This window comes from Bradyrhizobium pachyrhizi, assembly GCF_029714545.1.
GTDB lineage: Bacteria > Pseudomonadota > Alphaproteobacteria > Rhizobiales > Xanthobacteraceae > Bradyrhizobium > Bradyrhizobium pachyrhizi.
Genome location: NZ_CP121667.1, coordinates 5,837,364 through 6,061,930 on the forward strand (window position 1 = coordinate 5,837,364; position 224,567 = coordinate 6,061,930).

At 62.7% G+C, this 224,567-nt stretch carries 230 protein-coding genes, 5 pseudogenes and 1 riboswitch (2 of these 236 cut by a window edge); of the genes and pseudogenes, 119 read left to right on the forward strand and 116 right to left on the reverse strand.

The window, feature by feature from the left end; all coding sequences use genetic code 11:
* From QA639_RS27710 to QA639_RS27740, 7 genes are all read right to left on the reverse strand, one after another.
* A protein-coding gene (locus QA639_RS27710) for a serine/threonine protein kinase (RefSeq protein WP_157343263.1) crosses the window boundary here: on the reverse strand, positions 1-3 show its beginning. 1,476 nt of this gene lie to the left of the window's left edge; only the first 3 of its 1,479 coding nucleotides appear in the window; the start codon lies at positions 1-3; its stop codon lies beyond the left edge, outside the window.
* 5 nt (positions 4-8) lie between these two features.
* On the reverse strand, positions 9-749 hold the full coding sequence (locus QA639_RS27715; protein ID WP_157343262.1) for a metallophosphoesterase family protein: 741 nt from the start codon (positions 747-749) through the stop codon (positions 9-11).
* Between the two features lie 108 nt (positions 750-857).
* A complete protein-coding gene (locus QA639_RS27720) occupies positions 858-1,451 on the reverse strand; it encodes a TetR/AcrR family transcriptional regulator (protein WP_028336783.1) in 594 nt (197 codons plus the stop codon).
* Positions 1,448-1,582, reverse strand: a complete 135-nt coding sequence (locus QA639_RS27725; RefSeq protein WP_016843141.1) for a hypothetical protein — start codon at positions 1,580-1,582, stop codon at positions 1,448-1,450. The genes QA639_RS27720 and QA639_RS27725 overlap by 4 nt, the downstream gene beginning before the upstream one ends.
* 609 nt (positions 1,583-2,191) lie before the next feature.
* On the reverse strand, positions 2,192-2,800 hold the full coding sequence (locus QA639_RS27730; protein ID WP_050387690.1) for a hypothetical protein: 609 nt from the start codon (positions 2,798-2,800) through the stop codon (positions 2,192-2,194).
* Positions 2,793-3,482, reverse strand: a complete 690-nt coding sequence (locus QA639_RS27735; RefSeq protein WP_157343261.1) for a DUF2135 domain-containing protein — start codon at positions 3,480-3,482, stop codon at positions 2,793-2,795. Before QA639_RS27735 ends, QA639_RS27730 begins: the two co-directional genes overlap by 8 nt.
* Positions 3,479-4,261 carry a MotA/TolQ/ExbB proton channel family protein gene (locus QA639_RS27740; protein WP_057018416.1) on the reverse strand — a complete coding sequence of 261 codons (783 nt, stop codon included), beginning with the start codon at positions 4,259-4,261 and terminating at the stop codon, positions 3,479-3,481. The genes QA639_RS27735 and QA639_RS27740 overlap by 4 nt, the downstream gene beginning before the upstream one ends.
* A 244-nt stretch (positions 4,262-4,505) precedes the next feature.
* Between QA639_RS27740 and QA639_RS27745 the strand changes: the two genes are divergently transcribed.
* The 3 genes from QA639_RS27745 to QA639_RS27755 all read left to right on the forward strand — a co-directional run bounded on the left by QA639_RS27745 (position 4,506) and on the right by QA639_RS27755 (position 7,887).
* The gene (locus QA639_RS27745) at positions 4,506-5,876 is read left to right on the forward strand and encodes a histidine kinase (protein ID WP_157343259.1); all 1,371 of its coding nucleotides are present in this window, start codon (positions 4,506-4,508) and stop codon (positions 5,874-5,876) included.
* Position 5,877: 1 nt separating this feature from the next.
* Positions 5,878-6,546: a response regulator gene (locus QA639_RS27750; protein ID WP_028336778.1), complete on the forward strand. Its 669-nt coding sequence runs from the start codon at positions 5,878-5,880 to the stop codon at positions 6,544-6,546.
* Positions 6,547-6,714: 168 nt separating this feature from the next.
* Entirely contained in the window at positions 6,715-7,887 is a 1,173-nt protein-coding gene (locus tag QA639_RS27755) for a M20 aminoacylase family protein (RefSeq protein WP_157343257.1), read from the forward strand.
* 114 nt (positions 7,888-8,001) lie between these two features.
* On the opposite strand, the pseudogene QA639_RS41950 reads toward QA639_RS27755, so the two are convergent.
* Together QA639_RS41950 and QA639_RS27770 are read right to left on the reverse strand one after the other, a co-directional pair.
* Positions 8,002-8,765, reverse strand: a pseudogene (locus tag QA639_RS41950) (IS5 family transposase).
* 220 nt (positions 8,766-8,985) lie between these two features.
* Positions 8,986-9,549, reverse strand: coding sequence for a cytochrome b (locus QA639_RS27770; protein ID WP_283087739.1), 564 nt, complete (start codon positions 9,547-9,549; stop codon positions 8,986-8,988).
* Positions 9,550-9,733: 184 nt separating this feature from the next.
* On the opposite strand from QA639_RS27770, the gene murI reads away from it, so the two are divergent.
* From murI to QA639_RS27810, 8 genes are all read left to right on the forward strand, one after another.
* Positions 9,734-10,531, forward strand: a complete 798-nt coding sequence (murI, locus tag QA639_RS27775; RefSeq protein ID WP_028336775.1) for a glutamate racemase — start codon at positions 9,734-9,736, stop codon at positions 10,529-10,531.
* Between the two features lie 158 nt (positions 10,532-10,689).
* A complete protein-coding gene (locus QA639_RS27780; protein ID WP_057018410.1) occupies positions 10,690-11,466 on the forward strand; it encodes an HpcH/HpaI aldolase family protein in 777 nt (258 codons plus the stop codon).
* A 281-nt stretch (positions 11,467-11,747) separates the two neighbouring features.
* Entirely contained in the window at positions 11,748-12,137 is a 390-nt protein-coding gene (locus QA639_RS27785) for a cupin domain-containing protein (protein ID WP_028336773.1), read from the forward strand.
* A gap of 119 nt (positions 12,138-12,256) precedes the next feature.
* Positions 12,257-13,042: an acyltransferase gene (locus QA639_RS27790; protein WP_283087740.1), complete on the forward strand. Its 786-nt coding sequence runs from the start codon at positions 12,257-12,259 to the stop codon at positions 13,040-13,042.
* Between the two features lie 270 nt (positions 13,043-13,312).
* Positions 13,313-13,930, forward strand: a complete 618-nt coding sequence (rpsD, locus tag QA639_RS27795; RefSeq protein ID WP_028336771.1) for a 30S ribosomal protein S4 — start codon at positions 13,313-13,315, stop codon at positions 13,928-13,930.
* A 119-nt stretch (positions 13,931-14,049) separates the two neighbouring features.
* Positions 14,050-14,277 carry a hypothetical protein gene (locus QA639_RS27800; protein WP_283090632.1) on the forward strand — a complete coding sequence of 76 codons (228 nt, stop codon included), beginning with the start codon at positions 14,050-14,052 and terminating at the stop codon, positions 14,275-14,277.
* Positions 14,274-14,552: a type II toxin-antitoxin system RelE/ParE family toxin gene (locus QA639_RS27805; RefSeq protein ID WP_283087741.1), complete on the forward strand. Its 279-nt coding sequence runs from the start codon at positions 14,274-14,276 to the stop codon at positions 14,550-14,552. Before QA639_RS27800 ends, QA639_RS27805 begins: the two co-directional genes overlap by 4 nt.
* 39 nt (positions 14,553-14,591) lie before the next feature.
* Entirely contained in the window at positions 14,592-15,659 is a 1,068-nt protein-coding gene (locus QA639_RS27810) for a threonine aldolase family protein (RefSeq protein WP_283087742.1), read from the forward strand.
* A gap of 121 nt (positions 15,660-15,780) precedes the next feature.
* Here the strand turns inward: QA639_RS27810 and QA639_RS27815 are convergent, their stop codons facing one another.
* The 4 genes from QA639_RS27815 to grxD all read right to left on the reverse strand — a co-directional run bounded on the left by QA639_RS27815 (position 15,781) and on the right by grxD (position 19,360).
* Positions 15,781-17,043 carry a serine hydrolase domain-containing protein gene (locus QA639_RS27815; RefSeq protein WP_283090633.1) on the reverse strand — a complete coding sequence of 421 codons (1,263 nt, stop codon included), beginning with the start codon at positions 17,041-17,043 and terminating at the stop codon, positions 15,781-15,783.
* Between the two features lie 103 nt (positions 17,044-17,146).
* The gene (locus tag QA639_RS27820) at positions 17,147-18,430 is read right to left on the reverse strand and encodes a serine hydrolase domain-containing protein (protein WP_283087743.1); all 1,284 of its coding nucleotides are present in this window, start codon (positions 18,428-18,430) and stop codon (positions 17,147-17,149) included.
* A gap of 49 nt (positions 18,431-18,479) precedes the next feature.
* Entirely contained in the window at positions 18,480-19,031 is a 552-nt protein-coding gene (locus tag QA639_RS27825) for an O-acetyl-ADP-ribose deacetylase (protein ID WP_028336766.1), read from the reverse strand.
* A complete protein-coding gene (gene grxD / locus QA639_RS27830) occupies positions 19,028-19,360 on the reverse strand; it encodes a Grx4 family monothiol glutaredoxin (RefSeq protein WP_028336765.1) in 333 nt (110 codons plus the stop codon). The genes QA639_RS27825 and grxD overlap by 4 nt, the downstream gene beginning before the upstream one ends.
* A 293-nt stretch (positions 19,361-19,653) precedes the next feature.
* Here grxD and egtB point away from each other — a divergent pair, with 293 nt between their 5' ends.
* The 3 genes from egtB to QA639_RS27845 are packed head-to-tail and all read left to right on the forward strand — an operon-like array spanning position 19,654 to position 22,353.
* Positions 19,654-20,907 carry an ergothioneine biosynthesis protein EgtB gene (gene egtB, locus QA639_RS27835; RefSeq protein WP_283087744.1) on the forward strand — a complete coding sequence of 418 codons (1,254 nt, stop codon included), beginning with the start codon at positions 19,654-19,656 and terminating at the stop codon, positions 20,905-20,907.
* A 53-nt stretch (positions 20,908-20,960) separates the two neighbouring features.
* Positions 20,961-21,929, forward strand: a complete 969-nt coding sequence (gene egtD / locus QA639_RS27840; protein WP_283087745.1) for an L-histidine N(alpha)-methyltransferase — start codon at positions 20,961-20,963, stop codon at positions 21,927-21,929.
* Positions 21,930-21,957: 28 nt separating this feature from the next.
* On the forward strand, positions 21,958-22,353 hold the full coding sequence (locus QA639_RS27845) for a DUF4345 domain-containing protein (protein ID WP_157343249.1): 396 nt from the start codon (positions 21,958-21,960) through the stop codon (positions 22,351-22,353).
* A gap of 9 nt (positions 22,354-22,362) precedes the next feature.
* Here QA639_RS27845 and QA639_RS27850 read toward each other — a convergent pair whose 3' ends face one another.
* Positions 22,363-23,544 carry a low temperature requirement protein A gene (locus tag QA639_RS27850; protein WP_038377820.1) on the reverse strand — a complete coding sequence of 394 codons (1,182 nt, stop codon included), beginning with the start codon at positions 23,542-23,544 and terminating at the stop codon, positions 22,363-22,365.
* A gap of 33 nt (positions 23,545-23,577) precedes the next feature.
* Positions 23,578-23,814 (reverse strand): BolA family protein, encoded by a 237-nt coding sequence (locus QA639_RS27855; RefSeq protein WP_016843470.1) that lies wholly within the window; start codon positions 23,812-23,814, stop codon positions 23,578-23,580.
* A gap of 226 nt (positions 23,815-24,040) precedes the next feature.
* On the opposite strand from QA639_RS27855, the gene QA639_RS27860 reads away from it, so the two are divergent.
* Positions 24,041-24,400, forward strand: a complete 360-nt coding sequence (locus QA639_RS27860; RefSeq protein WP_028336760.1) for a DUF427 domain-containing protein — start codon at positions 24,041-24,043, stop codon at positions 24,398-24,400.
* Between the two features lie 129 nt (positions 24,401-24,529).
* Here QA639_RS27860 and QA639_RS27865 read toward each other — a convergent pair whose 3' ends face one another.
* A complete protein-coding gene (locus QA639_RS27865) occupies positions 24,530-24,703 on the reverse strand; it encodes a DUF1328 domain-containing protein (protein ID WP_028336759.1) in 174 nt (57 codons plus the stop codon).
* A gap of 187 nt (positions 24,704-24,890) precedes the next feature.
* Between QA639_RS27865 and QA639_RS27870 the strand changes: the two genes are divergently transcribed.
* On the forward strand, positions 24,891-26,075 hold the full coding sequence (locus QA639_RS27870) for an acyltransferase family protein (protein WP_157343246.1): 1,185 nt from the start codon (positions 24,891-24,893) through the stop codon (positions 26,073-26,075).
* 94 nt (positions 26,076-26,169) lie between these two features.
* Here QA639_RS27870 and QA639_RS27875 read toward each other — a convergent pair whose 3' ends face one another.
* Together QA639_RS27875 and QA639_RS27880 are read right to left on the reverse strand one after the other, a co-directional pair.
* The gene (locus tag QA639_RS27875) at positions 26,170-29,250 is read right to left on the reverse strand and encodes an efflux RND transporter permease subunit (RefSeq protein ID WP_157343244.1); all 3,081 of its coding nucleotides are present in this window, start codon (positions 29,248-29,250) and stop codon (positions 26,170-26,172) included.
* Positions 29,251-29,281: 31 nt separating this feature from the next.
* Positions 29,282-30,397 (reverse strand): efflux RND transporter periplasmic adaptor subunit, encoded by a 1,116-nt coding sequence (locus tag QA639_RS27880; RefSeq protein WP_157343242.1) that lies wholly within the window; start codon positions 30,395-30,397, stop codon positions 29,282-29,284.
* A gap of 164 nt (positions 30,398-30,561) precedes the next feature.
* Between QA639_RS27880 and soxR the strand changes: the two genes are divergently transcribed.
* Both soxR and QA639_RS27890 read left to right on the forward strand, forming a co-directional pair.
* Positions 30,562-31,038: a redox-sensitive transcriptional activator SoxR gene (gene soxR / locus QA639_RS27885; protein WP_157343241.1), complete on the forward strand. Its 477-nt coding sequence runs from the start codon at positions 30,562-30,564 to the stop codon at positions 31,036-31,038.
* A 109-nt stretch (positions 31,039-31,147) separates the two neighbouring features.
* Complete coding sequence (locus QA639_RS27890) at positions 31,148-31,408, forward strand: GlsB/YeaQ/YmgE family stress response membrane protein (protein ID WP_016843463.1); 261 nt, start codon at positions 31,148-31,150, stop codon at positions 31,406-31,408.
* Between the two features lie 90 nt (positions 31,409-31,498).
* Here the strand turns inward: QA639_RS27890 and purL are convergent, their stop codons facing one another.
* On the reverse strand, positions 31,499-33,730 hold the full coding sequence (gene purL / locus QA639_RS27895; protein WP_157343239.1) for a phosphoribosylformylglycinamidine synthase subunit PurL: 2,232 nt from the start codon (positions 33,728-33,730) through the stop codon (positions 31,499-31,501).
* Between the two features lie 173 nt (positions 33,731-33,903).
* Here purL and QA639_RS27900 point away from each other — a divergent pair, with 173 nt between their 5' ends.
* The 3 genes from QA639_RS27900 to QA639_RS27910 all read left to right on the forward strand — a co-directional run bounded on the left by QA639_RS27900 (position 33,904) and on the right by QA639_RS27910 (position 38,096).
* A complete protein-coding gene (locus QA639_RS27900) occupies positions 33,904-34,383 on the forward strand; it encodes a PaaI family thioesterase (protein ID WP_050387673.1) in 480 nt (159 codons plus the stop codon).
* Positions 34,384-34,631: 248 nt separating this feature from the next.
* A complete protein-coding gene (locus tag QA639_RS27905) occupies positions 34,632-36,866 on the forward strand; it encodes an alkaline phosphatase family protein (protein ID WP_157343238.1) in 2,235 nt (744 codons plus the stop codon).
* A 261-nt stretch (positions 36,867-37,127) separates the two neighbouring features.
* Positions 37,128-38,096, forward strand: a complete 969-nt coding sequence (locus tag QA639_RS27910) for a DMT family transporter (protein ID WP_028337753.1) — start codon at positions 37,128-37,130, stop codon at positions 38,094-38,096.
* A 216-nt stretch (positions 38,097-38,312) separates the two neighbouring features.
* Here QA639_RS27910 and QA639_RS27915 read toward each other — a convergent pair whose 3' ends face one another.
* From QA639_RS27915 to purC, 4 genes are read right to left on the reverse strand one after another with little or no spacing between them, the layout of a single operon-like run.
* Positions 38,313-39,275, reverse strand: coding sequence for a tripartite tricarboxylate transporter substrate-binding protein (locus QA639_RS27915; protein ID WP_028337754.1), 963 nt, complete (start codon positions 39,273-39,275; stop codon positions 38,313-38,315).
* Between the two features lie 5 nt (positions 39,276-39,280).
* Positions 39,281-39,982, reverse strand: a complete 702-nt coding sequence (gene purQ, locus QA639_RS27920) for a phosphoribosylformylglycinamidine synthase subunit PurQ (RefSeq protein WP_157343236.1) — start codon at positions 39,980-39,982, stop codon at positions 39,281-39,283.
* A 12-nt stretch (positions 39,983-39,994) separates the two neighbouring features.
* Complete coding sequence (gene purS, locus QA639_RS27925) at positions 39,995-40,234, reverse strand: phosphoribosylformylglycinamidine synthase subunit PurS (protein ID WP_026192985.1); 240 nt, start codon at positions 40,232-40,234, stop codon at positions 39,995-39,997.
* 15 nt (positions 40,235-40,249) lie between these two features.
* A complete protein-coding gene (gene purC / locus QA639_RS27930; RefSeq protein WP_016843454.1) occupies positions 40,250-41,017 on the reverse strand; it encodes a phosphoribosylaminoimidazolesuccinocarboxamide synthase in 768 nt (255 codons plus the stop codon).
* A 349-nt stretch (positions 41,018-41,366) separates the two neighbouring features.
* Here purC and QA639_RS27935 point away from each other — a divergent pair, with 349 nt between their 5' ends.
* A complete protein-coding gene (locus QA639_RS27935; RefSeq protein WP_050387668.1) occupies positions 41,367-41,690 on the forward strand; it encodes a DUF1476 domain-containing protein in 324 nt (107 codons plus the stop codon).
* Positions 41,691-41,719: 29 nt separating this feature from the next.
* On the opposite strand, the gene QA639_RS27940 is transcribed toward QA639_RS27935, so the two are convergent.
* Positions 41,720-42,664 (reverse strand): LysR family transcriptional regulator, encoded by a 945-nt coding sequence (locus tag QA639_RS27940; RefSeq protein ID WP_283087746.1) that lies wholly within the window; start codon positions 42,662-42,664, stop codon positions 41,720-41,722.
* Positions 42,665-42,776: 112 nt separating this feature from the next.
* Here QA639_RS27940 and QA639_RS27945 point away from each other — a divergent pair, with 112 nt between their 5' ends.
* Entirely contained in the window at positions 42,777-43,589 is an 813-nt protein-coding gene (locus QA639_RS27945; protein ID WP_157343234.1) for an isocitrate lyase/PEP mutase family protein, read from the forward strand.
* 196 nt (positions 43,590-43,785) lie between these two features.
* Complete coding sequence (gene purB, locus QA639_RS27950) at positions 43,786-45,216, forward strand: adenylosuccinate lyase (RefSeq protein ID WP_283087747.1); 1,431 nt, start codon at positions 43,786-43,788, stop codon at positions 45,214-45,216.
* Positions 45,217-45,283: 67 nt separating this feature from the next.
* On the opposite strand, the gene cynS is transcribed toward purB, so the two are convergent.
* Together cynS and QA639_RS27960 are read right to left on the reverse strand one after the other, a co-directional pair.
* Positions 45,284-45,772 (reverse strand): cyanase, encoded by a 489-nt coding sequence (gene cynS, locus QA639_RS27955; protein WP_051376380.1) that lies wholly within the window; start codon positions 45,770-45,772, stop codon positions 45,284-45,286.
* Positions 45,773-45,891: 119 nt separating this feature from the next.
* Complete coding sequence (locus tag QA639_RS27960) at positions 45,892-46,620, reverse strand: SDR family oxidoreductase (RefSeq protein ID WP_283087748.1); 729 nt, start codon at positions 46,618-46,620, stop codon at positions 45,892-45,894.
* 244 nt (positions 46,621-46,864) lie between these two features.
* Between QA639_RS27960 and QA639_RS27965 the strand changes: the two genes are divergently transcribed.
* Both QA639_RS27965 and QA639_RS27970 read left to right on the forward strand, forming a co-directional pair.
* The gene (locus QA639_RS27965) at positions 46,865-48,103 is read left to right on the forward strand and encodes an ABC transporter substrate-binding protein (RefSeq protein ID WP_028337761.1); all 1,239 of its coding nucleotides are present in this window, start codon (positions 46,865-46,867) and stop codon (positions 48,101-48,103) included.
* A 210-nt stretch (positions 48,104-48,313) separates the two neighbouring features.
* Positions 48,314-49,828 (forward strand): sensor histidine kinase, encoded by a 1,515-nt coding sequence (locus QA639_RS27970; RefSeq protein ID WP_157343231.1) that lies wholly within the window; start codon positions 48,314-48,316, stop codon positions 49,826-49,828.
* Positions 49,829-49,894: 66 nt separating this feature from the next.
* Here the strand turns inward: QA639_RS27970 and QA639_RS27975 are convergent, their stop codons facing one another.
* On the reverse strand, positions 49,895-50,368 hold the full coding sequence (locus QA639_RS27975; RefSeq protein WP_244978499.1) for a YybH family protein: 474 nt from the start codon (positions 50,366-50,368) through the stop codon (positions 49,895-49,897).
* A gap of 161 nt (positions 50,369-50,529) precedes the next feature.
* Between QA639_RS27975 and QA639_RS27980 the strand changes: the two genes are divergently transcribed.
* The 3 genes from QA639_RS27980 (at position 50,530) to QA639_RS27990 (ending at position 52,669) form a co-directional block, all read left to right on the forward strand.
* On the forward strand, positions 50,530-51,222 hold the full coding sequence (locus QA639_RS27980; RefSeq protein WP_157343230.1) for a glutathione S-transferase family protein: 693 nt from the start codon (positions 50,530-50,532) through the stop codon (positions 51,220-51,222).
* Between the two features lie 234 nt (positions 51,223-51,456).
* Entirely contained in the window at positions 51,457-51,639 is a 183-nt protein-coding gene (locus QA639_RS27985) for a hypothetical protein (RefSeq protein WP_157343229.1), read from the forward strand.
* Between the two features lie 184 nt (positions 51,640-51,823).
* Positions 51,824-52,669, forward strand: coding sequence for a class I SAM-dependent methyltransferase (locus tag QA639_RS27990; protein ID WP_157343228.1), 846 nt, complete (start codon positions 51,824-51,826; stop codon positions 52,667-52,669).
* A gap of 239 nt (positions 52,670-52,908) precedes the next feature.
* On the opposite strand, the gene QA639_RS27995 is transcribed toward QA639_RS27990, so the two are convergent.
* Positions 52,909-54,108: a TrmJ/YjtD family RNA methyltransferase gene (locus QA639_RS27995; protein ID WP_157343227.1), complete on the reverse strand. Its 1,200-nt coding sequence runs from the start codon at positions 54,106-54,108 to the stop codon at positions 52,909-52,911.
* 342 nt (positions 54,109-54,450) lie between these two features.
* On the opposite strand from QA639_RS27995, the gene QA639_RS28000 reads away from it, so the two are divergent.
* The 3 genes from QA639_RS28000 (at position 54,451) to QA639_RS28010 (ending at position 58,056) form a co-directional block, all read left to right on the forward strand.
* Positions 54,451-56,178 (forward strand): alpha/beta hydrolase family protein, encoded by a 1,728-nt coding sequence (locus QA639_RS28000; protein WP_157343226.1) that lies wholly within the window; start codon positions 54,451-54,453, stop codon positions 56,176-56,178.
* 126 nt (positions 56,179-56,304) lie between these two features.
* Complete coding sequence (locus QA639_RS28005; protein ID WP_016848511.1) at positions 56,305-57,519, forward strand: NADP-dependent isocitrate dehydrogenase; 1,215 nt, start codon at positions 56,305-56,307, stop codon at positions 57,517-57,519.
* Positions 57,520-57,555: 36 nt separating this feature from the next.
* Positions 57,556-58,056 carry a DUF3455 domain-containing protein gene (locus tag QA639_RS28010; protein WP_050387710.1) on the forward strand — a complete coding sequence of 167 codons (501 nt, stop codon included), beginning with the start codon at positions 57,556-57,558 and terminating at the stop codon, positions 58,054-58,056.
* A gap of 241 nt (positions 58,057-58,297) precedes the next feature.
* On the opposite strand, the gene QA639_RS28015 is transcribed toward QA639_RS28010, so the two are convergent.
* Entirely contained in the window at positions 58,298-59,548 is a 1,251-nt protein-coding gene (locus QA639_RS28015) for a cyclic nucleotide-gated ion channel (RefSeq protein WP_283090634.1), read from the reverse strand.
* An 11-nt stretch (positions 59,549-59,559) separates the two neighbouring features.
* Entirely contained in the window at positions 59,560-62,247 is a 2,688-nt protein-coding gene (gene alaS, locus QA639_RS28020) for an alanine--tRNA ligase (protein ID WP_283087749.1), read from the reverse strand.
* A gap of 202 nt (positions 62,248-62,449) precedes the next feature.
* Positions 62,450-62,538: riboswitch (glycine riboswitch) on the forward strand.
* A gap of 140 nt (positions 62,539-62,678) precedes the next feature.
* Here alaS and gcvT point away from each other — a divergent pair.
* The 4 genes from gcvT (at position 62,679) to QA639_RS28040 (ending at position 67,711) form a co-directional block, all read left to right on the forward strand.
* Positions 62,679-63,824 (forward strand): glycine cleavage system aminomethyltransferase GcvT, encoded by a 1,146-nt coding sequence (gene gcvT, locus QA639_RS28025; RefSeq protein WP_157343222.1) that lies wholly within the window; start codon positions 62,679-62,681, stop codon positions 63,822-63,824.
* Positions 63,825-63,844: 20 nt separating this feature from the next.
* Positions 63,845-64,210 carry a glycine cleavage system protein GcvH gene (gene gcvH / locus QA639_RS28030; RefSeq protein WP_028337770.1) on the forward strand — a complete coding sequence of 122 codons (366 nt, stop codon included), beginning with the start codon at positions 63,845-63,847 and terminating at the stop codon, positions 64,208-64,210.
* 23 nt (positions 64,211-64,233) lie between these two features.
* On the forward strand, positions 64,234-67,107 hold the full coding sequence (gene gcvP / locus QA639_RS28035) for an aminomethyl-transferring glycine dehydrogenase (protein ID WP_157343221.1): 2,874 nt from the start codon (positions 64,234-64,236) through the stop codon (positions 67,105-67,107).
* Between the two features lie 172 nt (positions 67,108-67,279).
* Positions 67,280-67,711, forward strand: a complete 432-nt coding sequence (locus QA639_RS28040; RefSeq protein ID WP_157343220.1) for an acyl-CoA thioesterase — start codon at positions 67,280-67,282, stop codon at positions 67,709-67,711.
* 34 nt (positions 67,712-67,745) lie between these two features.
* Here QA639_RS28040 and QA639_RS28045 read toward each other — a convergent pair whose 3' ends face one another.
* The 3 genes from QA639_RS28045 to recA form a co-directional block, all read right to left on the reverse strand.
* Positions 67,746-68,744 (reverse strand): hypothetical protein, encoded by a 999-nt coding sequence (locus tag QA639_RS28045; RefSeq protein ID WP_050387653.1) that lies wholly within the window; start codon positions 68,742-68,744, stop codon positions 67,746-67,748.
* An 84-nt stretch (positions 68,745-68,828) separates the two neighbouring features.
* Positions 68,829-69,815, reverse strand: a complete 987-nt coding sequence (locus tag QA639_RS28050) for a hypothetical protein (protein WP_283087750.1) — start codon at positions 69,813-69,815, stop codon at positions 68,829-68,831.
* 145 nt (positions 69,816-69,960) lie between these two features.
* On the reverse strand, positions 69,961-71,049 hold the full coding sequence (gene recA / locus QA639_RS28055; protein WP_028337774.1) for a recombinase RecA: 1,089 nt from the start codon (positions 71,047-71,049) through the stop codon (positions 69,961-69,963).
* Positions 71,050-71,692: 643 nt separating this feature from the next.
* Between recA and QA639_RS28060 the strand changes: the two genes are divergently transcribed.
* On the forward strand, positions 71,693-71,878 hold the full coding sequence (locus QA639_RS28060) for a hypothetical protein (protein ID WP_157343218.1): 186 nt from the start codon (positions 71,693-71,695) through the stop codon (positions 71,876-71,878).
* A gap of 7 nt (positions 71,879-71,885) precedes the next feature.
* Here the strand turns inward: QA639_RS28060 and QA639_RS28065 are convergent, their stop codons facing one another.
* Entirely contained in the window at positions 71,886-72,065 is a 180-nt protein-coding gene (locus QA639_RS28065) for a hypothetical protein (protein ID WP_157343217.1), read from the reverse strand.
* A 647-nt stretch (positions 72,066-72,712) separates the two neighbouring features.
* Positions 72,713-72,898, reverse strand: coding sequence for a hypothetical protein (locus QA639_RS28070; RefSeq protein ID WP_157343216.1), 186 nt, complete (start codon positions 72,896-72,898; stop codon positions 72,713-72,715).
* Between the two features lie 1,331 nt (positions 72,899-74,229).
* Here QA639_RS28070 and QA639_RS28075 point away from each other — a divergent pair.
* Positions 74,230-74,433 (forward strand): hypothetical protein, encoded by a 204-nt coding sequence (locus tag QA639_RS28075; RefSeq protein WP_028337111.1) that lies wholly within the window; start codon positions 74,230-74,232, stop codon positions 74,431-74,433.
* A 67-nt stretch (positions 74,434-74,500) separates the two neighbouring features.
* Here the strand turns inward: QA639_RS28075 and QA639_RS28080 are convergent, their stop codons facing one another.
* From QA639_RS28080 to QA639_RS28090, 3 genes are all read right to left on the reverse strand, one after another.
* Entirely contained in the window at positions 74,501-74,731 is a 231-nt protein-coding gene (locus QA639_RS28080; protein ID WP_016848527.1) for a hypothetical protein, read from the reverse strand.
* Between the two features lie 97 nt (positions 74,732-74,828).
* A complete protein-coding gene (locus QA639_RS28085; RefSeq protein ID WP_028337112.1) occupies positions 74,829-75,134 on the reverse strand; it encodes a hypothetical protein in 306 nt (101 codons plus the stop codon).
* A gap of 176 nt (positions 75,135-75,310) precedes the next feature.
* Complete coding sequence (locus tag QA639_RS28090) at positions 75,311-75,442, reverse strand: hypothetical protein (RefSeq protein WP_050387707.1); 132 nt, start codon at positions 75,440-75,442, stop codon at positions 75,311-75,313.
* A 218-nt stretch (positions 75,443-75,660) separates the two neighbouring features.
* On the opposite strand from QA639_RS28090, the gene QA639_RS28095 reads away from it, so the two are divergent.
* Together QA639_RS28095 and QA639_RS28100 are read left to right on the forward strand one after the other, a co-directional pair.
* A complete protein-coding gene (locus QA639_RS28095) occupies positions 75,661-77,136 on the forward strand; it encodes an amidase (RefSeq protein ID WP_198400142.1) in 1,476 nt (491 codons plus the stop codon).
* Positions 77,137-77,176: 40 nt separating this feature from the next.
* A complete protein-coding gene (locus QA639_RS28100; protein WP_028337114.1) occupies positions 77,177-77,638 on the forward strand; it encodes a PaaI family thioesterase in 462 nt (153 codons plus the stop codon).
* Positions 77,639-77,790: 152 nt separating this feature from the next.
* Here the strand turns inward: QA639_RS28100 and QA639_RS28105 are convergent, their stop codons facing one another.
* The gene (locus QA639_RS28105; RefSeq protein ID WP_028337115.1) at positions 77,791-78,084 is read right to left on the reverse strand and encodes an HdeA/HdeB family chaperone; all 294 of its coding nucleotides are present in this window, start codon (positions 78,082-78,084) and stop codon (positions 77,791-77,793) included.
* A gap of 214 nt (positions 78,085-78,298) precedes the next feature.
* Positions 78,299-79,252: an amidohydrolase family protein gene (locus QA639_RS28110; protein WP_157343206.1), complete on the reverse strand. Its 954-nt coding sequence runs from the start codon at positions 79,250-79,252 to the stop codon at positions 78,299-78,301.
* A gap of 290 nt (positions 79,253-79,542) precedes the next feature.
* Here QA639_RS28110 and QA639_RS28115 point away from each other — a divergent pair, with 290 nt between their 5' ends.
* Positions 79,543-79,932, forward strand: a complete 390-nt coding sequence (locus QA639_RS28115; protein WP_157343205.1) for a hypothetical protein — start codon at positions 79,543-79,545, stop codon at positions 79,930-79,932.
* A gap of 59 nt (positions 79,933-79,991) precedes the next feature.
* A complete protein-coding gene (locus tag QA639_RS41955) occupies positions 79,992-80,153 on the forward strand; it encodes an MGMT family protein (RefSeq protein ID WP_428841189.1) in 162 nt (53 codons plus the stop codon).
* 514 nt (positions 80,154-80,667) lie between these two features.
* On the opposite strand, the gene QA639_RS28120 is transcribed toward QA639_RS41955, so the two are convergent.
* From QA639_RS28120 to QA639_RS28130, 3 genes are all read right to left on the reverse strand, one after another.
* A complete protein-coding gene (locus QA639_RS28120; RefSeq protein ID WP_157343201.1) occupies positions 80,668-82,692 on the reverse strand; it encodes a pyrroloquinoline quinone-dependent dehydrogenase in 2,025 nt (674 codons plus the stop codon).
* A 71-nt stretch (positions 82,693-82,763) separates the two neighbouring features.
* Complete coding sequence (locus QA639_RS28125; protein ID WP_198400141.1) at positions 82,764-84,206, reverse strand: caspase family protein; 1,443 nt, start codon at positions 84,204-84,206, stop codon at positions 82,764-82,766.
* A 128-nt stretch (positions 84,207-84,334) separates the two neighbouring features.
* On the reverse strand, positions 84,335-84,562 hold the full coding sequence (locus QA639_RS28130) for a hypothetical protein (protein ID WP_028337120.1): 228 nt from the start codon (positions 84,560-84,562) through the stop codon (positions 84,335-84,337).
* 159 nt (positions 84,563-84,721) lie between these two features.
* On the opposite strand from QA639_RS28130, the gene QA639_RS28135 reads away from it, so the two are divergent.
* Together QA639_RS28135 and QA639_RS28140 are read left to right on the forward strand one after the other, a co-directional pair.
* Entirely contained in the window at positions 84,722-85,174 is a 453-nt protein-coding gene (locus QA639_RS28135) for a hypothetical protein (protein WP_157343198.1), read from the forward strand.
* A 163-nt stretch (positions 85,175-85,337) separates the two neighbouring features.
* Positions 85,338-86,522 carry a GNAT family N-acetyltransferase gene (locus tag QA639_RS28140; protein WP_283087751.1) on the forward strand — a complete coding sequence of 395 codons (1,185 nt, stop codon included), beginning with the start codon at positions 85,338-85,340 and terminating at the stop codon, positions 86,520-86,522.
* 277 nt (positions 86,523-86,799) lie between these two features.
* Here QA639_RS28140 and QA639_RS28145 read toward each other — a convergent pair whose 3' ends face one another.
* The 3 genes from QA639_RS28145 to QA639_RS28155 form a co-directional block, all read right to left on the reverse strand.
* Positions 86,800-87,438 (reverse strand): NIPSNAP family protein, encoded by a 639-nt coding sequence (locus tag QA639_RS28145; RefSeq protein ID WP_050387644.1) that lies wholly within the window; start codon positions 87,436-87,438, stop codon positions 86,800-86,802.
* An 85-nt stretch (positions 87,439-87,523) separates the two neighbouring features.
* Positions 87,524-88,189, reverse strand: coding sequence for a DsbA family oxidoreductase (locus QA639_RS28150; RefSeq protein ID WP_283087752.1), 666 nt, complete (start codon positions 88,187-88,189; stop codon positions 87,524-87,526).
* Between the two features lie 62 nt (positions 88,190-88,251).
* A complete protein-coding gene (locus QA639_RS28155) occupies positions 88,252-89,076 on the reverse strand; it encodes a helix-turn-helix domain-containing protein (RefSeq protein ID WP_038385984.1) in 825 nt (274 codons plus the stop codon).
* 94 nt (positions 89,077-89,170) lie between these two features.
* Between QA639_RS28155 and QA639_RS28160 the strand changes: the two genes are divergently transcribed.
* Positions 89,171-89,395, forward strand: coding sequence for a hypothetical protein (locus QA639_RS28160; protein WP_157343194.1), 225 nt, complete (start codon positions 89,171-89,173; stop codon positions 89,393-89,395).
* Positions 89,396-89,427: 32 nt separating this feature from the next.
* Positions 89,428-89,826: a hypothetical protein gene (locus QA639_RS28165; protein WP_157343192.1), complete on the forward strand. Its 399-nt coding sequence runs from the start codon at positions 89,428-89,430 to the stop codon at positions 89,824-89,826.
* A 55-nt stretch (positions 89,827-89,881) separates the two neighbouring features.
* Here QA639_RS28165 and QA639_RS28170 read toward each other — a convergent pair whose 3' ends face one another.
* Entirely contained in the window at positions 89,882-90,040 is a 159-nt protein-coding gene (locus QA639_RS28170; RefSeq protein WP_167350463.1) for a hypothetical protein, read from the reverse strand.
* Complete coding sequence (locus tag QA639_RS28175) at positions 90,037-90,498, reverse strand: group III truncated hemoglobin (RefSeq protein ID WP_028337128.1); 462 nt, start codon at positions 90,496-90,498, stop codon at positions 90,037-90,039. Before QA639_RS28175 ends, QA639_RS28170 begins: the two co-directional genes overlap by 4 nt.
* 83 nt (positions 90,499-90,581) lie before the next feature.
* Here QA639_RS28175 and QA639_RS28180 point away from each other — a divergent pair, with 83 nt between their 5' ends.
* On the forward strand, positions 90,582-91,016 hold the full coding sequence (locus tag QA639_RS28180) for an RrF2 family transcriptional regulator (RefSeq protein WP_028337129.1): 435 nt from the start codon (positions 90,582-90,584) through the stop codon (positions 91,014-91,016).
* Positions 91,013-91,303, forward strand: coding sequence for a DUF6522 family protein (locus QA639_RS28185; RefSeq protein WP_028337130.1), 291 nt, complete (start codon positions 91,013-91,015; stop codon positions 91,301-91,303). Before QA639_RS28180 ends, QA639_RS28185 begins: the two co-directional genes overlap by 4 nt.
* Positions 91,304-91,326: 23 nt before the next feature.
* Here the strand turns inward: QA639_RS28185 and QA639_RS28190 are convergent, their stop codons facing one another.
* Positions 91,327-91,998 (reverse strand): SET domain-containing protein, encoded by a 672-nt coding sequence (locus QA639_RS28190; RefSeq protein ID WP_028337131.1) that lies wholly within the window; start codon positions 91,996-91,998, stop codon positions 91,327-91,329.
* Between the two features lie 165 nt (positions 91,999-92,163).
* Between QA639_RS28190 and QA639_RS28195 the strand changes: the two genes are divergently transcribed.
* A complete protein-coding gene (locus QA639_RS28195; protein ID WP_283087753.1) occupies positions 92,164-92,766 on the forward strand; it encodes a hypothetical protein in 603 nt (200 codons plus the stop codon).
* Between the two features lie 196 nt (positions 92,767-92,962).
* On the opposite strand, the gene QA639_RS28200 is transcribed toward QA639_RS28195, so the two are convergent.
* Together QA639_RS28200 and QA639_RS28205 are read right to left on the reverse strand one after the other, a co-directional pair.
* Positions 92,963-93,598, reverse strand: coding sequence for a DUF6321 domain-containing protein (locus QA639_RS28200; protein ID WP_283087754.1), 636 nt, complete (start codon positions 93,596-93,598; stop codon positions 92,963-92,965).
* Positions 93,599-93,635: 37 nt separating this feature from the next.
* Positions 93,636-94,361, reverse strand: coding sequence for a TetR/AcrR family transcriptional regulator (locus QA639_RS28205; RefSeq protein WP_283087755.1), 726 nt, complete (start codon positions 94,359-94,361; stop codon positions 93,636-93,638).
* 113 nt (positions 94,362-94,474) lie between these two features.
* Between QA639_RS28205 and QA639_RS28210 the strand changes: the two genes are divergently transcribed.
* From QA639_RS28210 to QA639_RS28230, 5 genes are all read left to right on the forward strand, one after another.
* A complete protein-coding gene (locus QA639_RS28210; RefSeq protein ID WP_283087756.1) occupies positions 94,475-95,878 on the forward strand; it encodes a carotenoid oxygenase family protein in 1,404 nt (467 codons plus the stop codon).
* A 323-nt stretch (positions 95,879-96,201) separates the two neighbouring features.
* Positions 96,202-96,789: a hypothetical protein gene (locus QA639_RS28215; RefSeq protein WP_428841067.1), complete on the forward strand. Its 588-nt coding sequence runs from the start codon at positions 96,202-96,204 to the stop codon at positions 96,787-96,789.
* A 49-nt stretch (positions 96,790-96,838) separates the two neighbouring features.
* Complete coding sequence (locus QA639_RS28220) at positions 96,839-97,393, forward strand: inner membrane-spanning protein YciB (protein ID WP_028337137.1); 555 nt, start codon at positions 96,839-96,841, stop codon at positions 97,391-97,393.
* Positions 97,394-97,512: 119 nt separating this feature from the next.
* Positions 97,513-97,809: a hypothetical protein gene (locus QA639_RS28225; protein WP_028337138.1), complete on the forward strand. Its 297-nt coding sequence runs from the start codon at positions 97,513-97,515 to the stop codon at positions 97,807-97,809.
* A 20-nt stretch (positions 97,810-97,829) separates the two neighbouring features.
* Positions 97,830-98,774: an SH3 domain-containing protein gene (locus QA639_RS28230; RefSeq protein ID WP_283087757.1), complete on the forward strand. Its 945-nt coding sequence runs from the start codon at positions 97,830-97,832 to the stop codon at positions 98,772-98,774.
* On the opposite strand, the gene QA639_RS28235 is transcribed toward QA639_RS28230, so the two are convergent.
* The gene (locus tag QA639_RS28235; protein WP_283087758.1) at positions 98,771-99,442 is read right to left on the reverse strand and encodes a DUF429 domain-containing protein; all 672 of its coding nucleotides are present in this window, start codon (positions 99,440-99,442) and stop codon (positions 98,771-98,773) included. The two genes, QA639_RS28230 and QA639_RS28235, sit on opposite strands and share 4 nt — an antisense overlap.
* Positions 99,443-99,451: 9 nt before the next feature.
* The gene (locus tag QA639_RS28240) at positions 99,452-101,107 is read right to left on the reverse strand and encodes a fumarate hydratase (protein WP_283087759.1); all 1,656 of its coding nucleotides are present in this window, start codon (positions 101,105-101,107) and stop codon (positions 99,452-99,454) included.
* A gap of 231 nt (positions 101,108-101,338) precedes the next feature.
* Between QA639_RS28240 and QA639_RS28245 the strand changes: the two genes are divergently transcribed.
* Both QA639_RS28245 and QA639_RS28250 read left to right on the forward strand, forming a co-directional pair.
* Positions 101,339-101,656: a Kazal-type serine protease inhibitor family protein gene (locus QA639_RS28245; RefSeq protein ID WP_028337142.1), complete on the forward strand. Its 318-nt coding sequence runs from the start codon at positions 101,339-101,341 to the stop codon at positions 101,654-101,656.
* A gap of 103 nt (positions 101,657-101,759) precedes the next feature.
* The gene (locus QA639_RS28250; RefSeq protein ID WP_283070336.1) at positions 101,760-102,221 is read left to right on the forward strand and encodes a hypothetical protein; all 462 of its coding nucleotides are present in this window, start codon (positions 101,760-101,762) and stop codon (positions 102,219-102,221) included.
* Here the strand turns inward: QA639_RS28250 and QA639_RS28255 are convergent, their stop codons facing one another.
* On the reverse strand, positions 102,222-102,662 hold the full coding sequence (locus tag QA639_RS28255; RefSeq protein WP_283087760.1) for an SRPBCC family protein: 441 nt from the start codon (positions 102,660-102,662) through the stop codon (positions 102,222-102,224). It abuts the gene before it with no gap.
* On the reverse strand, positions 102,662-102,988 hold the full coding sequence (locus QA639_RS28260) for an ArsR/SmtB family transcription factor (RefSeq protein WP_028339820.1): 327 nt from the start codon (positions 102,986-102,988) through the stop codon (positions 102,662-102,664). Before QA639_RS28260 ends, QA639_RS28255 begins: the two co-directional genes overlap by 1 nt.
* Before the next feature lie 146 nt (positions 102,989-103,134).
* Between QA639_RS28260 and QA639_RS28265 the strand changes: the two genes are divergently transcribed.
* Positions 103,135-103,809, forward strand: a complete 675-nt coding sequence (locus tag QA639_RS28265; RefSeq protein WP_283087761.1) for a methyltransferase family protein — start codon at positions 103,135-103,137, stop codon at positions 103,807-103,809.
* A 9-nt stretch (positions 103,810-103,818) separates the two neighbouring features.
* Positions 103,819-104,178, forward strand: coding sequence for a GFA family protein (locus QA639_RS28270; protein ID WP_157343168.1), 360 nt, complete (start codon positions 103,819-103,821; stop codon positions 104,176-104,178).
* A 108-nt stretch (positions 104,179-104,286) separates the two neighbouring features.
* On the opposite strand, the gene QA639_RS28275 is transcribed toward QA639_RS28270, so the two are convergent.
* A complete protein-coding gene (locus tag QA639_RS28275; RefSeq protein ID WP_283087762.1) occupies positions 104,287-104,994 on the reverse strand; it encodes a glutathione S-transferase in 708 nt (235 codons plus the stop codon).
* Between the two features lie 152 nt (positions 104,995-105,146).
* Between QA639_RS28275 and QA639_RS28280 the strand changes: the two genes are divergently transcribed.
* Positions 105,147-105,554, forward strand: coding sequence for a DUF3606 domain-containing protein (locus tag QA639_RS28280; RefSeq protein WP_157343164.1), 408 nt, complete (start codon positions 105,147-105,149; stop codon positions 105,552-105,554).
* 115 nt (positions 105,555-105,669) lie between these two features.
* On the opposite strand, the gene QA639_RS28285 is transcribed toward QA639_RS28280, so the two are convergent.
* The 9 genes from QA639_RS28285 to flgB form a co-directional block, all read right to left on the reverse strand.
* The gene (locus QA639_RS28285; protein WP_076825625.1) at positions 105,670-106,347 is read right to left on the reverse strand and encodes a lectin; all 678 of its coding nucleotides are present in this window, start codon (positions 106,345-106,347) and stop codon (positions 105,670-105,672) included.
* Positions 106,348-106,497: 150 nt separating this feature from the next.
* Positions 106,498-107,460, reverse strand: a complete 963-nt coding sequence (locus tag QA639_RS28290; protein ID WP_157343162.1) for a Tim44 domain-containing protein — start codon at positions 107,458-107,460, stop codon at positions 106,498-106,500.
* A 242-nt stretch (positions 107,461-107,702) separates the two neighbouring features.
* Complete coding sequence (cckA, locus tag QA639_RS28295) at positions 107,703-110,273, reverse strand: cell cycle histidine kinase CckA (protein ID WP_283090636.1); 2,571 nt, start codon at positions 110,271-110,273, stop codon at positions 107,703-107,705.
* 142 nt (positions 110,274-110,415) lie between these two features.
* Positions 110,416-111,489, reverse strand: coding sequence for a flagellar biosynthesis protein FlhB (gene flhB / locus QA639_RS28300; protein WP_028337152.1), 1,074 nt, complete (start codon positions 111,487-111,489; stop codon positions 110,416-110,418).
* Positions 111,490-111,500: 11 nt separating this feature from the next.
* A complete protein-coding gene (gene fliR / locus QA639_RS28305; protein ID WP_016844767.1) occupies positions 111,501-112,271 on the reverse strand; it encodes a flagellar biosynthetic protein FliR in 771 nt (256 codons plus the stop codon).
* A gap of 18 nt (positions 112,272-112,289) precedes the next feature.
* A complete protein-coding gene (gene fliQ / locus QA639_RS28310) occupies positions 112,290-112,553 on the reverse strand; it encodes a flagellar biosynthesis protein FliQ (protein WP_016844766.1) in 264 nt (87 codons plus the stop codon).
* A 124-nt stretch (positions 112,554-112,677) separates the two neighbouring features.
* Positions 112,678-112,989, reverse strand: a complete 312-nt coding sequence (gene fliE / locus QA639_RS28315) for a flagellar hook-basal body complex protein FliE (protein ID WP_016844765.1) — start codon at positions 112,987-112,989, stop codon at positions 112,678-112,680.
* A 26-nt stretch (positions 112,990-113,015) separates the two neighbouring features.
* Positions 113,016-113,441 carry a flagellar basal body rod protein FlgC gene (flgC, locus tag QA639_RS28320; RefSeq protein WP_018272466.1) on the reverse strand — a complete coding sequence of 142 codons (426 nt, stop codon included), beginning with the start codon at positions 113,439-113,441 and terminating at the stop codon, positions 113,016-113,018.
* Positions 113,442-113,480: 39 nt separating this feature from the next.
* Complete coding sequence (gene flgB / locus QA639_RS28325) at positions 113,481-113,891, reverse strand: flagellar basal body rod protein FlgB (protein WP_028337153.1); 411 nt, start codon at positions 113,889-113,891, stop codon at positions 113,481-113,483.
* 359 nt (positions 113,892-114,250) lie between these two features.
* Between flgB and QA639_RS28330 the strand changes: the two genes are divergently transcribed.
* The 4 genes from QA639_RS28330 to QA639_RS28345 all read left to right on the forward strand — a co-directional run bounded on the left by QA639_RS28330 (position 114,251) and on the right by QA639_RS28345 (position 118,122).
* Complete coding sequence (locus QA639_RS28330; RefSeq protein ID WP_028337154.1) at positions 114,251-115,192, forward strand: flagellar biosynthetic protein FliO; 942 nt, start codon at positions 114,251-114,253, stop codon at positions 115,190-115,192.
* Complete coding sequence (gene fliP / locus QA639_RS28335) at positions 115,189-115,941, forward strand: flagellar type III secretion system pore protein FliP (RefSeq protein ID WP_028337155.1); 753 nt, start codon at positions 115,189-115,191, stop codon at positions 115,939-115,941. The genes QA639_RS28330 and fliP overlap by 4 nt, the downstream gene beginning before the upstream one ends.
* An 87-nt stretch (positions 115,942-116,028) precedes the next feature.
* Complete coding sequence (locus QA639_RS28340) at positions 116,029-116,916, forward strand: hypothetical protein (protein ID WP_028337156.1); 888 nt, start codon at positions 116,029-116,031, stop codon at positions 116,914-116,916.
* A 54-nt stretch (positions 116,917-116,970) separates the two neighbouring features.
* The gene (locus QA639_RS28345) at positions 116,971-118,122 is read left to right on the forward strand and encodes an aminotransferase class V-fold PLP-dependent enzyme (protein WP_283087763.1); all 1,152 of its coding nucleotides are present in this window, start codon (positions 116,971-116,973) and stop codon (positions 118,120-118,122) included.
* Here QA639_RS28345 and QA639_RS28350 read toward each other — a convergent pair.
* The 5 genes from QA639_RS28350 to QA639_RS28370 form a co-directional block, all read right to left on the reverse strand.
* Positions 118,119-119,360 (reverse strand): YbfB/YjiJ family MFS transporter, encoded by a 1,242-nt coding sequence (locus QA639_RS28350; protein ID WP_244978496.1) that lies wholly within the window; start codon positions 119,358-119,360, stop codon positions 118,119-118,121. The two genes, QA639_RS28345 and QA639_RS28350, sit on opposite strands and share 4 nt — an antisense overlap.
* A gap of 122 nt (positions 119,361-119,482) precedes the next feature.
* Positions 119,483-119,734 carry a tautomerase family protein gene (locus tag QA639_RS28355; RefSeq protein WP_028337158.1) on the reverse strand — a complete coding sequence of 84 codons (252 nt, stop codon included), beginning with the start codon at positions 119,732-119,734 and terminating at the stop codon, positions 119,483-119,485.
* Between the two features lie 22 nt (positions 119,735-119,756).
* Positions 119,757-120,467, reverse strand: coding sequence for an SDR family NAD(P)-dependent oxidoreductase (locus tag QA639_RS28360; RefSeq protein WP_028337159.1), 711 nt, complete (start codon positions 120,465-120,467; stop codon positions 119,757-119,759).
* A gap of 87 nt (positions 120,468-120,554) precedes the next feature.
* A complete protein-coding gene (locus QA639_RS28365) occupies positions 120,555-121,520 on the reverse strand; it encodes a LysR family transcriptional regulator (protein WP_028337160.1) in 966 nt (321 codons plus the stop codon).
* Between the two features lie 25 nt (positions 121,521-121,545).
* Positions 121,546-121,782 (reverse strand): hypothetical protein, encoded by a 237-nt coding sequence (locus QA639_RS28370; RefSeq protein ID WP_028337161.1) that lies wholly within the window; start codon positions 121,780-121,782, stop codon positions 121,546-121,548.
* A 274-nt stretch (positions 121,783-122,056) separates the two neighbouring features.
* Here QA639_RS28370 and QA639_RS28375 point away from each other — a divergent pair, with 274 nt between their 5' ends.
* Positions 122,057-122,893 carry a glyoxalase superfamily protein gene (locus QA639_RS28375; protein ID WP_028337162.1) on the forward strand — a complete coding sequence of 279 codons (837 nt, stop codon included), beginning with the start codon at positions 122,057-122,059 and terminating at the stop codon, positions 122,891-122,893.
* 11 nt (positions 122,894-122,904) lie between these two features.
* On the opposite strand, the gene QA639_RS28380 is transcribed toward QA639_RS28375, so the two are convergent.
* A complete protein-coding gene (locus QA639_RS28380) occupies positions 122,905-126,747 on the reverse strand; it encodes a tetratricopeptide repeat protein (RefSeq protein WP_283087764.1) in 3,843 nt (1,280 codons plus the stop codon).
* A 281-nt stretch (positions 126,748-127,028) separates the two neighbouring features.
* The gene (locus tag QA639_RS28385; protein WP_050387619.1) at positions 127,029-127,871 is read right to left on the reverse strand and encodes a c-type cytochrome; all 843 of its coding nucleotides are present in this window, start codon (positions 127,869-127,871) and stop codon (positions 127,029-127,031) included.
* Positions 127,872-128,393: 522 nt separating this feature from the next.
* On the opposite strand from QA639_RS28385, the gene QA639_RS28390 reads away from it, so the two are divergent.
* Complete coding sequence (locus QA639_RS28390; protein WP_157343158.1) at positions 128,394-128,840, forward strand: SgcJ/EcaC family oxidoreductase; 447 nt, start codon at positions 128,394-128,396, stop codon at positions 128,838-128,840.
* 12 nt (positions 128,841-128,852) lie between these two features.
* Here the strand turns inward: QA639_RS28390 and QA639_RS28395 are convergent, their stop codons facing one another.
* Together QA639_RS28395 and QA639_RS28400 are read right to left on the reverse strand one after the other, a co-directional pair.
* The gene (locus QA639_RS28395; RefSeq protein ID WP_157343156.1) at positions 128,853-129,002 is read right to left on the reverse strand and encodes a hypothetical protein; all 150 of its coding nucleotides are present in this window, start codon (positions 129,000-129,002) and stop codon (positions 128,853-128,855) included.
* A 40-nt stretch (positions 129,003-129,042) separates the two neighbouring features.
* The gene (locus QA639_RS28400; RefSeq protein ID WP_157343154.1) at positions 129,043-130,260 is read right to left on the reverse strand and encodes a glycosyltransferase family 87 protein; all 1,218 of its coding nucleotides are present in this window, start codon (positions 130,258-130,260) and stop codon (positions 129,043-129,045) included.
* 549 nt (positions 130,261-130,809) lie between these two features.
* Here QA639_RS28400 and QA639_RS28405 point away from each other — a divergent pair.
* Positions 130,810-131,820 carry a glycosyltransferase family 87 protein gene (locus tag QA639_RS28405; protein ID WP_283087765.1) on the forward strand — a complete coding sequence of 337 codons (1,011 nt, stop codon included), beginning with the start codon at positions 130,810-130,812 and terminating at the stop codon, positions 131,818-131,820.
* A gap of 40 nt (positions 131,821-131,860) precedes the next feature.
* Here QA639_RS28405 and QA639_RS28410 read toward each other — a convergent pair whose 3' ends face one another.
* From QA639_RS28410 to fliL, 4 genes are read right to left on the reverse strand one after another with little or no spacing between them, the layout of a single operon-like run.
* Positions 131,861-132,685, reverse strand: coding sequence for a MotE family protein (locus QA639_RS28410; RefSeq protein WP_028337168.1), 825 nt, complete (start codon positions 132,683-132,685; stop codon positions 131,861-131,863).
* On the reverse strand, positions 132,682-133,146 hold the full coding sequence (locus QA639_RS28415) for a DUF6468 domain-containing protein (RefSeq protein ID WP_028337169.1): 465 nt from the start codon (positions 133,144-133,146) through the stop codon (positions 132,682-132,684). Before QA639_RS28415 ends, QA639_RS28410 begins: the two co-directional genes overlap by 4 nt.
* Positions 133,143-134,345, reverse strand: a complete 1,203-nt coding sequence (gene fliM / locus QA639_RS28420; RefSeq protein WP_028337170.1) for a flagellar motor switch protein FliM — start codon at positions 134,343-134,345, stop codon at positions 133,143-133,145. Before fliM ends, QA639_RS28415 begins: the two co-directional genes overlap by 4 nt.
* 18 nt (positions 134,346-134,363) lie before the next feature.
* Entirely contained in the window at positions 134,364-134,852 is a 489-nt protein-coding gene (fliL, locus tag QA639_RS28425; RefSeq protein ID WP_050387613.1) for a flagellar basal body-associated protein FliL, read from the reverse strand.
* Positions 134,853-135,234: 382 nt separating this feature from the next.
* Here fliL and flgF point away from each other — a divergent pair, with 382 nt between their 5' ends.
* From flgF to QA639_RS28460, 7 genes are all read left to right on the forward strand, one after another.
* The gene (flgF, locus tag QA639_RS28430) at positions 135,235-135,999 is read left to right on the forward strand and encodes a flagellar basal-body rod protein FlgF (RefSeq protein WP_028337172.1); all 765 of its coding nucleotides are present in this window, start codon (positions 135,235-135,237) and stop codon (positions 135,997-135,999) included.
* 16 nt (positions 136,000-136,015) lie between these two features.
* Positions 136,016-136,804 carry a flagellar basal-body rod protein FlgG gene (gene flgG / locus QA639_RS28435; RefSeq protein ID WP_028337173.1) on the forward strand — a complete coding sequence of 263 codons (789 nt, stop codon included), beginning with the start codon at positions 136,016-136,018 and terminating at the stop codon, positions 136,802-136,804.
* A gap of 2 nt (positions 136,805-136,806) precedes the next feature.
* Positions 136,807-137,862 carry a flagellar basal body P-ring formation chaperone FlgA gene (gene flgA, locus QA639_RS28440; RefSeq protein WP_050387612.1) on the forward strand — a complete coding sequence of 352 codons (1,056 nt, stop codon included), beginning with the start codon at positions 136,807-136,809 and terminating at the stop codon, positions 137,860-137,862.
* Between the two features lie 5 nt (positions 137,863-137,867).
* Entirely contained in the window at positions 137,868-138,620 is a 753-nt protein-coding gene (gene flgH / locus QA639_RS28445; protein ID WP_028337175.1) for a flagellar basal body L-ring protein FlgH, read from the forward strand.
* A 429-nt stretch (positions 138,621-139,049) separates the two neighbouring features.
* Positions 139,050-139,382, forward strand: a complete 333-nt coding sequence (locus QA639_RS28450; protein WP_410712080.1) for a hypothetical protein — start codon at positions 139,050-139,052, stop codon at positions 139,380-139,382.
* A 96-nt stretch (positions 139,383-139,478) separates the two neighbouring features.
* The gene (locus QA639_RS28455) at positions 139,479-139,772 is read left to right on the forward strand and encodes a hypothetical protein (protein ID WP_028337177.1); all 294 of its coding nucleotides are present in this window, start codon (positions 139,479-139,481) and stop codon (positions 139,770-139,772) included.
* Between the two features lie 149 nt (positions 139,773-139,921).
* Positions 139,922-140,242, forward strand: a complete 321-nt coding sequence (locus tag QA639_RS28460; RefSeq protein ID WP_050387610.1) for a hypothetical protein — start codon at positions 139,922-139,924, stop codon at positions 140,240-140,242.
* Positions 140,243-140,579: 337 nt separating this feature from the next.
* On the opposite strand, the gene QA639_RS28465 is transcribed toward QA639_RS28460, so the two are convergent.
* Positions 140,580-141,176 (reverse strand): phosphatase PAP2 family protein, encoded by a 597-nt coding sequence (locus tag QA639_RS28465; protein ID WP_283090637.1) that lies wholly within the window; start codon positions 141,174-141,176, stop codon positions 140,580-140,582.
* On the opposite strand from QA639_RS28465, the gene QA639_RS28470 reads away from it, so the two are divergent.
* Positions 141,153-141,485, forward strand: coding sequence for a hypothetical protein (locus QA639_RS28470; RefSeq protein WP_283090719.1), 333 nt, complete (start codon positions 141,153-141,155; stop codon positions 141,483-141,485). The genes QA639_RS28465 and QA639_RS28470 overlap by 24 nt on opposite strands.
* A gap of 328 nt (positions 141,486-141,813) precedes the next feature.
* Here QA639_RS28470 and QA639_RS28475 read toward each other — a convergent pair whose 3' ends face one another.
* The 5 genes from QA639_RS28475 to QA639_RS28495 are packed head-to-tail and all read right to left on the reverse strand — an operon-like array spanning position 141,814 to position 143,871.
* Positions 141,814-142,317 (reverse strand): GNAT family N-acetyltransferase, encoded by a 504-nt coding sequence (locus QA639_RS28475; protein ID WP_028337179.1) that lies wholly within the window; start codon positions 142,315-142,317, stop codon positions 141,814-141,816.
* Between the two features lie 34 nt (positions 142,318-142,351).
* Positions 142,352-142,795 carry a DUF1801 domain-containing protein gene (locus tag QA639_RS28480; RefSeq protein ID WP_157343148.1) on the reverse strand — a complete coding sequence of 148 codons (444 nt, stop codon included), beginning with the start codon at positions 142,793-142,795 and terminating at the stop codon, positions 142,352-142,354.
* Between the two features lie 46 nt (positions 142,796-142,841).
* Entirely contained in the window at positions 142,842-143,075 is a 234-nt protein-coding gene (locus QA639_RS28485) for a hypothetical protein (RefSeq protein ID WP_028337181.1), read from the reverse strand.
* A gap of 44 nt (positions 143,076-143,119) precedes the next feature.
* Positions 143,120-143,551: an SRPBCC family protein gene (locus tag QA639_RS28490; protein ID WP_028337182.1), complete on the reverse strand. Its 432-nt coding sequence runs from the start codon at positions 143,549-143,551 to the stop codon at positions 143,120-143,122.
* Entirely contained in the window at positions 143,548-143,871 is a 324-nt protein-coding gene (locus QA639_RS28495; RefSeq protein WP_016846748.1) for an ArsR/SmtB family transcription factor, read from the reverse strand. The genes QA639_RS28490 and QA639_RS28495 overlap by 4 nt, the downstream gene beginning before the upstream one ends.
* 722 nt (positions 143,872-144,593) lie before the next feature.
* On the opposite strand from QA639_RS28495, the gene QA639_RS28500 reads away from it, so the two are divergent.
* Entirely contained in the window at positions 144,594-145,358 is a 765-nt protein-coding gene (locus QA639_RS28500) for a carbonic anhydrase (RefSeq protein WP_157343146.1), read from the forward strand.
* Positions 145,359-145,523: 165 nt separating this feature from the next.
* On the opposite strand, the gene QA639_RS28505 is transcribed toward QA639_RS28500, so the two are convergent.
* Together QA639_RS28505 and QA639_RS28510 are read right to left on the reverse strand one after the other, a co-directional pair.
* Entirely contained in the window at positions 145,524-146,309 is a 786-nt protein-coding gene (locus QA639_RS28505; protein WP_157343144.1) for a 2-keto-4-pentenoate hydratase, read from the reverse strand.
* A gap of 108 nt (positions 146,310-146,417) precedes the next feature.
* Entirely contained in the window at positions 146,418-147,446 is a 1,029-nt protein-coding gene (locus QA639_RS28510) for an SDR family oxidoreductase (RefSeq protein WP_157343142.1), read from the reverse strand.
* A 97-nt stretch (positions 147,447-147,543) separates the two neighbouring features.
* Here QA639_RS28510 and QA639_RS28515 point away from each other — a divergent pair, with 97 nt between their 5' ends.
* On the forward strand, positions 147,544-147,972 hold the full coding sequence (locus QA639_RS28515; RefSeq protein WP_028337690.1) for a winged helix-turn-helix transcriptional regulator: 429 nt from the start codon (positions 147,544-147,546) through the stop codon (positions 147,970-147,972).
* A gap of 107 nt (positions 147,973-148,079) precedes the next feature.
* Here the strand turns inward: QA639_RS28515 and QA639_RS28520 are convergent, their stop codons facing one another.
* Positions 148,080-148,886: a phytanoyl-CoA dioxygenase family protein gene (locus QA639_RS28520; RefSeq protein WP_157343141.1), complete on the reverse strand. Its 807-nt coding sequence runs from the start codon at positions 148,884-148,886 to the stop codon at positions 148,080-148,082.
* Positions 148,887-149,628: 742 nt separating this feature from the next.
* Between QA639_RS28520 and QA639_RS28525 the strand changes: the two genes are divergently transcribed.
* Positions 149,629-149,907: a DUF3892 domain-containing protein gene (locus QA639_RS28525; RefSeq protein ID WP_283087766.1), complete on the forward strand. Its 279-nt coding sequence runs from the start codon at positions 149,629-149,631 to the stop codon at positions 149,905-149,907.
* Between the two features lie 523 nt (positions 149,908-150,430).
* Here the strand turns inward: QA639_RS28525 and QA639_RS41960 are convergent.
* On the reverse strand, positions 150,431-150,517 hold the full coding sequence (locus QA639_RS41960; RefSeq protein ID WP_428841190.1) for a histidine kinase dimerization/phospho-acceptor domain-containing protein: 87 nt from the start codon (positions 150,515-150,517) through the stop codon (positions 150,431-150,433).
* Positions 150,518-151,289: 772 nt separating this feature from the next.
* Here QA639_RS41960 and QA639_RS28530 point away from each other — a divergent pair.
* Positions 151,290-151,823 carry a hypothetical protein gene (locus QA639_RS28530; RefSeq protein WP_283087767.1) on the forward strand — a complete coding sequence of 178 codons (534 nt, stop codon included), beginning with the start codon at positions 151,290-151,292 and terminating at the stop codon, positions 151,821-151,823.
* A gap of 142 nt (positions 151,824-151,965) precedes the next feature.
* Here QA639_RS28530 and QA639_RS28535 read toward each other — a convergent pair.
* A pseudogene (locus tag QA639_RS28535) lies at positions 151,966-152,310 on the reverse strand (transposase); the annotation flags it as partial.
* Positions 152,311-152,634: 324 nt separating this feature from the next.
* On the opposite strand from QA639_RS28535, the gene QA639_RS28540 reads away from it, so the two are divergent.
* The 6 genes and pseudogenes from QA639_RS28540 (at position 152,635) to QA639_RS28565 (ending at position 156,077) form a co-directional block, all read left to right on the forward strand.
* Positions 152,635-152,919, forward strand: a complete 285-nt coding sequence (locus QA639_RS28540; protein WP_283087769.1) for a DUF3892 domain-containing protein — start codon at positions 152,635-152,637, stop codon at positions 152,917-152,919.
* Positions 152,920-153,167: 248 nt separating this feature from the next.
* Positions 153,168-153,566, forward strand: a pseudogene (locus QA639_RS28545) (transposase); the annotation flags it as partial.
* Between the two features lie 324 nt (positions 153,567-153,890).
* The gene (gene tnpA / locus QA639_RS28550) at positions 153,891-154,292 is read left to right on the forward strand and encodes an IS66-like element accessory protein TnpA (RefSeq protein WP_283087770.1); all 402 of its coding nucleotides are present in this window, start codon (positions 153,891-153,893) and stop codon (positions 154,290-154,292) included.
* A complete protein-coding gene (tnpB, locus tag QA639_RS41800) occupies positions 154,289-154,552 on the forward strand; it encodes an IS66 family insertion sequence element accessory protein TnpB (protein WP_346283704.1) in 264 nt (87 codons plus the stop codon). The genes tnpA and tnpB (QA639_RS41800) overlap by 4 nt, the downstream gene beginning before the upstream one ends.
* A gap of 207 nt (positions 154,553-154,759) precedes the next feature.
* On the forward strand, positions 154,760-154,951 hold the full coding sequence (locus QA639_RS28560) for a hypothetical protein (protein ID WP_283087771.1): 192 nt from the start codon (positions 154,760-154,762) through the stop codon (positions 154,949-154,951).
* A complete protein-coding gene (locus QA639_RS28565; protein WP_283087772.1) occupies positions 154,929-156,077 on the forward strand; it encodes a recombinase family protein in 1,149 nt (382 codons plus the stop codon). Before QA639_RS28560 ends, QA639_RS28565 begins: the two co-directional genes overlap by 23 nt.
* Before the next feature lie 49 nt (positions 156,078-156,126).
* Here the strand turns inward: QA639_RS28565 and istB are convergent, their stop codons facing one another.
* Together istB and istA are read right to left on the reverse strand one after the other, a co-directional pair.
* Positions 156,127-156,903 (reverse strand): IS21-like element helper ATPase IstB, encoded by a 777-nt coding sequence (gene istB / locus QA639_RS28570; RefSeq protein ID WP_283090638.1) that lies wholly within the window; start codon positions 156,901-156,903, stop codon positions 156,127-156,129.
* A gap of 17 nt (positions 156,904-156,920) precedes the next feature.
* Positions 156,921-158,449, reverse strand: a pseudogene (gene istA, locus QA639_RS28575) (IS21 family transposase).
* A 19-nt stretch (positions 158,450-158,468) separates the two neighbouring features.
* Here istA and QA639_RS28580 point away from each other — a divergent pair.
* The 5 genes and pseudogenes from QA639_RS28580 to QA639_RS28600 all read left to right on the forward strand — a co-directional run bounded on the left by QA639_RS28580 (position 158,469) and on the right by QA639_RS28600 (position 164,576).
* Positions 158,469-159,623, forward strand: a complete 1,155-nt coding sequence (locus QA639_RS28580) for a hypothetical protein (protein ID WP_283087773.1) — start codon at positions 158,469-158,471, stop codon at positions 159,621-159,623.
* A gap of 43 nt (positions 159,624-159,666) precedes the next feature.
* A complete protein-coding gene (tnpB, locus tag QA639_RS28585) occupies positions 159,667-159,849 on the forward strand; it encodes an IS66 family insertion sequence element accessory protein TnpB (protein ID WP_283090639.1) in 183 nt (60 codons plus the stop codon).
* Positions 159,850-159,893: 44 nt separating this feature from the next.
* Positions 159,894-161,515 (forward strand): annotated as a pseudogene (gene tnpC, locus QA639_RS28590) (IS66 family transposase); the annotation flags it as partial.
* A 54-nt stretch (positions 161,516-161,569) separates the two neighbouring features.
* Positions 161,570-162,604, forward strand: coding sequence for an IS110 family RNA-guided transposase (locus tag QA639_RS28595; RefSeq protein ID WP_283090640.1), 1,035 nt, complete (start codon positions 161,570-161,572; stop codon positions 162,602-162,604).
* A gap of 1,522 nt (positions 162,605-164,126) precedes the next feature.
* On the forward strand, positions 164,127-164,576 hold the full coding sequence (locus QA639_RS28600) for an RICIN domain-containing protein (RefSeq protein WP_283087774.1): 450 nt from the start codon (positions 164,127-164,129) through the stop codon (positions 164,574-164,576).
* 313 nt (positions 164,577-164,889) lie between these two features.
* On the opposite strand, the gene QA639_RS28605 is transcribed toward QA639_RS28600, so the two are convergent.
* The 9 genes from QA639_RS28605 to QA639_RS28645 form a co-directional block, all read right to left on the reverse strand.
* Positions 164,890-165,660 (reverse strand): hypothetical protein, encoded by a 771-nt coding sequence (locus QA639_RS28605; protein ID WP_283087775.1) that lies wholly within the window; start codon positions 165,658-165,660, stop codon positions 164,890-164,892.
* Positions 165,623-166,483: a nodulate formation efficiency C protein gene (locus QA639_RS28610; RefSeq protein WP_283087776.1), complete on the reverse strand. Its 861-nt coding sequence runs from the start codon at positions 166,481-166,483 to the stop codon at positions 165,623-165,625. The genes QA639_RS28605 and QA639_RS28610 overlap by 38 nt, the downstream gene beginning before the upstream one ends.
* 860 nt (positions 166,484-167,343) lie before the next feature.
* Positions 167,344-167,709 carry a transposase gene (locus tag QA639_RS28615; RefSeq protein ID WP_283087777.1) on the reverse strand — a complete coding sequence of 122 codons (366 nt, stop codon included), beginning with the start codon at positions 167,707-167,709 and terminating at the stop codon, positions 167,344-167,346.
* A gap of 127 nt (positions 167,710-167,836) precedes the next feature.
* Positions 167,837-167,968 carry a hypothetical protein gene (locus QA639_RS28620; RefSeq protein ID WP_283087778.1) on the reverse strand — a complete coding sequence of 44 codons (132 nt, stop codon included), beginning with the start codon at positions 167,966-167,968 and terminating at the stop codon, positions 167,837-167,839.
* Positions 167,969-167,978: 10 nt separating this feature from the next.
* Complete coding sequence (locus QA639_RS28625) at positions 167,979-168,179, reverse strand: cold shock domain-containing protein (RefSeq protein WP_283087779.1); 201 nt, start codon at positions 168,177-168,179, stop codon at positions 167,979-167,981.
* Between the two features lie 180 nt (positions 168,180-168,359).
* Positions 168,360-168,554 carry a hypothetical protein gene (locus tag QA639_RS28630; protein ID WP_283087780.1) on the reverse strand — a complete coding sequence of 65 codons (195 nt, stop codon included), beginning with the start codon at positions 168,552-168,554 and terminating at the stop codon, positions 168,360-168,362.
* Between the two features lie 600 nt (positions 168,555-169,154).
* Positions 169,155-169,538, reverse strand: a complete 384-nt coding sequence (locus QA639_RS28635) for a hypothetical protein (RefSeq protein ID WP_283087781.1) — start codon at positions 169,536-169,538, stop codon at positions 169,155-169,157.
* Positions 169,539-169,760: 222 nt separating this feature from the next.
* Entirely contained in the window at positions 169,761-169,973 is a 213-nt protein-coding gene (locus tag QA639_RS28640) for a hypothetical protein (protein ID WP_283087782.1), read from the reverse strand.
* Positions 169,974-170,864: 891 nt separating this feature from the next.
* Complete coding sequence (locus tag QA639_RS28645; protein WP_283087783.1) at positions 170,865-171,182, reverse strand: hypothetical protein; 318 nt, start codon at positions 171,180-171,182, stop codon at positions 170,865-170,867.
* A 736-nt stretch (positions 171,183-171,918) separates the two neighbouring features.
* Here QA639_RS28645 and QA639_RS28650 point away from each other — a divergent pair.
* Positions 171,919-173,805: a DNA methyltransferase gene (locus QA639_RS28650; RefSeq protein ID WP_283087784.1), complete on the forward strand. Its 1,887-nt coding sequence runs from the start codon at positions 171,919-171,921 to the stop codon at positions 173,803-173,805.
* Between the two features lie 316 nt (positions 173,806-174,121).
* On the opposite strand, the gene QA639_RS28655 is transcribed toward QA639_RS28650, so the two are convergent.
* Genes QA639_RS28655 through QA639_RS28670 form a run of 4 tightly spaced genes read right to left on the reverse strand, consistent with a single transcriptional unit; the run spans position 174,122 to position 180,739 of the window.
* A complete protein-coding gene (locus QA639_RS28655) occupies positions 174,122-176,572 on the reverse strand; it encodes a transposase (RefSeq protein WP_283087785.1) in 2,451 nt (816 codons plus the stop codon).
* Positions 176,573-176,589: 17 nt separating this feature from the next.
* A complete protein-coding gene (locus tag QA639_RS28660; protein WP_283087786.1) occupies positions 176,590-177,642 on the reverse strand; it encodes an ATP-binding protein in 1,053 nt (350 codons plus the stop codon).
* A 2-nt stretch (positions 177,643-177,644) separates the two neighbouring features.
* Positions 177,645-180,002: an integrase catalytic domain-containing protein gene (locus QA639_RS28665; protein ID WP_283087787.1), complete on the reverse strand. Its 2,358-nt coding sequence runs from the start codon at positions 180,000-180,002 to the stop codon at positions 177,645-177,647.
* Between the two features lie 23 nt (positions 180,003-180,025).
* A complete protein-coding gene (locus QA639_RS28670; RefSeq protein ID WP_283087788.1) occupies positions 180,026-180,739 on the reverse strand; it encodes a TnsA endonuclease N-terminal domain-containing protein in 714 nt (237 codons plus the stop codon).
* Positions 180,740-180,770: 31 nt separating this feature from the next.
* On the opposite strand from QA639_RS28670, the gene QA639_RS28675 reads away from it, so the two are divergent.
* The 11 genes from QA639_RS28675 (at position 180,771) to QA639_RS28725 (ending at position 195,434) form a co-directional block, all read left to right on the forward strand.
* The gene (locus QA639_RS28675) at positions 180,771-181,232 is read left to right on the forward strand and encodes a hypothetical protein (RefSeq protein WP_283087789.1); all 462 of its coding nucleotides are present in this window, start codon (positions 180,771-180,773) and stop codon (positions 181,230-181,232) included.
* A gap of 1,537 nt (positions 181,233-182,769) precedes the next feature.
* Positions 182,770-185,199, forward strand: a complete 2,430-nt coding sequence (locus tag QA639_RS28680) for an SIR2 family protein (RefSeq protein WP_283087790.1) — start codon at positions 182,770-182,772, stop codon at positions 185,197-185,199.
* Positions 185,200-185,871: 672 nt separating this feature from the next.
* Positions 185,872-187,551 carry a DUF262 domain-containing protein gene (locus tag QA639_RS28685; protein ID WP_283087791.1) on the forward strand — a complete coding sequence of 560 codons (1,680 nt, stop codon included), beginning with the start codon at positions 185,872-185,874 and terminating at the stop codon, positions 187,549-187,551.
* Between the two features lie 183 nt (positions 187,552-187,734).
* On the forward strand, positions 187,735-187,923 hold the full coding sequence (locus QA639_RS28690) for a hypothetical protein (RefSeq protein WP_283087792.1): 189 nt from the start codon (positions 187,735-187,737) through the stop codon (positions 187,921-187,923).
* A gap of 216 nt (positions 187,924-188,139) precedes the next feature.
* Entirely contained in the window at positions 188,140-188,430 is a 291-nt protein-coding gene (locus QA639_RS28695) for a hypothetical protein (protein WP_283087793.1), read from the forward strand.
* 45 nt (positions 188,431-188,475) lie between these two features.
* A complete protein-coding gene (locus tag QA639_RS28700; protein WP_283087794.1) occupies positions 188,476-189,333 on the forward strand; it encodes a JmjC domain-containing protein in 858 nt (285 codons plus the stop codon).
* Positions 189,334-190,227 carry a JmjC domain-containing protein gene (locus tag QA639_RS28705; protein WP_283087795.1) on the forward strand — a complete coding sequence of 298 codons (894 nt, stop codon included), beginning with the start codon at positions 189,334-189,336 and terminating at the stop codon, positions 190,225-190,227.
* A gap of 56 nt (positions 190,228-190,283) precedes the next feature.
* Positions 190,284-191,387, forward strand: coding sequence for a YcaO-like family protein (locus tag QA639_RS28710; RefSeq protein ID WP_283087796.1), 1,104 nt, complete (start codon positions 190,284-190,286; stop codon positions 191,385-191,387).
* A gap of 15 nt (positions 191,388-191,402) precedes the next feature.
* Positions 191,403-192,686 carry a TfuA-like protein gene (locus QA639_RS28715; protein ID WP_283087797.1) on the forward strand — a complete coding sequence of 428 codons (1,284 nt, stop codon included), beginning with the start codon at positions 191,403-191,405 and terminating at the stop codon, positions 192,684-192,686.
* Complete coding sequence (locus QA639_RS28720; RefSeq protein ID WP_283087798.1) at positions 192,652-194,592, forward strand: alpha/beta hydrolase family protein; 1,941 nt, start codon at positions 192,652-192,654, stop codon at positions 194,590-194,592. Before QA639_RS28715 ends, QA639_RS28720 begins: the two co-directional genes overlap by 35 nt.
* On the forward strand, positions 194,589-195,434 hold the full coding sequence (locus QA639_RS28725) for an AAC(3) family N-acetyltransferase (protein ID WP_283087799.1): 846 nt from the start codon (positions 194,589-194,591) through the stop codon (positions 195,432-195,434). The genes QA639_RS28720 and QA639_RS28725 overlap by 4 nt, the downstream gene beginning before the upstream one ends.
* A gap of 74 nt (positions 195,435-195,508) precedes the next feature.
* Here QA639_RS28725 and QA639_RS28730 read toward each other — a convergent pair whose 3' ends face one another.
* The gene (locus QA639_RS28730) at positions 195,509-195,649 is read right to left on the reverse strand and encodes a hypothetical protein (RefSeq protein ID WP_283087800.1); all 141 of its coding nucleotides are present in this window, start codon (positions 195,647-195,649) and stop codon (positions 195,509-195,511) included.
* Positions 195,650-196,056: 407 nt separating this feature from the next.
* Here QA639_RS28730 and QA639_RS28735 point away from each other — a divergent pair, with 407 nt between their 5' ends.
* Positions 196,057-196,410 carry a type IIL restriction-modification enzyme MmeI gene (locus tag QA639_RS28735; RefSeq protein WP_283087801.1) on the forward strand — a complete coding sequence of 118 codons (354 nt, stop codon included), beginning with the start codon at positions 196,057-196,059 and terminating at the stop codon, positions 196,408-196,410.
* An 88-nt stretch (positions 196,411-196,498) separates the two neighbouring features.
* Here QA639_RS28735 and QA639_RS28740 read toward each other — a convergent pair whose 3' ends face one another.
* Both QA639_RS28740 and QA639_RS28745 read right to left on the reverse strand, forming a co-directional pair.
* Entirely contained in the window at positions 196,499-197,122 is a 624-nt protein-coding gene (locus QA639_RS28740) for a 2OG-Fe(II) oxygenase (RefSeq protein WP_283087802.1), read from the reverse strand.
* A 9-nt stretch (positions 197,123-197,131) separates the two neighbouring features.
* On the reverse strand, positions 197,132-197,542 hold the full coding sequence (locus tag QA639_RS28745) for a hypothetical protein (protein ID WP_283087803.1): 411 nt from the start codon (positions 197,540-197,542) through the stop codon (positions 197,132-197,134).
* Between the two features lie 751 nt (positions 197,543-198,293).
* Here QA639_RS28745 and QA639_RS28750 point away from each other — a divergent pair.
* Entirely contained in the window at positions 198,294-198,851 is a 558-nt protein-coding gene (locus QA639_RS28750; RefSeq protein WP_283090641.1) for a recombinase family protein, read from the forward strand.
* Here QA639_RS28750 and QA639_RS28755 read toward each other — a convergent pair.
* Both QA639_RS28755 and QA639_RS28760 read right to left on the reverse strand, forming a co-directional pair.
* The gene (locus QA639_RS28755; RefSeq protein ID WP_283087804.1) at positions 198,765-199,673 is read right to left on the reverse strand and encodes an integrase; all 909 of its coding nucleotides are present in this window, start codon (positions 199,671-199,673) and stop codon (positions 198,765-198,767) included. The two genes, QA639_RS28750 and QA639_RS28755, sit on opposite strands and share 87 nt — an antisense overlap.
* A gap of 713 nt (positions 199,674-200,386) precedes the next feature.
* Positions 200,387-200,671, reverse strand: coding sequence for a DUF2285 domain-containing protein (locus QA639_RS28760; RefSeq protein WP_283087805.1), 285 nt, complete (start codon positions 200,669-200,671; stop codon positions 200,387-200,389).
* Positions 200,672-200,982: 311 nt separating this feature from the next.
* Between QA639_RS28760 and QA639_RS28765 the strand changes: the two genes are divergently transcribed.
* The 3 genes from QA639_RS28765 (at position 200,983) to QA639_RS28775 (ending at position 204,472) form a co-directional block, all read left to right on the forward strand.
* Positions 200,983-201,783 carry an ATP-binding cassette domain-containing protein gene (locus QA639_RS28765; protein ID WP_283087806.1) on the forward strand — a complete coding sequence of 267 codons (801 nt, stop codon included), beginning with the start codon at positions 200,983-200,985 and terminating at the stop codon, positions 201,781-201,783.
* Positions 201,780-203,339 carry an ABC transporter permease/substrate-binding protein gene (locus tag QA639_RS28770; protein ID WP_283087807.1) on the forward strand — a complete coding sequence of 520 codons (1,560 nt, stop codon included), beginning with the start codon at positions 201,780-201,782 and terminating at the stop codon, positions 203,337-203,339. The genes QA639_RS28765 and QA639_RS28770 overlap by 4 nt, the downstream gene beginning before the upstream one ends.
* A gap of 527 nt (positions 203,340-203,866) precedes the next feature.
* The gene (locus QA639_RS28775) at positions 203,867-204,472 is read left to right on the forward strand and encodes a Uma2 family endonuclease (protein WP_283087808.1); all 606 of its coding nucleotides are present in this window, start codon (positions 203,867-203,869) and stop codon (positions 204,470-204,472) included.
* A gap of 196 nt (positions 204,473-204,668) precedes the next feature.
* Here the strand turns inward: QA639_RS28775 and QA639_RS28780 are convergent, their stop codons facing one another.
* From QA639_RS28780 to QA639_RS41965, 3 genes are all read right to left on the reverse strand, one after another.
* Positions 204,669-205,043, reverse strand: coding sequence for a helix-turn-helix domain-containing protein (locus QA639_RS28780; RefSeq protein WP_100555122.1), 375 nt, complete (start codon positions 205,041-205,043; stop codon positions 204,669-204,671).
* Positions 205,043-205,354, reverse strand: a complete 312-nt coding sequence (locus QA639_RS28785) for a type II toxin-antitoxin system HigB family toxin (protein ID WP_074124010.1) — start codon at positions 205,352-205,354, stop codon at positions 205,043-205,045. Before QA639_RS28785 ends, QA639_RS28780 begins: the two co-directional genes overlap by 1 nt.
* A 291-nt stretch (positions 205,355-205,645) precedes the next feature.
* Positions 205,646-205,894: a helix-turn-helix transcriptional regulator gene (locus QA639_RS41965; protein ID WP_428841068.1), complete on the reverse strand. Its 249-nt coding sequence runs from the start codon at positions 205,892-205,894 to the stop codon at positions 205,646-205,648.
* Positions 205,895-206,286: 392 nt separating this feature from the next.
* Here QA639_RS41965 and QA639_RS28790 point away from each other — a divergent pair, with 392 nt between their 5' ends.
* The 5 genes from QA639_RS28790 (at position 206,287) to QA639_RS28810 (ending at position 212,457) form a co-directional block, all read left to right on the forward strand.
* Entirely contained in the window at positions 206,287-206,613 is a 327-nt protein-coding gene (locus QA639_RS28790; protein ID WP_283087809.1) for a DUF6634 family protein, read from the forward strand.
* Positions 206,614-207,686: 1,073 nt separating this feature from the next.
* Positions 207,687-209,078 (forward strand): AAA family ATPase, encoded by a 1,392-nt coding sequence (locus QA639_RS28795; RefSeq protein ID WP_283087810.1) that lies wholly within the window; start codon positions 207,687-207,689, stop codon positions 209,076-209,078.
* A 39-nt stretch (positions 209,079-209,117) separates the two neighbouring features.
* Positions 209,118-209,450, forward strand: coding sequence for a DUF6634 family protein (locus QA639_RS28800; protein WP_283087811.1), 333 nt, complete (start codon positions 209,118-209,120; stop codon positions 209,448-209,450).
* A 1,495-nt stretch (positions 209,451-210,945) separates the two neighbouring features.
* Positions 210,946-211,767, forward strand: a complete 822-nt coding sequence (locus QA639_RS28805) for a hypothetical protein (RefSeq protein ID WP_283087812.1) — start codon at positions 210,946-210,948, stop codon at positions 211,765-211,767.
* Positions 211,768-212,283: 516 nt separating this feature from the next.
* A complete protein-coding gene (locus QA639_RS28810) occupies positions 212,284-212,457 on the forward strand; it encodes a hypothetical protein (protein ID WP_283087813.1) in 174 nt (57 codons plus the stop codon).
* A 107-nt stretch (positions 212,458-212,564) separates the two neighbouring features.
* On the opposite strand, the gene QA639_RS28815 is transcribed toward QA639_RS28810, so the two are convergent.
* Positions 212,565-212,780, reverse strand: coding sequence for a hypothetical protein (locus QA639_RS28815; RefSeq protein ID WP_283087814.1), 216 nt, complete (start codon positions 212,778-212,780; stop codon positions 212,565-212,567).
* A gap of 452 nt (positions 212,781-213,232) precedes the next feature.
* On the opposite strand from QA639_RS28815, the gene QA639_RS28820 reads away from it, so the two are divergent.
* The 5 genes from QA639_RS28820 (at position 213,233) to QA639_RS28840 (ending at position 217,019) form a co-directional block, all read left to right on the forward strand.
* Positions 213,233-214,630: a hypothetical protein gene (locus QA639_RS28820; protein ID WP_283087815.1), complete on the forward strand. Its 1,398-nt coding sequence runs from the start codon at positions 213,233-213,235 to the stop codon at positions 214,628-214,630.
* Positions 214,620-214,844, forward strand: a complete 225-nt coding sequence (locus QA639_RS28825) for a hypothetical protein (RefSeq protein ID WP_283087816.1) — start codon at positions 214,620-214,622, stop codon at positions 214,842-214,844. The genes QA639_RS28820 and QA639_RS28825 overlap by 11 nt, the downstream gene beginning before the upstream one ends.
* A 128-nt stretch (positions 214,845-214,972) precedes the next feature.
* Positions 214,973-215,098: a hypothetical protein gene (locus QA639_RS28830; RefSeq protein ID WP_283087817.1), complete on the forward strand. Its 126-nt coding sequence runs from the start codon at positions 214,973-214,975 to the stop codon at positions 215,096-215,098.
* Positions 215,099-215,189: 91 nt separating this feature from the next.
* Positions 215,190-215,858, forward strand: a complete 669-nt coding sequence (locus QA639_RS28835) for a hypothetical protein (protein ID WP_283087818.1) — start codon at positions 215,190-215,192, stop codon at positions 215,856-215,858.
* A 171-nt stretch (positions 215,859-216,029) separates the two neighbouring features.
* Positions 216,030-217,019, forward strand: coding sequence for a hypothetical protein (locus tag QA639_RS28840; protein WP_283087819.1), 990 nt, complete (start codon positions 216,030-216,032; stop codon positions 217,017-217,019).
* Between the two features lie 170 nt (positions 217,020-217,189).
* On the opposite strand, the gene QA639_RS28845 is transcribed toward QA639_RS28840, so the two are convergent.
* Together QA639_RS28845 and QA639_RS28850 are read right to left on the reverse strand one after the other, a co-directional pair.
* Positions 217,190-217,867 carry a hypothetical protein gene (locus tag QA639_RS28845; protein ID WP_283087820.1) on the reverse strand — a complete coding sequence of 226 codons (678 nt, stop codon included), beginning with the start codon at positions 217,865-217,867 and terminating at the stop codon, positions 217,190-217,192.
* Entirely contained in the window at positions 217,864-218,997 is a 1,134-nt protein-coding gene (locus QA639_RS28850; protein WP_283087821.1) for a T6SS phospholipase effector Tle1-like catalytic domain-containing protein, read from the reverse strand. The genes QA639_RS28845 and QA639_RS28850 overlap by 4 nt, the downstream gene beginning before the upstream one ends.
* 177 nt (positions 218,998-219,174) lie before the next feature.
* Between QA639_RS28850 and mblB the strand changes: the two genes are divergently transcribed.
* Together mblB and cap2-3 are read left to right on the forward strand one after the other, a co-directional pair.
* Positions 219,175-220,404, forward strand: a complete 1,230-nt coding sequence (gene mblB / locus QA639_RS28855; RefSeq protein ID WP_283087822.1) for an anti-phage 6A-MBL system MBL-fold protein — start codon at positions 219,175-219,177, stop codon at positions 220,402-220,404.
* Positions 220,397-222,808, forward strand: a complete 2,412-nt coding sequence (cap2-3, locus tag QA639_RS28860; RefSeq protein ID WP_283087823.1) for an anti-phage 6A-MBL system cap2_3 protein — start codon at positions 220,397-220,399, stop codon at positions 222,806-222,808. The genes mblB and cap2-3 overlap by 8 nt, the downstream gene beginning before the upstream one ends.
* Here cap2-3 and QA639_RS28865 read toward each other — a convergent pair.
* Positions 222,777-223,655 carry a hypothetical protein gene (locus QA639_RS28865; protein WP_283087824.1) on the reverse strand — a complete coding sequence of 293 codons (879 nt, stop codon included), beginning with the start codon at positions 223,653-223,655 and terminating at the stop codon, positions 222,777-222,779. The genes cap2-3 and QA639_RS28865 overlap by 32 nt on opposite strands.
* 476 nt (positions 223,656-224,131) lie before the next feature.
* Between QA639_RS28865 and QA639_RS28870 the strand changes: the two genes are divergently transcribed.
* Positions 224,132-224,567, forward strand: the 5' end (the start) of a protein-coding gene (locus QA639_RS28870) for a hypothetical protein (protein WP_283087825.1). The gene runs 1,511 nt beyond the window's last position; only the first 436 of its 1,947 coding nucleotides appear in the window; the start codon lies at positions 224,132-224,134; the stop codon falls past the right edge of the window.

Below are 224,567 nucleotides of genomic sequence, written 5' to 3' on the forward strand. Positions count from 1 at the left end.
CATCGGCGTCACCGGCCGAGCGGCAGGCGGTCGGCGAGCCAGTGCGGCAGGCCGTTCGCCTTGATCCGCGCCGCCGCGGTTGCGACGTCGTAGGGCACGCGATGAAAGGTGATCTCGCGGCTTACGGTGTCGAACATCGCAAACGACGCCGCGGGATCGCCGTCGCGCGGCTGGCCGACCGAGCCGAGCACGGCAAGCCAGCGCCGCCCCGGCAGCAACTGAACGGCGATGCCCGAAGTCGGAACGAAGCTCGTCATCTTGGCGGTCGAGGACATCGAATAGAGGCCGGGACGATGGATGTGGCCGCAGAACGTGATCTGCAGCTCGGTTGCCATCATGCTGCGCGCGGCGTCGGCGGTGTCGCGGACATAGCGCCACTTCGTGGGCTCCGAAGCTTCGGAGTGCACGTAGAGCCGATTGTCCTCCTCCCGCGACATCGGAAGCTCGGCGAGGAACTGCTTCTGCTCGCCGCTGAGCCGGCCGCGGGTCCAGTCGATCGCGGCCTGCGCCTCGGCATTCATGCTGTCGCTCGGCACGCCGATCGCATTGTCATGATTGCCGCGCACCGCGACCGCGCCCTTCGCGACGAGGTCCATCACCGTATCGACGGCCCATTCGGGATCGGCGCCGTAGCCGACGATATCGCCGAGGCAGATCAGCCGCTCGGCGCCGCGCGCACGCGCAGCGTCGAGGCAGGCGGCGAAGGCCTGCCGGTTGGCGTGAATATCGGCGAACAGTGCAAGCCGCATCGTGGTTCGCGTTGCTGATCCCTGTCCGATATCAAGCACACGCGGCCCCGGGCTCGCAATCGGGCCAAAGGCATCAGGTGGTCAGAGGGATGTCGGCAGAAAGCTCGGCTAGGGCTTGCAGACCCGCAGGCCCTTCAACAGCAGGGCCAGCAGCGCATCGATCCGCCCCGGGCATTCCGGCTTGGCCCATTCCTCGGCATGCGCCGGGTGATGGTAGCGGACGGTGGCGTCGAACACGGCACGCGCGGTCGCCTTCACATTGTCGATCTCGAACACGCCCTGCGCGACACCGTCGGACAGGATTTTCGCGATCAGGTCGACCTGCTTGTCCTTGTAGGCTTCCACCACCTCGCGCGCGTCCTGCGCCAGCGCCAGGTAGGTCGCGAACATCTCGGGATCGTCACAGACCTTCTTCTGCTTGATCGTGAAGGCGGTGCGCAGCCATTGCTCCAGCCGCTCCGGCGCCGGGCCGTCGCCGGCTGCGATCTTGCACAGCGGCTCATTGGCGCGGTCGAGCCAGCGCTTTGCGACGGCATCGCGCAACGAGGCCTTGCTGGGGAAGTGACGGTAAACGCTGCCGTGGCTGACATCCAGCGCACGGGCAACGTCGACAACTGTGGCCTTGGTCAACCCGAAGCGCCTCAAGACATCCTCAGTTGCCTCAAGGATCCGCTCGGGTGTCAAAACCACCGCCTCGTTCATGCGTTTACCGTCTGGTTATCGCTGTCCTGCCCGCGGGTGAACTTGGCGGCCTGGGCGGCCAAGTGGCGGGCGACACGAAGATTGAGCCACTGTTGAATCTGGGCGGTCAATTGAAAGATTTCTATGGTCATGGAGGTAGTCCTTCGAGGTAGTCAAATTAAGTCCGGCTCCCCGGCCAAACGCCGGAATAGCTACTGGGCGCCCTCCTCCCTTGGGTTAGTGAGTATATACACCATCCCGCTGACAGATTTCAATATCTGTCAGACAATATTTTGTGAAATGACAGCTGCCCCCCTCGGAAAGCCCCGGCCTACAACGTTCCGTGAGCAGCCGGGGCGATTTGCCAAGCCGCGCCTATGTCTCGCTCGGGGCTACCTGGGAGAGACTTGCTTGGACCGGCCAATGACCTTGAAGGAGATCGCGAAGATCACCGCGGGCGCGGTGGTCTCGCTCGTCATTGTCGGGTGGCTCATGGTTCTTGCGATCGCATTCCTGACGGTGCTGTGAGCCCGCCTCACCGCGCCGGCCCCTCGCCGGGCCTTGGCGCCGGAATCGAAAGGGGCCGCTTCACGCAGCGGCCCCTTTGCCGGGAAAATGTCTTGGGGATAAAATCTAGCCCCGGTTACCCCCAAGACTACACGCTTCGGGGAATTGAGGAATTCCGGATGATTACTGTCCATTTCGCTGACTGATTATTGCCGATCCCTATTTTTGTGCCATCCTCCCGGGTAGGCATCCGGCTATCGCTGCTCGTCCTTGGGCGGCATCCGGGGCGGTGGCAGTGGCGTGAACACCGACCCTTGCGCGCCGGCCGGCGGGGCCACGAACGTCCCCGTAGTGGAATCGCCGCCCGTCGTCTCCACGATCGTCTTCGGCGTGATGTACTCCCTGACGAAGTCCATGATGGTGCCGTCGCCACCGCCGAAATCCGCTGCCCGTCCGCCCTGCGGATGCCCGGCCTTGATCTCGTTCTCGGCGGTGTGGGTCTGCTCGGCCATTGCGTCGCTATAAGGAATGCGGAAAGCGCGCGGGATCGCGCTCGGCCTGTTGTCCTCGTCAAGCTCCTCGACCCAGAGATAGATCGAGCCCGGGTCGCCCTCCAGCGAATGCGGCTCCACGATCCGCGTCGACAGCAGCTTGAAGTTCGCCGGCAATCTTTCCGCGGACGCCCAGCCGAGCAGACCGCGCATGCCGCCGAAGCTGACGAAGTAGAAGGCGCTGGTCACGACGATGACGACAGCCTTCAGCGACCAGTGCAGCCGCGCATAGACCAGCACGATCAACAGCAGCGCACCGACCACGGCGTATGCGACCGCAAGCGTGAGGATCACCGACTGCAAGCTAATCATTGCGGAGCACCCTGACGCCGGATTTCGGGACGCCGGTGTTCGGATCGAGGTCGCCGCCGTTGCGCCAGCTGCTGCGGAAGGTCTCGAGCAGCGATTTCGGCCGCCGGTCGACGTTGATCACCTTGCCCTCGGCATCGAGACGAAACCTGACCGCGGTCTTCTCGTCGCCGGTGTGATCGACGGTCAGCTTGTCGTCGAAGATCACCTGCGCCGTCGGATTGAGCTTCTGCACCTTCACATTGGCCTGCACCGGCTGGCCGGTCGTCGCCTGGAAATGCGAGACGTTGACGGTGTATTCGCCGGCGACGACGCCGCGCAGCGTGACAATCTCCTCGCGGATCGGGGAAGCGATCTTCTTGCCGTTGACGATGATGAAGTCGTTGGCGCCGCCGCGGTCGTCGCGGTCGAGGGTCAGGAAGCCGGCCTCGCGATGCCGGTACCAGGCGATGTTGCCGGCCGGATCCTGCACGAACAGGTCGAGATCGTCAGGATGGTTGTCCGGCCAGTCCATCGTGATGATGAACTCAGCCTTGGATTCGATCTTGCCTTCCTTGGAGTCCGGTGACACCGCGAGCAGCGCCAGGAAGAACAGGAAGGCGATGACCTGCAGCGCCTTGAACAGCATGACACCAAGGGGATCGAATGGCTCCTCGCGCGGATAGAGCCCGAACTCATCCATCATGACGGCGTACCAAGGCGACGTTCCAGGGCCGGCGTGACGTGCGTCTCGGTGAGCACGACGGCGTCGGAAAACACCCGCTGGGTCGCGGAATCCAGCATGTAGTACTGGATCCGGACCAGGATCGATCCGATCAGCCCGGCCAGCGTCGTGTACATCGCGACCGCCATGCCGTCGCTCATCAGGCCCATCGACGATTTCATCGCGACCTTGTCGGCGGCATCCAGCGAAGCGATCGGCGCCAGCATGATGATGAAGCCGATGATGGTGCCGAGCAGGCCGAGCTTCATCAGCGTGTCGGAGACGAAGGCGCCGAAGCCGTTGGACCCGCGCAGCCGGTCCGCCAGCGTGCGCAGCAGCAGGGTCTGGTCGATGCGGCCCTTGGCCTGCGCCTCGGCCTTCTGCACCAGGCTTTTGATGTGATCGGTGACGAGCCCGCCGGGCAGGCCGCGCGCATCTGATGCAAGCGCCCCTGATGCAAGGATCTTGGCGCCATCGGGCGCGGCGAGGATGGTGCGGCAGGAGCGCGCCACCTCGCCTTCCCGCGCGATCGCCCGCGTCCGCCAGAAGCAATGAATGCAGGTGACGATGTAGAGGACGGCGATGACGCTGGAAATGTAGGTGCGGTCGGAACTGATCATGAGGCGGATCAGCCCGTAGCGCCACAGCAGGAAGGCGGCGAACACCGAAAGGCCGGTGAAGATCATCCAGAGCAGCAGGGCGCTGCGCTCCGCCGCGTCCGTGCCGGCCGATGCGGCCGCGACGTCGACCTTGGCATCCATGCTGCGTGAGCTCCCTGTGTTCCACGAGGCTCCGTGCGGGCCTCACTTTCCGTTAGAGCAGAGCCGGCCTGCGCCGTCCAAAGACATCTGCCCAGATTTCGTCGGGCAAATTTCCCGACCTGCACAGCCTCGCATGCTTGCGATTGGCGGGGAACAGCGGTGCTGTTAGCATCGCACCTCTCGTTTGAGCATGACCAGCCGCTTCTCTCCGTTCCGGATCATGCTCTGGCCGTGGAGTGATCGCATGCGCCTCGTGCTTCAACTGGTCGCCCGCCTGCTCGTGATCGTCGCGTTATGCCTCGGCGCAGCCACCGTCTGGGCCACGATCGACGCCTATCGCAGCGTCGATCGTGCCACGCAGGCGTCCGCCGAGCGGGTTTCGCAATCGCTCGAAGCGCTGTACTGGCGCGAATTGCTGCTGCGCAGCAACCGGATGCGCGAGCAATTGCTGCCGGCACCGGACTGGCGCACCATCGAAACCATGGGCCTGATTGCGCCGGGGATCTGCGTGCAGTTCGAACCGGCCGGCGCCTTCGAGAAGCCGCTCTGCGGCCAGAGCAAGGGGATCGGCAAGGCGCCGCCGCGCTGGTTCGCGGCCGCTGTGCAGATGGTGCTCGGCGATCACGCCACCGTGGAGCGGCCGATCAGCGCCCGCGCCGCGACCGCGGGAACCGTCCGCGCCATCGCCGATCCGGACGCAGCGATCGCGCTCGCCTGGCAGCACATTCTCGACAACATCCATGTCGCGCTGTTGATGGCGCTCGCCATCGCGCTGCTCGCTTCGCTTGCGATCGCGCACACGCTGGCACCCGCCCACTCGATCGTGTCGGCGCTGCGGCGGATGGCCGACGGCGAGTACCGCACGCCACTGCCGCGCGTCCGCTCGATGGAGCTCGCGATGATCGGGCGCGCCGTCAGCGATCTCGGCGACCGCCTCGCGCTTGCCGAGGAGGAACGCACGGTGCTGACCAGGCGGCTGCTCGAGATTCGCAACGACGAACGCCGCACGCTGGCGCGCGAGCTGCACGATGAGTTCGGCCAGAATCTCACCGCGATCCTCGCCTTCGCCAACACGATCGAGGCAAGTGCCGGGGACAAGTACGCCGCCGGCACCGAAATTGCGCAGGACGCGCGGATGATCTCGCAGGCGACGCGCCGCATCATGGCGTGCCTGCGCGATACGTTGAACCGGCTGCGCCATCCGCCGGCTGAAGAGCTCGGGCTGGAGGCAAGCCTGGTCGATCTCGTCGACAGCTGGCGGTCGCGCACGGCGCAGCCGATGATCCAGCTCGATCTGCAGGGCGACCTTGCCGACATCAGCGGCACGGTCGCCGCCACCGCCTATCGCGTCGCGCAGGAGTGCCTGACCAATGCGCTGCGCCACAGCTCGGCGCGCGAGATCGTGCTGCGGATCGAGCGGCGGACCGGCAGCGAGAACGCCCTGCTGGTGCGCGTCGAGGACGATGGCGGCGGCGATGCGGCCAAGGTGGCGCAATCTGCGGGCTTCGGCCTCACCGGCGTCAGCGAGCGCGTCACAGCCCTCGGCGGCTCGCTGTCGATCGCGCGCGCCAGCCGCGGCCTGTCGGTCGCCGCCACGATCCCGCTCGCCGCCTGAGATGACAACCGTGACGACGACAACGGCGAAGATTCGGGGCATCTCGATCCTGCTGGTGGACGATCATCCGGTCGTCCGCCAGGGCTACCGGCGCGTGCTCGAGCATCAGGACGATTTCAGCGTGGTCGCCGAAGCCGACAACGCCGCCAGTGCTTATCGCGCATTCAAGTCGCACCAGCCCGATGTGGTGGTGATGGACATTTCGATGCCGGGTGCCAGCGGGCTGGAGGCGATCCGCAACATCCGCGCGCGCGACGCCGACGCGCGCATCCTCGTCTTCAGCATGCACAGCGAGGCGGCCCAGGTGAAAGCGGCATTCGGCGCCGGCGCCAGTGGCTTCGTCACCAAGGGCAGCGAGCCGGCCGAGCTGATCGCGGCGATCCGCTCGGTGGCGCGCGGCGAGCATGCGATGAGCGACGACGTCGCCCGCGTGCTTGCGATGGAAAGCCTGGTGCCGACCCGATCGGCGCTCGACCAGCTCGGCGAGCGCGAGATCGAAATCCTCCGGCAGCTGGCGGCCGGCAGCACCAAGGAGCAGATCGCCGCCAACCTCCACCTCAGCACCAAGACCGTGCAGAACTATCACTACCTGATCAAGGCCAAGACCGGCATGCGGACCGACGCCCAGCTGGTCCGCCTCGCCGTCGAATGCGGACTGGCGAATTTGTAGAGCTCGTAGCCCGGATGGAGCGAAGCGAAATCCGGGATCTTCCCGCGCGCTCGATCCCCGGATTGCGCTTCGCTCCATCCGGGCTACCGACGTCATTGCCCCGGGACAATTCGGCGGGTTACGCTACGCTGCGCCACCCACCAAGCTCACAAGAAACGGACGCTCCCCATGCCCATCGTCAATCGCGTTGCCGCCCTCTCGGATGAAATGGCCGCCTGGCGTCATGACTTCCATGAGAATCCCGAACTGCTCTACGAGGTCCACCGCACCGCCGGCATCGTCGCCGACAAGCTGCGCGAGTTTGGCTGCGACGAGGTGGTGACGGGGATTGGGCGCACCGGCGTGGTCGGCGTGATCCGCGGCCGCAAGTCCACTTCGGGAAAGACCATCGGCCTGCGTGCCGACATGGACGCGCTGCCGATCGCGGAGGCCTCGGGCGTCGCCTACGCCTCGAAGATTCCCGGCAAGATGCACGCCTGCGGCCATGACGGCCACACCGCGATGCTGCTCGGCGCCGCCAAATATCTCACCGAGACGCGCAATTTCGACGGCACCGCGGTCGTGATCTTCCAGCCCGCCGAAGAAGGCGGCGCCGGCGGCAAGGCGATGGTCGACGACGGGCTGATGACCCGCTGGGGCATCCAGGAGGTCTACGGCCTGCACAACATGCCCGGCCTGCCCGAGGGTTACTTCGCGACCACGCCAGGCCCGATGCTGGCCTCGTCGGACACGTTGAAGATTGTCGTCCACGGCAAGGGCGGCCACGCCGGCGCCGCCCCGCACGAGGCGGTCGACAGCGTGCTGATCGGTGCCCAGATCATCAATGCGCTGCAGTCGATCGTGTCGCGCAATGTCGACCCGCTGAAATCGGCGGTCATCTCGATCACGATGTTCGAGGCCGGCACCGCGTTCAACGTGATCCCGGAGACCGTGACGCTGGGCGGCACCGTGCGCACGCTCGATCCCGGTGTGCGCGACCTGGTCGAGCGCCGGATCGGCGAGGTCGCCTCCAGCATCGCCAAGGCCTATGGCGGCTCGGCCGAGACGGATTATGGACGCATGTATCCGGTGACGTTGAACCACGCGCGCGAGGCCGGCGTCGCCGCCGAGGTCGCTCGCGACGTGGTCGGCGCCGAACGCGTCAACGACAATCTGGTGCCGGTGATGGGTGCCGAGGATTTCGCCTTCATGCTGGAGGCGCGCCCCGGCGCGTTCGTCTTCCTCGGCATGGGCGACGGGCCGATGTGCCATCACCCCGCCTACAAGTTCAACGACAACATCCTCGGGCACGGCGCCTCCTACTGGGTGCGCCTGGTCGAGAAGCAGATGCCGGCGGGCTAAAGCGCGATGAGATTGGGTCGAATCGTCATCGCGCTTTAGCTCTTTGTTTGATCATGATCTTTTCGGAAAACCGCTTCGCACTTTTCCGGATCATGCTCTAGGTGGTGTTGACACTTATCGCATCCATAGGACGATTGCAGCGAGCGTGACGATGGCTCGGTAATTTCGGGCGGTCTTTTCGAAGCGGGTTGCGACGCGACGGAACTGCTTGAGCTTGCTGAAGCAGCATTCCACGAGGTGGCGCTGGACATAGAGATGCTTGTCGAGCGGATGTTTGAGGGCTCGCGAGGGGTTGTTGGGGATGACGGCGATCGCGCCTTTGGCTGCGATGGCCTGGCGCAAATGATCGGCGTCATAGGCTGCATCGGCCATGACGACCTCGGCGGGCAATCCCTCGATCAACGTGGCGGCTTGCGGGGCATCGCCCTTCTGGCCTGCGGTGAGGGTGAACCGCACGGGACATCCCAAACCTCGAACGGCCATATGTATCTTGGTGCTCAAGCCGCCGCGCGAGCGCCCGATCGCTTGATCTTCAGACCCCCTTTTTTTGCCCCGGCGGCGTGCTGATGCGCCCGGACGATGGTGGAATCGACGATCAAATATTCGAAGTCCGGATCATCGGACATCGCCTCGAAGATCCGCAACCAGACACCCTTGGTGCTCCATCGACTGAAGCGCCGGAACACGCTGTTCCAATCCCCAAACGCCTCCGGAAGATCACGCCAGGGAGAGCCCGTGCGAACGATCCAGAGCACCCCTTCCACGAACATCCGGTTGTCGCGTCCGGTCGAACCTTTCTGGTCGGGCCGGCCAATGATGAGCGGCGCCATGCGCTCCCAAGCCGCGTCGCTCAACACCAAACGATCCATCACACCCAAGGCCGCCTCCCAAAAGAAGCCTTGAATCTGATTTGGCCTCAAAAGGGAATCCCTAGAGTCCACACCGCCTAGACCCGCACGGACGTGGTCTTCACCTCTCCCTCCGGGAGAGGTCGGCGCGTAGCGCCGGGTGAGAGGTTACGGTCATCGATGCAACAGCCCCTCACCCGATTTGCTGCGCAAATCGACCTCTCCCCATCGGGGAAAGGTAGACCTTGCGTCAAGCCGCGCGATCGGCGGGATTCGCCCCGATCATCCGCGCGGCAACGCGATCGCGCCTGACGAAATAGTGGAAGGCGACCGCGGCTAGGTGCAGCACGATCAACGCCAGCAGCACATAGGCGAAGAAGATGTGGCGATCCTCATAGGCATCCGCCGCCGCCTTGTCGGGCGAGGTGATCTGGGGAACGTGAAACAGGCCGAAGAAGCTCGAATAATCCTGGGCGCGGGCGCCGGAATGCGCCCAGCCCAGCATCGCCACCAGGATGGTGGCGGCGTAGAGCGCGCCGTGGCTGACCCGGGCGGCGATCCGTTGCCAGGAGGGCATCTCGGCCGGCAGCGCCGGCGTCGGGTTAAGGCCGCGCCAGAGCAGCCGCAGCACGGTGAGCAGCAGCACCAGGTAGCCGATGTCGGCGTGGATCGAGCGGTAGAAGAACTTGTCCGCCCGCGCCGGGACGTGGTTCATCCACCAGCCATAGGCCAGCATGCCGATGATGGCGATGCCGAGCACCCAGTGGAACGCGCGGGCGAGCGAGCCCCAGTTCGCGGCGGTATTGCGGATCATGTCGCGTGGCCCCCTTGCGGCCGCATTTTTGGATTTCACACGTCGCAGCAATAGTTTGCCGTGATACTTGCAGCTATTGGTCAAGGCCATATGAAATTCCCGGCCTCACCGCCTTTTGTCGGCCGCAGCGGCCGGATAGCCAAAAACAACTGAATGGTAACCCTGCTTCGGATAGAGTTTTCGCGTGTCCACTCCCCCGACCATCCTTGTGTTCGATTCCGGCCTCGGCGGCCTCACCGTGCTGCGCGAGATCGTCCGCGCCCGGCCCGACGCGCATTACGTCTATGTCGCCGACGACGCCTTCTTCCCCTATGGCCATCACGGCGAGGACGAGATCATCGCCCGCGTGGTGCCGCTGGTCGGTGAGCTGATCGCGGCCCACGCGCCCGACCTCGTCGTGATCGCCTGCAACACGGCATCCACGCTGGTCATGTCGCATTTGCGCGACGCCTATCCTTTGCCCTTCGTCGGCACCGTGCCGGCGATCAAGCCAGCCTGCGTCTCCTCGAAAACAAGGCGCGTCTCGGTGCTCGGCACAAGGGGCACCGTGAAGCGTGAATATACCCGCAAGCTGATCTCGGACTTTGCGCAGGGCTGCGAGGTGACGCTGGTCGGCTCCGGCGAGCTCGCCTCGCTGGCGGAGGCCGCCCTCAGCGGCGCGAGCGTGCGCGACGAGGATATCGCGGCCGAGCTCGCGCCCTGCTTCGTCGGCGATGGCGCCCACGACCCTGCCCGCACCGACACCGTCGTGCTCGCCTGCACGCATTATCCGCTGCTGCTGGAACGCCTCAGGAGGCTCGCACCCTGGCCGGTCGACTGGATCGATCCGGCGCCGGCGATCGCCCGCCGCGTCGCCGACCTGCTCGGCCCGGCAGGCTCGGAGAGTGACCAAGCCGGCGCAGAGATGATCTTCACCTCGAAGCGCCCGCACGCGCTGACGGAAGCGCTGACGCCATTCTTCGGCGGCCGCGTTCCGGCCTGATGCTTTTCGCCGTCACAACGCCGCTGGAGCGCGATGAGATCGGGTTGAATCATCATCGCGCACGAGCCCCCTGTTTGAGCATGATCTTTTCGGAAAACCGCTTCACACTTTTCCGGATCATGCTTTAGCCTCTGCTCTCCTTCGAGGGAGGACCGAATTTGACCGCAGCCCCGCTGACACCGCTCAACCGCCTGCGCGAGGCGTGGCGCGACAAGCGCCCGACCTTCGGCGCGATCGCGACCATTCCGAGCATCCAGACCGTGCAGATCATGGCGCAGTCGCTGGACTGGATCATCGTCGATCTCGAGCACGGCCCGATCGATCTCGGCACCGCCCATGCGATGATCGTGGCCACCTCCGGCACGCCCTGCGTGCCGATGGTGCGGATCGCCGCCAACGAGCCGCATCTCGCCAAGGCACCGATGGACATCGGCGCGCTCGGCATCAATTTTCCGATGATCTGCAACGCAAGCGATGCGGTGAAGGCGGTGCGCAGCGTGCGCTATCCGCCGCAAGGCGACCGGCTCTGGGGACCGTTCCATGCGCCGTTCCGCTGGGGCGTCTCGATGAACGACTACATGGCGACCGCTGACGACGACATGATCTGCATGATCACGATCGAGCATGTCGATGCAGTGAATCGCATCGACGAGATCATGGCAACACCGGGCATCGACCTCGCGGTGATTGGCCCCGGCGATCTCGCCACCTCGATCAACAAGCGCGGTCTGCCCGACGATCCCGAAGTGGTCGCGCTGATGCAGCGCGCCGAACAAGGCATCATGAAGAGCGGCGTGCCGATCGGCGGCGTCGCGCGCACCGCCGAACAGGCCAATGCGATGATCGACCGCGGCTACCTCGCGCTCGCGCTGGGCTTCGACTGGTCGCTGTTCCAGCGCGGCATCGCGGCCGCGTTCGCGGGGATCAAGCGGTAGGCGTCAAACGCGGCCGCCGCTAGTTCACAGCCGCCGGCGAGCAGGTTCCAGTCACGTCGTGAAGGAACCGCGGCGCAACTTCCGGCATCGCGCCTGCGACGGAGTGAACGATGCGTGTCGCCGATACCGCTCGTTCGCCTGAGTAGCTCATGAATAAGCGGCACAAACCCACGCTGTTGGATGAACGGACTAATCCCAACGTCGCAAGTGCACATCACACATCGCACGCTTTCCGCCGCGATTCCGCGCTGCTAGAGTTTTGCGGGTTGGGAGGAAAATCCATGTTCAGGAAATTACTGCTTGGTCTCACCGTGATTGCCCTTGCCGGTGCCGGCGCTGCCTTGGCGCAGCAGAGCGGCATCAAGCGGACGCCGCTGCAGAAGGTCGATTTTCCGCCGGGCTACAACACGGTCACCGCGATCGCCGAGGTTCCGGCCGGGGGTGCGTCGGGGCGTCACACCCATCCCGGCGCTGAAACCGGCTATGTGCTCGAAGGCGAGCTCGAGCTTCTGATCGACGGCAAACCGCCGTTGAAGCTGAAGGCGGGCGATTCCTACCAGATCCCGGAAGGCGCGGTGCACGACGCCAAGACGTCCGGCGACAAGCCGCTCAAGGTGCTCGGCGTCTACGTGGTCAAGGCCGGCGAGCCGTTGGCAAAACCAGCGCCGTGAGCAGAACCCCTTGGTTTCCGACCACTTGGTTCATCTGAGCTTCAGGTGCGGCGAGCAACCATTTGAGCTCGCCGGGCCTTTGATTTTTTGCCTGTTTGCTAAGGAACTGAATCGAACGGATGCGCGGTAAATTTCGTCAGATTTCATTGCCGCGCCGTCTCGTCGCCGATCTGATGCATGCATCGGCCGGCGTGCCGCTGGTCTCCCTGAAGCGCACCCTGAACTTGCGTGCAATCGTCGAGGCCCGTGCACGCGCGGCGCAGGCACCGGGCTGGGCCGCCATCTTCGTCAAGGCATTCGCGCTGGTCGCCAGGACCGAGCCGACGCTGCGCACGCTGCACGTCAAATGGCCGTGGCCTTGTCTCTACGAGCTGCCGCGCAGCGTCGGCATGGTGGCGATTGCGCGCGTTGAGAAGGGCGAAGACTGCGTGCTGTTCGAGCGCGTCTGTGCCGCCGACGAGATGCCGCTCGCCGAGGTCGACGCGCTGATCCGCCGCGCCAAGACCGCGCCCCTGCACGAAATCCCCTCGTTCCGCAAAATGCTCTGCGTGACCCGCCTGCCGCTTCCGTTGCGTCGCCTGGCGTGGGCGATCGGGATGAATTTTGGCCGGCAGCGCGCCAATTTCTGCGGCAGCTTTGGCGTGACCTCGGTCGCGGCCTACGGCCCGGGCGAGTTGCACGCACTGAGCCCGGGGCCATTCCTGTTGAGCTATGGGGTGATCAGGCCGGACCACACTGTCGACGTGGTGCTGCGCTGGGACCATCTGGTCTGCGACGCCGCCCTGATCGCGCAGACCTTGATCCGCCTCGAGCAGGTGCTGGGCGGCGAAATCGCCGCCGAACTGGGCGCGGGCCGGCCGCAAGCCGATGCCCGGCTGGTCCGGGCGGCCGGAAGCCGTCTCTGAGGGGCAGAATCGGCCAATTTTGACGCCGATTCGGCCCAAAATGCCCTGCGTTTTGTTTGACAGAACCGGACTTTCTCCTTAAGACCACCTTGCTCGCGGGTCGGTTTTCGGCCCGCGATGCGTTTCGCGACCCGTGGTCCTCCCCGAGCTTTCGAGGCGGACCTGTCGGTACAGGTCTTTTGGCCGGTACACAGGAGGGCGCGTCTCCTCAAACCTGAAACTGACAAACGCCGGCCGCCAGGGTGCGACGGCTATGCAAAAGAGGACGCGATGACAAAGCGCAGTGAGGCGAAGTACAAGATTGATCGCCGCATGGGCCAGAATATCTGGGGCCGCCCGAAGAGCCCTGTGAACCGCCGCGAATACGGCCCCGGCCAGCACGGCCAGCGCCGCAAGGGCAAGCTCTCCGACTTCGGCGTGCAGCTGCGCGCCAAGCAGAAGCTCAAGGGCTACTACGCCAACATTTCCGAGCGCCAGTTCCATGGCATCTATGTCGAAGCCAGCCGCCTGAAGGGCGACACCGGCGAGAACCTGATCGGCCTCCTGGAGCGCCGTCTCGACACCGTGGTCTACCGCGCCAAGTTCGTCTCCACGATGTTCGCCGCCCGCCAGTTCATCAACCACGGCCACATCAAGGTGAACGGCCGTAAGGTCAACATCGGCAGCTACAAGCTGAAGGTCGGCGACCTCATTGAGGTCAAGGAAGCCTCCAAGCAGCTGACCCCGGTGCTGGAAGCGAGCCAGCTCCCCGAGCGTGACGTGCCCGACTTCATCGAGGTCGATCACTCCAAGATGACCGCGACGTTCGCGCGCACCCCCGGCCTCTCGGATGTGCCGTTCCCGGTGCAGATGGAGCCGCATCTGATCGTCGAATTCTATTCGCGCTGATCACAGCACGCATGCGAGATCCGAAAGGCCCCGGTTTTGCCGGGGCCTTTTTGTTTGCCCACAAGATGACTATCATACGCGGGACTTGGCAGATGGTTGCCCGTTGAGGTTTCTTGCCGATGACCCGGTTACTCGAACAGGCCTTCGAGACAGTTTCAAACTTGCCTGACACAGAGCAGGACGAGCTCGCGCGCATCATGCTGCAGCTTGCCGGCGTCGACCAACCACCGCTCCAGCTCACGCCGGAAGAAGACGCCGATCTGGCTGAAGCCGACGCCGAGATTGCACGCGGCGAGCTGGCAACGGTCGAGGAAGTCCGTGCGATGTGGGCAAAGCACGGGCTGTGAACCTCCGTTACACGCGACGGGCTCTTGTCCAGATCGATCGAGCGCTCGCCTACATCGAAGCAAGATCGCCTCAAGGGGCGGTCCATGTTCGCGACCGTATCCTGACCCTTGTCACGCTGCTGCAGGAGCAGCCGCGTGCGGGGCGCCCGACAAGTCGCCCAGGCGTCCGCCGGCTTTCGGCCACGCCATACCCCTACTTGATCGACTATCGCGTGACGCCCACCGAGATCATTATTATGCGGTTTCGTCACGCTGCCCGGAGGCCTATACGCTAGCGGCGACTCCGCACGCCAGCGGAGCGATGAGGAAAGCCCATGCACTACACCCCTGCCCGTCCCGATCCCAAGGCACCCGCCGTCCGTATCAACCTGCTCTCGGACACGCAGACCAGGCCGACGCCGGCGATGCGCGAGGCGATGGCGAAGGCGGAGGTCGGCGACGAACAGGTCGGGGACGATCCGACCACCAATGAGCTCTGCGCCCGCGTCGCCGATCTGCTCGGCAAGGAAGCCGCCGTGTTCATGCCGTCGGGCACGATGTGCAACGTCGCGGCGACGCTGGCCTATTGCCGCCCCGGCGACGAGATCCTGGCGCATGCGACCGCGCATATCATCGCGCGCGAGGGCGGCGCCCATGCCGCACTCGGCGGTTTCCAGATCACGCAGCTGCCGGGAGATGACGGCCAGTTCACGCCGGACACCTTCCAGGCCGCGCTGCATCCGCGCACCCGCTACCAGCCGCCGCAAGTGCTCGTCAGCGTCGAGCAGACCGCCAATATCGGCGGCGGCACGATCTGGAAAAAGGCCGCGCTCGACGAGGTCGTGCGCATCGCCAAGGCCCACGGCCTTGTCACCCACATGGACGGCGCGCGGCTGCTCAATGCGACCGTCGCCTCCGGCATCTCGCCGCGCGACATGACGGCGGGCTGGGATTCCGCCTGGATCGATTTCTCCAAGGGCCTCGGGGCGCCGATCGGCGGCGTGATCGTCGGCACCCGGGCGTTCATCGACGATGTCTGGCGCTGGAAGCAGCGGCTCGGCGGCTCGATGCGGCAGTCCGGCGTCTGCGCCGCCGCCTGCATCCATGCGCTCGATCACCATGTCGACCGCCTCGCCGACGACCATGCCAATGCGCGGGCGCTGGCGCGCGGCCTGTCGCAGATCAACGGCATCGCGGTGCAGGCGCCGGAGACCAACCTCGTCTTCTTCAAGCCCGACGGCGCCGGCGTCTCAGGCGACAAGATGGTCGCCGAGTTGCGCAAGCGCGGCGTGACGCTGGCGATGATGGACGGCCGGATCAGGGCCTGCACGCATCTCGATGTGTCAGCGGCGATGATCGAGGAAGCAGTCGGACACGTCAGGGACATCGTGCGCGCGGCGTAGCAACCTCGGCAATCGTAGCCCGGATGCAGCGTAGCGAAATCCGGGACAGCACGATCCGACAGCAGGACCGCCCCGGATTGCGCTTCGCTCCATCCGGGCTACGAAACGACAAGATAAGCGTCTACCGTCCCATCGCCTGGTAGATCAGCGTCTTCAGCTCCTGCTGGATCCGGCCGCGCTGCGACGGCGTCTGCACCATGAAGATCCCGAACAGGTCATCCGCGGGATCGATGAAGAAGAAGGTGCCGCCGACGCCGTCCCAGCGATACTCGCCCAGCGGCCAGTCTGTGTTCGCCGGCACCGAAGTGCGGACCGCGAAGCCGAGGCCGAAGCCGGAGTTCGGACCGGGATAGTAGTTCTGGTCGCGCACGACGCCGGTCTCCGGACCGATATGGTCCCTCGCCATCAGCGCGATGGTCTCCGGCTTCAGATAGCGCCTGCCCTCATAGCTGCCGCCGTTCAGCAGCATCTGCGAGAAGCGCGCATAGTCGCCGATGGTGCCGACCATGCCGCCGCCGCCGGATTCCCATCGCAGCGGCTTGCGCGGATTGCGGACATCGGCGACCGGACTGATGGTGCGATCCTTCGGCATCGGCTCGGCGATCAGCGGCCATTTCGCCCGGTCGGCGACATAAAACGCAGTCTCGTTCATCCCGAGCGGGCCGAGCAGCCGCTCCTTCTCGACCTGAAACAGCGATTTCCCCGTGATCACCTCGATGATGCGGCCGAGCACGTCGGTGGAATGGCCGTAGTCCCATTGCGTGCCGGGTTGTTCGGCGAGCGGCAGCGACGTGAGCCGCGCCACGAATTCGGCATTGTCGGGATCGTTGTTGAACAGGCCGGCATCGGCGTAGGTCTTGTTCACGATACCACCGCCGTAATAGCCGTAAGGCAGGCCGGCAGTGTGGCGCATCAGGTCTTCGATGGTGATGGGGCGCCTCGGCGGCTCCAGCGTCATCGCCATCTTGCCCTCATCGCCGCGCTTTTCCACCCCGACCTTCATTTCGGCAAAGGCCGGGATATATTTCGACACGGGATCGCCGAGCGCGAGCTTGCCTTCCTCGACCAGCATCATCGCGATGACCGTGGTGATCGGCTTCGACATCGAATAGAGGCGGAAGATGGTATCGGCGCTCATCGAGAATTCGGTGGCGACGTCGCGAACCCCGAACTTCTCGTAGTAGACCGGCTTGCCATGTTGCTGCAGCAGCAGGATCGCGCCCGGGATCTTTCCAGTCGCGACCTCGTTCCTGACATAGTCGGAAACCTTGGCGAGGCCTTCCGCCGAGAAGCTGTGCGCGGCCGGCCGCGCGGAGCCGGCCTTCGCAACCGTTGCGACCAACGCGAACGCGAATGCCGCGACGAACGCGCGGCCCCCACGCATGCGAGCGCATGAGCCGATCCGCCTGAATCGGATCATGCCGTCATTCCCTTCTTTTCAACGCGTTTCTTCACGCAAACCGGTATCCACTTCGCTCGAAAGCGCTCTAGTTTTCCATGGCTTCATAAACGAGCTGCTTCAGCGTCCGCTGGATGCGCTGACGCTCGGTCGGCGTCTGCTCCAGCAGGACGAAGAAGAAATCCTGCTTGCGGTCGATGACATAATAGCAGCCGCTGGCGCCGTCCCATTTCAGCTCGCCGAGATCGCCGGGCGGCGGCGGCTTCGCAGTGCCGGGATCGGTACGCACCGCGATCCCAAGCCCGAAACCGAAGCCATCGCCGGGGAAGTAGAAAAAGTCGCGCTCGACGCCGGAGCCAGGCCCGACGCGGTCGGTCGTCAGCTCCTTGAACGTCTCAGGCTTCAGGATGGTCTTGCCGTCGAGGGTGCCGCCGTTAAGCAACATCTGCGCGAAGCGCGAATAATCCGCCATGGTCGAGACCATGCCGCCGCTGGCGGATTCCCATTTCTTGACCTTGGTCGGATCGTTGACCCGGCCGACCCGGAAGTCGCTGTCGTTCGGCATCGGCTCGGCCATCAGCTTCTGCTTCTCGGGATCGGTGATGAAGAAGCCGGTGTCCTTCATGCCGAGCGGGTCGAGCAGCCTTTCGTGCTCGATCGTCGAGAGCTTCTCGCCGGTGGCCACCTCCATCACGCGCGCCAGAATGTCGGTCGAATGGCCATATTGCCAGAGCGCGCCAGGCTGGTTGTGCAGCGGCAGCTTGGCGATCCGCTCGGCGAATTCAGCGAGATCGAAATCTCCGCCGTAGATATTGGCTTCCTTGTAGGCCTTGCGGACCAGGCTGTCGCCATAGAAGCCGTAAGTGATACCCGACGTATGCGTCATCAGATCGAGGATCGTGATCGGCCGCTTTGGCGGCACCAGCTCGAGCGTCTTGGTGCCGTCCTCGGCCTTCTTCTCGACCCCGACCTTCACGTTGGCAAAGGACGGGATGTACTTCGAGACGGGATCGTCGAGCTTGTATTTCCCCTCCTGCAGCAGCTGCATCGACACGACGGCGGTGATCGACTTGGACATCGAAGCCAGCCGGAAGATGGTCTTGTCCGTGATCGGCACCTTGCTGGCCACGTCCTGCACGCCGAAGGCCTCGTGATAGACCGGCTTGCCGTGCTGCTGGATCAGGACGATGGCGCCGGGAATCTTTCCGGTCGCGACCTCGTTCTTGAAGAATTCGCTGATCTTGGCGAGCTTGGCGGGATTGAAATGGGCTCCCGCCGGAATCTCATAGGTACCCTCGGTGTGCGAGAACGCCGGCGCCGCCAGCACCACCGCGGCGGCTGCGACCGCGCACGTCAGACGAAATGAATGCATTTGGATTATCCCTCCCCGGAAATCACGGGGAAGTGTAGCGGCGGTATCATCAGGCACAAGGGCTGCCAAAGGTGTCCAGGACCTTCTGATGAAGCTCGCCGCTTTGGGCGGAAAAGCAGCAAAAGATCACCTGCGTGAGGCCGGGTGCGGCGGCCAGGGCATCGACGACGGCCTTGACCGCGATGCCGGCGGCGCGGTCCGGCGGGAAGTGATAGACGCCGGTCGAGATGGCGGGAAATGCAATGGAGCCAAGCTGGTTGGCGTGGCACAGCTCGATGCCGCGGCGATAGCAGGATGCGAGCAGCGCATCCTCGCTTTGGGTGCCGCCGTGCCAGATCGGGCCGACGGCGTGGATCACGTGCTTTGCCGGGAGCCGATAGCCTTTGGTGATCTTGGCGTCGCCGGTCTTGCTGCCGTGCAGGGTGCGGCACTCGGCGAGCAGCTCGGGGCCAGCGGCACGATGGATCGCGCCGTCGACGCCGCCACCGCCCAGCAGCGATGAATTGGCCGCGTTGACGATGGCGTCAACGCGCAGGGTCGTGATGTCGGTAACGATGACTTCGAGCCGCGCCTTGCCGATCTGGCGCGCCGTCAAGGTCAGGCAGCCACGTCGACCGGGATGCCCTTGTCGGCAAACAGCTGCTGCAATTCGCCGGCCTGGAACATCTCGCGGATGATGTCGCAACCGCCGACGAACTCGCCCTTCACATAGAGCTGCGGAATCGTCGGCCAATTCGAATAGACCTTGATGCCGTCGCGCAGCTCGGCGGATTCGAGAACGTTGAGGCCTTTGTAGCCGACGCCGATGTGGTCGAGGATCTGCACGACCTGACCGGAAAACCCACACTGCGGGAATTGCGGCGTGCCCTTCATGAACAGGACGACGTCGTTCGACTTCACTTCGTTGTCGATGAATTGCTCGATGCTCATTTTCGCTTCCTTCGGGGGCGACGCTCTCAGGCCTTGACCGGCCGGCCCGCCCTTCTAACCCGTGACTGACTATATATGTAGCTCAAACCATTGTGCATCCAAAGCAAAATGGCGGAAATCTGGCATGCGCCGGGCGCTGCGGGCGCCCAAAATGGGCCGGGATTATCTGACGGCCCCAATATCATCGCGGGGGGAGGCTTTTTTCCCGTAACGGAGCCCCTATCTAGGACGAACTGTCCGTCAGGAACCAGTTTGCCGAAGCAACGTTCTCTCCCCTGAATTCGGAGACCCCTGTGACGAAACCAGCCTCTGCCGCGGCCGCCGTTCCCGCCGCCTCCCCGTCACTGTCCTCCGAATCCGGCCCGCTCGCCCAGCGGCTGGTGGAGGCCTATCGCGCCGTCCGTGACGAGACCGAGCGCCGGGCCGCACCGCTGTCGCCCGAAGACCAGCTGATCCAGTCGATGCCGGATGCGAGCCCCGCCAAGTGGCACCGCGCCCATACCACTTGGTTCTTCGAGCAGTTTCTGCTCGGCGAGCACGTCAAGGGCTACACGCCGTTCCATCCGGACTACGCTTATCTGTTCAATTCGTATTACGTCAGCGCCGGTCCGCGGCACGCCCGCCACCAGCGCGGCCATTTGACCCGCCCGACCGCCGACGAAGTCACCGCCTACCGCCGCCATGTCGACGCCGAGGTCGTGAAATTCTTCCAGACCGCCACGCTGGAAAAGCTCGAGGCGCTGGTGCCGCTGGTCGAGGTCGGCCTCAATCACGAGCAGCAGCATCAGGAGCTGATGTACACCGACATCCTGCATGCCTTCGCGCAGAACCCGATCCCGCCGGCCTACGATCCGGCGTGGCGCTTCCCGGCGTCGCAGCACGGGCCTGAGGAATGGGTGACGCTCAACGAAGGCATCCACACCGTCGGCCATGGCGACGACAGCTTCCATTTCGACAATGAAAAGCCCGCGCATCGGGCTTTGGTCGGCCCGGTCAAGCTCGCGAAGAACCTCGTCACCAATGCTGAGTGGCTCGCCTTCATGAAGGACGGCGGCTATTCCACCGCCACGCTGTGGCTGATGGATGGCTTTGGTACCGTGAGCAACGAGGGCTGGCAGGCACCCGGCCATTGGCGCGAGATCGACGGCGGATGGAGGATCATGACGTTGGGCGGCCTGCAGCCGATCGATCCGTCCGCGCCGGTTTGCCATGTCAGCTATTACGAGGCCGACGCCTTCGCCCGATGGGCCGGCAAGCACCTGCCGACCGAGATGGAATGGGAGGTCGCCGCGCGCGCCGGCCTGCTCAACGACGCCTACGGCATCGTCTGGCAATGGACCCGCAGCTCCTATTCGCCCTACCCGGGCTACCGCGCGATCGAAGGCGCGCTCGGTGAGTACAACGGCAAGTTCATGGTCAACCAGCTCGTGCTGCGCGGCTCGTCGCTGGCGACGCCTTCAGGTCACAGCCGCGTCACCTATCGCAACTTCTTCTTTCCACACCATCGCTGGCAATTCACGGGGTTACGCCTCGCAGACTATGCCTGATTGAGTCCTGTCGACATCAATAACGCGTCGGTAAGCGCGTTCGGGAGAGTATCATGAATGTGCATGCCGCCGCTTTGGCCAAAGCGTATCCGTTCGACGAAGCGACATCGGTGTTTGCCGGCGACGTGATTGGCGATCTCGCCCGTCACCCGAAGCGGCTGTCGCCGAAATATTTCTACGACGCCACCGGCTCCGAGCTGTTCGAGCAGATCACGGTGCTGCCGGAATATTATCCGACGCGCACCGAGCTTGGCATCCTGCGCGACCGCGGCGACGAGATCGCCGCAATCATCCCTGACGGCGCGGCACTGGTCGAGTTCGGCGCCGGCGCGACCACCAAGGTGCGCCTGCTGCTCGAGCATTGCGAATTCGCAGCCTATGTGCCGGTCGATATCTCAGGCGATTTCCTGAAAGCCCAGGCCGACGGGCTGCGGAAGGATTTCCCCGGCCTCGGCATCTACCCGGTCGCGGCCGATTTCACCACGCCGTTCACGTTGCCCGACGCCGTCGCCGCGATGCCGAAGGTCGGCTTCTTCCCCGGCTCGACGCTCGGCAATTTCGAGCCGAGCGAGGCCTTGGCCTTCCTGCGCAGCGCGCGGAAAATCCTCGGCCAAGGCGCGCAGATGATCATCGGCGTCGACCTCGAGAAGGACGAGCGCGTGCTGTACGACGCCTATAACGACGCAGCCGGCGTCACGGCGCGGTTCAACCTCAATGTGCTGGTTCGGATCAACCGCGAGCTCGGCGGCAATTTCGATCTGTCGGGATTCACGCACCGCTCGATCTACAACCGCGATCGCCATCGCATCGAGATGCACCTGATCAGCCGCAAGGCGCAGACCGTGCGCATCCTCGGCAATACCTTCGCGTTCCGGCCCGGCGAGAGCATCCACACCGAGAACAGCTACAAATACTCGCTCGAGCGTTTCACCGCGCTCGCCCGCAGCGCGGGCTGGACGGTGCGCGAGAGCTGGACCGACGCCAACACGATGTTCTCGGTGCACGCGCTGGTCGCGGACTAGCGCCCAAACCAAGAGACGGGGCACGATCATGGGCAGGCGTCCGCTGCAGGTCGCGACGGCGTTGCTCGCCCTGGTCCCGATCCTGACCGGCATCATCACCATGCTGGGCGTCAGCGATCCGCTCTACGCCTCCGCGGGCGTTCCAGCGCTGCCGGTGCTCGACAGCAATCTGCGCTTCTTCGGTGGGGTCTGGCTCGGTCTCGGCCTCGCGCTGCTCTGGCTGGTGCCGCGGATCGAAAGCGAGAGCGTGCTGTTTCGGGCGGTCTGGGGCGGCATCTTCCTCGGCGGCGTCGGCAGGCTGCTGTCGATGCTGATGGTCGGCTTGCCGCCGCTGCCCTTCGTGGGCTTCACCGCGCTCGAAGTGATCGGCGCACCGCTGTTTGTCTATTGGCAGCACCTGGTGGCAACGGCCGGCCGCAAGTAGCGGCGGCCGCTATTCCTCTTCCCCCGTCGAGCGCAGCGAGATCGACTCCCACGCCGCGACCACGATCATGATCGCGGTGGTGACGATCGAGAGCACCAGCGGCGACATCTCGCGGGCGAAATAGGCCGTGATCGCCAGCGCGATGATGCCGACGCCGTGCGAGAGCTGGAGGAAGTTGCGGATCACATATTTGAACAGGATGGTCCCGACCAGGAACAGCATGGGCCCGCCGACCGAGCTGACGATCGTGTTCAGATCGGAATGACCGGACGGGTGCTTCAGCACCAGTTCGTCGGCCACCGCGGTGAGGATGATGCCGCCGACGATCGGCATGTGCAGATAGGTATACGCGATCCGCGCCACGCGGCCGGATTCCTCTGACTTGGAGATCATGTCCGAGCCGGCCTCGGCGCCCTTGTGGAAATAGATCCACCACATCGCGATGCTGCCGACCAGCGCCGAGATGAACGCGGCGACGTTCTCCGGTGTCCAGGTCAGCTCGGCAAAGGTCGCGCCATCGACCACGATGGCCTCGCCGAGCGCAATGATGATGAAGCCGGCGCAGCGCTCGGCCATGTGGCCGCCCTCGACCGACCACGCCTCGATCGAGGAAAAGCCGAGTCCAGGGGTCCAGAACCGCGCGGCCGGCGCGATATATTCGATGGTCAGCGCCGCAATCCAGAGCCACATCCGCGTCTCGTGCTCGGCGAATCCGCCGAGAATCCACAGCACGGCCGAGCAGGACAGCCAGGTCAGGATGCGGATGGCGTTGTGGCGCACCGCCGTCCGGCGCCGCGGCGTCGCCAGCAGCCAGAACGCGGTACGGCCGACCTGCATTGCCGCATAGGTCCCGGCAAACCACAGCCCGCGGCCCTCGAAGGCGGTCGGTATCGAGGTCGACAGCAACAGCCCGCCCAGCATCAGCACAAACAGCAGCAGGCGGACCGGCGTCAGCTCGGGATTGAGCCAGTTAGTGACCCAGGTGGTGTAGACCCACACCCACCAGACCGCGAGGAACAGCAGCGTGACCTGCACCGCCCCAAGTGGGGTGAAGTGGTGCAGCAGCGTATGCGACAGCTGCGTGACGGCGAAGACGAAGACGAGGTCGAAGAACAGCTCGGCATTGGTGACGCGGCTGTGCTGGTTCGGCACGATGACGCGAAACATCGCACCGCGTGGATTGTCCACCATCGCTCGAGGCCCCCGCCCGCAGCTTTGCCGGGCCTAGCCTTCCGGCACGCCGGTCTGCAGGGCCAGCGCGTGCAGCACGCCGCCCATCTGGCCCTTCAGCGACTGGTAAACGATCTGGTGCTGCTGGACGCGGGACTTGCCGCGGAATGACTCGGAAATAACAGTGGCCGCGTAGTGGTCGCCGTCGCCGGCCAGATCGCGGATCGTCACCTCGGCATCGGGAATCGCTGCCTTGATCATCGATTCGATATCACGGGCGTCCATCGGCATCCCAGTCCACCTCCGTCAGGTCGTTCGAATCAGGGCCAGATCGGCCAAGTAAAGCCCAAGGATAAAGCCAAAGGATAAAACCCAAAGATATACCCAAGGAGAAAACCTAGCGCTTGGGGTCTTCTAGGTCATCCCGGGCTCACTATATTCCCATTCCCAGCGATTTAAACCTGCATCAATCGGTCACAAGCCATCACGCCGAAATGACCAGAAGAGGCGCAGAATCATGAAGCTCCCCGGCCCCGATCATCCCATTACGATCACGCCCAATGCCAGGCGCGTCCGCGTCACCGCCGACGGCGTCGTGATCGCCGAGACCACCCATGCGCTGACCTTGAAGGAAGCGAGCTATCCGGCCGTGCAATACGTCCCCCGGCAGGACGCCAACATGGAGCTGTTGACCCGCACCGAGCGGACCACGCATTGCCCGTACAAGGGGGACGCGAGCTACTTCAGCATCAAGGCCAACGGCAAGACGCTGGACAACGCGATCTGGACCTATGAGGAGCCCTTCCCGGCCATGACCGAGATCGCCGGCCACCTCGCCTTCTATCCGGACAAGGTGAAGATCGAGGAAGTCGCCTAGGGGCATCGTCGCCTGCCGCAAGCGCCGGGCCTCGCCCGGCCTTCCGTCGCGCGCTGGCCCAGCCTGCAGAACGGCAATGCCCGGGCGAGGCCCGGGCTTGACGTCGGGAGCGTTCGCGCCCGATCCCAGCTATACCCTGAAGACCGTGAGCCCGAGGATCAGGAGCACCAGGAAGATCACGACGAATACATAGAACAGAAAGCGGGCGATGTCGGCGGAGGCGGCGGAAATGCCGGTGAAGCCAAGCAAACCCGCGATGATCGATACGACAAGGAAGATCAGCGCCCATTTCAGAATTGTCATTGCCTGCTCCTCATAACCGCGCGTGTCCGCCAGGTCGGACGAGAACGCCGGCACCCGACCGCAGTTCCAAAACCGAAACAGCCTCGCCGAGATGACCGACCTCGATACTTCCCCATCCGGCCGATTGGGCCTTGCTGAATCGGGTTCCCGACTGCAACATCAGGGTGCAGACCCGGCTGGTGGCACCATGAAATCGATTGCTCACGCGGCTCCGGCCGTCGACATCCAGGCAGCACCGAAGCTCCACAAGCGCAATGTTGCCCTCGATCGCGCGCGCACCTTCCTGACCCTGGTCGTGCTGCTGCATCACGCGGTGATCCCCTACACCTATTTCGGGCACACCGACCCGACATCGTGGATCGGCTTCGACTGCGTCGTGCTCGCCACCGACAGCTTCTTCATGGCGATGTTCTTCTTCCTGTCGGGGCTGTTCGTCTGGCCGGGGCTCGGCCACAAGCCGTGGCTGATCTTCCTGCGCGACCGGCTCCTGCGGCTCGGCCTGCCATTCGTGATCTGCGCGGTCACGGTCATTCCGATCGCCTATTACGCGATCGCGCTGCGCGCGACGCCGGGACTGAGCTTCTCCGAATTCTGGTGGAAAACCATGACGGTCGGGCCGTGGCCAAGCGGCCCGATCTGGTTCGTCTATGTCCTGATGGCCTTCGACCTCACGGCGAGCTTGCTGTACCGGGTGTCGCCGCGTCTGCTCGATCCGATCAACCGTCTGTCGATCAAGGGATTTCAACGTCCCTCGAAGTTCTGGCTGTTCCTCGTCGTCGTCAGTGCCGCCGCCTACCTGCCGATGCTGGTCCATTACGGCCAGAACTACTGGTTCGAGTTCGGACCGTTTTCGGTGCAGGCGAGTCGCGTGCTGCTGTACGCGTCCTATTTCTTCATCGGCGCGGGAATCGGGGCGGCGAACCTCGAGGGCGGCGTGCTCAGCGCGCACGGACGGCTGACCGAGCGGCGCTGGTTCTGGACCGGCATCACGCTGATCCCCTACTGTTTGATGTGGGTGATGATCTACATCAAGCGCATGATCATCGGTAACCCCGATCCGCTGCCCGGCTGGTATCTCGCGATCTACGGCAGCTTCTATGTGCTGTTCAGCGCCTCGATCCTGTTCGCGATCCTGGCCTACTTCCTGCAATCGAAATCGTCGGGCCCGACGCTGCTCGACCGCATGCAGGGCGACGCCTACGGCATGTTCCTGGTGCACTATCCGATCGTGCTGTGGCTGCAATACTGGCTGTTCGATATGGATCTGCCGGCGATCGCCAAGGCCGCGATCGCGTTCTTCGCCACCGTGGCGTTGAGCTGGGCCGCGACAGCCGTGCTGCGCAAGATTCCCGGCTCGAGATACGTGCTTTAGTTCGACGAGGCCGTAGGATGGGTAGAGCGCAGCGAAACCCATCACCTTCGTGCCGTGCATCGAGATGGTGGGTTTCGCTGCGCTCTACTCCACCCTACGCTGCGATCTCGCCCCTCGCCGCCACGCTTTCCAGCCGCGGAGCGGCTGCGGCGCGATGGTCGCGGGCGATCAGGATGTAGAAGGTCGGCAGCACGAACAGCGTGAACAGCGTGCCGATCAGCATGCCCATCACCACGACGATGCCGATCGCGAAGCGGCTCGCCGCGCCGGCGCCGTCGGCATAGAGCAGCGGCGCGAGGCCCGCGACCATCGCGGCTGTCGTCATCAGCACCGGCCGCATCCGCACCGCGGCCGCCTTCTGGATCGCGGCGACCCGGTCGAGCCCTTCATGATGCTGGATCTCGTTGGCAAAGCTCACCATCAGGATGCCGTGCTTGGAGATCAACCCGATCAGGGTGACGAGGCCGATCTGGGTGTAGATGTTCAGCGTGGTGAAGCCGAAATACAGCGGCAGCAGCGCGCCGCAGACCGCGAGCGGCACCGTGACCATGATCACCAGCGGATCGCGGAAACTTTCGAACTGCGCCGCCAGCACCAGGAAGATCACGATCAGCGCCATGCCGAAGGTGACGATGAGGCGGTTGCCCTCCTGGACATATTGCCGGCTGTCCGACAGCCAGTCGACGGTCATCCCCGGCGACAGCTTTTGCGCCTGCATGAACGACACCGCCTGCCCCATGGTGACGCCGGGCTTCAGCACCGCCGAGATCGTCGCCGCGTTCATCTGATTGAACTGCGGCAGCCGGTTCGGCTCCGGCTTGACGTTGACCTTGATCACCGTCGACAGCGGAAACATCTGCCCCGAGCTCGAGCGGACGTTGAAGTTTCCCAGCCCTTCCGGCGTGACCCGGTCGGCCTGGCGCACCTGCGGGATCACCTCGTAGGAGCGTTCAAAGAAATTGAAGCGGTTGACATAGTTCTCGCCGACCAGCACCGCGAGGGTGTCGGCGATGGTCTGCATGCTGACCCCGGCCTCGGCCGCCTTGGCGTGATCGATGGTGATCCGCGCGGTCGGGCTGTCGAAGGCGAGGTCGCTGTCGACGAAGGCGAACAGCCCGCTCTTCCATGCGGCCCCCTTCAGCGTCTCGACCTCCTGATAGATGGTGGCGAAATCGCCGGCCGAACGCACCACCATCTGGAACGGCAGGCCGCCGGTCGCCGCCGGCAGCGCCGCCGGCTGGAACGGCGTCACGCTGGCGCCGAGCACGCCGTAGGACATGCCGTAGAGCTGGTTCTGGATGTCGTCGGCCGAGCGCTTGCGCTTGTCCCAATCGGTCAGGGTGATGCCGCCGAAGGCATGGTTCTGCCCGTCGGTACCGTTGATGAACCAACTCGCGTGGTATTCGGGAAACGAGCGAAACAGCTGCTCGATCTGGTCGGAGGAGCGCGTGGTGTAGTCGACGCTGGCATATTGCGGCGCGCGGAGCACGGTGAACACATAGCCCTGGTCCTCGGAGGGCGCGAGCTCGCGCTGGCTGCCGAGGAACAGCACCACGATCGCCGCCAGCACGCCGAATGCCACCAGCAGCACCGCAGCGCGCATCTTGAGCGTCGCGGCCAGCAGCCGGCCATAGCCGCGCGACAGCCTTGAGAACTGATGCTCGACAAAGCGGGCAAACCGGCCGTGCGAGGTGGCTTCGCCGAGCAGCTGCGCGCTCATCATCGGCGACAAGGTCAAAGCGATGACGCCCGAGACCACCACCGAGCCCGCCAGCGTGAAGGCGAATTCGCGGAACAGGCTGCCGGTCAGGCCACCCATCAGGCCGATCGGCGCATAGACCGCGGCGAGCGTGATCGTCATCGCGATCACGGGACCGATGATCTCGCGCGCGCCGATCAGGGCCGCGTCGCCGGGGCTCCGTCCTTCCTCGATGTGGCGATGGATGTTCTCCACCACCACGATGGCGTCGTCGACCACGAGCCCGATCGCCAGCACCATCGCGAGCAGGGTCAGCAGATTGATCGAGAAGCCGAGCGCCAGCATCATCGCGGCGGTGCCGACCAGCGACAGCGGCACGGTGACCACAGGGATCAGCACGGAGCGGAACGAGCCCAGGAACAGCAGGATCACCACCACCACGATCGCGATGGCCTCGGCCAGCGAATGCTGCACCTCCGATATCGAGGCCTTGACGAAGTGCACGATGTTGAAGACGTCGGCGACCCTCAAACCGGGCGGCGCCACACGGTTGAGGTCCTCGATCACCTTGGCAGTGGCGGCGACGATCTCCAGGGGATTGCCGTCGGGGGTCGGCTGCACCGCGATGTAGACGGTGGGCCTGCCGCTGTCGCGCGCGTTGGAATCGTAATTCTCGCCGCCGATCTCGAGGGTGGCGACGTCGCCGAGCCGCACCAGGCCCCCGCCACCGGCGCCGGTCTTGATCACCATCTTGCGGAAATCGTCGAGATTACGCAGATCGGTCGCCGCGGTGATGTTGGTGACGGTCATCTCGCCGCGCAGCCGCCCCGGCGCCGCCTGCACGTTGTTGGACCGCAGCGCGGCGGAGATATCGGCCGCGGTCAGCCCGCGTGCCGCGAGCTTGAACGGATCGATCCACACCCGCATCGCCAGCGACGATCCGCCCGAGGTGTCGGCCGACGCCACGCCGGGCACCGAGGTGAGCAGCGGCTGCGCCACGCGGGTCGCGAAGTCGGTGATCTGCGCCGGCGTCAGCGTGTCGCTGGTGAAGGCGATGTACTGCACCGCCGACGCGCCGTCGGTGATCTTGGTGATGACAGGGTCGAACACGCCGGCCGGCATCCGGTACTTGACCTGCTGCACCTTGGCGAGCACCTCGGTCATGGCGCGGTCGGCATTGGCGTTGAGCACCAGCTTGGCCTTGATCTGGCTGAGGCCGAGCGTCGAGTTCGACGTCATGTACTCGATGCCGTTGGCGGTCGCGATCGACTGCGCGATGACGGACGTGACGAAGCCCTGCATCACGTCCTGGGTCGCACCGGGGAACGAGACGTCGACCTGGATCGTCGCGCTCTCCATGTTGGGATATTGCCGCACCGGCAGCGAGACCATCGCTGCGGTGCCGATCAACAGGATCAGCAGGCTGACGACCGTCGCCAGGATCGGCCGGCGGATGAAGATGTCGGTGAAATGCATGATGCTTGCCTTTGGGCGCGCCGCTCGCGGGTCAGCGTCCCTTCTCCGGCGTCTCCGCCATGGTCGTCTGGACGGCCGCGCCGGGCATGACGCGGAGCTGGCCCGCGGTGACAATGTGATCGCCGGGCGCAAGCCCCTGCTCCACCACGACACGCTCGCCGATCCGTTGCCCGGTCTTCACCGCGACGCCGACCGCCTTGTTGTCGCGCACGACCAGCACGCTCTCGCCGGATGCGCTGGTCTGGATCGCGGTAACCGGCACCACGATGGCGTCCGCCTGCGGCGACAGCACGACGTTCACCATCACGAAGAGGCCCGGCCGCAGCAGCCGGTCGGGATTGGGAAACAGGGCTTGCACGAGGACATTGCGGGTGTCCTCGGCGACCTGCGGCTCGATGGCGTTGATCTTGGCCTCGAACACCCGATCGGGGAAAGCATCGGTACGGATCGTCACCGCGCCTCCCACCTTCAGATTTGACAGGCGCTGCTGCGGAACGGTGAAATTGGCATAGAGCTGGTCGAGCGCGGTCAGCGTCGCGAGCGCGTCGCCGGCATTGACGTATTGGCCGAGGTTGACCTTGCGCAGACCGATCTGGCCCGCGAACGGCGCGCGGATCGTCATCTGCGCGATCTGCGCATCGAGCTGGTCGAGCGAGGCGTCGGCCTGCTTCAGATCCTCCTGCCGCTGCTGCAGCGTCTCCTGGGTCACGAAGCCGGACGGCGCGAGGCCCTGCGAGCGCTTCTCCTGCAATTGCGCGAAGCGTCCCTTGGAGACCGCAACCGCACGCGCGGCGCGCAGCGGCGCGTCATAGAGCTGCACCAGCGGCGCGCCCTCGGCGACATCGGTGCCGGCATCGAAATTGATCGCGGTGACGCGGCCGGCAACCTCCGGCGCCAGAATCACCTGCCGCACCGCCTGCAGCGAGCCGATCGCCTCGATCGACCGCGGCAAGGTTTCGGTCCGCACCACCATCGCCGCGACCGGCGTCGGCGGGGCTTCGGCGGTAGGCTTGGCCGAGGCGCTGGATCCGCCTGCGCGCCAGGCAAACAAGCCGGCCACGGCACAGCCGAGCAACAGAACGGTGATGCCGAACGGCCTGGCACGAAGCCCGAGCCAGCGGCGCGAGGAAAATGATGCGGACGGCATATCGCTTCCAAGAACGAACCCCGGCGTGTCGGCCGGAAGCTTGCCCCTGCAAGCCCGCAACTGATATAGAACCTCAAGTATGGTTGAGGTCAAGGCTGGCAGCTTGCAAGTCTTCTAGTGCAGGACTTCCAATGCAGGACTTCTGATCCGGGATTGCTTGGTCAATGACGCTTGCGCAGGAGCTTTCAGTCGGCGAGGTGGCGCGGCGCAGCGGACTTGCCGTCTCCACCCTTCACTTCTACGAGAGCAAGGGACTGATCGCGAGCCACCGCACCGGCGGCAACCAGCGCCGCTACATGCGCGGCGTGCTGCGGCGGATCGCGGTGATCAGGATCGCGCAGCGCGCGGGGATCCCGCTGGAAGAGATCAGGCAGACCTTCGCCGCGATACCGCTCGATCGCGCGCCGACCGTGCGCGAATGGGAGCGCGCGATGCGCGCCTGGACCGAGACGCTGGAGCAGCGCATCAACGATCTCACCGACCTCCGCGACAAGCTGTTCAACTGCATCGGTTGCGGCTGCCTGTCGGTGACCGATTGCCCGCTGCGCAATTGCGACGACAAGCTCGGCGCCCAGGGGCCCGGCCCGCGCATCCTGATCACCGCAGCCGAACGCCGGGCACGGCGCAAGCGGCGGGGCTGACGGCATTTTCGCGGCCGACAAGTTGCGCACAACCTGCCTTTGGTCACATCCCGCCAAGTGATTCTCAGGTATGATGGCCGGACTGCCTGACCTCAAGGAGAGTCCTGAGATGAACGACCCTCAAGTTGGATGGATCGCCGCCATCATCGTCGGCGGACTGGCGGGCTGGCTCGCCGAGATGTTCATGAAGTCCGGAACCGGCATCTTCATGAATATCATCCTCGGCATCGTCGGCGCCGCGCTGGCGAACTGGCTGTTGGGTCTGCTCGGCGTATCGCTCGGCGGAGGCTGGCTCAGCTATCTCGTCGCCGGCTTCATCGGCGCCTGCATCATCATCTTTGCCTGGCGCGCGGTCCGCGGCGCGACCTGAAGCGATCATGCTTGGACAAAAAGCAATAGCGCGATGACGGGATCATCGCGCTATTGAGATCGTTGCTTTGCAGCGCCTGGTCCAGCCGGATCAGGCGGCGGTGCTGTGCATGTAGTTCGGCAGCCAGTACTCGAAGGCGCGCGACAGGCTTTCGACCGCAACCGGCTGCTCGCCAGCCACCGCAATCGCGTCGCCGCCGGTGGTGCCGATGCGCGCGCAGGGCACACCGGCGCCCTTCATCTTGGCCAGCACGAGGCCTGCGTCGGCGGCCGGCACGGTGACGATGTAGCGGGCCTGATCCTCGCCGTACCAGTAGGCGTGCGGCACGATCGAGGACGGTGCGGCCAGGAGCTGCGCGCCGATGCCACTTGCGATCGCCATTTCGGCGAGCGCGATCAAAAGACCGCCGTCGGAGACGTCGTGCACCGCGGTCGCGGTGCCGGCATGGATCATGCCGCGCACCACGTCGCCATTGCGCTTCTCGGCGGCGAGATCGACCAGCGGCGGTGCGCCCTCCTCGCGGCCGCAGACGTCGCGCAGATAGACCGACTGGCCGAGCCAGCCCTGCGTGTCGCCAACCAAGAGGATCGCCTCGCCGGCCGCCTTGAACGCCAGGGTCGCGGACCTGGTGAAGTCGTCGAGCAGACCGACACCGCCGATCGAGGGCGTCGGCAGGATGCCGCGGCCGTTGGTCTCGTTGTAGAGCGAGACGTTGCCGGACACGACCGGGAAATCCAGCGTGCGGCAGGCCTCCGAAATGCCCTTCAGGCAGCCGACGAACTGGCCCATGATTTCAGGCCGTTCAGGATTGCCGAAGTTGAGATTGTCGGTGATCGCGAGCGGCCGGCCGCCGACCGCAGTGATGTTGCGCCAGGCTTCCGCGACCGCCTGCTTGCCGCCCTCGAACGGATCGGCCTCGCAATAGCGCGGCGTGACGTCGACGGTGAGCGCAAGGCCCTTCGGTCCGTCCTCGACGCGAACCACCGCGGCATCGCCGCCGGGGCGCTGCATGGTATTGCCGAGGATGACGTGGTCGTACTGCTCCCACACCCAGCGCTTCGAGCACAGCTCGGGCGTGCCGATCAGCTTTTCCAGCGCCTCCGCGATGCCGAGCGGCGGCTTGACGTCCTGGCCGCGGATCACCGGCAGCGCATTCGAGGCGACGTGCGGACGGTCGTAGACCGGTGCCTCGTCGCCGAGCTCCTTGATCGGCAGATCGGCCATCACGTCGCCGGCATGCTTGACGACGAAGCGCTTGGTCGGCGTGGTGTAGCCGACGATGGCGAAATCGAGCCCCCATTTGCGGAAGATCGCCTCGGCCTCTTGCTCCTTCTCGGGCTTCAGCACCATGAGCATGCGCTCCTGACTCTCCGAGAGCATCATCTCGTAGGCGCTCATGCCGGTCTCGCGGGTCGGCACCGCGCTGAGGTCGAGCTCGACGCCGAGATCGCCCTTGGCGCCCATCTCGACCGCAGAGCAGGTCAGGCCCGCCGCGCCCATGTCCTGGATCGCGATCACGCAACCCTTTTCCATGATCTCGAGGCAGGCCTCCAGCAGCAGCTTCTCGGCGAAGGGATCGCCGACCTGCACGGTCGGGCGCTTCTCCTCGGAGGCGTCGTCGAATTCAGCCGAGGCCATCGAGGCGCCGTGGATGCCGTCGCGGCCGGTCTTGGAGCCGAGATAGACGATCGGCATGTTCACGCCGGAGGCCGCCGCGTAGAAGATCTTGTCGGCGTCGGCGAGGCCGACCGCCATGGCATTGACCAGGATGTTGCCGTCGTAGCGGGTGTGGAAACGAACCTGGCCGCCGACCGTCGGCACGCCGAAGGAATTGCCGTAGCCGCCGACGCCCGCGACCACGCCGGACACCAGATGCCGGGTCTTGGGGTGCTCGGGCGCACCGAAGCTCAGCGCGTTCAGGCAGGCGATCGGGCGCGCGCCCATGGTGAAGACATCGCGCAGGATGCCGCCGACGCCGGTGGTCGCGCCCTGGTAGGGCTCGATGTAGCTCGGGTGGTTGTGACTCTCCATCTTGAAGACCACGGCCTGCCCGTCGCCGATGTCGATCACGCCGGCATTCTCGCCGGGACCCTGGATCACCCAGGGGGCCTTGGTCGGCAGCCCGCGCAGATGGATGCGCGACGACTTGTACGAGCAATGCTCGTTCCACATCGCCGAGAAGATGCCGAGTTCGGTGAAGGTCGGAACCCGCCCGATCAGCTTCAGGATGCGCTCGTACTCGTCCGGCTTCAGCCCGTGGGCGGCGACGAGTTCGGGGGTGATTTGGGGCTCGTTCTTGGGGTCGTTCTTGGGCGCGTTCATGGGACCCTTAATAGGTAGATAGAACGGGGGCGAAAAGGCCTTTTAGGGCCCATTTCCGGCCTGTCCAGAGCTTTGCGGCAGCTGGCCGCGCCCCGGGATTTGGTCCCGGGATTTGCACAACGGGGATGGATCGGATTTAAGGACCCGAACCCGATAATTGAAGGCCATATTTCGTGAACGAGCTCGCCAAAACCGCATTCAACCGCCGCCCCGACCTGCACGTCGAAACCGAGGGCGAATTCGCCGGCTGGCGAACCTGGACCCGGGACAATTTCGAGACCCATACCGGCCCGTTCTACCACCGCATGGACGAGAACGGCCGCATCAGCTGCGCGTTCCGGGTCGGCAAGAAGCACCTCAACGGCTCCGGCAACGTCCATGGCGGCTGCTTCATGACCTTCGCGGATTACTGCCTGTTCGCGCTCGCCGGCTCGGTGCTACAGGGCCCCGGCGTCACGGTGTCGTTCGCCTCGGAATTCCTCGACGCCGCCCGCGAGGGCGACCTGATCGAGTGCACCGGCGAGGTCACCCGCGCCGGCATGTCGCTGATCTTCGTGCGGGGCATGCTGACATCGGCGGAGCGGCCGCTGTTCACCTTCTCCGGCACCATCAAGCGGGTGAAGCGCAGGACGCCGGCGCAGGCAACGGCGTGAAGCGTGTGGCGGCTGTGGACGCACGCCGTCATCCAGCCGTTACATCGGCACGGATTGAATCGACAGCACGGCACTAGCGCGTTGTGTCCACGCATGTTCTTCGCGTGAAGCGAGACAAGCTTCCCTTGTGACGGCCGACGCGCTGTCGTTGCGTCGTCGCGCGCGCGTCACATGCCCGTCAGCCGAGCCCCCGAAGATTGCTCGACGTTTCCGTTTGTGCATTCGCGCAGCGATGTTGGGGCATTCTCATGAAATTGAAGACTTTCGTTTCCGTCACATCGGCGATGTCGCTTGTCGCGTCGCTGGCATGGACTGCAACTCCGGCACGCGCCGGTCAGGACGGCGACAATGGCGATCGCGGCTTCGGCGATTCTCGCGGTCACGATGCCGATCAGGATCAGGACCATGACGGTGGTCATCATGGCCGCAAGCCGCGCGTGGTGATGATCTCGCTCGACGGTGCCAAGCCCGATTTCATCCAGAAGTTCATCGAGGAAGGCGTGCTGCCGCGCGACGGCGGCCTCGCCCGGCTCAGCCGGCGCGGTGCAGTGGCGTTGCAGAACGTGACGGCGTCACCGTCGCTCACCGCAGTGTCGCATATCGCGATCGCGACCGGTTCGACGGCGGTCCACAACGACATTCCCTCGAACACGTTCGAGCCGATCGTCGGGCCGATCTCCGGCAGCATCAGCGGCTTTGCGGCGCCGATCGGCGGCTACAGCGAGAATCCGCTCGGGCCATCGCCGCACCCGACGGCGGTGCCGTTGTGGGTGCAGCTGCGCCAGCAGGGCAAGAAGGTCGTCACGGCGACCTGGCCCGGCGGCGACGGCGCCGACATCTCCATCAACAAGACCGTGGTGCAGCCGGCCCAGCCGACCCGCATCACCGACTTCACGGTCCCGTTCGGCGCGTTCGGCGGCATCGGGGCCCAGGGCTTCTCGCTGTCGCGAGGCGACTTCACGGTCGACCCGAGCATCGTGACGGCGCTGCAGGCTGCCGGCCATTTCTCGTTCAGCCCGGTGCTGGTGACCTCCGCACCGATCGAGACGTTCTCCTGCTCGGCCGCGGCAACCGCGACCTGCACCAACGCCTCGACGCTCGACGTCAAGTATTCGATCCGCGTGGCCGCGATCGACACCACCAACGATCGCAAGGTGAACTACGACACGCTGGTGTTCTTCGATGCCAACCGCGGCATCACCGCAGGCCCGTTCCACGCGCCGTCGACCGGACCGGCCTATGTCAAGTTCGGCGGCGAGAACGCACCGTTCTTCTTTGAAGGCAGCGGGGCGAAGGTTGGTGCCGCGTACTTCGTCTCTGCGCTGTCTCCCGATCTCTCGGTGGTGCGCTTCGCCCGCTACGGCGCCAACTACATCCCGCGCAACACGCCTGTTCTCGCCGACGTCGACGACATCAACAACAACATCGGGTTCTGGCGTCCGCAGGCCGACTTCCGCATTCCGGAGCGGCTGAGCCCGGGCTTCACCAATTTCCCCGACGTCGAGATCGAGACCATGTTCGAGGACATGGTGAAGACCTTCGTGCGCTACCAGGCCAATATCGGCGAGCGCGCGATCAAGACCCATCCGGACGCCGACCTCGTCATGGTCTATATCGAGCAGCCCGACGGCTCCGAACACCAGTTCCTGCTGACCGATCCCCGCCAGGGCACCAACCCGACCGACCCGAATTCGATCGGCGCCAACCAGGATGCCGCCAAGGTCAAGCGCTACGCGTCCTACATCCGTTTCGCCTACCAGACGGCCGACAAGGCGGTGAAGCAGATCGCCGATGCGGCGGGCCGCGACAGCAACGTGATCGTGGTGTCGGACCACGGCTTCGCGCCGTTCCACACCTCGGTCAATCTCACCAACATCCTGCGCAACGCCGGTATCGACACCAGCAAGGTCGGGATCCGCACCTCCGGTCCCGCCGCCGACATCTACGTCAACCTGCAGAACCGCGAGCTCGGCGGCACCGTTGATCTGGCGACCTACCGCACACTGGTGGCGCAGATCACCGACGCGGTGAAGAACGCGGTCGACCCCAATGCCCGCTTCAACTACTCACTCAAGGACCAGCGCATCTTCACCGTCGTCGAGACCCGGCCGCTGCAATGCGACGCCGGAACCGGACAGTGCATCAGCAAGACCATCGGCCAGGACTATGGCGACGTGTTCGCGCTGATGGCGCCCGGCTACAATTTCGACGGCATCCAGAACCCCGGCGTCGCGCGCCAGGGCGACGCGCCGTTCAACGCGGCAACCACCATGCTGTCGATGCCGAACTTCTATGGCGCCCACGGTCACGACCCGGAGCTTTCCGTGATGAGCGCGACGTTCATCGCCGCGGGGCCGCAGATCCGCAAGGACACCGTGGTGCGGCACATGCGCAATATCGACGTGGCGCCGACCATCATGCGGATCCTCGGCTCGGCACCGCAGCAGGTCGACGGCGAGGTGCTGGGCCAGGTGCTGCGCTAGGATTCCGGGCAAATTCCGCGCGACGGACGCACACCGGCGTCCGTCGCTTTCTCCATGCTTGCACATATCCGGCGCGGGATTGCGCGCCTGATCCGTCGCCCCTAGCCTTTCGCCCCACCACCAAGCTACATTCGCTCCATCGCGCGCCAATGCGCGAAGGGAGCCAATCAAGGTGCCGCAGAGCACAGCCAGAGAATCATCCGGAAAAGTTCGAAGCGGTTTCCTCTCGCGACAAACGCGGAACGCGTTGACGCGGAGATCATGCTCAAGCAAAGAGCCAGGACGGGCGTGACGGCTCCCGCGAAAGTGCCCACTCCGTCGGTCCCGGGCGCGCGCGGCTGGCGCGACTACGCGCTGCTGCTGGCGCTGGCCTGCTGCTGGAGCTCGACCTACCCGCTGACCAAGATCGGGCTCGGCTCGATCCCGCCGGTCACCTTCATTTCCGCGCGCTCGCTGGTGGCCGCCGCCTTCCTGCTCATCGTGCTGCGCATTCGCGGCATCCGCATCCCGACCGACCTCAAGGCCTGGAAGCTGTTCGCCTTCCAGCAGACCATCAACTCCACGATCCCGTTTTTGGTGATCACCTGGGCGCAGCTTTACGTGCCGGCATCCAACACCGTGGTGCTGGCCTCGACGACGCCGATCTTCGCCTTCCTCATCACCTGGGCGATCACGCGACACGAGCCGGCCTCGCTGCTCAAGCTGGTCGGCGCGATCCTCGGCCTCGCCGGCACGGTCGCGATCATCGGCCTCGACGCGCTTTCGGGCTTCGGCAAGGAGATCGTCGCCGAGATCGCGATCCTGCTCGCCACCGTCTCGTTCGCCTGCGCCACGATCTTCGGGCTTCGGCTGTCGGATTACGATCCGATGGTGGTCGCCGCGGGCTCGCTGTTGTTCGGCGGCACCGTGCTGCTGCCGGTCGCGCTGATCGTCGACCATCCCTGGACGCTGCACCCGACGCCGCAGGCGCTGGTCGCCACGGTCACGATGGGCATATTCTCCAGCGCGTTCGGCCTGATGCTGTTCTACATGTGCCTGACCCGGCTCGGCACGCTCACAACCAATGCGCAGGGCTATTTGCGTATTCCGATCGGCGTTGCGCTGTCGGTGATCCTGCTCGGGGAATCCGTGCCGTCGAATCTCGCGCTCGGCCTCTTGCTTGTGATGGCCGGCGTCGCCGCGATGACGGTGCCGGCCGAGGCCGTGAAGCGTTGGCTCAGGCGGCTGTGAGCATCATAGCAGTCTCAAAGCCACGTCATTCCGGGGCGATGCACTAAAGCATGATCCGGAAAAGTGCGAAGCGGTTTTCCGAAAAGATCATGCTCAAACAAAGAGCTAAGGCGCGATGACGATTCAACCTAATCTCATCGCGCTTTAGCATCGAACCCGGAATCTCGAGATTCCGGGTTCGCGTCTAACGGCGCGCCCCGGAATGACCAACAAGAATTACTTCTTGTCGTCCGCCAGCAGGGCGCGGTATTTCGCGACGTCGCGGGTCACGAGCTGCTGCAGCACTTCGGGCGCGAGCTCATTGGCGTCGGGGGCGACGGTCGACAGGTCGGCGAAACGCTTCTTCACCGCCTCGCTCGCAACCGCGGTGCGCACGGCGGCGTTGAGCTTGGCGATGATCTCGGGCGGAGTGCCCTTGGGGGCGAACAGGCCATTCCAGCCTTGCGCCTCGAATTCGGGCAGTCCGGCCTCGGCCGAGGTCGGCAGTTCGGGAAGCGACGCAAGCCGTACCGTCGAGCCGACCACCACCGCCTTCACCAATTTGTCGTCGATCGCCTGCGACACCGAGGCTGCGGCATCGCAGACCCCGTCGATCTGGCTGCCGATCGCGTCCGTCAGCGCCAGCGCCGCGCCGCGATAGCCGACCAGCTGCACGTCGATGCCGGCGGCATGCACGAAACTCTTGCAGATCAGGTAATTCGAGGAGCCGACGCCGGCATGGCCGAGATTGACCTTGCCCGGGTTCTTCCTGGCGTAGTCGATGAATTCCTTGAGGTCCTTGGCCGGAAAATCCTTGCGCAGCGCGACGATGCCGAAGGTCTTGGCGACCACGGCGATCGGGGTAAAGGAGTCAGGCGTGAACGACAACTTCGGATAGATCGTGTAGGTCGCGGCATTGGTGCCGGCATTGCCGATCGCGATGGTGTAGCCGTCCGGCTCGGCGCGCGCGGCGCGGGCGAGTGCGGTCGAGCCGCCGGCGCCGCCGACATTCTCGATGATGATGCTCTGGCCGAGCGCAGCGCTCATCTGGTCGGCCACCGCGCGGGCGATGACGTCGGAGGTGCCGCCTGCCGTGAACGGCACGATCATCGTGATCGGACGCTTCGGGAAGTCCTGGGCGTAGGCCGACGTCGCAAGCAGAAGCGCCGCAGCCGCGGCAACGCACCACCGCCGCAGCATGATCGTTACGCCGCCTTTTCGAACTGCTGGACCAGGCCTGCGAACAGGCCGCGGCCGTCGGTGCAGCCCATGATCTCTTCGACGTGGTTTTCCGGATGCGGCATCATGCCGAGCACGTTGCCGCGCTCATTGACGATGCCGGCGATCGAATGCGCGGCGCCGTTCAGATTGGAGGCCTCGTCGACCACGCCCTCCGGCGAGCAGTAGCGGTACAGCACCCGCCCGTCGCCTTCGAGCCGCTTCAGCGTCTCTTCGTCCGCCTCGTAATTGCCTTCGCCGTGGGCCACCGGCACACGGATCACCTGGCCGGCATTGTAGCCGCGGGTGAACGGGGTGTCGGAGCGCTCGACGCGCATATGCACGTCGCGGCAGATGAACTTCAGCCCCGCATTGCGCATCAGCACGCCCGGCAACAGCCCGGACTCGCAGAGGATCTGGAAGCCGTTGCAGACGCCGAGCACGAGCCCGCCCTTGGCGGCGAAGTTGCGCACCGCGTCCATGACCGGCGCGCGCGCCGCGATCGCGCCGCAGCGCAGGTAATCGCCGTAGGAGAAGCCGCCGGGCACCACCACGAGGTCGGTGCCTTTGGGCAGCGCAGTTTCGGCATGCCAGACCATCGCGGTCTCATTGCCGGATGCGAGCTTGAGCGCGCGCGCCATATCGCGCTCGCGGTTGATGCCGGGGAAGACGAGGACGGCTGATTTCATGTGCGATGCGGCCTAGAGCAGTTCGACCCGATAGTTCTCGATCACGGTATTCGCCAACAGCTTGTCGGCGGCGGCCTTCAGCGCCGCCTCCGCCTTGGCCTTGTCGGTCGCGGCGAGCTCGATGTCGAACACCTTGCCCTGGCGAACGCTGGCGACGCCATCGACGCCGAGCGATTTCAGCGCACCCTCGATCGCCTTGCCCTGCGGATCGAGGATGCCCGACTTCAATGTCACAGTCACACGTGCCTTCACGTTCGTCCCTTCAGCTTAACTCTTCACCAGCACCGGGCCGCTGCCGGCCGGCCGCTCGTTTTCAATCAGAATGCCGAGCCGCTTCGCGACCTCGGTATAGGCCTCGAGCAGGCCACCCAGATCCCTGCGGAAACGGTCCTTGTCGAGCTTCTCGTTCGACTTGATGTCCCACAGCCGGCAGGAGTCCGGCGAGATCTCGTCGGCGACGATGATCCGCATCATCTCGTTCTCGAACAGCCGTCCGCACTCCATCTTGAAGTCGACGAGGCGGATGCCGATGCCGAGGAAGAGGCCGGTCAGGAAGTCGTTGACGCGGATGGCCAGCGCCATGATGTCGTCGATCTCCTGGGGCGTCGCCCAGCCGAAGGCGGTGATGTGCTCTTCCGACACCATGGGGTCGTTGAGCTGGTCGTTCTTGTAATAGAACTCGATGATCGAGCGCGGCAACTGGGTGCCCTCCTCGATCCCGAGCCGCTGCGACAGCGAGCCGGCGGCGACGTTCCGCACCACCACCTCGAGCGGCACGATCTCGACCTCGCGAATCAGCTGCTCGCGCATGTTGAGGCGGCGGATGAAGTGGGTCGGCACCCCGATGTCGTTGAGGTGCTGAAACAGGTACTCCGAAATCCGGTTGTTGAGGACGCCCTTGCCCTCGATCACCTGGTGTTTCTTGGCGTTGAACGCGGTCGCGTCGTCCTTGAAGTGCTGGATCAGAGTTCCCGGCTCGGGGCCTTCGTAAAGCACCTTGGCCTTGCCTTCATAAATACGGCGTCGACGGCTCATTGGGATGTACCGTGTTTTGTTGAAATCCATGGATTTGGGTGCTCCGGATGACTTGGGGTTACGACCCACGACGGAGCTGCCGCGGAGGCCTGGAACCTGGGCAATCCAACTGGAAACAGAACAAGAACCATGCCTGTTGGCAACCTATCCGATTGGCCCATCCAGCACAATCGATAGTGCCCCCTTGAGGGCACTTATACCGCCCTATCATAAAGGGCCGATTCCGCCAGTTTTGCCTGCGGCTTAACGGCTCGTTGTCTTGCCGATTCCTCCCACCTATCTAGGCAGGCATCGGGGCTGCCGCAACGCGCGGCGGCCCTCATTCAGCAAGGGAATTGGAACTTCAGCCATGAGCGAATTCAACAAGCGCGAGGAAGGTTTCGAGAAGAAGTTCGCCCTCGACGAGGAGCAGAAGTTCAAGGCTGAAGCCCGCCGGAACAAGCTGCTCGGCCTGTGGGCTGCCGAGAAGCTCGGCATCACGGGCGATGCCGCCAGCGCCTATGCCAAGGAGGTGGTCGCCGCCGACTTCGAGGAAGCCGGGGACAATGACGTGCTGCACAAGGTTCTGAAGGACCTCACCGCCAAGGGTCAGCCCGCCACCGAGCGCGATATCCGCGCCAAGATGGACGAGCTGCTGGCGGTGGCCGCAGCGCAGGTCAAGGCGGGAAGCTGAGTTCCCGAGACACCCTACCAAGTCGACTTTTACGCGCGCCGGACACCGTTCCGGCGCGACGCGTTTGTGCCCCTCGCCTTGGTGAAGTCGGCACGGAGGATGTCGAGCAGGCGGCGTGAGGCGGCGCTGAGGAAACCGTCATGCCGCGTCACGGCGACGACCTCGTGACTTGCGGCGAGATCGCCGACGCGGATCGTCGCGATCCTGGAGCTACCCAATTCCTCCGCCGCATTGCTTTGTGACAGCAGCGCGATCCCGAGCCCGGCCTCGACCAGGCGCTTCTGCGCCGTCAGGCTGTCGACCGGCGTCCAGGCGACCTCGCCGAGCCCGTGCGTCAGGAACAGGGCGAAGACGTGCGATGCGGTGATTTCGCGGCGTCCCGGCACCTCTGGGAAGGCGATCCACCGCTCATCCCTGAGATCGGCAAGCTTGCCGACCCGGCGTCCCGCCAGCGGATGGTCCGGCGCGCAGACCACCCCGAGCGGCTCTGCAAACAGCACCTCGCAATCGAGGTCACGCGAGCGGTCGCGGTCGTAACGCAACCCGATCGTCGCCTCGCCGCGCCGGATCAGGTCGCTGACCTCGGCGCTGGTCGCGGTGCGCAGCGTCAGCGCAACGTCCGGGTGCCGGCGGGCAAAGCGCTTCAACACGTTCGAGAGCCGCTCGCCGGCGAGGGTGCCGGTCACCGCCAGCGCCACCGGGCCGGAATTGTCGCGCAGCAGCGCGCGCACCGCGTTCTCGGCATCCTGCGCCGCCGCCACCGCCCGTTCGGCATAGGGCACCATCACCCGCCCGGCATCACTCAGTCGCGTCTTGCCCGCGATCCGCTCGAACAGGGGCACGCCGAGCTCCTGCTCAAGCAGCGCGATGCGCCGCGAAATCGCCGGCTGCGAGCGATGCAGCGCCTTGGCGGCATGCGAGATCCCGCCGCGCCGATGCACCACCAGGAACGTGTTGAGCACGTCGCTGTCCATCGCTCTCCTCATGCAAAAAGCTGATGATATTGAGAGAAATAACAAATTTGTCTGATGGGCGAAACCGCCCTATCGCTGCTTTCAGTCGCTTTTGACAACAGCAGGAGTTCACATGCGCACCCAGGCGGACAAGGCAGCACGGTTTCGCGAGCTGCATCAGCGGCCCGGCGCCTTCATCATTCCAAATCCGTGGGACGCCGGGACGGCGAAGCTGCTCGCATCGATGGGTTTCGAGGCGCTGGCGACCACCAGCCTCGGGCTCGCCAACACGCTCGGCCGTTCGACCGTCAGCCTCGACGAGATCATCGAGAGTTGCCGGGTGATCGCCGAGGCCACCGACCTGCCCGTCAATGCCGATCTGGAAAAATGCGGCGCCGACATGCCGAAGCTCGCGGCCGAGGCGATCCGCTTCGCCGCCGAGGCCGGCGCGGTCGGCGGCTCGATCGAGGACTCGACCGGCGACCCGCAGCGCCCGATCTATGACTTCTCGCTGGCGGTCGAGCGGGTCCAGGCGGCGGTTGAAGCCGCACGGGCGCTGCCCTTCCCGTTCACGCTGACGGCGCGGGCGGAAAACTTCCTGCACGGCCGCAAGGACCTCGACGACACCATCAAGCGGCTGCAGGCGTTCGAGGCCGCCGGCGCCGACGTGCTGTATTCGCCGGGCCTCTACGATCTCGCCACCATCAAGACCGTGGTGTCATCGATCAACAAGCCCTTCAACCTCGTGATGGGCTATGCCGATCCGACCCTGACCGTCGACCAGCTCGCCGCCGCCGGCGTCAAGCGCATCAGCGTCGGCGGCGCGATGCAGCGCCACGCGCTGGCTGCGTTCCTGCGCTGTGCCCGCGAGATGAAGGACAACGGCGCGTTCAGCTTCGTCCGCGACATGGCGCCGGTGAAGGAGGTCCGCGCGGCATTCAACTGATCGCCCCTTCACCGCGAGGTGCACCGCCGGCCAGCGCGGCGCACGCCTCCGCCGCCCCGGATTGCCCGAGGCGGCGCCTTCTAGAATCTGGTATGCTGGCGCCAGCACCGCAAGCCCGGCCGGGGCGTTACCAGACCTGACGATTCATGACAGGTCGCGGCTTGCAGCCAGCCTCCGGCAATGCCAAGAGAGCGGGATGTCCCAAGATCACATTTCCAACGTCCTCGCCGAACGTTACGCCTCGCCCGCCATGCGCGCCATCTGGAGTGGCGAAGGCAAGGTCCGCCTCGAACGCGACTACTGGATCGCCGTGCTGAAGGCCCAACGCGATCTCGGCATCGCGGTGCCGGATGGCGTGATCGAAAGCTACGAGCGCGTCAAGGACCAGATCAACCTGGCCTCCATCATGAAGCGGGAGCGCGTCACCCGCCACGACGTCAAGGCGCGCATCGAGGAGTTCTGCGAGCTCGCCGGTCACGAGCACCTGCACAAGGGCATGACCAGCCGCGACCTCACCGAGAACGTCGAGCAATTGCAGGTCTACCGCGCGCTGCAGCTCATCGAGACCAAGAGCATCGCCGCGCTCATCCGCTTTGCCACGCGCGCGAAGCAATTGCGCGATGTCCCGTTCACCGCGCGCACCCACAACGTCGCCGCGCAGGTCACCACGCTCGGCAAGCGCATCGCCATGTCCGGCGAGGAGACGCTGCTGGCGCATCAGAGCCTGGTCAATGTGCTGCAAACCTATCCCGCGCGCGGCCTGAAGGGCGCGGTGGGCACCCGTCTCGACCAGATCACGCTGTTCAATGGCGATGCCGGCAAGGCGCGCGCGCTCGAGCAGCGCGTCCTCGTCCACCTCGGCCTGCCGAAGGCGCTCGACGCCGTCGGCCAGGTCTATCCGCGCAGCCTCGACTTCCGTGCGGTCAGCGTGCTCACCGAGCTCGCCAGCGGACCCGGCAATTTCGCCAAGACCATCCGCCTGATGGCAGGCCACGAACTCGCCAGCGAAGGTTTTGCCAAGGGCCAGGTCGGCTCCTCCGCGATGCCGCACAAGATGAACAGCCGCTCCTGCGAGCGCATCAACGGCCTGCATGTGATCCTGAAGGGCTATCTCGCGATGGCCGCAGGCCTTGCCGGCGATCAGTGGAACGAAGGCGACGTCTCCTGCTCGGTCGTCCGCCGCGTCATGCTGCCCGATGCCTTCCTCGCCATGGATGGCCTGCTCGAAACCCTGCTCACGGTGCTTGACCAGATGGAGGTGTTCGAAGCCGTGGTCGAGACCGAGCTCAACCGCTATCTGCCCTTCCTGCTGACCACCACGGTGATGATGGAAGCGGTCAAGAAGGGCGCGGGCCGTGAAGGCGCCCACGAGGCGATCAAAGAGCATGCCGTCGCAGCCATCGGCGACCTGCGCACCGGCAAGATCGTGCAGAACGATCTGCTGCAGCGCCTCGCCGCCGACAAGCGTCTTGGCCTGAGCGCAGCCGAGTTGCAGCACGTGCTCGACCAGGGCCGCGCCAACTCCGGCGACGCCGGCGCCCAGGTCGATTTCTTCGCCGAGCAGGTCGAGGCCCTGGCCAAGGCCAAGCCTGAGGCGGCGCGCTACAACCCGGGCACGATCCTGTAGCGAATGGTGAGGTGCGAATAGCGAATGGGCAAGAATCCATTCGCTACTCGCCATTCGCCCCCTCGCCTCACTCTTCCTTGAAGCCGTATTCAGGCACGTTGCCGCTGGCGCCGTAATATTTGTACGGCAGGAACTTGCCGCTCATGGTGATCTTGACGCGGTCGCCCTTCGGATTGGCGACGCGCTCCAGCGCCATGTCGAAGTCGATCGCCGACATGATGCCGTCGCCGAATTCTTCTTCGATCAGCGCCTTCCAGGCTGGGCCGTTGACCATCACCATCTCGTAGAAGCGGTAGATCAGCGGATCGGTCGGCGGCATCGGCGTGCCGGTGCCGCGCATCGGTACCTCGTTGAGCATCGCGACCTCGGCCTTCGACAGCCCGAACAGCTCGCCGGCATTCGCCGCCTGCGGCTTCGTCAGTTTCATCTGGCCGAGGATCGCGCCCGTGATCAGCACGTCGGAATAGCCGCCGACCTTCTCGCAGATGTGTTTCCAGCTCCAGCCCTTCTCGCGCTTGATGTCGAGCAGCTTCTCGGTGAGGTCTTCGCGTTTCATGAGGTGTCCTCCTTGGGCTTCAGCGCGCAGCGCTCTGCGCGAAATCAGGTTTGCAAACGGCCTGTTCGTGCACGAAGTGTGCCAGAAATCGCACTTCCGAACGACGTCGGAGCCAAGCCCTACAGGTCGAAATTCGTCGGCAGCATCACGACGTCGCGGATCGTCATGCCGCGCGGCCGAGTCAGCATGAACATCACGACCTCGGCGACTTCGCTGGCCTCCAGCAGGCTTCCGGCCGCCTTGGCCTCCGCAAGCTTCTCGGGCGGCCAGTCCGCCAGCAGCGCGCTGATCACGGGCCCGGGCGAGATCGAGCCGACGCGGATGCCGTGCTTGAACACCTGGCGCCGCACCGTCTGGACGAAGCAGTTGACCGCCCATTTCGACGATGCATAGACCGGCTCCCACGGTGTCGGAAAATGCGCGGCGAGCGAGCTTGTGACGATGATGTCGCCGGTGCCGCGCGCGATCATGTGCGGCAGCACGTCGTGCACGTTCTTCATCACGACGTTGACGTTGAGGTTCAGCATCCGGTCGATCGCAATCGTATCCGCATCGACGAGGTCGCCGCCGACATAGATGCCGGCATTGGCGTGCAGGATGTCGAGCTGGCCGGTCTTCTCGAGCACCTTGGACAGCAAGCTTGCACACTCCCCGGGATCGAGCAGGTCGATCACCAGCGGGATCACCGCATCGCGGTGCTTGCGGGCGAGCGCTTGCAGCGCGGCGGCATCGCGGTCGACCATCACCACGCGCGCGCCCGCGGCCAGCATCGCCGCGCTGCTCGCCAGTCCGATGCCCGACGCCGCCCCGGTCACGGCCGCCACCTTGCCTTCCAGTGCTTTCGCCATCGGTCCACCCTGCTCTGATCATCACGACATCCGCCGCAGTATAGCAATCCCGGGCGGCATGTCGGTAACCGAGGATGGGGAACGCGGCTTCCGCGGCTGACACCGCACGAAAATTTCGGATGGTAGCGACTGCACACAAGTCCCAAAGCACTGCTGTGGAATGCTGCGCGCCGACATGCCCGTCAGAGGCTGCCAAACGGCCAATAATGCCAAAACGGCCAACAAGAAGAAGCGGAGGACTGCAATGACAAGGAACCGTTCGCCCCGGCTATCGCGCCGTCATCTCATCAAGGGCGCCGCCGCTACGTCAGCCACGCTGCTGCTCGGCAGGCCCGCGATCGCCAGAGGCAAGACGGAGGGCAAGACCGAAATCGTCATCGGCAACATCGACGCCTATTCGGGACCGGCCGCGGTCTATTCGTCGATCGGCCGCACCCCCGGCGGCTATTTCAAGATGATCAACGAGCAAGGCGGCATCAATGGCCGCATGATCAAGTACATCACCTATGACGATGCCTACAGTCCGGCCAAGACCGTCGAGCAGGCGCGCAAGCTGGTCGAAGGCGACGAGATCGATGTGCTGTTTGCGCCGCTCGGCGCGCCGACCAACGCGGCAATCATGAAGTACATGAACCAGAAGAAGGTCCCGCACCTCTTCATCGCCTCGGGCGCGACCAAGTTCGGCGACTACAAGAATTTCCCCTACACCATGGGGTTCCAGCCCTGCTACCAGATCGAGGGCCGCGCCTTCGCGCAGCATGTGCTGTCGACACAGAACGACCCCAAAATCGGCATCGTCTACCAGAACGACGATTTCGGCCGCGACGTGCTGAAGGGTTTCAAGGACGGACTTGGCGCCAGGACGTCCGCAATCGTTGCGGAGCTGTCCTATGAGACCGCCGACCCGACCATCGACAGCCAGGTGGTCCGCTGCAAATCCGCCGGCGCCAACGTGTTCATGAGCATGACCACGCCGAAATTCGCCGCCCAAGGCATCAAGAAGATCGCCGAGCTCGGCTGGCAGCCGGCGCACTACATCGGCAACAACGCCTCCTCCGCCGGCTCGACGCTGAAGGCCGCGGGCTTCGACGTCTCCAAGGGAATTATTTCGAGCGCCTACCTGAAGGATCCCGTCGACGCCGCCTGGGACAGCGATCCCGCCATCCAGAAATGGCGCGCCTTCCTCGACAAATACGATCCGGCGGCGGCCAAGAACGACATCTACGCTGTCACCGGCTATCTCACCAGCCAGATCCTGGTCCAGGTGCTCAAGCAGTGCGGCGACGACGTCTCTTCCGAAAGCATCATCAAGCAGGCCGCCAACCTGAAGGATTTCGAATCCGACATGCTGCTGCCCGGCATCAGGATCAACACCTCGCCATCAGACTATTATCCGCTCGAGCAGTTGCAACTGGTGCGCTTCAGCGGCGAACGCTACGAGCCGATGGGACCGGTGATCGACGGGGGGATCTCGAAGGCCTGATCGTCGAGGGCGCGCACCGCAAATGTCGACCTCCGATGGCAAGCGGAAGTTGCCCGGCTCGGGCGCCATCGGCGGCTCATGACCCGAACCGGATCTTGCCCGAAATAGCCATTGTTAGCTCATTTGGCTCAACTGGCTCAGTTGACTAAAGGACCGGCAGGGGAATGCGGCTCTTGTCTCCGGTCGCAAAGTCCTGTTTGATTCAATGCAATGAGCACCACTCGCGAGACGAGTCCCAGCGGCAAATGCAAAACTGACTTCCTGCCGAGCGGGAGCGAATTGAGTGCGCTCATTCGCGCGCTCGATTGGTCCACGACCAGTTTGGGACCCATTGACGGATGGCCTGCACATCTCAAGAGCGCGGTCAGCCTTATGCTGCCTGCCAACGCACAAATCGTGCTGTTCTGGGGCGCGGACTTCGTGGCCCTGTACAACGACGCCTACGCACCAACCATCGGTGAGAAGCATCCGAGGGCACTTGGGCGGCCCGCGCGAGAGAACTGGGCGGAACTCTGGGACGATCTTGAACCTCTGCTAAGGCGTGTCCTCGACACTGGTGAGACCGTCTTCGCCAAGGATCGTCCGTTCTACATCGAGCGGCACGGCTATCCGGAGAACGTCTATTTCGACATCTCCTACTCCCCGGTTCGGAACGAGGCGGGCGACATTGGCGGCGTCCTCTGCATCGTGAACGAGACAACTGATCGGGTTGTGGCGCAGCGAAAACTGGCCAGAACGGAGAAACGGCTCACCCAAGCCCTAAGCGCCGCCGGAATGATAGGCACGTTCGACTGGCATGTGCCGACGGACACGTTCTATTCGGATGCGCATTTGGCGCAAATGTTCTCAGTCGATCCCGCCAAGGGCCAAGAAGGCGCACCTTTTTTGGACTATGTCGCGGGCATCCATCCGGAGGACGTGGAGCGGACTATTGCGGCCGTAAATCTCGCGGTCACCACCGGAGAAAAGTACATCCAGGAGTATCGGCTGCTGCAGCAGGACGAGACCATCCGATGGGTCGAGGCGCGTGGCGAGTGCCTGAGAGACGAAAACGGCGAGCTTACCAACTTCGTCGGGGTGGTGGTGGACATCACCACTCAGAAGGAAGCGCAGGAGCATCAACGGTTGCTTGCGCGAGAGGCGAACCACCGGGTGAAAAACCTGTTCGCGATCTTCCACGGCATCATTAGCCTTAGCGCTCGATCAGCTCGAACGCCGCAGGAAATGGCTCAGTCGCTTCGCGGGCGGCTGGATGCCCTTATGCGGGCCAAGGACCTCATACGTCCGGGGATTATGGGCACGGAAGCGCATAGCGAACGGACGACGGTGGACGAGGTCGTGCGAACTGTCTTGCAACCCTATGATGATGGCTCTCGCGACCGCATCGTGGTCAGCGGACCCGATGTGCCTGTAGGCGTGATGGCCGTAACAAGCTTCGCCCTTGCGCTGCACGAAATTACGACGAACGCAGCCAAATACGGGGCACTCTCGGAGCCGAGCGGGGCAATCCGTATCAAATGGGAAACGCAAGACGGCGACTTGAATTTTGAGTGGGATGAGACAGGCGGTCCCGTGATCGTCGCCCCGCCGCAAGCCGCCGGCTTCGGCAGCGTACTCACGGAGCGTAGTATTGCTGGTCAGCTCGGGGGCAAGATCGAATACGACTGGCGGCAGAACGGCCTTAAGCTCAGGATGAAGGTTCCTCTGGATCGCCTTGCGGTTTGAGGAGAGAGAAGGACAACAAACCGCGCGCCGAAGCGCGCGGCGGTATCGTCCATCCGGATGCCCCTGCTACTTCGGAGGCGGCGGCTTGGGCATCGCCGACAGCAGGCGAATTTTGAGCTTGCCTCCCTCGGTCACGTAAGTTGCTGTCCAGATGCCCCCTGTCTCGATAGGCGCTCCGCTCTGGTTCTTGCCCGAGAGACGATACCCGCCGATGGCGAGCGCCATGTCCGAGCCCAGCGGCCATGCCTGGTCCACCGTTATTTCCTCATGGTCGAACCCGGCCTTGAAGGCGCCTTGATAAAACTCCGCAATGTCGGAGCGCGGCCCCGCGGGATTGACGTGGACGCCACCGGTCGCGAACAGCGCGGCAATTCCCGCACCATCCTGCTTGTTGAAACTCGCCGCATATTCGGAAGCAATCGCTTCGGCCTTCTGCTTTGGATCACCGTCGGCGGCCATTGCAGACAGCGAAAAGGCCGTCACGAACAGGCATGAGAAACACGTGCGCAGCATCGCAATTCCTCCCTGAAAAATATCCATAAAAAAATCGCCCGACCAGGGACAAGGACGACAATAAGACGTCAACTACGGATTGTAGGCAATCGTTTCAGGCGTTGCGACGCAACACGCGGGCCTGCCTGGCATATCCAACCGAAAGATTCTGAGGTAGCCTGTAGCGACCTTGAACGCGACGGGCCGCCATGCTCACGCTCTATTCCTATCCGCCGTTGTTCGGCGTCGCCGATAACAATGGCTATGGTCTGAAGGTATTCGCTTTCCTGAAGCTGGCCGGCGTGCCGTTCCGGCACGAGCACATCTTCGATGCATCGAAGGCGCCGCGCCAGCAACTACCCTATATTGTCGACGGCGACGACACTGTCGGCGACAGCGAGACCATCCTCGCCTATGTCACCGGAAAATATGGCGTGACGCTGGATGCCGCGCTGACGCCGGCGCAGCGCACGACCAACCTCCTCGTCACGCGGACGCTCGACGATCTCTACTGGGTGATGTCCTATTCGCGCTGGCAGGATGCGCGCTACTGGCCCCAATTCCGCGATGCGCTCAAGCGCGAGCATCCGGGCCTCACCGACGACGGCTTGATGAAGGCCAAGGAGTTCAACGCCCAGCGCTATTACTACCAGGGCATCGGCCGCTTCGAGCCCGACGCCGCGATGGCCCGCGGGCTCGCCGATCTCGCCGCACTGGCGAGCTTGATCCCGAGCCAAGGCTATGTGCACGGCGACAGACCGACGACCATCGACGCCGGCATCTATGGCTTCGTGGCCAACATCTACTTCTACGACATCAATACGCCGTTGAAGCAATTCGTGGCCTCGCACGATGCCTTGGTACGACATTGCCGCGCCATCCACGCGGCAGTGAGCAAGTGAGCCTGGGCGAACTCAACCTCTAACTCGCAATAGCGACGTTCGCGACGGTGAGCGCACAGGCCGTCGCTCCGTTCACGGGGCAGGTGGATAAATCTGCGCTGGCGTGTCGCAGCCGGCCTCTCACAAATAGATCGATTTCAGGGATAGTATCCCGTCCCTGCGCTAACTGCGGAGCCGGTCATGGCTTCAAAACTGTCTTCGGGCGTTTTCGCGTTAGTCCTCGTTGGAGCAGCCGTGCTCTTGATCGCAGGTCCGCCACCTGCATGGGGCCTGCTGTTGCTCGGCGCCTTCGCACTGGCGGCGCTCTATATTTTTGCGAGAATGAGGTCGCGCTACGATCCGCTCGATCCACGCTTCGGTAGCTGCATCCCTCCGATTTCCAAGCCGAAGGGCGGCGGCAATGAATCCACCACCTGAGCGCCCTCCGGCGTCGATCAGATGCGGATCGTGCGAAGACATAATGATGGCCGCCGACATGGGAAGCGCGTCGGCTGCGGTTCGCTAATGCCCGGCACGAACATTTCAGCCTCGCGTTCGATCCGGAATTTTGTGCAGTTTATTTCAGACGAAACTCCGTTTTCAGCACCAGGAGATTGATCAAATGCAGACGCCCACGCAAAACCCCCGAGGAGCAGAGTTCTGGAACAGCACCATGGGGCACTCATGGGTTTCGCAGCAAGCCGTGATCAGCGATGTCTTCACCTCGGTCACCAGCGTCAGCCTGGGTGCTGCGGCGGCAAAGCCGGGCGAGCGTGTCATCGATATCGGATGCGGCACCGGTGACACAGTGTTGGCGTTCGCCAAGGTTGTTGGTCCGTCGGGTGCTGTGGTGGGTGTCGATATCTCGGTCCCGATGCTGGATCTGGCCAAGCATCGTGTCGCCGAGGCGGGACTTGCCAACGTGACCTGTGCGCTGGCCGACGCAACGATCTACGGCTTCGAACCGCGCTGGGCGGATCTGGTGTATTCGCGCTTTGGCCTGATGTTCTTCGATGACCCGGTCAAGGCCTTCACCAACATCCGCGGCGGCATGAAAGCGGGCGGGCGGCTGGTGTTCGTCTGTTTTCGCACCATGCAGGAGTCGCCTTGGTTTCGCGTGCCGATCGAGGCGGCCCGGCCGCATGTGCCACCACAGCCGCCGCTCGATCCATCGGCGCCCGGGATGTTTTCGTTCGCGCGCGAGGAGCGTGTTCGCGGCATCCTGACCGAGGCCGGGTTTCACGAGATTGCGCTCAAGGCCACCGACGTGCCGATCCACGGCGGCGACATCGCGCAAAGCATGGCCTTCATCACGCAGGCCGGCCCGCTGCCTGCGCTGCTCGAGAATGCCACGGACGATCAACGGCATCGCGCCATGGAAGCGGTACGCAACGCGCTCGCCGCAAGCCTCGGAGCGGATGGGCGCGATCTGCATGTGGGCCTGTGGCTCGTATCGGCACTAGCCTAGCTGCCTTTTGGATTGTGAAGGCAGATAGCACGCCATCCGCGCCGCACCAACACAGTGTCGTCCTGGCGAAAGCCAGGACCCATTACCCCAAATCTTTATTGTTGCGCGACGCTGCGGCCACGGTCCCTTTCACAATCCAATGCGGTGGTTATGGGTCCTGGCTTTCGCCAGGACGACGTGTGGAAAGAGTCACTTACCCGAATCCCGTTCTTGCTCCGCGGACAGAGCAATTGCGTAAGCTACCGCTCCTGCCGCAGCCCTGCCTCCAGCCGCGCGAGCTCGGCGTCGAGGTCGCGCTCGACATCGGCCACCTGCATGTCGACCACCCGATAGTCGCGCGCCTCGAGCCAGGCTCTGCGGTTGGCGCGATCGGCTCCGATCGCCTCGCTCTCGTTCGGGTTGACCAGCTCGATCGCGAGCCGGTGCACGAAGGAGACGAAGTCGGGGATGTGGCGGCCGACCGGGGTCTGACGCTTGAACTGGCCGGCGAAGCGGCGGTCCCGCGTCAGCGCCTGCCACAGGATCCGTTCGGCGTCGGTCGGGTTGCGGCGGAGCAGCCGGGCGAGCCCGCGCACGGTGCTGCTGCTGTCGGCGGTCGCGCCGCCCTGCCCCTGCTCGGCGAGCAGCGCCCGCAAGCGCGTCGCCTGGGCGCCGTCGAGCACGCCGCCCTTGGCCGGGCCCTTGCGGCCCTCGGCGATCGCCATCACCACGCCGTGCAGCGTGTGCATGTCCTGCTTGGTCGGATCCATCCTCGTGAAGATGTTGCGCAGGTTCACCAGCATGGTGTCGCGCTTCTCCGCCGGCCGCAGGAACTCGACCTTGTCGAGCTCGGCAACGAGGTTGTCGAAGAACGCCTGCATCTGGTGCTGGGAGGCCGGCTCGGACCGCTCGGGCATCGCGAACGGCAGCGTGCCCGCGGTCGAGAGCTTGAACCACTCGTACCCCATCAACAGCACCGCCTGCGCCAGATTGAGCGAGGCGAAGCCTGGATTCACCGGGAAGGTGATGATGCGGTTGGCGAGCGCGACCTCCTCATTGGTCAGGCCGGAGCGCTCGCGCCCGAACAGGATGCCGGCGCCGCCGCCGGACGCGACATGGCTGACGATCTCATCCGCTGCGCCTTCCGGCCCGACCACCGGCTTGGCCTGGTCGTGGGCCCGGGCGGTGGTCGCAAACACCAGCGTGAGATCGGCGATCGCCTGCTCGACGGTGTCGAACAGCTCGACGGAACCGATGATGTGGTCGGCACCGGCGGCCGCCCGCTGGGCCGCAATATTCGGCCAGCCGTCGCGCGGGTTGACGATGCGCATCCTCGACAGCGCGAAGTTGCCCATCGCGCGCGCGGCCATGCCAATGTTCTCGCCAAGCTGCGGCTCGACCAGGATGACGACGGGACCGGCAAGGTCGTGCCCTGCCTTGGTCTTGTCGGTACCGGACATCTCACTTCACTTTCTGATTCAACGTCTGAAGATTTTGAATCAGCTTCCGAGGACGCTGATTCAAAATCTCATGCAGGGACCCAAGACCGCACCGACCAGCTTTGCACCGGTTTTGCGCGGGACCATTTTCTCCAAGGAGATAACAGGGTTAGCGGCGTTTGCGAATCCTCAATCGGAGTCCCAATCGCACGAAGCGAAGGCTGCCGCTTGCGCGCACTTGGCCTTCGGATAGGCTATCAACCACAACCAAAGCGAAGCTGTAAAGGCACGCTTGAGACGCCGGTTTCAACAGCGAAACGCTTGCGTCGAAGCACATGAGTCGAAGCACTTGGGGGGACGAGGATGCGGGGCAGATGGACGCTGGCGATTGTGGGCCTGATCCTGATCGTGGCGGGGGGCCTGCTCGCCCACTTCACGCAGACCGCCGGCGGCATCCGGATCGAGGATGTGCGCTTCAAGGGCGCCAAGGGCAATACCATGAGCGCCCTGCTCTACATCCCGCCGAATGCCACGCCGCAGATCCCGGCACCCGGCATCCTCGCTGTCCACGGCTATATCAATTCGCGCGAGACCCAGGACGGCTTCGCCATCGAGTTCGCCCGCCGCGGCTATGTGGTGCTCGCGCTCGACCAGACCGGCCACGGCTACAGCGACCCGCCCTCCTTCGCCAACGGTTTTGGCGGACCTGACGGCCTTGCCTATCTCCGCAGCCTGCCGTTCGTCGACAAGGAGAATATCGGGCTCGAGGGCCACTCGATGGGCGGCTGGACCGTGCTGGCGGCTGCCGCAGCTCAGCCCAACGACTACAAGTCGATGGTGCTGGAAGGCTCGTCCACCGGCAAGCCGTTCGCCGCCGAGGGCACCGCGAGCTGGCCGCGCAACACCGCGCTGGTGTTCGCGCAGTACGAGGAATTCCCCGACCTGATGTGGAGCGTCCCGCTCGCGCGCGACGTCACCAAGAGCCCAAAGCTTTGGGCGCTGTTCGGCACCCAAGGCGCGGTCGAGCCGGGCAAGGTCTATGGCGATCCGGCCAACGGCACCGCGCGGGTGCTGTACACCCCGGCGATGACCCATCCGGCCGAGCACATCTCGCATGAGGCGATCGGCTACAGCCTCGACTGGTTCGCCAAGACATTGAAGGGCGGCACGGCGCGGCCAGTCGATGACCAGATCTGGTTCCGCAAGGAGATCGGCACGCTCATCGCCCTCGTCGGTTTCATTGCCCTGGTCATCGGGACGTTCGACGGCTTGCTGGAGGCACCGATGTTCTCCCGCCTGCGGCTGCCGGCGGTTGCCGACGGCACCATGCCGCCGCATCGGGCCGCGAGCGGCCGGCGCTGGACCGCGGCGTTCATCCTGTCCGCCTTCATCCCGGCGCTGACCTATTACCCGGCCTTTGCACTGGGCGGCACCTTCGTCACCCCGAGCGCGTTCCTGCCGCAGGGCATCACCAACCAGATCCTGGTCTGGGCCATCATCAACGGGCTGATCACGCTCGCCCTGATGCGGTTCGCCCCGCAGCGGGCCAGCCGGACCGGCCTCGTCGGTCAATCCGTCGTGATCGCGCTGGCTTCGGTCGCGGTCGGCTACGCCGCGCTGTGGCTCGCCGACCTCGCCTTCAAGATCGACTTCCGCTTCTGGATCGTCGCACTCAAGTTGATGAGCGCGAAGCAATTCCTCATCTTCCTGATCTATCTGATTCCGTTCACGGCGTTTTTCGTCGTGGCGCTGCACGTGCTGCACCGGAATTTCTCGACCATGGATGCGCCGCGCGGGGCGCTGTACCTGACCAACATCCTGGCACTGACGTTCGGTTTCATCGTGTTGCTGGTGCTGCAATACGGCACGCTGTGGCTGACGGGGAAGCTGTTCAACCCGGTCCCGGACCCCGGTTTCGTGCCGCTCTCGACCATCGTCGCGATCCAGTTCGTGCCCCTGCTCGCGATCGTCGCCGTGATCGCGACCTTCACCTGGCGGCGGACCGGATCGAGCCTGCCGGGGGCCCTGATCGCGGGCCTGTTCGTGACCTGGTACATCGTGGCCGGGACGGCGACGCAGGCGGCGTTTTAGCTGAAAAGATGGGCTTAAAGTGCATACCCCCTCCGCTTCCGCCCGCCCCCGGGCGGTGCTATAGCGCAGGCGTATTTTCCACCCCCGCCGTCAAAAGCGCGCCGTTCCCAAGAGGGCCTCCCCGTCATGGCAAAAATCAAGGTATCCAACCCCGTCGTCGAGCTCGATGGCGACGAGATGACCCGGATCATCTGGCAGTACATCAAGGACAAGCTGATCAACCCGTTCCTGGATGTCGAACTGCTCTATTTCGATCTGGGCATGGAATACCGCGATGAGACCAACGACCAGGTGACCATCGACGCCGCCGAAGCCATCAAGAAGGTCGGCGTCGGCGTCAAATGCGCCACCATCACCCCCGACGAGGCCCGGGTGAAGGAGTTCGGCCTGAAGCAGATGTGGAAGTCGCCGAACGGCACCATCCGCAACATCCTCGGCGGCTGCATCTTCCGCGAGCCGATCATCTGCAAGAACGTGCCGCGCCTGGTTCCCGGCTGGACCAAGCCGATCATCATCGGCCGCCATGCCTATGGCGACCAGTACCGCGCCACCGACATCAAGTTCCCCGGCAAGGGCACGCTGTCGCTGAAGTTCGTCGGCGAGGACGGCACCGTGATCGAGAAGGAAGTGTTCAAGGCGCCCGGCGCCGGCGTCGCGATGGAGATGTACAATCTCGACGACTCCATCACCGATTTCGCCCGCGCCTCGTTCAACTACGGCCTGATGCGCAACTACCCGGTCTATCTGTCGACCAAGAACACGATTCTGAAGGTCTATGACGGGCGCTTCAAGGACATCTTCCAGGACGTCTTCGACCGCGAGTTCAAGAAGGAATTCGACGCCAAGGGCCTGACCTACGAGCACCGCCTGATCGACGACATGGTGGCCTCGGCGCTGAAATGGTCCGGCGGCTATGTCTGGGCCTGCAAGAACTATGACGGCGACGTGCAGTCCGACACCGTGGCCCAGGGCTACGGCTCGCTCGGCCTGATGACCTCGGTGCTGCTCACCCCGGACGGCAAGACCGTGGAAGCCGAGGCCGCCCACGGCACCGTGACCCGCCACTACCGCGAGCACCAGAAGGGCAAGGAGACCTCGACCAACTCGATCGCGTCGATCTTCGCCTGGACCCGTGGCCTCGCCCATCGCGCCAAGCTCGACAACAACGAGGCGCTGGCGAAGTTCGCCACCACGCTGGAGAAGGTCTGCGTCGCGACCGTCGAGGAGGGCTACATGACCAAGGACCTCGCGCTCCTGGTCGGCGCCGACCAGCGCTGGCTCTCGACCACCGGGTTCCTCGACAAGGTGTCCGACAACCTCGTGAAGGCGATCGCGGCCTGAGGCCGTCGTCTTTGGAAGACAGGTGCGAGCATGACCATGGCCCTTGTCAGAGCCGTCGTGCTCGCATCGTTCTCGCTCACCGGGTCGGCGGCATTCGCTGCCGATCCCCTGCCCGACGCCGTCGCGGCGCCCGGCGAGTCCCCGGTTCTGTCGGTCCATGCCGAGGGCGTGCAGGTCTATGAGTGCAAGCCGGTCAGCGACGGCAAGCTCGCCTGGTCGTTCCGCGAACCGGTCGCCACCCTGATCGCCGACGGCCGCACGGTCGGCCGGCATTATGCGGGTCCGAACTGGGAGCATGTCGACGGCAGCGCCGTGACCGCCCGCACCGCCGGCAGCATACCGGGCACCACCGCCGCCGATATTCCCTGGCTGAAGCTCGAGGTGATCGCCCACCGCGGCAACGGCCTGCTCTCGGGCGTCGCAACCGTGCAGCGGATCAACACCTCGGGCGGTGAGCTCAGCGGCGCCTGCGACAAATCAGGCGCGCTGAAAGGCGCGGCCTACTCGGCGGATTACGTGTTCCTGCGACGGGACTGAGGCTAAAGCGGGATGAAGTTAGGTTGCGCTGGAACGGCGTCGAAAGTTCACCTCTCCCTTGGGAGAGGTCGATTTGCGCAGCAAATCGGGTGAGGGGTCACGGTCTATCGAGAGAGCAAGAGCCCTCACCCGGATTGCGCTGGACGATGCTTCGCATCGCCAGGCGCAATCCGACCTCTCCCCAACGGGGAGAGGTGAACCGAGACCGCGCCAAGCCGATTCAACCAAAACTCATCGCGCGCTAGTCGCGGATGCCGCCATCGGTCTCGCGCGGCGCCTGGGCGATCTCCGCGGCGGCCAGGTCGCCGCCGGCCGCGAGCGGATCGGCAAGCCGCGCCTCCGCGGTCTCCCGGACATGGGCGGCGAGCGCCGGCATGCGCTCGATCAGGGCATGGAAGTCCTGCGCATCGAGCACCAGCAGCTTGGTCTTGCGCGTCGCCGTCACCGTCCCCGAACGGCTGGTCCGCCGCAGCAGCGCGATCTCGCCGAAGAACGCGCCGTCGGAAAGCCGCACAAGCTGGCTCGGCAGGTCGATCTCGACCTCGCCCGCGGTGATGAAATACATCGATGACGCCGCATCGCCGCGCCGCACCAGCACCTCGCCGGCCTCGATGGTCTGCGACCGCAGCAGGCGCATGATGTCGGAAATATCGGCGGCGCCAAGATGCGAGAACAGCGGCACCCGCGCCAGCATGCCCCAGGTCACGACGAAGTCGCGGCGCCGGACCTCGTCGGCGAACGCAGTCGAGATGATCGCGACCGGCAGCGCGATCATCGCGAAGCCGACCACGATCGCGACCACCGTGACGGTCCGGCCGAGCGGCGTAATCGGGACGACGTCGCCGTAACCGACGGTGCCGAGCGTCACGATCGCCCACCACATCGCCTGCGGCATGGTGCCGAACTTGTCCGGCTGCACCCTGTGCTCGATGGCATAGAGCAGCGAGGCGAACAGCAGCACCGCGCCGGTCAGGATCACGACGCAGCCAAACAGCGTGCGCCGCTCGGCGTGCAGCGCCGCCAGCAGCGAGCGCATCGCGGTCGAATAGCGCACCAGCTTGAGGAACGGCAGCATGCCGAACAGCACCAGCGCGGTCTTGTCGCCGATCGCAAGCGCGACGGCCGACGGCAGGAAGGCGAGCAGGTCGATCACGCCGAGCGCCGAGAAGGCGTATTCCAGCCGCGCCCGCGCCGGCGTCATGTCGCGCAAGGAGTGGCCGACCACGCTCCAGAGCCGCGCGGCATATTCCAGCGCGAAGGCGATGACCGCCGCGATCTCGATGGTCGTCAGCAGCCAGCCGAACTGCGCGTCGATCTCGGGGACGGAGGCCAGAATCGCCGCCAGCACATCGACGGCGATGATGGCGACGATGACCCGGGCAAACCGCAAGCCGCCCGAATGCGGCAGATCATCGCGTTCGAGCAGCTCGTAGAGACGGTCGCGCAGCCCGGGATCGCTGATCGTGGGCCTACCCGGAGCCGTCGCCACGATCAGACTCTCCGTCAGGCGCCGGCCGATGCCTGTTGAGTCATGGCCTGTTCGATCGCCGACAGCGCGGCGTCTGCCTTGGCGCCGTCGGGTCCGCCGGCCTGCGCCATGTCGGGCCGGCCGCCGCCGCCCTTGCCGCCGAGCACCTCGGAGCCCTTGCGCACGAGTTCGACCGCGTTGAACCGCGCGGTCAGATCGGCGGTGACGCCGACCACGATGCCGGCCTTGCCGTCCTCGGTGACGCCGACGATCGCGACCACGCCCGAGCCGATCTGCTTCTTGCCGTCGTCGACGAGACTCTTGAGATCCTTGGTCTCGACGCCCTCGACCGCGCGTGCCAGCAGCTTGACATTGCCGACCTCGCGAACGGCGGAGGCCGCGCCGTTCGACGCACCGCCGCCGCCCATCGCGAGCTTCTTGCGGGCGTCAGACAGATCGCGCTCGAGCCTCTTGCGCTCTTCCATCAGCGCGGCGATGCGCGCCGGCACGTCGTCGATCGTGGTGCGCAGCTCCAGCGCCGCGGTCTTGGCCAGCGCGATGGTGTCGTTGGCGTGCTTGCGCGCGTGATGCCCGGTCAGCGCCTCGATGCGGCGGACGCCGGACGCCACCGCGCCCTCGCTGGTCACCGAGATCATGCCGATGTCACCGGTGCGGCGGACATGGGTGCCGCCGCAGAGCTCGACCGACCAGCCAAGCGCGTTCTGGCCGTGATCGCGGGCGCCCTTGCCCATCGACACGACGCGAACCTCGTCGCCATACTTCTCGCCAAATAGCGCGCGGGCACCGGCCTCGCGGGCATCGTCGACGCCCATGACCCGGGTCGTGACCTCGTCATTCTCCAGCACGACATCGTTGGCGATGTCCTCGATCCGGGCGAGCTCTTCCGGCGTGATCTGCTTCGGATGCACGAAGTCGAAGCGCAGCCGGTCCGGCGTGACCAGCGAGCCGCGCTGCGCGATGTGATCGCCAAGCACCTGGCGCAGCGCCTCGTGCAACAGATGCGTCGCCGAATGGTTGGCGCGGATCGACGAGCGCCTGGTGTGGTCGACCTCGAGCTGCAGCGCGGTGCCGACGCCGAGCGTGCCCTGCTCCACCGTGCCGAGATGCACGAACAGATCGCCGGCCTTCTTCTGCGTGTCGGCGACGCGGAACTTGACGCCCTCGCCGGTCAGCACGCCGGTGTCGCCGACCTGGCCGCCGGACTCGCCGTAGAACGGGGTCTGGTTCAGCACGATCGCGCCGCTCTCGCCGGCCTTCAGGCTCTCGACCTCGGCGCCGTCCTTGATCAGCGCCGTCACCGCGCCTTCCGCGCTCTCGGTCTCGTAGCCGAGGAATTCGGTCGCGCCGAGCTTCTCGCGCAGCGGGAACCAGGTCGCCTCGCTCGCCGCCTCGCCCGAGCCTGCCCAGGAGGCACGCGCCTTCACGCGCTGCCGCTCCATCGCGCCGGTGAACGACGCCTGGTCGACGCTGATGCCGCGCGACTTCAGCGCGTCCTGCGTCAGATCGAGCGGGAAGCCGTAGGTGTCGTACAGCGTGAACGCGGTGTCGCCGTCGAACATGTCGCCCTTCTTGAGGCCGGCGCTCTTCTCGTCGAGGATCGACAGGCCGCGCGCCAGCGTCTTGCGGAAGCGCGTCTCTTCCAGCCGCAGCGTCTCCTCGATCAGCTTCTCGGCGCGGACCAGGTCCGGATAGGCCTGGCCCATCTCGCGGACCAGCGCCCAGACCAGGCGATGCATCAGCGGCTCGCTCGCGCCCAAGAGCTGCGCATGGCGCATCGCGCGGCGCATGATCCGGCGCAGCACGTAGCCGCGGCCCTCGTTCGACGGCAGCACGCCGTCGGTGATCAGGAATGCCGACGAGCGCAGGTGGTCGGCGATCACGCGGTACGACCCGACGTTCTGCTCGTTCGGACCGTGGCCGAGGGTCGACGCGGCGGCATCGATCAAATTGCGGAACAGATCGGTCTCGAACACGCTCTCGACGCCCTGCAGGATGCAGGCCATGCGCTCGAGCCCCATGCCGGTGTCGATCGAGGGACGCGGCAGCGCCACGCGCTCCTCCTTCGTCACCTGCTCGTACTGCATGAACACCAGGTTCCAGAATTCGAGGAAGCGATCGCCATCCTCCTCCGGGCTGCCCGGAGGTCCGCCCCAGATGTGCTCGCCGCGGTCGATGAAGATTTCGGAGCACGGACCGCACGGACCGGTGTCGCCCATCGCCCAGAAATTGTCCGACGTCGGGATGCGGATGATGCGGTCGTCCGAGAAGCCCGCGATCTTCTTCCAGTGGCCGGCCGCCTCGTCGTCGGTGTGGTAGACGGTGACCAGCAGCTTGTCCTTCTTCAGCCCGAAATCCTTGGTGATCAGATTCCAGGCGAGCTCGATCGCGCGCTCCTTGAAGTAATCGCCGAACGAGAAGTTGCCGAGCATCTCGAAGAAGGTGAGATGGCGCGCGGTGTAGCCGACATTGTCGAGGTCGTTATGCTTGCCGCCGGCGCGCACGCACTTCTGCGACGTCGTGGCGCGCTGGTAGCCGCGCTTCTCGACGCCGGTGAAGACGTTCTTGAACTGCACCATGCCGGCATTGGTGAACATCAAGGTCGGGTCGTTGCGCGGAACCAGCGGCGACGAGGCCACGATCTCGTGCCCGTTCTCCTTGAAGAAGTTCAGAAATGTCGACCTGATGTCGTTGACGCTGCTCATGTTCATCCAATCGGAAAAAGGGGCCGGCCAGCCGCAAAAAGGCGTCATTTTCCGGCCGAACGCTTTTAGACATTGCCAGCTGCGGTGTCCAGAAACTGTGCAGGCGGATCATGGGCTTGCCGCGGCAGCACAAAGCCCATTGGATAGTTGCTGCAGCTGCGTTGACAGTCTTGGTGGCGCCGTGTTTTCTACCTACCTATACCTAGTCACGTCGGGAGAGACCGGCCTTACCGCCGGCGCCGAAGGAGCAACCGCCCCGGAAACTCTCAGGCAAAAGGACCGCGTGACGTCTGACATCTGGAAAGAGATGCTGGGGTTCGCCCCGATGCGTCCGCCGACGGGATAATACTCTCAGGCACAGCGACAGATGGGGCTTTCTGCAGGTTTCTCAAGGGGAAATGGGTCCCCGCGGGAACCGCGAGGGCCCTGTGATGCTTGCGCACGAAACCTCCCGGCTGAAACAGACCCCGCTGCACGCGCTGCACCTGGCGCGCGGCGCCAAGATGGTGCCGTTTGCCGGCTATGACATGCCGGTGCAATACGCGGCCGGCGTGCTGAAGGAGCATCTGCACACCCGCAAGGAAGCCGGCCTGTTCGATGTGTCGCACATGGGCCAGCTCGTGCTGAAGGCCAAATCCGGTAAGGTCGCCGACGCCGCGCTCGCGCTGGAAAAACTGGTGCCTCAGGACATCGTCGGTGTCGCACCGGGACGGCAGCGCTACGCGCAATTCACCAACAATGATGGTGGCCTGCTCGACGACCTGATGGTGGCGAATTTCGGCGATCACCTGTTCCTGGTGGTCAACGCCGCCTGCAAGGCCGAGGACGAGGCGCATCTGCGTGCGAATCTCTCCGACGCCTGCGAGATCGTCTCGCTGGCCGACCGCGCGCTGATCGCACTGCAGGGGCCGAAAGCCGAATCGGCGCTGGCGAAACTTTGTGCAGATGTCGGTTCGATGAAATTCATGGACGCCGGTCCGCGCCGCGTCGGCGACGTCGACTGCTTCGTCTCGCGCTCCGGCTATACCGGCGAGGACGGCTTTGAGATTTCCGTGCCCGCGGACAAGGCGGAAGCCCTGGTCACCGCGCTGCTCGACAATCCCGACGTGCTGCCGATCGGGCTCGGCGCGCGCGACAGCCTGCGGCTCGAAGCCGGGCTGTGCCTCTATGGCCACGACATCGACACCACGACGACGCCGGTCGAAGGCGCGCTGGAATGGTCGGTGCAGAAGGTTCGCCGCAGCGGCGGCGCCCGCGCCGGCGGCTTCCCCGGCGCCGACAAGATTCTCGTGCAATTCGCAGATGGCGCCGCGCGCCGGCGGGTCGGCCTGAAGCCCGACGGCCGCGCCCCCGTGCGCGAAGGCGCCGCACTGTTCGCCGATGCCGGCTCGACCGAGCAGATCGGCAAGGTGACTTCGGGCGGCTTCGGCCCGAGCCTCAATGCGCCGGTCGCGATGGGCTATCTGCCTGCCGCCCTTTCCGCCGTCGGCACCACCGTTTTCGCCGAAGTGCGCGGCCAGCGGCTGCCGCTCAAGGTCGCCGCCACGCCCTTCGTCCCCAATACCTACAAACGCTGAACGCCAAAGGATCGATCCCCATGACGACGCTGTACACGTCCGACCACGAATGGCTCCGCATCGAGGGCGACGTCGCCACGATCGGGATCACCGACTATGCGCAGTCGCAGCTCGGCGACGTCGTGTTCGTCGAACTGCCCAAGGTCGGCCGCAGCCTGAAGAAGGCCGAGGCCGCCGCTGTGGTGGAATCCGTCAAGGCCGCTTCCGACGTCTACGCGCCGATCACCGGCGAGGTGGTCGAGGTCAACGACGCGCTCGCCGCCGAGCCCGCGCTGGTCAATTCGGACGCCGGCGGCAAGGCCTGGTTCTTCAAGCTGAAGATTGCCGACAAGGGCGAGCTCGGCGGCCTGATGGACGAGGCCGCCTACGCCGCGCACACCGCCTAAAGGATCACCCCGAGGATCACGTCATGAACGCGCCCTTCAAGCCGATCAACGAAGCCGCCACCGATTTCGTCCGCCGCCACATCGGACCGTCGCCGCGCGACGTCAACGCGATGCTGGAGACGGTCGGCGCCGCGAGCCTGCAGGCGCTGATGAACGAGACGCTGCCGGCGTCGATCCGGCAGAAGGCGCCGCTCGATCTCGGCCGGGCGCTGAGCGAGACCGAGGCGCTCGCGCATATGAGCGAGCTCGCCGCGCAGAACCAGGTGTTCACCTCGCTGATCGGCCAGGGCTATTCGGGGACCATCCTGCCCGCGGTGATCCAGCGCAACATTCTGGAGAACCCGGCCTGGTACACCGCCTATACGCCGTACCAGCCGGAGATCAGCCAGGGCCGGCTCGAGGCGCTGTTCAACTTCCAGACCATGATCTGCGATCTTACCGGGCTCGACGTCGCCAACGCCTCGCTGCTCGACGAGGCGACCGCGGCGGCGGAAGCGATGGCGCTCGCCGAGCGCCACTCGCAGGTCAAGGCGAAGGTGTTCTTCGTCGACAAGGAGGTGCATCCGCAGACGCTGGCGGTGATGCGCACGCGCGCCGCGCCGCTGGGCTGGGCGCTGGTGGTCGGCGATCCCCTGACCGAGCTCGACAACGCCGATGTACTCGGCGCGCTGCTGCAATATCCGGGCACATCGGGCGCGGTACGCGACCTTAAGCCTGCTATCGCCTCGCTGCGCGCCAAGGGCGCGCTGGCGATCGTTGCCGCCGACCTGCTGTCGCTGACGCTGCTCGCGTCGCCGGGCGAGCTCGGCGCCGACATCGCGATCGGTTCGGCGCAGCGGTTCGGCGTGCCGATGGGGTACGGCGGACCGCACGCCGCCTACATGGCGGTGCGCGACACGCTGAAGCGCTCGCTGCCCGGCCGCATCGTCGGCCTCTCGGTGGATTCGCGTGGGGCACCGGCCTATCGCCTCGCCCTGCAGACCCGCGAGCAGCACATCCGCCGCGAGAAGGCGACCTCGAACATCTGCACCGCGCAGGTGCTGCTCGCCGTGATCGCCTCGATGTATGCGGTCTATCACGGTCCGGAGGGCCTGACCCATATCGCACGCAGCGTGCATCGCCGCTCCACCGTGCTTGCCGCCGGCCTGCGCAAGCTCGGCTTTGCGCCGACCAGCGAAGCGTTCTTCGATACCGTGACGGTCGAGGCAGGCAGCAAGCAGATCGAGCTCGTCACCCGCGCGCTGGCGGAGCGGATCAATCTGCGCGTCGGCGCGACCACGCTCGGCATCGCGCTCGACGAGACCACGACGCCGGAGACGGTCGAGGCGGTGTGGCGCGTGTTCGGCGGCAAGCTCAGCTATGCCGAGATCGAGGCCGGCGCGCACGAGGCGCTGCCGAAGGAGCTGCGGCGCACCAGCGCCTTCCTCACCCATCCGGTGTTCAACACGCACCGTTCCGAGACCGAGCTGCTGCGCTACATGCGCAAGCTCAGTGATCGTGACCTCGCGCTCGACCGCGCGATGATCCCGCTCGGCTCCTGCACGATGAAGCTCAACGCCACCACCGAAATGATCCCGCTGACCTGGCCGGCGTTCGGCAACCTGCATCCGTTCGCGCCCGCGGATCAGGCCAAGGGCTATCACGCGCTGTTCAAGCGGCTGGAGCAATGGCTGTGCGACATCACCGGCTATGATGCGGTCTCGCTGCAGCCGAACTCCGGCGCGCAGGGCGAATATGCCGGACTGCTGGCGATCCGGGGTTATCACCTGGCGCGCGGCGAGCCGCACCGCAAGGTGTGCCTGATCCCCTCCTCCGCGCACGGCACCAATCCGGCCTCGGCGGCGATGGTCGGCATGGAGGTCGTGGTGGTGGCGTGCGATGCGCGCGGCGACGTCGACGTCAATGATCTCCGCGCCAAGGCCGAGAAGCACTCCGCCAACCTGGCCGCCGTCATGATCACCTATCCGTCGACCCACGGCGTGTTCGAGGAACATATCCGCGAGATCTGCGACATCGTGCATGCCCATGGCGGCCAGGTCTATCTCGACGGCGCCAACATGAACGCGCAGGTCGGGCTGTCGCGGCCCGGCGACTACGGCGCCGATGTCAGCCATCTCAACCTGCACAAGACCTTCTGCATTCCGCATGGCGGCGGCGGCCCGGGCATGGGCCCGATCGGCGTGAAGGCGCATCTTGCGCCCTATCTGCCGGGCCATCCCGCGACCGACGGCACCACGGCGCACGCGGTCGGCCCGGTGTCGGCCGCGCCGTTCGGCTCGGCGTCGATCCTCACCATCTCCTACATCTACATCCTGATGATGGGCGGCGAAGGTCTGACGCGCGCGACCGAGATCGCGATCCTCAATGCCAACTACATCGCCGCACGGCTGCAGCCGCACTTCCCGGTGCTGTACCGCAACGAGCGCGGCCGCGTCGCGCATGAGTGCATCGTCGATCCGCGGCCGCTGAAGACGAGCAGCGGCGTCACCGTCGACGACATCGCCAAACGCCTGATCGACTACGGCTTCCACGCGCCGACCATGAGCTTCCCGGTGGCGGGCACGCTGATGATCGAGCCGACGGAATCGGAATCGAAGTTCGAGATCGACCGCTTCTGCGACGCCATGATCGCGATCCGCGACGAAATCGCTGAGATCGAGAAGGGCCGCTGGAAGGTCGAGGCCTCGCCGCTGCGCCACGCGCCGCATACCGTCCACGACATCGCCGACGATGCCTGGAACAGGGCCTATACCCGCGCCGAGGGCTGCTTCCCGGCCGGCGTGTCGCGTTCCGACAAATACTGGAGCCCGGTCGGCCGCGTCGACAACGTCTATGGCGACCGCAATCTGGTGTGCTCATGCCCGCCGGTCGAGGATTACGCGCAGGCGGCGGAGTAAGGAGCTACTGCAGCTATGTGGCGTTGCGTCTCTGACGCCTGATTCACTCGGTGTCATTCCGGGGCTCGCGAAGCGAGAACCCGGAATCTCGATCCACGACCTCTGGATTCCGGGTTCGCGACTTCGTCGCGCCCCGGAATGACGGACTGGCCCGCCCGCGGCAGGAGGAAACATGCGCGAGGAATTCTGGTTCCATTTCCCGTTTCGCGTCCGCTATTCGGAGGTCGACGCGCAGGGCGTGGTGTTCAACGCGCACTACCTCACCTATTTCGACACCGCCATCACCGAATATTTCCGCGCGCTGGGCTACGATTATCTCGGCGAGGTGGCGCGGACCGGGATCGACTTCCACACCGTGAAATCGGTCGTCGAGTACAAGGCGCCGATCCGGTTCGACGAGAACATCGAGGTCTGCGTCCGGGTCGCGCGGATCGGTCGCTCCTCGATCAATCTTGCGCTCGCGATCTTCGCCAAGGGCTCCGATGACCTGCGCGCCACCGGCGAGATCATCTGGGTCGCGACCGACCAGAAGACGCACCAGTCGGTCGCCGTGACCGAGGATTTGCGGGCACTGATCGCGAGCCGCGAAAAGGCGCTGGCGTAACGCGGCCCTGCCGGCGGCGCGGTGTCGATCAAACCTATGGAGCGACCAAGGTGCGGCTCTCGGCATCCCAGCGCCACAGCCGGTCGTTGGTAAGCTTCGTACCACCCCACCAGCGATCGATCGGGTTGTGCTGGCTGAAGTCGCCGGCGCCTGCCACGATTGCCTGTCCGAGGGCGGTCAGCGCAAGCCGGCTTCGCTTGTAGCGTTGGTGCCGGTCAGGATCTTCGTGCATGGCAAGATCAAATGGCCCCTCAACGAGGCCTGATATGACAGGCACAGGACAATGGGCCAGACCATCCAGCAAGGCTCCAGCCTCCCAATAGTCAAACGTCTTCTGGTCGTTGAGCTTCTGGTGCCCCGGAAACAATTCGTACGGATGGACATGGCCTGCGGATATCAACTCGAGCAATCGCATTTCCGTCGCGCCAAGCCCGGAGCCGCGCGAGGGGAGTTCTTCCAGGAGCGCGACGACTGAACTCCGCAATCGCGGAAGTGCGCCGAGATCCTGCCTCAACAGATTGAACCAGGCTTCCGGCGTCGATGCGCGCCAGGCTGTCCACGCAACGCCGGCGGCTTCGAGGTGGTCGCCACGGATGGGGACGAGCTGCAGCTGCCAGGCGGCCAACTCGGCCGGCTGCTGCTCGCCGATGATGTGATTTGTCTGGAATACAGCAAGCCTGGATGTGACGTTCGCATGCGGGCGCAAGTAATCCAGCAGCCAAATCAACTGCAGTTGTGAATTCGGATCGGGACCGACCCACAGATCGACGGCGTCGAAGCGCTCGCAAAATTCGATCAATCCAAGACCCTGACGATGCGCGGCCTCAATCGATCTGCCGGTGAGATTATCCAGCCAGTGGGGCCCGGTACCGTGCGCAGCTGCGCGGGGCGCGAACAAGGCGTCGAAATCGCCCGAGGCCGGCAATCTTCCGCAAACAAACCGATGCTCGATGCTAATTACGCAATCGGCAAGCCGTGCGGCCTTCAGGCCGCCCGCCCCGCTATCGGTGAATGTGAAGATGAGCCGGCTCATAACGGGTTCATTTTCGGGTCAGGCCAATTCATTGGTTCAGTTGAACGACAGCTTGCGCGCTCCACCTCGATCCAATGAACAGACCTATGGAGCGACCAAGGTGCGGCTCTCGGCATCCCAGCGCCACAGCCGCTCATTGGTCAATTCGGTGCCGCCCCACCAGCGATGGATCGTGTTGTACTGGCTGAAGTCGAGCTCGCGATCCGACACTTCCTGGCCGAAATCGGTGAGCGACAACCGACTGTACAGGAGTCGTTCTCGTCGGGCCTTCAAATCGTCGGCCCCCTCGATCTCGGCGGGGAATCCGGTCAGGACCGGTGATGGACAATCGGCGAGCCGGTCCAGGATCAGCTCCGCTTCCTGAAAATCGAACACGCCGCGCTCCCTGTTCAGCTCGCTCGAAAGGACCTGTGGGCTTGTCTTGCCGTCGGCGACGAGATCCAGCATCCGCAGTTCGGACGCGCCGAGGCCGGTGTCTCGCCCGGGCAGCTCCTCGAGCAACGCAATCAGCGCCGCGCGGAGCTGCGGGATGGCCGACAGATCCTGCATGAGAAGGTCGAAACAGGGCTCGGGCGTCGGGGCGCGATAGGCATTCCAGGCGCGACTGGCCAATTCCAGCCGATCATCCGTCACCGCAAGTGCAGGCAATCGCCATTTCGCCGAGCTCTCACTTCGGTACCTGCCGATCTCGACATCGGTCTGGACCAGCTTGAGCTTCGCTACGATGTGGCGGTGCGGGCGGAGCACGTCGAGCAACCAGGCCAGCACCAGCTGGTCATTCGGCTGAGGATCGGCCCATAGCTCGACCCTGTCGCAACGCTCACACAACTCGACAAGCCCGACGTCCCGACCAATCGAGCCGGTCCATCTTGAACTGGCGAAGTCGAGCCAGTGCGGGTCGAAATCGACATGCTTTGCAGAACGCGGTTCCAGCAGGGTCGTGAGGTCAGCCGACGAGGGCATTTTCCCCCAAACGAAGCGCGGCCTCAACCCGACGACGACGTCCGCCCTTCCCGCCTGCCTCAGGCGATAGCTCGCGAGATCGCTTGTCGCCAGGATCAGACCCGTCACGACGCTCTCCGGCTACGCGCGGTGGCATCAGCACCGCAAGCTGAGGATCAACTGCTTCACGAAACACACACAAAACCAAACGGGCGCCGAAGACGTCGGCAACTCAACATCCTCAGCGCCCGCTTGCAGCGAAAATAATTGAGCCTTACTCTTCCGTCGGCTCCTCGCCCTCGGCGTCGCGCTCGGGCGTGCCGGCGAGGATCTGCTCGGAGATCAGGCCGGAGTTCTGCCGGATCGCGGCTTCGATCTTGGCGGTGATGTCGGGATTCGACTTCAGGAATGCCTTGGAATTCTCGCGGCCCTGGCCGAGCCGCTGGCTGTCATAGGAGAACCAGGCGCCGGACTTCTCGACGATGCCGGCCTTGACGCCGAGGTCGAGGATCTCGCCCATCTTGGACACGCCCTCGCCATACATGATGTCGAACTCGACCTGCTTGAAGGGCGGCGCCAGCTTGTTCTTCACCACCTTGACGCGGGTGGTGTTGCCGACCACCTCGTCGCGCTCCTTGATCGCGCCGATGCGGCGGATGTCGAGGCGGACCGAAGCGTAGAATTTCAGCGCGTTGCCGCCGGTGGTGGTCTCCGGCGAACCGTACATCACGCCGATCTTCATGCGGATCTGGTTGATGAAGATCACCATCGTGTTCGACTTGTTGATCGAGGCGGTGAGCTTGCGCAGCGCCTGGCTCATCAGGCGGGCCTGCAGACCCGGCAGCGCATCGCCCATCTCGCCCTCGAGCTCGGCCTTCGGCACCAGCGCCGCGACCGAATCGATCACCAGCACGTCGACCGCGCCGGAGCGCACCAGCGTGTCGGCGATCTCGAGCGCCTGCTCGCCGGTGTCCGGCTGCGAGATCAAGAGCTCGTCGATGTTGACGCCGAGCTTGCGCGCATAGACCGGATCGAGCGCATGTTCAGCGTCGATGAAGGCGCAGATGCCGCCCTTCTTCTGGCCTTCCGCCACCGTATGCAGCGCCAGCGTGGTCTTGCCCGACGATTCCGGCCCGTAGATCTCGACGATGCGCCCCTTCGGCAGGCCGCCGACGCCGAGCGCGATATCGAGCCCGAGCGACCCCGACGAGACCGTCTCGACATCCATCGAACGGTCGTTCTTGCCGAGCTTCATCACCGAGCCCTTGCCGAACTGGCGCTCGATCTGGGAGAGCGCGGCTGAGAGGGCCTTGGACTTGTCCATGGAGGATCCTTCGACGATACGCAGTGCGGTGGCGGACATTTGGGATGTGCTCCTTATGGCGGGGATTCGCTAGCGGGAAAAACGGGCGATGAGATCAGGCGGAATGCGTTGTTGATTGGAACCTCGTACCACATTTGTTCTAGGTTCGCAATATGTTCTTTCGGGCAGACCGGGGGCTGCCCGCATTTAAGCCGCCGTGTCCGAACTTGAATTCCAGAGTGTCCTAGTTCGGATTAAGCGAACGGAAACCATGGCTTAGCCGATGTTCTCGGTAGGACTACCGAGCGTGGGCCGGCGGCGTTCTCCGTTTGACCCAAGGCTTTGAGGCACATCAAAGCTTATGCCGTCGCTTCTCGGTGCGAGAACGAAACGCGTATCAAGGGGTTATTGAGGAGTTCAACAAGGTTGATCGTGGAGGCGATCAGTGGTGCGCGGATCTTTCATTCATCGGCCGAATGACTTCATCGATAAAAGAGCCATCGATGAGTCCCGCCGGGTCATCGATGAATCAACCCAAGTCCTCGAAACCCATCCGCCGCCGGATACATTCTTGGGCCGGAAAACCCGCGAACCCATTCCTCCGCCTGACGATGAACAGTAGGTCCGCTCTCCGCTGGGCCGCATTTTGTAACTGGCATATTCTGGTTTCTGAGCGCACTCTGATTCCAGCCAGGAACCGGCGATGACGCTGGATGAAAGGATAGCTCAGGCACAGCGCCACGTTGATGGTGGCCGGCGCATCGTCGAGCGCCAGCGGGAGATCGTGGCCCGCAGCGGATTGCCAGACTCAATCGACCTTCTCGATCTCTTTGAGCGCACCCAACTGATATTCGAGACGGACTTGGCCGATCTGCTCAAGAAGAAGTAAGGCCGCCTCAGTTGGCGGCCTTGTCCTGTTCAATCTTCATTTCGACGGGCTCGTCGTCTCCATCATAGATTTGGGAGACGTTCATTGCGAATATCTTGAACCAACGCACCCGTTGCGCAGCGGGCCAGCCCTTCTCAGGGTCAGGAATCTTTTTCAAGAGAGCAAGCAACAGAGGATCAAGTTGCAAGTCATCCTCTCCGCCGCTTCCTCCGCCGCCACCGCCAGCCCACCACCGTTTGAATCGTTGCTCACGTCGGCGGGCGTGGCTTCGGTTGGGACGAAGCCGGGTAGAACGCGTCGATCTCGTCCAGCCTCATAAGATCCAGCCTGCTCAGCCGAGCGCTCAATCACACGGCGCGCCGTGTCGGTCAACGTGCTGGCAACGCCAAGGGGAGCAAGCTGACATTCGATGACGCTGTGGAGATCTGGATTCGTCATTGGAACAGCGAATTTCAACATCGAATCGCGGCAACGTATGACGTGAATCCCGGCCGCGTGAATGAGGTGCTGAAGGGCTCTCGACATCGCGGCAGCCGAGAAGCGGCGCTATCTCACAAGTCAGCCTGAACAACGAAGCCCGGCGCGAGCCGGGCTTTCTTCTTTGCCCAAAAGAAACGGCCCCAGCGAGGGGGTACACGCTGAGGCCAAGGCGGTTGGATCATCCATGAGTAGACAGGCTGAGAGCTTGCGCTCCGGCCTTAGTGTCCGCATTAAAGTAGGCATGTCAGCGATAGCGCCCTAATTGCGGTTCCAGGCTTAACTTAAGCGAAGATTTTTGAAACAATTCCCTCGATGCCGCTTTTATTGCTCATGCAACAGGCGACCGAGGTTCATCTAGTCCGCGTGACGACCGATGACGGTGAGGTCCAAATCTGGCTCGCTGCGACTTCGCGCGAAGAAGCTGTTGACCGAGTGCTCGACGCTATCCCGGAGGGATGGGCCGTTAGCCTCATTCAGCGACAGCTCGCCGCCGATCACATCCCAATTCTCAACATGGCGGCCGGAGAAGTGCGCCGGCATCAGGTGTCCTAATTCCCCTCTGCCAGTGTCCTAACTAGGACAGCCCGCCCGCGCCTTGTTCCTAAAAGAAACGGCCCCAGCACCCTTGGAGGGCAATGCTGGGGCCGTTCTATATTTCCATTCTCACGCCGAACCGCCGCTCTTCGGTAATAGACGGCCCCTCTGGGCTCTGAAAATCGATCTTAATGAAACAGCCCTGCCCAGGGTTTGGATCATCAAATCAACGCCGGAGTTAGTCAACCAACTTGGGTGAATCAAAAGTAAATCAGTTGCCACTCTTTCCCGGATGCTTAACGGGTCTTAGTTCCCGCTGCTGGGCGCTTCCTGATTATCGTTAGCCGCGCACTCACGGCCGCCTCGGTGCGGCCTAGCTTCTGCGCAATCTCGCGCTGGGTTAGCTCGGTTTCGCGCATCATCCGTAGCAGGAGCTGTTCTTCCTCTTCGGCCCAAGCTGGCAAAACAATTCTCCGAATTGTTTCATTTTGGAAATGCCAGCAGGAATTGCAAATTTCGATAGCCGCGTCTGTCCGGTGTTTTCCGGGTTGTCCTAATTCCCCGTGACGAGTGTCCTAACTAGGACAGCACCAGCAGACCGGCGCCGGCCTGTTTCCATCCACAGTGGCCCGCTTTAATTTTTGGAGTGGCCTGGTTTGCCATTAACCCCGACGCAACCAAGGGTTAGCCGGTGTTCTCGGTAGGACTAGCGAGAAGGCTCTCAGATGTTCTGGCCCCATAACTTCCTGCGGGTCGCGATCTGTTCTCGCGGAATGTTTACTGGAACAATTGACCCGGCAGTGCCCTTATTTGGGGGCCCCCAGCCAGACAGGTAGCCCCCCGACTGCTGGAGGAAAACCCGCCTCCGGGACGGGTTGGCGGCCCCCTGTCGGGGCCGTTTAAAATTCCGTAGTTCTCCGGCCAAGAACAAAGTTCCGGGCCGGGCGATGCACCTCGCGCCCGAAGTTCCCCTGATAATCAACAAGTTAACCTGACAGGCGCGACGGCGTCCGATAGCGGCTGGCACAATCTGCATACTACCTTCGTACCCCTCCTGAGCCCTGGAAAAACTCCGTAGCCTTCGATGGAAGACTCGGGTTCCGCCAGTGTTCGTAACATTGGCCTGCTCAACCAGCGCGGATGCGCGGCGCTGCGCAGGCAACACGGCTGGCGACCGTTCCGTGGCGACGCTGCCGGCGGACGAATCCTTTCCGGAATCCACAACGACAGTTCGAACGGACGCGGCCTTTCATACGATCTTTTTACGGGCGCCGATCATTACTACAACTAATGGTTTAAATGTCGACGACCGCCCTTCATTCGCGGAACCGTTACCGATGATCCACAGGGGCATCGAGTTCAGCGTCACTCAGCTGATGGCCGGCGTCTGGAAATGGCGCTTCCAGATCGGCGATCGCGTCTTCACGGGCAAGACCGAAGCAAAGCTCGATCTGCTGGCGATCCGCCGCGTGCAGCTGCGGATCGATCGCGAGCTGAACAATCTGGGGCGGGAACGGACCCGCGGCAGCAATGGGGACTGAGGCACAGTCTATCGTGCACGCTCCGGTGCCCTGACGGGCTGGCCTGCGCGCTTCGCTCGAAAACGCTTCAATCCGCGCTGGCCAGCCGCCGCATCGTGAACTCGATGTCGCCGCCGGGAAGCTCGCGCCAACTCTCGACGGCGCTCATATAGGCCGCCTTCGGGTAGCGTTTGAGAAAGTCACGCGCCCTCACGCGGGCCTGATCGCGTGGCAGGCTGAAGGTCTCGCGCAGATAGCCGTCGTCCGGCTTTCGCCGCTCGGCCATCCGGCTGGCGAGATCGCGCGGACGAGACACCATGCCGCAACTCCGGACCAACTGACGACACCCCAATATAGGGGCGGCGGCGGAAGAATCCGAGTCTGCGGGAGATGGACGGCGTCGCCCCGAATGGGCGTTACTGGCTGCGCGGCGCGGCGCTTCCGGGCTGCGCCGAGCTTCCGGTCTTGGTCTTCGGCTTGGCGGGATGGGCGGCCGCCTTCGGCGGATCGCTGCGCACGACGCCCCAGGGATCGGACGATCCCTTGGAATCGGGAATCTTGCTGAGCGAGTCCTTGTAGGCCTTGTCCCTGACCGCGTCCTGTTCCTTCTCCTCCTGGGTCTTGCTCTTGACCTCAGGCATCAGGTTGACGTTCGGCATCATCTGCGCATAGGCCGGTGCCGACAGCAGCACCGCAACCGCGACTGCGCACAAAACTCTCATGAGAATACTCCCTGCATTTTCGTCGGCGGTATATCACCCCAAGAAAGCCGCCGCCAAGCGCGCCTGCCCCGGCCCTGGATCATGATGCGTTTCCACGGAATCGCATCATGATCTCATCTCTTTGTTTGAGCATGATCTTTTCGGAAAACCGGTTTCCACTTTTTTAGGACCATGCTCTAGAGATGGTCTGACTTGCAGGATTTCGGCGACTGCATCCAGTCGTCCCAGATCGGACCGCAGCGCGTGCAACCGCTGAGCGCAAGCCCGATCGCAACCACGCCGCCCAGCAACACCAACCTGCGGAACATGTACGCCCCCACCTCGTGAGGAGGCGACTGGGCGCCGAAACTGGGGCATTTTCAAGCCGGGCACGGCGCTTGCAGCGCAGCGCAAGTGCGCGTCGGAGCGCAGCGCAAGTGCGCGTCGGAGCGCAAGCGCGCGTCTGACGGGCTGCCGGCGCGCACTGGTTTGACCGGGCGGCCGCGCAAATTACAGTGCGCAACAAAGCAGAAAAGGAATCGATCAAATGACTTTGGCGATGAGCTGGGACGAGTGGACGCAGCACGACGGGACGGCGCTCGCGGAGCGCGTCCGGAACGGCGAGCTGACGCCCCGTGAGCTGGCGTCGCAGGCAGCCAGCGCCGTCGCCAAGGTCGATCCCGCGCTCTCCGGCGTCGTCGAGCTGTTCGACGACGTGATCGCCGATCCGACGCGCGACGGCGCCGACCTCGACGGCCCGTTCGCCGGCCTGCCCTTCCTGATGAAGGACCTCGGCCCGACCCTGAAGGGACGGCTGCAGGAGATGGGCTCGCTGATGATGCGCGGCAATCGCGCCGCGGCGGACACTTTCCTGACCGCGAAGATGCGCAAGGCCGGCCTCAATTTGATCGGCCGCACCACGACGCCGGAGTTCGGGGTCTGCAGCTCGGCGGAAAATCCCGCGGTCTATGTCACGCGCAATCCCTGGAACACCGACTACACCACCTGCGGCTCGTCGGCCGGCAGCGCGGCGATGGTTGCCGCCGGTGCCGTGCCGATCGCGCATGCGACCGACGGCGGCGGCTCGATCCGCATTCCCGCCGGGGTCAACGGCAATATCGGCCTGAAAGTCTCGCGCGGCGTGTTCTCGCTCGCGCCGCATCTGTCCGATCTCACCGGGCTGGTCTCGATCCAGGGCTGCCAATCGCGCACGGTGCGCGACACCGCTGTTTTCGTCGATGCCTGCCGTGGCCCCGCGCCCGGCGAGTTCATGCCGTTCTGGACCTCGCCCGAGCCCTATGCCGCGATGATCGCGCGCGATCCCGGCCGGCTCAGAATCGCGCTGTCGCACACATGGGGCGACTATCGCGCGACGCCGCACATCGCAGCCGAGCTCGAGCGGGTCGGACGTTTCCTCGAAGGCCTCGGCCATCAGGTCGACTACGCACTGCCGGCGGTCGACTATCGGGAAGCCTTCGCGGCACAGACCACCTGCTACATCAGCAATTTCGCCGTCGTGATCGGCAACATGCTCGCCGCGCGCGGCCTCGATCGGCCGCCGGCGGAGCTGATCGAGCCGATCAACATCCGCATCTGGGAGCATGGCCGCGACTTCAGCTTCGCCGATCGCGCCCGCATGCAGGCCGTCTTCAACACCACGGCGCGCGGCTTCGGCGCCTTCTTCGAGGATTGGGACATCATCCTGACGCCGATCACGGCACTGCCGACACCGAAGGTCGGCACCACCGAATATCTCACCATCAGCGACAATCCGTCGGTGCTGGACTGGTTCGGCAATCTCTGGCGCAACTTCGCCTTCACGCCGCTCGCCAATCTGTGCGGCATCCCCGCGATCTCGCTGCCGCTCGCGACCAACGAGCACGGCCTGCCGCTCGGCATTCAGGCGATCGGAAAGCAAGCGAGTGACGGGCTGTTGCTGCAGCTCGCCGCCCAGATCGAACGGGCGATCGACGGCAAATGGAACGACGGCAAGAGGCCGGGCGTGCATGTCGCGCCGAATTGAGACATAGACCGAAAACAATCAACTGAGGAAGCAGGACGTCATGCAGCAGGCCAGTGAATTCGGGATCGAGGACGCGCGACGGGTGCTCGGCGACGTCTTTGCGCCGTGGGTGCAGGACCTCAATCTGTCGGTCGAGCAGTTCGATATCGCAGCCCCCGCAGGCGGCGATGCCGACTGGCAGCCCGGCGCGATCCTGCGCATGCCGTTCTCCGAGCGGCTGTGCCGCAATGGCGGCATCGTGTGCGGCCAGGCGCTGATGGCGTTCGCCGACACCGCGATGGTGCTGGCCAATCTCGCCGCCAACAAGGGCTATCGGCCGATGACGACGGTCGACCAGACCACGCATTTCATGCGCGCGGTGACGGCGTCCGACGTGCTGGCCGACGCCCGCGTGGTCCGGCTCGGCCGTACCATGAGCTTCGGCCGCGTCACGCTATCCTCCGCCACCGACAACAAGCCGGTGGCGATGGTGTCGAGCGCCTTCGCGATGCTGCCGGGATAGGCCTCTCTCATCATAGACGGTGTATCTCCTCATCCTGAGGAGCTTGCGCAGCAAGCGTCTCGAAGGACGAGGCCACCAGGCCGGCCTCATGGTTCGAGACGCGCGTTCCGCGCTCCTTACCATGAGGGTTCAGGCTAATCACGCTGCAAGATTTACTTGCCGAGCACGGCCTCCGCCGCGTTGACGATGCTGATCGTCGGATTCTTTCCGCAATAGGTGCCGAACTTCTTGGCGTTCTCGGTGAACACGTCGGTGTCGATGATCGCCTCGTCGGAATCGCCCTTGTACCAGCCGTCCATCCAGACCAGCACCATCTTGATGGTGTCGTCGCCGCCGTCGACGAACTGCTTGCAGGTCATGGTCGAGAGATCGAGGACGGTGGCGCTGGCCGGTGCCGACGACAGCGCGAGCGCGGCGGCAAGCATGAGCGAGGCAGTGATCTTCATCGCAATCTCCATGGGCAATGATCTGGAATAAACCGGTCGCCGGGAAAGCCAGCGTGTCCGCTCGCGACCCGTAAGCGATGCGTTACATCGAACGCAAGCACGGGATCGCGCGGATCAGCCCGCACGTCGTTTCGGTGCACGCATTGAGAATTCGTGTTTCTGATCTGTGACGGCGCCGCGTTAAAGCGGACTCATGCATCGCCGCAAGCCCGGTTCACGTCCAGCGAAGCCGCGCCAGGATCGCGCGGCCCATGATCCAGTCCTTGTCGCTGTCGGTGAGGAACGGAAGCTCCTCTGTGAATTCCGTCACGCGCTGCCGGTAAGTGGCCCGGGCGAACGAATTGGTTAGATCGGTTCCCCAGTGGCAGCGCTCCGGGCCGTAGGCGTCGAATAGGCGGTGGATATGCGGGGTCACGTCACGGAATGGATAGGGCTCAGTCGAAATCAGCGGTACCGACGACAACTTCACCGACACATTCGCATATTTTGCGAGCGCGACCGACTGGGCAATAGCTTCCGGCACCGCGTTGTTTCTTATGGAATCCGATGAATCAGAACGAGGGCGCAGGCCCGCGCCGACGCCCATGTGGTCGATGATGAGCGTAAGTTGCGGGTGTCGCTCGGCGATACGGGCGAACAGCGATGTCTGGCCCGATGTGAGAAACATCACAGGCAGGCGGGCCTTCTCCGCCGCCGGCCAGAACCAGTCCGCGGTTCCGTCTGTCAGCCATGCCGCTTCGCCGGGGCCGAAGTTCAACCTCACGCCCAGTACACCGGCCTGGTCGCGCCAGGTCGCAAGCCGTGCCGCGCGGTCGGGCTTGTCGAGGGCTACACGCGCCATGATTGCGAAGCGGCCGGGGTACCGTTTGACCGCCTCCTGGGCATAGTCGATGCGCTCGCCTTCGAGCGACACCGGCGGAACGATGACGACGCGATCGACGCCGGCCTCGTCCATCAGTGGAATTATTCGCTCGATGGTGAAGGGCTCCGGAAGCTGCGGTTTGGCACCGGGGAGCCAGGGTCTTTCCGGAGTGCTCGCCGGCCACAGGTGGACCTGCGAATCAACGATCACTCGTTTTTGCTGCGCGACCGATGTCGCGGCACGCTGCATTGACAGCGCGACGCCGGTTGCGACGGTGCCGGTCAGAAAACTACGGCGTGAAGGCATGTGATGTCCTTCCTGTTCTATAGTTTTAGTCACGACATGATAGTGATCGACACGGCGCCCCGCGCTGGATCACAGCAAATTGGCTCGCAATATTGAGGATCACATCAGGAAATTGCGACTATGGAAATCGGGTTCAAAGGTTAATTTGCGGCGCAACAATCTTGAACCGCACATGTCGCAGTCGGGTCAAATGCCGACTGCGGCGGTCCGCTCGACCTTGGTCGGCTTCCATTGCAGTCCTGACGTGGCCAGCGTTGCCGTTGGGCTCTCATCTACCTCACGCCTTCGGCATGCTCACGTCGATCAACAACTTCGCCGCCGTGACCGCCAGTAAGGCCGGCAAGATCGAATCGCTCGACGAAGAATGGCAGGACGGACACAAGCGCCAGATCGAGATCTATCGGTGGTGTTGCGTCTCCGACACCGGGTATTGGGTGTATGCGAACGCTAGCAAGGATAAGACCGCTTTTGACTGGAAATTAGAATTCGACCTTACCCTCGTTCCGTACACCGGTGACGATTCATGGGAGGAAGGAAAGCTCAAGAAAATAAAAGAGTGCCTGGACAGTGACGCGTTACCGGACGCCGCCGGTGGAACGGTTGGCAAGGAATTACGTTCCATACAAACACAAGGAACACTCCTGGCGGTCAACCGGAAGAAGGCTACGCTTGGCATATGAAAAAGACGTTCTCCGACAAAGTGCGCGATATCGTCCGGAAAATACCGAAAAGCAAGACGATGACGTACAAAGAGGTCGCTTCAAAAGCTGGAAATCCGAACGCCGCACGGGCTGTCGGAGCCGTTATGCGATCAAATTACGATCCGTCGATACCGTGCCACCGCGTCGTTGCGAGCGACGGGAAGATGCGCGGGTACAACCGCGGTGCGCGCGTCCGCTGATCGCTCTGCGGATGAACGCGCGTGTGTTCTCTTTGGGTCTGGGGATAAGGTCCGCTTTGGCCCAAAGAAGCGACTCGTTTAGATCAGCTTCAGTTCTTTCAGACTGGCGTGACCTTGCTTGCCGACGATGATGTGGTCCCCGATCGCAATCGGAAGCGGCGAAGTTGGTCCACAAGTCGACATCCCCGCGGTCTGCGCCGCGGGTCCGCATTTCCTCTCGGAAGCGATATCCCGGATTTACGCGTCCACGCCCCAGGTTCAATGCATCCGCGAACAACCTGCGCTTCCTCTCCGGTTGCGGGAGGAGATGCAGCGAATGCCGCCAAGCCGATTCAACCCGACTTCATCGTGCTTTAGCGGAGCGAGGCGACGCTTGCATAATTTCTGAATAGTAGAAATATACCCCTGACTTGCCCGACGTGTCAAGTTGCTTTTCGAACGCCGGCAGCCGCCGGCTACTTTGCATGGGGTTGTTTTCGATATTTTGGCGGCGCGCACCTGCTGCAGGGAGCACCTAAGCGGATCGCAAGCGGCGGCTCCGCCGCCAGCGCCACAACAGCGCGACGAGGGCGACGAGCACGAGACCGCCGGCCACAGCCTTGGCGACGAACCGTCCGCCCGGGCGATCGATCAGCCGGGCCATCAACGACACGCTCTCGCCCTGGCGCGGCAGGCGAAACGCCACCACGCTGTCGCCGATCGACGTGCCGGCTTCGGAATGGCCGCCGGCGCCGATCACGACGTACTGCTCGCCCTTCCAGAGATAGGTCATCGGATTGGCGACACCCGGCACCGGAAGCCGGCCGAGCCACAACTGCTTTCCCGATCTCGCATCGAACGCGCGCAAGTAGGCATCCATCGCGCCGGTGAACACCAGGCCGCCCGCGGTAATCGCGACGCCGTTGACCAGCGGCGTGCCGGTATTGAGCGCGATGCCGAGCGGCGCGAGATCCTCGCTGGTGCCGACCGACGCATGCCAGAGGATCTTGCCGGCCTTGAGATCGACCGCGACCGTCTCGCCCCATGGCGGCTTGTTGCAGGGCGTCCCAACCGACGTCATCGCCAGCGCCCGCGACATCGCAAACGGCGCACCCTGCTGCTGGCCGAATTCATGGCCGGGCGGCGGGTTGAAGCCCTTGGCCTGGTCGCGCGGAATCAAGGTGACGATGTGAGCCGCGTGGCTGACATTGGCGTAGAGGATCTGGTTGACCGGATCGAACGCCGCGCTGCCCCAGTTCACGCCACCTCCGGTCATCGGATAGATCACCGTGCCTTGCGTCGACGGCGGCGTGTATAGACCCTCATTGCGGGATTGCGCGAACAGCTCCTCGCAAGCCGAGCTTCCGATGCCCGGCAGCAGGCCGGCGATATCATCGGCCGTCATGCGCTGTGTCAGCAGCGGCGGCACATGGGTCGGGAATGGCTGCGTCGGCGACAGCTGCTCGCCCTCGGCGCCGTTCTGCGGCACCGCGCGCTCCTCGACCGGCCACACCGGCTTGCCGGTGTCGCGATCGAGCACGAACACAAAACCCTGCTTGGTCGACTGGATCACGACGTCGCGCATGCCGTTGCCGGTATCGATCCGCGCCAGCGTCGGCTGCGCCGGCAGATCGTAATCCCAGACGTCGTGATGCACGGTCTGGAATGCCCATGCGAGTTCGCCGGTCTCGATCCGCAGCGCGACCACGGAATTGGCGTGCTCGTCATTGCCGGCGCGCTTGCCGCCCCAGAAGTCCGGACTGGGCGATGTCGTCGGCAGGAACACCAGCCCACGCTCCTCGTCCACCGACATCGGCGCCCAGACATTGCTGTGGCCGGCCTCGATCCCGTCATGCACGAGCGGATCGAAGTTCCAGCGCGGCTGGCCGGTTCGCGCATCAAAGGCGCGCACCGCGCCGAGCGGCGCGTCGAGCCGCCGGTTGTCGCCGATCGCGGACCCGACCACGACCACGCCGCGACCGGTCACCGGCGCCGACGTGATCTGAAACTCGCCCGGCCATTCCAGCTTCATGCCGACGTCGATCCTGATCTCGCCACCGTCGCCGAAATCGGCGCAGGGCTTGCCGGTTCTGGCATCGAGCGCGATCAGGCGCCTGTCGTTGGTGCCGGTGAAGATGCGTGACTTGCAGGCGGCGCCTTCCGCCGCACGATCATCCGTCCAGTGCGCGACGCCGCGGCAGACAAAACGATTGGCCGGCCGCTGCGCCATGCTGATCTTCGGATCGAAACGCCATTTCTGCGCACCGCTGCCGGGATCGAGCGCGATCACTTCGTTGAACGGCGTGCAGAGGATCAGGCTGTCCTCGACGAACAGCGGCGTCACCTCGAACTTGGTGCGCTTCATCACCTCGGGCGGGCGCGTATCGAGATCGCCGGTGCGGAATTCCCAGCCGCGCAGCAGCGTGCCGACATTGTCTGATGTGATCTGCGCCAGGTGCGAGAAGCGCTGTCCGCCGCGGTCGCCGCCCCAATACTCCCAGGCGCGCGCCGGCTGACCATACAGCAGCAGCGCGGCAAGCAGGCAAAACAGCGACCGCATCGCGTCCTCCCCCAGGATGCGATCACCAGGCGCCGCATCTCATGCGGGAAAGCATTTACGCGATCGGCGCGTCAGTATCCACCCCGGCGATAGCCGCCGCCGTAGTTGCCGCGATAACCACCGCCGCCACCGATGCCGATGCCGATCCCGATTCCGATCGGCGGTCCGGCAGGTTCATAGACCACGGTTGGAGGCGGACGGCGCACCACCACGACGTCGTCCTCGACCACCACGCGCGGCGGGCGCTTGCCTGCGCGCCGCGGCGGATCGGGATCGGCGCGCTTCTTCGCCGGCGCGTTGACCCTCTGCTGCGGCGGCGGCTGCGGCGTGGCGTTGCACGGGCAGGTCGGCGCCGCCAGCGCGACGTTGGTCGCGGGCACGCTGAGCGCGACGGCGAGCGCCGGATCGGGACGGTAGCGCAGCCGTTCGATCATCTTGCGCGCGGTCGCTGTCAGGTCGGTGTCAGGATATTGCGCGAGGAAGCCGCGATAGGCCGCCGCCGTGTTGGCGAGAACAGCGCTATTCCACGCTAGCATGCGGCGATGCCGGTCGAGCCAGTCGCGCGCCTGCAGGCCGCGCGGCGTGCCGGCGAAGATCGCGGCGAAGGCCTCATAGGATTCCTCGGAGCCATCGATCACCATCAGTTCGTTCGCGGCCTCGATCGGCTTGCCCTGCAACTCGCGCTTCCATTCGTCGACGGTGCGCTTGGCCGCGGCCGGCGGCAACGTTGCTGCGGGCGACGCCGCAGCACCCGCCATGAAGCGGAAATCGTCGGTCAGTGATGAAGAGTCCCACGGCGTCTGGCGGCCGTCGGTTGCCTTGTTCACCGCGAGGCGAACGCGCTTGAAGGTGTCCTCGATCGGGATGCCCGGCTCCTTGGCCGAGGCCAGCAACGCGGTCGTGTAGGGGCTGTTGGCGCCGCTGCCGTCCTCGGCTTCGGCGCCCGGCGAGGTCGAGAACGAGACGAACGTGCCGGGTGCGCCGACCCTGGCATCGACGATGGCGAGGCCATGCCCCGCGGTCTTGCTGAGTTCCGGGAATGGATTGTTGCGGCAGGCATCGAGCAGCACGATGCGCATCCGGCTCGGCACCGAGGTCAAGGTATTCAGGATGTCGTTGAGCCGAACCGCCTGGATCGGGATATCGGCCTCGCGCTTCGGATCGACATCCACCGGCACCAGATAGTTCTCGCCGTCGATCTGCAGACCGTGCCCGGCATAGAACACCAGCGCCACGGTGTCGGCGCCCTTCGCCGCCACCTGGCTGGCGAAATCGCTGAGCCGTGCGCGCATCTCGTCCTGCGATAGGTCCGATGCGGCCGTCACCGCAAATCCGGCATCGGTCAGCATCTGCGACACCGCCCTGGCGTCGTTGGCCGGATTCGGCAGCGCGGGCACCGACTTGTAGGCCGACTGCCCGATCACCAGCGCCAGCCGGTTTTCCGCCGACGCCGGCACGGCGCCGAGCAGGATCGCTGCCGGAACGATCAGGCTGAGGAGCGAACGGCGAAGCATGACGGCCTCCGACAATGACATCGAAGATGGGTCGGAGGCCGTCAGGCCAAGGTTCATGCCGTGCGGCAATGTGCTGCCGACCGACGCCGGTCGAATGCCGAATGGCTGCCGAGACCTGGTGAGCCCGGCTATTTCGGTTTCTTGGCCGGATCCGCGGCCGGCTTGGTGACGCCCCAGGGATCGTATTTCTCCTTGGGCTCGGGGATCCGATCGAGCGCGGCCTTGTAGGCCTTCTCGTCGACCTTGGGCTTCTGCTCCGCCTTGGTATCGCCTCCACCGCCCCCTCGCCGGCCCTGGGCCAGGGTGGGTGTCGCGAGCAGCGCCAGAATGACGGCAGCAACCGTGAAGCGTTTCATGTCAGTCTGTCTCCCCCGCCGCCGCAGCAACATCCGGTAATACCTCTACCCCAACGATAACTTGTCGCTCGACATTTGTTGATCGACAAAGCGCCGTCTGATGCGAATTCAGCGCCACCAGGGGGCGCAATCCTGGCGGCGGCACATTAAATGCGCTGAATGGGACAGGGACAAGTACATCTGGCGGCGCTGCTGGCCGGCGCCGCCTTCATATTGAGTGGCTGCGGGCTGGCGGACAGCCACGCGGTGTGGCCGGAGGCCTTGAAGGTCAAGGCTACAGAGCCGGCGCCGCTCGAGACGCCTCCGGACGTCAAACGGCTGGTCGCGGGCAAGCTGGATTCGGTGTTCACGGCCGGTTCACAGCCGACCCATGTGCGGGTCTCCGCCCCGCTGCACGACCCGCGCGGCACCGGCTGGACGGCCTGCGTGCGCGCCGAGCTGACATCGGTGATCGGCAAGCCGCTGGGGACGCAGACCTATCGCGTGTTCATCAATGAAGGCTCGATCTTCGATCGCCGGCAGGTCGGAGCCGACGACAATTGCGTGACGGAGATTTACGAACCGGTCGAGAGCACCGTTGCGGCGGAAGCGCAACGGAGCGTCAAACCCTAGCGCTTGAGCCGGTAGGCCGCCGCGCACCGGTATGCTGAACGGCCCGTTAACGCGACCGCTCAAATTGCGCGATGGCCTCAACGGCATTTTCCATTTCTTTCCGCTAGCGTTGCCCTGACGGACGCAAGGCCCAATCAGCCTCGCGGAGTGGGGAAACAGGGACGTGGCCGATATTGCTGACCAGGCAATGATCCACCGTGCATCGCGCAAGGATGCCACGGACGATCGCACCTTGCCGCCGCTGTCGGCCGCGCCGCTCAATGCATGGCGTGCGCTCGCCGCGCGCGCGATCGAGGCCAACGGCTACTACCAGCCCGACTGGGAACTGGCGGTCGATGCCTCCGCGCGCGGCCGCACCGGCGCGGCGCTGCTCAGCGCCGCCGGCGATGCCGGGCAATTGATCGGCCTGTTGCCGGTCGTTCCGATGCGGCGGATCTACAGCATCCCCCTGCTCGCTTTGGTCGGTGCCGAACCCTATGGCACGCTGTGCACGCCGCTGCTCGACCGCGACGCCGCCGAGGAAGCGGCGGGCAAGATACTGCGGCAGGCACGCAATGCGGGCGCGCATGCGCTGATCCTGCGCACCATGTCGCTCGAGGGCCCGGCCATGGCGGCGATCCGCGCGGTGCTGGCGCGAGACGGGTTGCAGCCGCGCATACTGAGCGCCTACCAGCGCGCCCAGCTGGATGCGACGCGCGATGCCGACGAATTGTTGCGCGACGCGCTCGGGCCCAAGAAGCTGAAGGAGCTGCGCCGCCAGCATCATCGCCTGTCCGACCATGGCGCGGTGCGCTTTGATGTCGCCCGCACGCCGCGCGAGGTTGCAACGGCGCTCGAGACTTTCCTTGTCCTCGAAGCCGGTGGCTGGAAGGGAAAGCGCGGCACGGCGCTCAGCCAGCATGCCGGCGATGCGGCCTTCATCCGCCGCGCGACGTCGGCAATGGCCGAAGCCGGCCGCTGCGAGATCGTCACGCTGTATGCGGGCGGCACGCCGGTCGCGGGCGGCATCGTGGTGCGCCACCAGGACCGCGCCTTCTTCTTCAAGATCGGCGTCGACGAGCGCTTTGCGAAACATTCGCCCGGCACGCAGTTGACGCTCGAGCTGACGCGCCATCTATGCGCCGATCCCGCGATCAATTCGGCCGATTCCACCGCGGCGCCGGGTCACCCCATGATCGACCCGATCTGGCGCGGCCGCTTCGCGATCGGCGACGTCTTGCTGCCGCTGCGGCGCCGCGATCCGCTGGTGCCGGCCATTCACGCCGCGCTGACCTTGAACAAATTCGCCTACGAAGCCGCGCGCGGCGCCGTCCGCTTCATCCGCAGCCGGCGCGGCAAGCTCGGATGATGCGGTTTACCCTTTCGTAGGCATGCAGACACATCGGGAAACAACGGGCCGCTGCCGTCAGGTTGGTGTCAGCTGGCCCGACTAGCGTTGCGGCGCGCTGGTTCTCAGACGGCGCGCGCCCTTGCTTCGAAAGCCTCATCTGATGGAAGCATCGGATGAGGCTTTTGCCGGCGTTCGCGACGTCCTGACGCCAAACGAAAGGGCCGCCTCAACCGGCGGCCTCTCTGTCTTGCGCTCGGCGCATCATTGGGAAACGCGGCGCGACCAGCGCCTCCCCTTACTGCAACGGCGAATGCGGTGCCGGCAGCATGATGGTCGAGTGCATCTCCTCGAGCACTTGCGTACCCTTGCTCAAAAATTCCAGCCAGGCCGGGTCCTTCATCGCGTTGCCGCGTGCGGTGGCACGGGCGTTGAGATCGGGATAGGCCCAGATGTGGCAGACCTCATTGGGCTGCCCGGCTTCGGTGGTCCAGAGGCCGACGATCTTGGAGTATTTCTCGCGCTCCGGCATCACGCCGGTGATCAGATCGAGCCATTGCTTGGCGCCGCCGACCGGCTTGGCGCGATAGTTGCGGAATTCGTAGATGTTGCCTGATGTCGCCGGCGCCACCGGCGGGATGATTGCATTGAGCAGCCGCACCTCTTGGCGCACCAGCAGCGGACGGATCACCGGAATATACTCGCCGGTCCAGCGCGGATTCTTGGCGAGCTCGGCGCGCAACCGGGTCCGCTCGTTGAGATCGGCGTAGCTCCACATGTGCATGACCTGATTGAGCGGACCAATCTCGGTGATCCAGTAGCCTTCCAGCTTGCCGAAATTGTCGGCGCGGATATCGCGCGAGATCGTGCTCGCCGCCTTCACCATCTCGCCGACGACTCCTGGACGGACCGTATAGGTGCGCAGCTCATAGATCATGATGGTCTCCCTGATTGTTTCCGATGGATGATGTGGGCAAACGAAAAAGCCCGGCATGAGCCGGGCTTTCGATAGGGATTGCGGACTACTCCGCAGCCTCTGCGTTGATCTCGGCCGAGACCTGGCGGATGGCGCGGGCGAGCTGCTCGGCCGGCTGGGCGCCGGACACCGCGTATTTCTGCGCGAACACGAAGGTCGGCACGCCCGAAATCCCCTTCTCGGCGGCCTCCTGGGCCTGCGCCGAGACCAGCGCGACATCCTCGTCGGTGGCAAGACGCTTGCGTACGTCGCCGGCATCGAGCCCGACATCGCCCGCGGCCTGCACCAGCACGTTGCTGTCGGTGAGATCGCCGCCGTCGCGGAAATACAGCTCCATCAGCCGCTGCTTCATCTCGGCCGCCTTGCCCCTGGCCTCGGCCCAGTGGATCAGGCGATGGCAGTCGATCGTGTTGGGCTGCCGCTTGACGAGCTCGGGATGGTAGGTGAGCCCCTCCTCATTGGCGGCAGCGACCACGCGGCCGGCGATGCCCTTGTAGGCCTCGACCGAGCCGAACTTGGCGGTGAGATATTCCTCGCGGCTGATGCCCTCGCGCGGCACCCAGTTGTTGAGGAAGAACGGCCGCCAATGCACCTCGACCGGCACATCGGGCACCAGCTTGAGCGCATCCTCGATGCGATGCTTGCCGATATAGCACCAGGGGCAAACGACGTCGGAGACGATGTCGAGGCGAAGCGGCTTCAGATCGCTCATGGCGGGGTTCCCGGCAGAAATGGAACCCCAAAGGTAGGCCGAACGCGCCCCAAGACAAGCCGCTATTTCATACTGGCTGCCATCTGCCGCATCCGCTCGGCGGTCAGCTCATCGGCCGGGAAGAAGGTCTCCAGCGCCAGTTCCTGCAGCGTGATGTCGACCGGCGTGCCGAACACCATGGTGGTCGAGATGAAGCTCAGGATCTCGCCATTGAGGCGGAGCTTGAAGGGAAGCGCGACGTTGTTGTCGGTGGTGATCGGGGCCGACCGCGCCGGAATCGGATAGGACTTCAGATCCTGATAGAGCTTGAGCAGCTCCGGATCGGCCGTTGCCTCGCATTGCCGATGCAGCCGCTCCAGAAGATGCGCGGCCCATTCCGCGAGGTTCACGGTGCGCGGGGCGAGGCCCTCGGGGTGGAAGGCAAGCCGCAGGATGTTGAAGGGCTGGCCGAGCAGCCGCTGCGGCACGCCCTCGAGCAGCGGCGCCACCATGCGGTTGGCGGAGACCAGATTCCAGTGCCGGTCATAGGCCAGCGCCGGATTGGGCTCGTGCGCCTTCAGCACCAGGTTGATGGCCTCGCGCGCCGATTTCAGCGCCGGATCATCCAGCGAGCGTTGCGGGAATGCGGGCGCGAAACCCGCGGCGACCAGCAGTACGTTGCGTTCGCGTAGGGGCACGTCGAGACGCTCCGCCAGTTTGAGGACCATGTCGCGCGACGGCGCCGAGCGGCCGGTCTCGACGAAGCTCAGATGCCGCGCCGAGATCTCGGCATCGACGGCAAGGTCGAGCTGGCTGAGATGACGGCGCTGCCGCCACTCGCGCAGGTGCTCGCCGATCGGGACGGGTTTTGCGGGCTCGGCCCGCGCCATGGATGCATGTGCGTTCATGGTGCAAAACCTACCATGCGGAATTCGCCCGTTCCATTACGCCTGAGGTAATCGAATTGGCGCGCCGGCCGGCTCATCTTCCACGGCACAGGAGATGACCATGCTGATGCTGTCCCTTGTCCGCGCCCTCGCCGTCCTGCTCCCGTGCCTGATCCATCTGGCCACCTGGCTGCTGGCGCGCTCGCTCAACATGCCGCAGCCGCTCGTGCACGCGACCGGCGTGTTCGTGTTCGCGCAGGTCTATGCGGTCGAGATGAGGGTCGGCAAGGCGCTGTGTCCGCTCCGCCTGTGGCGTCAGCTGCAGTCCCTGTTCCGTTGACCATCCCCATCCCAACCAGAGGAGACCCTGCCATGATCCATTCGTCCCAACTGCTGCGCCGCGCTTTGCTTGCCGATGCCGTCTTCAGCGGCGTATCCGCCATAGCGATGGTGCTCGACGCCGGCGCGCTGGCATCGCTGCTCGGCCTGCCGGAAGCGCTGCTGCGCGAGACCGGCCTGTTCCTGATCGCCTATACCGCGCTGGTCGGCTGGCTCGGCACGCGCATGTCGGTGCCGAAGCCGCTGGTGATGCTGGTGGTCGTCGGCAACGCGGCCTGGACGCTCGCCAGCATCGCGCTGCTGCTGTCGGGCGCGGTGTCGCCGAATCTTTTCGGGACCATCGTGATCCTCGCCCAGGCGATCGCCACCGGCGTGTTCGCCGAGCTGCAATATGTCGGGCTGCGCCGCAGCGGTGAGGCGGTCGCGGCGTAAACTGAATGCCGGACGTGACGAGCGGCCGTCGCGGCAAACGCGGCGGCCGTTTCCGTCAGCTCAGCACCACCGCGACGATCATGCCAGCGAAGGTCAGCGCCAGGCCGATGATCAACATCGGCACCAGGCTGCTGCCGGAAAACGGATCGGCCTGATTCTGATGAAACCACGCGCCGTCGATGGCGCGCGCAATTGCCTTCGCCCTGTTCCTCATTGCACTGCTCCTGCTTCGCTTCGCCTGTAACGCTCGCCGACCGCCAGCATCACGCCCTGTCCGCTGGCGACGCCCATCTCGAGGCTCGAGGCGATGCGCCGCGCACGATCGATGAAATGCGCCGCCGCGTCAGGCGGGCACAGCTCGGCCGCGGTCGCCTCGAACAGTTCGAGCCAGCGGTCGAAATGCGCGGCGTCGATCGGCAGCGGCATATGCTTGACCATCGGTGTGCCGTGATAGCGCCCGGTCATCAGCGCGACCGAGGACCAGAACGCGCACATCTGGGCCAGATGCGGCTCCCAATTGCTGATCCTGGTCTCGAACACCGGTCCGATCATCGGGTCCTTGCGGACCTTGGCGTAGAAGGCGTGCACCAGCTGCTCGATCATGGCCTCGGTGATCCCAGTCCGCGCGACAATCCCGGCGGTGATCTGCTCGCGGCGCTCTGCTGCTGTCATGACTCACATCCTAAATAGGTATTTCAAATGCCTATTTAGCCTGCTATAGCTGATCCGCCAAGTGCTGATTTCGAAGGGCTTCCATGCGCCTGACATCATTCACGGATTTTGCGCTCCGCGCCCTGATGCGGCTGGCCGGCGAGCCGGACCGGTCGTTTGCGACCAGCGAGATCGCGGCCGAGTTCGACATTTCCCGCAATCACCTTGCCAAGGTGGTGCGCGACCTGGCCGACGCCGGCTTCATTGCCACCCAGCGCGGCGCCGGCGGCGGGTTCTCGCTGGCGCGGCCGGCGGAGACCATCACCCTCGGCCAGGTGGTCCGTGCGCTGGAAGGCGGCAGCGCGCTGGTCGAATGTTTCAGGGATGATGGCGGAGATTGCCTGCTGCTGCCGCGCTGCCGGCTGAAGGCGAAGCTTGCCGCCGCACGCGAGGCCTTCATGCGCGAGCTCGACGGTACGACGCTCGCCGAATGCGCCTACCTGCCGCGTTCCGTCCGCCACCCCGCGAGGGCATCATGACGACGATCGCATTCGCGAACGGCGCGTTCGAGGTCGACGCTAGTATCGTCGCCGAAGGCCTCGGCATCGCGGTCCCGCTGCTGCAGGCCGGGATGCGCTCGGGCGCGATCACGACGCGCTCGGAGCGCGGGTTCGACGCCGATCAGGGGCGCCATCGCCTCACATTCTTCTCGGAGAGCAAGCGTTTCCGTCTCGTCATCGACGAGCACGGCACGATCATCCAGCGTTCGACGCTGGATTTCGGCAATTCCCCGTTGCCACGCGCGGCGCACCGGCCGGGCGGCTAGAGCGTTTTCGATCGACGTTGGTATCAGGCCTGCAGCGCCCGGGCGGTGCCACGCTTCGACGATGCGGCCTTCTTGCCCGCCGTATTGATCAGGCTGTGGCCATTGAGGTGCTTGCCGTTCAGCGCCGTGCCGTTGGCGAGCTTGCCGTTGGCTTTGGCAGCCTTCTTCGCCTTCCTCTGCCGGGCCCGCTCCTCGGCGAGTTTCTCGGCCTTGCGCTGTGCCTTCCGCTCGGCCCTTTCCTTCAGCCGCACCCGCTCCGCCCTCGCCTCCGCACGCTTCTTCTTGCGCTTCTTCTCGCAGGCATCGCACTTGCAGCCGATCGGCTTCAGATAGGCTTTGAAATAGTCGGTTCCGTAGTCGTAATTGATTTCGTCGCCCGGCTCGATGTCCTTGATGGCGCGGATGAACACCTTGCGCTTACGCGGCTTGACGTCGGATTCCGCGTTCGGCCTGCAGGCGTGGTTGATGTAGCGCGCGACGTTCTCGCGGATCGAGCCGTCGATGGTCCAGCGGTTGGTGAGCTCGAACAGATATTTGTTCTCGATCGCGTCCTCATCCTTCTTCTTCGAGTCGAGCAACGGCCCGAAATAGCGGATGATCTTGGTGCCTTTCTTGATCGGCTTGGTGGCGAAAAGGCCAAGACCGGTACGGGAACGGCCGACGCGATAGGGCTTGTTGGATGATATCGTGGGCATGACGATCGAGGTTACGGCACGCTGGGTGCACGCGACAGAAGTTGCGAAGCCGCCCTTCTAGGACGATTCCGCGCGCCTGTCAGGTGTTTCCCGCGTGTCTATTGAACCTTCCCCAGATTGCATATGTCAGACACAAAGTAACGTCCGGATCGCAGGTTTCCCCCGATGAAATACCTTGCTTTTGCAACAGTCGTTATGGCGGTTGCCGGCGCAAATCCCGGTCATGCCGGCTCTGAGACGATCAGCAGCAGCTACACATCGACAGCGCCGAAGGCCTGCCGCATGATCGGCAAGCCCAGCGAGGAGGACGGCGGCACCACCAGGGTCTGTCCGGGAAAATCCGGACTTGTGGTGCTGATCAACGAGGGCGACCTGCGCGAAGTGGTCTCGGTCGGCCGAAACCGCGAGGCGGCAGCCAGGGAACCGGCGGCGCAGGCCTGGTTCGGCCCGTTCAGCTCGACCGGCGATAGGGTCGAATGGCGTGCAGCCGGCGGCAAGCCGTTTGCGATCATCCAGCGTTGGCAGATCGCCGACAACAGCGAGCAGGACAAGCGCGGCGGCCCGGTCTCGCGGGCAATGCTCGCCGTGACCCGGCTGCCGCCGGGCGATGTCTGTCATGTCGCCTATGTCGACGTCGCGGCCAATCCCAACGCCAACGAGCTGGCGCGGCAGGCTGCCGATGATTTCGCCCGCGATTTCAAATGCGGCACGGATACGGTGAAGACGATCGGACAGAGCGGCCGGACCACGTCGCTGACCAAACGCTAAAGCGCGATGAGATTAGGTTGAATCGTCATCGCGCCCTAGCTCTTTGTTTGAGCATGATCTTTTCGGAAAACCGCTTCGCACTTTTCCGGATCATGCTTTAGCGCGCACGGCGTTGCGCTCCCTCTCCCCTCACGCGGAACGCATCTAGCGATGCGTTCCGACCTCTCCCCGCAGGCGGGGCGAGGTGAAGAGAACCTCAGCCCTTCTGCCTCGCGCGCTTGTAGCGTTGCAGCAGCCGTTCGCCCTTGGCCGCGATGCGGCGCGCGGCGGCCACTGTCTTGGGAACGGGTTCACCCCAGGCATGGGCCGACAGCGCATGCCGCGTCGGCCGTCCGCGGTCGTCGACCAGCGGCGGCAGCTTCTTGCGGCCATAGAAACGCACAGCCCAGCTGCCCTTGCGGCGCATGTCCTGCGGCGTCATCTCGGACTCTTTCTTCATGACGCCGGGCTTCAGATGCGCACCCTGCTTCTCGGCGAATGCCTTGCGTCCCGCCGCGGTGAGCCCGCCGCGCGGATCCTTTTCGCGTGCACGGCCGCCGCGCTTCCGCGTCGAGGCTTTTGTCGCCTTGGCTTTTGCCGTCTTGCGCTTCTTCGCCGCGCTCTTCGCGGCTGGGCGCTCGTACGCCGCCCGCTTGCGTCCGGACGTCTTCGTCCTGCGCTTCGTCTTTGCTGCCATGCGCATGTTGTCCACGAGGTTGGGATAACGCCGTCCAGCACGCCGCGCGGCGGCCTTGGCGGCCGCCTTCTTCCGCGGCGACAAATGCTTGGACGCCTTGCCCGCCCGCTTGCGCGGGTTCGGACGTTTCCAGGGAACGCGCGGTGATCGTGCCATGCCGCGTCAACGCGCCGGCGCGACAAGGGTTGCTTCGTTACGGCCGCGCCGAGCGGCCCGCGGACAATCGCAGCATCGCGGTCAACAGCGTTTCCGCGGACGTGCCCTCGGGTGACCGATCCAGAATCGTCTTGAGGCGTCCGTCGAGCAGCAGCATGGTGAAACCATGCACCAGCGACCAGGCGGACGCGATCGCGGCGGCCTGATCCAGCGTGAGCTGCTCCTTGGAAATCTGCTCGTGCCGGCTGGCGCCGACGCCGCGGGTCAGCCCTGCGAACGACGCCTCGGACGCCTCGTGCAGCGACGGCCGCGAATGATCGAGCCGCTCGCTGCGGAACATCAGCCCGTACATGCCGGGATGTGCCTGGGCATAGGCAACGTAAGCCTTGGCGCTCGCCACACCCTTCTCGGGCGTCGTGGCCGCCGAAGCGCCCGCAGCCGCCATTGCTAGGCCAAATTGCCGAAAACCGATCGCCGCGAGTTCGCTGAGCAAACCGGTGAGATCGCCGAAATGATGCGTCGGCGCGGCGTGCGACACGCCGGCCTCGCGCGCCACCGCACGCAATGTCAGCCCCGCCAATCCATCACGCTCGAGCACGCGCTCGGCGGCCTTCAATAGCGCCTCATGCAGATCGCCGTGATGGTACGGCGTGTCGTTGGCGCGGCGCCGTTGGACCGGACGAGCTGCCCTAGTCCGTGCAACCCGGCGGGTCGGAGCCCGTGCCGGGCGAGTCGCCTTGTTTTCTTTGGAGATTCTTGCCATGCGGCCCTTATAGGTCGCAATTTTTACACTGTAAAGATTTTGCTTGACGATCGGCGGTGCCATCCCTACTGATATCTTTACGATGTAAAGATCATAATGCAGGGAGATGCGGAATGCTCGACCAGGTCACATCCAATGCGGCGCGGACCAATCTGGCGCCGATCCCATTCGAAGCCGACGCGCCCTTCCTGAAGATCTCGGGAGAATTGCCGCGAGAGCTGAACGGCACGCTCTACCGTAACGGTCCCAACCCGCAATTCGAGGCGCCGGGTGCGCACTGGTTCGTGGGCGACGGCATGCTGCACGCCTTCCATCTCGAGAACGGGCGCGCCAGCTACCGCAACCGCTGGGTCCGCACTCCGAAGTGGCAGGCCGAGCACGATGCCGGCCGCGCTCTGTTCGGCGGTTTCGGCCGCAAGATGCCGGATGCGCCGGCCACCACGACGACGGACGGCGGCGTCGCCAACACCAACATCATCTTCCATGGCGGCCGCCTGCTCGCGCTCGAGGAAGGCCATCTGCCGACCGAGATCGAACCCGGCACGCTCAATCGCCTCGGCTATTGCGACTACAAGGGCGCGATCACGGGCCCCTTCACCGCTCATCCGAAGATTGATCCGGCGACCGGCGAGATGGTGTTCTTCGGTTACAACGCCGCGGGCCCGCTGACGCCGGCACTGTCGTTCGGCGCGGTGAGCTCGTCCGGCGTGGTGACGCGGTTCGAACGCTTCGAGGCGCCCTATGCCAGCATGGTGCACGACTTCATCGTCACCGAGAATCATGTGCTGTTTCCGATCCTGCCGATCACCGGCAGCATGCAGCGCGCGATGCGCGGACAGGCGCCCTATGCCTGGGAGCCGGAGAAAGGCGCCTATGTCGGCGTCATGAAGCGCAGCGGCGCGTCAAAGGACATCGTCTGGTTCCGCGCCGAGACCTGCTACGTTTTCCACGTGATGAACGCATGGGAAGACGGCAACCGCATCATCGCCGACGTGATGCAGTTCGAGGAAGCGCCGCTGTTCAATCACCCCGACGGCTCGCCGACCGACCCTCGGAAGAACCGCGCGCGCTATTGCCGCTGGACCTTCGACCTCTCCGGCAACACCGACCGCTTCACGCAAACCTATCTCGACGACCTCACCGGCGAATTTCCCCGCGTCGACGATCGCCGCGCCGGATTTGCCAGCAATCACGGCTGGTACGCCTGCGCCAACCCCGATCTGCCGATGTTCGGTGCACTGTCTGGCATCGTGCATGTCGACGGCCGTGGCAAGCGGCTCGGCCACTATCTGCTGCCCGCCGGCGATACGATCTCCGAGCCTGTCTTCGTCGAGCGCAGCGCTGACGCCGCGGAAGGCGACGGCTGGCTGCTCGCGGTGGTCTGGCGCGCCCGCGAAAACCGCAGCGACCTCGCCGCGTTCAACGCGCAAGATGTCGAAGCGGGCCCGACTGCGCTGGTCCATCTCGGCCACCGCGTGCCCGACGGATTCCACGGCAATTGGGTGGGGGCGGAGTAGCCAGCGACCTTCCCACGCGTCAGAGCAGCAATTCCTCCACTCGTCATGCCCGGCCTCGTGCCGGGCATCCACGTCTTTATCGCCAGTTGCGAGAAAGACGTGGATGGCCGGGACATCGGCGAGCGGAAGCGACGCCGTCCTTCAGACCGGTCATGCCTGGCCATGACGATGCGGGACGGCGGACGCCAAATGCGAGGGCCACGCTTATGTCATTGCCAAAACTTGATTTTTCCAATCATCTCACGATTTTGACACTGTAAAGATTTTACTTGACGGCTCGGCCGCTCGCCTATAGTTTATCTTTACACTGTAAAGATAAGCCGATGAGGCTCACCATGACGATCTTCCTGATCCTCGCTCCCTACGGCGCCTTCGCCATGCTGATGCTGGTGACCTCGGCCACGGTGAGCCTGCTCTGTGCCGCCCTGATCTGCCTCGCCGTCATCGCGTTCGATATCGCGCGCGGCCGCAGCATCAAGATCCTCGGCGTCGGTTCGGTCGTCATATTTGCCGCGATCGGCTCCTACCTGATCTTCGTCGATGCGACGCCGAGCAACACCGCGGTGAAGATCGCGGTCGATGCCGGCATTCTGCTGGTGTCGCTCGGCTCGATCATGATCGGCCACCCCTTCACGCGGCAATATGCGCTGGAGCAGGTCGATGCCGAGACCGCGAAGCTGCCCGGCTTCCTCCATGCCAACTACCTGATCACCGGCGCCTGGACCGTCGCGATGCTGCTCATGCTGATCGGCAACATTGCGGTGCTTTACGTGCCGGCGCTGCCGCTGTGGACGGGCCTCTTGATCGCCTTCGCCGCACGCAATGCCGCGGTCGGCTTTACCCACTGGTATCCGCACCATCGCGCGGCCAAGGACGCGACGCCGCCGGCCGGCGCGCTGCCCTCACGCTAGACGCTGCCATCATCACAACCATCATCCCGAGGAAACGGAAACCACGACGATGAAGAGCGTATTTGCCAGGCTTGCGAGCGACTTCCTCTCCACCATCGTCTTCCTGGTGGTCTATTTCGCCACCGACAATGTCCTGATCGCCACTGGCGTTGCGATCGCGGGCGCGATTGCGCAAGTGGTCTATGCGCGGGTCAAGGGACAGTCGCTCGGCTACATGACCTGGGCGAGCCTTGGGCTGGTGATCGTGCTCGGCGGCGCGACGCTTTTCACCAACGATCCGCGCTTCGTGCTGGCGAAGCCGGCAATCGGCCACATCGCGATCGGCGCGATCATGCTCAAGCGCGGCTGGATGCTGCGCTATCTGCCGCCGATCGTGACCGAGACGATTCCGGAATACGCCACCCTCGCCGGCTACGCCTGGGCCGGGCTGATGTTCATCCTCGCCGCCGGCACCATTGCGATCGCGGCGACCGGCGACATGAAGCTGTGGGCGTTCTACGTGTCGGTGGTGCTGGTCGGCGCCAAGATCGCCGCCTTCGCGATCCAGTATGTCGCCTTCCGCGTCCTGGTCGGAAGCCGGCTGCGCGCCGCCGCCCGCGCCTGATCGCCGCAGCCGCGAACTAGGCGCGCGCAGCAAGATGGGCTATACCCGCGCACGCGTTTTCTTCGCGCGAAACGGTAGCCATTTCGCTTGAAAGCGCCTTACCTGGAGGGGAGATATCAATGGCGGTGGACGGAAACTGGAATCTCACGATGACGACGCCGATGGGCGAGCGCAAGGCGACGCTGTCACTGGCAAGCTCGGGCGGCACGCTCACCGGCACCCAGGGCGCCGAGGGCAACTCCACCGAAATCTTCGACGGCACCGTGAACGGCGACGACGTCGCCTGGAAGGTTTCCATCACCAATCCGATGCCGCTGACGCTCGAATTCACCGGCAAGGTCTCCGGCGACGGCATCTCCGGCGAGATGGGCATCGGCCCGATGGGCAGCTTCCCCTTCACCGGCACGCGAGCGTAACCGCAGCACGCGCACCACGCATGCGCATCCTGGCATCCGTTGCCGTCATGGCGTTATCAGCCACGACGGCTTCCGCACAGCAGGCAAGCGAAGCCGAACCGGCGTGGCGCGCGAGCGCGGTCGCGCTGGTGCCGGCCGGATATGTTGCGGGCACCTCTTCCAGCACGGATGCCGCCGGCACCACCGGCTACCTTGCGGTCTATGCCGCGGGCGCGGACGACCCGAAGACGCCGGCAAGCGTCTTCGCGCCGCGTCAGATGATGGTCGTGACGCTAAGCAAGGATGGCACGCGCGCGCTGTCGGCCGAACTGAAGCCGCGCGGTCCGAGCGACATCGCTGCCGGAAACGCCGACGGTGCGGACAATGATTTTGCCGCGCGCCAGGCCGAGCTTGACGCGAACCGAAACACACTGCCCGCTGGCACCGAGCCGTGCGACCTCGGCGCCTGGTCGGAGGACAAGGACCTCGCGGGCCTCAACGTGCGCGCGGAGCCGTCGGTGAAGGCACGCGTGCTCGGCAAGCTGCCGCCACCCTACCATCTCAAGATGGGCGGGGCCGAGAACACGCCGGAGAGCGGCTGGCTCACCGAGTTTCGTATCATCGGCTTCAAGGACGGCTGGTTTCTGATCGAGGGCGCGATGCCGCCGGGCAAAGCCTACGAGGATGACAAGCGCTATCCGCGCAACGCGCCAAAGCCTTATGCCGGGCGCGGATGGGTTGCCGCCAACAAGGTCGGCGCGAGCTACGCCAACGGCTACACCCGCATGGGCGGGCTGTTCCAGGCGCCCTTCGTCGATGCCAAGTGGACGCCGGCGCTGCGCAAGCTCGGCGGTGAGTTCGATACCGACGATGGTCCGAAACGCATCCTCGCCTGCAGCGGGCACTGGGCGCTGGTGGAGAGCCATGACGGCGTGCGCGGCTGGTGGCGCAGCCTGTGCTCCAACCAGGTGACGAACTGCAGTTAGAACCAGATCTGCATCGGCAGATCGTGCGCGTCTCGCGGCGGCGCTTCGGGAACGCTTCCGCATGGTTCGCGCGCAGCCAGCGCCACTGCACAGGCATCCAGCACATCGTCGCGCTTCGCGCCGGTGCCGATGCGCACCTCGGTGAGCCAGCGATCGATCTCGCGGAAGCCTGATCGCCTCAGCAGCCTGCAGCGCAGCGCATCGCCCTCCTCCGACTTCTTGCGCGGCAAAGGCTCGCCGCCGTTCAGCTGCAAGAACACCAGTTCGGGATGCACCTCGCGGATATCGCGCGCGGCGTTCGCGCGCACGAACGCGTCGACCTCCATGATCTTCTTGCCGAGATGCCAGAGCTGGCGCGACACGCGGGTCTGGCCGCGGCGCAGTGCTTCCGCATTCGCGAGATCGGGATCGTCAAACTGCTGCCACAGCCAGCGCCGCGCGCCGGTGAAGACGCGCGAGGTGTGCGGGCGCAATCTCACGCGCGCGAGAAGGTCGCAATCGCGCTCGCCGTCATCGGTCAGACCGATCGGGATATCGATCCCGGCGCGATCGAACGGACGCGAAAGCGCGTCCGCAATGTCGGTGTGAAAGGAAATCGTACGCCGGTCGCCGTCGATGGTAACTGCGACCCAGCCTTTGGAAAATCCGTCGAGGCCGACCGCAATCAACCCCGATCCTCAACCGAGATTCAATTCCTTGAAGAAGTCGTTGCCCTTGTCGTCGATGATGATGAAGGCCGGGAAATCGACCACCTCGATGCGCCAGATCGCTTCCATGCCGAGCTCGGGATACTCGACCACCTCGACCTTCTTGATGCAGTGCTCGGCGAGGTTCGCCGCGGCGCCGCCGATCGAGCCGAGATAGAAGCCGCCATGCTTCTTGCAGGCCTCGCGCACCGCGACCGCGCGGTTGCCCTTGGCGACCATCACCATCGATCCGCCCGCGGCCTGGAACTGGTCGACGAAGGAATCCATGCGTCCCGCCGTGGTCGGGCCGAACGCACCGGAGGCGTAGCCATCGGGCGTCTTGGCCGGACCCGCGTAGTAGACCGGATGGTTCTTGAAATAGTCGGGGAGCGGCTCGCCCTTCTCCAGCCGCTCGCGCAGCTTGGCATGCGCGGAGTCGCGTGCGACGATCATGGTGCCGGTCATCGAGACGCGGGTCTTGATCGGATATTGCGACAGCGTCGCGAGGATCTCGTTCATCGGCTTGTTGAGGTCGATCTTGACGACCTCGCCGCCAAGCGACTGCTCCACCGCGGGCAGATACTGCGCCGGATTGTGCTCGAGCTCCTCGAGATAGACGCCATCCCTGGTGATCTTGCCGAGCACCTGGCGGTCCGCCGAGCATGACACGCCGAGCCCGATCGGCAGCGAGGCGCCGTGGCGCGGCATCCGGATCACGCGCACGTCGTGGCAGAAATATTTGCCGCCGAACTGCGCGCCCACCCCCAGGCTTTGCGTCATCTTGAGGATCTCCTGCTCCATCTCGAGGTCGCGGAACGCATTGCCGTCGGCCGAGCCGTGGGGCGGCAGCGCGTCGAGATAGCGCGCGGAGGCAAGCTTCACGGTCTTCATGCAGAGCTCGGCCGAGGTGCCCCCGATCACGATCGCAAGGTGATACGGGGGACACGCCGCGGTGCCCAGCGTCAGCACCTTCTCCTTCAGGAAGGCGAGCAGGCGATCCCTGGTCAGCACCGAGGGCGTCGCCTGGAACAGGAAGCTCTTGTTGGCCGAACCGCCGCCCTTGGCCATGAACATGAACTTGTAGGCGTCGTCGCCCTCGGCGTAGATCTCGCACTGCGCCGGCATGTTGTTGGCGGTGTTCTTTTCCTCATACATCGACAAGGGAGCTACCTGGGAATATCGCAGATTGCGGCGCAGATAGGCATCGCGCGCGCCCTCGGACAGTGCGGCCTCGTCGTCGCCGTCGGTGATGACATTGCATCCCTTCTTGCCCATGATGATCGCGGTGCCGGTGTCCTGGCACATCGGCAGCACGCCGCCGGCCGCGATGTTGGCATTCTTCAGGAAGTCGAAGGCGACGAACTTGTCGTTGTCGCTGGCTTCCTTGTCCTCGAGGATCGAACGGAGCTGCTTCAGGTGGCCCGGCCGCAGATAGTGGTTGATGTCGCCGAAGGCGGCCTCGGAGAGCGCGCGCAGCGCCTCCCGCGACACCACGAGCATGTCCTTGCCCAACACCTTCTCGACCCGGACGCCATCGCTCGTGACCTTCTTGTAGGGCGTGGTGTCGGCACCAAGCGGGAACAGAGGCGTGTGCTTGTAGGGCGGAACGGGCTTCTGCTGGTCGGGAAAGGCTGAGGGGGCGTTCATGAGCTGCTCGTCGGTTTCGAAAGGCCGGTGCCGGCCGCGGGGCCGCCGGCAATGTAGAGCCGTTCTAAGCCTTTTTCCGACAAAGGAAAGGGAAGCGGGCCGCCTTCCAGCCATGCGCGGGACTGGCAATCCACGTGCTATGTTTCATGCCATCGTAATCCCAGGTTGCCACAACGCCGGCAAGCCGCGGAACGGCCAGGGAAACCATCAGGAAGCCATCAGGAGACCTTCATGAAGACAGCGCTTTTCGTCTGGCTCGCGGCGCTGGCCATGTTGATCGCGATCCCGACCGGCGCCGATGCCGCCCGCCTCGGCAAGCCGTGCGGCGGCCTTGCTGGACTGCAATGCAGCGGTCGCGGCCAGTTCTGCCAGTTCAAGCCCGGGACCTGCGGCCGCTTCGACCAGACCGGCACCTGCGCGTTCCGCCCGACGATTTGCAACAAGATCTTCAAGCCGGTATGCGGCTGCGACGGCAAGACGTATGGCAACGATTGCGAACGCCGGGCCGCCGGGGCTTCCAAAGCGCCGGACGGCAGGTGCGCGTCCTGACGTCGCCGTATTGACGCGCTCCGCGGGAGCCTGCATGTAACTTCGCGTACTTTCATACCGCGGGGGGTATTTCGTGACAGCATCGTTGCGCCGACGCTTGCCTTTGAGCATCCGCTCCACTCTGCCGGCCGCGCTGATCGCGCTGGCGACGGTTTTCGTCGCAGCGCCTGCGCATGCCGATCCCTGCGTGGACATCGCCAAGCAGCTCGCCGGCCAGATCGACGGGCTGAAGGTCAATTTCAGCGCTGCCAACATCACCTACCTCACGCACCCGGCGGCGAAGGAATTGTCGCTCGGCTGCCGCGGCAAGGACTATTCGATCGAGCTCTACGCCAAGACCGATCGCAAGATGAAGTCGGAGTTCTTCAACCTGGTGGGCTCCGCCACGGCGCTGATCTTCACCGTGCCGAAGGACGACGCCGTCACCGGCACCTCGCGCTGCTTGAAGCGCATGGGCATCTTGCGCGGCAACACCATCACGATGCGCTATCGCCGCCTCAACCTCGAATGCACCCGCAACAAGACCGACGCCTCGATCACGGTTCGCCGCGGCAATAACGAGTGATCAGCCTTCGCCGGTGATGCGCGCGATGGCGTCGAGCACCCTGCCCCATCCCGGGCTCATCATGTCGAAGGCGAAGCGGTTGCCCGGCAGCACGAAGCCGTCATGCACCATCCGCAGATGGGTACCGCCTTCGACCGGCGTCAGCGTCCAGGTGACGATCGTGTCGAGCTTCGAGCCGTATTCCGGATTGGTATTAGCGCCGCCCTTCCAGGAGTAGCGCAACAGGCGCGGCGGATCGCAATCCAGCACCTCGCAATGCACGACACCGTCCCAGTCGCCCATCGGCTTGGTGTGGAAATTGAAGCGATGGCCAACGGCCGGCACGAAATCGTTCGGCATCAGCCACTTCGCGATCCGATCGCTCGTCGTCAGCGTCCGCCAGATCTTCCCGGCCGCGTAAGGCAGCACCTTCTCGACCGTGATCGCGTGCGTCTCACCCATCACTCACTCTCCTTCAACAGCCGTTCCAGATTTGCGAAGCGCTCGGCCCAGAACGTCTCGTAGTGGCCGAGCCAGTCGATCAGCGGACCGAGCCCCTTCGGCGCGATGCGATAATGGATGTGCCGGCCCTCGCGCCGCTCGGCGACCAGCCCGGCATCGCGCAGCGCGCGCAGATGTTGCGACACCGCCGGCTGCGACACCTTTGAACCCTGCACCAGGCCGGTCGCGGCGATCTCGCCTTCCCGCGCAATCCGCTCGAACACCGCCCGCCGCGTCGGGTCCGCGAGGGTCTTCAACACATCGGTCAGCTGCGTGGCGGCGGGCATGAAAATATATAAGCAATTGCTTATATGATTGTCAATACAGTCGCGACGCAGGAACGCCTCGCCTGCTCCGAAAGTTGATCGCTGCGGTCGCATGTTTGCCGGGAAAACGGTGCGATAATATCGACTGGAATCGCGCGGAGCCGCTCATGATCGCAAAGCTCCTTCTGCAGAATACCTTCTTCGTCATCGCCATGGCCGTGCTGCTGTTTGCCTGCGCCGGTACGCTGCACTGGCCCGGCGCATGGGCCTATCTGATCGCCTCGGCCGTGATCGGGCCGGCCTGCGGGCTGTGGCTCGCCAAGGTCGATCCCGGGCTGCTGGCCGAGCGCATGCGCCTCACCGCGCGCGAGGGCCAACCAACCGAGGACAAGCGGTTCATGCTGGTGTTCCTGGTCGTTGCGGTGCTGTGGTTCGTCGCGATTGGGCTCGACCGGCGCTTTGGCGGCGTCAATGACGGCGTGACGCTGATCGTGCTCGGCCTTGCGCTGTATCTGGTCTCGACCGTGGCGATCCTGTGGGTGTTCCGCACCAACTCGTTCGCCGCGCCGGTCGTGAAGGTGCAGACCGAGCGCGACCATCACGTCATCTCGACCGGTCCCTACGCGCTGGTCCGCCATCCGATGTATACGAGCGTGATGCTGTTCTTCATCGGCGTGCCGCTGACGCTCGGCTCCTGGTGGGGCCTCGCCTTCGTGCCGGTGTTCTTCGTGATGTTTGCGATCCGCACAGGGATCGAGGAGCGCACGCTGGCGACGGGATTGTCAGGCTACGCCGATTATGCGGCACGGGTGCGTTACCGCCTCGTGCCCGGGCTGTGGTGAGGGATCATCATGGCGGAGAGCAAGACCTACACCGGCGGTTGCCATTGCGGACAGGTCCGCTTCGAATGCACCACCGATATGGCCATGGTGACGGCCTGCAACTGCTCGATCTGCACCAAGAAGGGCCTGCACTTCGTGTTCATGCCGCCGTCGAGCTTCCAGCTTCGCGCCGGCGCCGAGAACATCAAGGAATATCTCTTCAACCGCCATGCGATCCGCCATCAACTCTGCGTCGATTGCGGCGTCGACGTGTTCGCGCGCGGCAAGAAGCCCGACGGCGCCGACATCGTGGCGCTGAATGTCAGCTGCATCGATGGCATCGACCTGTCGAAGATCGCGATGACGCCGGTGGATGGGCGGAGCCGGTGACGACAGTCATTCCGGGGCGGTCCGCAGGACCGAACCCGGAATCTCGAGATTCCCCGATGCGCAATTGCGCATCTGAGGTTCACGCTTCGCGCCCCGGAATGACGGTGCCTACAAATCCAGCGCCTTGTAGCGCCGGAAAATGCCCTCTTCGTTGAAGGGAATCCGCCGCTCGCTGGCCAGATACGCCTTGATGTTCGGCCGCTCGGCGACGCGACCGCGCAGCGCGATCAGCCGCGGGATCTTTTTCTCGAACGCCGCCATCCGCTTCGGAAACGCGTAGCGCAGGCCGTCCACGATCTGGAACAGCGACAGGTCGGCGTAGGTCAGCCGGCGGCCGGTGACGAACGCACCGCGGTTGGCTTGCACGAGGTCCTCGAAATAGCCGAGATATTTCGGCACCCGCGAATCCCAGAACTCCTCGGTGCGCTTCTTCGCCGGAGCCCTCTGGTCCTCGTAATAGAGCGATGGCCCGAGCGGATGATGGGTATCGTGGATCTCCACCACGAAGTCCGCGATCGTCAGCTGCAGCTGGTGCACCCAGAGCTTTCCGCCCTCCGCCTTCGGCGCCAGGCCGTGGCGCGCGCCGAGATAGAGCAGGACGTTGGCGGTCTGCCCGATCACGAGACTGCCGACCTTGAGAAACGGCGGCGCAAAGGGCGGCGTGCCCTTGTGTGCCTCCATCATCTTCGTCATGGCACCCATGCCGCCCCTCGCCCGCGCGACATCGGTGTAGCCGGCGCCCGCATCCTCGAGCGCGAGGCGGACATATTCGCCGCGGCCCTGGATCATTGGCCAGTAGTAAAGCTGATAGTGCATGCACTTACCTCCGAAAACTTCGCCGCATCGGTTCGCTTCACCTCGATCGTAGCCACGCCGCGGTCAGATCGTCCATCGCGCACCGCTGCCTGTGCGAACCGCACAGAGGCTGCTAAGGTTCCAACGTCGAATCTTCGATGAAGGATCATCTGATGGCGGACAGCAAGAAGAAGCGGGGCGCGGCGGATCGCGCTCTGATCGCGTTGAGCGAGTCCTACGAAGTTGCGTACTGGTCCAAGAAGTTCAAGGTCACGCCGGCGAAGCTGAAAGCCGCCGTCAAGAAGATCGGGCACTCCGCCAAGAAGGTGGAAGCCCATTTCAAGGAGCAGCGCCACAAGGCCGCCGACCGCGCGCGGATCGCGATCAGCGAGCCCTACGAGGTCCGCTACTGGTCGAAGAAGTTCAAGGTGACCCCTGCCCGGCTCAAGACCGCGGTCGCAGCCGTCGGACATTCCTCGAAGAAGGTCGAGGCCTATTTCGCGGCCAAGAAGAAAACAGCCAAGAAAAAGAAGGCTGCCAAGAAGACCGCAAAGAAGACCGTCAAGCGCAGGAAGAGCTGAGCGCGATCGCACTATCCCGTCATGCGAGGAGCGGAGCGACGAAGCAATCCATCGCTCCGCACCCACGGCAGGATGGATTGCTTTGCTTCGCTGCGCTTGCAGCAGATGCGCTCCCTCAGTTCGCCGCGAAGCAGTACAGCAGGCCGTCGCCGCCGGTGCTCTTCAGGTCAGCCTGCGAGCAGCCGCCGTCGGGACCGCGCGAGGGATGCGACGTGTTCCAGGATTTTGACGGCTCGTCGTCGCGCAGGCCCTTGCGGTCGAAATGCCCGAGCATCGCGGCGCCTTGCGTGCTGCTTGTCCAGTTCTTGCAGGTGCGGTCCTCGCCGGCCGCAAACGCCGTACCGTCTGCTTGCGATCCCGTCAGCACGTCGTGGCGGTTCGGCGTGTCGCCGGCACCGTTGACGACCTCGCCCTTCTCGGACAGGGCGGTCTGCTTGGTGAGATTGTTGCCGGCGCTGTGCAGGTCGGCGACGTCCTTGGCGACCACGACGCCCTTTACATTCTTCCACGGTCCCTTGCCGATACGATCGCGCGCATTCTCCGCTGCCTTGCCGTCGGCCGCCTGGGTCGAGAGATAGGCGCGCCAGGTCTTCGGCGCACCGAAGCCGGCGGCCTGCGCCAGCGTCTGGCAATGATTGTCGGCGCCGGCGAGCCCGCCGAGATTGCCGCCGTTGCCGATGCCGTTGCTGGTCAGGAAGAAGCTGGTGTCGGCGGTCTGCGCCGCCGCCGGCGGCGCCGCCACGACGACGAATGCAAGACAGGCCGGAACCGCAATATGCGCAACGATCTTCATCTCAATCCTCCCGATGGTTGTTATGGTCCGCTGAGATCAACCCGCAGGCCCTCCGGATATTCCGGCGCCGCGACATGTGAATGAAGGCACAAAGCAAAGGCGCCGCGGACCAGGCCGCGGCGCCTTGTATCTGTCGTCTCCGGCAACCGATCAGCTGGTCTGCTGGATCGCCGAAAGCTCCCAATTGCCGCCGCGCTGGCGCACGAAGGTCCAGACCTCCGTGACCTCCTCCGGCTGCGTGCTGCCGCCGACCTGTCGGCCGGTGCCGCGCTCGAGCACGGTGTCGACCAGCGAGTAGCGCATCGCGACCGTCGCATACTCGCTGTCGCCTTCGCGCCAGGCTTCCGCCAGATCGCCCTGCAGCAGCTTCACATTGGTCACCTTGTTGGTGACGTTGCGCGCCTTGTTCTCCTCGAGATCCTTCGAGAAGTACGACACCATCTCCGGCGTCGCGAGCGTATGCAGCTTCGCGATGTCCTCGTTCGACCACGCGGTCTGGATGTCGCCGAGCAGCCGTTCGAACGTCTCATAGTCGCCCGGCGCGATCTCGACCGGCGCATTCGATCCGCCGCCGAGGCCGAAGCCGAAGCCCGAGCGGGCGTTCGCCTGCGGACCGGGGCCGACGTCGGGGCCACCCGCATAGGCGGCCGCCGGCGTGTTGCGGCGCTGCCACCACGACATCGCAAGGCGAACCACGAGCACGATCAGACCGATCTGCAGCAAGAGGCCGAGCATCGACGACAGGCCGCCGAGACCCGAGAACAGCCCGCCGCCGAACAGCATGCCGAACAGGCCGGCGCCAAGGAAGCCCGCGGCCAGGCCGCCGAGCAGGCCGCGGCCCATTCCGCCGCGACCGAACAGGCCGCCGGAATTCGCCGCCGCCGGCGAGCCCATGTTCGGGCTACCAGGCTGGCTGAAGGTGCGGTTCATTGGCGCAACCGAGCCCGGCGCCGTGTTGGTCGAGGGCGGCGCGGAGAATGTCCGCGAGCCGCGCGAGCCGCCGCCGCCAACGCGGGCGTCGGCCGCCGAAACGGTCATCATCACGGGCAGCGCCAGCGCCATCGCGACGGCGATCGCCCGAACAATTCCACGCGTGCGTTGCGAGAAATTCATGTTGGTTTCCTCAAAGGATTCCCCGGCATGGGGAAACGCCCCTAAGATGGGCAGGGCCGGTTAAAAGTGAAGCGGGAAACGGGAACCACGGCTGCGGCCCTCGGTCGCGGAGATGTGACACTATGGTCCTTGTGGATGCGACGCCGCGTCCTACCCCGAGATGCCGTCGAGATTCAACCGGAACAGCACCCGCCCGCCACCTCCCTGGAACAGGTGAATCCGCAACCCGCTTCGCCGCGCGGCTAATTCGCCGTCATGGTTTCCTTCACCGCGGCGACCAGCTGCGTCAGCGTGAAGGGCTTCGGCAGGAACGCGAACTGCTGGTTCTCCGGCAAGCTCTTCTCGAACGCGTCCTCGGCATAGCCTGAGACGAAGATGATCTTCAGCTCCGCGTTGCGGCTGCGCATTTCCTTCAGCAGCGTCGGGCCGTCCATCTCCGGCATCACGACGTCGGAGACGACGAGATCGACGGCGCCGTTCTTCTCTTCGAACGCCTCCAGCGCCTCGACGCCGTTCGCCGCCTCGATCACGCTGTAGCCGCGCGAACGCAGGCCGCGCGCATTGAGCGAGCGCAGGCCGTCCTCGTCCTCCACCAGCAGGATGGTGCCCTGCCCGGTCAGATCCGGCTTCGGCTTGGCGGCCTCCGTGGCGGCGGCGGTTTCCTTGGCCGCACCGTTGCCGACCTGGGCCTCCGGTGCGACCTCCTGCTCCTGGCGATGCCGCGGCAGGTAGATCCGGAACGTGGTGCCGCCGCCCGGCACGGAATCGACATAGACGAAGCCGCCGGTCTGCTTGACGATGCCGTAGACCGTGGAGAGGCCGAGGCCGGTCCCCTTGCCGACTTCCTTGGTCGAGAAGAACGGCTCGAAGATCTTGTCGATGATCTCGGCCGGAATGCCGGTGCCGGTGTCGGCGATCTCGATCTTCACATAGTCCGCCGCCGGCATGCCCTTGTTGGCGAGCTGGGCGGCCTCCTCGGTCGGCACGTTGGCGGTGCGGATGATCAGCTTGCCGCCATCGGGCATCGCGTCGCGCGCGTTGACCGCGAGATTGACCACCACCTGCTCGAACTGCGAGACGTCGACCTTCACCGGCCACAGGTCGCGGCCATGCACGAGGTCGAGCTTGACCTTCTCGCCGATCAGCCGGCGCAGCAGCATGGTGAGGTCGCTCAATGCATCGCCGAGATCGAGCACCTGCGGCCGCAGCGTCTGGCGGCGCGAGAATGCAAGCAGCTGCCGCACCAGCGTCGCGGCGCGGGTGGCGTTCTGCTTGATCTGCATGATGTCCTGGAACGACGGGTCAGTCGGCTTGTGCGCGTTCAGCAGGAAGTCGTTGGCCATCATGATGGCCGACAGCACGTTGTTGAAGTCGTGCGCGATGCCGCCGGCGAGCTGGCCGACCATCTCCATCTTCTGCGACTGGTTGATCTGGTTTTCCAGCGCGCGCCGCTCGGTGGTCTCGAGCATGTAGACGATCGCGGTCTCGGCGTCGCGCTCGTCCTTTTCGACGGTGGTAACGAAGAACTGGGCAAAGCGCTCCTTGGGCCCGTCGAGCATGACCTCGACCGGCGCGATGTCGCCCTGGCCCTCGGCCGCCTGGTTGATCGCGGCGATCAGCAGGCCGCGGTCGCGCGGATTGACCGCGCGGAAGATCGACTTGGCGGCGCCGCCGTCGCCGTTCAGGCCCTGCGCCAGCTTGGCATAGCGCGCATTGGCGCCGACCACATTGCCGCCGCGATCGACGGTCGCGATCGCCATCGGCGTATGGTCGAAGAAGCGCATGAAGCGCACCTCGGCGGCGCGCTCCGGATCGGAATGCTCGTCGCGGGCGCGGCTGATCACCAGAGTGCGCGAGGCGCCCGCCGCGCCGTCGGCGCCGAAGGCAAGCTTGTGATAGAGCCGCACCGGCACGGTCTTGCCGCCCCGCATCCGCAGGTCGATGTCGAACACCTCGGTCTTGACCTCGCCCGGCACCGCCGCAATCGAGGTCAACAGCGCCGCACCGTCGCCCGAGACGATGTCGGTCAGTTTCAGGCCGCCCGAGCCGATCTCGGCCAGATCGTAGTCGAGCCAGTTGGCCAGCGTGGCGTTGACATAGGCGATCTCGCCGGCCGGATTGACCGAGAAGAAGCCGCACGGCGCGTGATCGAGATATTCGATCGCGTGCCGCAGCTCCTGGAACACGTCTTCCTGGCGCTCGCGGTCGCGGGTGACGTCGGCGATCGACCAAACCGCGTATTTCGCATCGCGCTTGCCCTCGCCGAGCGGGCGTACGCGCAGGCGCAGCCAGCGGCCCTGCCCGGCCTCGTGGCCGGCGACGCGGACCTCCTCCTGCTGCCGCTTGCCCTCGCGGGCAGCCTTCAAGAGGCGGAACACGGCCTCGGAGACGTCGGGGTTGCCGATGAAGACGCGCTCGACCGGACGGACGTCCTGCGGCCCGGCCGCGCCGGTCAGCGTGAGATAGGCGGCGTTGGAATAGACCACGTGGCCGCGGGAGTCAGTGACGACGAGCCCTTCCTGGGCCTGGTCGGCGATCCGCGCCATCACCGGATCATCGGTGGCACGGTCGGAGAAGCGGATGATGCCGGCGGCAAGGGCGAACAGGTTGAACAGCCCGACGGTGGCGAGCAGCGCCAGCACGCCGAGGATATAGGGCTGCGCCTCGGTGCGGCCGATGGTCATCAGCCAGACCGCCACCGCGACGATGCCGGCGGCGATCAGGACCACCAGCAGGATGCTGCCATTCCGCCGCGCTGGCCCGTGGGCCAAGAACGGCTCGGTCACGGAAGGATCGTTGCTATCGGCGGTCATCTGGAGAGACATGGCTCGTCTGCATCACGAAGGCGACCGGCCGGCCACCTCGCCCCTGAGTGCCTGAATCGGACCCGAAAACGCAAGTCCATCAGGCGTCAATTTCGCAAGTTACGCGCATTTCAAGCGGGTTTTCCGCCCCTTACTGCCGCAGGCCGGACAGGCCGCGCCTCAGCCGCATCACGTAGCCGATGATTTCGGCAACCGCGTGATAGTGCTCGACCGGGATCTCCCGGTCGAGCTCGACCGTCGCATAGAGCGCCCGGGCCAGCGGCACGTTCTCCACGATCGGAATGTCGTGCTCCTTGGCGATCTCCCGGATCTTGAAGGCAAGATTGTCGACGCCCTTGGCGACGCAGATCGGCGCCGACATGCTGCGGTCGTAGGCCAGCGCCACCGAGTAGTGGGTCGGGTTGGTGATGATCACCGAGGCCTTCGGAACCTGGGCCATCATGCGCTTCTTGGCGCGCTGGACCCGCAATTGCTTGATCCTGCCCTTGACGTGCGGGTCGCCTTCCGACTGCTTGAACTCCTCCTTCATCTCCTGCAGCGACATCTTGTGACGCTCGTACCAGGTCCGGTACTGGAAGAAGTAATCGGCGATCGCGACCGCAGCGAGGATGGCCACCACCGCCGCCAGCAGGTGCACCGTCATGCCGGTGATGGCGGGCAGCAGCTCGGCCGGATCGACCCGCAGGAAGGATTCCATCCGCATCCGGTCGGGCCACAGCACCGCGACCATCACGGCGCCGAGCGCGATCAGCTTGAACAGGCCCTTCAGGAAATTCGCCACCGCCTGCTTGCCGAACAACCGCTTGAAGCCGGCGGCCGGCGAGATCTTGGAGAATTTCGGCTTCAGCTGCTCGCCCGACCACACCAGCTGGTGCTGCACCATGTTGCCCGCGATCGCGGCCAGCGCCAGCATCAGGAACGGCACGCCGATCGCGGCAACCACCGCGTAACCGAGCGACTGGGTCAGCGCCAGCAGGCCGGCGCCGTCGGTGCGGATCATCCATGAATTGGCGATCAGGTTGCGCAGCGGCATCAAGATGCCGCTGCCGATCGAGCCCGAAAAGGTCGACAGCACCAAGGTGCCGCCGGCGATCACGAACCAGGTGTTGACCTCCTGGCTCTTGACGACGTCACCTTTCTCGAGGGCTTCATCGAGACGTTTTTGCGTAGGGTCTTCTGTTTTGTCTTCGGTATCGTCCGCCACTTCTTCTCCTCCTAATTCATCGGAGCGAGCTGGCGCATGACGCCGAGGAAATAGTCGAGATAGGTGTTCATCATCGCGGCGAGCACGACGCCGAAGATCAGGAATCCGACCATGATCGAGAGCGGCACGCCGACGAAATAGACCTGCATCTGCGGCATCAGCCGCGCCAGCACGCCAAGCCCGATGTTGAAGACGAGGCCGAACACCAGGAACGGCGCGGACAGCTGCAGGCCGATCTTGAAGGCAGCGGAGAAGGCCGACGTCGCAAGCGCGGCGACATCGCCGGTCGGCATGATCTCGCCCGGCGAGAAGATGCGGTAGCTCTCGCTCAGCGCCGCAATGACGAGATAGTGGCTGTCGGTCGCAAACAGCAGCGTGAGGCCGAGGATGGTGAGGAAGTTGCCGATGATCTGGCCCTGCTGCCCCTGGGTCGGATCGACAGCGGTGACGAAGCCGAGGCCGAGCTGCTGCGCGATCACGGAACCCGCGACGTTGAGCGCCGACAGCGTCACCCGCGCGGTCGCGCCGAGCACGATGCCGATGATGAGCTCATGCACCATCAGGACGCCGAGCGAGGAGATCGACGTCAGATCGACATGATAGGCGTTGCGATGCAGGGGAAGGATGATCAGCGTCAGCAATAGCGCGATCGACAGCTTGACCCGCGCCGGGATGTTGCTCTCGCCGAAACCGGGCAGCAGCATCACCATCGCGCCCACACGCGCGAAGACCAGCACGAAGATCGCGGCCAGCGCCGGCAGCAGGGAGACATCGATGCGCATGACCGCGGCATTAGTGCATCAACCGCCGATGATTCGCGATGAAATCCGCATCATGTGGCTGGAGAGCGAGTCCGCCATGAACGGCAGCGCCAGCAGCAATGTGACGAAGATCGCGAGGATCTTCGGCACGAAGATCAGGGTCTGTTCCTGGATCTGCGTCAGCGCCTGGAATAGCGACACCACGACGCCGACCACGAGGCCGACCACCATAAGGGGCGACGACACCACCACGATGGTCCAGATCGCATCGCGCGCCACGTCGAGGGTTTCGGGGCCGGTCATTGTTGAGTTCTCGCTGTCAGTTGTTTGCACCGTCGTTCCCGGGGCGATGCAAAGCATCGAACCCGGAACCTCGAGATCCCGACTCGATGCTGCGCATCGCCCCGGGATGGCGTCGCAGGGGACGTCAGATCGGCATCTTCATGATGTCTTCATAGGCCTGGATCACGCGGTCGCGCACCGAGACCAGAGTCGACACCGCAACGTCGGTGTCGGCGACCGCCGTCACCACGTCCATCACGTTCGCCTTGCCCGAGGCCATCGCCATGGTCTGCGCGTCGGACTTCTTGCCCGCCTCCAGGACGCTGCCGACGGAGTCCTTCAGCAGCGCGCTGAAGGATGGGCCGGCGACGGCCTGCCCGGCCTTCTCGGCGCCGCCGCGCTCCATCATCTTGGCGAGGTTGGCGTAGGCGTTGGCGGCGACTGTCGGTGAAGCCATGATTTACGTTCCCTGTTCTTGTTGCGTCAGGACTTGAGGATGTCGAGCGTGCGCTGGATCATCCGCCGCGTCGCGCTGATGATGTTGAGGTTGGCCTCGTAGGAGCGCTGGGCGTCGCGCATGTCGGTCATTTCGACCATCGCATTGACGTTCGGATATTTGACGTTGCCCGAGGCGTCCGCCGCCGGATTGCCCGGCTCGTGCTTGACACGGAACGAAGACTGGTCGGGGCGGATCCGGCCCAGCGCCACGACCTGGGCGTCGAGCGTGCGATCGAGCGTGGATGAGAAGGTCGGCACCTTCCGACGGTAAGGATCGCCGCCCGCGGTCTGCGCCGTCGAATCGGCATTGGCGATATTTTCCGAGATCACCCGCATGCGTCCCGCCTGCGCGCGCAGGCCTGAGGTTGCGATGCTCATCGAGCGGGCGAAATCGCTTGTTCCATCTGCCATGGGATCCTCCTGCCGCCGTCAGGCGGGCTAACCCTTGCTCTAGCCCTTGCCGATCGCAGTCTTCAGCAGATGCAGGCTACGGCTGTAGAGCGAGGTGACGGCCGCATAGTCCATCTGGTTGGCCGACACTTTCAGCATCTGCTCCTCGAGATTGACCGCGTTGCCGGCCGGGCGGGTCTGGAACCCGCTCTTGCCGCGATCGTTGTCGAAGCTGTCGGGCGCCCCGGACGCCGCCATGTGGGTGGCGCTGGTCTGCATCATCGGCAGCGTCCCCACGCCGCCGCCGACCGTGGCGCCGGCCCGGTCGAACTTCGGCTCGACCAGGTCGCGCGGCCGGAAGTTCGGGGTGTCGGAATTGGAAATGTTCTCGGCGAGCACCCGCTGGCGCTCCTGGTGCCACTGCATCTTGGTGCGCAACGCCGACAGGATCGGGAGATCGTTCATGGCCATCGCCGCGGCTCCGTTAACCTCTGGGCTCTTCCGAGGTAGGCAGAATTTGCCCGGTGTATGGTTAACGGGTGGTTAAAATGCCGGACGGATCCGTGGAGAACGCCGCAACTGCAGCCTGCGAGCGCATTTTCGCCACGAATGCTGCGTTAACCAGCACAAACCAAGACAGTGTGGGGCACTGAGAAGTCGTTTTGGGACAAGCGATTCTTGGTTTATTAATAGAACAGTGGGCTGCAAGCCGCTGGGAATTAAGAAATAAGGCGAATCTCGGGCGCGATTCGCTGGGCAAACCGCACCTATCAATCCGCGCTCGTTGATGGCGAAAGCTGAGGAAGGCCAAGATGGCCGGGGACTCCAATATGCAGGTCATTACATTCGTCTTGGCATTCGTTGTCGTGCTGGCGCTGATCGGCGTGACCGCATGGCTCGTCCGCCGCTTCGCCGGAAACCGCCTCGGGGCCAACGCCAACCGCGGGCGCATGCCGCGCCTGGCGGTGATTGACGCTGCCGCCGTCGACGGACGGCGCCGCCTGGTGCTGGTCCGCCGCGACAACATCGAGCATCTCCTGATGATCGGCGGTCCCACCGATATCGTCGTCGAGCCGAATATCGTCCGCGCGATGCCCGCGCGCGATCAAATGTCGACCCGGCCCGCGGTCGCAGCCGATGCCGCGCCGCCGCGCGTGGCGCCGCTTCCGGATGCAGCCTGGAACGAGAGCGAAGCCGCCCGCTCCGACAATTTCGACCTTCCCGAGCCGGAGCTGCCGCCGCGTCAGACGCGGCCCTCCTTCGCCGACGAGTTGCGCCGGCCCCCGCCGCCGATCGCCGAGCGTCGCAGCGATCCGCTCGCGGGCTTCACGCCCGAACGCGGCGAGCCGCGGCCCGATCCGATGCCGCCACGTCTGCCGCCGCGCTCCGAGCCGGTCGTCCCGCGTCCGCCGCGCGCCGCCGAGCCGCCGAAGGCGCCGCCGCCGCTGCGCACAACCGAGCGCGCCGTGACGCCGCCGCCACCGCCTCCCCAGGCACCGCCGCCGGCTGCAACGCAGGGGCCTCCAGCTCCGCCGCCTCCATCGAACGCCGACGCCAATCTCGCCGAGATGGCGCAACGGCTCGAAGCGGCGCTGCGCCGCCCGACCGGCGCCGGCGAGACCGTCGCGCCGCCGGTTGCGCCCGAGGCGCCGCCGGCGCGCCCGCAGCGCAGCGAGCCGCCCGCCCCGCCCGCCGGCGGACAGAAGAGCGGGTTCGAAAATCTCGAGGACGAGATGGCCTCGCTGCTCGGCCGACCGAAGAATCCTTCGTGAGGCCAGGGGCAGTCCCGCGTAGAGTTTTTTTCATCGCTGTCCTGATCGCCGCCGGATCCCTCGCTGATCCGGCGATCGCGCAGGATATCAGCATCAATCTCGGCGGCGGCAATGGCGGCGTGACCGAGCGCGCGATCCAGCTGATTGCGCTGCTCACGGTGCTGTCGATCGCGCCGTCGATCCTGATCATGATGACGTCGTTCACGCGCATCGTGGTCGTGCTCTCGCTGCTGCGCACCGCACTCGGCACCGCCACCGCGCCGCCGAACTCGGTGATGATCGCGCTTGCGATGTTCCTCACCGCCTTCGTGATGGGGCCGGTACTGCAGAAATCCTATGACGACGGCATCAAGCCGCTGGTCGCCAACCAGATCGGCGTCGAGGACGCGTTGCAGCGCGCCTCGGTCCCCTTGCGCGGCTTCATGCAGAAGAACGTCCGCGAGAAGGATTTGAAGCTGTTCATGGACCTCTCCGGCGAGCCGCCGCCGGCGACGCCGGAGGAGATGTCGCTGCGCATCCTGGTGCCGGCCTTCATGATCTCCGAGCTGAAACGCGCCTTCGAGATCGGCTTCCTGCTGTTCCTGCCGTTCTTGATCATCGACCTCGTGGTCGCCTCGGTCCTGATGTCGATGGGCATGATGATGCTGCCGCCGGTGGTGGTCTCGCTGCCGTTCAAGCTGATCTTCTTCGTGCTGGTCGACGGCTGGGCCCTGGTCGCCGGCAGCCTGGTGCAGAGTTACGGGGGGTAGCGCCCTGCGAAACATTCATGGCCGGTCAGCTGGATCGGCCACACCGTTGCACTATCATGCGCGGCACCGCATCCAGGGAGCCGCGCCGTGCAGCAGCCATTCGACCGCGCCGCAGAAGATCTCGGCAACGCCATCCATCTCGAACATGTCAACGTGCAGGTGCCGGACCAGCGCCTCGCCACGCTGTTCTACGTCGCCGGCATCGGGCTAACCCGCGATCCCTATCTGATGGTCTCCGACAGCAACATGTGGGTGAATGTCGGCCGCAGCCAGTTTCATCTGCCGAGCGGCCGCCAGCAGGTGCTGCGCGGCCACACCGGCATCGTGATCGCCGGGCGGCAGGCCCTGCTGCAGCGGCTCGCCGCCGTCGCGCCCAAGCTCGAGGGCACCGCGTTCAGCTATCGCGAGCGCAATGATCACGTCGAGGCCATCTGCCCCTGGGGCAACCGGCTACGCTGCTTTGAACCGGACGCCGAACGGTTCGGTCGCATCGCGCTCGGCATGCCCTATGTCGAGTTCGAGGTGCCGCGCGGCACGGCCGAGGCGATCAGCAGGTTCTATCCTGAGATCATGGGCATCCCTGCCAGCATTCTGAACGGCGACGACGTCGTCGCGCGCGCAAAAGTCGGCAAGGATCAGTATCTGCATTTCCGTGAGAGCGACGCGGCGCAGGGCGAATTCGACGGCCATCACATCCAGATCTACATCACGGACTTCTCGGGCCCCTACCAGCGACTGCGCGAACGCAATCTGGTCTCCCGCGAGGACAACCAGTACCAGTACCGCTTCTGCGACATCGTCGATCCGGCCGACGGCCGGCATCTGTTCACCGTCGAGCACGAGGTGCGCAGCGCTACCCACCCGATGTATCTGCGGCCGCTGGTCAATCGCAACCCGGCGCAGACCAACCGCACCTTCGCCAACGGCTACGACCAGGCGCCTTGGGCGATGGGGCCGGACCAGTACGACGGCTGAGCGCGCGCTCTTCCGCGTCACGTCATGATCCGCAAATTCCAGCCGCGAGACGACATGCTTCCCTCCCAGCGCCATCTGTTCGAGATTCCACACGAGGTCTGCTACCTGAATTCGGCGTCCTACAGCCCGCTGCCGCTGAAGACGCTCGAGGCCGGCCGCGCAGCGGTCGGACGCAAGGGCCAGCCCTGGACCATCGATCCCGGCTTCGCCGGCCGCCAGCATGAGCGCGCCCGTAGCGCGGCGGCCCGCCTGATCAACGCCGCACCTGACGATGTCGCGCTGATCCCCGCGATCAGCTACGGCGTCGCGACGGTAGCAAAGGCGCTGAGCATTCCGCGCGGCTCACGAGTCATCGTGCTTGAGAATGACCATTCCTCGCCGGTCCTCGAATGGCACGCCCGCGCCGAGGCGCAGGGCTTCGTCGTCGACACCGTGCGCCAGCCCGCCGATGGCGACTGGACATCGGCAATGCTTGCAACGATCGAGCGGCCAGGCGCGCCGCCGGTCGGCGTCGCCTCAATCTCCTCGGTGCACTGGTCGGACGGCGGCATGATCGACGTCGACAAGGTGCAGGCCGCGCTGCGGCGGCACGGCGCAATGTTCGTGATCGACGCGACGCAGAGCGCCGGTGTCGTGGCGATGGACGTGACAAGGCTCGACCCCGACGCCGTGATGTTTCCGACCTACAAATGGCTGATCGGCCCCTACGGCCGCGCCTTCCTCTACATTGCAAAACGCCACCAGAACGGCGTGCCGCTGGAGCAGACCTCCAGCGGCCGCCGCAACGTGAATTCCGAGAACCCGGTCTATTTCGGCGATCTCGCCTATGTCGACAACGCCACGCGTTACGACATGGGCGAGCGCGATCATTTCATCACGCTGGAGATGGCCTCGATCGGCATGGAGATGATGGCGGAATGGGGCGCCGCTGCCGTCAGCGCGCGGCTCGCGATGCTCAACGAGCGGATCGCGGGCGGCGTGCGTGACCTCGGGCTCAATGTGCCGGCGCGCAGCGTGCGTGCGCCGCACATCCTGAGCCTCGGCATGGCGAGCGGCATCCCGAAAGAACTGATCGCGCGCCTCGCCGCCGAGAACATCCATGTCGCGCTGCGGCTCGGCCGGATGCGGATCTCGCCGCACGTTTTCAACGACGAGGCCGATGTCGATCGCCTCGTGGCTGTCTTGACCAAAACGTTGCGCGGTTAGCTGGACTTGTGCCGCAGTCCGACGACGCCGAACAGTTCGATCGCTAACGCGACGGCCACTCCGGCCGCGCCGATCACGAACAGCAGCGCATAGTCGCCGCCGCCGCGCGCGAACAGCCAGGACAGGCCGTAGGCGCCCGCCGCCTGGAACAGCGCGAAGGTCGTGGTGGCCTGCGCCCAGGCTGAACGCTGGCTCGCCGCGGAATGCGGGATCAGTTCGTGGATGCGGCCGATCACCAGCGGCACGATGCCGGGCGTGAAGCCGCCGACGATCAGGCTCGACACAATCAGTGCGGCGGGCGAATTCGTCACGGCAGGCAGCGCAACCGCAACGGCCTCGATCAGGAACGCCGCGCGCAGTGCTGCGGCGAAGCCGGCGCGATCGGCGAGGTGTCCCGTGAGCAACGGTCCGACCACGGCGCCGATGCCGTACAGCACCCAGTAATGCGATCCCGCCGCGATCCCCTGCCCGAGCCCACGCGCGACGAAATCGACCAGGAACACCATGTGCGGCACCAGCGCCAGCGCGTTGAGGCCATATTCCAGGCACAGCGCGATCACCAGCGGCGAGCGCACGCCGTGCGACGCGACGGACTGTTCCGCAACGCCTCGCGCGGCGGGAGCTTCGGCGGGCCACGCCTTCCAGCTGATCAGTGTCAGCACCGCCGACAGCACGCCAAGGCCGTACCAGGCCTGCTTGACGCCCTGTTGCAGCAACAGCGGCACCAGCGTGCCGGACGCGGCGACGCCGAGGCCAACGCCGGCGAAGATCACGCCGCCGATCAGGCCGCGCTTGCTCGGCGCGGTATGCGGCAGGATCGCCGTTGCCGCCAGCACCATGATCACGCCGCCACTGACGCCGGCGAGAAAGCGGAAGCCGAAGAACCAGACGAAGGAGATCGGCACCGCGCAGGCAAAGCAGGTGATCGCGGCGAGCACCATCATGCCGCGCAGCGCCCACACCGAGCCGATCCGCGCGCCGAGATCGCGGGCGATCAGCGCGCCGGCGAGATAGCCGGCAAGGTTGGCGGCACCGAGATAGACTGCTTCCGCCGGCGTGAACCACTTTGCGGCGATCAATGCCGGGATCAACGGCGTGTAGGCGAAGCGCGCCAGTCCGAGCCCGACCAGCGAGGCGCACAGCCCCGCGGCCGCGGACAGCCACAGCGGCCCGCCGGCATCGCGGCGCGGCTCGGCGTGATGGCGCCGGTGGTGATCGACATTGGCTGACATGGACATCGCAGTAGGCCCTCCGGCCGTTCATGAAAAATGATTAGTTGCGATCGCAGCAATCGCTCGCAGCGATCACGGCTCACCTCTCCCGATCGGGGAGAGGTGCACATTCGGTTTGGGGAAAGCCTTCAGCGGGAAGATTTGGACGCCGCAGCTGCAGCGAGCTTCTTGCGATAGTCCAGCGCGGGCAACCCGCCCCAACCCCAATTGTCGGTGTCGACTTCCTCGATGACGACGAACGTCGACTCCATGGGCTTGCCGAGCACATCGCGCAGCAGCTCGCTGGCGCCCTTGATCAGTGCCGCTTTCTGCTCCGGCGTGGTGGACGAGGCACCCGGCGCCGTCCCCTCACGCGTGACCTGGATGGTGACGATAGGCATGGCACTCTCCGGACCGTGCTCGTTAATGACCGGCGCTCTGGCCGCCGTCGACATGCAGGATCTCGCCGGTGACGAAGCCCGCGCCTTCCAGGAACAGCACGGCGTCGACGATGTCCTTGGCTTCGCCCATGCGTCCGACCGGATGCTGCTTGGCGAGGAAGTCGTGCGTTGCCGGCGCGTGCATCGGTGTCCTGATCACACCGGGCGAGACCGCGTTCACGCGGATGCCCTTGGCGGCATATTCGATCGCGAGTGACTTGGTGGCGGCGTTCAGGCCGCCCTTGGTCAGCGAGGCCAGCACCGAGGGAACGTTGCTGTTGGCGTGATCGACGAGGCTGGTCGTGATCTGCACGATGTGTCCGGATCCCTGCTTCACCATCTCCCTGGCGGCGCGGCGGGTGATGTAGAAGAAGCCGTTGAGATTGGTCGCCAGCACCTGCGCGTAGTCCTGGTCGGTGTAGTCGGTGAACGGCTTGGCCAGGAAGATGCCGGCATTGTTGACCAGCGTGTCGATGCGGCCGAAGCGCCCGAGCGCCTGCTTGACGATGCGGTCGGCAATTTCGGGATCGCCGATGTCGCCTGCGACGGTCAGAACGTCGCTGTCGGTCGACGGCTTGATGCTGCGGGAATTGGCGACGACGCGCCAGTTGCGGTCGCGATAGCCCTTGACGATGGCCTCGCCGAGGCCCTGCGACGCACCGGTGATGATGGCAACCTTCTGCTCTGCACCCATGATCTCTCTCCATCTGTTGCTGAAGCGACCCAGTGCCGCTTCGATGGAGAGCAAGCTAGATACATCCGCTTTCCGCGCGAATGCCCGCTATTCGGCAGACACTCTTCCGCGGCGCGAACGAATGGCGCCAGCCTTGCTGGCCTCGCGCGACAGCCGCTCGAAATAGCGTTTCAGCCGCGGCGTCGCGAAATCGACGAAGGCGCGCACCTTGGGCACGTCGAAGCGGCCCTGCGGCGCCAAAAGATGCACCGGCAGCGGAGGATGCTCGTCGCCGGCGAGCAGGATCTGCAACCGCCCGTCACGGATTTCCTCGGCGATGTGATACGAGAACAGCCGGGTGACGCCGTGTCCTTCGCTGGCCGAGGCCACCGCCGCGCGCACCGTGTTGACGACCAGCCGCGGCGTGAACTGGACCGCGCGCGCGATCTTCGACTTCGCGGCCGGCGGGAAGCTCCAGGAGTCGAGCCCGAAATGCGTCATGGCGATGATCTGGTGCTTCGCCAGATCAGCCGGCTCGCTGATCAGCGGATGCTGCGCGAGATAGCCGGGCGATGCCGCGACCACGCGGCGCACCTCGCCGAGCTTGATCGCGATGAAACTGGAATCGGCGAGATGGGCGATGCGCAGCGCGACGTCGATCCCCTCGTCGATCAGATTGACGGTGCGATCGAGCATCACGAGCCGTACCGACACCGCCGGATAGTCCGTCATGAAGGCATCGAGCACCGGCCGCAGCACGTCCTCGCCGACCACGACGGGCGCGGTGACGGTCAGCGTGCCGCGCGGCACCGACCGCTCGCCGCCCGCCGAGATATCGGCTTCCTCGAGCTCGCTGAGGATACGACGGCATGCGGCTGCATAGCGCTGGCCGGCATCGCTCAGCTTCAGCGAGCGCGTCGTGCGATGTAACAGCTCGGCGCCGACATGATGCTCAAGGAAAGCGATCGCCCGGCTGACCGCTGCCGGCGAGCGCCGCAACTTCCGCCCGGCACCGGCGAGGCTGCCCTCGTCGACCGCCGCAACGAAGACCTTCATGGCGTCGATGCGGTCCATCGATCCCCCCGCTTCGCGGTCGCCGTTACTCCTTCACGTCATATTGCTTGCTGAGGTGGTCGCCGATCTGCACCAGCATCGCGACGCATTCGGGATAGCCGGGCCTCGCCGCCGTGGCGTCATTGGCGCTGGCGCGAAACTCCCAGCTGTCGCCGTCGCGCAGCACGGAGATATCGATTCCGTCGGGGCAGTCGGCATGGGCCCTCAGCTCGGCCCGCGCCATCGCGATGAGTTCGGCTTCGGTCTTGGTCGGCTTGCTCATGTAACGACGTCCTCCCGGCGCTGTGCAACGGACGCCATGGTTGCCGATTTGACGGCAGGATGTCGAGAGCACGCGTGCGATCACAACCAGTTGCAATTGACAAAAAGCTCGTCCCCGGCGAACATTTGGCAGGGTCGATACCACCCGCCGCTTGCACCCCTCCCCGGGGACGGTGAAGGTATCAAGCCATGTTTCAGGCTTCCTTTGCCCGCACGAACGGGTCAGCAACGCAAGCCCCTGACGCTTTCCGTTCGTCGATGCAAAGGTTGATCCCATGCGCGACTTTCGTGATGCCAAGACCATGGCGCAGACGCTACGCGATGCGCTCGGCGCCAAATCGATCCCCCTCACCCACAGCGACAGCCTGGAGCTGATCGCCAAACTGTTCGGCCAGCGCGACTGGAACACGCTGGCGGCGCGGATACAGGCCGCCGGCGGATCTGCCGATGTGCCGGCTTCCGCTCCGAGATCGCCGCCGGCCGCGGTGCGGCAAGAGATCGCAGTCGCTGCGGCGGTGCTCGACCGCTATGCGGGCTTCTACCAGCTCAGCGAGCAGGCCGTCCTCAGTGTGATGCGCGAGGATCACCACTTGGCTGTACAGCTCACCGGGCAGCGTGCCGTACCGTTCTTTGCGGAGAGCCAGACCGAGTTTTTAGCCAGGGAGGTCGACGCGCAGATCAGCTTCGTCATCGCGGCTGACGGTCAGGCGACGTCACTGATCCTGCATCAAAATGGCGACAAGCCGATGCCTCGCATTAGCGCTGCAATCGCGAAGCAGATTGCGAATCGCACCGCGGAGCGTGTGAAGAACCAGTCGCCGGCTCCCGGAACCGAGGCCGCGCTCCGCCGCCTGATCGAGGGGGTCGCCTCGGGACAGCCCGACTATGCGGACATGGCCCCCGCGCTCGCCGCGGCGACCCGCGAGCAATTGCCACACCTGCAGCCTTTCCTCGCCGACCTCGGCGCGATCGAATCGACCCGCTTTCTCGGCGTCGGCGCGCAGGGCGAGGATGTCTACAGTGTGCGGCACGCCGACGGTGCCTCGCATTGGCGGATCGCGCTCGACGCGAATGGGATCATCTCGACCGCGTGGGTGTCTGCCGGGCCGTGAGCCCTGCGTTGCTACGGCGCCGCGCTGGCGCGGCGCTCGCCCTTGATGACCGGCAGCGCGCTCACCGGCGCGACCTTTGGCTTGTCAGCCACCGATCCGGTGGCGACCGGATCGGGCAACGGCGCGCGGGCGGTGGCGTCGGGGAAGCGGGTCTTCATCTCGCGGATGAAGCCGTCGAGCGTGTCGACGCTGGCGGCCATTCGCGCGATCTGGGCGAATTCGGCGCTGGACGTCGCGACCGGCTTGCTGGCCGAGTCGAAGGCGAGCTTGTCGGCATCGCCGGACATCAGCGGCGCGTATTTCTCGCGGAACCGGGACAGCCCGATGGCGTCCTCGGCAAGCGCGTAGCCGACCACGGCGCGGATGATGTCGGCCTTCTCGCCCGGGTTGAGCGGGGTGAAATCGCGCCAGCGGTCACCATAATAGAGCTCGATCTGCTCGGACGCCTCGCGCCAATGCCGCGACGCCCAATAGATGTCGGAGCGCAGCCGGATTGCCTCGCGGCCGGTGATGTTCGAGATGATGTCGAGCGCGAGATCGTGCCGGCCGACGTCGCTCTGCGCGCGCGCCTCGAGCAGCAGCCGCTGCTGGCGCAGTTCGCCGGAGAGATCCGCGATCCGGGTCGAGCGCAGCGCGGCAATGGCGCGGTCGGGCTTGCGGTTCATCAGATAGACCATCGCGAGGCGCGCCGCGACCTGGGCGCGGGCCGCGCCTTCGAGCCGCTTGTCGACCTGGTATTGCAGGAGGTCGGCGGCCTGGTCGAGCAGATCGACACCGACCAGGCGGTCGGCGAGACGGCGGATCATCTCGTCACCGCGGCGGCCGATCGGCGTCAGTTCGCGATATTCGTAGAAGGTGCCGAGCGCATCGATCGGCGACATCTCGTCGCCCCTGGGGCCGAGGTAGAGCTGCACGAACAAGGCCGAGGCGGCATCCTGCGCCTGGCGCGATTCCGGCGCATTCGGCTGCAGCCGGGTCGCGGCACGCGTCACCGCGAAGGCGTCGGCATAGCGCGCCGTCTCGGCGTAGATCTTCGACAGCACATACAGCGTCTTCAGCTCGATATTGTCGCCGCGCCACAGCATCGACAACAGCTCGAGTTCCTTCAGCACATCGTCGCGGCCGATCTCGCCGCGCTTCTGCTTGAGCAGCGTCTCCAGCAACCTGCCTTCGGCGGCGGCCTGGCGATCGGCCGAATTGGCGGCGAAGCGATAGGCGTCGAGCGCATCCTTCTCCTGGCCGAGGGCCTCAGCGAGCCGGCCGCGCAGCACCGCAACCGCGGGCTTGAGCTCACCGGGAACGCCGACCACGTCGAGATCGCTCTTGCGCCGCGCGGCACCGGCATAGTCCTTGACCTCGAGCGAGGCCTTCATCGAGTCCATGGTGACGATGCGCTGCAAATCGGGCGGCAGCGTCGCCACCGCGAATTCGGCGTTCTTGAACTTCTCGCGCGCCTCGGCCCATTTTCCCTCGCGGGCGAAGGCGAGCCCCTTCCACAATTGCGAATCGTAGCCGTTGCCGATGACGGGATTGGCGAGATCCTTCAGGCCCTGTGCCGGGTGCCCGATCAGGATACTGGCGACCGCGTGCACCATCACCACCGACGCCGTCTCGCTGCCGCGCTTGCTCTCGGACAGGATCAGATTGGCGACACCATGGGCTTCCTGGTACATGCCGCGCGCCATGTAGAAATCGGCGAGATCGAGCCGTGCCTGCGGCAGCTGCTCCGCATTGGCCGTCGAAGCCGCCGCAATCAGGCCGTCGAGCTGCTTGAGGAACGTGTCCGACTGGTTCTTGCGCCACTCGTCCGGGTCGAACAGCGGCTTCACCGCCGCGGTGGCGCGCTCGGCGGCGACGTCGGCCGACGACAGCGTCAGGCCGCCGGGCCGGCCCAGCATCACCTTGTCGGCGCCGACCTCCGCCTTGACGTCGTCGGCGTTGGGATGAACCACGACGCCGTGGATCGATTCCAGCAGCGAAAGCTCGACGAAATCCTGCCGCTTGATGATGCCGCGGGTCGGCGGCGGTGCGGTCACCACCCAGAGCGTATCGCCGGCGTCGGGATCGACCAGTCTGTGCAGCTGGCCTGGATTGGCGAGCGGTACGCTGACATTGGCGAGTGAGGGCTCCGAGATGTTGCGCACCACGGTGAGCGGCAGCGGCGGCTTCTGCACGCGGTCGGCAAAGGTCAGCGTCCAGCTCACTCCGCGCGAGCGGTCATCGCTTTCGAGCGACGGCATCTGCGGCCGGTTGAGGCGGAAGCGCACCGCCTGGCCCTTTTCCAGCGCGATCCGGCTGACATCCGATATCAACGAGCCGGCCTTGGCGCGGACCGGATCGACGTCGATTGCCTCAGCCGCGTCGAACACCATCCACACCGTGTCGGCGCGGCGGAACAGCGCCGCCGGCGTCGCGCCGGGGAATGAGAACGTCACGCGCAAGCCGTCGCTGTCGCGCTGGGCTTCGACCGCAGGTTTGCCGCCGGTACGGGCGTCCGCAGCAGGCGGCGATGGCGCCGCAGCCGCCTTCGGCGCTTCCATCGCCGGCGCGGCGGCGACAGCGGGCACCGGCTTCGGCGCGTCGGTCACCGGCGCCGTGCTCTGTTCCGCCGCAGAGCCGGCGCCACCCTCGTGCGGCGGGGTCGGCACAGCAGCGTTCTCGGCGTTGACCGCAGGTGCGGCCGCGATTTTCGGCAGCTCCGGATCGGACAGTTCCGATCGGGGCTGCTCCGTTTTGACGGGCGCGGCCGCCGGTTGCTCGCTCGTGGCTTGTTCGGGTTTGAGCGGTTCGGAGCGCTGCGGTTCGGACTTGGCAGGTTCGGACCTGGCAGGTTCCGACTTGGCAGGCTCGGACTTCGCCGGTTCGGATTTGGACTGTTCAGGCTTGATCTCGATCTTGGCCTGCTGGGCGATGCTTTCCGATGTCACCGGCGCGATCGCCGCGGCGCCTTTCGGTTTGGCGCGCGGCGTCGGCAACAATGAGCTCAGCGAGGGCTTTGCCGCCTGCTGCTCGTTCTGCTGGAAGGCGACGTCGACGATGTAATTCTTCTCGTCGCGGAACGAATGCACGTCGACATCGCCAATCAGCGATACATCGACTGCCGAGGTATCCGTGTCGGCGCGCGCGCTGATCGACGCGACATTCGGCGGGGCGGCGACTTTGGCATCGGCAAGGTCGAAGGTCAGGACCGAATTGAAGGACAACGTCAACTTCTGCTCGTTCAGCACCGAGGAGACGCTGACCCCGTCGGGCACCTCGAACACGAAGCGGACGAAGGTGGGTTGCACCAGCGCCCGAACGCGCACCGGCGGCTTCTTCTTGGCGGCGTCGGCGGCACGCTGCATGCGCAGCAGGCGCTCGGCGGCGCGGGCGCGCTCGGCAAGCTCGCGGATCACCTCCTGCGGCAGCGATGGCGGCGGGCCGGTCCAGCTGTCGGGCAGGAAGTCGATGAAGATGCGCTCGCCGGCGGTCATGGTGTTGATGGAGACGCGGCGCGCCAGCGACAGACGGATCGCCGAGCCGTCGGGATCGCGGCGCGCGGCGCCGACATAATCGGGCACGGCATCCTGCAGTTTCTCGACGGGGATATCGACCGGACGTTTGAAGCGGATCACGATGATCGAGCCGGCGGTCGTGACCTCGGACTCGACATCCTCCTTCAGCCTCAGCACCAGCCGGGCATAGCCGTTCGCGGCAGAGAATGTCGCCTCGCCGGGTACCGGGTCTTCGGCATGCGCCGCGGTCGAAAATGTAAGGGTTGTGAGCGCGAGGCCGCTGGCAAGCAGGCACAGACGCGCGGTCCGCGCCCAGGCGCGGCCTAGCGACCATGTTCCAGCGGCAGCCGTTCGCGCCATCTCGAAACGTTTTCTCGGGACCCCAGCCATACCAAGCGCGAAGCGCCCTCGCCCACGCCTCCCGATCTTGGATCGGGCGGCGTTAAGGACCTGTTAACGTCAACGGATTGTTTCGGACCGGCCCCGGCCACCGAATGGCGACCAAAAGCGCTCGGTTTGAAGCTGAAGCTTGTTCCGAGCGCCGCCGAGCGCCACAGCTGGCGGCGCGCGCTATCCTTTGGAGTCAGCCGGGAGCCCGCTGCGCGACTGTGACCGGACAGGATTTGTCCTTGCAACGAGCCTTACTCGGCGCTGCCGGGTACCGTGCGCAAATACGCCACGATGGCGTCGAGGTCATCGGGACTGATCCGGGCGTAGTAGTGGTATCCCATCGGTCGACCGAGACGGCTGCCGTCGCGGCTGACGCCGTCGGTGATCGCACGCTTGATCTCGTCGTCGCTCCATGCGCCGATCCCATTGGTCTTGTTCTGCGTGATGTTGCGTGAAACCGAGATTCCCCACGGCCCGGAAAATTTGACGCCACCCGCACCAAGACTGCTCTTGTATTCTCGTCCCCTCGGTCCAATCGGCGTATGGCACGCCATGCAATGCGCGATCGTGACGAGATAGAATCCCTTCTGCACCTTGTCGCTCATCATCGGTTCGGCGAATGGGTTCTCGCCGCCCGGCGGAACGTTCTCGACCTGAGGCACCTTGTAGATCGGATCGGGCACCTTGTTGTGGACCGGCGTGATCGTACGCAAATATGCGACGACCGCATCGAGATCATTTTCCGTCAGGATGTGATAGAAGCTGGTCGGCATGACCATCGCGGTATGCACTCCCTTTGGGGTCTGCCCGGTCCGCAGCAGTTTCTTGATATCGGCATCGCTCCAGCTTCCGATGCCTGTTTCCTTGTCTTGTGTAATGTTGGCGGCATGCACTGTGAACGGCGGCTCGTCCCAGTAACCTCCGCCCGAGAATGCCTTCTCCAAAACATCGCCGTTCGGTCCCTTGGGCGTGTGGCAATTGCCGCAAGCCAGAATGCCGTTGACAAGGTAATCGCCCCGTTTGACCAGTTCGGATTGGGCCCATGCCAGATTGGTGGTGGCGATGACGACAAGCATCATGAACAGGTTACGCATATCGGTTTCCTTGAAATTTCTTGGTGATCAAAAATTCAATTTCTGATCGGGCGCAGCTTCGCGTCCGGCACAAGAGCAATTCAATCAATCAACTCAAGCGGCGGTCCATGCGACCGCAATCACGGAAGGCCAAAAGTAGCGAAATCGCGCTCGCCTTCCTCGCGCCGATGCTAGACTCGCATCAAGCACTTTGGCAATGTCTGCGATGGCTCTGTTGCAACGGTCTTGGCGCCGTTCGGCGCGGATCTGCGCCGAGGCGCCACAAGAGGGGGCCACAAGCCGCCCTGCTCCGCTTATGCCGGCGAAGGATCGTGACCATCAGGCCGGCGATTTGCGGAAGGCTTGTGGCCTGCTTGTCCATTGCACCGGATCGGGGCGACTTGGCGAACTCGGCCGGACGGACATCGAAGCGGTCAAGCCGCCCTGTTGATTGGTAATGATGATTTATCGCAACGCGGAAGCAGCACTGCTGCCTCACTTGATTTCCGATTGTTCGGCAATAATTTCTTTTGAGGATCACCCATGCGAAAGCCACTATCAATTCTTGCTCTTTTAATGAGTGTCTCGATTGCCCAAGCCGGTCCGAAGGAGGACGCAGCGCAGCTCGTTGAACGCTGGAGCAAAGCCTTCGCTGACGCCGACCTTGACGGTATCGTCAGTTTCTATGCCCCGGAAGCGACCATGATCGGGACGTTCGGCAAGGTCGTCATGACGAAGCCGGAGCAAATCCGCAAATACTTCGAAGCGACAATCCTCAATTCGCCCCCCAACACCGTGGCGCTGCAGAGCGCAGAGACTCTCCTGATCGACGAGAGGACGGTGGTGCTTTCCGGGTTCGACACCATCTCCGGCGTCATGAAGGATGGCCAGCCTTATAGCAGCCTCGGCCGCGTCACATTCGTGATCGCGAAGCAAGGCTCGGATTGGAAGATTGTCCATCTGCACCGGTCTCCACTCCCGAAAACCTGACGACAGCCCCCGTCAGTTCGTCTTCGGCGTGAGCATCTTGCCTTCGATCTTGGGAAGATCGTCGATCGAGGCCGATTTGTCGCCGCCGGCACGGCAATTGGCGACCGAGCGGTTCTGCTCCTTTGCTCCCGCGCCGATGGCAAAACCCGAGAAACTGGACACTCCCGCGATATTACGGAGGTTCGAGTGAGGTGCTCCGAACTCAGACCGTCGCGACCTCTCGCTCGCTATGCGCCGCTTGCCGCGTCTGCGTGCTCTCCCGGACCAGCAACCAGCAGAACAGGATGATAACCGGAGAACCAAAAGGCAGCGGCTTCACGACCGACAGTTGATAGAGGACAGGTAGGTAGAAGACCATCGGCGCGAGAAACGTCACGCCAAGCACCATTTTCGACCAGGCCGGAAAGCCGACCCTCAACCATTCGCGGAGCATCCAGGCCAGCGGCAGCGCCATGATGAGCATGTCGTAGAACAGGCAGAACGGCGTAACCAGAAGGCAGGTGAGCACGATGATCGAGCGTTCAGTCGCAGCAGTGATCTTCTGACGCAACATCCAGATCAGCACACACGTCATGCCCAGCGCCACGAGGCCGTGAATGATAAAGGCCGTGTTGACGCCGGCGCCGAGCAGGCGCGCTGTCGCGTACACGCTCTGCAGCAATGAAAACTCGACGTCGCCGTTCTCGAGAGCCTGACGGGCCGAGTGAGAGACGTCGAGGAAGTTGAGCCACGTATCCAAGCCGAACAGCAGCGCGGACAGCACGACGAGCGAAATCGACGACATGCCTGCCCAGATCAGCGTGCGCCAGCGACCTGTGACGATCAAGGCGATCGGCACGGCCAGCGCCAGGTGCGGCTTGATCACCATCAGCCCGAGGATCGCGCCCGCGAGCTTTGGCCTCCGGTCCATGATGTTGAGACCGCACCCAAGGATCGATGCCGTCAGAAAGGCGTTCTGCCCTGCCACGGCATTAAGATAGACCGGCGCATAGGCGAGGATCGCGACCAGGCACCAAGGCGTTCGCAAGATGCGCCAGATCACCGCGGCGAACGACGCCGCCGTCATACCAATGAACACGAACAGCGAGGCGAAATACGGCGCGAGCGCGAGCGGCAGGCACACGAGCAGCATCGTCGGCGGATAGAAGAACGCCTCGTAGCCCTCTCGCAGGTATGGAGCTTCCGCGAGCAGATGCAATTCGGGCACATAAACCTCGGCGGGATGGCCGGCCAGAACCTGAAGCGAGGCCGCCCAGAACGTCAGAAAGTCCGAGCCGAGCAGAAAATTATTCGCGCCATAGCCGCCATCGCGGTAAAATAGCAAAAGCGACCTCGCGAGAGTCAGCACCAGCACAATTGCGACGCCACTCACGTACAATCGGGCGCGCGGCGCGGTGAGCCATGGCATGTCTTTCAGCATTGGCAATTCCTAAAGCACCACCTTGAGACATAGCGACTTCAATTCCAGAATGACAAATCGGTTGCAGCTTAACGCTACCGTTTAAGGCTACCATAACCGGCGTACACTTCTCGGCGTCGATAGGCGTTTGGCTTCGCGGAGACCCCGTCGAGCCCACACCATCGGAGGCGGCGAACATCCGCGTCTGCATCGAGAGGATTACCCCCGGTCCACCGGACATGCGCGGAACTCTCAGCGATTAACCGAACGCCCAATGGAGATCGGCCACTCGCTTGCGCCACCGCCAGTTGCGGTATACAACCGCTTACATTTCAAGCAATTCTTAGTTTCTGGCAGTTTCATGAACGGATTTGGAATGGTGCGCGCCCGTGCGGAGCGCAGCGGATACGACCGTGCATTGGCCATTGCCTGCCTCATCGTGTTGGGCTTTACCCTTTACTGCGTGGTACCGAAAGTCGTTGACGGTACCGGCGCGACCGGGCTCGACTTTTCATGCTTTTGGAGCGCGGGGAAGATGGCGCTCGATGGCCATGCCGCCACCGCCTACGATTGGCCGCAGTTGCGGCAAGCGATCATTCAAATACATCCCAGCTTGAACGATGCTCCGTTCCCCGTTTACGAGGTGCCGATACCGTTTTTCTACCCGCCGTTTTTTTCTTTGCGGCGGCACTGCTGGCACTGCTGCCGTTTCCGAGCGCGTTCTGGGTCTGGAGCACCGCAAAGCTGCTGTGCTGGGCGCTCGTTGTTTCCGCCATCCGGCCACGCTTCGCCGTACTGCTGCTGGCGTTCGCCGTGCCGGCCGTCCTGTACGATTTCATCGTCGGCCAAAGCTCCCTGCTCGCGGCATCGCTGCTCGGCGCCATTCTGCTGACGCTGGACCGGCGCCCGATCGTCAGCGGCTTCCTGATCGCGCTGCTGATCTTCAAGCCGCAATATGGCGTCCTGCTTCCGCTCATTCTGATCGCTACTGGACGCTGGACCGTCTTCATCACGGCCAGTTTGGTGACACCTGTGCTCTTGCTGCTCACCGGGCTTACCTTCGGCTGGGATACTTTTGAGGGGTTCCGTGAGGCAGCCGTCTTCGCGACGACGCAGTTCCATCTCACCGGCACGCTGGCCTGGTACAAACTGCAGAGCGTCTACGGAGTGCTTCGGTTTGCCGGTTTTGGCTATGGATCGGCCATGGCACTGCACGTCGCGGTCGCTGCGGCCGCCGCGACGTGGACGCTGATCATATGGCGCCGCAACGTCAACTTCGCCGTCAAGGCCGCGAGCCTGCTCGTCGCGACATTGCTCGTATCTCCCTACTTCGCGATCTACGATACGGCGCTACTGGCTCTCGCACTCGTCTTTCTCATGAACGCGCCCATGGCCGAACATGGCTCGCTTCTTTCGAATCGCTCCGAACTCCGGATCGGGTTCGGCGTGCTTGTCCTGGCGGGGTTCACCTACCCGGTCGCACTCGTGCCGGTCGGTCCGTTCATGTGCGCGACCCTCATCGCGATGATCTGGATGCGATGCAGGCAACCCGGCGTTAAGTCGGATCTAGCTTACGGCTGAGGAGTCCACCGCCGGTTGGCGGACTTCCCGATAGCCCCCGTCAGTTCGTCTTCGGCGTGAGCATCTTGCCTTCGATCTTGGGAAGATCGTCGGTCGAGGCCGACTTGTCGCCGCCGGCGCGGCGGGCGAGTTCGACCGTGAGCCGTTCGGCGGCTTCCGGCTGCATCAGGCCGAGGATGTCGGACATCTTGCGCGGCTGGATCTGCGAGGCGATCTGGTAGAGCACGTTCATTTCCAGACGATCGAACACTTTTGCGGCGTCCTTCGGCTTCATGTTCTCGTACATGGTGACGATGCCCTTGAAGCGCGCTGCATCGGCTTCCGCCTTTGCCGCGGCATCGGCATTCGCCTTGGCGTCATTGGCCTTGGCCTCCTCGACCTTGGCCTCGATGCGCTTCTCGGCAGCCTTCAACAGGCTTTCGCGGATCTCGACCTCGCGCGCGCGCGTCTCGAGCTCCTGGCGGCGCGACTGCAACCGTTCCAGGATCGCGCGCTCCGACGCCGATACCGGCGCGGGTGCATCCAGATTGACGACAACGCCATCGGGCTTGGACGGCTCCGCGGCCGGTGCGGCCGGCTTCGGCGCCTCGTCCTTCTTCTCGTCCTTCTTGGCGTCCTTGTGCTCGACCGATCCCGTGATGTCGCCGGGATCGGCCTTGATCTTGCTGTCAACCACCGCCTTGCCGGCGCCGGGGAAGTTGAAGTTCTGCTGCGCCCAAGACGGACCGGCCGGGCCGGCCGGCGGCGTATCGTCGGCAAACACGTAACCGCCATCGAGCACGAGGCCCGCGACCTTCAGCACCATCAGGCCGAAGATCGCGACCAGCACCACGGGCATCACTCTGATGTCACGAAGCAACTTCATGCAGCGAGGCCGCCGGCCCTCCTGCGCTCGGTGAAGGCTTCAGCCGCCGCGGCGACCGCGTGCGCGGCCGAGACCCTGGGCGCCGGCGCCACTGGCGCGGCTGCTTGTGCCGGTGCCTGCACGGGCTCGGACGGCCGCGCGGCCAGCGCGATCTTGGACAGGCGGCGCACCACGTGGTCGCCTTCCGCCAGCTGGTCCTTGAGCAGCGCCGACATCTGCGTCGCCGCATCGAGCTGGTTGCCGAGATTCTCGTTGACGTCGCGCACCGCGTGCTTCAACCCGCCGATCGCCCGCTCCGCGATCTCGGTCGCGGTGATCAATTCGGCGATCGTCGCCTTCAGCGAATGCTCGTCGGCCTTCAGTCGCTGCAGGCGCTTGTTGAGCAGCCAGCAATAGCCGATCGTCAGCATCAGCAGCACGGCTACCAGACTCTCGATCGCTAATCCAAGCACATGACTCATGGTGCCTCCATCATCTTGGTCCGCTCGTCCGCCTTCTCGAACATCGCGAAGGTGGTTTGGGGTTTACGCAAATTCTTGGTGACGCGGATCGCGACACGGTCGCCGACCCGGCCCATGCGCCCTTCCGTCAGGGTGACGTTGCCGCAGCGCACCGAGACCAGCGCGTCGGAGCGGATATCCAGCGGCAGCGTGTCGCCGACCTTGAGCTTCATCAGCTCCTTCAGCGGGATATCGGCTTCATAGAGCACCGCGTCGACCGAGATCTCGGCCTGCGCCACTTCGGTGGCGAAATGGCCTTCCCAGATCGGGTCGCGGCCGAATTTCTCGCCCATGAACATCTGCAACAGCACGTTGCGGATCGGTTCGATGGTGGCGTAGGGCAGCAGCAATTCGACATTGCCGCCGCGGTCTTCCATGTCGATGCGCAGGCGCACCAGGATCGCGGCGTTGGCCGGGCGGCTGATCGCGGCAAAGCGCGGGTTGGTCTCGAGCCGGTCGATCGTGAAGGTCACCGGCGACAGCGGCCGGAACGCCTGCTCGGCATCCGACAGCACCACCTCGACCAGGCGCTTGACGAGGTTGGTCTCGATCGTGGTGTAGGGCCGGCCCTCGATGCGCAGCTGGGTCTGGCCGCGGCGGCCGCCGAGCAGCACGTCGATCATCGAATAGATCAGGCTGGAATCGACCGTGGCGAGACCGAAGTTCTCCCACTCCTCCGCCTTGAACACGGAGAGCACCGCCGGCAGCGGGATCGAGTTCATGTAGTCGCCGAAGCGCACCGAGGTGATGCGGTCGAGCGAGACCTCGACGTTGTCGGAGGTGAAATTGCGCAAGCTGGTCGTCATCAACCGCACCAGGCGGTCGAACACGATTTCGAGCATCGGCAGACGCTCGTAGGACACCATCGCGGAATCGATGATGGCGCGAATGCCGGAATGGTCGTCGAGGCTGACGTCGCCGACCGTGAAGCCGAGGAGATTGTCGATCTCCTCCTGCGACAGCACGCGCTCGCCATTGGTGTTCTTGCTACCGAAGTCGCGGCTGCCGTCCTCGACCATGGCGGCCCATTGCAGCGCCATGTTCTCGGTGAGCTCGTTCTTGGCGGCTTCCGCCGCGGCCGCCGCGGGATCCTCGGAATCGAGTGAGGCTTCCCACTGCGCCGCAATGGCGTCCTGGTCCATCTGGTCGTTGCCGGCCATGGCTTTACATCCACCCCGTCACTGGATCACGACTTCCTTGAACAGCACCGCGTTGACCTGGTTGGGTGCCAGCGCGAGGTTGACACGCTTGGTCAGCTCTTCCTTGAGGCGGAACAGGCCGGCCGAGCCGTTGAGGTCGCTGGGGCGCAGCTCGCGCATGTAGGTCTGGAACAGGTCGGTGACGCGCGGCAGCGCCGGCTTGATCGCCTCGACCTGCTTCTCTTCCTTGACCTCGAGCACGAGCTTCAGCTTGAGATATTGCACGCGCTCGCCGGGCGCGCCGACCAGATTGACCAGCATGTCCGGCACGTCGACGAAGCTCGGCGGCTTCGGCGGCGGCGCTTCGGCGTGCTGCTCCTCGCCGTGGCCGCGCATGAAGAAGAACCAGCCGCCGGCGCCCGCGCCGAGCACGACGAGGAAGCCGACGACGGCAATGATCAGCTTGAGCTTGCCCTTCTTCGGAGCGGCCGCGCCCTCGCCGGTCTCCGTCTTTTCCTCGTCCGCCATCGTCCGCTCGCTTCAACCCGAAGGATGCGAACGCGATTTGCCCCAGCTTTGGCCTGAAGACGCGATACAAATGCCGCCGGCGCACACGCGCCCCAATGCCGGCAACACTGGGGTCATAATGGTTAACGGAAGCTTAGGATTTACCTTCCACTAGGAAAAAACTGCCGGGCAAACATGGTCAACAAGACCTTTCTGCCGCCCCGGGCCGCACCCGGTAAAACAACTAAGCCATTCAAATAACACACCATTTTAAGTTGGCACGGCTTTCGCTGAGAGGACGGCGTAACCCGCGGGTTTGGGAGAACCCAATGGTTACCGACGGATCCGGCGTGAAGGTTTGGGAGAACCTGCATTCGGATCGCCTCACAGGGGAGAACCACCGATGCAGAATACGCTTCTGGTCGGCCTATCGAAGCAGATGGTGCTGGAACGGCAGATGGATGTCGTCTCCAACAACATCGCGAACATGAACACCAACGGCTACAAGGCCGACCGGTCGCTGTTCCAGGAATATCTGTCCTCGAACGCGCATGAGGACAATTTCGCGTCCTCCGACCGACGCGTCTCCTTCGTGCAGGACCGCGCGACCTTCCACGACTTCTCGCAGGGCCCGACCGAAGAGACCAAGAACCCGCTCGACGTCGCGATCGACGGCAACGCCTTCCTGGTGGTGCAGACGCCGGGCGGCGAGCGCTACACCCGCGAAGGCAGCCTGCAGATCAACAATCGCGGCCAGCTGGTCACCGCCTCCGGCTACCAGGTGCTCGGCACCGCCGGCCCGATCACCTTCCAGCAGACCGACCACGACGTCTCGATCGCCGCCGACGGCAACATCACCGTGCTCGAGGGCACCTCCCGTCTCGATTCGATCCGCGGCAAGCTGCGCCTCGTCTCGTTCGCGCAGGCCCAGCGCCTGCTGAAGGAAGGCTCCAACCTCTACGCGCCGGGCGAAGGCACGCAGGCGCTGCCGGACACCAAGGCCCAGATCCGCCAGGGCTTCATCGAGAAGTCGAACGTCAATTCCGTCGTCGAGATGAGCCGCATGATCGAGATCACGCGGACCTACACCCAAATCGCCTCGCTGCTGCAGCAGGAGAGCGACCTGCACAAATCGGCGATCGAAAAGCTCGCCGACGTGCCGAACTGATCCGGGGGATTGACCGATGCGCGCACTTTATACAGCTGCGACCGGAATGGCGGCACAGGAACTCAGCGTTCAGGTGATCTCCAACAACATCGCGAACCTGCGCACCACCGGCTACAAGAAGCAGCGCGCCGCGTTCCAGGACCTGATCTACGACCATGTGCGCCGGGTCGGCGCGCAGGCCTCCGACCAGAACACCATCATGCCGATGGGCATCGACCTCGGCGGCGGCGTCAAGACCGTCGGCACGCCGCGCATGATGACCCAGGGCACGCTGTCGCCGACCGGCAACGATCTCGACATCGCAATCCGCGGTGAAGGCTTCTTCAAGATCCTGATGCCGGACGGCACCTTCACCTACACCCGCGACGGCTCGTTCCAGATGGACAATCAGGGCCGCATCGTCAACGCGCAGGGCAATTTGCTGCAGCCGACGATCACGATCCCGCAGAACGCATCCGGCCTCACCATCAATGCGCAGGGCCAGGTCTCGGTGACGCTGCCGGGACAGACCGCATCGACCAACATCGGCCAGATCGGCCTGACCCGCTTCATCAACAAGGCCGGCCTGATGCCGATCGGCGACAACCTGTTCCAGGAAACGCCGGCCTCCGGCCAGCCGCAGGACGGCACCGCCAACACCGACGGCTATGGCGACATGCAGCAGAGCAACCTCGAACAGGCCAATGTCGAGGTGGTCTCGGAAATCTCCGACCTGATCGCCGCGCAGCGCGCCTATGAGATGAACTCGAAGGTGGTTTCCGCCGCCGACCAGATGATGCAGTCGACCTCCAACCTGTTCCGCTGAGGATGATGTCGATGATCGCCCGCCCACTCCTGATCGCAGCCGCGCTCCTCGCCGTCGCCGTGGCGCCGTCGGCCGCGCAAAGCCGCCGCGAGACCATCGCGGTGCCGACGCTGCGCGCCAGCATCACGGTCGCCGACGACATCGTGCGGGTCGGCGACCTCATCGACAATGCCGGCAGCGCCGGCAGCGTCGCGGTCTACCGCGCGCCGGACCTCGGCACGACAGGCACGCTGCCGGTCGCGCAGGTGCTGAACGTGTTGCGCTCGCACCAGGTGATCGGCGTCGATACCCGCGAGCTGAAGGAGATCACCGTCACCCGGCTGGCGCGCACCATCGACAGCAAGGAGATCGAGCAGCAGGTGTCGCGCGCGCTGGAGGGTCGCCACGGGCTCGGCAGGGCCGGCAACATCGCGCTGACCTTCGACCGCGATCCCGGCGACATCCGCCTCGAGGCGACCAATACCGGCGTGATGCAGCCGATCGCCGTGCGCTACGACCCGCGCTCGACGCGTTTCGACCTGACCTTCGAGATCGGCAACGATGCCGGCGCCGCGCCATCGAAGCTGCGCTTCACCGGAACCGCGATCGAAACCATCGAGGCCGCCGTGCTGACGCGCAATGTCGAGCGCGGCGACGTGCTGAAGGCTTCCGACGTGATCGTCGAACGCCGTCCGAAAGCCGAAATCGGCAACGACGCGGCGGTGCGCGACAGCGCCGTCGGCATGCAGGTCCGCCGCCAGCTCCGCCCCGGCCAGGCGCTGCGCGTCGCCGACCTCGCGAAGCCCGATCTCGTCACCCGCGACCAGAACGTCACGCTGATCTATCGCACCGCCGGCCTCTACCTGACGATCCGCGGCAAGGCGATGGATGGCGGTGCCGAGGGCGACACCGTCAGCGTGATGAATCTGCAGTCGAAGCGCGCCGTTTCCGGCGTCGTCACCGGCCGCGGCGAGGTCTCGATCTCAGTCGCGACCCCGCGCCCGGCGCCGACCGCCGACGCCACCGAATCCAATTCCGCTTCCGTCAAGCTGAGTTCAGTCGCACCAAACGCCGAGTAAAGTTCATGTCCCAGTACCGCATCAACCGCCTCGTCCTGACCGGTGCGCTGCTCGCGCTCGGAACGATCGCCAGCGGTTGCTCGTCGATCGACCGTCTCTCCCAGATCGGCGAGCAACCGAAGCTGTCGTCGATCGACAATCCGACCACCCAGCCCGGCTACAAGCCGGTGCAGATGCCGATGCCGAAGCCCGAGGTCGCCTCCTACAGCCCGAACTCGCTGTGGCGCAGCGGCTCCCGCGCCTTCTTCAAGGACCAGCGCGCCGCGCGCGTCGGCGACATCCTGACCATCACGGTGAACTTCACCGACAAGGCCGCGATCGCCAACGAGACCCAGCGCAGCCGCACCAATTCGGAAGACTCGGGCGTCACCAACTTCCTCGGCTCGCAGACCATCACGCAGCCGAACAAGATCCTGCCCGGCCGCATCCTGACCGCCGACTCCACGGCGTCGAGCGACGGCAAGGGCTCGGTGAACCGCCAGGAAGCGTTGCAGACCAACGTCGCCGCAGTCGTCACCCAGGTGCTGCCGAACGGCAATCTCGTGGTCGAAGGCAAGCAGGAGATCCGCGTCAACTTCGAAATCCGCGAGCTGATCGTGGCCGGCATCGTGCGCCCGGAGGACATCCAGAGCGACAACACCATCGATTCCTCGAAGATCGCCCAGGCCCGCATCGCCTATGGCGGCCGCGGCCAGATCACCGACGTGCAACAGCCGCGCTACGGCCAGCAGGTTCTCGACGTGCTGCTGCCCTTCTAACGGCATGATCCCGCAAAGCGGAAACCGGTTTACGGAAACGGATCATGCCCGAGTAGGACTTTTACGAGCTCCCACATCTCGTCGCGAACCTAGGCGCGGCGCGGTGTACCAACACGGCCCTCGCTAGCTCCCCTGGCGAGGGTCGTGGCTTTTTGTGACCGGTGGCGTGCGCCGGCGCGATCGCCGCGCATCAGTCCGATACCGCTTCACGAAAGTCGCGCCATCGCCTTGTCGGTTCGTTAACCCTCGCAGCAGCGCACAGTAGAAGTCCCGGCGCTTGCAACGTAGGGAGACGACAACGCAGGGTTTTCTGTTTGTATGACGGTCATGCAAAGAGACGGACGATATGCGGCGTGGTTCCGGACGCCGCGGGGCGAAGGCACCGGAATAGTCCAGCTCGCAAATGGCAGGATCTCGGGCGGCGACGCCATGTTCATTTATGGCGGCACCTATCAGCTCGATGAGGACCGCTTCACGGCGACGCTGACGACGCACCGCTATGCCGACGGTCCGTTCACCACCGTGTTCGGATGCGACGAGGTCGAGGCGCAGCTGACGGGCTCGTTCAACGGCAACCGGGCGGTGTGCTCGGGCACGGCCAAGCAGGCCCCCGGCGTGCTGTTCGAAGCCACGCTGTTTCTGCAGCAGCAGGAGCCGGAGCCCGCCCCCGGCCCAAGGACCACGACAACGCGCGCGGGTGTGGCGAGGCTGCCGAAGCTCCCCGGCCGGCGCACGACGGTCGTGAGCAGGCGTTTCAGCTAAACCGTCCGCAATCCCGATGGCGTCGCCACCCGGTCCGGCGTACGATCGCGCATGCGCGAAGCGCAGCCCGATCGATGCAGCCGGAAGGAGGAACGAATGTATGCCGCCATCCGTCACGCCAAGGCGAAGACTGGTAGCGCCGAGGAACTCGCGCGCCGGATCAAGGAAGGCGCGATCCCGATCATCAGCGACGTCGAAGGCTTCATGGCCTATTACGTGGTCTATGCCGGCGACGATACGGTCACCGCGATCAGCGTCTTCAACAACCATGCCGGCGCCGAAGAGGCCAATCGCCGCGCGCTGGCCTGGATCGACGACAATCTCGGCCCATTGCTGGTCGGCCAGGCCACCGCAGTCGCAGGTCCCGTGATCGTCCATACGAAGGCCTGACGGCCGCGCCCGGCAAACTTCGCCCGGCAGAAGCTGCCCGCTGTCGTGCGCGCGTGGCGGCGTCGCGATCCCCTTGAAATCACAACTGCAACGGATGGCACGCCATTTGCTCCACGATTGCAGCATTGCAATGGGGACTGCGCGCGCAGATGACGTCGATCTCGGCCCTTGGATCGGTCACCGCCAGCATGACGACTGGCACATTGAAGAAACCGCTGACCGCCGACGCCACCGGCGGCAGCTCGCTCGGCGATACCGTCGAGCAGAAGTTTCTCAAATACGCGCAGATGAGCCCGATGGACCGGATGCGCGCGAACATCCTCAAAAGCATGGGCATGTCGGAAGAAGACCTCAAGAACATGACGCCGGATCAGCGCGCCGCGGTCGAGCAGAAGATCAAGGAGTTGATCGAGCAGGCGTTCCAGAAGAACGCCGGCAAGGCCGGCCAGGCGGTCGACATCTCGGCCTAAAGCATGATCCGGAAAAGTGCGAAGCGGTTTTCCGAAAAGATCATACTCAAACAGGGAGCTAAAGCGCGATGGCGATTCAACCTAATCTCATCGCGCTTTAGCGTGGTTGCACGCCGACCATCGACAATGGCATCGCCGAGCTGATCGCCAGATCGGACACCGCGAGCGCGAGCCTCTAGTGTCCCGAATCCGAAGTTCGCATCATTTGCCGCACCTTCGAGAGCAAACTTCGGATTCGATAAGGACACTAGCAAACTTATGATTCTAGTGTGCTTTATGAATGCGAAGTTCGTGAAAGTGGCTGCCGCGAAATCGCACGAACTTCGCATTCAGCACACTAGGCGGACGCTGCCTCCGGCACCGGCATTCCGCGCATGGTGGCGTACGATCTGCCGAGGATCGCCTCGATCGCCATCGCAGCCAGCCATAGCAGTCCACCGCAGGACAGATCGATGACGTAATGCCCGCCGATCGGAACGGTCGCGATCAGCACAAGCGCATTCCAGATCAACGTAACGGCGAGCAGCCATCTCGTCCCTGTCGTCGCACAAATCGTCATCAGGACGAGGCAGGTGTGAAACGACGGGAATGTCACCACGCCTTGCAGATTTTCGAATGACACGTTCGGAGACAGAGCATTGCGAAAATACTCGAACTTGGCGAGATGATAGATTCCTGCGCCGTCGGGAAGCTGCTCAAGCACCTCTATCGGATGGTGGAAATAGGCAAAAGCTCCCCTGGCGGGCCAGAACACTGAAAACGTTGCAGCGACAACCACGGTCAGGCTGAACACGAATACCAGCTGCCAGAGCTTGTCGAAGCGTCCCATCATGGCCAGGAACGGCAGCAGTGCGGCAAGCTGGAGCAACCAGCTGTCGTAAGCCACGGATAGCAGATGGGACAGCAAGGGATGATCCGCAAACCACCGGATCATGGACGGCAAATCGACCCCGACCGCACGATCGGCGTTGCCGAGAACGTCATCGATCAAGGGGAACTTGTACCGCAAACCGACCAGGCTGATGACCGCGGCCGCCACGATCGACCAGCAAGTCGCAGCGACGGCGCCACCCAAATGAGAGAGTGTCGGCGCGGTGCGCCATCTGCCGTAGACGACATGGACGATGATGAGGAACGCCATCATGCCGGAAAACAGCGCCAGATCCCTGGCGTCGATCGCGATCCGAAATCTCCAAAGCAGGAAGCCGGTGAAACCGCTCGCCGCGAGGGCAACAAGCCATGAGCCGAGCATGCTCCATTTGTAGGGGTGGGTTCCCTGAAGTGTCTCTGCCGCAGCTTTCGCCTCTGGAGAGACCCTTCGCGGGGCAGGGAGATCCGCCGACGACGCGATCCGTGACGGACCAAGCAACTGACTGAGCATTCCGACTGCCATTCCAGCGGGCGGCTCGACACGAGACCCGCTCATTCCACAGCCACAGGTTTAGCAGTCACTCGTTAAGTTGCGTCGGTACACAGCTACAACCGGACAACCTTCATGTCCAATGGTGAACGATTTATTTCGCTATATCTCTGAAAGGGGGAGTTGGGTTCCCAAATGCCCGAAGAGCCGGCTACTGACGGAGATCCGGCCTGTCGCTCAGGACAATGAAGACCTTGCCGCCGAAGTCGTATCGCGCGACCTCGCGCATGCCGAGCCGCAGATGCGCCTTCAGCGAGCGCGGATTGTCTTCCCTGATGAACAGGATTGCCTCGCGGCCGCGGAACGTCGCTTGAAGCTTCGCGTACAACGCCTCCAGCACGCCAAGGCCGCGCGCGTTTCGGGAGACGCACACCGGGCCGTAGACATATGCATCGGGACTGCCTGGCCAGGCCGTCAGCATGGCCTGCACCGGCGGCGCCTCGCCATATCCCTTCTCCGACGTCAGGAGCGCGCCGAGCAGCCTGCCCTCATCATCGGTCGCGATAACGATCGGCTGCCCGTTTGCAATGCGCGTCTCGATCACCTCGCGCGGCCATCGCCCGAGCAACATGCCGCCGTGCTCCCCGCTCTCGGCCGTCAACAGCGCGGAGATGGCGTCCGCATCGGACCATGTGGCGAGCCTGGTCTTGATCATCGCGGATGGATCGCGAGCACCATGCCGGCGCAGCTCACGCCCTCTTCTTTGCGGTCGCGCGGGTACCCGCGGCCTTCGTCACTGGCTTGTTCGCCGGCTTCCTTGACGGCTTCTTTGACTTGGCCTGGTTGAGTTCGATCGCGGCACGAATAAGCGCTTTGAGGGCGCGATCGTTGATCTTGTCGCCCTCGAACAGATCGATCGCACGCCGCACATTGCCCTCGAAGCCGGTGTTGAACAGTCTGTCGGGGTCCGGCAGCTGCGCGCCATACATGAAGGTCAGCTTGACCTTGCCCTTGTGGGCATTGCCGACCGCAATGATGCCGTCGCGCGACCACACCGGGCTGCCCATCCACTTCCACTCCTCGATGATCTCAGGATCGGCGGCGAGGATGCTCTTGCGCAGATCGGCGAGCGTCTTGCCGCGCCAGTCGGTGAGGTCCTCGATCATCCGGTCGATACGTTCCGATGCCGTCATTGCTGTCTCTCGCGCCTCATCCGCCCCAAGCCGTCACGTCATGCAATCACACTTGGGACGCGGACGTCGATCCCCCATGCTGACGCCGCGGCGACAGATAAGGCAACGCGAACAGATAGAGGCCGCTGAGCAGCATGAAGATCAGCGGGAACAGCGCCAGCAGGCCGATCCAGACCGCCTGTTGCTGCAGGATCATGGCGACGATGTTGATGATGACGGCAACCGTGAAGGCGATCGAGAGCCAGCGGTGCGATTGCCGGATCCAGTTGTTCCAGTTCAATGTGACCTCCTGTTGGATGAATGTTGCGGGTTCGCGAACGCGCCTCACCCCGGCCGCGCCATCAGCTGATCGAGATTCTCGAGGAACTGCTTCCATCCGGCATGGGCGCCGCCATAGGCCTGCTTCTGATGCGGCTGGAAGCCGGACTGCTCGACGCGCAGATGGGTGCCGGTCGCCGTCGGCGTCAGCGTGAAGACCACGACGCTCTCGAGATTGTAGGCGGCATCCGCATGCGCAAAATTCCAGGTGTAGGACAGCGTCCTGTGCGGCTCCACAGTGAGCACCTTGCAGTCCAGCACGCCGCCCCACTCGCCGCGCAGGTTGAAGCTGTGCCCGACCTCGGGCTTGAAGTCGTTCTTCATCAGCCACTCCTCCATCAGATGCGGCTGGGTCAGCGCGCGCCAGAGCTTTTCCGGCGGATGCGGAAATTCACGCTCGACGATCGCGGAGCGCGTTTCAGCGGTGGTCTTGTTCATTGGTCCATCCTTTTGAGGAGATCTTCGAGGTGGTCGAACCGGTTCTGCCAGAAGCCCGCCATCTGGCTGGTCCAATCGATCAGTGGCGCCAGCGCGCCGAGTTGCGCGCTGTAATGGGTCTGCCTGCCTTCATGGCGATCGCGCACAAGCCCGGCCTGCTTCAGCACGCCGAGATGCTTCGACACCGCCGGCTGCGAGATCCTGGCACGGGCCGTCAGCGCGCCGACGGTCTGCTCGCCCTCGCGGCACAGGCGCTCGAAGATGGCCCGGCGGGTCGGGTCTGCGAGGGTTCGAAACAGGATGTCGTGAGCGTCAGGCATTTGCGATAAATAACCCATTGGTTATGGATTAACGTATAACCAGCCAGCTATGGATAAGTCAACCGCAAACTTCGGCGGCTCGACAGCGGCCGCGCCACCTGAGGTTTCCGGCGCGATGGCGCAACAAGACCGCCCGCGCCTTTCATAACCCACAGGTTATCCGGTGGCGCCGATCGGCCCGTCGGGCAAATCAGCAAAAACTGTCAATCCCTGGCGCGTGACGACATTTCGCTTTATCAGAATCTGACAGCACAAACACTCAGTGTCGTCCCGGCGCAGGCCGGGACCCATAACCACCGAAGCAAGTTGTTAAGCGCTATTGCAAGGACGAGTCCCGCCTACGATATCCGCCGCGGCGTATGGGTCCCGGCTTTCGCCGGGACGACGCACGCAGAGAGCCGCAACGCGCAACTCGAATACCGTCATGCCGGCGCAAAGGCTTCGCCTTTGCCGCTGGAGATGCGAGCGCAGCGAGCCTCGAAGGATGCACGGCCCGCTAGTGGCCGTCGATCCCTCGAGACGCGCGGAGCCTGTCATCGGGCCGCGCTTCGCGCGGACCCGTTGACGCGCCTCAAGATGACGGTTCTGCTGGTTTCGCAAAGACGACAGCGAACGCGGCGGCTCCGAGCGCGAAACCGCGTCGTTGCGGTGGCACTGCGCATGATCTACAACCTTTGCACGGACGCGATTGCTATTCTCGGATAATTTTACGGAGATTTTTGATGTGCCAGCTTTGCGAAATCACAGCTCCGACCCAGACCTCCCGGCGCCGCTTCCTCGCTGCCGCGGCTTGCACCGCAGCCAGCCTCGCCCTTACACCGCCGGTTTCCGCCAAGGAGACCAAATCGCCACCGAAGCCGCAGAATGTGCTGGCGCCGGACGCGGCGCTGGAGCGGCTGGTGAAGGGCAATCTCCGCTATGTCGAAGGCGTCTCGCGGCGGCATGATTTCAAGCACGAGCGCGAGGCGCTGGCCGGCGGACAGAATCCTTTCGCCGGCATCCTGAGTTGCGCGGACTCCCGGATCGCACCGGAATACGCCTTCGACACCGGCCGCGGCGATCTGTTCGTCTGCCGCGTCGCCGGCAATTTCGCCAGCGACGAGACCATTGCGAGCCTGGAATACGCATCGGCCGTGCTGAACGTGCCGCTGTTCATGGTGCTCGGCCACGACAGCTGCGGAGCGGTCGACGCCGCCATCAAGTCGCTGAAGGACAACACCACCCTGCCCGGCCATCTGCCCTCGCTGGTCAATGCGATCGCACCGGCGGTGAAGGCGACCGAGGGCAAGGGAGGCGACCGCCTCGCCAACGCCATCAGGCAGAATGTCATCGACAACGTCGCGAAGCTGAAATCGGCGACGCCGATCCTCAGCGCCGCGGTCGATCAGGGCAAGCTCAGGGTGGTCGGCGCGGTCTACCGGCTGACCGATGGCAAGGTCGAACTGGTCACCGACGCCAAGACGGCCGGCGACTTGAAAGTCAGGTGAACGTCGCAACTCGGTGTCGTCCCTGCGAAAGCAGGGACCACGAATGCTAATTGTTGCACGGCGCCGGAACGACGAGCACGGTTCACGACGGCCGCCGCGGGGTATGGGTCCCTGCTTTCGCAGGGACGACATCTTTATGTGGAGGCAGGCTCGCACAACGTCACCTCACGTAAAGGTCGCTTCCACCTTGCCGAGGCCGTCGAACTCCATCACGACCACGTCGCCCGCCTTGAGCCACACCGTCTTGACCAGGCTCCCGGTCAGCACGATCTGGCCGGCATGCAGGCCACGGCCCTCAGTGGCGAGATGATTGGCGAGCCAGGCGAGCGCGTTGTGGGGATGCCCGAGCACGTCGGCGCCGGTGCCGCGGCCCTCTTCCTTGCCGTTGACGATCGCGCGTCCCGCGACCGCGCGCAGATCGGGCACGGTGATGCGCGGCACCGCCTCCCCGAGCACGCAGCCGGCGGCGAAGAAGTCGTCGGCAATCAGCGTCGGCGCGCCCAGCGTCTCCCATTTGACATAGCGGTCGTCGACGATCTCGATCGCGGGGAAGTAATCATCGATCGCTTCCGCGACCCATTCGGCGGTGAACGGCGCCTCGCTGGGAGCGAGATTGCGGGCGAGCCGCACCGCGATCTCGCACTCGACGCCGACATGGACGAACTCGGCCGCCGGCAGCCGCACGCCGCTGTCATGCACGACCTTCTCGAATACGCCACCGCCGCAGGGGTGCGGGATGTTGATATACTCCTGCATCACCGCGCTGGTGCAGCCGATCTTGTAGCCGACGAGGCTGCCCACGTGTGGCTGCATCAGATCGTGCAGCGCGTACTGCACCTGATAGCCTTCGGCCTCGTCGCGCGGCGCGACGTCCTTCGGAAGCGCCTTGAGCGGCGCGCGGCTGCGACGCGCGCTGGCGATCGCCTTTGCGGCCGCGAGGACCCGATCCATCTGCGCAGCCTCCCTGGTGTTCTCGGCGGCGCGATGGCGCCTCCGTCTGCTCGCTGCAATTCAGCACTCGCCGACGCGTCTGGCAAGCACGCTGCACGGGAGCTGCCGTCAGCCCTTGACGAGGCCGAGCCGGATCAGGCTCTCCGCGGTCGCGACGATCATCTCCTCATTGCCGCGCGGGCGCCAGCCGAGCAGGTGCTGCGCCTTGGCACTGGTCGAGCGGCGCACCTTGCCGAGCAGCGGCAGCGCGGCACGGGCCATCGGGTTGCGCCGTGCGGCGAGCCGCATCATCCAGTCCGGCGCCTGGAACCGCGGCACGCGCCGCGCCTTGCTGCCGAGTTTTGCGCGCAGCACCCGGGCGACCGCGAGGATCGACATGGTCTCGCCGGCGACCGCCAGGAAGCGCTCACCGCTCGCCTCGGGCGACGTCATGGCGCGCAGATGCAGGTCGGCGACATCGCGGACGTCGACGAGGCCGAAATGGATCCGCGGCACCGCCGGCATCGCGCCGTCGAGCAGCGCCTTGATGATGCCGATCGACTCGGAGAAATCGGCACCGAGCGCCGGGCCGAACACCGCGGTGGGATTGACCACGGCAAGCTCGAGGCCATTGCCTTCGCGCGCGACGAAATCCCAGGCGGCGCGCTCGGCCAGCGTCTTGGATTTCGTATAGGCCTGCACGCCCTCGCCATCGAGATTGGACCACACCGTCTCGTTGAACGGCGCCGCCTGCGGCGGATGGCCGTAACCGATTGCCGCGAACGACGACGTCACGACCACGCGCCTGACGCCGGCGTCACGCGCCGCGCGCAACACCCGCAGCGTGCCTTCCCTCGCCGGGACGATCAGCTCGTTCTCGTCCTCGGGCACATAGGCGCCGAGCGGCGATGCGACATGCAGCACGTAGTCGCACCCGGCGGCCGCCTCGCGCCAACCGTCGTCGCGCAGCAGGTCGGCGATGACGAAGCCGACCTGGTCGGGCGCCGACGCACCGCCCTCGCGCAACATCGCGATCACGTCGTTGCTGCGACCCGGATTGCGCACCGTCGTTCGCACCGCATGCCCGTCGGCGAGCAGCTGCAGGATGGTATGCACGCCGATGAATCCCGATCCGCCCGTGACCAAAACCTTGCTCATGCGCTGCCCTCTTCATGGTTCGGCGGATGGGCCCAACATTGCACTGCCCGCCATGCACAGGCCGCATCTGGTCACTATCTGACCTTGGACAAGTAGGATGAAATTCGAGACCGGTATGGAAAACAATACCAGCGATATGTGTGACGGCGGTGAATGCGAGAGCTGCCCCACCGACCCCAATGTGCTGATCGAATTCAAGCACGCGATCCACGCGCTTGGGGGAAAATGGAAGCTCGAGATCCTGTTCACGCTGATGAATGGCGGCGTGCGGTTCGGCGCGCTGCGCCGCGCGCTCGCGCCGATCACCCAGCACATGCTGACCGCGCAGCTGCGCGAGCTCGAGCGCGACGGCCTGGTGGCGCGCAAGGTGCTCGCCGAGAAGCCGCTGCAGGTCGAATACGAGCTGACGGATTCAGCCTGGAGCCTGACGCCGGCTTTCCGCGAATTGCTGGCATGGTCGAAGACATTCGGCCCGCGCCGTCACGCGGCAGCAAGCGAGATGCCAATCGGAGCCGGACTCGCCTGAATGACGTCCCGCCATAAACCGTTTCGGCATAGGAATTACATTCCCTCTCCCGCAAGCGGGAGAGGTGCAACGAATGCGTGGCAAGGCCTGAGCACGCATCATCGACTTCACTCCATGCCAAGTGCGCGCCGGATCGCGATCTCGACCGACGAATACGCACCGTCCGCGCGTTCCAGCCGGTACGGTTCGCCGGCAGCGAGCGACGGCTGGGCCATGAAGCGCGGCGTCGTGCCCCGATGCTTCTGCGCGGCATGCACTAGCAACGGATGGCACAGATAGACCGTGCCGGCCCCGCCCGTCGCGAGCGCGACCTCGCAGTCGGCGCCGACATCGTCGAGCACCATCCGTGCGCGCCCGGCCTCGCCCGCCGGCGCGAGGTAGCGGGCCATCGGCGAATGCGAGCCGACCCTGATCCGGGTCGGCGCGTCGTCCTCGCCGACGTCGGAGAACAGGAACAGCAGCAACAGCGCCCGGCCACGCGAGACGACATTGGCCCGCCAGGCGGAGAAGTCGCTGCGCTCGTTCGGGTCGCAATCCTCGCCGGGGAAGCTGACGTCGATATGCCAGCCGGCATCGCCGGGATCGTCCGGATGCGGGAAGCGCACCGGAAAGGTTCCGATATCGTCGCGCGGGCGCCAGCGGCCGGGACCGGCGATCTGGTCGAACGCCCGGTGCAGCAGCGGCGTGTTGATCGCCTGCCGGAACGGCGCACCGCCATAGCCGGGCAGCCGGATCACCGGGCGCGTCCAGGTCGCAGGATCGTGCTCGCTGCATGGCAGGTCGCGCCACATGATGGCGCGTCCCTGGTCGGCGAGTTCCCGGGGAAAGGCCCTGTCGATCCGGACAAAGCCCTGTTGGATGAATTGCTCGATCTGCGCGCCGTCAAGCGCAGGCGCGTCGTTTCGATGGGTCATGATTGCTCTCAAACTGTCGCCAGCCATCGATGCTCCGCGATGCGCGGAACCTGACCGGCTCATTCGGTTTCACTGGAATCCCAGGAGCGAAAGCTCGTGGGGGCCGCTCAGCGCTTCCAGGAGGAAGCGGGATCAGCCCAGGAAAAACACCGAAGCGATGTGGAGAGTGCGTGTCATCATGGCGGCGCGAACGTACAACCGGTACGCTATGCCGACAGATTAAAAACGGGGCGATTAAGTGATTGATATTGCTCCCAAGTGTTCCCGAAGAATGGGACGATTTGGACAAGAAGAACGGATCGAGCAGGCTACTTTCACTTTAGAAGCAGATCGACTTCCATAAGCCGTTGAAATCGCTTGCATCGATCGAGCGCTTGAGCTTGCCCTCCGGCAAGGACGGGGGCTCATCGTCGGCTGCCGAGGAATGTCGAAACCCGTTGCATCTGAACACTAGGGGCCCTGGCTAGAAGTCCGCGGATTTGTCCCGCTTAATGGCCAGGGGCAGTGATCCGATTCACCTGATCCCCATGTGAGACTTGAGCGTATCGATCCGATCTCGGCACGGCGCAAGCGGGAGAAGAACGACTCGCGCCGTACGTATCCCACGTCCGATAAGCAATGACACGCACCCCACTAGTCCAGGGAGGGGGGCGAGCTCCAACCATGTGGCAGCATGAGCGGATAGCGTGTCCGATTCTCCGCCAGCGGTCCCGAGCTTCGGCTCACAAAATAGGAGTGGCTCATGACTCGCCGGATTACATGCATTGTGAAGCTGCCCACGCATCAAGACCGCCATCGGCGCATTCAAGCCGTCGGCGGCTCAGGGTGGCAACACCCGGAAGAGACAGCCATCGCAAATGTCAAACGCGATCCGAAAGCTTATGATGTCATCGAGCAAGGCAAGACGGCCTGGGTGATCGTCAGAAAACACGACGGTCGCGAGTACCTGAAGACCGAGAATGATCGTTTTCTTCCCGACAACCTTCTGAGCCTCGATGACTGCCTGCGACTAGAACGTTAAGGCGATTCAATCCGCGAGCTGTCCTATTCTTGCGGGGTCAGCGGCGCCCGGCTAACTGGCAATTCGACGCCATCGGTACTAGCCCCCGCTGAGGCCCAGAACAAGTACCGGCCGATTACTCGATCGGAACTGTTTTGGCGCGGGACAATTAGGCGATGGTGGATGCGTTTCCCAGCCCCCAAGTTGGCGCATTCACTTTCGGTCCCAGCGCTCCTTCTGAGGAGCGCTGGGACTCAATTTTCCAACCGCTGTTTGGCCCGATCGCAGGACGAGAATTGGCGCCCCATCGCCTATTGGCCGGCTTCCGCGGGGCGGGCTGGCTATCCACGCCGGAGACTGATGATCATTTTCGCGGCGAAGTTGGTCACCGGACTGCCGCTCCAAGAACATAGCGCTCCGAACCCGGTTCACCTGCCTCTTTTGCGCCCGGCTGAGTCGACGCAATCTCGATCTCGCCCTGAAGCCCCGCCCCGTTCGTCGCATGCCATGCTTCAAAGCATAGACACGTTCGCGCGCGGCGGGGCTATTTCATTTCGACGGAATCGGGATTTTCGGCCTGTAGGCTCAACGCTGTGATCGGCGTGCGTAGCTCGTGGGCGACATCGGCGATAAAGCGCCGCTATTGATCTACCATCGCGTAGACTCTGGCGAGCAGTCCGTTGATTGAAGCGAGAAACGGCTGCAACTCTCTCGGCGCTCCCCGAATAGTTAGCGGCCTCATATCGTCAGCTTGTAGGGTATCGAGCTCATCAGCCAGGCGCACCATTGGTTCCAGCGAACGTGCAATCACAACTGCAATTACCAGCATCAGGCATGGCACGAGGGCTGCAATCGGCAACAAGGTGCAATGGCTGTTATCCGGCTTGCAGTATAAATTTGGACGCCAGTTGACACGTAGCACAGCCTTTCCGCGCAGGAGCCGCTCGAGCTGGTCATTATGCAGGATACAGTGATCGATATTACTAATGGTCGTCTACAGTGTGACGGCTCAGCTTCCCGCTGTAACAAGTCATGCTTTGCCGCTTCGGCCACATCAGGTGGCGTTAGTTCGGTTCTTATGCAGTCAGCAATCGTTCGACGCTCAATGGGGTGCGATGCGCCCACCGTTCGCGATCAGCACCCGCTCGTCCACGAGTTTGAAGTTTTCAGTCGCGATCGCGGACCCGGCCGGCAAACGCCACCTGTGAAGCGGTGAGCCAGACCTCCAACTATATTGCTCTCTGTCCGCGATCGCCCCGAACATATAATCATTCATTATGACCGCGCCTCCAGGATCTTGTAGTTGACCGGTATAGCATTCTCTGGGGCGAATCGCGGTCAAACCCATCTCTTGCCAGTCGCGAGCACTCAAAGCGCGACTGCAAGGAATCAGAGCCAAAGCCATGTCTCCTCTTGAAGCAATTAGCCGCTGGCTGGAATCACAAGACTTAGACACCCAGCTCGATTTCGCAGCATACGCCGCACCTTCGATTTTTGAGGGCAGTGACGTTCTCACGCTTGGCGGGCCGGAGCACCTCGACGCGCTTCTGCGCTGGTTGACCGAACCAGAGCTGGATCCAAGGGCCGCCGCAGGTCGTGCGCTGACCTTCCGAATCGTCTTCGAGTACTTCGCCCAGAGCAGAATCAGAGGGGATGGATGGAAACGAACCGAGGAACTAGAGCGCAAGACTCTGGAACAAGCTAAGTGCGACGGAAAGCTTGCGGCTGCGCGCAAGGCGCAAAGGAAGCTTCAACTGTTACCGGCCCGAAAAGAGAACTGGTATCGTGTTGTGAAATCCTGGAACGGACTGGCGGCGACTTATCTGACACGCGAGGCTCTCGCCAATAATACCTCGCCCCGAAGGAGCCTAAGGGGCATTTCAAGTAGCGACTGTCCTCCGACGGTGCCTGCGGTCGCAGACTCTCAAGCGACCTAAGTTCTGATAGCGAATGGGCAGCGTCGAGCGTCATCTTCAACGGCTGAATACTGCGACGTCCTGTGGACCATCGCGTCATTTCGACGCGCTGCGGTATTTAATAGGTATCGCGGCATAGCCGACATCGAGTAAGCTTCATCAATCAAACTCGATGTATGAGAGGCGCCCCAGATAAGATAGATATTCGGGGCGATCGCGGCGAGCGCATTGCTTCCGGCGATCGATTGGGATTGTTCGGGTCGCGCGGCTTAGCCGCCCTGGCGATGTCGCGCTCCACGATGTCGCACTGCTCGCCATAGAGAATGAATGTCTTGTCTCGAAAAAGCGAGCGATCGCCATCTAGCAATTCCAGCATTTGCTCCACGCTGTTGTTGCCGTTACCCCCGTCCATCAGCACGACACCACGCGGAAGGCCGGTCGCACAGGCCCACCGCAACTGCTCCAGCGCGATCTCCGGCTTGGTCCGGAAGCCGACTTCGGCAGGAATGGAAGATCAAACATGCGAAAAGCCGAGGCTGTCCCCAACGCGCCCGCGCTGCCAGTGAAGTTAGCAGCGATAGCTCGGCGCTCGCGTTGGACCATAAAAGCGCTGTCCCTACCACACGCTGCAAACTGCAAACTTCGGCGGTGAGCCTTCGCCCTTGGATTAGCGAGGACTGACCACCTTGCCCCCGAGAGGCTCATTTGAAGGGTGCGAGCAAGGAGTATCGCGGAGAAGGACTGCACCGCACCTACCTGGATTGGTGGCAGCCGAATCCAACCATTGGTCTACGCTGATCCTTCAGGATTTGCAGATTTAGGAGAGACGAGAATGGCTAAACGCGCACGCATTCGCTACGTCAGCAAGACGGACAGACCGAACCCTCACGAAAGAATCACACATGTTGGGGGACCTAACCCCGACGGGACGCCGTGGAAGCGATCCATCCGTCAGGTTATCAAAGATATCGAGAGCGACGAATGGGAGTTCTATGTCGAAGAAAACGGCCGCAGGGTTGATGTGGTGTGGGCTACGCACGATGGGCACAAGTACATCAAGACGACGGCGGACGACATTCAACCCAACAATCTTCTTCTGCTCGCTAACTGTCCGTGATCTTCAGTCAGGGTCGGTGACGTCGTCGTTCCCGTAGACAAAATTCAGCATACTTTGATCGGCGGAATACCGACAGCGGCAAGACGGTCCTGCCTCATTCCCTGATCGTCCAGTTCCTCCGCTCGTCCCAAGTCGAACAGGTGATCCTGATCGATCTCAAGGGCACGGAGTTCGTGCTGTACGAGGACCAGCCAAAGGCGCGAGTCTACACCGACATTGACACGGTCGCGGCTGCGGGCAGCGGTGCTTGGTCGGATGAGAAGGTGCTGGGCAAGGTACGCGACATGGCCCTGCTGGCGATTGAACGCCAGGGTCCAATCGAAGCCTGGATCATCGATGACACCGGAATTCCCAAGCATGGGCGACATTCGGTTGGAGTTGCACGGCAATATTGCGGGCAGCTCGGCAAGGAGTTGTCAGATGGGGGTATCACTGTCGTGCCAACCTCGGCGCGCCCGGCCAATGCCGCTCGCTCGCGTCTCCGCAGATTACAAACCCGCAGTTCTGCCGCTACGGACCCAACGTCACATTCCAGATTCGATCACGACGATGCGACAGCGACTCAAACAAGAGCTCGTCCGAACGCTGTCGAGATGTCCTTGTTGTGCGTTCGCGCATTCCACAGACCACCGTTTATGACGCAGTAAGACTAGATGCCGTAATGGGCCGGCCTTCGCGAGCCTAGCCAAGTTAAGTGGCTGTCCCTCAGAATGATGATGTTGAAACGGAGTGCGCCGGCGAGACACCGCTGGTTCTGTCGAAAGTCTCCGGGTTCCATGCTCCGCTCTGAGCTACATTCTGCGCCCACACTCCGCTCTGCAGTCTGCCACTCGCGGCTCCAAAGTTGCAGGACTGCCGGCGACTGGAGCTCAGCAAGATGGATGGTTGGAAAGGTATCCCTCCGTTAAGGGCCGCCTTGTTTGACGGAGGCGAGCGCTGCAGGTCCTAGGGGTAATCCTAGGAGAAGCGCTATGACGATTTCGCGAGCAGAAGTGATCACATCGGTCGAGCGGCGGCGGCGGTGGTCGCAGGAAGAGAAGGAGCGGCTGGTTGCCGCAACGCTCGAGCCCGGAGCCACTGTTTCCGAGGTGGCTCGGATGGCCGGCCTTCATGTGAGCCAGCTGTTCAGGTGGCGCAAAGAGCTTTGCGAGCACGGTGAAACGAGTATAGCGCCGTTAGTGCCGGTCGAGATTGGGCCGTCTGTGCCGCCGCGGGATGTGGCCGAAGCGCCATTGCCGACGGCGCCGGCGCGTCGACGGAGGAGCCAGGGCATCATCGAGATCGATCTTGGTAGCGGACACCGCATCCGGGTCGATGGCGACGTTGATGGAGACGCGCTGCGTCGAGTTCTCGATGCCCTGGTGCGCCGATGATCCCGGTTCCGACCGGCGTGCGGGTGTGGCTCGCGACAGGCTACACGGATATGCGCAGAGGCTTTCCGTCGTTGGCACTTCAAGTGCAGGAGGTGCTGCGCAAAGACCCGCTCGGCGGTCATCTGTTCGTCTTCCGCGGTCGCCGCAGCCAACACGCGACATTCTGCATACAGTCTTCGAAGCGCGACAATTGCATCCGTGGCATCCCCTTTTTGGACGAACGCTTCAAGTCGCACCGTTCCGACGCGGCAAGGATTTGAAATGCATCTACACAGAGGAGCGGCGTGGGTTTAGCCGCGAGGTTCCCAATTGGATGCTCGACGAAAGCTACTGTGCCGGCATGGCGCTTGGACCGCCGCAGGTCAGTATTGAGGGGCTCAACGAATTTGCTTCTGTTCTGAAGCTTCTCGGCGCGACTCAGGCGTCGGGCGCACGATCCCGTCCTTCAATGAAGAGGGAGAAGGGACGTGCGGAGAAAAAGCCAATATCGCGAACCGATGCAACTGGGTCTGGATCTGGGGCGTCGGATTCCCCAGAACCCGCTGGACAGCAATCCAAAAGGGCTGATCCAGGCACTCGCCGATCTCCTGCTGGAGGCGGCAGGCGTCGAGACCATTCAGATGCCGGGAGGTGATCATGAGCATCAAGATCACGCCTGATCACCTGAGCCGCGCCGCTGTCGTCTATGTTCGCCAGTCGACAATGTCGCAAGTCATGGGGACTCTCGAAAGCCAGCGGCGGCAATATGACCTGGCACAGGCTGCGGAAGCCGCGGGGTTTAGGTCGGTGACGGTAATTGACGACGATTTAGGTCGCTCCGGTTCCGGCAGCACGCAGCGGCCTGGATTTGAACGGCTTGTGGCGATGGTATGTTCGGGCGATGTCGGTGCTGTCTATTGCATCGAGGCGTCGCGGCTGGCGCGCAATGGACGCGACTGGCATCACCTGATCGACCTCTGCGCGCTCGCTGGCGCGTTGGTCATCGATCCCGACGGCGCCTATGATCCGCGGCTTGTCAACGACCGCCTGCTTCTCGGACTGAAGGGGACGATGTCAGAGTATGAGCTGAGTCTGCTTCGCCAACGGGGAATCGCCGCTCGAGACTCCAAGGCCCAGCGCGGCGAGTACCGCTTCATGCTTCCACCCGGATTTTGTTGGAATGAACTTGGCAAGATCGAAATCGATCCCGACGAACATGTGGCGGGAGTAGTCCGTCTCGTCTTCACGAAGTTCCGCGAGCTCGGCAGCGCCCGGCAGGTCTTTCTTTGGCTGCGCGCGGCCGACATCAAAATGCCTGTGGTCCTGAGAAATGTTCAAATCTACAAGCTCAGCTGGAAGGCGCCGGCCTATCACACGGTGATGCAGATCCTGCACAATCCGCTCTATGCTGGCGCCTATGCGTTTGGCCGAATCGCCCAGAAGACACGGATCGTGGACGGTCGCGCCCGCAAGGTCAGCGGGTTCAAAAAGCCGCGGGAGGAATGGAATGTGCTCCTGCGCGACAATCATCCCGGCTATATTGGTTGGCAGGAGTATGAAGACAATCAGAAGCTGCTGCTGGAAAACGCGCACATGAAGAAGAATTGCTCGCGTAAATCGGCGCGAGGGGGACGCGCACTCCTGACCGGCTTGATGCGGTGCGGACGTTGCGGGCGAATGATGCGTGTGTTCTATGGCCAGGCCAAGGGGAATGCCCATCGTTATCAATGCCGCGGCGATGACGCTTGCGTATTTCGCAAAAACCGGACAGTTGTTTCGCTAACTAAGGGACAGCAGTTTCGCTAAATCGCGGACAGTACTGCTGCGGCGGGGCTTTTCGGTTGCCTGATTGAAGTTACTTAAGATTGGTTTCGCTGTTTTCGGCGCTGGTCAAGGGGGGCGCGGCTTTTTTCCTCCGCATGCTGTCGCCTTCGAGGGCGATGCGGTGCGCATTGTGGATGATCCGGTCGAGGATGGCGTCGGCGATGGTAAGTTCTCCGATCATGTCATGCCATTGCGCAACGGGCAGCTGGGCCGTGATCAGGGTGGATTTGCGCCTGTAGCGCTCTTCGAAGATTTCCAGGAGATCGAGGCGCTGCTGGTTATTGAGGGTGTGGGTGCCCCAATCGTCCACGATGAGCAACTGGACGCGCGCGAGCTTGTCGATCAGACGTGGGAAGCGACCGTCGAGGCGGGCCATGGCGAGGTCTTCGAACAGGCGTGGCATCCGCAAGTAGAGGACGGAATGATCGAGCCTGGCGGCCTGACGTCCGAAGGCACAGGCCAGCCAGGTTTTGCCGGTACCGGTCTGGCCGGTGACGATGAGGTTCTCATGGGCTTTGAGCCAAGCGCCTTGCGCCAGCTGCAGGGTGTTACGCCGATCAAGCCCGCGGCGGGACGCGAAGTCGATATCTTCGATACAGGCGTCGACGAAGCGCAGCTTTGCTGCGGCCAGGCGATTGGTCAGGCGTTTGTCAGCACGCATGGCGGCTTCGCGATCGAGCATCAGGCCAAGCCACTCCTCCCGGCTGAGATCTGCGGCATTGTCCTGTTCGGCCAATTGCCGGTAGGCGGCCGCCATTCCGGCCAGGCCGAGTGCCTGCATCTGGTCGAGGGTCGGGTGGGTCAGCATCACGATGGTCCTTTCCTTCATTGATAGTAGGCCCCGCCACGGATGTTGGCGTGGGTGGGCGTGGCTTTGACGGGTTCGGTGGCAGGGCTCGCGCGGTCGAGCCCGGACTTGAGGATGGCGCTCACGGAGGAGTAGCTGATCGCGTTGATGGCGAGCGCCCTCTCGCAGGCTGCTTCCAGCCGATCGCGCTCATAACGCCGCGCCAGGGCGATGATGCCCATGGCGGAACGATAACCTTGCTCGGGATGGGGGCGCTCACGCATCAACCGCTCGACCAGCGTGGCGGCGTTGACGCCAATCCGGACCGCCATCTTGATCAGGCTCGCCGGCGTCATATTGGCGTAACGCTGATGGGCCTTGGGCATGTGCTCGTTCACGGTGACATGACCACCGCGCTGGGAGCGGCGCACATGGCTGGCGACACGCTGGTGATCCTGGAAGATCTCGACAGCCCGATAGGTGAGCCGGACGTCGACCTGGCGGCCGATCAGTCGGTGTGGCACCGAGTAAAAAGTCTTGTCGACCTCGACGTGATAATCGGGATGCACCTTCGCCGTTTTCCATTCGGCGTATTCGAACGGCTCGCTCGGCAGCGGCGCCAAGGCGGTGCACTCGATCTCCTCGAACAGCTGGCGGCGGGATTTCCCGACATGGCGCATCGGCCGGCTGTTCAGCTCCTCGAGCAAATCAGCAATCGCGCTATTGAGATCGGTCAAGTTGAAGAACCGCCGGTGGCGCAGCCGTGCCAGAATCCAGCGCTCGACAATCAGCACCGCGCCTACTTGCGGCTGCGGGTCGGTAAAATCGTCGTGTCGTAGTGCTCGGCCATGGCGGCAAAGGTTTGGTTGAGTGTCGGCTCGAACCACAGCGCCTTGACGACCCCGGCCTTCAGATTGTCGCAGACGATCGCCTTGGGAACACCGCCGAAGTACGACAGGGCCCGGGTCTGGCCTTCGATCCAATCTGGTAGTCGCTGACCGAAGCTCCCCATAGCGAAGGTCAGCGACGAGGCCCCGAGCACCGCGACAAGAATCTGAGCCTGACGGATCTCACCGGTTTGCGGGTTGATCACCTCCACGGTGTGGCCGGCATAATCGGTCTGCATGACCGCCCCTGCCGCATGGCGATGGCGGAAGGTCGGGTTCGCCCGGCGCTGGTAAGCGGCGAACCTCTCGCAGAACCAAGTATAGCCATAGCCGTCAGGATGCGCCGTTCGGTATTCCTGCCACAGGAGCGTCAACGTCACTCCTTTGCGCTTCAGTTCCTGCGCAACGCGCGGCCACTCGGGCTCCCTTAAGTCCTGGGGCGGCCGTCCGAGCCGCCGGAACAGGGCCCGCTGCAACGTCGCCTCGCTCTCGTAAATCGGCGGCAGCGGCCAGCTTAAGCCGGCTTCGCGAGCCCGCAGCAGGTAGGTGGCAACCGAGGTCTTGCTGATCTGCAGCCGTTCCGAGATAGCCCGGACCGACAGGCCTTGCTCGTATGTCAGCCTCAGGATCGATCGAAGGTCCTTCACAGTTGTCCGTTTCGCTTGCTTCCGTCTCGGCATTGCCCCTCTCAAACTCAGCTTGAGAGAGAACATTGCCCGAACGGCGCTCCCGAAAACCAACCTTCACAACTGTCCGCGATTTAGCGGAATCCCTGTCCCGGAATTACTGAAATCGCTGTCCGCGAATTACCGAAATCCCTGTCCGGAAATTGCCGAAACACGCAATGACGCTCATGTCGGGGCAGGCCTATGTATCGGCATCGGCGGAGTGCGCGTCGATCGTGCGGTCGCGCTGCAAATCCTTGAGGCGATCTCCGATCGGGCTGTTGAAGCAGCGATATTGGCGTCCGATCAGGTTGAGCGTTCAAGACAAGAGATCATCGCCGCCGTCGAACGGGAGCTTGAAGTTGCAAGCTACGACGCGTCTCTTGCCGCACGCCGATACGAACTTGTGGATCCGGCGAAGCGCCACGTTGCCCGTGAACTCGAGGCACGCTGGAATGGCGCATTGGAGCGGGTTGCCGAGCTTGAAGGTCGGATCAAGGAGCAGCGCGCCGCATCAGCGGAAACCCCCAAGATCGACCGCGCCCTGCTTCTGCAGCTTGCGCACGATCTGCCGCGGGTCTGGAATGCACCGTCCACCGACACACGCACCAAGCAGCGGCTAGTTCACATCGTAGTCCGAGAAATTGTTTGCGATCTCGACGAAAACACCAATGAAGCGGTTCTGCTCGTCCACTGGACCGGCGGCCGGCACACAGAGGTTCGTGTTGCTCGCGTTAAGACGGGTCGGTATCGGGGAGATATGGCACCTACGGCCGTTGACGCACTTCGCAAACTTGCTGGTCGTTGGCCTGATCGAGAGCTCGCCGTGTCGCTCAATCGAATGCGCTGCAAGACCGGCGACGGCGAAACCTGGACGACTGTTCGCGTGCGGGAAATGCGCGAACGCTTAGGCTTGCCAGAATACGATCCCGCATCATCGGATGGAAAAATGATCAGCCTCGCGAAGGCCGCAGCACACTTTGGAATTTGCGTCGGATCCGCAAAGAGCCTGGTGCTGAAGGGCATCTTGCCGGCAACACAAGCAATCAAGGGCTCGCAATGGTTGGTTCCTGCCGACGCGTTGAGCTCGGAAGCAGTACGCATAGCGGTGCAGCGCGTGATCGAACGTCGGCCGAAAAACTACATTGATTATCAATACGATAGATTGATCCGCCTGCCCGGAATCTGACAAAGGGACGCACAATGAAACGAGCTGTGGCGATCTTGTGAAAGTGATCTGGCACGATGGCCAGGGAGCATGCCTGTTTACCAAAAGACTCGAGAGAGGAAAGTTCCTCTGGCCGTCGGTTGCCGGTGAATCGGTAACGATCTCTCCGGCGCAGTTGAGCTATCTGTTGTCCGGGATCGATTGGCGCAATCCTCAAGAAACTCAGCGTCCGACGCGGGTCGGATAGGTTTTACGGTTTGAATCTGCTGCTTGATCTGATTCAATGGCTTCATGATATCGAAGCCGGACGATCTTCCATCGGACCTTGCGAGTGCGTTGGCGGCGCTGCAGGCCGAACGTGAGGCCCGGCTACAAGCCGAGGCGGTGGCTGGCAGTGCGCGGGCGGAGCTGTCGGACAACGAGGCGCTGATCGCGCATCTCGAGCTGCGAATCGAGAAGCTCAAACGCGAACTGTACGGGCAGCGCTCCGAGCGCACGGCACGGCTGCTCGAGCAGCTGGAGTTGGAGCTCGAAGACCTCGTCGCCACGGCGAGCGAGGATGAGCTTGCCGCGCAGGCCGCAGCGGCGAAGACGCAGAACGTCCGCCCCTTCACGCGCAAGCGGCCGGTGCGCAAGCCCTGGCCGGACGACATCGAACGCGAGCGCGTCGTCATTGACGCTCCAACGGCCTGTGCCTGCTGCGGTGGATCGCGGCTGGCGAAGATCGGTGAGGATGTGACCAAGACGCTGGAGGAGATCCCGCGCCGCTTCAAGCTGATCGAGACAGTGCGCGAGAAGTTTACCTGCCGCGATTGCGAGAAGATCAGCCAGCCGCCTGCGCCGTTCCATGCCACGTCGCGCGGCTTCATGGCCCACAATTGCTGGCGACGATCCTGTTCGACAAGTTCGGCATGCATATCCCGCTCAACCGCCAGAGTGCCCGCTTTAAGGCCGAGAGGATCGATTTGCCGCTGTCGACGCTGGCCGACCAGGTCGGCCACGGGACCTTTGCTGTCATGCCGCTCTTCCACTTGATCGAACGCCATGTGCTCGCGGCCGAGCGCCTTCATGGCGATGACACCACCATCCGTATCCTGGCGAAGGGCAAGTGCACGACCGGACGGATCTGGACTTATGTACGGGATGACCGGCCCTTCGCCGGGCCTGCGCCGCCGGCGGCGGTCTATTACGCCTCGAGCGACCGACGAGGCGAGCATCCCCAGAAGCATCTGGCCGCCTTCGCTGGCATCCTGCAAGCCGATTGCTACAACGGCTTCGAGCCGCTGTTCGACCCGCAGAAGAAGGCGCTGCCGATTACGCCGGCGTTTTGCTTTGCCCATGCGCGGCGGGGCTTCTTCGAGCTGGCTGACATCGAGAAAAATGCTTGGGAAGGCAGGAAGGCCAAACCGGTCTCTCCGATCGCGCTGGAGGCGGTCAGACGCCTCGATGCGTTGTTCGAGATCGAGCGCGCCATCAATGGCCGCGGCACCGACGAGCGGCGCGCCGTGCGCCAGGAAAAGAGCAAGCCGGTTCTCGAGGACATGCACGCCTGGTTGCTGCGTGAGCGCGAAACCCTCTCACGCTCCTCCGAGGTCCTGAAGCCGATCAACTACATGCTCAGACGCTGGGACGACTTCGCCCGCGTCCTCGATGATGGCAGGATCTGCTTGACCAACAATTGTGCCGAGCGCGCATTGAGAGGTATCGCCTTGGGAAGGCGCAACTGGACCTTCGCAGGTAGCCAGCGTGGCGCCGACCGTGCTGCCATCATGCTGACGATGATCACGACCTGTCGCCTCAACGACGTCGATCCAAAGGCCTGGCTCGCCGACGTCCTCGCCCGTATCGCCGATCTTCCCGTATCGCGTCTGCACGAACTGCTGCCCTGTTGGGGTGGACGGCTCCCAACCGGCATCGCAATGTGTCTGAGTGAGTTCGTTGAAGTTCTCAATCGAGGGAAACTGTCCGTGGAAAAGATTATCCGAATTGGCATGGATACGTCAAAGAGCGTTTTCCAGTTGCATGGCGTGAACGCAGCTGAGAAGCCAATCCTGCGCAAGAAGCTCTCGCGTCGAGAGATGGTAAAGTTTTTTGAGAAGGCGGCGCCTACTACCGTTGCTCTTGAAGCCTGCGGTGGGGCTCACCACTGGGCAAGACTATTAGCTTCCTATGGGCACGAAGTGAAATTGATCCCGCCTCAGCTGGCCAAGCCGTATGTGAAGCGCGGTAAGAATGATGCGGCGGATGCAGAAGCCCTGTGCGAGGCGATGAGCCGACCCACCATGCGGTTCGTTCCAGTGAAAACCGCAGATCAGCAGGCAGCGCTGACGTTAGTTGGAATGCGAGAGAGGCTTATCCGCAATCGGACACAGATGGCCAATGCCATTCGCGGCTTTGCTATGGAATTTGGTATCGTCGCGGCCAGGGGCACGTGCCGAATCGAACCGCTGTTGGAGCGATTAGCGAATGATCAATCGCTACCGGAGCTTGCTCGGGAGCTTTTTGCCATGCATCGTGATGAATATCGAGATCTGCTGTCGCAAATCAGGTCGGTCGAGAAAAAGCTAATGGAACTTCACCGCGCCGATGAATGCAGCAAGCGTCTTGCGAAAATTCCCGGTGTCGGTCCTGTTGGTGCGTCACTCTTGATGATGAAGACACCAGACCCTCGTATGTTTAAGTCTGGCCGCGATTTTGCCGCTTGGATAGGGCTCACACCCAGAGATCATTCGACGGCCGGCAAGGTCAGGCTTGGGGTCATTACACGTGCCGGCGACGAAATGTTGAGGAGCACATTGGTGGTCGGCGCGACCGCTCTTCTTCAGCATGTAAGAGCAGGTCGAAGCAAACATGCCTCCCGATGGCTTACCGACCTGCTGCAACGAAAAAGCCCCAAACTTGTCGCCGTGGCGCTTGCCAATAAGATCGCCCGCGTTGCCTGGAAGCTCATGGTGAGCGGTGAAACGTATCGGCAAATGGAGGAACAGCCAAAGGCTATATAGAGGATTGGCGACCACGGTGAGAACAGAAACTACCGTGTTGCGCTGATGCTGTGAACTTGCATGAGAAGAGCAGATGGTGCGATCGATCGATCCACAACTCGTGACACTCCGTCATTCCCAGTGGCCCTCCGAGGTCGCTGCCTTGTTAGGAACACGCGTTGCGGAACCCATCTTGGCCAGCGGTCATGCGCGACCGCATGCAAAGGCCGGACATATGGTGGCAAGCGATCCGTCAAATCACTGAACAATATCTTGCAAGGAGGGAGCCGTCCACATATGGGAATGGAAGCTCCTGCGCGAAGCCGACGAGCCCGCCGATCACCAGGCCGCCTGACCTCCACGCAACGCCATCATAGAGCTCGCTGTCCCCGCGCGCATGCGTCAATCCGGCGGTCTTCGTCGTATGCGTACTTGGAAAGTAACTGTAGCCATCGAGCAAGACTGCGACGACGAAGCATTCAGGCACATAACTTACGCGGTCGCGACCGCTGACCCAGCGGAAGCTGTGAGGCTGAACCTGAAAGATAGCGACGCCAAGGCCGCAATGCTAAACTGCCCGATCAAAGAGGAGCAGCTGCTAAGGCTCGGCTTACAGCCCGGTGAGCTGATCGCGGTACACGATCACGAGATTGATCCAATCATCTCGCGCTCCCGGCGTCACCGAGCGCGGTTATTTCTCTGTCCGATTTCAATCATCTGCGTGCGACTGATGACGGGCATGTCAGAGAACCGTCCCCTCGTCTTCCCTAGAACCTCCTTGGCTGTCTGGAACGCAAACTGCCTAGGCATCGACGCTTGGATGCGTACGTTAGTAACTCTTACGAAGCAGCCAAGCTCATTCGTAGCGCCAACTCGCACGGGCGGCTGTCCACCCGACGGCCCGTGCGTCTTGTCAGTAGCGCTATGCGTGCATTCGTCCTGGCTGTTGGTCCTCGTCCTCGATGAGATAGCCAGGGCTCGCACGGGCGGCTCCACTCACCACCGTGCGCCCCTTTCGGCGGATCAGTCTCAGCCGTACGAACAGGGAATCATGCCGTGACCCGCGAAGAGGCTCTGACAAGGGCGATTGAGACGTTAAAGAATGGTCGGACGGGAATATCTCGATGAGCGACATGCTCGACGCTATTGTAGAGCTTCACGAGACTGTTCCGCCACCCGAGCCTCCCAAGCTACCAAAACAGAAGGGCCTTTCATAGCATTCCGCTCTCTATTGCCTGGGTGCGCACACCAAGGGCTGAGATACAGCCGCGATGGCGTGCTCGTGTGTGCCGTTGTCGAGGAGCTATTCCATTGAACCTGCACTCGCGACGGCCATTTAAAATGCAAGGTTACCAAAGTACGTGGTCTTGAATGCCGCGCTCGAGAACAGCGCAAGCGTTGCTCGAGTAGCCTCTTCCCAGGGCACGACGCAGCCGTGGCATGTCATTTGCTCAGATCACAACGAAGGCTCAAACGCCCAGACCCCTCTGCGTGCTGGACAGGACTCGCCTTCGCGAACTTACCAAACCAACAGGAGGCAAACATGGGTCTGTACCTTATCGAGTACAAACAAGACCGGAACTTCGTGCTTGGCGTGAAGGATCCGCAAGACGGTGCGGCGGTCGTGCTGCGGAAGAAAGACACGCCGCTCCGTTACGTTCTCTGGGACCTCAATTTCGATACTGGAGCAATTACACTGAACTCGAGCGGGGGCAATCTCGCGGTCGGCACCGATCGCGTCGCGCCGGAGGCTCTCCTCTCGCTCAAAGTGTATAACCCAGCCATCCAAAGTCAGCGGTGGGAATTTCTCAAGAGCCCCGGCTTCATCCTTAGCCTCCCGGACAACAGCCTGTGCATCGATAATAAGACTCGTGGCACGAGTGACGGCAACCCGGTTTGGCTGTTCAAGTTCAACGGCTCGCCCGCGCAGCAATGGAACTTCGTTCCCCTAATGAACCTACGGGCCTTGGAAGTTGCGGAGAATGCGGCCTGACGCCGTTCGGCCGCTCGGCTCCTCAATGGCGAGAGGTAGCGGTACGCGACAATGCGGCGGCGAGCATTCCGGTTGTGAATATTCGCCGCCACAGAACCGGACGTAGCGCAGCCGTGCAACTCAACCGTAAGGTCGGCCGTTCGCTTGGTCACCAATTGTGTCGGTCTGCGCTCACCAACTCATTGACCTCTTCTCCGCCCGGGCTCAGGTCGGAGTCCCTTGACTGACGAGGCATCTGGATAAAGTTGGCTTCTTGTACTGCCATCGGCGGCGCGTTCAATGGTTTGGTGGCACGACATCCCTCTCGATTGGACTAATGTCCCCGACCTCTTTCCAGCTGCGAGGCGCTCCAAACCCTCAAAGCCCGGGGTGTGAGGCTTGCACTGACCAGTTCCCTCCAGGACTTGCGCACGTTGATCCATCGGATTTTACGCGCGGGCAACGTATCAAGCATTTTCTGCGCAATCGGTGCGAGGCGCGCGGCATCGGAATCGGGGGCATTCTTGGCATCTTCAACAACGCTAAGAGCGACCTTTTCGGACCGAGTCCACCCCGCTTCAGTGAACCTGCCCTCCGCGAAATACTCAAAACAGCTCCGGAACGTCAATGCGCGGCCAATGATCGTCTGGTTTGATAGGTTCGTCTCACTCAGCCACTGCCGAAGATAATCACACCATGCTCGGCTGCCAAAGTCGAGAAGAGCATTACCTTCGAACACCAGAAGCGCCGCCATGCCGGCAATCTCAGTTCGCACCTCTTCATCCTCTCGTTCGAACCAACCCCGGATTGCCTGCAATGGTGTTGCCGGCTGGCTCACCATCGGTATCTGTGTTGGGCCGGCGCGATGGAACTGGACCACGTTGTCCAACGGGGGCATGCGCGGCCACGGCTTCCCCTCCGCGTCCCATAAGACCCAGCGCTCGGCGATCTTTCTCGCCTCTTCAGGAGACTGGATTTGCCAAAGCTCCTTGAGCGCCTCGTTAACGTAGTGGGAGACGTCAGCTTTGAGGCCGCAAGTGCGGGCTATCGCTGCGAGGCGCCCGGCATCAATGAGCCGCGCCGCGAAGTTGTTCTCTGCGTTCATTTGCCGAAGCCTTTTCCGCCTTCTCGTCGTCCGTGTCCCCTTCATGTTCATTCGGTTCAATGTGATCGAACCAGGAGCCCGGGGGAAATGCGGCGACACGCGTAGCAAAGAAGGATTTCGGCTCCCAATCCTGTCCCTCGCGCTTCTCGAATGCGATGACCCCATGGCGGATGCAAAAATCGGGGCCAGGGATATTGCAGTTCACCAAGAACAGGACGCGCCACAAATCACCCTTCGTGGTCTGCTCCTCATTGACCTTCGGCAAGTAATCCACGCCAACCGGGTCAACGATCGTACAGCGGCCGTGCCGCAAGAGATCGCCTAACTTGCCTTGCACGGTCGTCACGAAATTGAAATTGGCCCGATCGTGGAGGAAGCGACGATTCACGTCCTTTTCGCTGTCTTTCATTTCATCGGCGATCAAGGAGAGTGCGAATGCACGCCAGCCTAGTTCCATCGGTTTGGCATAAGGCGAATCAATTTTAATTGTCCCGTCGGGCGCGGCCTTCCAGATGATGACGTATTCTTCGTGCGACCTGTTGTTAGCGTGCCTGGTCCAGGAAAAGAAAACATACTCCGTTCCGTTGGCGCCTTTGGCGACGTCCCACATGCGAGGGACGAAATGCGCCACTTTCGAGACGTTCGCGATAATTTGTTCAACGCTCTCGCCATCTTGCGCTCGCCAGGTTGATTTGACTTTGTGCACAAGCGGATTGTCCTGGGCGCGAACAGTGCAGCTCATGATGGCCGGCTCAGCCAGGCTGATCAACAATAGACCGAGACAGGACAAACGCGCGGATCTTCCAACCATTTTCTTCATCATCCCTGGGACTCTCTGGTCTTATGAACACATCGATCCTAAGCGGACCGGCTCGTACGATCCGAGCGTTGGAAGTTAGCGGCAGCGTGACCTAACGCCCGTCGGTATCGGCCGAGCGGACGCCATCCCGCGCCTCAAGTCACGCGCCGCTAACTCCGTTGGCCAGCCACAGCTTCAACTTGCGATGGTAGCCATACCCGAGGGAGGGCGGCCTGGGGTATGCCCAAAGACTGCATACTTTGTGCCAGCCAAAACCCCTGCAATTTGCAGCGTAGTTGTGACGGCTTTGTCTGCTTTCCGACTTGCGTGCCGTTGTCTTGCCAACATGTACTTTGGTACCCAGGACACCCAGCCAGGCTGGAGATCGACCAGCTCTTCACCTTTACGGAACGCGCCGGCATTGTCGGCTTTGAAATCGCTCCACAACTTCCGGATGTGGCCAGCGCTTCAGCTAGAAGCTGTAATTCCGCGATACCAGGTACCCATGCGGCGAATACTTCCAATGCCGATGCAGCCACTCGCGCGCGACTTCCTCCGGCACATTAGGAAATGATGATTGAACCCCGAGCCCACCATTCATCGAATGGTGCTTTTGACCGCACCACTCGGCTCAAACTCTGGTGCCAACGCCGTCGGGTACTTGTCCATAATGGTCATTGACGAGGTTCAAGACCTGTGTGCAAGTGATGATGATCTGAGGACTCGAACTGCCGCCGGATGAAAATTCAGGGCAGGTCAAAATCATTTAACGCGTGCTCCGGCACGATGAGTTCGTCTGGTTCTTGGCACCCCATCTCGCCTACTGCTGTGTCATACCCTCCTTCGATCGACTACTCCTCTGACGACCTCAGATCCGGCCGGGATTACGGCTTGGCCGCGATCGGAGCCCTGTAGTTCTCCCGCTTCACAACACAAGCGCCCAAACTACCACCCTGCGCGGCTTGCCAGCCAGCATCTGTTCTAGCCATGCCCCTTGGCGCGCCGCGCTTGCTCGCCGGCTGCACGACTCTGCTGCTACCGATGATGAGGAGGCGCCGTAGCGTGCGTTCGCCCATCTTGGATGTTCCGTCGAACTTTTGCTTGCCACCCGTCGATCTTTGACGAGGCGTGAAGCCGAGCCAGACGGTGAAGTCACTGCCCCTGGCGATGGTCTCGACCGGCGGTGCCAGAGCGGCGATCGCAGTGGCAGAGATTGGACCGATACCGGGAACGGTCATCAGCCTGCGCAATACCTCGTCCTCGCGAACGCGTCGCGCGATCTCCTTGTCGAGATCTGCGATTTTACCGTTGAGGCCGGCGAGCAGAATATGGCGTAGGCCGCTTCGGGAAGCGAGCTGGCCATCTCTTCTTCGTCGATCAGGTCGGCAAGCATCGCCACATGCGATGGACCTTGGGGGCGAGCCTCGCGAGATCCGGCATGATTGTACTAAGAACCTGCGAGACGTCGTTGTTCAGCACGACCGAGATGCCGCTCTTATGATCGCTCATGAGTCACTCGTCACTCAGCGATGCGCACGTCGCACGCTCGCATCCGGCCCGATCGCAGGTCGAGCTTGACCTCGAACGAGACGCGCGCACCCACCTCGGGCACCGTGCTCAGCGGCAGCGCAGATGCATGGAGGAATACGTCGGCACCGCCATCATCTGGCGCGATGAAGCCAAAGCCGCGATCGCCAATCCATTTCTTAATCGTACCCATTGCCATCGTCGTTCCGTTCCTGAGTTAAGGTGGCCGCGCGTGTCGCAGTTCATCCGTGCTGACATCGCGCGAGCCGGGACGGCATGACACCGCGCCCAAATCTCGAAAAGTCGCCGCACGGCATATGTAGCGTCATCAGCACGCGATTGCTGTCTGCTGCGGCGAGAAACTCTCATACTGTCAATTCGAAGTCGCCTTCACGAGCTTGACGAGCGTCGGCCCCATCATCTTGACGTTGTTGCGGAAGCAGGGGCGCGCCCCTGTCGCAGCAAGTGGCTCACGAGGCATGTCGTCATGCAGCGCGCCTAGATACAGCACCTGAACAAACCACGGTCTGGCTGCGCGCCCCCGCCTCAATCCGATGATTGCTGCCATACGCCTTCTTCGGCGGCGCGGATTTTGCACGACAACCCTTGAGCTGCTGGTGTTTGTCAATCGCCACCAAACGCAGCTCGACCAAGGCGCAACCGCGAACGTACCATGACGCAAAAGCAGATCAACATAACGGCCATCTTGGTCATGGCAGGCTGGACCGCATTCTGTCTCTATGAGGGCTGGTACTAACGTGAACGCCGTTATCATTCGCGATCCTAGAAGAGGATTCCGCTTCGCATGCCCGAGAGAGTGGCTGGCAACACCATGTTTACGCGCGCGAATCATCGTGATCTAATCCCATACACGCCTTCAGGACTGTTATGACTCCTTCTATTCTATCCGCCCCCCCCTGAGTGCCCCGGGGGTGTGAACCTTGCACCAACCAGTTTTCTCGAAGACTTCCCCACTTTGATCGATTCGCTTTTTTGACCGGCCAAGTATCAAGCGTTTTGGCAAATTGGTTCGAGGCGCACCGCTGCGGAATTCGGGTCGCACTCGGCCTCTTGTGGCTATAGCTTGTGGTTTGAAGGGCCCCAAGACTCTGGCGAAAGGTCGTAAACCGGAAATCATCATGCGCGAAGGCTAGTAATGTTCATCGCTTCACCGTCCAAAGCTACCGACGTCGTAGCAGGCCCAAGCCCAAGCCGTCGTATTGGGAGCAATTTTGCTCGCAGCAGCAACTGCTGCCACTCCAGCAATCCTGCAGTCTGATAGCGTCGCCATGTGACCCTCTAGGATTGTTACTTTGCCATCCTCTTTCTGCATGTAGGCAACGATGCCTAACGCACCCGACAATTCTCGCTGGAGAGTAGTGTCGTGGCAGACATAGGAGGCAGAAAAGCCGGGCTTCACTGTCGCGGCCTTGATAGCTAACTCGCCCATCCTCCGGCACTCATCTATATTTTCTGAGGGCTGAGCGGTGATGTTGATCGTTGCTAAAACGCCAAGGTGCGTCGAAGCGACGATAACGATGAGCGGCGGCATGGCGGACCTCACCTCAGTCATTTCGGCACAATTGCGCTGAGCGCATTAGGCCGTCGAAGACGGATGGGGGCGGCCATTGCGCAGGCTTTTCGCCGTGGTCGATGTCTTCGGCCGATCTATTTGACCGCATGTACAGCCGCCATGCTCTGCAGACCACATCAACAACAGAGACGGCCGCCTCCACGATGAGAATGATGTAACTTCGAGAGGTTGGGTTGATGATCATGGTCGTTGCTTCTCATGTGCGGCGTCGGAGATGATCGTAAGCAGCCTAAAGAGCGTGAGCGGATGCTTGCGTATGAGTTCGGTGCTCGCAATCGTAAACTCGTCAGGGCCTCCGCGCTCGCGGATGGCCTCTCGAAGTGCGGCCAGCTTGGCGGGATCGGCAGAGCGAATGGCGGCCTCGAAGGCGGGTATGAATTTGAGCCTGTCCATTTGCTGCAGACCTCTGAGTGGTTGTCAGAGCCAACCGAAAGCGTCTGTTCTGGTAGCTCTCTTCTCGCCATAAGCTCCGCGATCGTGGCAAGCGCGACTCACATTTCGGTTCGCCCCTCAGACCATTCTCGGAGCACCGCAACAGCGTTCTCGAAGGCCTGCTCATAGGTCATGGCATGATCTCCACGAAGGGCGCATTCAGCCGCGCGGGCATGTAGTCCTGCGGGGGGACGCACGGACGGCTTAAAAGGCCGTCCGTGCGAACTTACGCTGGGCTCGGCGTCTCATGGGATGCGCGAAAGAAGAGCAGCCAAGCCCACAGATGTCTCAGCAACCAGCGTGCCAAATCGAACTAGAATGCAATGAAGGAAAGCAAATACCGAGATTGCAAGACTTCTGACGTGGATATCGTTCAAGCCGGCGTGGTTGCGTTGGTCTTCTGCTTTGAGGACCGTCTAGGTAGCGAAATGGTCCTTTGAAGCTCTGCAAGTGTGTCAAGCACGTCGGCCATCGAGATATTCCCCTCGCACCATTTATCGAGCGCCTCTTTGGCTTTCTTCAAGGCTTCGTCACGGGAAATCACGGCCAAGTCTCCGAGTTCAGACGGCTGAAAAGGTGCACGGGCGGCCGGGTCGAAGAACCGCCCGTGCGAGGCTGCACAAAGAAGAGCTTGGCTGTCTCATGGGAGGTCAACGTATGAGCATCCAGGCCCGTGCATGCCTCAGCAATCAACGTGCCAAGGCCTTTGCAGGATGAATGCGGTAGGATGGTGCATTTTCATCCCACGTCGGGCGCTGCTTACAGCCTATCCGTGACGGCATTCGGACATGCTCGTCATCAGTCGGACGCAACTGTATAAGATCGAACAACGAGACAGACAGAGAGCTGTGCTCAGTGACGCCGGGGGCGCGAGATGATTGGATCAACCTCGTCATCGTGTAGAGCGATCAACTCACCGGGCTGTAAGCCGAGCCGTTGCAACTGCCTCTCTTCGAGCGGGCAGTTTAGCATTGCGGCCTTAGCGCCGCTGTCCTTCAGGCTCAGCTTCACAGCGTCTGCAGGGTCCGCGGTCGCGACCGCGTAGGTCACGTGCCTGAATGCTTCGTCGTCGCCGTCTTCCTCGATGGCGACAGTCACCATCCAACCTTCCATCTTGCTGCGCTCCGGGAGGGGCCCATCGGGCATGTGATGTCGGCTCGTGACGATCATGCAATTTCGGAGCCATGAGTTTAATGGGAGGCGCACCGATAATCTTGGCTCGGCCCGCCCAGTTCTGTGCGAACGGCTTTACGGCGGAAATGTTCACAGGCAATCGTGGTTCTTGACGCAAGGCACGTCGAGCCGAAGATCAAGGAAGCCAATGTGGCTACGTGCTGGGGTTAAAGGATCATGTTAGTGTAGCTGTATCCTGAGAAACAAAATGCAGCCGTGCGCTTGACGGGACCATGACATGGGCCTGGTCGCCCTGCAGTAGTTCGGACGTGAAATGGAGCCGCGACATCCGACCGTTTGACGTCGTCGAAAGGATGCCCCTCCGTGAGACAGAGGGGAAATCCGGTGAGGGATCGACAGTACGTGAGGCCCCGCGGCAGCGTATTATTCCGGCATGTGATATTCATGTGTCGGGCCTCAGAACTGATCTCCCCAACGGGAACGCGTTTACCGAGACCGGCGAACGAGCCGCAGTGTCCCGCTATTCTCCACCCTCGCGAAGGAGCTCGAGCGGCAACCCGACCAACGACTTTCCGATCCAATCCCGCGCGATCACATTGGAGGGACCGATGGCGATCACAGCGCGAGCTGTCTCAGAACTGCGCTCGATCTCCGAACGGACGAATTTGAGTGTCGAGCATGGTTCGCTCTGGACTGGCGACGAGCTTGGGTACTGGCCGAAACAGGCCACTCGCCATTTCAAAACTGGCCATTTGGCCGGGCCGGGTGAGCCATGAGTGGGCGACGTTCACTCGGCGATAACCATGCCGACAAAGAGTCGGGCGGCAGCAAGGAACCTTTTCAGCTTGTACCCAACCATCCATTTCCGTTTGAGAACGGGGTATTTGAGATGGCTAGGTCGAACAAAACGGCGGGCAATCGCCTCTACTTTGGCGACAATTTGGATTGGTTACAGCGGATCGAGGCCAACACCGTAGACTTGGTCTATCTGGACCCACCCTTTAATTCCAATGCTACCTACAACGTCCTATTCCGCTCTCCGGTTGCTGAGGACGCATCATCTCAAATCACCGCCTTTGATGATACTTGGACGTGGGAGAACGGCGCGGAGCGCGCGCTCGACCACGTTCGCACGCTTAGCCTGGATACGTTCATGCTTTTAGACGCCCTTCGCCGTACCTTCCTAAAGGAGGGCGACGTTATGGCCTACCTTGCGATGATGGCTCCAAGATTGCTGGAAATGCGTCGGGTCATGAAACCAACAGCGACGCTCTATTTGCACTGCGATCCGAGCAACAGCCATTATCTGAAAATGCTGCTCGATTGCGTGTTTGAAGGACAAGGCTACATCAACGAAATCAGTTGGAAGCGCACAACGGCGAAATCTGACTATGCTCAGGGAGCAACGCATTACCCCCGCGTGCGAGACGTTCTATTAGTTTATCGAAAGGATGCCTCTGCCCAAGCGACTTTCACTCAGCAGTTCGCCGCATACGATGTTGCATATATTGCGAAGAAATATGGTCTGAAAGACCCCGATGGCCGCGCGTATCAACTCGACAATATCACTGGCCCTGGCGGCGCCGCTAAGGGGAATCCGTCCTACGAAGTGATGGGGGTGACACGCTATTGGCGCTACTCGCGCGAGAAAATGAACGATCTTATCTCGAAGGGATTGATAGTTCAGCCTAGACCCGGAGCAGTTCCTAGGTTCAAGCGATACCTGGATACGATGCCGGGCGTTACAGTGAGTGACGATTGGGGCGACATCAGCGCTATAAATTCGCAGGCTAAAGAGCGACTCCACTACCCAACACAAAAGCCGTTACAGCTTCTCGAACGAATCATAGCGACTTCAAGTAAAGAGGGGGATCTAATCCTTGATCCCTTCTGCGGATGCGGCACAGCGATTCATGCAGCCGAAAAGATGGGGCGCAGATGGATCGGAATAGATGTCACGTACCTCGCTATCCAAGTCATACAGGATCGCTTCAAGACGTGGCTTCCGAACGCCGAATATGAGGTTGACGGCATACCTCGCGACGAACTTTCGGGCAGAAAATTAGCTGCTCTCGATCCATATCAATTCCAGCTATGGGCCGTTGGAAGATGTGGCGGCCAGCCACGCGGAAAGGGCGCGGACCGCGGAATTGATGGCGAAATCATATTTGTGCGCGGCGCTAAAGATTATGGCCGCGCTATCGTTTCCGTTAAGGCGGGCAAGAATGTAAATCCGGACATGATCAGGGCGCTCAAGGGTACAGTTGAGCGGGAAGGCGCACAGATGGGCGTCTTCGTTTGTCTCGACCACCCCTCGAAGGATATGCGAACTGAGGCGGCCACTGGCCGTAATATCGAACTGCCGGGCGGCATCCGTCCTCGCATCCAAATCGTGACGCTTGAAGACCTGCTCGCCGGACCAAATTTGGGCATCATCACTAACCTGAACGCGGTGCAAGTCGCAGTTGCTGCGAAAGCAGAAGGACGTAAGAAGCCTAAACGGACTCCCACGGCAGCGGAGGTTAGGGAATCTCCCTCTTTCAAATATCCGATTCCGGGAGGGAAATCGAAGGTCCAAGAAACCCTCCCGATGGACGAGCCTCTTTTGGTGGCTCCGCAACCGCGATCTAAAACCAAGCGTCGCCGAAAATCAGCTTAACCTTTGCCCCCGGAATTACCGTGAACTTCGGTACTGTCCAGAATCTTTCGCACTTTCTATCAAGCGACGGCTGCGGTTTCAGAGAGTTGTTGATCGATGCCACCAGCACCAAGCCAATACTGCGGAACGCGGATGACCTGCATCCGTGCCTGTTGAACACAGTCCACTGTCGAAATCGCACTTATCGACCCTCCTGCGACGACCGCATGAGATGCCCTCGATGAAGGCGCGGGCATGCGCCAAACCGCGGGAAACGACTCCCAATAGTTGTCCGCCAACGGAGATGGCGCCGGCCGCCGGCAGAAGGGCTCGACGATTACTCGGCCGCATCTCGGGTACGAAGATCGAGGACCTCGACATCGCCTCTACCATCCCCCGGCAGCGCAGCGCCCGCATGGTCGGCGACCTTCTTGTTCAAGTTCACGGATCTGCGCACCAAGCGCCCCGCAGCGTCCCGTTCATATCCGAGATCCGCAATGAACTTGGACATGATGGTGTACCCTACCTTGACCTTATCTTTCTTGAAGGCCTGCCAAAAGGCGTGAATGCTCACCGACGGATCAGCCTCGATCGCCGAGCGGATGTAGTCCTCATGACCGTCGAGTTTGCCGGCGGGAGGGACCTCTCCGTGCTCGTTGTAATGGGCGACCCAGGCCGTGAGAGCCTTCGCGCTCACTCCGAGACGCCGCGCGACGAAGAAAACTGACAAGCCGGTCTTGACTTCCGCGACGGCCTTACGCCTGACGTCGGTCGGTACGCGTTTGGCCGCCCTCTCCTCGATCTCGACATCCTCGATCGCCGGCGGCAACGAGGAAACGACCCGCTCGAAGCTCGCCCTGCCGTAGATCGGGAAGACGCTCTTGCTCCATTCGGAGAGCGGCTCGATACCCACCGACTTCAGCCAGCGGCCGACCTCATGTTCGACCTTGAAGGGCGATCGCTCGAGCATCTCCGGTAGAAAGATGAACTTCCGTGCAGCGGCGGCTACGTCCGAGCGCCGATAGACCGTGCCGCGGCCCTCGCGCTTGCTATGGAGAAACCCGGCCCGAGCCACCTTCCAGACGGAGCTTTCCGCGACGTTGAGCATCTCCGCCGCTTGGATTCTGGTCACCCAGGCACCCAGCGCCGCCGGGCGCTTGGCTTGCTCCAGCCGAACGAGCGTCTCGAAAGCTTCGATGTCGGCGGGCGCGACCCACTTCCGCCATTCATTTCCATCATCCCGAAGGAGCTCGACCTTGATGTCTCCGGACAGGATCAGCTCGATGATCGCCGTCCACGGCACCGGCGAAGGTAGCCTGCGAGCCGCATTCCACAAATGATTTCTGATCGACCGGGCAGGATCGGCTGGTGCTGCGCGCTTCTTGATGGCCATGAGGAGCGCGTTGACGGATGACGCGCGAAAGACGGTCTTGCTGTCCAACATGGACTTTACCGGCTCCTCGATCCTCTCGACAACTCCCCGGTCGGCCAGTTCGTGGAGTTCGGCAGTCGAGATCCGAAGGGCTGCTTTGGCTCTGATCTCGTCCATCGCGTCCTTGTACAGGGCAGCGAACGGCGCAATCTCGTCGCGGTTCATCAGGACCGGCGACTGCTCGGTATCCGCACGCCTGGTTTCCACCATCCCGGTTCCGGCGAGGCGCTGCAGCGCGTGCTTGGAAACACCGAACAGTTCGTGCGCTTGCTGCATGTTTAGCCAGGGGCCGCCGGACTTCGGCTTGACCGTACCGAGACGTCTCCGGACGAGCCCCAGTTCGCTGGTGTCCGTCAGGTCCCTCTGAAGGCTTTCGACAAGGAAGGCTCGGACGACCGGCGCCAGGCTCCGATCGTTGACGGTCCCTGCGAGCGGACCGACTTCAGCGAAAAGTCCGTGAGCGGCCTTTCTTTCCGACATGCGCGCGCGCAGCCTGGCCGTGCCGGCCGCGAAGCCGTCTCTGCCGCCGATGATCATTCTGCCGGCGATCTCCAACAAATCGGGAGTGAACCCCTCGAAGTCGCCGGCGCGCAACGGCCGGCCTACGAAAATCGTCTTTCTGATGAATTCCGGGCGGAAGCAGCTCGCGATGGCAATGACGGCCTCGAAGACGTCGGAGTTCGACGCTTCGGCCAGTTCCGCCGGAAGACGTGTGCGCGCGACTTCGCGCTTTTTTGGATCCGGATTGACGAGGTCTACTACGAAATCGATCGCTTCCTCGTCGCCGAATTCCAAAAGCGGCTGCGGAAAGTCGCGCAGGTCCGTCTTAGGGAACCCTCGGTCAGTCACGCAGGTTTCACAGTGCGTCGGGCCTCGGACGAACCACCACCGCAGCTTCTCTCCGCAGACGGGACACGTGACCAGCAGGCGTTCCCGCGTGGTGGGATCGAAGCACAACGGTCGCAAGTCCCAGATGGCCCTGTGGTACGGCGAGAGGGCAAGCGCGCGGGGGGACACCCTTCTGAAGATAGTCTCCAGATACTGGGTTCGGAGCTTCGTACCGAAGAAATCGATCGGCGCAGTGCTGCGATGGTCGAAACTCCCTCTGGGGTGAAGTCGTCGAACGATATCCTCGCGGTCCACCTTGAAAAGTATCGCCAATGCGTCGGCCTGCTTTTCCGATATGCTCACACCGCTAGGATTGCCGAACGGCTGCACGCCGGCGAGCGCGAGCCCCCGCTTCAGTCTGTCGATGGCGGTTCTTTCCAGGGCACGACTGAACAACCCGAGAAGGCTCTCGCCTTCTATCGGCTTGGGCATATCGGCGGCGAAAGGGCGGATTTTAAGATCGGACATCGTTGAACCCAGGGTGCCTAGCCAAGTTCCTTGACCGCTTCGAGAGTCTGAGCCTGCGGCCCCTCCGCGAACGGATCGTAGACCTCGACCTGATGGCCGTTTTCGTCGACCTGCGAGGTCTTCCAAGCATAAAACGCGATCTCTATATCCTTCCATTCAATGCTCCGCCGCTTGTCACGGTGGGCGAGACGAAGGGCAATGCGCAGCATTCGGACCACGTTTCCGACGACACCTCCCGACATGTCGTAAACCATGGCCCGGCTCCGAAGGTCTTCGATCAGACCGATCCTTCTCTCGACGATGCCATCGCGCTCCATTTGCCGATCGACTTGTCCGACGAACTTGAAGAAGTATCGGCGTTCGCTAGGAACGTTGAGGTTGACCGGATCGAGATTGATGTCTGCGATCTTCCGTGAATTGAGCTCAGGGTCTGCCTCAAAGAGACGGTGAGCCTTGGCGGTGCCCATGACGACTACGGAGAACACGCCCTCGTTGACGAGGCTTTTGATCGCCTTGGCCATTGGGCGTGCGGTTGCGATCTCGTCTTGTCCGATCATGTTGTTCGCCTCGTCCAGGACGACGATGAAGGTTCTCTTGGAGCGCGCTATATTCCGGATCGCCCTGATCGCCTGATCGGGCGAGTAACCATGCGACGATCTACGCACTACGTCGGCCTGGGGATCTTGGAACGCTTCGAGTATCTGGACCTGAAGCTGTTTCTCGTTGCGGGTGGACGAGCGAAGCGTCACTATGACTACGGGCATTTCACCTGGACGGCTCTTGTTCCACTTTTCGACGATCTTCTCGACCGAAGTGGTTTTGGTCGACCCCGTCGGACCAATGACGGAGATCACCTCCATTTCGCTGTACTTGATGGTCTGGCCGTTCTTCTCCGCGTCTGCCTCGTGCTTCCGATCGATGGCGACGACCGCCTCCGTCTCCTCCATGAGATCGCTTATCTCGGCCTCGATCATGTCGAGGCGCGTGTTATCGACCTTCATGTCCTTGAACCGCGCGCGGATCGAGACTAGAGTCTCGGGGCGGGTTGGCTTGGGTTTTGCGTTGCTCATTGTCATTCCTCACCATCGAGAAACTTGTCGAGATCGATGTCCGGATCTCCCTTCTTGGAGTCCGCGGCCTTCTTAGGAGCTGGCTTGTCCTTTGCTTTTCGGGCTCTAGTCGCTTCCTTCTGCGAGGCCGCCTCGCGAGCTCGCTCCTTGGCGTTCTCGGTGGCGGCCGCGGCGCGGGCCTCCGCTTCGGCCTCTTTCTTGTCTCGCATGGTGCGCGCCCTCTTCTTTTTCTGCTTCTCGCTGGGCGACTTGCCCTTGGCACGGCGCTCGTCTTCCTCGCGCTCGAAGGCGGCCACCTGTTGCGGGACGAGGGTCGCCTCACCGTAGCCGTTGACCGTCGGTTCTGCCGTCGCAAACAGCACGTCGGACGCGGCGATCGGCGCGTCGTCGGGGGCGGTAGATCCGACAGGTCGGTCGAACATCCCCTGCGACTGAGCAAGGCCGCGGACGGCTTCCTTGGTGTCGCGCATGGGCAGGATGCCCGCGATCCGCTCCCATTTCTGGCGGAGCTTGTTGCGCGCAATCCACTTCTGTTGGTCGGTCTTGAACGGAATTCCAGTTTCCTTCGCGAAGATGCGGACCTTCTCGGCGTTCCAGAACGAGATCGGTCGCGTGAACTCGCTCTTTGCGTCGCGCTGGCGATGTGCGCCAGGCGGCATCATGACGAACTGGCGATCCCGGTTCGGCAGCGTGACGAAGCGCGGCGGCTTGACGCCGTCGTTCCAGACCTGGATGCAGCTTGCGTCGATTGGATCCCATTTGATCGTCACCCAGCAGCGTGCGCTGCCGACTGGCGAACTGGACTGGTCGCGACGTTTGGCGTTCCTGGAAAGGTCGTCGAGGAGCTTGGACGTCTTTTGCTGGTCGTGGAAATCCATGTGCTTGAACCGGATGCCGCGGCGCGTCAGACGCACCCGCGCCATCCGCCCGAGCAGATGATCGAGCGCGTTAATGTCGGAGATAACATCCCTGCTCTTCAGCCTCCGCTTCCAAACCTCGGCCGGGATGTCGTCGATTCCCGTATGAAATTCGTCGTGGTAGCCGACGATGGCTTCGTGGATGATTTCGTCGAGCGAACCGAGGCTGATCACGGCGTCTTCACGCGGCTTGACGTCGATCAGACGCATCTCGGTCGGACCAGCGGGAACGCCACCGGGCAGCTTGTGGAAGAGGCGGTCGTTGAGGGTCTTGAAGAAGCGTTCGCCCACCACTTTGTATTGCGGCGTTCGGACGGGGGACCAGATGATCTCGGTGCCGAGATCGCGTAGCGCGTCCTGCAGCGACGGGCTCTTGAATTCCCATGCAGAATCAACGAGTAGCGTCTTCGGTAGGCCCCAGGCGTCCCAGATTCCTTTGATGTCGGGAAACAGCTTGGACATGTAGTTTTTGTTGCGGTTGACGCGCTTGAGCGTCGTCAGGACCGAATGAAGGCTGGCCGGCTCGAAGGAGACCAGATAACCAAGAATCGTTCTCGTCGCGACGTCGATCGCGACCGTGAGCGTCGGGCGACCGAGCGGAAGTAAGAACTCGTTGTCAAACACGACGAAGGTGTCGATCACCGTGTGGTCCATAACGACGAGTTCGAGCGGTTCTCGGGCGTAGAGACTGTCCTTTACGCCTTCGAACTTGAGTGTGGCCTCGCGGGGAGAATACTTGCGAGCCCAATTGTTCTGGTTGATCGTGCGGTTGATCCGTCGGCGCAATGTCTCCATGCGGCGAGGAAAATCCTCAGGGGGGACGCCCGCGTTGGTCATGAGGTCGCGGAAGTATGCGTGTGCGTCCGTGTACGTTCTAGGCCGCAGGCTCCAATAGAAGTCGACCGCCTGGTCAAGCGCCTCTTCGACGACCTTGCCGAAGCGCTTCCTCTCCGTCTTCCCGCGCAACGACCGGAATACACGGAGCGGCCGATTGCCGGGTTCGCCGCAATTGACGATCGCGTTGTAGAGTGCAGTCGGATTCACAGGATGGTTCAGCAGTTTCAGACGATCGTCGTGCTTGAAGCCGCCGATGAAGTCCTTGAGTCCCCTGCGGCCGAGGGTCGGGCCCTTCGCATCGTCCCATTGGCGAACGAAGAATTGCAGCGTGCGCGCGCGAATGGCTTCCGGCGAGAATTCCTCGCCCGGCGCGAGTTCACCGAGATCGTTGACCGACTTGGGCCGGCCGTCAGACCGTTTGAAGATATCAATCTTCTTCGCCTCACCGGCCCCCAACATGTCGACAAGCCGGGTCTCGGACAGCGGAAGCCGGGCGCCAGTGTTCTTGATGAACCATAGCGTCTCGTCTTCCCATTCCTCGAGGAAACGGAAGCGCCCGTCCGGAAAATCAAAGATGTCGCCAGGTTTGAGATTGAGAGTGGTCATGAAACCTCCTGTCGGGACGGCGCCTAGCGCCGCCCCCTTCTTTTCGGCTTCGTCACTGCGCTATCGCGCGTGATCCTCCTGGTGATGTCGATACCTGCCGAACGCGTGCAGACGAGCGCGTGAAGCACCTTCCGAGCGCGGTTCTCCGAGAGGCCTCCCGCGGCCGCGATCGTCTCAATCGCCTCGGCGTGTGCGATCACACCCTTCGCTTCGAAGGTTTCCTCCATGGCGAGCCGCTCGGGAGTGCCGATGTAGGCGAACTTGTCGGCGAAGATCGACTGCGCGTTCGGAAGAAGCGGATCGATGTCCACATCGTCGTCCGCGGCCACGATCCGGAAGGTCCAGCCGACGGCTTCATAGACTTTCGCGGCCTTCGCGATCTTGAAGGCGTAGTCGGGATCAGCGTCGATCTCATCGCGCGACTTCTTGACCTCGATGATCTCGATCGTCCCGTCAGCCATCCTCCGCATCAGGTCGGGGAAGTAGTCCAGTCGACGACGCCCTCCCTCCACTCGGATCTCGAGGCGATGCGGCTGCGCGAGGAAACGCTCGACAGCGGTGTCCGCTTCGGAAATCATCATCAAGTGCCGCTCGCCAAAACCTTCCCATGGCATGGCGCGCTTCGACTTCCGCGAGACCAGACGTCCGACCGGCTTATTGTGGGCCCTTTCCACGAACGTCCGGATCGGATGCCAGTCGGGCGTTTCTACGATCGTCGCCTTAGACACCGCGATCATGGTCGCGCGAGTATGATTATCTACACTACTCATGACTGATAACTCCCCAAGAGACATCGGCGCGCGGATCGGCCATCCATTCGGCATTGATCTCGACGACGATCGACGACATTCGGCGTTCGCCGATCAGTTAGACAAAGTCTCCGATCGTGACGCGCGCCTGCGAGGACGCGGACTCTGCAAGGAGGTCTCCCGTCTCGCGATCGCGACAGATGACTTGGCAATGCGCGACCAGGCGGCTTTCCCGATCGACGAAAACCACGATGTCCCAAACGACCAGCGGCGGTCGGGGAGCGATGAGCGAAAGTGTCTTGGGTTTGGTGCACATAATGCATGTCCTTCCTTCGGGGTGGAGGAGGCGCGGCTTCCGATTGCGATCGACATCCGGTCGAAATCGTTCACCGTGCCGCGGGCAAAGCTCCGCCGTTCCCACAAACGAGCCGTTTGCGGGTTTGCTTCGGCATTACCTTCGGGCTATGGACTGCGGTGTTGAGACGTGGTGCCCACGACCTTTCATCGGATTCAGTGCAGATGCCGAAGGCAGCGCTCCTCGAGGCGAAGACCGGGTTCGAAACTTCCCGGTCGTCCGACGTGAAGGAGCGACTCGCTTTTCAGCGACGCCCACGACGGTCCGTTCGGCGCGCATGTCAACGCGCCGCTCGATCATGCTCAATAAGGTTCGATGCCCCTCGACCGCCTCTATATGCCGCGTTAAAGCACGTGCGAGGCATCCGGTGACTTAGCCGGAATCCTCCTAAGCGCGACGATCGCCTGAGAGATTGCTCCTCGGGTCAACTTGTGCCCGAACAATCTCCACATCGCTTCGTCAGCGTGCGCGGACTTCAGTCGTTGAGGGGAACCGGCGGAGCCGCCCAAGACGTATCGCGCCGTTGGGAGACGAGATTACGGAGCTGGATCAGCTCCGGACGACCACGGGATGTATCATGGGAACTCCTCGGGCCGGCGGATGCCGGAAGTTGGTGCGGACTGGAAAACGCGTCGAGGAGAATTCACCTCGTCCGCCGGGCGGATCCTTCCGGATCTCGGCCGAGTCAGGCCTTGCGCACAAAGCGCAACGCCGTCAAAAGTGTGATCGATTTGGGGATGGTTGTTCTTTATACACGCAAGCGCTCTATACTGCAAGCGCTCTCCATTCCATTCACCTCGACGGCTAAAATTCTACGAAATTTGCCTTCATAAGTTCCTCGCACGCCTTCTGAAACAGAGCCCGTACGCGCTGTTGGCACGGATGGGCTCGGACCAGGCACTCGGCGATGCCGGCAGGATCGCCGGTCAGCTGGTTCGCCGCCGGACGACGATGCGGTAGTCGCCCATCTCGGCCAGATCGGATTCTCGGCCGTTGCGGGCCGAGAGTGGTCACCGTCAGACCGCCATCATTGCCACTCTGCTACCGGGCGAGTGGCAGCGCGTATCCGCACTCAGGATCTTGAGCAATCCGCAGCGGATCCGTAGTGGGCAACCATTGCAAAATCGATACTTGAGCGTCGACGTGGCTGGCGCTGCCTCTGCGCTGTCCGCCCATCTTTAGCCTACGCGATCGCGAGATATTGCTGGCCGACTTGCGCCGCGCAGACTTCCTGCCTCCGCGATAGTGCGCGGGATCACCGTCGATGCATTCGGCACCGACGCAGATTTCATCGAGCGGACCGATCCTCCGGTCTCCGCTGCGCTTCCGCCGGTACTTTCCAGTTCAGCGAAGCATCGTAGCAGCCGTGCAGACGATGGCAGACGTCACATCGGACGCCGGCGCGAACCCATATAGTGTTCTCGGTCACGCCCAGGATGCGCACGGCCCAACAGCCGACTCCAGCGGCCACCCCTTCCGCCAGTCAAGCCCAAAAAGCCAATATTCCCAACGCTTGGGCGCTTTGACTGACCAATGGCGATTAACCAGTGGATACTGGTCCAGATCGCCCCCTAGGAATTCAGGCGCGCTTGTCCCCAAGACCTTTGGATGCCTTTATCGGCCGGGGCACCCGTGTAAGGTGTGCTTGGTGGGGGGCACTAGCATGCCGATAAGTACAAATCAGCTCGTAGAATCGATCGACCCAACAAGAACCGTTCTGTTCTTCGGCTCGGGATCATCAATTCCGTCTAAGGCCCCCTCAGCGCAGGCACTAGTCAATCATCTGGCGAAGAAGTTCAGTTTGCCGACGACGGGATTCAACCTTTCCGAAGTCGCCAGCCTTGCCGAGCAGAAGCATTCTCGCGCTGAAGTAATTGCGGTCATTCGTGATCTATTCAGGGGCCTCAAGCCTACCGGCGGCCTTCTTAACCTGCCCCTTTACAAATGGCGGAGTTTGTTCACGACAAACTATGACGATCTCATCGAGCAGTGCTATGCGCGGCGATCATTGCCAATCGTTCCAATTTCTTCGAATTTCGATTTTGGTCTCGATCCGAATCCAGCTGCGATCAAGTTATACAAGCTGCACGGAACAATCGAAAAAGACATCTCCGACGGCAACAAGTCGCGTATCATCCTGTCCGAGACCGATTACGACCAAACCATCGATTATCGGGAGTTCCTTTATGACCGCCTCAAAGGGGACCTCGCAGGTTCTCGTCTGATCATCATCGGGCACTCTCTGAATGACGCGGACATTCGCGATGTGGTGAACCGCGCCGCCGCGATTAATGCAAAAGCCGAAAACGGCGGCCAAATTGTTCTACTTCTCTATACCGAAGATCACGACCGCGCTGTCCTTTTCGAGCGTAGAGGCATTTCTGTCTGTTTTGCAGGAATCGATGAGTTCTTTGCGGCACTCACTCATAGACACTTCGGGGACGCGGACGGACGCGACACCTCCGACCCTCTCGACGGACACCCTGCTCTGCAGCCAGTAACCATCGACGTTGCGCACGCGTCGGACGCAAAGCGCGCCGATGCAAGCGCGATGTTCAACGGCTGGCCTGCGACCCACGCCGATATTCTCGGCGGGTTAACGTTCGAGCGCACCGTCGCGGGCACGGTAATGGACCATCTAAATAGCGAAAATGCGCTGGTCGCGATCATCCTTGGAGCGAGTGGCGTGGGAAAAACCACGGCCGCCCGCCAAGTCCTCCAGCGACTGAGGCAAGCAGGCACCCTTTGTTGGGAACACAAACCAGACCTCCCCTTACTTCCTGAACAATGGGCTGCAGTAGCAGAACAGTTGCGTGAACAAGGAAAGGTTGGCGCGTTATTAATTGATGATGCTCACAGCCAGCTTTACCCGCTCAACGAACTTGTGGATCGCCTGTTCGCGAACGATAACGGACATTTGAAAATCATCCTGACGACAACGCGACATCAATGGAACCCGCGCGTTAAATCTCCGACGCTATATCGCAATGGCAAGGAATTCGCCCTTGTTCGCCTCTCGAACGAAGAGATCGAACGCCTTCTACAACTCATTGACATCAGCGAACCGCTGCGGCGCCTTGTCGAGCCGATGTTTAGCGGTTTCTCGCGACCTGAACGCCGCCGACGCCTGATCGATCGGTGTGAAGCAGATATGTTTGTTTGCCTAAAGAACATCTTCGCGTCGGAGAGCTTCGACGACATCATCCTTCGGGAATACGCAGACCTCGTTCCTGAGCTTCAGGACGTTTATCGATACGTGGCCGCCATGGAGACGGCGGGCGTGCGCATACACCGCCAGCTTCTAATTCGCATCTTGCGAATTCCGGCACAAACGATCGCAGCCGCGCTTGACCGCTTAACTGATATCGTTAGCGAATACGACATTGAGCCAAAGGACGGAATCTTCGGCTGGCGCACTCGGCATCCGGTCATTGCCGCGATCGTTACTCGGTTCAAGTTCAGCGACATCGCTAAGGTAATCGATCTGTTTGATTTGGTGATCGATAATCTAAGCCCAACCTACGATATCGAAATCAGGACTATCCGCGAACTCTGCAACGTCGATACAGGCATTCCCCGTTTGCCTGAAAAAGATGTCCAGAACCGCCTTTATAGAAAACTAATGTCGTTAGCTCCTTCGGAGCGGGTGCCGCGCCACCGGTTGATACGCAATTTGATCGGTGCTGGAGCTTACGAGAAGGCCGAGACCGAAATTAGAATTTTCGAGAAAGATTTCGGAGCGGACGGTCCGGTATATCGTTATAAGGTCCAGTTGTTGCTCGCTCGCGCTGTGCGCGTTCCAGGCATTCTCCCGGAGGATCGCCTACAAATCCTCGACTCCGCTCGCGAGATGGCCCTACTCGGCATCAGTCGCTTCCCGCTCAACAAGACGTTGCTGACTGCATATGCGGACGTCGGGGTGGAGTATTATCGCAGAACAAGCTCTTACGCATATTTCGACGAAGCAATTGAAATGCTCAAAAACGCTGAGGAACGTCTGGGTGACCCCGACGTGTCTCGGATCATCAGTAGGTACGTGCGTCGAATTCAAGGTCAAGTGTCCGAAAGCAGCATGGACGAAGATGATGACTAATTGGGGCGGCCCGACACCACTCAACCGGACAGCCGAAATCGCCATATGGCTCGGAATGCTGCTGCTGTTCCTAGCTAGGCGACGGAGTACGTGACCGTCGAAAATTCCCCGACCATGGTCAATCACTTTGGTTAGCGGCTGGGGGGCCATGAATCTTTTCAACGAAATTGGCGGAGCATGGGTCCGCCGATAGGCGGGAGCGCATCACGGCGACTGACAACAGATTGTGTGCTGGGAGCACTATGCACTGCGCAGATGAGACCTTGACCTGACGCCTGCGCTCGCCACGAAGCGGGAACGAAAGGATCGTAGCGGTCTGTTGAAAAGGTTGGCAGGTCGGGGTGGCTTGTTGAGTTTGCCTATAAGAAGATCAGAAGATCGCCACCTAGATCAACTTTCGGATGGATTATGTAAGGATTTTCTCCAGCGTGGCAGTTCGTGCAAAATCCGCCCTGTTCGTTGTTGAGGTCGAAGCCACCACCGCGTAAGCCCTTCGCGGGCTCCATTTCTGTCCCAACGCAGTTTTCTTACTTTTTACACAAACCCGCACTTTTGACCACGCGCGGCAGCACAAAAAGACATTGCGAATTCATTCACAACCGAAAATAGTATCTTTGCCACCGTATCCGGTACGGAGAGGCAGCGCCGGGGAAGCGATATCAGGGAGAACAGATGACTCGTCATACGATTGAAGCAAACGAAAAGCCGATACTTGATATCTTTTGCGACAAGTACCTTTTCAGTATCCCATCATACCAGCGCCCTTATGCCTGGACCACCGAGCAGGCGAGCGAACTTCTTGATGACATAACGACTGCTTGTGGCGATGCGGGGGATGTCGCTAACGCGAGCCCGTACTTTCTTGGCAGTATCGTCCTGATCAAAAACCCTCTGGCACCTCAAGCCGACGTCGTAGACGGCCAGCAGCGCCTTACAACGATAACCATACTCCTTTGCGTTCTCCGCGACCTGGCGGATGCGAAAATCGGGCAAGCAATTCATAACTACATTTGCCAGACCGGCGACCCGATCAAGGAGACTGCCGACGTCTTTCGCTTAACACCCAGGGAGCGGGATGCCGAGTTCTTCCGCTCGATGATCCAGAATGACGCGCAAACGAAGAGCTTGCCCGATGCCCGGCAGTATTCGGACGCGCGCGCCCGCATGGTCGAGAACGCCGCGTTTTTCCGCGAGAAGCTGAAGGACGTGTCCGATGAGCGGCGGCGACGGCTCACGATGTATATCGCGCAACGCTGTTATCTGGTGATAGTGGCGGCCTCCGACCAAGAATCGGCCTTCCGGATATTCTCCGTCCTTAATTCACGCGGGCTGGATCTATCTCCCGCTGATATTCTCAAGGCCGAAATCATCGGCGCCTTGCCCGTCGATAAACAAGACGATTTCACCAACATTTGGGAAGATATCGAGGACGAGCTGGGGAGGTCGCGGTTCGCTGAGCTTTTCGGCCATATCCGGATGATCCATCGAAAGCAGAAGATGCAGGGCACGCTGATCGCGGAGTTCCGCGAGTTCGTGCCGAGCCGGAAGACCCCTGCAAACTTCATCAACAAGGAATTGTCGCCCTACGCCGAGGCATATGAGCAAATCACCGACAAGAGCTTTGTAAGCTTTAAGCACGCTGATGAGATCAACCGCGAGCTGACGCACCTGTCCCGCCTGGACAACTTCGACTGGCAGCCCCCCGCGATCGAGGTCATTGCCCGAAGAAGGGAGAGCCCAGAGTTCATTCTTCGTTTCTTATCTGACCTGGAGCGGCTCGCCTACGGCCTTTTCCTCATGAGGAGCGATCCGTCCGAGCGCATTCGTCGCTACGGAAAGCTGCTCGGTTCAATTCAGGCTGGTGACGATCTGTTCGCCGCCGCGTCGCCTCTCCAGTTGAGCGATGACGAGAAGAAATCCGTCCGGGAAGCCCTGGAGGGAGACATCTACAAGGTCACGCGCATCCGCTTGCCGCTCCTGCTCCGGCTTGACGAATTGCTGTCCGGCGGAAGCGCCGTCTACAATCAGCCGATTGTCACCGTCGAACACGTGCTTCCGCAGAATCCCTCCGTGGGAAGCAAATGGCTGACTGATTTTCCAGACCCGTCCGAACGCGAGCGGTGGGTTCATAAGCTTGCCAACCTGGTTCTTCTCACCCGCCGCAAGAACTCCCAGGCCAGCAACTATGACTTCGTGGAGAAGAAGGAAAAGTACTTCGCGATGAAAGCTGGTGTCGCCAATTTCGCGATCACAAGCAACGTACTGAAGGAAAAGGAGTGGACGATCGCGACACTAAAGCAACGCCAAGCCGAGATCATTGGTGCCATTACCCAGTTCTGGAGGCTCGATTGAGCCGCGCGCCTAGCAGCCGCTCCTCGACAAAGCATTCTTCCACGCACTGCGCTGCCTCACCTTTAGCATTGAGGTGTGCTAGGCTACTTGGGTTGCATTCCCATCGGTCTCAGAGCGCTGCCCTTTGAGTTCGAGCGGCTGACGGTCAGCTTTCGAAGCGGTTAGGTACGGGGAGGAAATTTCATGTTTGACGTTGATTCATCTCCACTGGCTCGTCGTTTTTTTATTCGTGCTTCAATGGGAGCCATGGCAGCGGGATTCGCTGCGCAGGCGTCGCCTGCTCTCGCGCAGACTGCTTCCTCCATTGCGCGACGGCTCCCGGCGAAGTGGTTTGTCGAGGATGAGACGGAAACGGAGACGTTCGGCATCTGAAGACTGAGTGATCCCAATCTCAGCGCGACGCAAGGAACGCCAGAGCGACGCATTTATGCAGCTCGGCGCTCCCACCTCTTCCCCGCCGTCCTCCTCTCCAGCGGCCTTACATAGGAACGGCAGTTTTCACTCAACTGGGTCGTGGACAAGTCTTACCAAGGGTGGTAAAAGGGCATTGTTTCATCTGAAAGTATAATGCACATCGGGAGCAGTCATATGTCTATCCGAGATGTCAAAAATACCCTTGAAACCGAAATCAAAATTCCTAAAGAAAGCCGTGAATTGAAGGACGGCGAAGTGCAGATCGTCGTAAAGGCCGGAAATGCGACCGTTACACTCTCTGTTCACGACAATCAGGTGACGGTTTCGACCTTAAGAGATCCTAACGGTCGCCACGCGGTATTGGAAGCTGTACCCGACAGTGTGAGCCATAGGCACTTGTTGAGTTCGCAGGAAGGCGCCTTCGATTCGGCTGTCATGGTTGTGAGCCAAATAAACGAAGCCTGAAAGTGGCGGAATCCAAATCCCGATCCTTTGCTGAGAATTCGGTAAATGTCCGATATTTTCAGGATTCTTCGCTCGACGGCGTTTAAGCGCGACAACTGGCGTTCCTCTCATTGCGTATGGCGCAAGAGTTTTTTACCTGCCGATTTGCTGCAAGTGTCGCAAATCGAAGCCATGCTGGACGCCAGTCTTCTGAAATGGCCATATTTTACGATACTTCAGGATGGGCGGTCGCCGCGCCCAGAAAGCTACACCTTCGCACGCGATGTCATTGGTCAGAAAATCGACGGTTTTGCCGATGCCCGGGCGATCTGGAGTTGTGTCGGCAATGGCGCGACACTGAAGCTCAACGATCTGTCGGACTGGAATCGTGATGTCCGGCGCCTCGTCAGGGAGATCGAGGACTGCTTTGATGTCGCGGCGACCTCCTATGCGTTTCTGACACCCGACAACAATCGCGGGATGCTGCCACATCGAGATGCTGCGCATGTCTTCGCGTTCCAGATCGAAGGGATCAAGGAATGGCGCATATACGCAAACAATCATGACGCCCCTAGCCATGCAGGGCTGGATATCAACGATATCCGGCCAATGGAAGTCATTGGCCTCGAGCCGGGGGATGTCCTCTATCTTCCTCATGGTCTGCCGCATGATGCGATGGCGCGCAACGGCCGGTCGTTTCATCTGACCGTGACGGCATGCGAACCATCGCCGGAGGACCTGCTCGAGGGACTGCTCCGAGAATTCGGAAAAGCTTGCCCCGATCTCGTCAACCGGCATCATACCCGTGCCTTGCCGGAAAAATGCGATGAGGTTCGCAAAGAACTGCTGGTATTGGCGCAGCCTGGAAACTCTGCTCGATGGCTAACCAGTGCGCTGGCCCATTGCCGGGCGAAAGGGGGCTAGATGCCGAGCGAGGGCTGTCTGGCGGGTTCCCCGTCTGGATTGGAGGATCTGGTCGGAGACCGGCGCAATTTCTTCGCGACCTATTGGGCGAAAGAACCTGCCATATTCGATTCAAATGCAGACCTCTCTTCGCTAATCAGCGAGACGGAAATCTGGAATGAATTGGAATGCGGCTTGCTGAGCCGCCCCTATTTTACGGTTTTCAACGAAGGTGTCCGCTCGGCGATCCACAGCATCACGACGACGCGCGTGGTCGCCGGGCACCGGTTGAATGGCTTTGCCGATGTTGATCAGATCAAGGCGGAATTCGCCCAGGGCGGAACATTCAAGCTCAGCCAGGTTGAGCATTGGCACAAGGCCATCAAGAGCCTCGTGAACGGGCTGCGGGATTCCTTTGCTGGCAATCTCGAGGCCTTCGTCTTCCTGAGCCCGCCGGGCAAGACCGCCATGCGGGCGCATACGGACGGCGCGCATGTGTTTGTTCTTCAGATTGCCGGCGAAAAGGATTGGGTCGTCGGCCGCCTGAATGAAAGCTCGCACAGTAATTCCACCTTGCACGAAGGCGAGATCGATCCGGACAATCGGTTGGAATTCACCCTGCGCGCCGGTCAGGTTCTCTACATGCCGCACGGATGCCCGCACTACGCGACAGCCCGAACAGGCAATTCAATCCATCTCGCCATCACTATCGAGGAACCGACGGCGATGGACATGGCAAATGTCATTCTTGCCAACTTCATGGCGACGGAAACCTTTGCGGCATTGGAAAAATCGCACCATCAGTTGCCGATGCCGGACAAGATCCAGCGTCTCTCCACATCGTTTCAGCAATTCCTGATAGACAGGGATATTGAGACCATGCTGCGCGAGTCGATCGAATTGAGGAAACGTTGAACCCGGATATGGGGATTTGCGTATTCGCCGGGACCGGAGAGGCGCGAGTGCATGGCATGGCCGGATTTGCCCGACCGCGCGTGGCCGCAACGAAACAGGCCCTGATGCCGCTGCTGGCGAGCTACGGCATATCGCGCGTTTCGGAACTAACGGGGCTCGACCGGATTGGCATCCCCGTATTTTCCGCCGTCCGCCCATTGGCCGCAACAATGACCGTCAGCGCCGGAAAGGGGTTCGACGCGGATTCGGCCTGGGTTTCGGCGGTGATGGAGGCAATTGAGGCGCATGTGGCCGAGCAGTTCGAACCCGACAAGAGGGTCGTCGCGGCGGCGCGGGACCTCGACCTGCACTATGATGTCATGGCGCTCAATCGGCATCCCGCGTCGATTTGCGACCAACAAACCCGGCTGGCCTGGACAGAGGCGCTGGATATCGTGGACATGGCCCCGATTCATATCCCGGTGGAAGCGGTCGGTCTCAGGGGATGGTTCAAAGAGCAATGGCATCTCCCGACATTCGTCCGCACGTCAAACGGGCTTGCCGCCGGCAACACCCTAGCGGAGGCGACGCTGCACGCCCTGCTTGAACTGGTAGAGCGCGACGCCTTGGATCGGTCCTCAATCTCGGATGATAGCAGGATGGACCTGGATGGAATCGGCGGCGTTTGCGGCGCCGCGATCGCGGCGGTTCGAGCCACGGGAACGGTGATCAGCCTTTATCGGTTGACCTCGCTTGACGGCACATATGCGTTTGCCTGCTATCTCCGGCAGTCGGAAATGCCGCAGATATTTGGAGGATCCGGGTGTCATGTAGCGCAGCGGTTTGCAATCGAACGAGCCGTCCTGGAAGCCGTGCAGAGCCGTATGTCGATCGTAAGCGGTCTGCGTGACGACATTCCGGCTTGGATGTATGACGAGCTCAAATGCGGTCCACGCGATCTGCACGGGACCGCAGGACCAGGCCGCGTGCTTACCCCCGATCCGGACTGCAGCTCGGCCCCTGACGACGCCATCCGGAAAATCGTTCAGACCATTCACGGGCATACCGGGCAATCTGTTATCGCCATCGAACTGCAGCGCAACGCAGAAACATTTCCGCCCGTCGTCCAGGTTTTTGCGCCAGGAATGAGGCCGTCGCCGGAAATGAAGGTTCCAGCCTGAACCCGTGGATGCACGATGCCCCGGAAGCTTGTCTTCATCGGCCCGAGCCTCAGCGCAACGGAGCGCCCGGATGCCAAGGTGGAATATCTCGGCCCGGTCCGGCATGGCTCGCTGTTCTCATTGCCCTTGGGCCCAGGTGACATCGTCCTGATTGTGGACGGGGTATATCAACACTTCGCACCTCTCAGGCACAAGGAAATCATGGCGCATCTCGCCATGGGCGTGCGCATCTTCGGCGCCGCGAGCTTTGGCGCTCTGCGCGCGGCGGAACTGCGGGATGTTGGCGCCATTCCCCTAGGCAAGGTCGCTCGCGCATATTGCGACGGAACAGTTTCTGACGATAGCGAGGTGGCGGTGCTGCATTCTCCGTATGACCATCACAGCCGTCTGACAGTGCCGTTGGTCTCGGTGCGTTTTGCGGTCGCCGACCTGTTGGAGCGCCGACGGCTCGATGCCGATGCGGCGCAAGGCATAATATGCCTCCTGTCGGATGTGCACTTCACGCTGCGAAGCCTAGACGTCATGCGGCAGATTCTGGACCGGGCGGGTTTCGCGCCACAGGCAGAGTTGTTGCTGCAGGAGCTCCGCGGCAAGCCCGATGTCAAGGCTGAGGACGCTAGGCAAGCCATCCTCCATATCGACCGGCTGGAAGAATGCGCTGAAGCGGACTGTCCGGATATTCGGTGGCAAACATCATTTGCAAAGACGAGCGAATTTGAAACCCGGCGGGTTCGGGCCGGTTTTCCGCTGACCCATTGCCAGCTCAGCGCGTTCGCGCAGCTCTTGGATGCGGACTACCCGCAATACCACAGAAATTATGTGGCCTCCGTGGTGAGTAGGTCGAGTGCCGCTGGCTTCACTTCCGCCGAAGATGTGTTGCGCAGGGCTGGCTATTGCCGCGCGACCCTTGACAATAGTCCCTTCGGTAGCCCGACGGAGGCGACGCGCTCGTGGTCGGTTGCGGAACGGGTTCTAGTCCGGACTTTTCGACTAGCGCCCGGAACCCAAGCAAGGGTGACTTTGCCGGACGCATCGTGGGGGGCGGACGGCGGCGCGTTCCTTGTAGCAACCCTCTCCCGCCATCTGTCGCGGACCGGATTTGCGCCGGCCCGCGCAGCCGAATGGAAGGCCGCTCTAATGGCCCTATATGAGTGCCATTCAGATGGGGAGTTCGCCTTGTGCTGCATGGAGCGGGGGCTCTTGAACGTGAAAACTGCGCTTCGCTTGGCCTGTCAATTCGACGTCTCGCTTGCATCGGAGTGTGATGCCGCGCGACTTCTGGCACATGTCCATGCCTGATCGGAAACAGCCAGACAGCGGCGCGGCGACCGCGTTCTTCGACATCATCGCGATGGAGCCGCGGCTGACACGGATTGCCGACTTCAGCCGGACGCATCTGGTGGTTCGCGGAGAACTGCCCGATGCCGGCTCCGACAGCTATTTGCCGCGCCTGATGGTCTTCCAACTGGCTGCCAATGGAAGCTGGGGGCTTCAAGACGTTGTTTCCGGCCATACGGGCGTCAACCTCGCAGACGGCCGGGTCGCCTATGCGTCGGGGGCCGGCGCCGGCTCCTCGGTATGGATCTCGGCGGGCGCCGAAACGAACCATCTTGTCCACCGGCTCCAAGGCCGCATCGCGGCCATGGTATGTGGCGGCGATGGTACCGATATCTACTGCCTCAGCCAACATATCGGCGCCGCGCGGCCCGCAGAAGCAAACGGGGACCGGATGCCCGGCGCAATGCTGTTCACCGACCGGTTCGCTTCGATTGGCAAGACGCGTTCCAAGGCTGGGGCCTGGCAACTTGTTCGGCTCGACGCCGCAGACGGGCGGCACCTGTGGCAGACCGATCTGGCTTTTGAACCGACCGGCGAGATTTCGGTCATGGGTAACGGCAACCTTCTTGTCGGTGCAGTGGTGCAAGGAGATTGCCAGGATGGGCGGTTCGGCTTCATCCGGCTCGGGCCGGACGGACGCGAAATCGCCCGCTACCTAGACAAGAAAACCTCGTATTTTAGAGCGGTATCGGACTTGGACGGAGCAAAAGTCGTGTGCGCCGGCGTTTGTGTCGCCGACCCGCCGGGCGGGCTGCGCCAGCGACTTGTCGTGCTGTCTCAGGACGGCTCCCACAAAGAAGTTCGAGTGTCGGATGAACTCTGGCACCAGCCGGTTGGCTTTTGTAACCCCCGCCGACTGGTAACGCTTGCCGAGGATCGCGGTCGCAGGAAGCTATTTCTGCATGATCTTGACCGCGCCACCTCCGACTGTCTCGCCATAGATGGCTCGGTGCTGGATGCCAAGGTTATCGGTGACAAGCTCGCCTGTATCACCTCGTCACTAAGCAAGATGCCGTCGCTACAGCTCTTCGACATGGCCGGAGATGCTGGCATCACAACGGTGTTGGGCGCCCGGGCGCTTGATCTGGGTGGGAGCCTGCACGATGTCTCCCAGTCCATCGACAAGGATCTGAGCCTTGCCAGCAGGATCTGCCGCCCCGACCGCCCCGAAATGGCCGGTCTGGTCGTCATGTTCCACGGCGGCCCCTGCAAGACCTGGGCGGACTGGCCGTGGCGCTGGAACCCGTGGCCCTTCGTCCAGGCAGGGTTTGCCGTTGTCCTGCCCGACCCGCCAATGTCGGTGGGCTATGGCGACCGGGCGATCGACCTTGGCTGGAAGCGCTGGCGGACGGGCATTGCCCGCCATGCGGCACGGCAAGTGGAGATGCTTCGCGACGTAGTCGGATTAGCGCACAAGCCCTTGATCCTGATGGGGGGCAGTTTCGGCGGCTATCTTGCCCTGGCGACAGCGGAGCAGCTTCTCCCCGATCTCGTCATCTGTCACGGCGCGCCCGCCGACCTCCGGCAGGTGGCGCTAACATCGGATGTCCCCTGGCAATGGATCCGCGAATACGGCGCGCCGGACCTTTCCAACTCGGACTATAGGCGGGAAAGCCTCTGCGACTTCGCTAAAATGAAGGGCCGCAGGGTCGTGTTGTCGCACGGGTTGAACGACGATCTCGTCCCAGTATCACACGCAGTCGGTCTTTATCGCTGCCTGCAATCGGACGGCGTCGACGCCGCCCTCGCAATCTTCGACAACGAGCACCACGGCCTAGCGCGCATCTCGAACCAGCAGGAGTGGTTCCGTTGGATTGTCGGTGAAACGGTTGCCATCGTCTCGGCAGAGAACCGGCGGGCGCCATGACCGAGGCAGGTGTAACACCCCAGGCCCTTATCCTCGGTCTTCGCGGCCTTGGCGTTCACGAGGCGACAACCGTCATCGTTCACGCCTCACTTTCGGCTTTCGGCCACATACGGGGCGGGGCGGATACGCTATGCGCCATGATCCGGGAGGTTGGAGGCAACCGCTGCACAATCGTTATGCCCGGGTTCACGCCGCAATTGATCCACCCGTCCGTGCGCGTGGCCGCGCCGCTCACGCAGAAAAAGCAGGCGGAACTTGCTGAGGAAATTCCAGTCTTCGACAAGGCGGCCACCCCTGTCGGCCGAAAAATCGGCGCAACTGCGGAGACATTCCGCAAATTGCGTGACACGATAAGGTCATCGCATCCCTACACATCATTTCTGGCCAATGGCCCGGCCGCAGTGGAAATCGCCCGGCATCAACCTCTGGCTTACCGGCTTTCGGCAGCAGGCCCGCTTGGCGCGCTGTATGACCGGGATGCGCTGATTGTCCTGCTCGGAGTATCCTGGCAGCAATGCACGGCGCTGCACCTAGCCGAGTACACGAGCGCCTATCGCGGCCGCCGCTTCGGCAAGTGGCCGGTGCCGCAGCCAAGGCCGGCCGGGCATGAATGGATCGATGTCGACGATCTGTTGCTCTGGGAAGGCGACTTCCCGGCCATCGGACGATACATCGCCGAAACCCCGGCCATGCATATGGCGCGCCGATTGATCGGCAATGCGAACTGCACCGCTGTCAAGATGCGCCCCGCCGTCGATTTCGCCAGCCATTGGCTGGCTGCAAATCGTGATCTCAGTGCCTTTGGCACACCATCGGGATGGAAAGACCTGCAGTTTCGATAATGGGCTTCCACATTCAACTAGACTAGCGGGCCCAACGGAGCGTCAACGACTATGCAACTCGTGCGGACGGGGGATCAGATGATCTCGGTGCCGAGATCGCGTAGCGCGTCCTGCAGCGACGGGCTCTTGAATTCCCATCCGGAATCAACGAGCGCTGCTTTCGGCAGGCCCCAGGCGTCGCAGGTTCCGTTGATGTCGGGGAACAGCTTGGACATGTAGTTTTTGTGCGGTTGACACGCTTGAGCGTCGTCAGAACCGAATGGAGGCTGGCAGGCTCGAAGGAAACCAGGTGGCCAAGAATCATTCTCGTCGCGACGTCGATCGCGACTGTGAGCGTCGGACGGCCGAGAGGAAGAAAGAACTCGTTGTCAAACACGACGAAGGTGTCGATCACCGTGGTCCATGATGACGAGTTCGAGCGGTTCTCGAGCGTAGAGCCTGTCCTTTACGCCTTTTCGCGAGGGCTTGCGCGGCGCCGACTACAAAGCCAACCTGCAGGCGGCGGACGAACCGCGCCGCGGCGACCTCGACGGTCGCGGTAACCTCACGATGGCAGGGCTCATCGATTTCTGCAAATTCTTCCTGACACGTCGTGCAGCTTGTGGACCTCCCTGCCCGGTACATGGCACTCAACTTCCTCTTTCCGGACAATCCAGATCCCCTCTTCGGTAATGACAGCGAAGAGGTGTCGCGTATAGAACTCACCAAGAACGAGCTTGAGTTGCTTGGCAAGAAGGATGAGGGAGCGGCTTGGCAAAACTGGGCACAAATCAACCTCGCCATCTTCGGCACCATCTTTCAGCAGAGCATGGACAAGGGCGAGCGGCACGCGTACGGCGCCCACTTCACGCACGAGGTTGACATTCAACGGATTGTTGGGCCGACAATCGTTCGGCCGTGGCGCGAGCGTATTGATGCCGCGAAAACAATGGCGGAGCAACGACACGACCGAATGCCTGAATTGCGTTTATTTTGATTTCCGCGACGGCGCATCGAGACGACGGACAATGGCCAGCTTTTTTACAGGCGGCTGAGATTTAACAACAGATAGACTTGCCTTCTGCTCATTCGTTCGCCGTGCCCTTGCGATCGTCGTTCGGCTGGGCGGCGGCTTCGCGATGGGCGGTAGGCATTCGGTGCCAGAACGCGACCAGGACTGCCTTACGAACACCGTGAGTGACCGGCTCTACCCCGTGCCGCGTGCCTCCAAAAAACAGCACCCCACGATTCTTGCGAGGCCTAACCGTCACGCCATCTTCGAAAACAAAACTTCCGCCTTTGAGATCGTGCGTAGCGGCAAAACACATCGTGCCGGCTATCGCACACTCCATCCGCCGGGTTCGACGATAGAGGGTTTCGTCGAGGTCCGAATGCATATGTATGCCGTCACCTGGCCCGAAGGTGTTAATCCAAAATTCGATCCCGAGGATCTGGTCCTCGTCCAGACCCATGACCTCAACGGCGCGCTTATAGAAGCGGTGTAGATGAGACGATACTTTCGGGATGTCCGATTTAAAGGCCCAGTTGTATTTCCCCGCGACAGTATTGTCTTTCATCTTGTCGATGCGGTCTATCTCATCCTCAGGAATCGGAGGACTAAGGAAGTCGTCCATGATGACGACTGCGGTAGCGGGCAATTTGCTCGTGAAAGTTTTTACGGGTTCTTCAACGTGTTTCTCTGCGGCCATTTGAAAATCCTATTTCTCAATATGAAGACTGGTTCGGCATTTCACAAGCGAGAGCGGCATCGCGTTTCCCAAATACCATTGAGTATCGATTGCATCGATTTCAGTTGTATCCATGATTTTAGGTTCGAGCGTCATCGTCCGACGCTGCGCATCGGAAGACTCGACCAAGACCTCTCCAGGTCCCATTGCGAAATGCGAATGCAACAGAGTCACCCCAAAACGATCCAATTTCTTATGACGCCGCAGCACTTCCTTTAGTTCTGCGAAGCACTGCATGTCCTCCTCGGAGAGAGAGGCCATTTTTTCAAGCGGCTTAAGGGCTGGCAAAGACGACGCAACGCGACCGTCGGCCGCCTGGAACTCTGAAAGTTCTCGTTCGCTAAGTTTAAATCCCCAGACGGGGTCAATCGGATCGCGCAATTAAGCCTCCCCATGAACCGTCACCGGCCTCAAAGCACAATAGCAAATTGTTGGGGTGTCAAGTAGTAAATTTGCACGGAGCACCTTTTGGTAGTGAGAAGAAGCGCGCTCTGAGCTTGGTTGGACGGGCAGCAGCCCCGCTCATTGCTCGTCCGTGCCAGGCCAAGCGGGTTGGAGCCACGAAGTCCGAGCGCCGCACCTTGGACGGCTGAAGCAAAGCGGAAGCGCGGCATAGTGCAGCCGCAAGAGCATCAGCATAGCGCCGCGAAGCGGGATGCGGGACCGACTGCAGCGACGAGACCGGTTAGGAAGGCACCCCGGAGCACGCATCAGTGATAGCGGTGCCGCAGGCAGATGCTTGACCGAGTGCCTCCGGCGAGGAGTTCAACAGCGCTTGTGTGAGGGATTGTCGCCCGCATGGGCGGAGACGCTACGGCGGCTCCGGGCACTGGCCTAAAGCCCGACCAATAGGGCACGTCTTTGCAGTTTCCGCAGGCCTTACGGTACCTGGGATTTCCTGCTCCATATGATCGTAACATCATCACGACGAACCAAGGAATTCGCGGTTTGATTCAGCTTCATTCGCCGCGGGATGAATCCAAGTTCTGACATGAATGCTTTGTACACTTCGGCGTCTCGATGATAATTTGGCAGGTTGATTGGAATTGGTCCTGCGGAGGCATTCACCGCGAAGAATGAAGACCAATCGTCCTCCGCCTCAGGCATAGCTTGGGGCTCATAGCTTCTCGACATTCAGTTAGCTCAGCTTGAGGCCGCAGTCTGCGAGCGCATCCTCTGCGAAAGAGAAGGCGGCATGAACGACCACCGCCGTGAGCTGACCCGGTTGCTGCGCCGGCTGCGCAAGGGCGATACGGTCATTGTCCCCGCGCTCGACCGACTCACCCGTGGCGGGCCCTTCAAGATGCTGAGCGTGCTGGCTGACATCACCTCACGCGGTGCGACCTACAGATCCTTGGCCGAGCCTTGGGCGGATATCACGCACGAACTCGGCGAGGTATTGGCGGCGCTCGTCGGCTACAGCGCCCGCAAGACCCGCGAGGATATCATTCGCCGCACAAGCGAAGGCCGAAAGCGCGCACGCGAGAAGGGTATCAAATTTGGTCGTAAGCCGAAGCTGACCCTCGACGAGCGGAGGGTCGCGCGCGAACTCTGCGCGACCGGCAAGTCGCAAAGAGACGTGGCGATTGCTTTTGGTGTCAGTTCATCGACTATTTCGAGGATATGTGCGACCGACAATATCGACCAAGGTACGAAGCCAACGAATGAAACGGCCCCATTTTCCGTTTGATGCGCCACTACTTGTCAGTTTTTGTAGCCCCGGATTCGCCTCGTAAGCCCGTATTGCAGCAATCTGCTCCTCGACCAGCTGTCGGAATGCGTCGAAGGCAAGATAGCACTGGTCGCGCTCTTTTTCGAGCAGGTCGGCAATCTCAGCCAGATCGAGCGGCCTGTTGCCTCCGAAGGTGTACTTGATGCTGCCAGCCTCCTCGATCCTGCTGACCATTCTCGTCAGTCCGATTACGAACCGGGACGAGAATCCATGGTTGTAGGTATGTCGAAAATAATCTGACTCCTGATTGAACGTGTTGCCCGCGATTGGCTCAACCCGAAGCTTGAAGCGCCGATATTTCTTCCAGCTCCTGCAATACGGTTCGATGTCGTTGAGGTAGAGGTTCTTCTCCGGGAAATCATCTTTCCAAGTTGCGGGGCTCTTGGCTTGGTTTGCTTGGTGGCAGAGGTGCCCTGCCGCGAACGCAAAGCGCGACTTGATTGCATAGGGCTGGCCGAGCGCGACCGTACCCAGCCTATCGATGAATTCGTGCGTCACCTCGAGTTTCTCTTCGTCCGAAAGAGGAGCGGTGACCGTGGCCCAAGCCCGCAGCCGGTGCACGTTATGCGTCAGGTCGTTGATGATGTTGGCGAGCTCCGAGGCGTACTCCTGCAACATTAGGCTGTAAGTCAACCAGGCAACTGGCAACGGATCAGGAAGGTTCCACCAAGAGTAGGGCATAAAGCGACCGCCCACCGTGCTGGAGTCCAGCTCAGCGCGGAGTTGAGTGTAACGTTCGACCAGGCGCTTTGAACGTTCAAGCGTGAATTCATCGGGCATGTACATGCATCTTGAAAATGGCGTGGTGGCAGGCTACATTCTTGTTGTCCTTCAGGACAGCGCCAAACGAATTTAAACGCTCGTTTCTTAAAGCCCGCGTAATCGCCCAGAGCTGCATTCTCAGCCTGCGCCATGTCGCATAGCCAGCTCCTCGCTCAACAGCCCGCTCGACTCCTGGAGGCTTCCCAGTCTCAACCGGATGGTCGCGGCCACGCGGCTGTCGTGCCTTGGGGTGTCCTTGCCATGTCCGGTCCACCGGCAAAGGTGACGCAGGCCGAACTCGCGGTGCGCGCTGTGCTTGATCAGGCGACGAGCACTCATGCACAAGATCAGCCGGCTGAGAGCAGTACGAGCGATGCATTGCTGCGATGCTCGCGCGGCGGCGAGCGCAGATTATGAGCGGCAACACCGCACCACGGACGCGAGCAGCGACAATGAAAGCGGCGATCTACGCAAGGTTTAGCTCGGACAAGCAGACCGACCGGTCGATTGAGGATTCCTCGCCGGTCAGAGTGCGGCGAGCGAGCAGCGCATCGGCCAGCACCATCACGATGTACTCGTGACGGCTGATGATCGCGCTCGCTTCCGACTGGCAAAAACGAGATCAGCCTGTGATGATCTCTGGCGAGCTTGCGATTACCAGCAGCTCGCGTTCTTGCCGCCGATGGCGCTCAATCGTACAGTTCGTACAGTTGAGACGCAGGACGTACTGCTCAATTTGACACGGGCCAGCCGCGCTGCAGCAACAGCTTGTATCCGTAATGGCTCACCCATTTCGCTCGTGCGAGATGCGTTTCGTAGGCCTGCCGGGCTCGGGTCGGCTCGCGCTGGGGATCGATGTGCAGCACGATCTCCGTCACTTCGCGCCAGTCAGCATCTTCGGCCTCAGCGTCCAGCATGCGCATATACGTCACCGCATGCTTGCGGTCATACGGCGTCAAGATGTCGTCCGCCGGCGCTTGGTCGGCGACATCGAGATGAGGCGGGTTCTCGCGCATTGGCATTTCTCTCACTGGATCCGACGTGCTTTTTCACACGGCATTCGGGCCGATTGATGAACGGACTTTGTACGACACGGACGAACGAGCGCGGCCCCTCGGCAAGCGTATTCGAATGGAGTGGGGTCACATCGGTACGTTTCGTACCGGAACGCCAGCGACGCCATTACCAATTTCGAAGTCTCAAAACCGCCAATCGCGTGTCACGGCGGGTCGCATAGACTTGCCAGTGTCCTTCGAATGCGAAGTTCGCTAACGTGTCCACCGCAGAATGAAGCGAACTTCGGATTCGGGACTGGTCCAGTCCAACCATGGCACTCGCACCGCTGATCGCCTACGCCCATGTCAGGAAGAGCTTTGCCAACGGTCGTGACGCCGAACGCATCAAGGCCGTAGATGATGTCTCGCTCGATATTGCCGCGGGGGAATTCCTGGCGATCGTCGGCGCCTCCGGGTCCGGCAAATCCACCCTGCTGCGGCTTGCCAACCGCCTGCTCGCCCCCGACAGCGGCCGCGTCATGGTGGAGGGCGAGGACGTGCGCGACGTCGATCCGGTGCGCTTGCGCCGGCGCATGGGCTACGTGTTCCAGAGCGGCGGGCTGTTTCCGCATATGCGCGTCGCCGACAATATCGCCGTCACGCCGAGACTGCTCGGCTGGCCCGCCGCCGAGATCGCCGCGCGGGTCGATGAACTTCTCGAGCTGGTGCGGCTCGATCGCTCCCTTCATCGCGATCGCCTTCCGCATGAACTGTCGGGCGGGCAGCAGCAGCGTGTCGGCGTGGCGCGGGCGCTCGCCGCCCGTCCCCGTATCATGCTGATGGACGAACCGTTCGGCGCGCTCGATCCGCTGACCCGCGACACCCTCGGCGATGAATACCGCGCCCTGCATCGCAGGCTCACCTTGACCACGGTCATGGTCACTCACGACATGACGGCGGCCTTGCTGCTTGCCGATCGCATCGCGGTGATGCGGGCCGGACGGGTTGTGGCGCAAGGCCAGCCGGCTGAGCTGTCAAACAACGACGAGCCCTATGTGGCGGAGCTGTTGCGCACGCCCAGGCGGCAGGCCGAGCGGCTGAACGCCCTGCTCACGGGAGCAAGTGCGGGATGAGTTTCCTGTCCGACCCCCGCTGGCGCGAAGCGGCGGCGCACCTACCGGACTACCTCGGCAGCCATGTCCAGGTCAGCCTGGCAGCGCTGGCGCTGGGCCTCATGATCAGCCTGCCTCTCGCGATCCTCGCACGCAACCATGCCGTGAGCCGCGGCATCCTGCTCGGCCTCGCCAGCATCGTCCAAACCGTGCCGGGACTGGCGCTGCTCGCGCTGTTCTACCCGCTTCTGCTCGCCCTTGCGTCGTTGACGCTTCGTTGGTTCGGCTTCGACTTTTCCGCGTTCGGATTTTTGCCCGCCATGCTGGCGCTGGCGCTCTATTCCATGCTGCCGGTGCTGCGCAACACCATCACCGGGCTGAACGGCGTCAATCCCGCGCTGCTTGAAGCGGCGCAAGGGGTGGGCATGACGCCACGGCAATCGCTGTTCACGGTGGAATTGCCGTTGGCGCTGCCGGTGATTATGGCCGGCATCCGCACTTCGGCGGTGTGGGTGATCGGGACCGCGACATTGTCGACGCCGATCGGGCAGACCAGCCTCGGCAATTACATCTTCGCTGGATTACAGACCCAGAACTGGGTGCTCGTGCTGTTCGGCTGCGTCGCCTCGGCGCTGCTGGCGCTCGCGGTCGATCAATTCTTGGCGCTCTTCGAGCGCGGATTGCGCGAGCGCAAGCGCCTCCATGCCATGCTCGGCAGTGTCGGGATCGCCGTAGTGGTCATGACCACGCTGATACCTTCGATGGTACGGTCGCCGTCGACCTACGTCGTCGGCGCCAAAACGTTTGCCGAGCAATATGTGCTCTCCGCGCTGATCGAGCAGCGGCTGCAGGCGGCGGGATTGCAGGCCTCGACCCGCGAAGGCCTCGGCTCCAGCGTGATTTTCCAGGCGCTCGCGGCCAACAACATCGACGTCTATGTCGATTATTCCGGCACGCTGTGGCTCAACCAGTTTCACCGCACCGATATGCCGCCGCGCGAAACATTGCTTGCCGAGTTGAAGGAGATCCTGGCAAAGCAGGACGTCACCCTGCTTGGTGCGTTGGGTTTCGAGAATGCTTATGCGCTGGTCATGCCGCGGCATCGCGCCGATGCACTCGGTATTCATTCAATCACTGACCTGGCTGCGCACGCGCCGACGCTGTCGATTGCGGGCGACTACGAGTTCTTCTCGCGCCCCGAATGGACCGCCCTGCAAAAGGCTTACGGCCTCTCATTCCGCACGCAACGGCAGATGCAGCCGGATTTCATGTATGCGGCCGTGGCCAGCGGCGACGTCGACGTCATCGCTGGCTATACCAGCGAGGGGCGAATCAAGGAATACGACCTGGAGACGCTGGCCGATCCCAAGCACGCGATCCCGCCCTATGATGCGGTCCTGCTGCTGGCACCGCGGCGCGCGCATGATGCGGCGTTGCAGGAGGCGCTGAAGCCGCTCCTTGAGCGGATCGATATTGCGACGATGCGCGAAGCCAATTTGCGCGCCAGTGGCAGCAATGCGAACTCATCGCCCGCCGCGGTGGCGCGCTGGCTGTGGCAGAGGATCGGTGGGCAGTAGGCGCACGCCCAGAGTGGTCAAAATAGTCCACGCGCACGGAGGACACGGCGTGGTTGCCCTTTGCCCACCCGACCGGCTTACACACTCACGCCCTGACTTTCGGTCGCTGAAACAGCATGCAGCCGGCAACGAAGAGCACAATAGTGCCGGCGATCAGGCCGAGGGTCTGCGACTATGCGATCATGAGCCTCTCGGACAGTGGCAGCGACGCACCCATCACGGCGCCGCGCAACTGGCGCCAAGCGCGCGTCGTCGGCAAGGGCGCCACTCGCATCGCCTCCACGAACAGATCGTTGACAAGAACGATTGACGCAACAGCTGCGTGGTAGGCCCCTTGACCCATGGGAGCGACTGCGGCACCGGACATATGTACGTCCCCTATCGCTTCCCCAAACCGCTGGAATCGCTGCCGTCCTAAATTGCGATCGGAGGCTCAAACGTAGCCGGTACGATTTTTGGTTCCACAGACGGGCTTTCCTATCGCACCAAGCGGTTTATGTTGCAGGGGCGAAGATCTGGATGGCGCAATGGGTATTCCCGAGCACGAGAAGCTCTCGATTGACGATTTTTTCGATGCCATTTCAGGCAGCGAGGACCACTACGAGCTCGTAGGCGGCATAGCCTACGCCATGGCCGGCGCCAAGGAAGGGCACAACGTCATCTGCAGCAACGTCCAGACCGCCTTCGTTCCCGCCGGAAAGGAGAAGGGGTGTCGTACCACGTCGAGCGACACAGCCGTCCAGACCGGTCCGGATACGATCCGATATCCCGACGTAGTGGTGGATTGTGGACCGCCCAATGCAGCCGCAATGACGGCCTCCAATCCGACGCTGATCGTCGAAGTCTCCTCGCCTGGCAACGCCGTCTTCGACTACGGAGACAAGCTACGCGAATACCAAGGTTTGAAGAGCGTCGACACGGTTATCCAGATCGAGTCAGAGATTGCACTCGTTAGGGTTCACCGACGGCACGAAGACGGAAAGTGGGCCGAGAAAAAGTTCGAGGAATTCGACGTCGCCATTACACTTCCGACGCTGGGCACGTCCATCACGCTGAACGAGATCTACGATACGCTCGATGTGAGACCTCGACCGCGTCTCCAGATCGTAAGAAGCGATCCCGGCCCTCGTTGACGGCAACAATCGTCCTCAATGGCATGATGATGAGCACTGCAACACACAGGCGACGACTGCGGCTCCAGTCGAAGTGCGTCCCCTACCCCCCTGCAAGTCGTTGGAATCGCATGCGCCGACTTTCTCGCGTCGATGCGAATGTTGACGGCTGCCGAGCAAAGTACGCCCCCTATCGAAAGTCATGGTCCCGATTGACCTAAGCCGCAACACTTCCGCCCGCGGAAATCAGCAAATCCGCTGGAATATGGAAACGTTCGCGCAGACGCTTCACCATCGTCATGCTCAATTCGCGCTTGCCGGACATGACCTCACTGACGCGACTCGCAGTACCCAGAAGCGGCACAAGATCAGCGCGCGTCAAACCATGTTGCTCCACCAGATAGGTCAGCAAATCGGGCAACGGCGGCGCTTTGCGCGGCCAACGCGCACGTTCATACGCCTCGATAAGGCGAGCCTGAGCTACCATACGCGCTCGATCGGCAGTCCCGTTAGATTGCATCAGCTTGCCGACAAGCGCCTTGGCCGCCTCATGATCGGCCTGGTTCTGGATAATTATCAATGTTGCCTTCATCACACCGTTTCCGCGTCCACCTTGTCATAGTCTTCATGACTGCCGAAAAAGCGGATCATCAACACGCCATCACGATATTGCACCATGGCGATCAGGCGGTAGTCATTGGCCTTGATGTTGAACACAACACGTCCGCCCTTCAGGATGCTCGCCTTGGGATGCGATCGCTTCACCTGTTGCGGCGTCCGCCAGTCCGAAGCCTCCGCAATCGCCAGCCATGCCCTGTATTGAGCGCGCGCCGCATCGATGCCCCGATGACCAGAGCGCTCGGCAAAATAGCGCTCAACAATGTCCGTGCCGATCACCAGCATGAAAGGATACTACCGTCGATTTCCCAAAAATGGAAGAGGCTATTTCCATTTTTGGGAAACTCATGCCGCCCGCCGATAGCAAGAACGTCTTGCACTCAGGCTAATTCACGGTTCGACTTTCGCGGCGAAGCCGAAGCCCGCTGCGAACCCTTCTTGTTTCACTCGGCGCCGGCGGCGCCGAGCAGGGGACCTACTTTGCCCCGATTTAGGGGATGCACTTGTAGGGGCGTACTTTGACCGTCGCGCAGCGACGACCAGTGGGCTGGCGATACGCTTCAGGGACCGAGACGGTCAATCCGCGTGCCCCGCAGAGATGCCTACCCCCACCCCATCGCGAAACAAGAACTGGATACCCCTCGCCTCGAAAACTCGTCGCACATCGCGGAGCGTCCGCTCTTGGGCCGAAGACGTGTCTTGTTCCAGCCGGACGATGGTCTGCCTAGTCAGGCCCGCTTCGGCTGCAACTTCGTCTTGGCTCATCGACAGCCAGACCCGCGCGGCGCGCAATTGAGAAGCGTTAACCATCACACTAGCGGACATATTGTCCTACAGATGACTTCATGATATATATCATACATCCAATGCGCTGAGAAAGAATCCTTGGCGACTCCTTGATGCCTGTTAAGGCGTTCCCGAGGCAATAGAATCCTTGCTTACGGCTTTACGAGACTAGAACTCGAGAAACCCAAGTTCAATGCGCCGGCCCGTCTGGCGGCTCCATTGCCGAAGGGCGAGAGCCATGCCAGGCCATGCATTGGACGTTCGGCCTCCCCTTCTGAAGATCGCCCCTAACGCCCAGACCGGCCCCGTCAGCACATCTCAGCCGCTGACACGCAAGGGTACGGCTTCGACCTGCAGAAACACGAACCTTCCAACCTGCGACTAGCCAACCGGCTGGTCATCTTACTGCGTCTAACCCTCGGAGAATTGCAATGTCGGCCACGCTTCCCTTTCACAGCCTCGCCCCCCTGTGCCGCGACCTGGAAAAGCTCGTCACCGATCTGCGCAATTCCAGCCAAGGCTCGCAACCTTCCGAAGTGGATTTGCAGGCTTCGCCATTGCTCGACCGATGGTCATTCTCTTTCCTGCCCGCGCCGTGCTTAACGGGATCGGTACATCAACATCCCTCGCTTGGCTCTTGCCCGAACGTCCACACTTCGGAATTGGTACTGATCGATCCCCAGAAGCGATGGGCTCGCACGTGGTCGAGGTTCTATCGTCTCGGTAAGCAGCTGACCCCCGAGATCAGCAGCATCTAATCGCAGCTATCCAGCCGTTGCAGGGGTTTTAGGCGCTCTCGACGCCGCGAGATCTTGGTGCCCACCAGGATTGGAAAGCCCGCCCCACCTGCCTTGATTCATTCACGGTCCAGTCACATCACCCCGTCCTGAGGGAAACTCGCTCATGCACACAAAGCACACTCCCGCGCACAGCCGGGCCCGAAGCAGCATGTTTCAGTTGAACGCTCCAGATCAAGTTTCATCGCGATCATGCACTGTGCAAACGTCAATTGAGGATTCGCCGCTTGTTTGGTGGCGAACTCGGCTTCCTCAATATCTCGACCGACGAGATGTGAAGAGAGTACGCGCCGTCCTTTTGAGGACAGATCCCATCAATGATTGCGATTGGCTCCGGGCCGTGACCGGGGATCCCGCCGCAGCCATCGGCGTCGCCATCCGTGTGCTCAAGTTTCACGGAATGACTGATTCTTTGACAGACGTCGCGATGTCCCCTGTGCTGTGCTGCTTCCTCGAAGATGATCGTGCGTCCGCGGCTCTGATCGCGTCCGCGTTGCGGCGTCGCAGGAAGATCGATCCGCGATGTCATGACCTTTGGTTGCTCTGGCGCAATGATCCATTTTGAGAGTGCTCTTCCAAGGCTTACAACAAGCGAGCCTTGCCATCCGAGGCTCGCGCCACTCCTTTCCCATGGCCCTACGTATGAAGCGGAAGCGGCTTCGCTAGTTCGAGAGGTTCTGGACACGTGGCATTCGGCAACGAGTGTCACGTGCATGACGAACGAACCGTCGACGCGAGACATTGCGCTCGTCCCGTATTGCCGCTGATACGGCAGCGCTAAGCGATCACAACTCACAGCGAGGAAGTGTAATTGTCGTGCGAGCTTTGCACGCGTGCACCCATCTTCGGCATCAATCCTGCCGCTCCCCGCCCCGGCGATAGCTTCATTACGTTCGATCCATCCTCTGTGACAACTAGCGTGTAGGCGACAATCTCGAACGCGGAAAACAGCAAGCTCCGGTCGTCGTTTCGCGGCGCACCTACGGCAATCCGCTTCGATACGAGCTGCGCCATCGAAACCTGATAGAGGCTGCATGACTGCAAAAGACCCCTCGTCCGAAACCTTATCATCAGTCCCCCTGCCGATATCGCTCTTGTGGCAGCCCGACTGGCGGTACGCCGCAGGCTTTTTCTGGTTGCGCATCAAGGAAATCAACGGCGTGCAACGGGACGACGTTGCCACGGATTTCTGGTCCGGGACGAAGGATCCCTGCAAGAAGGCATGTAGAACCCTCGCAGACCGCTTGTTTGCCGAAGGTCGCGGCGAGGAGGCGCTCAGTGCGTTGATGCTGTCGGTCGATCCAACCGAGCCGCAGACCTTCGAGATCGTGTTGCCCCAGCTTGTGTATGCAATCGATCATCTCTGGGAAGGGTCGGCAGAAGTAGAGACCAAGGATTACGCACTTCAACGCCTCAGCGCCTGGCGGCGGTCGGCGCGCGGGGATTTCGCTGACAGCGATGACAACATCTTTCGAATTGCCCAGCTCCAGAAATCGAACCAGGCTGATCGCACAGAGAGTCCAATCCCTGCGCGCAGCCAGAATGACGGTGAATGTGAGCCAGAGAAGTTAAGTATCGTTGTCATGCCAAAGGGCAAGGCAACCAAGCTCAACAATTGCCAGACCGAATACAACGGTTTGGTAGACGCCAAGCTACCATTGCTACTTGCCCGCGACGTTGGCGCGGTGCGCGCTAAATTAATCGCGGAATATCCTCACGCAGTCGGCGTAATCGACCTCGTGTTCCGTGACCTTCGCGAAGGTGAGCCGGTGCGGGTGTCGCCGATTTTGCTGACGGGCCCCGCTGGCGCCGGCAAAACACGGCTGGTCCGCAGACTTTTCAGCGATCTGTTTGGCATCGGCGTATACTGTTATGATGGCGGCGGCGCGAGCGACAACATGTTCAGCGGGAGCCCGAAGGCTTGGGGCAACACGACTCCTTCGGTGCCCGTGCGAGCAGTTACCCAAATGCATATCGCGAATCCTGTCGTCCTCGTCGACGAAATTGAGAAGGCAGGTACGTCGTCGCGAAATGGTCGCTTGTGGCATGCCCTGCTTCCCCACCTGGAACGCGAAACAGCGTGCCGCTATCGCGACGTCTCACTAGATGCCGAGTTAGACCTCTCCTGGATCTCGCATATCGCGACAGCAAACAGCGTCGAAAACTTGCCCGTGCCGCTGAAGGACCGTTACCGCATCATAAGAGTACCGGCACCGACACTTGCGGACCTCCCGGCCTTGGCGACCAACATCATGCGCCAACTCGCAGTAGAGAATGGCGAACCTGAATTCGTTTGGCCGCTCGCGAACGACGAGATCGAGGTCATGGGGCGAGCCTGGGAGAAAGCAGGGTTCAGTATCCGCAAGCTGCAGAAGATCGTCGCAGCGACCCTCGCGGCGCGCGATTCCATCGCAGCAAGACACTAAGCGTATCTCCAGTTTAATAGCATCATCGGGAATCCAAGAATGTCGATGGAAGAGAAGAATGCGATGGCTCAGCGAAGCCAAGACTTCGGATGTTATCTGAGCGGACAGGAGCCGTCATCCGTCGAGCTAGAGCGCGCACCATTGCTTGAAGACTGGTGCACGAGCATCGCGTACCGTGGCTTCGGGAACGATCCGAGCGATTTGTTCCTGGTCTTGATGGGCAGCGTCGTATGCCATCCCGAGCTGCGAAATTTCTCCAGGATCCACACCTCACAACTGATCTGGCTAGACCGTAGTCGCAAATGGGCGCGCACCTGGAATCGGGTCTATCGGCTCGGTGAGCGCAGCGATGCGGAAACCACCACGGAGTAAGGGCTAAACTGGACTATCGACTATCGAAGCTTCGACCGAATCTGTTAACCACGAAGATGCTCCCCGATAGCCAACAACGAGAATGATGACATCCGAGGATGGTCAACTCTCTCCGATCCTCTTTGCGCGCCTCCAATCACGCGCATCTCTGGCGTCGCTCATCAGAGTTCCGGGTCCTTGCAAGGATCCATCTTCTGCTTTCGGATTCACCTCTTCCGATTTGTCGCCCGAAATCTTCGGCCCGGCATTGGGCGCGATGGTCCCGCTCCCATCGTGAAGGGATGTCGGCGAAGAAGAAGTTTAGGCCTGGCTGAATGGCAGAGACGCCAGCAACGGACGTGACAACAGTTTTGCGATGACCACTGCAATCGCGTCCGACATAGAGTTCCGCTTGGGCTCGCTCGGCGTTGTCTATGTTCCCAAGCAGATCACACGATGATGCTTCAAGACCCGGAAGGCGACGACGATAGGATAAAAGGAATGCTTCAAATTGGCTCTTGTTGCTTCGATAGCTGCCCTTCATGCCGCGGCGTGAGATCGATTGCTCGCGTCGAGGAACTGCCCGGTATTGAACGTCGCGTGCCGCATTCGCATTGTGTTCGCAATTGTTTCCGAAATCCTTGAAATTTTTTTTGGGTGCGCGCCTCACCTCAATGGAGCCCCAGAGGGGGTTCGCAGCCGAGCAACCAGCTTTGGTGTCGCGCAATCTCAGATTGCACATCGGTAGCACACGCACTCGTATGCTATTCATGCGTGTGCAATATCGAATCCTTGCACGCAGTGCTCGTAAGAGGGAGCTGCTGGAAAATACTGTAATGAAATCGTCGAGGATTCGCCGTCTAGAATAAAAACCCCTCCGCGCTGTCGCCTCACGGGAATGGAGTACGCGGGAAAGTTCACCCCGCTTCGGCGGATAAGCGCGATGGCGAGTTTCATGCTCCCAGGCGCGTTGAATAGCGAGGGTCGATCAAAGCCGTGATCGCTTTCAACGTGCACCTAACCTTCAAGGATTCGTTTGCGGCCAGTTCGATCAAAGGAAAGCTACGCCGCTTGAAGGACTCGTAATGTCTCGCCACAAGCCGCTACGCGGTTGTGCGGGGAACCAGCGGTATGAGCCCGGGCAACCTTTTGTGCAAGGAAGGAGGAAGGAAAAGCGGCCAGAACAAGCGCAAGGAATCGCGGCTGGCCGACAGGACCACCCTTATTGACCGTTTGCAGCCCGTTGTGGAATGATCAGGGTGACTATTCGCACGGTATTCACTCTGAGACGCAACCCCCGTTGGCGCGGGGGCGCGCTCAGAGCGTCGTGCGGAAAAGTCCGCCGAAGTGGAACCACCCTGCGCATCGCAAAGCCCGGGGGTCACCGCGGTAATGGTGCCATGAGCCCATTCGCCGCGCAACAGCCGTTGGTGCCATTTCGGTGAAAACCCTGGTTCCGGGTTCCTCCCCTTTGGGAGGAAACGGTTCCGCTTGTCCCGAAATGGAGCGAATATCCATGCAGATGCCAACATTGTTGAACAACGACCCAACGGCGTTCGTGCTGGCCCCGGTTGAAATGCTTACCGACCTGGAACACACGTATTGCAGCCTATTCGTTGACTGTCTGCTAGATCCCCAGCGTGGGGACCCCTCCGCTCATTTCTGGTTGGACAGGTCCGACCAGGAACTGGCGACCGCGCTCGACCGCATCTACGAGAAACTGTTCTCGTTTCGCAAAAACGATGCGTGCTGGGCGTTGAAGAGGCTCTTTGGATCCCCTCCCAAGCCGCCGACCGTGTCAGCAGTTCGTCGATTCCTTCGGGCGCTTGCATCACTCCCCGAGTTCTATTGCTGTCGACGCAACGAACGTCACGAGGCACAGCGGCGCGATGAGGATGAAGCGAAGAACGGAGCGCCAGCGGAAGCCGACGAGGACGAACCCGCGGAAGACGAGGTCGAACTCGCGAAGACGGAGGCTTCCGACGACAACGGTTGCAGCAAGGAAAGCTCAGCAGCGAGGTCTGAGGCCGGCTCTCCCGCGGGCGATAACAATCGGGTGCACGAGCAAAATCCCCATCGTTTCCGGATAATTGCACTCGATGCCAACCGCAGACCCGTTCGATCCAAACAGCAGGGTCGTCGTATCCCGCTCATCCCGAAGGAGCCGCAGGCACGTGCTGCATTCATCCGGTGCATCGCCGAACGCGCCTCAAGAAATGGCGGCAAGTTCCCGACGCCCCATTCGGCAGACTGGCCCGAATTCGAGCAGGCGCTGACCAAAGCGCTTGGCAGCATTCACCTCGATGTCGAAGACGGCCTCATGAAGATTGTTCCCTAAAGGCTCTCTCGCCGACAGCGAACGTTTATCGACGCCACGATCCTACCATAGGACCGTGGCAGTCGGTGCCCCACCGGCAGCCTTTGACAGTTCAGCAGTCCAGTCAGGACACAGTTCTTCTCTCCCTTGCCATCATTCGGAATAAAGCTTCTCTGATGTCCATCGTGATCGCCAAATTGAAATGCACGCCTCTGGGAAGGCGTGCATTTCCTAGGTCGACGTGGAGGCCACTGACCTGTCCTAGCCGGACGGCCTTAGAATAGCGCGCTGATCTTCCGTCTCCAACGTCGACCTCCCTGATCCCCACACCTTTTCGGAGCGGAGGCCGTCTTTTGCGATACTTCCCGACGCATGTTGGCCGCGGCCGCTTCCGTGCTCGTGATCCGCCGTCGCACGTCAACGACCTTGGCCCAAACCGCGCAGTTGAACCGCTTCGCGAACACAGTCGCGCGATGATCTACTGCACGCCGAAGTCCTACTGGCGATTTTCTAACTTCCCAACCAGGAGAAAGATCGATGACCGCTCAAAAGAACATCCGTCGTCATCCGAAACACAACAGCCGCATCTACCCGCACGTCCCCAAGGCGTCGGCGCGCATGGATGATTTCGGCCTCCACTTCTCTGGCTGGCCATTCCGCCAGACCGTGCGCGCGGCCGCCCCCAGCACCCGACAGCTCCGCTCCCGCTAGTCGGCAGAGCCACACGAGGAGACCAAGACCATGCGTTTCATCTTCAAGTCCCACGACTACATCGCCATCTGAGATCAAGGCCTTCGACAGGCGCGTCATCGACTTCGCTAGGATATCGCGCGCCTACTGACCGTCCTGGCGAGTTCGTCGAGCTCTTTGTGCGAGAAGCCGTCCGGAATCGGCTGGCCGATCCCGAGCGCCGGCGTCAGAACATAGCCGAATTCATCTGACGAAACCCAGCGGTATTCGCGGGAGCGTATGATGATGCGGTCAAGCGGACCGAAGTCGAACCGGCGTGGCGGATCTTGCTTGAAAACGTACATGAACTGCCTCCTGCGTGTGGGCTAAGCCGACGGGGCGGCCTCGATTTCTTCGATGCGTCCGGCCGCTGTGAAGGTGATCAGTGTGGTTGGAGAAGCAGCGCCGATTCTCTGTTCGACTTATCGACGAAAGAGCAGAACGAACAGCTCAAATGTCCGGAGATCCTCAACCTGGTGCGACAACCCCTTATGACGGATCCCGGCCCGATGCGTATCGACGCGTATCTAAAGGAGGCTACTGTGCGGCTCGTCGAATGAATGCTCCCGCAGATTTTCGAGGACATCCTCGTCCGCACCGGTGACGACGGAGCCCGACGCCAGTGCGGAGCCCATCGTCGCCTTCGTGCTCCAGCCAAGACGTCGGACCAAGGCTTCGACACGGAGCGCTCGGTGGCCACGAACGCGAAGTTGAAAATCCGAGACGAACTCCCATTGCCAGATGTAGGCGAGACGCCTTGACTCCGCCCGCTGAAGTTGTTTCAATCAATCATTTCATCTTATTTGGTATTAGCGTCATGCGTTGCAAAAGCTTCATACTCTCTTTGTTCATATTTCTTGCGGTCGTCAGCTCCCCCGCAAGAGCGGATCTCACTCCCGCCATCTTGGCTCCGAGTAGCGACGTAAAGGACATCATCTCGCACTTTCGCGCTGAAATGTCCGCCCTCATAGCGCAGGCAGGAGGCGAAGCCCGAGTCACTTTGATGCGGGCGTTTCAGCTATCTGATCAGCTCATTCAGTCCCTAACTACTGCTTACGCGGACTCCGTGAATCTGACTTTTGGTGCACTTGATAAACAGCAGCAAAAGGCCTTTTCAGACACGCTCAGCGCGATAAACGAAATGGGAAAAGCTGTCCGCGATCCAGTCGGCAAAGGACTGCAGCTAGGCAACACATTCGCTGCCATCACGGCGGACGTGTTCTCTTGGACGAAGAAACCCATGGTGATCGCGTATAGTCCGAGCTACGTCGCCCCTTCCTCGATCTCCGATACTGTCCGCATCGCGATTTCAGGGGTCCGCTTACACGCCACCGGTGTCGCAGCTCCAAAACTCAGGATAAAGAACACCGATTTCGCACCATCAGAACTTACGGACGTATCAATCGGCTTCGTGGTGCCGAGGACGGTTTTTTCGGAACCAACCAAGGGCACGGGCTTCGAAACGGGAACCCTCACGATATTCCGGCCGTCGGGCAGCTGGATAGGAGGGCAGCCGGAGCAGATCTACTTCTCATTTCTATTCACGGTGCTTCCCAATCAGCTTGGCAGCTATACCGTCAACACGATAGCGATTGAGAAAAAGAAAGAAGAGAAACTTCTAAAAACCGAGCCCTTATCTGCCACTAAGAATGGGGGCGGAGGTGACGTCACGAAGGAGTGTTATCCACCTGAAAGTGGATACGTCTTCGACTTACTGCGCGTGAAAACTATCGAAGACAAGCATACAGCATACAAGGACGACGACACATCTCCCGGTACGAATTTTGGCAAGGTTCAAATCGACGAAGGGGTCAAAACCGAGAAAAAAATATGCATCTCTGTGTCGGCCACCACAGGCTGCACTGAGTGCGGGGCTCACACAGAGGGGCATCTCGAGGCGTGGATGGTGCGCACAGTGGATGAAGAAAAGCCGCTTACAGATGGACCTAATTTGCTCAAGTGGGAGGAAGATCCACAACCGATACGGCTCAAGGATCAGGCGATAAGCCAGATTATCACCGTACGGCTGTTTGATGAAATCACACGTAGGCTTCCGGCAACATCAAGACAATCTCTTCAGTTTCTAACGATCGAACCAGATCCGCGAAACAACGTAGTATTCCTTGCGCCACAAAGAGAGTGGAATGCTCGTTAGGGGCAGCGCCACGCTATCCGCGATCCTCGCGTTCGTTTTTTGTGGAACGGCGGACGCAGCTTGCGACGATCTGGTGGACAACCTCATCACGGCCAAGCTGCGGCCGGTCATCGACGAGCTGGATTGCTCGATGGTGAAGAGCTTGGGCGTCGACAAGAAGGACCACAAGCTCGTGGTGTTTGCTATCAATCGACCGGGGCGACTTCGCAGATAGGGATAGACACACAACTCCACTGCCACGGCAGCGATCAGAGCGTAGTCGGCCAGGTCTTCGGTAAGCACAACGTCCCGAGCGTGTCCGAGAACGTCACCGTCGAGGCCGAGGCACGTGGATCGGATTGCATGGTCCTTGACGTCGAAGTGAAGCCGTCCGGCGAACTGGGCAAGGCGCTTGCGAACTTGTTCGACGCGAACGGCAAGGCCAGGGACGCCTTGCAGCAAGCTCTCACCCAAGCTTGCGGTAGATGATGCAGTCGAGGTTCGCTGTGCCGATAGGCCGAACGCCGCAGCGTAAGGAGTCGCAAATGCCGCCAATGGTCGACAGATCCGGATCCCGAAAATGAATCAGGGACATCTTTCGAAGGTATGGGGCTGGCTGGCTGTGGCCTCGGTGCTGTTTTTGGCCACCACCACGATCTCGCTTCAGGGTGGGACGGAGTTCGTCGGCCGGCTGTTCGGCGAAAAGGCCGATGTCCCGATGAACAACGCGCCCGGAATTGCGTATTTCGGGGTCATCGTCGGCGGCGGGCTGTTCTTTCTGGCGTCCATTCCGTTCACGCTACACGTCCTTCGACCTGGCAAACATTGGGCCGCGCGTACGCCGGTTGTGTGGCTCGAAGGGCTGAACACCGACAAATGGGAAGCCAAGTTCTTCCAGGCCTGCGTCCTGTTCGTCCTGGTAGGAGCGCCGGCCGCCGGCATAGTCAAATGCTGTCTTGAGGCCGAGACTGGCGACATCTGCGAACAGGACACCTCGAACTTCTACAGGGGCGCTCAGACCACTCTTCTCTGGGCTCCCGTCGCGAAGGACGACAGGCAGATGCGCTTGCGCAAGGCGGACTCCGGAGAGGAGCCATGCAAGACCGGTGTCCAGTTGTTTCCGCGATCGTGGACGCCGTTGTTCTTCTATTTCATACCGGTGCTCGGTTTAGCCATTACGGCGCTCGGGCTCGTTCTTCTGTTCATGCCACGCAACCAAGAATCCGGCACAACACCGGAGATCACTTAAGCCGCTTTTCCCGGCAGAGGATTCCGCCACCAAGCGGATCTGTGCTACCGACCTGCCGCCGGCATCCGTCTATTTTCGCGTCCGTGTTGCACTTCGCCGGGGTATTCCTGCGCCACCTAGCACTGTGGTATGAGATCGCGTCTTCTCCATGAAGCCGACAATATTCCGCCGATGACAAGCACCTCCAGACCCAGCGCGCAGACCTTCGCACAGTTCATGGCGAGCCTCCCAAGGTCAGAGATCGACCGCGTCAACGAACTGAACCGCAAGGAAGCTATGGCGCAGCACAAGGCATTCCGCCAGGCTTTCAAAGCGGGCTCATGCAGCTTTTGTGGTAATCCCTTAACGAGCTTTGACGTCAGCAAGCCGTGCCGGCATTGGCTTCTCAAACCGGAGGGCGTCCGTAAGGAACACATCGAACAGCTGGCGACGGACCTGAGCTGGAGTATCCTCGAAAACTACGTGCGTTGGGTCGCCAACGAAGAATCCTTCGCCCAGAACATCAATGATCTCGCCGACGAAGGTACGGGGAAGCTGCTCGAGCTGACCGTTAAATTCAAGAACCTGGAGTGGTCGTTCTCCTGCGGGGCGACGGACCTCTCCGGTCACGACGGCGGCGGCGATCACTCGAAAGTCCCCCATTGGCATTTCCAGATGTATGTCGATGGCAAACCTTTCGTTCGCTACAACGATTACCATCTGCCGCTATCCGAGGCCGACGCGGGCTTCCTCGAGCTCATGCGTGCGCATCCCGGTAAGGTTCACCGGCGGCTGGCCGGCGGTACGGGCATGAGCGAAGTGTTCCACGAATCCATGCTCGAGACGCTTGTGACGCAAGGTCGGTCAGGCGCGAGCGAAGAGGAAGCCGAGCGCGCCCCGATCAAGCTCGATACGGTCATCATGGCCGACCCCGGCACGACCATCCGCGGCGAGGATATCTACAACCTCATCCAGGCGGCCCGCGCGGAGGGCGTCACGGCGACCAGTAAGATGCGTGAACTGAAGAACGTCAGCGTGCTGACTACGATCTCCGCCGGGCCGGGCGTCGTTCGTCAGGCGCCGCGTTCGAAGCGTAAACGGCGTCGTGACAGAGGTGTTGAAAAGCACGATCGAGCAAGGGACGAGCAGCAAAAGCGCGAAGCCAAAAAGCCCAAAACGTAAGATGTCGTTTCCGGCGTCGAAGGTGCTGCAGTGCCGACCAAAAGTCTTCAAAGCTCGATTTCGCTCTGGCGATTATCAACCGTTCCGCAGGCCCAGGGTCTCGACGAGGAACGGAAACCTTAGATCGTCTATGTCCGGGGCATTCTCGACCTTCGCCACCAGAGTCATCGTCAATTCGTCGCCGACATAGCGCCGAAAATTCGCGACGGCGAACCGAACGTGAATTCCGAGAGATCGTTCGCGACCGGCGCCATCTCGCCGAGAAGCTTGCGATACGCTTCATTCACGTCCGGTTCGGACAAGGCATCGGACATGCCGTGGGCGAACACGTAGTCGGAAACGAAGAAGAACGTGTTCAGCAGCGCCTTGTTGAAATAGGCCGCCCAGTCGGCCTGCTCGCTGTCGCTTTCGTTCGCCGCCTTTTCGAACGCCGCCTCGATATCGTCGATGGCCGGGTGATGGAACGCGTAGTTATTGCGGATCGTCGAGAGACCGCTGCCCTTGCCGAATCGCATCTTCAACCGGTCCAGTGCATCGGTCGCCGGGCGATCGAGTGTTGGCAAAAACTCCCTCCCAAGCGGACGTCTCAGGAAGCGGTCGTCGACCAACCGCCATGCCTCCCACATCGCGCCAATGGTCAGCCTGACGAAGATCTGCGTCTGCGCGCCCTCCAGTCGTTGCTTCACCGGATCGTTCTCGTCACCGTTGGTCAGGACGATCACCAGTTTCCAGAGCGCGTTCACCTGGTTTGACGCATGGCCGAGCGCCAGGAACAGGCAGCGCTCCTCCTTCGCTATCTTGCGCAGCAGGTCCTTCGCGACGTCCATTCTCAGGATGTCGAGCGTCAAGGCACGCTCACTTTCGGATCGTCGGTACGGACCGCGCCGGCGAACCCGGCGGGATCGCCCCCCTTCGCCTTCGCCCACGATGCCAAGTTCGGCGGGCGGTAGGACTTATCGGCCCGCCAGCGGTCGAAGACCGAGCCGTCGACGGTCTCGTTGATGCGCGAGGTCGTGGCTTGCGTTCCTTTGTCCGGCGGCAAGCCGACGGGCCGGTAGAATGGCCGTGACACGAAGCGGTAGAGCCCCCAGGCGAACTCGCGATAGGAATCCGTGACGGGCGGCGCGACCTGCGAGACATCGAGCGTGACCTCGCTACGGAAGGCGAGCCCCAGGCCGGCTGCCTTCTCCATCAGCCACTTCAGGGGCGGCTGCGCCAGCGGGTCGCTCGCGTAGCCGCCGCCGACGTTGGCGTGCGCGCCGACGAACCAACGCTGCTCGACCTTGTCGATCTGCCGTTCGGCGGCCCCTTCGTGCCCCACCCTATCCGTCCTGGTCCAGAACGTCGGCTCGAAATTCTTCCGGTGCTCGTCCAGGGCCAGCGCGTGGAAGGCGTACTCATTGTCAAGCCGCAAATGCGTGTCGAGGAACCGATATTTGCGGACCTTGGCCGCCATGCTCCACACAGGAAGGCCGAGCGAACCGACGGTGTCCCATACGCCAATGAACTTGACCTTGGTGGGTCGCGAATAGGCCGTCAGCCAGCGCTCCTCGAGTGAGGCATCGTCCGGCAGCGGCTTACCCTGCAGCGACCTGATCGTCGGGGCATCGTAGATTCGATACCGCGCGTAGAGCTGCTCGATGGACAGCGGCGCGCCAAGCCTGAGGACGCCGCACTTGCAAATCAATCCCGATAGGCTGCGCGCCGTGTACGCGCCACGGCTGAAACCGAAGATGAAGATCTCGTCGCCGTCGTCGAAATTCTGGATGAGCCACGTGTAGGCTTCGATGATCTCGTCGTCGATACCCCACCCGGTGACACCGCCTCGCGCCGATTCGCCGCGCCGGGTACCGACTCCCTGTGAATAGTACACGCACTGGTCGGCAGTCTGGGCGGTTAGGGACTTCAACCTCCAAACATTCGTGTTGTTGTTTAGCGTGTTCCAAGTGCCGTCGAGATAGATCGCGAGACGCTTCATGAGATCACTCCAATATCGACCTACAAAAACCGCGCCCTGGCATGGCGTTATCACGGCCTCCGCCATCGAGTGCGTCGACCGAACTCGTCGGTGACTATCCGGCGAATCAAATCGCTCCAGACAATCGAGCAGACAAAGAGTCAACGAAAAAGAGTTTTGATTCATGCAGAAAAGTACGTGTACCGCACCTTGCTAAACTGTCGTATCACCACCAAGTCCTCAACCGTCAGTTTCATTTATTCCTATAAGATTCGAGAAGATGCAATGGACCCACGGATTACCTATTTTCCCGTCGGCAACGGCGACTGCTCGCTGATCACCCTGAGCGACAACACTCAGATCATCATCGACTGCAACACCACTGAGGAAGCCAGCGATGAGGACGACCCCAGTCGCTACGACGTTCATCAGCATCTGCTCGATTTCGGCAAGAAGCTCGACGGCAAGATCCCCCACGTCGACGTGTTCATCCTGACCCACGCCGATCAGGATCACTGCCGCGGGTTCAACACCATGTTCTACACGGGCGACCCCGCCAAATACACGGTGAAGCACTCCAAAGAAGACCTGATCCTCATCGACGAACTGTGGTTCACCCACCGCATCTTCGCGAACCACGAGGGCGAGCTGTCGAAGTGGGCTAAGGCGTTCAAGAAGGAAGCGCAGCGCCGCATCGACCTCCATCTTGCGAACTCGTCCGAGCGCAACAAGGCCGGAAACCGCATCCGGGTCGTCGGACACAGCAACAACCCGGCTTACAAAGGACTGGGCGACCTAGTCATCACGCCGGGCAACTACATCGACATTATCGACCGGAAGAAGAAAAAGGACTTCCGCTTCTTCGTCCATGCGCCGTTCCGCAAGGAAGTCGATGACAAGCTGGCCGATCGCAACGACACCAGCGTGGTGCTGCAGGCCTGCTTCGACGTGGGAACAACGAAACACGCCGGTCTCGCCATGTTCGGCGGCGACGCCGGTGCGGCGATCTGGTCGAAGATTCTGGAGCTCAGTGACGACGATAAGCTGGCGTTCGATCTGTTCCTTGGCCCCCATCACTGTTCGTGGACGTTCTTCAGCGAGCTCGAGTACAAGCACAACAAGGTGCCGGCCGAGGACTCTCTTGCCATCCTCGGCAAGGGTCTCGATGGCGCACGCGTGATCGCATCTTGCAAGCCGATCAAAGACGACGACGACAATCCTCCGCATTTCGCGGCCAAGGAGGAGTACGAAAAGGCCGTCGGCGAGGAAAATTTCCTCAGCCTTTCGGAGGTAGGTGATCCGAAGCGCCCCCTGCCGACCACCTTCGAAATGAGCGAGAGCGGTCCGGTGTTGCTCGATCCAAAGGACGTCGGCTACGTGGATGACGCGGTCAAGAAGGTCGCGAGCACTCCGCAGACCTATGGATAAACTGCATTCTGCGTCGCAACCGAAGGAAGATGAGGAGAAACTGTCTCCGGCCATAAGGTCGGCGATCGCGGATTTGCGGGCCAAGTTCGCCGCACAGGCCGTACCGGTCCTCCACTGGAACGCCAACTATGTCGCTGTGCCTCTCACGGTCGACGTCGAACTCCCGAGCCGCGGTCCCGTCGACGGCGTCGATATCCGCAAGCGTGAACCGATCGTCCTGCTGTTCAACCGGAAATCGTTTCCGTATTTCGCGCCCTACGTCTATTCGGACCGGACCGACTTCTCGAAGACGGCGTTTCCGCACGTCAACGTTACCGGTCCTGGGACGCCGGCATGGTTGTGCCTGCATCGTGGCTCGATCGACACCTGGTTCGCCGAGCATACTGTCGTCGATCTCGTGGAGCGCGCCCGGGGTTGGCTACGCGACGCCGCCCGCAACCGCTTGGTGCCCGAGGGCGACGGTTTCGAACCCACACGCGCGGTCGACACCCTGGGCACGTTCTACTATCCGCCCGGTGACAACCTTGGACGAATTCTCGATCACTGGAAGGCCCACGGGGGCGCCGCCGGTCACGTCGTGACGTCGTTTGACCTGCTCGACGACGAGAGCATGGCCGAAATCGGCACGACGGGGTACGCGGTCCGGCAGGACGCGTTCGTCTCGTCGGAGTCCTACGCCGACCAGAAGTCGCTGGCTCTTGCAATCAATGTGCTGCAGGAAAAGCCGGAGTACAAAAGCTTTCTTCAGCGCCGGCTCTTCGGCGTACTCGTCTGGGCCGACGAGAGCACCGTGTCACGGAAGCATTTCGGCGAACTTCCGCAAACTCTCGGCGAGTTCGAGGCGTGGGCAAAGGATCTCGGACTGCCGCTCACGCGCGCTCTTGGCGACTATCTGTCGCACGAACTGCAGATCATGGCGGGCGTACCGATTGTATTGGCAGTCAGGCGGCCGCAGCAGGTACTCGGAACCGAATCCGACGTGGAGCTCCTCAATTTCCTCGTTTCGGCGGGCGGCGACCACTGTCCCAAGGACGGCGCATGGAATCCGGCCGCGACCGTCTTCCTGTCCGACCATCGTACGCCTCTGACTCCCGACTTCGCGAGGCAGATCTCGGCGCTGCCGGCAGACGGAGCGGCACAACCGACTGTCATCTTCGGCGCTGGCGCGCTCGGTTCGAAAGTCTCAGCCCACCTCGCCCGGAGCGGCAGCGTCAGGCTGAAGATCGTCGACAACGCGAAGATCGCGCCACACAACCTTGTCCGACACGCGCTGGGCGGGCGGGCCATCGGCCTTGCGAAGGCTGAAGCGCTCAAGGACGAGTTGATCAAGCTCTATCCGGGTCAACGCGATCTTCCTATCGAAGCGGTCAAGGGCTCCGCGCTGTTTCGTCTGCGCAAGGAGGGCTTCTTCGACGGGTACGCAAACCTCGTCGACATGACGGCGTCGAACATCGTGTTCAACGCGCTGCGCGACGCCGATCTTCCGGCTACAGTCCGCGTACACCGCGCGGAGATCGCGCATCGCGGAAAACTGGGACTACTGTCAATCGAAGGACAGGACCGGAACCCGCGTATCGACGACTTACAGACGCTGATCTACGATTCCGCGATCGACGACGATGGGGTCGCCGCCTGGCTCGAAGAGGTGAAGGCGACCCGCGACGATCGCGTCGGATCGGGCGGCCTCGAAGACATCCAGATTGGGCTCAGTTGCAGTTCGGCGACAATGCGGCTGGCCGACGAAGTGGTCTCGTTCCATGCGGCGGCGGTGACGCGACGGCTCCGACCGTACCTGGCCAAGGACGGTCCGTCCCGCACCGACGGCGCCGTCTATAGAAGCTTCCTCGGTGACAATGGGGACGGCAGGGCATCCACGCAGACGTTCGCGCCCACCCACGTCCTCGACGCCGATGCCGGATGGCAAATCCGGATCGCGGCCGACGCCGCCGAGACTATGTCGGCGCTGTTGCGCAAGCACAGTCCGAGCGAAACCGGCGGAATTCTTGTCGGTCGCATCGCCGCGCCCAGAAAGACCATCTACGTGACCCGCCTGGTGCCTGCCCCGCCCGACAGCCGCGGCACGCCATGGGTCTTCGCGCGAGGCACCGAGAAGCTTCCCGAAGCGCTTGATGTGGTTCACCGGAGGACCGGCAGCCTGCTGACCTACGTCGGCGAATGGCATACCCACCCAATGGGCGGCTCGGATCTCAGCGACACCGACAAGAGCGCAGTGACCAGCCTCAGATCGATACTGGATCGCGTCGGCCTGCCGACACTCGTCACGATCGTGACGCCGTCCGAAATCCGGCCTCACCTCTTCGAGCCAACGAGCCCGCCGATCGTCATCGATCCGCCGCGACGCCGGTTCAGCATCATCCGCGTGGTGCTCGGCTGGCGGCGCTAGAGGTCGTTGGCTTTCCGGCCTTCTGGGCCAGTACGGTGCAGACAAATCTGACGCCGTAGGTCGCGGCGGCGTGCCTGACGACGATCAGTTGAAGAAGCAGAATGCCGAGGTACAAGCCGAACACCTTCCACGGTGCGACGAGAAAGACGGCTGCGATGCCGAGTCCGATGAAGAACAGCAGGGCCAGACCCGTGTAGTCGCGCAGCAAGAGGAAATCACGGTGCACCTGCTGCACCGCCGGAACGTCCTGCACTTCGAGGTAGAAGCGGTACCACAGGCTGTTCTCAGCCTTCGGCTCGGTGGGAACTTTGTTGCCGCAAGCCCGCTGCAGACGGGTGAAGTCGATCCGCGGGTCCGCTTTCGCATGCACGCTGAAGGCCCGATGTCCGGGAAGTGCTTCATGCCAGCGCAGAAACACCAGCCTGTCCTTCATCGGAGAACTCAGCATGCCATTGGCGACCGTGGTGACGACGATCGCGAGACCTACAGGCAACAGATTGGCCGCGCCGGCGAGCGCGGCCTTCAGGCCCGACATCTCGAAGGTCTCCCATTGGCACGCACCGTAGAACACGACGGCGTTGGCCGCGATGATCAGCCAGAGCTGCCAACGGTTCTGATCCTTGAGCTTCTGCGACCCGCCCTTCTTCGCCATGTACCTGCCGTTCTCCGCCTCCCGGGCCTCAATCGGCTCCGCCATCAAATAGCGGCGGCATGCCATTGCACGCAACAGTCCCGGACTCGACGCCGCGCGAAATTCCGCACGACTCACGAGGACCAGACGTTGGCCGGACTCGACTCTTTGTTCAAGTTGGTGAATGCCTAGCCGGAAGAAGATGGCCGCCGCCACCCCGGTCGGCAGAAGCGCGCCAACCGCACCCGCGCACGGTCCCACCGACGGCGATAACTCAAGTGAATTGGGACGCGCGTTGCAAGATGCTGGCGCCGACGCCAGCTTGGCCGATCTGTACAAGTATACTCCGCGACTTTCCCGAATCGCCCGCTACTCGCTTTGCGTCACCCGTCACACACTGCGGAAGGATCGTCCAAATACAGGAGATGGAGCTGCCGGTGTCCGGACGTCGGCCAGATCCGCGTCAACGCCGCCTACATTGAGTCGGCACGTTTTGATGAGTTTGGTGCGCATCACGCTCTTCCGATGGGCACGCCGTTCGAACTTCTCCGATCGCGACCGGCGCCGCCGGAAAATATCAAGTCGACGCGCCTCATGGAGATCGCTATATTGCTCGATATAAGCCACTGTTATTAAAGGAATTTTTTTGTCATCATGTCGCACCCTCGACTGGCGACAACGAGAAGGCGTCCATGGATATTCAAACAAAGGCGGGCGGAGAGGATCCGCTTGTCGTAACTCAATTCTACTACTCGCAGACGTTTCCGTATCTGATGATGAAACATCACGCGGAAATTCGTCGGCGACTCGTCGATGTTCCTCGGCAACTTCGACAACGCGAGTTGGCACCCCAACTCATCGCGTTGGGCGAAGCCGCTGGCGATCCAGCGTGGCTCATCTATCGCGCGTATCTCGACAAGATCGAAGCGGAGATCGCAACGCTCGTTTGCGGTCACTCTCCTGGCTTCTGGTTTCATCTCCACCGGCGCCTGCGCCCCATGCTCGCGGAGGAGCACGGACTCAAGAACGACGCCACGACCGTGTTGTTGGTGCGCCGGATCGCGGAGCTCGCCTATGCGAAGCACGGCGCGCTGAACGAGACCGACGACCTCGGTCCCGTCCGTCGTA

Coding starts and splice junctions, on each gene's coding strand:
- QA639_RS27865 (WP_028336759.1), bottom strand. CDS start 24,703: ATGACAATTCTGAAATGGGCGCTGATCTTCCTTGTCGTATCGATCATC.
- alaS (WP_283087749.1), bottom strand. CDS start 62,247: ATGAGCAGCGTCAACGACATCAGGTCGACATTTCTGAACTTCTTCAAG.
- QA639_RS28375 (WP_028337162.1), top strand. CDS start 122,057: ATGCGCGACTTTCGTGATGCCAAGACCATGGCGCAGACGCTACGCGAT.
- QA639_RS28360 (WP_028337159.1), bottom strand. CDS start 120,467: ATGGGTGCAGAGCAGAAGGTTGCCATCATCACCGGTGCGTCGCAGGGC.
- QA639_RS28795 (WP_283087810.1), top strand. CDS start 207,687: ATGACTGCAAAAGACCCCTCGTCCGAAACCTTATCATCAGTCCCCCTG.
- QA639_RS28220 (WP_028337137.1), top strand. CDS start 96,839: ATGAAGAGCGTATTTGCCAGGCTTGCGAGCGACTTCCTCTCCACCATC.
- QA639_RS28710 (WP_283087796.1), top strand. CDS start 190,284: ATGGCCGGATTTGCCCGACCGCGCGTGGCCGCAACGAAACAGGCCCTG.
- QA639_RS28490 (WP_028337182.1), bottom strand. CDS start 143,551: ATGAACAAGACCACCGCTGAAACGCGCTCCGCGATCGTCGAGCGTGAA.
- QA639_RS28160 (WP_157343194.1), top strand. CDS start 89,171: ATGACCATGCTGATGCTGTCCCTTGTCCGCGCCCTCGCCGTCCTGCTC.
- QA639_RS28210 (WP_283087756.1), top strand. CDS start 94,475: ATGCTCGACCAGGTCACATCCAATGCGGCGCGGACCAATCTGGCGCCG.
- QA639_RS28655 (WP_283087785.1), bottom strand. CDS start 176,572: ATGTCCGATCTTAAAATCCGCCCTTTCGCCGCCGATATGCCCAAGCCG.
- QA639_RS28625 (WP_283087779.1), bottom strand. CDS start 168,179: ATGGGTACGATTAAGAAATGGATTGGCGATCGCGGCTTTGGCTTCATC.
- QA639_RS28605 (WP_283087775.1), bottom strand. CDS start 165,660: ATGAACGCAGAGAACAACTTCGCGGCGCGGCTCATTGATGCCGGGCGC.
- QA639_RS27790 (WP_283087740.1), top strand. CDS start 12,257: ATGCGCGGTAAATTTCGTCAGATTTCATTGCCGCGCCGTCTCGTCGCC.
- gcvP (WP_157343221.1), top strand. CDS start 64,234: ATGAACGCGCCCTTCAAGCCGATCAACGAAGCCGCCACCGATTTCGTC.
- QA639_RS27875 (WP_157343244.1), bottom strand. CDS start 29,250: ATGCATTTCACCGACATCTTCATCCGCCGGCCGATCCTGGCGACGGTC.
- QA639_RS28835 (WP_283087818.1), top strand. CDS start 215,190: ATGAATCAGGGACATCTTTCGAAGGTATGGGGCTGGCTGGCTGTGGCC.
- recA (WP_028337774.1), bottom strand. CDS start 71,049: ATGTCCGCCACCGCACTGCGTATCGTCGAAGGATCCTCCATGGACAAG.
- QA639_RS28825 (WP_283087816.1), top strand. CDS start 214,620: ATGCTCGTTAGGGGCAGCGCCACGCTATCCGCGATCCTCGCGTTCGTT.
- QA639_RS28410 (WP_028337168.1), bottom strand. CDS start 132,685: ATGAAGTTGCTTCGTGACATCAGAGTGATGCCCGTGGTGCTGGTCGCG.
- QA639_RS27870 (WP_157343246.1), top strand. CDS start 24,891: ATGAAATCGATTGCTCACGCGGCTCCGGCCGTCGACATCCAGGCAGCA.
- QA639_RS28225 (WP_028337138.1), top strand. CDS start 97,513: ATGGCGGTGGACGGAAACTGGAATCTCACGATGACGACGCCGATGGGC.
- purL (WP_157343239.1), bottom strand. CDS start 33,730: ATGAACGCGCCCAAGAACGACCCCAAGAACGAGCCCCAAATCACCCCC.
- QA639_RS28765 (WP_283087806.1), top strand. CDS start 200,983: ATGGCACTCGCACCGCTGATCGCCTACGCCCATGTCAGGAAGAGCTTT.
- QA639_RS28775 (WP_283087808.1), top strand. CDS start 203,867: ATGGGTATTCCCGAGCACGAGAAGCTCTCGATTGACGATTTTTTCGAT.
- QA639_RS28110 (WP_157343206.1), bottom strand. CDS start 79,252: ATGCCTTCACGCCGTAGTTTTCTGACCGGCACCGTCGCAACCGGCGTC.
- QA639_RS28600 (WP_283087774.1), top strand. CDS start 164,127: ATGGGTCTGTACCTTATCGAGTACAAACAAGACCGGAACTTCGTGCTT.
- QA639_RS28045 (WP_050387653.1), bottom strand. CDS start 68,744: ATGAGCCGGCTCATCTTCACATTCACCGATAGCGGGGCGGGCGGCCTG.
- purB (WP_283087747.1), top strand. CDS start 43,786: ATGTCCCAAGATCACATTTCCAACGTCCTCGCCGAACGTTACGCCTCG.
- QA639_RS27995 (WP_157343227.1), bottom strand. CDS start 54,108: ATGTCCGGTACCGACAAGACCAAGGCAGGGCACGACCTTGCCGGTCCC.
- QA639_RS27800 (WP_283090632.1), top strand. CDS start 14,050: ATGACCCGGTTACTCGAACAGGCCTTCGAGACAGTTTCAAACTTGCCT.
- QA639_RS28355 (WP_028337158.1), bottom strand. CDS start 119,734: ATGCCTATCGTCACCATCCAGGTCACGCGTGAGGGGACGGCGCCGGGT.
- QA639_RS28455 (WP_028337177.1), top strand. CDS start 139,479: ATGTATGCCGCCATCCGTCACGCCAAGGCGAAGACTGGTAGCGCCGAG.
- QA639_RS27880 (WP_157343242.1), bottom strand. CDS start 30,397: ATGCCGTCCGCATCATTTTCCTCGCGCCGCTGGCTCGGGCTTCGTGCC.
- fliM (WP_028337170.1), bottom strand. CDS start 134,345: ATGGCCGGCAACGACCAGATGGACCAGGACGCCATTGCGGCGCAGTGG.
- egtD (WP_283087745.1), top strand. CDS start 20,961: ATGAATGTGCATGCCGCCGCTTTGGCCAAAGCGTATCCGTTCGACGAA.
- QA639_RS28515 (WP_028337690.1), top strand. CDS start 147,544: ATGAAATTCGAGACCGGTATGGAAAACAATACCAGCGATATGTGTGAC.
- QA639_RS28640 (WP_283087782.1), bottom strand. CDS start 169,973: ATGGACAGGCTCAAATTCATACCCGCCTTCGAGGCCGCCATTCGCTCT.
- QA639_RS28695 (WP_283087793.1), top strand. CDS start 188,140: ATGTCTATCCGAGATGTCAAAAATACCCTTGAAACCGAAATCAAAATT.
- QA639_RS28525 (WP_283087766.1), top strand. CDS start 149,629: ATGACTCGCCGGATTACATGCATTGTGAAGCTGCCCACGCATCAAGAC.
- QA639_RS28120 (WP_157343201.1), bottom strand. CDS start 82,692: ATGCGGTCGCTGTTTTGCCTGCTTGCCGCGCTGCTGCTGTATGGTCAG.
- QA639_RS28725 (WP_283087799.1), top strand. CDS start 194,589: ATGACCGAGGCAGGTGTAACACCCCAGGCCCTTATCCTCGGTCTTCGC.
- QA639_RS27990 (WP_157343228.1), top strand. CDS start 51,824: ATGCAGACGCCCACGCAAAACCCCCGAGGAGCAGAGTTCTGGAACAGC.
- cynS (WP_051376380.1), bottom strand. CDS start 45,772: ATGAAACGCGAAGACCTCACCGAGAAGCTGCTCGACATCAAGCGCGAG.
- QA639_RS28660 (WP_283087786.1), bottom strand. CDS start 177,642: ATGAGCAACGCAAAACCCAAGCCAACCCGCCCCGAGACTCTAGTCTCG.
- rpsD (WP_028336771.1), top strand. CDS start 13,313: ATGACAAAGCGCAGTGAGGCGAAGTACAAGATTGATCGCCGCATGGGC.
- QA639_RS28125 (WP_198400141.1), bottom strand. CDS start 84,206: ATGCTTCGCCGTTCGCTCCTCAGCCTGATCGTTCCGGCAGCGATCCTG.
- QA639_RS28095 (WP_198400142.1), top strand. CDS start 75,661: ATGACTTTGGCGATGAGCTGGGACGAGTGGACGCAGCACGACGGGACG.
- QA639_RS28675 (WP_283087789.1), top strand. CDS start 180,771: ATGACTGATAACTCCCCAAGAGACATCGGCGCGCGGATCGGCCATCCA.
- flgG (WP_028337173.1), top strand. CDS start 136,016: ATGCGCGCACTTTATACAGCTGCGACCGGAATGGCGGCACAGGAACTC.
- tnpB (WP_346283704.1), top strand. CDS start 154,289: ATGATCCCGGTTCCGACCGGCGTGCGGGTGTGGCTCGCGACAGGCTAC.
- QA639_RS28770 (WP_283087807.1), top strand. CDS start 201,780: ATGAGTTTCCTGTCCGACCCCCGCTGGCGCGAAGCGGCGGCGCACCTA.
- QA639_RS28460 (WP_050387610.1), top strand. CDS start 139,922: ATGACGTCGATCTCGGCCCTTGGATCGGTCACCGCCAGCATGACGACT.
- QA639_RS27860 (WP_028336760.1), top strand. CDS start 24,041: ATGAAGCTCCCCGGCCCCGATCATCCCATTACGATCACGCCCAATGCC.
- QA639_RS28565 (WP_283087772.1), top strand. CDS start 154,929: ATGAGCATCAAGATCACGCCTGATCACCTGAGCCGCGCCGCTGTCGTC.
- QA639_RS28240 (WP_283087759.1), bottom strand. CDS start 101,107: ATGAACGCCCCCTCAGCCTTTCCCGACCAGCAGAAGCCCGTTCCGCCC.
- gcvT (WP_157343222.1), top strand. CDS start 62,679: ATGCTTGCGCACGAAACCTCCCGGCTGAAACAGACCCCGCTGCACGCG.
- fliL (WP_050387613.1), bottom strand. CDS start 134,852: ATGGCGGACGAGGAAAAGACGGAGACCGGCGAGGGCGCGGCCGCTCCG.
- QA639_RS28450 (WP_410712080.1), top strand. CDS start 139,050: ATGTTCATTTATGGCGGCACCTATCAGCTCGATGAGGACCGCTTCACG.
- QA639_RS28175 (WP_028337128.1), bottom strand. CDS start 90,498: ATGACAGCAGCAGAGCGCCGCGAGCAGATCACCGCCGGGATTGTCGCG.
- purQ (WP_157343236.1), bottom strand. CDS start 39,982: ATGAAATCAGCCGTCCTCGTCTTCCCCGGCATCAACCGCGAGCGCGAT.
- QA639_RS28475 (WP_028337179.1), bottom strand. CDS start 142,317: ATGATCAAGACCAGGCTCGCCACATGGTCCGATGCGGACGCCATCTCC.
- QA639_RS28255 (WP_283087760.1), bottom strand. CDS start 102,662: ATGGGTGAGACGCACGCGATCACGGTCGAGAAGGTGCTGCCTTACGCG.
- QA639_RS28540 (WP_283087769.1), top strand. CDS start 152,635: ATGGCTAAACGCGCACGCATTCGCTACGTCAGCAAGACGGACAGACCG.
- QA639_RS27935 (WP_050387668.1), top strand. CDS start 41,367: ATGAGCGAATTCAACAAGCGCGAGGAAGGTTTCGAGAAGAAGTTCGCC.
- QA639_RS28500 (WP_157343146.1), top strand. CDS start 144,594: ATGTGCCAGCTTTGCGAAATCACAGCTCCGACCCAGACCTCCCGGCGC.
- QA639_RS41955 (WP_428841189.1), top strand. CDS start 79,992: ATGACGTACAAAGAGGTCGCTTCAAAAGCTGGAAATCCGAACGCCGCA.
- QA639_RS28760 (WP_283087805.1), bottom strand. CDS start 200,671: ATGCGCGAGAACCCGCCTCATCTCGATGTCGCCGACCAAGCGCCGGCG.
- QA639_RS28620 (WP_283087778.1), bottom strand. CDS start 167,968: ATGAGCGATCATAAGAGCGGCATCTCGGTCGTGCTGAACAACGACGTC.
- QA639_RS28270 (WP_157343168.1), top strand. CDS start 103,819: ATGGCGGAGAGCAAGACCTACACCGGCGGTTGCCATTGCGGACAGGTC.
- QA639_RS28715 (WP_283087797.1), top strand. CDS start 191,403: ATGCCCCGGAAGCTTGTCTTCATCGGCCCGAGCCTCAGCGCAACGGAG.
- QA639_RS27850 (WP_038377820.1), bottom strand. CDS start 23,544: ATGGTGGACAATCCACGCGGTGCGATGTTTCGCGTCATCGTGCCGAAC.
- QA639_RS28290 (WP_157343162.1), bottom strand. CDS start 107,460: ATGAATTTCTCGCAACGCACGCGTGGAATTGTTCGGGCGATCGCCGTC.
- QA639_RS28130 (WP_028337120.1), bottom strand. CDS start 84,562: ATGAAACGCTTCACGGTTGCTGCCGTCATTCTGGCGCTGCTCGCGACA.
- QA639_RS27725 (WP_016843141.1), bottom strand. CDS start 1,582: ATGACCATAGAAATCTTTCAATTGACCGCCCAGATTCAACAGTGGCTC.
- QA639_RS28470 (WP_283090719.1), top strand. CDS start 141,153: ATGATCCGCAAACCACCGGATCATGGACGGCAAATCGACCCCGACCGC.
- QA639_RS28720 (WP_283087798.1), top strand. CDS start 192,652: ATGCCGCGCGACTTCTGGCACATGTCCATGCCTGATCGGAAACAGCCA.
- QA639_RS28285 (WP_076825625.1), bottom strand. CDS start 106,347: ATGAAGATCGTTGCGCATATTGCGGTTCCGGCCTGTCTTGCATTCGTC.
- QA639_RS28000 (WP_157343226.1), top strand. CDS start 54,451: ATGCGGGGCAGATGGACGCTGGCGATTGTGGGCCTGATCCTGATCGTG.
- QA639_RS27975 (WP_244978499.1), bottom strand. CDS start 50,368: ATGGATATTTTTCAGGGAGGAATTGCGATGCTGCGCACGTGTTTCTCA.
- QA639_RS28805 (WP_283087812.1), top strand. CDS start 210,946: ATGCAGATGCCAACATTGTTGAACAACGACCCAACGGCGTTCGTGCTG.
- QA639_RS28180 (WP_028337129.1), top strand. CDS start 90,582: ATGCGCCTGACATCATTCACGGATTTTGCGCTCCGCGCCCTGATGCGG.
- QA639_RS28005 (WP_016848511.1), top strand. CDS start 56,305: ATGGCAAAAATCAAGGTATCCAACCCCGTCGTCGAGCTCGATGGCGAC.
- QA639_RS28505 (WP_157343144.1), bottom strand. CDS start 146,309: ATGGATCGGGTCCTCGCGGCCGCAAAGGCGATCGCCAGCGCGCGTCGC.
- fliE (WP_016844765.1), bottom strand. CDS start 112,989: ATGGCTTCACCGACAGTCGCCGCCAACGCCTACGCCAACCTCGCCAAG.
- QA639_RS28840 (WP_283087819.1), top strand. CDS start 216,030: ATGACAAGCACCTCCAGACCCAGCGCGCAGACCTTCGCACAGTTCATG.
- QA639_RS28650 (WP_283087784.1), top strand. CDS start 171,919: ATGAGTGGGCGACGTTCACTCGGCGATAACCATGCCGACAAAGAGTCG.
- QA639_RS28280 (WP_157343164.1), top strand. CDS start 105,147: ATGGCGGACAGCAAGAAGAAGCGGGGCGCGGCGGATCGCGCTCTGATC.
- QA639_RS27740 (WP_057018416.1), bottom strand. CDS start 4,261: ATGGATGCCAAGGTCGACGTCGCGGCCGCATCGGCCGGCACGGACGCG.
- QA639_RS28200 (WP_283087754.1), bottom strand. CDS start 93,598: ATGGCACGATCACCGCGCGTTCCCTGGAAACGTCCGAACCCGCGCAAG.
- purC (WP_016843454.1), bottom strand. CDS start 41,017: ATGAGCCGTCGACGCCGTATTTATGAAGGCAAGGCCAAGGTGCTTTAC.
- QA639_RS27785 (WP_028336773.1), top strand. CDS start 11,748: ATGTTCAGGAAATTACTGCTTGGTCTCACCGTGATTGCCCTTGCCGGT.
- QA639_RS28705 (WP_283087795.1), top strand. CDS start 189,334: ATGCCGAGCGAGGGCTGTCTGGCGGGTTCCCCGTCTGGATTGGAGGAT.
- QA639_RS28630 (WP_283087780.1), bottom strand. CDS start 168,554: ATGGCAGCAATCATCGGATTGAGGCGGGGGCGCGCAGCCAGACCGTGG.
- QA639_RS28690 (WP_283087792.1), top strand. CDS start 187,735: ATGTTTGACGTTGATTCATCTCCACTGGCTCGTCGTTTTTTTATTCGT.
- QA639_RS27735 (WP_157343261.1), bottom strand. CDS start 3,482: ATGATGGATGAGTTCGGGCTCTATCCGCGCGAGGAGCCATTCGATCCC.
- QA639_RS27915 (WP_028337754.1), bottom strand. CDS start 39,275: ATGCTGCGGCGGTGGTGCGTTGCCGCGGCTGCGGCGCTTCTGCTTGCG.
- QA639_RS28510 (WP_157343142.1), bottom strand. CDS start 147,446: ATGAGCAAGGTTTTGGTCACGGGCGGATCGGGATTCATCGGCGTGCAT.
- QA639_RS28465 (WP_283090637.1), bottom strand. CDS start 141,176: ATGATCCGGTGGTTTGCGGATCATCCCTTGCTGTCCCATCTGCTATCC.
- QA639_RS27905 (WP_157343238.1), top strand. CDS start 34,632: ATGAAATTGAAGACTTTCGTTTCCGTCACATCGGCGATGTCGCTTGTC.
- soxR (WP_157343241.1), top strand. CDS start 30,562: ATGACGCTTGCGCAGGAGCTTTCAGTCGGCGAGGTGGCGCGGCGCAGC.
- QA639_RS27890 (WP_016843463.1), top strand. CDS start 31,148: ATGAACGACCCTCAAGTTGGATGGATCGCCGCCATCATCGTCGGCGGA.
- QA639_RS28785 (WP_074124010.1), bottom strand. CDS start 205,354: ATGCTGGTGATCGGCACGGACATTGTTGAGCGCTATTTTGCCGAGCGC.
- QA639_RS28040 (WP_157343220.1), top strand. CDS start 67,280: ATGCGCGAGGAATTCTGGTTCCATTTCCCGTTTCGCGTCCGCTATTCG.
- QA639_RS27730 (WP_050387690.1), bottom strand. CDS start 2,800: ATGATTAGCTTGCAGTCGGTGATCCTCACGCTTGCGGTCGCATACGCC.
- QA639_RS28135 (WP_157343198.1), top strand. CDS start 84,722: ATGGGACAGGGACAAGTACATCTGGCGGCGCTGCTGGCCGGCGCCGCC.
- QA639_RS28830 (WP_283087817.1), top strand. CDS start 214,973: ATGGTCCTTGACGTCGAAGTGAAGCCGTCCGGCGAACTGGGCAAGGCG.
- QA639_RS28090 (WP_050387707.1), bottom strand. CDS start 75,442: ATGTTCCGCAGGTTGGTGTTGCTGGGCGGCGTGGTTGCGATCGGGCTT.
- QA639_RS28275 (WP_283087762.1), bottom strand. CDS start 104,994: ATGCACTATCAGCTTTACTACTGGCCAATGATCCAGGGCCGCGGCGAA.
- QA639_RS28345 (WP_283087763.1), top strand. CDS start 116,971: ATGCTTCCCTCCCAGCGCCATCTGTTCGAGATTCCACACGAGGTCTGC.
- tnpA (WP_283087770.1), top strand. CDS start 153,891: ATGACGATTTCGCGAGCAGAAGTGATCACATCGGTCGAGCGGCGGCGG.
- flgH (WP_028337175.1), top strand. CDS start 137,868: ATGTCCCAGTACCGCATCAACCGCCTCGTCCTGACCGGTGCGCTGCTC.
- QA639_RS27855 (WP_016843470.1), bottom strand. CDS start 23,814: ATGCCGATGGACGCCCGTGATATCGAATCGATGATCAAGGCAGCGATT.
- flgF (WP_028337172.1), top strand. CDS start 135,235: ATGCAGAATACGCTTCTGGTCGGCCTATCGAAGCAGATGGTGCTGGAA.
- QA639_RS27745 (WP_157343259.1), top strand. CDS start 4,506: ATGCGCCTCGTGCTTCAACTGGTCGCCCGCCTGCTCGTGATCGTCGCG.
- QA639_RS28205 (WP_283087755.1), bottom strand. CDS start 94,361: ATGGCAAGAATCTCCAAAGAAAACAAGGCGACTCGCCCGGCACGGGCT.
- QA639_RS28190 (WP_028337131.1), bottom strand. CDS start 91,998: ATGCCCACGATATCATCCAACAAGCCCTATCGCGTCGGCCGTTCCCGT.
- QA639_RS27720 (WP_028336783.1), bottom strand. CDS start 1,451: ATGAACGAGGCGGTGGTTTTGACACCCGAGCGGATCCTTGAGGCAACT.
- QA639_RS28670 (WP_283087788.1), bottom strand. CDS start 180,739: ATGATCGCGGTGTCTAAGGCGACGATCGTAGAAACGCCCGACTGGCAT.
- QA639_RS28400 (WP_157343154.1), bottom strand. CDS start 130,260: ATGCTGAAAGACATGCCATGGCTCACCGCGCCGCGCGCCCGATTGTAC.
- QA639_RS28010 (WP_050387710.1), top strand. CDS start 57,556: ATGGCCCTTGTCAGAGCCGTCGTGCTCGCATCGTTCTCGCTCACCGGG.
- QA639_RS28265 (WP_283087761.1), top strand. CDS start 103,135: ATGATCGCAAAGCTCCTTCTGCAGAATACCTTCTTCGTCATCGCCATG.
- QA639_RS28100 (WP_028337114.1), top strand. CDS start 77,177: ATGCAGCAGGCCAGTGAATTCGGGATCGAGGACGCGCGACGGGTGCTC.
- QA639_RS28635 (WP_283087781.1), bottom strand. CDS start 169,538: ATGCCGCCGCTCATCGTTATCGTCGCTTCGACGCACCTTGGCGTTTTA.
- QA639_RS28730 (WP_283087800.1), bottom strand. CDS start 195,649: ATGTCCAAGCTGTTCCCCGACATCAACGGAACCTGCGACGCCTGGGGC.
- QA639_RS28385 (WP_050387619.1), bottom strand. CDS start 127,871: ATGCGTAACCTGTTCATGATGCTTGTCGTCATCGCCACCACCAATCTG.
- QA639_RS28150 (WP_283087752.1), bottom strand. CDS start 88,189: ATGAGCGATCTGAAGCCGCTTCGCCTCGACATCGTCTCCGACGTCGTT.
- QA639_RS28700 (WP_283087794.1), top strand. CDS start 188,476: ATGTCCGATATTTTCAGGATTCTTCGCTCGACGGCGTTTAAGCGCGAC.
- flgC (WP_018272466.1), bottom strand. CDS start 113,441: ATGGCAGATGGAACAAGCGATTTCGCCCGCTCGATGAGCATCGCAACC.
- QA639_RS28390 (WP_157343158.1), top strand. CDS start 128,394: ATGCGAAAGCCACTATCAATTCTTGCTCTTTTAATGAGTGTCTCGATT.
- QA639_RS28815 (WP_283087814.1), bottom strand. CDS start 212,780: ATGTACGTTTTCAAGCAAGATCCGCCACGCCGGTTCGACTTCGGTCCG.
- QA639_RS27970 (WP_157343231.1), top strand. CDS start 48,314: ATGAGCACCACTCGCGAGACGAGTCCCAGCGGCAAATGCAAAACTGAC.
- QA639_RS28060 (WP_157343218.1), top strand. CDS start 71,693: ATGACGCTGGATGAAAGGATAGCTCAGGCACAGCGCCACGTTGATGGT.
- QA639_RS28215 (WP_428841067.1), top strand. CDS start 96,202: ATGAGGCTCACCATGACGATCTTCCTGATCCTCGCTCCCTACGGCGCC.
- QA639_RS27770 (WP_283087739.1), bottom strand. CDS start 9,549: ATGATCCGCAATACCGCCGCGAACTGGGGCTCGCTCGCCCGCGCGTTC.
- QA639_RS28230 (WP_283087757.1), top strand. CDS start 97,830: ATGCGCATCCTGGCATCCGTTGCCGTCATGGCGTTATCAGCCACGACG.
- QA639_RS27750 (WP_028336778.1), top strand. CDS start 5,878: ATGACAACCGTGACGACGACAACGGCGAAGATTCGGGGCATCTCGATC.
- QA639_RS28645 (WP_283087783.1), bottom strand. CDS start 171,182: ATGATCGTCACGAGCCGACATCACATGCCCGATGGGCCCCTCCCGGAG.
- QA639_RS28370 (WP_028337161.1), bottom strand. CDS start 121,782: ATGAGCAAGCCGACCAAGACCGAAGCCGAACTCATCGCGATGGCGCGG.
- QA639_RS27960 (WP_283087748.1), bottom strand. CDS start 46,620: ATGGCGAAAGCACTGGAAGGCAAGGTGGCGGCCGTGACCGGGGCGGCG.
- QA639_RS27715 (WP_157343262.1), bottom strand. CDS start 749: ATGCGGCTTGCACTGTTCGCCGATATTCACGCCAACCGGCAGGCCTTC.
- QA639_RS28755 (WP_283087804.1), bottom strand. CDS start 199,673: ATGCCCGATGAATTCACGCTTGAACGTTCAAAGCGCCTGGTCGAACGT.
- QA639_RS28800 (WP_283087811.1), top strand. CDS start 209,118: ATGTCGATGGAAGAGAAGAATGCGATGGCTCAGCGAAGCCAAGACTTC.
- QA639_RS27845 (WP_157343249.1), top strand. CDS start 21,958: ATGGGCAGGCGTCCGCTGCAGGTCGCGACGGCGTTGCTCGCCCTGGTC.
- QA639_RS28740 (WP_283087802.1), bottom strand. CDS start 197,122: ATGGCCGCAGAGAAACACGTTGAAGAACCCGTAAAAACTTTCACGAGC.
- QA639_RS28350 (WP_244978496.1), bottom strand. CDS start 119,360: ATGTCCATGTCAGCCAATGTCGATCACCACCGGCGCCATCACGCCGAG.
- QA639_RS28610 (WP_283087776.1), bottom strand. CDS start 166,483: ATGATGAAGAAAATGGTTGGAAGATCCGCGCGTTTGTCCTGTCTCGGT.
- QA639_RS28480 (WP_157343148.1), bottom strand. CDS start 142,795: ATGACGGCATCGGAACGTATCGACCGGATGATCGAGGACCTCACCGAC.
- QA639_RS28685 (WP_283087791.1), top strand. CDS start 185,872: ATGACTCGTCATACGATTGAAGCAAACGAAAAGCCGATACTTGATATC.
- QA639_RS28080 (WP_016848527.1), bottom strand. CDS start 74,731: ATGGTGTCTCGTCCGCGCGATCTCGCCAGCCGGATGGCCGAGCGGCGA.
- QA639_RS28530 (WP_283087767.1), top strand. CDS start 151,290: ATGTCTCCTCTTGAAGCAATTAGCCGCTGGCTGGAATCACAAGACTTA.
- cckA (WP_283090636.1), bottom strand. CDS start 110,273: ATGACCGCCGATAGCAACGATCCTTCCGTGACCGAGCCGTTCTTGGCC.
- QA639_RS28810 (WP_283087813.1), top strand. CDS start 212,284: ATGACCGCTCAAAAGAACATCCGTCGTCATCCGAAACACAACAGCCGC.
- flgA (WP_050387612.1), top strand. CDS start 136,807: ATGATGTCGATGATCGCCCGCCCACTCCTGATCGCAGCCGCGCTCCTC.
- fliQ (WP_016844766.1), bottom strand. CDS start 112,553: ATGACCGGCCCCGAAACCCTCGACGTGGCGCGCGATGCGATCTGGACC.
- flgB (WP_028337153.1), bottom strand. CDS start 113,891: ATGGCCATGAACGATCTCCCGATCCTGTCGGCGTTGCGCACCAAGATG.
- QA639_RS28185 (WP_028337130.1), top strand. CDS start 91,013: ATGACGACGATCGCATTCGCGAACGGCGCGTTCGAGGTCGACGCTAGT.
- QA639_RS28780 (WP_100555122.1), bottom strand. CDS start 205,043: ATGAAGGCAACATTGATAATTATCCAGAACCAGGCCGATCATGAGGCG.
- QA639_RS27910 (WP_028337753.1), top strand. CDS start 37,128: ATGCTCAAGCAAAGAGCCAGGACGGGCGTGACGGCTCCCGCGAAAGTG.
- cap2-3 (WP_283087823.1), top strand. CDS start 220,397: ATGGATAAACTGCATTCTGCGTCGCAACCGAAGGAAGATGAGGAGAAA.
- QA639_RS28380 (WP_283087764.1), bottom strand. CDS start 126,747: ATGGCGCGAACGGCTGCCGCTGGAACATGGTCGCTAGGCCGCGCCTGG.
- QA639_RS41965 (WP_428841068.1), bottom strand. CDS start 205,894: ATGTCCGCTAGTGTGATGGTTAACGCTTCTCAATTGCGCGCCGCGCGG.
- QA639_RS27755 (WP_157343257.1), top strand. CDS start 6,715: ATGCCCATCGTCAATCGCGTTGCCGCCCTCTCGGATGAAATGGCCGCC.
- QA639_RS28170 (WP_167350463.1), bottom strand. CDS start 90,040: ATGAGGAACAGGGCGAAGGCAATTGCGCGCGCCATCGACGGCGCGTGG.
- QA639_RS27940 (WP_283087746.1), bottom strand. CDS start 42,664: ATGGACAGCGACGTGCTCAACACGTTCCTGGTGGTGCATCGGCGCGGC.
- istB (WP_283090638.1), bottom strand. CDS start 156,903: ATGCTGACCCACCCGACCCTCGACCAGATGCAGGCACTCGGCCTGGCC.
- QA639_RS27820 (WP_283087743.1), bottom strand. CDS start 18,430: ATGCATTCATTTCGTCTGACGTGCGCGGTCGCAGCCGCCGCGGTGGTG.
- QA639_RS27815 (WP_283090633.1), bottom strand. CDS start 17,043: ATGCGTGGGGGCCGCGCGTTCGTCGCGGCATTCGCGTTCGCGTTGGTC.
- QA639_RS28115 (WP_157343205.1), top strand. CDS start 79,543: ATGCTCACGTCGATCAACAACTTCGCCGCCGTGACCGCCAGTAAGGCC.
- fliR (WP_016844767.1), bottom strand. CDS start 112,271: ATGCGCATCGATGTCTCCCTGCTGCCGGCGCTGGCCGCGATCTTCGTG.
- gcvH (WP_028337770.1), top strand. CDS start 63,845: ATGACGACGCTGTACACGTCCGACCACGAATGGCTCCGCATCGAGGGC.
- QA639_RS27965 (WP_028337761.1), top strand. CDS start 46,865: ATGACAAGGAACCGTTCGCCCCGGCTATCGCGCCGTCATCTCATCAAG.
- QA639_RS28085 (WP_028337112.1), bottom strand. CDS start 75,134: ATGAGAGTTTTGTGCGCAGTCGCGGTTGCGGTGCTGCTGTCGGCACCG.
- QA639_RS28105 (WP_028337115.1), bottom strand. CDS start 78,084: ATGAAGATCACTGCCTCGCTCATGCTTGCCGCCGCGCTCGCGCTGTCG.
- QA639_RS28520 (WP_157343141.1), bottom strand. CDS start 148,886: ATGACCCATCGAAACGACGCGCCTGCGCTTGACGGCGCGCAGATCGAG.
- QA639_RS28155 (WP_038385984.1), bottom strand. CDS start 89,076: ATGAACGCACATGCATCCATGGCGCGGGCCGAGCCCGCAAAACCCGTC.
- QA639_RS28495 (WP_016846748.1), bottom strand. CDS start 143,871: ATGCCTGACGCTCACGACATCCTGTTTCGAACCCTCGCAGACCCGACC.
- QA639_RS28665 (WP_283087787.1), bottom strand. CDS start 180,002: ATGACCACTCTCAATCTCAAACCTGGCGACATCTTTGATTTTCCGGAC.
- QA639_RS28070 (WP_157343216.1), bottom strand. CDS start 72,898: ATGCCGGCGCACTTCTCCGGCCGCCATGTTGAGAATTGGGATGTGATC.
- QA639_RS27945 (WP_157343234.1), top strand. CDS start 42,777: ATGCGCACCCAGGCGGACAAGGCAGCACGGTTTCGCGAGCTGCATCAG.
- QA639_RS27810 (WP_283087742.1), top strand. CDS start 14,592: ATGCACTACACCCCTGCCCGTCCCGATCCCAAGGCACCCGCCGTCCGT.
- QA639_RS28680 (WP_283087790.1), top strand. CDS start 182,770: ATGCCGATAAGTACAAATCAGCTCGTAGAATCGATCGACCCAACAAGA.
- QA639_RS28850 (WP_283087821.1), bottom strand. CDS start 218,997: ATGAAGCGTCTCGCGATCTATCTCGACGGCACTTGGAACACGCTAAAC.
- QA639_RS28075 (WP_028337111.1), top strand. CDS start 74,230: ATGATCCACAGGGGCATCGAGTTCAGCGTCACTCAGCTGATGGCCGGC.
- QA639_RS28330 (WP_028337154.1), top strand. CDS start 114,251: ATGCAGGTCATTACATTCGTCTTGGCATTCGTTGTCGTGCTGGCGCTG.
- QA639_RS28260 (WP_028339820.1), bottom strand. CDS start 102,988: ATGCCCGCCGCCACGCAGCTGACCGATGTGTTGAAGACCCTCGCGGAC.
- QA639_RS28165 (WP_157343192.1), top strand. CDS start 89,428: ATGATCCATTCGTCCCAACTGCTGCGCCGCGCTTTGCTTGCCGATGCC.
- QA639_RS28415 (WP_028337169.1), bottom strand. CDS start 133,146: ATGAGTCATGTGCTTGGATTAGCGATCGAGAGTCTGGTAGCCGTGCTG.
- QA639_RS28365 (WP_028337160.1), bottom strand. CDS start 121,520: ATGGACCGCATCGACGCCATGAAGGTCTTCGTTGCGGCGGTCGACGAG.
- grxD (WP_028336765.1), bottom strand. CDS start 19,360: ATGAGCATCGAGCAATTCATCGACAACGAAGTGAAGTCGAACGACGTC.
- QA639_RS28145 (WP_050387644.1), bottom strand. CDS start 87,438: ATGATCTATGAGCTGCGCACCTATACGGTCCGTCCAGGAGTCGTCGGC.
- QA639_RS28790 (WP_283087809.1), top strand. CDS start 206,287: ATGTCGGCCACGCTTCCCTTTCACAGCCTCGCCCCCCTGTGCCGCGAC.
- QA639_RS28245 (WP_028337142.1), top strand. CDS start 101,339: ATGAAGACAGCGCTTTTCGTCTGGCTCGCGGCGCTGGCCATGTTGATC.
- QA639_RS28735 (WP_283087801.1), top strand. CDS start 196,057: ATGGCACTCAACTTCCTCTTTCCGGACAATCCAGATCCCCTCTTCGGT.
- QA639_RS28195 (WP_283087753.1), top strand. CDS start 92,164: ATGAAATACCTTGCTTTTGCAACAGTCGTTATGGCGGTTGCCGGCGCA.
- QA639_RS27980 (WP_157343230.1), top strand. CDS start 50,530: ATGCTCACGCTCTATTCCTATCCGCCGTTGTTCGGCGTCGCCGATAAC.